The 230,686-nt window shown below is 35.0% G+C and carries 233 protein-coding genes, 6 pseudogenes and 1 riboswitch (1 of these 240 cut by a window edge); of the genes and pseudogenes, 172 read left to right on the plus strand and 67 right to left on the minus strand.

Going from position 1 to position 230,686, the window contains the following annotated elements; genetic code table 11:
• Nucleotides 1–303 (plus strand): LPXTG cell wall anchor domain-containing protein (locus tag AC1Q8M_RS00795; RefSeq protein ID WP_154695893.1); only part of this gene is annotated, 303 nt, incomplete at its 5' end.
• Between the two features lie 68 nt (nucleotides 304–371).
• On the opposite strand, the gene AC1Q8M_RS00800 is transcribed toward AC1Q8M_RS00795, so the two are convergent.
• A complete protein-coding gene (locus AC1Q8M_RS00800) occupies nucleotides 372–2,075 on the minus strand; it encodes an S-layer homology domain-containing protein (protein ID WP_000726527.1) in 1,704 nt (567 codons plus the stop codon).
• Nucleotides 2,076–2,327: 252 nt separating this feature from the next.
• On the opposite strand from AC1Q8M_RS00800, the gene AC1Q8M_RS00805 reads away from it, so the two are divergent.
• Both AC1Q8M_RS00805 and AC1Q8M_RS00810 read left to right on the plus strand, forming a co-directional pair.
• Nucleotides 2,328–3,815 (plus strand): coproporphyrinogen III oxidase, encoded by a 1,488-nt coding sequence (locus AC1Q8M_RS00805; RefSeq protein ID WP_000908776.1) that lies wholly within the window; start codon nucleotides 2,328–2,330, stop codon nucleotides 3,813–3,815.
• Between the two features lie 258 nt (nucleotides 3,816–4,073).
• Nucleotides 4,074–5,630 (plus strand): fatty acid--CoA ligase, encoded by a 1,557-nt coding sequence (locus tag AC1Q8M_RS00810; protein ID WP_098365620.1) that lies wholly within the window; start codon nucleotides 4,074–4,076, stop codon nucleotides 5,628–5,630.
• 624 nt (nucleotides 5,631–6,254) lie between these two features.
• On the opposite strand, the gene AC1Q8M_RS00815 is transcribed toward AC1Q8M_RS00810, so the two are convergent.
• Complete coding sequence (locus AC1Q8M_RS00815) at nucleotides 6,255–6,452, minus strand: hypothetical protein (protein ID WP_001098258.1); 198 nt, start codon at nucleotides 6,450–6,452, stop codon at nucleotides 6,255–6,257.
• Between the two features lie 134 nt (nucleotides 6,453–6,586).
• Complete coding sequence (locus AC1Q8M_RS00820; RefSeq protein ID WP_000954998.1) at nucleotides 6,587–7,051, minus strand: hypothetical protein; 465 nt, start codon at nucleotides 7,049–7,051, stop codon at nucleotides 6,587–6,589.
• A gap of 187 nt (nucleotides 7,052–7,238) precedes the next feature.
• Between AC1Q8M_RS00820 and AC1Q8M_RS00825 the strand changes: the two genes are divergently transcribed.
• From AC1Q8M_RS00825 to AC1Q8M_RS00840, 4 genes are all read left to right on the plus strand, one after another.
• Nucleotides 7,239–8,708, plus strand: coding sequence for a SulP family inorganic anion transporter (locus AC1Q8M_RS00825; RefSeq protein ID WP_072939875.1), 1,470 nt, complete (start codon nucleotides 7,239–7,241; stop codon nucleotides 8,706–8,708).
• Nucleotides 8,709–9,038: 330 nt separating this feature from the next.
• Nucleotides 9,039–10,559, plus strand: a complete 1,521-nt coding sequence (locus tag AC1Q8M_RS00830; protein ID WP_064532641.1) for a putative polysaccharide biosynthesis protein — start codon at nucleotides 9,039–9,041, stop codon at nucleotides 10,557–10,559.
• Nucleotides 10,560–10,702: 143 nt separating this feature from the next.
• Nucleotides 10,703–11,791, plus strand: a complete 1,089-nt coding sequence (csaB, locus tag AC1Q8M_RS00835; RefSeq protein WP_001241596.1) for a polysaccharide pyruvyl transferase CsaB — start codon at nucleotides 10,703–10,705, stop codon at nucleotides 11,789–11,791.
• Between the two features lie 146 nt (nucleotides 11,792–11,937).
• A complete protein-coding gene (locus AC1Q8M_RS00840) occupies nucleotides 11,938–13,800 on the plus strand; it encodes an S-layer homology domain-containing protein (RefSeq protein ID WP_000847496.1) in 1,863 nt (620 codons plus the stop codon).
• Nucleotides 13,801–13,847: 47 nt separating this feature from the next.
• Here the strand turns inward: AC1Q8M_RS00840 and AC1Q8M_RS00845 are convergent, their stop codons facing one another.
• Complete coding sequence (locus AC1Q8M_RS00845; protein WP_098854747.1) at nucleotides 13,848–15,242, minus strand: O-antigen ligase family protein; 1,395 nt, start codon at nucleotides 15,240–15,242, stop codon at nucleotides 13,848–13,850.
• Between the two features lie 301 nt (nucleotides 15,243–15,543).
• Here AC1Q8M_RS00845 and AC1Q8M_RS00850 point away from each other — a divergent pair, with 301 nt between their 5' ends.
• From AC1Q8M_RS00850 to AC1Q8M_RS00860, 3 genes are all read left to right on the plus strand, one after another.
• Entirely contained in the window at nucleotides 15,544–16,356 is an 813-nt protein-coding gene (locus AC1Q8M_RS00850; protein ID WP_001999174.1) for an enoyl-CoA hydratase, read from the plus strand.
• A gap of 121 nt (nucleotides 16,357–16,477) precedes the next feature.
• The gene (locus AC1Q8M_RS00855) at nucleotides 16,478–16,795 is read left to right on the plus strand and encodes a YjcN family protein (RefSeq protein WP_000738198.1); all 318 of its coding nucleotides are present in this window, start codon (nucleotides 16,478–16,480) and stop codon (nucleotides 16,793–16,795) included.
• A 17-nt stretch (nucleotides 16,796–16,812) separates the two neighbouring features.
• On the plus strand, nucleotides 16,813–17,139 hold the full coding sequence (locus AC1Q8M_RS00860; RefSeq protein ID WP_001277348.1) for a nucleoside triphosphate pyrophosphohydrolase: 327 nt from the start codon (nucleotides 16,813–16,815) through the stop codon (nucleotides 17,137–17,139).
• 21 nt (nucleotides 17,140–17,160) lie between these two features.
• Here the strand turns inward: AC1Q8M_RS00860 and AC1Q8M_RS00865 are convergent, their stop codons facing one another.
• The gene (locus AC1Q8M_RS00865) at nucleotides 17,161–17,340 is read right to left on the minus strand and encodes a hypothetical protein (protein ID WP_016513660.1); all 180 of its coding nucleotides are present in this window, start codon (nucleotides 17,338–17,340) and stop codon (nucleotides 17,161–17,163) included.
• A gap of 126 nt (nucleotides 17,341–17,466) precedes the next feature.
• Here AC1Q8M_RS00865 and AC1Q8M_RS00870 point away from each other — a divergent pair, with 126 nt between their 5' ends.
• The 3 genes from AC1Q8M_RS00870 (at nucleotide 17,467) to AC1Q8M_RS00880 (ending at nucleotide 21,521) form a co-directional block, all read left to right on the plus strand.
• On the plus strand, nucleotides 17,467–18,516 hold the full coding sequence (locus AC1Q8M_RS00870) for a M42 family metallopeptidase (RefSeq protein ID WP_098855672.1): 1,050 nt from the start codon (nucleotides 17,467–17,469) through the stop codon (nucleotides 18,514–18,516).
• 308 nt (nucleotides 18,517–18,824) lie between these two features.
• Nucleotides 18,825–20,417 (plus strand): N-acetylmuramoyl-L-alanine amidase, encoded by a 1,593-nt coding sequence (locus tag AC1Q8M_RS00875; protein WP_016513661.1) that lies wholly within the window; start codon nucleotides 18,825–18,827, stop codon nucleotides 20,415–20,417.
• Between the two features lie 150 nt (nucleotides 20,418–20,567).
• A complete protein-coding gene (locus AC1Q8M_RS00880; protein ID WP_001059320.1) occupies nucleotides 20,568–21,521 on the plus strand; it encodes a TRM11 family SAM-dependent methyltransferase in 954 nt (317 codons plus the stop codon).
• A 143-nt stretch (nucleotides 21,522–21,664) separates the two neighbouring features.
• On the opposite strand, the gene AC1Q8M_RS00885 is transcribed toward AC1Q8M_RS00880, so the two are convergent.
• The gene (locus tag AC1Q8M_RS00885; RefSeq protein ID WP_072939984.1) at nucleotides 21,665–21,895 is read right to left on the minus strand and encodes a YflJ family protein; all 231 of its coding nucleotides are present in this window, start codon (nucleotides 21,893–21,895) and stop codon (nucleotides 21,665–21,667) included.
• Between the two features lie 160 nt (nucleotides 21,896–22,055).
• Here AC1Q8M_RS00885 and AC1Q8M_RS00890 point away from each other — a divergent pair, with 160 nt between their 5' ends.
• On the plus strand, nucleotides 22,056–23,108 hold the full coding sequence (locus AC1Q8M_RS00890; protein ID WP_141533113.1) for a proline racemase family protein: 1,053 nt from the start codon (nucleotides 22,056–22,058) through the stop codon (nucleotides 23,106–23,108).
• Nucleotides 23,109–23,127: 19 nt separating this feature from the next.
• Nucleotides 23,128–24,105 (plus strand): ornithine cyclodeaminase family protein, encoded by a 978-nt coding sequence (locus tag AC1Q8M_RS00895; RefSeq protein WP_086422256.1) that lies wholly within the window; start codon nucleotides 23,128–23,130, stop codon nucleotides 24,103–24,105.
• 165 nt (nucleotides 24,106–24,270) lie between these two features.
• On the opposite strand, the gene AC1Q8M_RS00900 is transcribed toward AC1Q8M_RS00895, so the two are convergent.
• Nucleotides 24,271–24,609 (minus strand): hypothetical protein, encoded by a 339-nt coding sequence (locus AC1Q8M_RS00900; protein WP_000141782.1) that lies wholly within the window; start codon nucleotides 24,607–24,609, stop codon nucleotides 24,271–24,273.
• Nucleotides 24,610–24,927: 318 nt separating this feature from the next.
• Between AC1Q8M_RS00900 and AC1Q8M_RS00905 the strand changes: the two genes are divergently transcribed.
• The 12 genes from AC1Q8M_RS00905 (at nucleotide 24,928) to AC1Q8M_RS00960 (ending at nucleotide 35,306) form a co-directional block, all read left to right on the plus strand.
• Entirely contained in the window at nucleotides 24,928–26,514 is a 1,587-nt protein-coding gene (locus AC1Q8M_RS00905) for an ABC transporter substrate-binding protein (protein WP_098361256.1), read from the plus strand.
• Nucleotides 26,515–26,570: 56 nt separating this feature from the next.
• A complete protein-coding gene (locus AC1Q8M_RS00910) occupies nucleotides 26,571–27,521 on the plus strand; it encodes an ABC transporter permease (RefSeq protein ID WP_000278778.1) in 951 nt (316 codons plus the stop codon).
• Between the two features lie 6 nt (nucleotides 27,522–27,527).
• Nucleotides 27,528–28,379, plus strand: coding sequence for an ABC transporter permease (locus tag AC1Q8M_RS00915; protein WP_098855673.1), 852 nt, complete (start codon nucleotides 27,528–27,530; stop codon nucleotides 28,377–28,379).
• A gap of 26 nt (nucleotides 28,380–28,405) precedes the next feature.
• Nucleotides 28,406–29,398: an ABC transporter ATP-binding protein gene (locus AC1Q8M_RS00920; protein WP_492334110.1), complete on the plus strand. Its 993-nt coding sequence runs from the start codon at nucleotides 28,406–28,408 to the stop codon at nucleotides 29,396–29,398.
• Complete coding sequence (locus AC1Q8M_RS00925) at nucleotides 29,391–30,362, plus strand: ABC transporter ATP-binding protein (protein ID WP_141533072.1); 972 nt, start codon at nucleotides 29,391–29,393, stop codon at nucleotides 30,360–30,362. Before AC1Q8M_RS00920 ends, AC1Q8M_RS00925 begins: the two co-directional genes overlap by 8 nt.
• A 610-nt stretch (nucleotides 30,363–30,972) precedes the next feature.
• Nucleotides 30,973–31,593, plus strand: coding sequence for a DsbA family protein (locus AC1Q8M_RS00930; RefSeq protein ID WP_061660960.1), 621 nt, complete (start codon nucleotides 30,973–30,975; stop codon nucleotides 31,591–31,593).
• Between the two features lie 173 nt (nucleotides 31,594–31,766).
• Nucleotides 31,767–32,588 (plus strand): MBL fold metallo-hydrolase, encoded by an 822-nt coding sequence (locus AC1Q8M_RS00935; protein WP_061660959.1) that lies wholly within the window; start codon nucleotides 31,767–31,769, stop codon nucleotides 32,586–32,588.
• Between the two features lie 4 nt (nucleotides 32,589–32,592).
• Nucleotides 32,593–32,985, plus strand: a complete 393-nt coding sequence (locus AC1Q8M_RS00940) for a nuclear transport factor 2 family protein (protein ID WP_001046367.1) — start codon at nucleotides 32,593–32,595, stop codon at nucleotides 32,983–32,985.
• Between the two features lie 151 nt (nucleotides 32,986–33,136).
• On the plus strand, nucleotides 33,137–33,661 hold the full coding sequence (locus AC1Q8M_RS00945) for a nuclear transport factor 2 family protein (RefSeq protein ID WP_000764214.1): 525 nt from the start codon (nucleotides 33,137–33,139) through the stop codon (nucleotides 33,659–33,661).
• A gap of 536 nt (nucleotides 33,662–34,197) precedes the next feature.
• Nucleotides 34,198–34,593: a hypothetical protein gene (locus AC1Q8M_RS00950; RefSeq protein ID WP_000598091.1), complete on the plus strand. Its 396-nt coding sequence runs from the start codon at nucleotides 34,198–34,200 to the stop codon at nucleotides 34,591–34,593.
• Nucleotides 34,594–34,881: 288 nt separating this feature from the next.
• Nucleotides 34,882–35,043, plus strand: a complete 162-nt coding sequence (locus AC1Q8M_RS00955) for a hypothetical protein (protein WP_016513667.1) — start codon at nucleotides 34,882–34,884, stop codon at nucleotides 35,041–35,043.
• 104 nt (nucleotides 35,044–35,147) lie between these two features.
• Nucleotides 35,148–35,306 (plus strand): hypothetical protein, encoded by a 159-nt coding sequence (locus AC1Q8M_RS00960; protein ID WP_170954604.1) that lies wholly within the window; start codon nucleotides 35,148–35,150, stop codon nucleotides 35,304–35,306.
• Nucleotides 35,307–35,475: 169 nt separating this feature from the next.
• On the opposite strand, the gene blaIII is transcribed toward AC1Q8M_RS00960, so the two are convergent.
• Both blaIII and AC1Q8M_RS00970 read right to left on the minus strand, forming a co-directional pair.
• On the minus strand, nucleotides 35,476–36,423 hold the full coding sequence (gene blaIII / locus AC1Q8M_RS00965; protein WP_097846240.1) for a class A beta-lactamase BlaIII: 948 nt from the start codon (nucleotides 36,421–36,423) through the stop codon (nucleotides 35,476–35,478).
• A gap of 567 nt (nucleotides 36,424–36,990) precedes the next feature.
• Nucleotides 36,991–38,310, minus strand: a complete 1,320-nt coding sequence (locus AC1Q8M_RS00970; RefSeq protein ID WP_098511612.1) for an MFS transporter — start codon at nucleotides 38,308–38,310, stop codon at nucleotides 36,991–36,993.
• 224 nt (nucleotides 38,311–38,534) lie between these two features.
• Between AC1Q8M_RS00970 and AC1Q8M_RS00975 the strand changes: the two genes are divergently transcribed.
• The 4 genes from AC1Q8M_RS00975 (at nucleotide 38,535) to AC1Q8M_RS00990 (ending at nucleotide 42,690) form a co-directional block, all read left to right on the plus strand.
• Entirely contained in the window at nucleotides 38,535–40,124 is a 1,590-nt protein-coding gene (locus AC1Q8M_RS00975; RefSeq protein ID WP_098365627.1) for an ATP-binding protein, read from the plus strand.
• A gap of 19 nt (nucleotides 40,125–40,143) precedes the next feature.
• Nucleotides 40,144–40,821 (plus strand): response regulator, encoded by a 678-nt coding sequence (locus AC1Q8M_RS00980; protein WP_098365628.1) that lies wholly within the window; start codon nucleotides 40,144–40,146, stop codon nucleotides 40,819–40,821.
• Nucleotides 40,818–41,789, plus strand: coding sequence for a tripartite tricarboxylate transporter substrate binding protein (locus AC1Q8M_RS00985; RefSeq protein ID WP_098365629.1), 972 nt, complete (start codon nucleotides 40,818–40,820; stop codon nucleotides 41,787–41,789). Before AC1Q8M_RS00980 ends, AC1Q8M_RS00985 begins: the two co-directional genes overlap by 4 nt.
• 256 nt (nucleotides 41,790–42,045) lie before the next feature.
• A complete protein-coding gene (locus AC1Q8M_RS00990) occupies nucleotides 42,046–42,690 on the plus strand; it encodes a hypothetical protein (protein WP_098400409.1) in 645 nt (214 codons plus the stop codon).
• Between the two features lie 55 nt (nucleotides 42,691–42,745).
• On the opposite strand, the gene AC1Q8M_RS00995 is transcribed toward AC1Q8M_RS00990, so the two are convergent.
• Nucleotides 42,746–44,926, minus strand: coding sequence for a DEAD/DEAH box helicase (locus tag AC1Q8M_RS00995; RefSeq protein ID WP_087875003.1), 2,181 nt, complete (start codon nucleotides 44,924–44,926; stop codon nucleotides 42,746–42,748).
• Between the two features lie 236 nt (nucleotides 44,927–45,162).
• Here AC1Q8M_RS00995 and AC1Q8M_RS01000 point away from each other — a divergent pair, with 236 nt between their 5' ends.
• From AC1Q8M_RS01000 to AC1Q8M_RS01030, 7 genes and pseudogenes are all read left to right on the plus strand, one after another.
• Entirely contained in the window at nucleotides 45,163–47,697 is a 2,535-nt protein-coding gene (locus tag AC1Q8M_RS01000) for an MrcB family domain-containing protein (RefSeq protein ID WP_098365631.1), read from the plus strand.
• Nucleotides 47,672–50,116, plus strand: coding sequence for a restriction endonuclease-like protein (locus AC1Q8M_RS01005; protein ID WP_141533115.1), 2,445 nt, complete (start codon nucleotides 47,672–47,674; stop codon nucleotides 50,114–50,116). Before AC1Q8M_RS01000 ends, AC1Q8M_RS01005 begins: the two co-directional genes overlap by 26 nt.
• Before the next feature lie 400 nt (nucleotides 50,117–50,516).
• A complete protein-coding gene (locus AC1Q8M_RS01010; RefSeq protein WP_098365633.1) occupies nucleotides 50,517–52,238 on the plus strand; it encodes a hypothetical protein in 1,722 nt (573 codons plus the stop codon).
• 44 nt (nucleotides 52,239–52,282) lie between these two features.
• Nucleotides 52,283–52,501, plus strand: a pseudogene (locus AC1Q8M_RS01015) (IS3-like element ISBce13 family transposase); the annotation flags it as partial.
• A 381-nt stretch (nucleotides 52,502–52,882) separates the two neighbouring features.
• On the plus strand, nucleotides 52,883–53,020 hold the full coding sequence (locus AC1Q8M_RS01020) for a hypothetical protein (protein ID WP_255288275.1): 138 nt from the start codon (nucleotides 52,883–52,885) through the stop codon (nucleotides 53,018–53,020).
• A 186-nt stretch (nucleotides 53,021–53,206) separates the two neighbouring features.
• Complete coding sequence (locus AC1Q8M_RS01025) at nucleotides 53,207–54,448, plus strand: hypothetical protein (RefSeq protein ID WP_098365635.1); 1,242 nt, start codon at nucleotides 53,207–53,209, stop codon at nucleotides 54,446–54,448.
• A gap of 36 nt (nucleotides 54,449–54,484) precedes the next feature.
• Entirely contained in the window at nucleotides 54,485–56,275 is a 1,791-nt protein-coding gene (locus AC1Q8M_RS01030) for an ATP-dependent nuclease (protein WP_098365636.1), read from the plus strand.
• Nucleotides 56,276–56,634: 359 nt separating this feature from the next.
• On the opposite strand, the gene AC1Q8M_RS01035 is transcribed toward AC1Q8M_RS01030, so the two are convergent.
• On the minus strand, nucleotides 56,635–56,772 hold the full coding sequence (locus AC1Q8M_RS01035) for a hypothetical protein (RefSeq protein WP_176542719.1): 138 nt from the start codon (nucleotides 56,770–56,772) through the stop codon (nucleotides 56,635–56,637).
• 394 nt (nucleotides 56,773–57,166) lie between these two features.
• On the opposite strand from AC1Q8M_RS01035, the gene AC1Q8M_RS01040 reads away from it, so the two are divergent.
• The 3 genes from AC1Q8M_RS01040 (at nucleotide 57,167) to AC1Q8M_RS01050 (ending at nucleotide 60,281) form a co-directional block, all read left to right on the plus strand.
• Nucleotides 57,167–58,033: a DnaD domain-containing protein gene (locus AC1Q8M_RS01040; RefSeq protein ID WP_098361264.1), complete on the plus strand. Its 867-nt coding sequence runs from the start codon at nucleotides 57,167–57,169 to the stop codon at nucleotides 58,031–58,033.
• Nucleotides 58,030–59,319: a replicative DNA helicase gene (gene dnaB / locus AC1Q8M_RS01045; protein WP_141533073.1), complete on the plus strand. Its 1,290-nt coding sequence runs from the start codon at nucleotides 58,030–58,032 to the stop codon at nucleotides 59,317–59,319. The genes AC1Q8M_RS01040 and dnaB overlap by 4 nt, the downstream gene beginning before the upstream one ends.
• A 113-nt stretch (nucleotides 59,320–59,432) precedes the next feature.
• Nucleotides 59,433–60,281 (plus strand): RpnC/YadD family protein, encoded by an 849-nt coding sequence (locus tag AC1Q8M_RS01050; RefSeq protein WP_141549517.1) that lies wholly within the window; start codon nucleotides 59,433–59,435, stop codon nucleotides 60,279–60,281.
• Between the two features lie 139 nt (nucleotides 60,282–60,420).
• Here AC1Q8M_RS01050 and AC1Q8M_RS01055 read toward each other — a convergent pair whose 3' ends face one another.
• Complete coding sequence (locus AC1Q8M_RS01055; RefSeq protein WP_000384620.1) at nucleotides 60,421–61,206, minus strand: TrmB family transcriptional regulator; 786 nt, start codon at nucleotides 61,204–61,206, stop codon at nucleotides 60,421–60,423.
• Between the two features lie 248 nt (nucleotides 61,207–61,454).
• Here AC1Q8M_RS01055 and AC1Q8M_RS01060 point away from each other — a divergent pair, with 248 nt between their 5' ends.
• Complete coding sequence (locus AC1Q8M_RS01060; RefSeq protein WP_000348454.1) at nucleotides 61,455–62,222, plus strand: TSUP family transporter; 768 nt, start codon at nucleotides 61,455–61,457, stop codon at nucleotides 62,220–62,222.
• 215 nt (nucleotides 62,223–62,437) lie between these two features.
• Here the strand turns inward: AC1Q8M_RS01060 and AC1Q8M_RS01065 are convergent, their stop codons facing one another.
• Nucleotides 62,438–63,325: a DMT family transporter gene (locus AC1Q8M_RS01065; RefSeq protein ID WP_098361267.1), complete on the minus strand. Its 888-nt coding sequence runs from the start codon at nucleotides 63,323–63,325 to the stop codon at nucleotides 62,438–62,440.
• Between the two features lie 169 nt (nucleotides 63,326–63,494).
• A complete protein-coding gene (locus tag AC1Q8M_RS01070) occupies nucleotides 63,495–65,528 on the minus strand; it encodes a sigma 54-interacting transcriptional regulator (protein ID WP_098855676.1) in 2,034 nt (677 codons plus the stop codon).
• Between the two features lie 327 nt (nucleotides 65,529–65,855).
• Between AC1Q8M_RS01070 and AC1Q8M_RS01075 the strand changes: the two genes are divergently transcribed.
• From AC1Q8M_RS01075 to AC1Q8M_RS01085, 3 genes are all read left to right on the plus strand, one after another.
• The gene (locus tag AC1Q8M_RS01075) at nucleotides 65,856–66,614 is read left to right on the plus strand and encodes a gamma-glutamyl-gamma-aminobutyrate hydrolase family protein (RefSeq protein WP_000803239.1); all 759 of its coding nucleotides are present in this window, start codon (nucleotides 65,856–65,858) and stop codon (nucleotides 66,612–66,614) included.
• A 152-nt stretch (nucleotides 66,615–66,766) separates the two neighbouring features.
• Complete coding sequence (locus AC1Q8M_RS01080; protein WP_000084613.1) at nucleotides 66,767–68,197, plus strand: YfcC family protein; 1,431 nt, start codon at nucleotides 66,767–66,769, stop codon at nucleotides 68,195–68,197.
• Between the two features lie 225 nt (nucleotides 68,198–68,422).
• Nucleotides 68,423–68,575: a hypothetical protein gene (locus tag AC1Q8M_RS01085; RefSeq protein WP_098361268.1), complete on the plus strand. Its 153-nt coding sequence runs from the start codon at nucleotides 68,423–68,425 to the stop codon at nucleotides 68,573–68,575.
• 295 nt (nucleotides 68,576–68,870) lie between these two features.
• On the opposite strand, the gene AC1Q8M_RS01090 is transcribed toward AC1Q8M_RS01085, so the two are convergent.
• Entirely contained in the window at nucleotides 68,871–69,446 is a 576-nt protein-coding gene (locus AC1Q8M_RS01090) for a TetR/AcrR family transcriptional regulator (RefSeq protein WP_000999971.1), read from the minus strand.
• A gap of 142 nt (nucleotides 69,447–69,588) precedes the next feature.
• Between AC1Q8M_RS01090 and AC1Q8M_RS01095 the strand changes: the two genes are divergently transcribed.
• Both AC1Q8M_RS01095 and AC1Q8M_RS01100 read left to right on the plus strand, forming a co-directional pair.
• Nucleotides 69,589–71,064 (plus strand): MDR family MFS transporter, encoded by a 1,476-nt coding sequence (locus AC1Q8M_RS01095; RefSeq protein WP_001057523.1) that lies wholly within the window; start codon nucleotides 69,589–69,591, stop codon nucleotides 71,062–71,064.
• A 351-nt stretch (nucleotides 71,065–71,415) separates the two neighbouring features.
• The gene (locus tag AC1Q8M_RS01100; protein ID WP_065228391.1) at nucleotides 71,416–71,976 is read left to right on the plus strand and encodes a PRK06770 family protein; all 561 of its coding nucleotides are present in this window, start codon (nucleotides 71,416–71,418) and stop codon (nucleotides 71,974–71,976) included.
• Nucleotides 71,977–72,067: 91 nt separating this feature from the next.
• Here the strand turns inward: AC1Q8M_RS01100 and AC1Q8M_RS01105 are convergent, their stop codons facing one another.
• Nucleotides 72,068–72,202 (minus strand): hypothetical protein, encoded by a 135-nt coding sequence (locus AC1Q8M_RS01105; protein WP_001177693.1) that lies wholly within the window; start codon nucleotides 72,200–72,202, stop codon nucleotides 72,068–72,070.
• A gap of 214 nt (nucleotides 72,203–72,416) precedes the next feature.
• On the opposite strand from AC1Q8M_RS01105, the gene AC1Q8M_RS01110 reads away from it, so the two are divergent.
• The 5 genes and pseudogenes from AC1Q8M_RS01110 to AC1Q8M_RS01130 all read left to right on the plus strand — a co-directional run bounded on the left by AC1Q8M_RS01110 (nucleotide 72,417) and on the right by AC1Q8M_RS01130 (nucleotide 75,050).
• Nucleotides 72,417–72,524 (plus strand): YjcZ family sporulation protein, encoded by a 108-nt coding sequence (locus AC1Q8M_RS01110; RefSeq protein WP_492334111.1) that lies wholly within the window; start codon nucleotides 72,417–72,419, stop codon nucleotides 72,522–72,524.
• Between the two features lie 496 nt (nucleotides 72,525–73,020).
• Nucleotides 73,021–73,608 carry an excalibur calcium-binding domain-containing protein gene (locus tag AC1Q8M_RS01115; protein WP_000734535.1) on the plus strand — a complete coding sequence of 196 codons (588 nt, stop codon included), beginning with the start codon at nucleotides 73,021–73,023 and terminating at the stop codon, nucleotides 73,606–73,608.
• Nucleotides 73,609–73,664: 56 nt separating this feature from the next.
• Nucleotides 73,665–74,327 carry a class D sortase, LPxTATN-specific gene (gene srtD / locus AC1Q8M_RS01120; RefSeq protein ID WP_065228392.1) on the plus strand — a complete coding sequence of 221 codons (663 nt, stop codon included), beginning with the start codon at nucleotides 73,665–73,667 and terminating at the stop codon, nucleotides 74,325–74,327.
• 188 nt (nucleotides 74,328–74,515) lie between these two features.
• Nucleotides 74,516–74,635, plus strand: a pseudogene (locus AC1Q8M_RS01125) (GNAT family N-acetyltransferase); the annotation flags it as partial.
• A gap of 28 nt (nucleotides 74,636–74,663) precedes the next feature.
• Nucleotides 74,664–75,050, plus strand: coding sequence for a hypothetical protein (locus AC1Q8M_RS01130; protein ID WP_098855678.1), 387 nt, complete (start codon nucleotides 74,664–74,666; stop codon nucleotides 75,048–75,050).
• Nucleotides 75,051–75,146: 96 nt separating this feature from the next.
• On the opposite strand, the gene AC1Q8M_RS01135 is transcribed toward AC1Q8M_RS01130, so the two are convergent.
• A complete protein-coding gene (locus tag AC1Q8M_RS01135; RefSeq protein WP_098365637.1) occupies nucleotides 75,147–76,529 on the minus strand; it encodes an alpha/beta hydrolase in 1,383 nt (460 codons plus the stop codon).
• A gap of 837 nt (nucleotides 76,530–77,366) precedes the next feature.
• On the minus strand, nucleotides 77,367–77,492 hold the full coding sequence (locus tag AC1Q8M_RS01140) for a YjcZ family sporulation protein (protein WP_000540377.1): 126 nt from the start codon (nucleotides 77,490–77,492) through the stop codon (nucleotides 77,367–77,369).
• Nucleotides 77,493–77,689: 197 nt separating this feature from the next.
• Here AC1Q8M_RS01140 and AC1Q8M_RS01145 point away from each other — a divergent pair, with 197 nt between their 5' ends.
• Nucleotides 77,690–77,947, plus strand: a complete 258-nt coding sequence (locus AC1Q8M_RS01145) for a hypothetical protein (RefSeq protein WP_000013692.1) — start codon at nucleotides 77,690–77,692, stop codon at nucleotides 77,945–77,947.
• Between the two features lie 103 nt (nucleotides 77,948–78,050).
• Here the strand turns inward: AC1Q8M_RS01145 and AC1Q8M_RS01150 are convergent, their stop codons facing one another.
• Nucleotides 78,051–78,590: a DUF4352 domain-containing protein gene (locus AC1Q8M_RS01150; protein WP_001035582.1), complete on the minus strand. Its 540-nt coding sequence runs from the start codon at nucleotides 78,588–78,590 to the stop codon at nucleotides 78,051–78,053.
• 414 nt (nucleotides 78,591–79,004) lie between these two features.
• On the opposite strand from AC1Q8M_RS01150, the gene AC1Q8M_RS01155 reads away from it, so the two are divergent.
• Together AC1Q8M_RS01155 and AC1Q8M_RS01160 are read left to right on the plus strand one after the other, a co-directional pair.
• Nucleotides 79,005–79,589 carry a CGNR zinc finger domain-containing protein gene (locus AC1Q8M_RS01155; RefSeq protein ID WP_001158447.1) on the plus strand — a complete coding sequence of 195 codons (585 nt, stop codon included), beginning with the start codon at nucleotides 79,005–79,007 and terminating at the stop codon, nucleotides 79,587–79,589.
• Between the two features lie 116 nt (nucleotides 79,590–79,705).
• Nucleotides 79,706–80,260, plus strand: coding sequence for an HPP family protein (locus AC1Q8M_RS01160; protein ID WP_000368844.1), 555 nt, complete (start codon nucleotides 79,706–79,708; stop codon nucleotides 80,258–80,260).
• A 178-nt stretch (nucleotides 80,261–80,438) separates the two neighbouring features.
• Here the strand turns inward: AC1Q8M_RS01160 and AC1Q8M_RS01165 are convergent, their stop codons facing one another.
• Entirely contained in the window at nucleotides 80,439–80,705 is a 267-nt protein-coding gene (locus AC1Q8M_RS01165; RefSeq protein WP_098361271.1) for a YmzC family protein, read from the minus strand.
• Nucleotides 80,706–81,140: 435 nt separating this feature from the next.
• Between AC1Q8M_RS01165 and AC1Q8M_RS01170 the strand changes: the two genes are divergently transcribed.
• The 3 genes from AC1Q8M_RS01170 to AC1Q8M_RS01180 are packed head-to-tail and all read left to right on the plus strand — an operon-like array spanning nucleotide 81,141 to nucleotide 82,587.
• The gene (locus AC1Q8M_RS01170) at nucleotides 81,141–81,599 is read left to right on the plus strand and encodes a MarR family winged helix-turn-helix transcriptional regulator (RefSeq protein ID WP_000198941.1); all 459 of its coding nucleotides are present in this window, start codon (nucleotides 81,141–81,143) and stop codon (nucleotides 81,597–81,599) included.
• Nucleotides 81,592–82,176, plus strand: a complete 585-nt coding sequence (pssA, locus tag AC1Q8M_RS01175) for a CDP-diacylglycerol--serine O-phosphatidyltransferase (RefSeq protein WP_141532461.1) — start codon at nucleotides 81,592–81,594, stop codon at nucleotides 82,174–82,176. Before AC1Q8M_RS01170 ends, pssA begins: the two co-directional genes overlap by 8 nt.
• 39 nt (nucleotides 82,177–82,215) lie before the next feature.
• A complete protein-coding gene (locus AC1Q8M_RS01180) occupies nucleotides 82,216–82,587 on the plus strand; it encodes an ATP synthase subunit I (protein ID WP_000620577.1) in 372 nt (123 codons plus the stop codon).
• A gap of 59 nt (nucleotides 82,588–82,646) precedes the next feature.
• Here the strand turns inward: AC1Q8M_RS01180 and AC1Q8M_RS01185 are convergent, their stop codons facing one another.
• The 4 genes and pseudogenes from AC1Q8M_RS01185 to AC1Q8M_RS01200 all read right to left on the minus strand — a co-directional run.
• Entirely contained in the window at nucleotides 82,647–82,757 is a 111-nt protein-coding gene (locus AC1Q8M_RS01185; protein WP_000505669.1) for a YjcZ family sporulation protein, read from the minus strand.
• A gap of 631 nt (nucleotides 82,758–83,388) precedes the next feature.
• A complete protein-coding gene (locus AC1Q8M_RS01190) occupies nucleotides 83,389–84,564 on the minus strand; it encodes an MFS transporter (RefSeq protein WP_065228393.1) in 1,176 nt (391 codons plus the stop codon).
• Between the two features lie 280 nt (nucleotides 84,565–84,844).
• A complete protein-coding gene (locus AC1Q8M_RS01195; RefSeq protein ID WP_000433732.1) occupies nucleotides 84,845–85,156 on the minus strand; it encodes an ArsR/SmtB family transcription factor in 312 nt (103 codons plus the stop codon).
• 145 nt (nucleotides 85,157–85,301) lie between these two features.
• Nucleotides 85,302–85,452: pseudogene (locus AC1Q8M_RS01200) on the minus strand (IS3 family transposase); the annotation flags it as partial.
• Nucleotides 85,453–85,696: 244 nt separating this feature from the next.
• Here AC1Q8M_RS01200 and AC1Q8M_RS01205 point away from each other — a divergent pair.
• Nucleotides 85,697–86,332, plus strand: coding sequence for a VanZ family protein (locus AC1Q8M_RS01205; RefSeq protein WP_098361272.1), 636 nt, complete (start codon nucleotides 85,697–85,699; stop codon nucleotides 86,330–86,332).
• 99 nt (nucleotides 86,333–86,431) lie between these two features.
• Here AC1Q8M_RS01205 and dhaQ read toward each other — a convergent pair whose 3' ends face one another.
• Entirely contained in the window at nucleotides 86,432–87,430 is a 999-nt protein-coding gene (dhaQ, locus tag AC1Q8M_RS01210; RefSeq protein ID WP_098365638.1) for a DhaKLM operon coactivator DhaQ, read from the minus strand.
• Between the two features lie 19 nt (nucleotides 87,431–87,449).
• Nucleotides 87,450–88,016 carry a dihydroxyacetone kinase transcriptional activator DhaS gene (gene dhaS / locus AC1Q8M_RS01215; protein ID WP_000204220.1) on the minus strand — a complete coding sequence of 189 codons (567 nt, stop codon included), beginning with the start codon at nucleotides 88,014–88,016 and terminating at the stop codon, nucleotides 87,450–87,452.
• Between the two features lie 178 nt (nucleotides 88,017–88,194).
• On the opposite strand from dhaS, the gene dhaK reads away from it, so the two are divergent.
• On the plus strand, nucleotides 88,195–89,946 hold the full coding sequence (gene dhaK / locus AC1Q8M_RS01220) for a dihydroxyacetone kinase subunit DhaK (RefSeq protein WP_098361273.1): 1,752 nt from the start codon (nucleotides 88,195–88,197) through the stop codon (nucleotides 89,944–89,946).
• Nucleotides 89,947–90,020: 74 nt separating this feature from the next.
• On the opposite strand, the gene AC1Q8M_RS01225 is transcribed toward dhaK, so the two are convergent.
• Nucleotides 90,021–90,662 carry an FMN-dependent NADH-azoreductase gene (locus AC1Q8M_RS01225; RefSeq protein ID WP_065228397.1) on the minus strand — a complete coding sequence of 214 codons (642 nt, stop codon included), beginning with the start codon at nucleotides 90,660–90,662 and terminating at the stop codon, nucleotides 90,021–90,023.
• A 209-nt stretch (nucleotides 90,663–90,871) separates the two neighbouring features.
• On the opposite strand from AC1Q8M_RS01225, the gene AC1Q8M_RS01230 reads away from it, so the two are divergent.
• The 3 genes and pseudogenes from AC1Q8M_RS01230 (at nucleotide 90,872) to AC1Q8M_RS01240 (ending at nucleotide 92,266) form a co-directional block, all read left to right on the plus strand.
• A complete protein-coding gene (locus AC1Q8M_RS01230) occupies nucleotides 90,872–91,378 on the plus strand; it encodes an RrF2 family transcriptional regulator (protein ID WP_001200331.1) in 507 nt (168 codons plus the stop codon).
• A gap of 209 nt (nucleotides 91,379–91,587) precedes the next feature.
• Nucleotides 91,588–91,686, plus strand: a pseudogene (locus tag AC1Q8M_RS01235) (DAK2 domain-containing protein); the annotation flags it as partial.
• A 229-nt stretch (nucleotides 91,687–91,915) separates the two neighbouring features.
• On the plus strand, nucleotides 91,916–92,266 hold the full coding sequence (locus AC1Q8M_RS01240; protein WP_098361274.1) for an SH3 domain-containing protein: 351 nt from the start codon (nucleotides 91,916–91,918) through the stop codon (nucleotides 92,264–92,266).
• Nucleotides 92,267–92,458: 192 nt separating this feature from the next.
• On the opposite strand, the gene AC1Q8M_RS01245 is transcribed toward AC1Q8M_RS01240, so the two are convergent.
• Nucleotides 92,459–93,010, minus strand: a complete 552-nt coding sequence (locus tag AC1Q8M_RS01245) for a DUF4352 domain-containing protein (protein WP_001228903.1) — start codon at nucleotides 93,008–93,010, stop codon at nucleotides 92,459–92,461.
• Between the two features lie 292 nt (nucleotides 93,011–93,302).
• Here AC1Q8M_RS01245 and AC1Q8M_RS01250 point away from each other — a divergent pair, with 292 nt between their 5' ends.
• On the plus strand, nucleotides 93,303–93,692 hold the full coding sequence (locus tag AC1Q8M_RS01250) for a hypothetical protein (RefSeq protein ID WP_000940659.1): 390 nt from the start codon (nucleotides 93,303–93,305) through the stop codon (nucleotides 93,690–93,692).
• A 75-nt stretch (nucleotides 93,693–93,767) separates the two neighbouring features.
• Nucleotides 93,768–93,887: a DAK2 domain-containing protein gene (locus AC1Q8M_RS01255; protein WP_071713771.1), complete on the plus strand. Its 120-nt coding sequence runs from the start codon at nucleotides 93,768–93,770 to the stop codon at nucleotides 93,885–93,887.
• Between the two features lie 427 nt (nucleotides 93,888–94,314).
• On the opposite strand, the gene AC1Q8M_RS01260 is transcribed toward AC1Q8M_RS01255, so the two are convergent.
• A complete protein-coding gene (locus AC1Q8M_RS01260) occupies nucleotides 94,315–95,208 on the minus strand; it encodes a helix-turn-helix domain-containing protein (RefSeq protein WP_016082633.1) in 894 nt (297 codons plus the stop codon).
• A 368-nt stretch (nucleotides 95,209–95,576) separates the two neighbouring features.
• Between AC1Q8M_RS01260 and AC1Q8M_RS01265 the strand changes: the two genes are divergently transcribed.
• The 6 genes from AC1Q8M_RS01265 to AC1Q8M_RS01290 all read left to right on the plus strand — a co-directional run bounded on the left by AC1Q8M_RS01265 (nucleotide 95,577) and on the right by AC1Q8M_RS01290 (nucleotide 102,320).
• On the plus strand, nucleotides 95,577–95,858 hold the full coding sequence (locus AC1Q8M_RS01265) for an LCI fold-containing protein (RefSeq protein WP_098361172.1): 282 nt from the start codon (nucleotides 95,577–95,579) through the stop codon (nucleotides 95,856–95,858).
• 995 nt (nucleotides 95,859–96,853) lie between these two features.
• Nucleotides 96,854–97,963, plus strand: coding sequence for a response regulator aspartate phosphatase (locus tag AC1Q8M_RS01270; protein WP_000110731.1), 1,110 nt, complete (start codon nucleotides 96,854–96,856; stop codon nucleotides 97,961–97,963).
• On the plus strand, nucleotides 97,960–98,097 hold the full coding sequence (locus tag AC1Q8M_RS01275; RefSeq protein ID WP_000821342.1) for a Phr family secreted Rap phosphatase inhibitor: 138 nt from the start codon (nucleotides 97,960–97,962) through the stop codon (nucleotides 98,095–98,097). Before AC1Q8M_RS01270 ends, AC1Q8M_RS01275 begins: the two co-directional genes overlap by 4 nt.
• 303 nt (nucleotides 98,098–98,400) lie before the next feature.
• On the plus strand, nucleotides 98,401–100,134 hold the full coding sequence (locus AC1Q8M_RS01280) for an S-layer homology domain-containing protein (protein WP_016513686.1): 1,734 nt from the start codon (nucleotides 98,401–98,403) through the stop codon (nucleotides 100,132–100,134).
• Nucleotides 100,135–100,286: 152 nt separating this feature from the next.
• Nucleotides 100,287–100,904, plus strand: a complete 618-nt coding sequence (locus AC1Q8M_RS01285) for a DUF6241 domain-containing protein (protein WP_016513184.1) — start codon at nucleotides 100,287–100,289, stop codon at nucleotides 100,902–100,904.
• Nucleotides 100,905–101,411: 507 nt separating this feature from the next.
• Nucleotides 101,412–102,320, plus strand: coding sequence for an alpha/beta fold hydrolase (locus AC1Q8M_RS01290; protein WP_000817351.1), 909 nt, complete (start codon nucleotides 101,412–101,414; stop codon nucleotides 102,318–102,320).
• A 331-nt stretch (nucleotides 102,321–102,651) separates the two neighbouring features.
• Here the strand turns inward: AC1Q8M_RS01290 and AC1Q8M_RS01295 are convergent, their stop codons facing one another.
• Both AC1Q8M_RS01295 and AC1Q8M_RS01300 read right to left on the minus strand, forming a co-directional pair.
• A complete protein-coding gene (locus AC1Q8M_RS01295; protein WP_000700210.1) occupies nucleotides 102,652–102,891 on the minus strand; it encodes a DUF2798 domain-containing protein in 240 nt (79 codons plus the stop codon).
• A gap of 299 nt (nucleotides 102,892–103,190) precedes the next feature.
• Complete coding sequence (locus AC1Q8M_RS01300) at nucleotides 103,191–103,298, minus strand: YjcZ family sporulation protein (RefSeq protein ID WP_000505670.1); 108 nt, start codon at nucleotides 103,296–103,298, stop codon at nucleotides 103,191–103,193.
• 325 nt (nucleotides 103,299–103,623) lie between these two features.
• On the opposite strand from AC1Q8M_RS01300, the gene AC1Q8M_RS01305 reads away from it, so the two are divergent.
• Nucleotides 103,624–104,037, plus strand: a complete 414-nt coding sequence (locus AC1Q8M_RS01305; protein ID WP_097846455.1) for a hypothetical protein — start codon at nucleotides 103,624–103,626, stop codon at nucleotides 104,035–104,037.
• A gap of 83 nt (nucleotides 104,038–104,120) precedes the next feature.
• On the opposite strand, the gene AC1Q8M_RS01310 is transcribed toward AC1Q8M_RS01305, so the two are convergent.
• Nucleotides 104,121–104,576 (minus strand): hypothetical protein, encoded by a 456-nt coding sequence (locus AC1Q8M_RS01310; protein ID WP_053565104.1) that lies wholly within the window; start codon nucleotides 104,574–104,576, stop codon nucleotides 104,121–104,123.
• A gap of 213 nt (nucleotides 104,577–104,789) precedes the next feature.
• Here AC1Q8M_RS01310 and AC1Q8M_RS01315 point away from each other — a divergent pair, with 213 nt between their 5' ends.
• From AC1Q8M_RS01315 to AC1Q8M_RS01325, 3 genes are all read left to right on the plus strand, one after another.
• Entirely contained in the window at nucleotides 104,790–105,179 is a 390-nt protein-coding gene (locus tag AC1Q8M_RS01315) for a YflT domain-containing protein (protein WP_000448802.1), read from the plus strand.
• 42 nt (nucleotides 105,180–105,221) lie between these two features.
• Nucleotides 105,222–105,422, plus strand: a complete 201-nt coding sequence (locus AC1Q8M_RS01320; RefSeq protein WP_001293468.1) for a CsbD family protein — start codon at nucleotides 105,222–105,224, stop codon at nucleotides 105,420–105,422.
• Nucleotides 105,423–105,497: 75 nt separating this feature from the next.
• A complete protein-coding gene (locus tag AC1Q8M_RS01325; protein ID WP_000522903.1) occupies nucleotides 105,498–105,749 on the plus strand; it encodes a GlsB/YeaQ/YmgE family stress response membrane protein in 252 nt (83 codons plus the stop codon).
• Between the two features lie 181 nt (nucleotides 105,750–105,930).
• On the opposite strand, the gene AC1Q8M_RS01330 is transcribed toward AC1Q8M_RS01325, so the two are convergent.
• Complete coding sequence (locus tag AC1Q8M_RS01330; protein ID WP_000391011.1) at nucleotides 105,931–106,131, minus strand: hypothetical protein; 201 nt, start codon at nucleotides 106,129–106,131, stop codon at nucleotides 105,931–105,933.
• A gap of 196 nt (nucleotides 106,132–106,327) precedes the next feature.
• On the opposite strand from AC1Q8M_RS01330, the gene AC1Q8M_RS01335 reads away from it, so the two are divergent.
• From AC1Q8M_RS01335 to AC1Q8M_RS01355, 5 genes are all read left to right on the plus strand, one after another.
• Nucleotides 106,328–106,666, plus strand: a complete 339-nt coding sequence (locus tag AC1Q8M_RS01335; RefSeq protein WP_002060869.1) for an STAS domain-containing protein — start codon at nucleotides 106,328–106,330, stop codon at nucleotides 106,664–106,666.
• A gap of 6 nt (nucleotides 106,667–106,672) precedes the next feature.
• Nucleotides 106,673–107,155: an anti-sigma B factor RsbW gene (rsbW, locus tag AC1Q8M_RS01340; protein WP_000970580.1), complete on the plus strand. Its 483-nt coding sequence runs from the start codon at nucleotides 106,673–106,675 to the stop codon at nucleotides 107,153–107,155.
• Entirely contained in the window at nucleotides 107,118–107,894 is a 777-nt protein-coding gene (gene sigB / locus AC1Q8M_RS01345) for an RNA polymerase sigma factor SigB (protein WP_002093898.1), read from the plus strand. The genes rsbW and sigB overlap by 38 nt, the downstream gene beginning before the upstream one ends.
• A 69-nt stretch (nucleotides 107,895–107,963) precedes the next feature.
• Nucleotides 107,964–108,404 carry a ferritin-like domain-containing protein gene (locus tag AC1Q8M_RS01350; RefSeq protein WP_000017755.1) on the plus strand — a complete coding sequence of 147 codons (441 nt, stop codon included), beginning with the start codon at nucleotides 107,964–107,966 and terminating at the stop codon, nucleotides 108,402–108,404.
• Between the two features lie 175 nt (nucleotides 108,405–108,579).
• Complete coding sequence (locus tag AC1Q8M_RS01355; protein WP_098361173.1) at nucleotides 108,580–109,722, plus strand: fused response regulator/phosphatase; 1,143 nt, start codon at nucleotides 108,580–108,582, stop codon at nucleotides 109,720–109,722.
• Nucleotides 109,723–109,761: 39 nt separating this feature from the next.
• On the opposite strand, the gene AC1Q8M_RS01360 is transcribed toward AC1Q8M_RS01355, so the two are convergent.
• From AC1Q8M_RS01360 to AC1Q8M_RS01370, 3 genes are all read right to left on the minus strand, one after another.
• On the minus strand, nucleotides 109,762–110,619 hold the full coding sequence (locus AC1Q8M_RS01360) for a CheR family methyltransferase (RefSeq protein ID WP_098361174.1): 858 nt from the start codon (nucleotides 110,617–110,619) through the stop codon (nucleotides 109,762–109,764).
• Nucleotides 110,620–110,635: 16 nt separating this feature from the next.
• On the minus strand, nucleotides 110,636–113,326 hold the full coding sequence (locus AC1Q8M_RS01365; RefSeq protein ID WP_098855636.1) for an ATP-binding protein: 2,691 nt from the start codon (nucleotides 113,324–113,326) through the stop codon (nucleotides 110,636–110,638).
• A gap of 204 nt (nucleotides 113,327–113,530) precedes the next feature.
• On the minus strand, nucleotides 113,531–113,782 hold the full coding sequence (locus AC1Q8M_RS01370) for a hypothetical protein (RefSeq protein ID WP_000991350.1): 252 nt from the start codon (nucleotides 113,780–113,782) through the stop codon (nucleotides 113,531–113,533).
• 237 nt (nucleotides 113,783–114,019) lie between these two features.
• On the opposite strand from AC1Q8M_RS01370, the gene AC1Q8M_RS01375 reads away from it, so the two are divergent.
• The 5 genes from AC1Q8M_RS01375 to AC1Q8M_RS01395 all read left to right on the plus strand — a co-directional run bounded on the left by AC1Q8M_RS01375 (nucleotide 114,020) and on the right by AC1Q8M_RS01395 (nucleotide 116,016).
• Complete coding sequence (locus AC1Q8M_RS01375; protein WP_001004567.1) at nucleotides 114,020–114,160, plus strand: hypothetical protein; 141 nt, start codon at nucleotides 114,020–114,022, stop codon at nucleotides 114,158–114,160.
• Between the two features lie 36 nt (nucleotides 114,161–114,196).
• Complete coding sequence (locus AC1Q8M_RS01380) at nucleotides 114,197–114,727, plus strand: general stress protein (RefSeq protein ID WP_001100092.1); 531 nt, start codon at nucleotides 114,197–114,199, stop codon at nucleotides 114,725–114,727.
• Between the two features lie 139 nt (nucleotides 114,728–114,866).
• Complete coding sequence (locus tag AC1Q8M_RS01385) at nucleotides 114,867–115,070, plus strand: DUF4028 family protein (protein ID WP_000635853.1); 204 nt, start codon at nucleotides 114,867–114,869, stop codon at nucleotides 115,068–115,070.
• A gap of 142 nt (nucleotides 115,071–115,212) precedes the next feature.
• Complete coding sequence (locus tag AC1Q8M_RS01390) at nucleotides 115,213–115,524, plus strand: YbjQ family protein (RefSeq protein WP_000637510.1); 312 nt, start codon at nucleotides 115,213–115,215, stop codon at nucleotides 115,522–115,524.
• A 345-nt stretch (nucleotides 115,525–115,869) separates the two neighbouring features.
• Entirely contained in the window at nucleotides 115,870–116,016 is a 147-nt protein-coding gene (locus tag AC1Q8M_RS01395) for a hypothetical protein (protein ID WP_000498642.1), read from the plus strand.
• A gap of 96 nt (nucleotides 116,017–116,112) precedes the next feature.
• Here AC1Q8M_RS01395 and AC1Q8M_RS01400 read toward each other — a convergent pair whose 3' ends face one another.
• The 4 genes from AC1Q8M_RS01400 to AC1Q8M_RS01415 all read right to left on the minus strand — a co-directional run bounded on the left by AC1Q8M_RS01400 (nucleotide 116,113) and on the right by AC1Q8M_RS01415 (nucleotide 119,555).
• The gene (locus AC1Q8M_RS01400) at nucleotides 116,113–116,418 is read right to left on the minus strand and encodes a hypothetical protein (RefSeq protein ID WP_098361176.1); all 306 of its coding nucleotides are present in this window, start codon (nucleotides 116,416–116,418) and stop codon (nucleotides 116,113–116,115) included.
• Nucleotides 116,419–116,475: 57 nt separating this feature from the next.
• Nucleotides 116,476–117,666 (minus strand): MFS transporter, encoded by a 1,191-nt coding sequence (locus AC1Q8M_RS01405; RefSeq protein WP_041488111.1) that lies wholly within the window; start codon nucleotides 117,664–117,666, stop codon nucleotides 116,476–116,478.
• 70 nt (nucleotides 117,667–117,736) lie between these two features.
• Nucleotides 117,737–118,417 carry a FadR/GntR family transcriptional regulator gene (locus tag AC1Q8M_RS01410; RefSeq protein ID WP_001056900.1) on the minus strand — a complete coding sequence of 227 codons (681 nt, stop codon included), beginning with the start codon at nucleotides 118,415–118,417 and terminating at the stop codon, nucleotides 117,737–117,739.
• 145 nt (nucleotides 118,418–118,562) lie between these two features.
• Nucleotides 118,563–119,555, minus strand: coding sequence for a zinc-dependent alcohol dehydrogenase family protein (locus AC1Q8M_RS01415; protein ID WP_000901736.1), 993 nt, complete (start codon nucleotides 119,553–119,555; stop codon nucleotides 118,563–118,565).
• A 149-nt stretch (nucleotides 119,556–119,704) separates the two neighbouring features.
• On the opposite strand from AC1Q8M_RS01415, the gene bsh reads away from it, so the two are divergent.
• Nucleotides 119,705–120,691 (plus strand): choloylglycine hydrolase, encoded by a 987-nt coding sequence (gene bsh / locus AC1Q8M_RS01420; protein WP_098361177.1) that lies wholly within the window; start codon nucleotides 119,705–119,707, stop codon nucleotides 120,689–120,691.
• 59 nt (nucleotides 120,692–120,750) lie between these two features.
• Here bsh and AC1Q8M_RS01425 read toward each other — a convergent pair whose 3' ends face one another.
• Nucleotides 120,751–120,891 carry a YflJ family protein gene (locus AC1Q8M_RS01425; RefSeq protein ID WP_000273536.1) on the minus strand — a complete coding sequence of 47 codons (141 nt, stop codon included), beginning with the start codon at nucleotides 120,889–120,891 and terminating at the stop codon, nucleotides 120,751–120,753.
• Between the two features lie 154 nt (nucleotides 120,892–121,045).
• On the opposite strand from AC1Q8M_RS01425, the gene AC1Q8M_RS01430 reads away from it, so the two are divergent.
• Nucleotides 121,046–121,408, plus strand: a complete 363-nt coding sequence (locus AC1Q8M_RS01430) for a hypothetical protein (protein WP_000582776.1) — start codon at nucleotides 121,046–121,048, stop codon at nucleotides 121,406–121,408.
• 27 nt (nucleotides 121,409–121,435) lie between these two features.
• Here AC1Q8M_RS01430 and AC1Q8M_RS01435 read toward each other — a convergent pair whose 3' ends face one another.
• On the minus strand, nucleotides 121,436–121,621 hold the full coding sequence (locus tag AC1Q8M_RS01435; protein ID WP_000539552.1) for a YhzD family protein: 186 nt from the start codon (nucleotides 121,619–121,621) through the stop codon (nucleotides 121,436–121,438).
• A 208-nt stretch (nucleotides 121,622–121,829) separates the two neighbouring features.
• On the opposite strand from AC1Q8M_RS01435, the gene AC1Q8M_RS01440 reads away from it, so the two are divergent.
• From AC1Q8M_RS01440 to AC1Q8M_RS01455, 4 genes are all read left to right on the plus strand, one after another.
• Nucleotides 121,830–123,071 carry a metallophosphoesterase family protein gene (locus tag AC1Q8M_RS01440; RefSeq protein ID WP_098361178.1) on the plus strand — a complete coding sequence of 414 codons (1,242 nt, stop codon included), beginning with the start codon at nucleotides 121,830–121,832 and terminating at the stop codon, nucleotides 123,069–123,071.
• On the plus strand, nucleotides 123,068–125,992 hold the full coding sequence (locus tag AC1Q8M_RS01445) for an ATP-binding protein (protein WP_061660174.1): 2,925 nt from the start codon (nucleotides 123,068–123,070) through the stop codon (nucleotides 125,990–125,992). Before AC1Q8M_RS01440 ends, AC1Q8M_RS01445 begins: the two co-directional genes overlap by 4 nt.
• Before the next feature lie 41 nt (nucleotides 125,993–126,033).
• Complete coding sequence (gene yhaM, locus AC1Q8M_RS01450; RefSeq protein WP_000726652.1) at nucleotides 126,034–126,978, plus strand: 3'-5' exoribonuclease YhaM; 945 nt, start codon at nucleotides 126,034–126,036, stop codon at nucleotides 126,976–126,978.
• 302 nt (nucleotides 126,979–127,280) lie between these two features.
• Entirely contained in the window at nucleotides 127,281–127,613 is a 333-nt protein-coding gene (locus tag AC1Q8M_RS01455; protein WP_001120260.1) for a DUF1904 family protein, read from the plus strand.
• Nucleotides 127,614–128,073: 460 nt separating this feature from the next.
• Here AC1Q8M_RS01455 and AC1Q8M_RS01460 read toward each other — a convergent pair whose 3' ends face one another.
• The gene (locus AC1Q8M_RS01460) at nucleotides 128,074–128,700 is read right to left on the minus strand and encodes a LysE family translocator (protein ID WP_098855635.1); all 627 of its coding nucleotides are present in this window, start codon (nucleotides 128,698–128,700) and stop codon (nucleotides 128,074–128,076) included.
• A 492-nt stretch (nucleotides 128,701–129,192) separates the two neighbouring features.
• Between AC1Q8M_RS01460 and AC1Q8M_RS01465 the strand changes: the two genes are divergently transcribed.
• The 17 genes from AC1Q8M_RS01465 (at nucleotide 129,193) to AC1Q8M_RS01545 (ending at nucleotide 144,795) form a co-directional block, all read left to right on the plus strand.
• Nucleotides 129,193–130,137, plus strand: coding sequence for a ring-cleaving dioxygenase (locus tag AC1Q8M_RS01465; protein ID WP_000272974.1), 945 nt, complete (start codon nucleotides 129,193–129,195; stop codon nucleotides 130,135–130,137).
• 43 nt (nucleotides 130,138–130,180) lie between these two features.
• A complete protein-coding gene (locus AC1Q8M_RS01470) occupies nucleotides 130,181–131,158 on the plus strand; it encodes a ring-cleaving dioxygenase (RefSeq protein WP_098361180.1) in 978 nt (325 codons plus the stop codon).
• Nucleotides 131,159–131,413: 255 nt separating this feature from the next.
• Nucleotides 131,414–132,508 carry a response regulator aspartate phosphatase gene (locus AC1Q8M_RS01475; protein ID WP_000500591.1) on the plus strand — a complete coding sequence of 365 codons (1,095 nt, stop codon included), beginning with the start codon at nucleotides 131,414–131,416 and terminating at the stop codon, nucleotides 132,506–132,508.
• Nucleotides 132,508–132,753, plus strand: coding sequence for a Phr family secreted Rap phosphatase inhibitor (locus AC1Q8M_RS01480; RefSeq protein ID WP_000714518.1), 246 nt, complete (start codon nucleotides 132,508–132,510; stop codon nucleotides 132,751–132,753). Before AC1Q8M_RS01475 ends, AC1Q8M_RS01480 begins: the two co-directional genes overlap by 1 nt.
• A gap of 239 nt (nucleotides 132,754–132,992) precedes the next feature.
• The gene (locus AC1Q8M_RS01485) at nucleotides 132,993–133,865 is read left to right on the plus strand and encodes an alpha/beta fold hydrolase (RefSeq protein WP_000819465.1); all 873 of its coding nucleotides are present in this window, start codon (nucleotides 132,993–132,995) and stop codon (nucleotides 133,863–133,865) included.
• Between the two features lie 77 nt (nucleotides 133,866–133,942).
• The gene (locus AC1Q8M_RS01490; RefSeq protein ID WP_000449225.1) at nucleotides 133,943–134,143 is read left to right on the plus strand and encodes a sporulation YhaL family protein; all 201 of its coding nucleotides are present in this window, start codon (nucleotides 133,943–133,945) and stop codon (nucleotides 134,141–134,143) included.
• 214 nt (nucleotides 134,144–134,357) lie between these two features.
• Nucleotides 134,358–135,209 carry a DUF2935 domain-containing protein gene (locus tag AC1Q8M_RS01495; protein WP_000554478.1) on the plus strand — a complete coding sequence of 284 codons (852 nt, stop codon included), beginning with the start codon at nucleotides 134,358–134,360 and terminating at the stop codon, nucleotides 135,207–135,209.
• A 295-nt stretch (nucleotides 135,210–135,504) separates the two neighbouring features.
• Nucleotides 135,505–136,170, plus strand: a complete 666-nt coding sequence (locus tag AC1Q8M_RS01500; protein WP_072939785.1) for a DUF7018 domain-containing (lipo)protein — start codon at nucleotides 135,505–135,507, stop codon at nucleotides 136,168–136,170.
• Nucleotides 136,130–136,300: a hypothetical protein gene (locus tag AC1Q8M_RS01505; protein ID WP_002179382.1), complete on the plus strand. Its 171-nt coding sequence runs from the start codon at nucleotides 136,130–136,132 to the stop codon at nucleotides 136,298–136,300. The genes AC1Q8M_RS01500 and AC1Q8M_RS01505 overlap by 41 nt, the downstream gene beginning before the upstream one ends.
• 222 nt (nucleotides 136,301–136,522) lie before the next feature.
• Complete coding sequence (locus tag AC1Q8M_RS01510) at nucleotides 136,523–137,719, plus strand: oxalate decarboxylase family bicupin (protein WP_000747514.1); 1,197 nt, start codon at nucleotides 136,523–136,525, stop codon at nucleotides 137,717–137,719.
• 384 nt (nucleotides 137,720–138,103) lie between these two features.
• On the plus strand, nucleotides 138,104–138,553 hold the full coding sequence (locus tag AC1Q8M_RS01515; RefSeq protein ID WP_098219337.1) for a helix-turn-helix domain-containing protein: 450 nt from the start codon (nucleotides 138,104–138,106) through the stop codon (nucleotides 138,551–138,553).
• Nucleotides 138,554–138,650: 97 nt separating this feature from the next.
• Nucleotides 138,651–139,211: a glycerol uptake operon antiterminator GlpP gene (glpP, locus tag AC1Q8M_RS01520; RefSeq protein ID WP_000394285.1), complete on the plus strand. Its 561-nt coding sequence runs from the start codon at nucleotides 138,651–138,653 to the stop codon at nucleotides 139,209–139,211.
• Between the two features lie 226 nt (nucleotides 139,212–139,437).
• A complete protein-coding gene (gene glpF / locus AC1Q8M_RS01525; RefSeq protein WP_001272195.1) occupies nucleotides 139,438–140,259 on the plus strand; it encodes a glycerol uptake facilitator protein GlpF in 822 nt (273 codons plus the stop codon).
• 13 nt (nucleotides 140,260–140,272) lie between these two features.
• Entirely contained in the window at nucleotides 140,273–141,763 is a 1,491-nt protein-coding gene (glpK, locus tag AC1Q8M_RS01530; protein WP_098365642.1) for a glycerol kinase GlpK, read from the plus strand.
• A gap of 133 nt (nucleotides 141,764–141,896) precedes the next feature.
• On the plus strand, nucleotides 141,897–143,579 hold the full coding sequence (gene glpD / locus AC1Q8M_RS01535) for an aerobic glycerol-3-phosphate dehydrogenase (protein ID WP_000672829.1): 1,683 nt from the start codon (nucleotides 141,897–141,899) through the stop codon (nucleotides 143,577–143,579).
• Between the two features lie 114 nt (nucleotides 143,580–143,693).
• Nucleotides 143,694–144,026, plus strand: coding sequence for a PadR family transcriptional regulator (locus AC1Q8M_RS01540; protein WP_141533114.1), 333 nt, complete (start codon nucleotides 143,694–143,696; stop codon nucleotides 144,024–144,026).
• Entirely contained in the window at nucleotides 144,019–144,795 is a 777-nt protein-coding gene (locus tag AC1Q8M_RS01545) for a VanZ family protein (RefSeq protein ID WP_001288377.1), read from the plus strand. The genes AC1Q8M_RS01540 and AC1Q8M_RS01545 overlap by 8 nt, the downstream gene beginning before the upstream one ends.
• Before the next feature lie 439 nt (nucleotides 144,796–145,234).
• Here AC1Q8M_RS01545 and AC1Q8M_RS01550 read toward each other — a convergent pair whose 3' ends face one another.
• Nucleotides 145,235–145,399 carry a hypothetical protein gene (locus tag AC1Q8M_RS01550; RefSeq protein ID WP_000561154.1) on the minus strand — a complete coding sequence of 55 codons (165 nt, stop codon included), beginning with the start codon at nucleotides 145,397–145,399 and terminating at the stop codon, nucleotides 145,235–145,237.
• Nucleotides 145,400–145,679: 280 nt separating this feature from the next.
• Between AC1Q8M_RS01550 and AC1Q8M_RS01555 the strand changes: the two genes are divergently transcribed.
• Genes AC1Q8M_RS01555 through AC1Q8M_RS01565 form a run of 3 tightly spaced genes read left to right on the plus strand, consistent with a single transcriptional unit; the run spans nucleotide 145,680 to nucleotide 147,898 of the window.
• Nucleotides 145,680–146,213, plus strand: coding sequence for a sigma-70 family RNA polymerase sigma factor (locus AC1Q8M_RS01555; RefSeq protein ID WP_000344008.1), 534 nt, complete (start codon nucleotides 145,680–145,682; stop codon nucleotides 146,211–146,213).
• A 4-nt stretch (nucleotides 146,214–146,217) separates the two neighbouring features.
• Nucleotides 146,218–146,625, plus strand: coding sequence for a PadR family transcriptional regulator (locus AC1Q8M_RS01560; RefSeq protein ID WP_000390151.1), 408 nt, complete (start codon nucleotides 146,218–146,220; stop codon nucleotides 146,623–146,625).
• 7 nt (nucleotides 146,626–146,632) lie between these two features.
• Complete coding sequence (locus tag AC1Q8M_RS01565) at nucleotides 146,633–147,898, plus strand: FtsW/RodA/SpoVE family cell cycle protein (RefSeq protein ID WP_000037416.1); 1,266 nt, start codon at nucleotides 146,633–146,635, stop codon at nucleotides 147,896–147,898.
• Nucleotides 147,899–147,902: 4 nt separating this feature from the next.
• Here the strand turns inward: AC1Q8M_RS01565 and helD are convergent, their stop codons facing one another.
• Nucleotides 147,903–150,239: an RNA polymerase recycling motor HelD gene (helD, locus tag AC1Q8M_RS01570; RefSeq protein ID WP_025118253.1), complete on the minus strand. Its 2,337-nt coding sequence runs from the start codon at nucleotides 150,237–150,239 to the stop codon at nucleotides 147,903–147,905.
• Between the two features lie 277 nt (nucleotides 150,240–150,516).
• On the opposite strand from helD, the gene AC1Q8M_RS01575 reads away from it, so the two are divergent.
• Nucleotides 150,517–150,762, plus strand: coding sequence for a hypothetical protein (locus AC1Q8M_RS01575; RefSeq protein ID WP_064532783.1), 246 nt, complete (start codon nucleotides 150,517–150,519; stop codon nucleotides 150,760–150,762).
• Nucleotides 150,763–150,965: 203 nt separating this feature from the next.
• Here the strand turns inward: AC1Q8M_RS01575 and prsA are convergent, their stop codons facing one another.
• Nucleotides 150,966–151,835, minus strand: a complete 870-nt coding sequence (prsA, locus tag AC1Q8M_RS01580) for a peptidylprolyl isomerase PrsA (RefSeq protein ID WP_098365644.1) — start codon at nucleotides 151,833–151,835, stop codon at nucleotides 150,966–150,968.
• Between the two features lie 424 nt (nucleotides 151,836–152,259).
• Nucleotides 152,260–152,454, minus strand: a complete 195-nt coding sequence (locus tag AC1Q8M_RS01585; RefSeq protein WP_000172690.1) for a hypothetical protein — start codon at nucleotides 152,452–152,454, stop codon at nucleotides 152,260–152,262.
• Nucleotides 152,455–152,569: 115 nt separating this feature from the next.
• Here AC1Q8M_RS01585 and AC1Q8M_RS01590 point away from each other — a divergent pair, with 115 nt between their 5' ends.
• Entirely contained in the window at nucleotides 152,570–152,905 is a 336-nt protein-coding gene (locus tag AC1Q8M_RS01590; RefSeq protein WP_000383655.1) for a DUF1878 family protein, read from the plus strand.
• A gap of 5 nt (nucleotides 152,906–152,910) precedes the next feature.
• On the opposite strand, the gene AC1Q8M_RS01595 is transcribed toward AC1Q8M_RS01590, so the two are convergent.
• The 3 genes from AC1Q8M_RS01595 to AC1Q8M_RS01605 form a co-directional block, all read right to left on the minus strand.
• Nucleotides 152,911–153,468 (minus strand): HTH-type transcriptional regulator Hpr, encoded by a 558-nt coding sequence (locus AC1Q8M_RS01595; protein WP_000834924.1) that lies wholly within the window; start codon nucleotides 153,466–153,468, stop codon nucleotides 152,911–152,913.
• Nucleotides 153,469–153,766: 298 nt separating this feature from the next.
• On the minus strand, nucleotides 153,767–154,129 hold the full coding sequence (locus AC1Q8M_RS01600; RefSeq protein ID WP_000030302.1) for a YtxH domain-containing protein: 363 nt from the start codon (nucleotides 154,127–154,129) through the stop codon (nucleotides 153,767–153,769).
• A gap of 181 nt (nucleotides 154,130–154,310) precedes the next feature.
• Nucleotides 154,311–154,745: an HIT family protein gene (locus AC1Q8M_RS01605; protein WP_001016835.1), complete on the minus strand. Its 435-nt coding sequence runs from the start codon at nucleotides 154,743–154,745 to the stop codon at nucleotides 154,311–154,313.
• Nucleotides 154,746–155,304: 559 nt separating this feature from the next.
• On the opposite strand from AC1Q8M_RS01605, the gene ecsA reads away from it, so the two are divergent.
• The 3 genes from ecsA to ecsC are packed head-to-tail and all read left to right on the plus strand — an operon-like array spanning nucleotide 155,305 to nucleotide 157,973.
• Nucleotides 155,305–156,048 (plus strand): ABC transporter ATP-binding protein EcsA, encoded by a 744-nt coding sequence (gene ecsA / locus AC1Q8M_RS01610; RefSeq protein WP_001292597.1) that lies wholly within the window; start codon nucleotides 155,305–155,307, stop codon nucleotides 156,046–156,048.
• Nucleotides 156,041–157,252 (plus strand): ABC transporter permease EcsB, encoded by a 1,212-nt coding sequence (gene ecsB / locus AC1Q8M_RS01615; RefSeq protein ID WP_098365645.1) that lies wholly within the window; start codon nucleotides 156,041–156,043, stop codon nucleotides 157,250–157,252. Before ecsA ends, ecsB begins: the two co-directional genes overlap by 8 nt.
• Nucleotides 157,253–157,265: 13 nt before the next feature.
• Nucleotides 157,266–157,973, plus strand: coding sequence for an ecs operon protein EcsC (gene ecsC, locus AC1Q8M_RS01620; RefSeq protein ID WP_000634126.1), 708 nt, complete (start codon nucleotides 157,266–157,268; stop codon nucleotides 157,971–157,973).
• 40 nt (nucleotides 157,974–158,013) lie between these two features.
• Here the strand turns inward: ecsC and AC1Q8M_RS01625 are convergent, their stop codons facing one another.
• Nucleotides 158,014–158,139, minus strand: a complete 126-nt coding sequence (locus tag AC1Q8M_RS01625; protein WP_081252839.1) for a YjcZ family sporulation protein — start codon at nucleotides 158,137–158,139, stop codon at nucleotides 158,014–158,016.
• 155 nt (nucleotides 158,140–158,294) lie between these two features.
• Between AC1Q8M_RS01625 and AC1Q8M_RS01630 the strand changes: the two genes are divergently transcribed.
• The 7 genes from AC1Q8M_RS01630 (at nucleotide 158,295) to AC1Q8M_RS01660 (ending at nucleotide 162,786) form a co-directional block, all read left to right on the plus strand.
• A complete protein-coding gene (locus AC1Q8M_RS01630) occupies nucleotides 158,295–158,876 on the plus strand; it encodes a TetR/AcrR family transcriptional regulator (protein WP_016082590.1) in 582 nt (193 codons plus the stop codon).
• A 2-nt stretch (nucleotides 158,877–158,878) separates the two neighbouring features.
• Nucleotides 158,879–159,046 (plus strand): hypothetical protein, encoded by a 168-nt coding sequence (locus AC1Q8M_RS01635; protein ID WP_000783808.1) that lies wholly within the window; start codon nucleotides 158,879–158,881, stop codon nucleotides 159,044–159,046.
• A 79-nt stretch (nucleotides 159,047–159,125) separates the two neighbouring features.
• The gene (locus AC1Q8M_RS01640) at nucleotides 159,126–159,602 is read left to right on the plus strand and encodes a PH domain-containing protein (protein ID WP_000371358.1); all 477 of its coding nucleotides are present in this window, start codon (nucleotides 159,126–159,128) and stop codon (nucleotides 159,600–159,602) included.
• Nucleotides 159,595–161,046 (plus strand): PH domain-containing protein, encoded by a 1,452-nt coding sequence (locus tag AC1Q8M_RS01645; protein ID WP_086422223.1) that lies wholly within the window; start codon nucleotides 159,595–159,597, stop codon nucleotides 161,044–161,046. The genes AC1Q8M_RS01640 and AC1Q8M_RS01645 overlap by 8 nt, the downstream gene beginning before the upstream one ends.
• A 199-nt stretch (nucleotides 161,047–161,245) precedes the next feature.
• Nucleotides 161,246–161,899 (plus strand): DUF975 family protein, encoded by a 654-nt coding sequence (locus AC1Q8M_RS01650; RefSeq protein ID WP_000625399.1) that lies wholly within the window; start codon nucleotides 161,246–161,248, stop codon nucleotides 161,897–161,899.
• A 180-nt stretch (nucleotides 161,900–162,079) separates the two neighbouring features.
• On the plus strand, nucleotides 162,080–162,523 hold the full coding sequence (locus AC1Q8M_RS01655; protein ID WP_071713728.1) for a hypothetical protein: 444 nt from the start codon (nucleotides 162,080–162,082) through the stop codon (nucleotides 162,521–162,523).
• Nucleotides 162,520–162,786, plus strand: coding sequence for a CPCC family cysteine-rich protein (locus AC1Q8M_RS01660; protein ID WP_000877837.1), 267 nt, complete (start codon nucleotides 162,520–162,522; stop codon nucleotides 162,784–162,786). The genes AC1Q8M_RS01655 and AC1Q8M_RS01660 overlap by 4 nt, the downstream gene beginning before the upstream one ends.
• A gap of 73 nt (nucleotides 162,787–162,859) precedes the next feature.
• Here the strand turns inward: AC1Q8M_RS01660 and AC1Q8M_RS01665 are convergent, their stop codons facing one another.
• Nucleotides 162,860–163,243, minus strand: coding sequence for a hypothetical protein (locus tag AC1Q8M_RS01665; RefSeq protein ID WP_000714567.1), 384 nt, complete (start codon nucleotides 163,241–163,243; stop codon nucleotides 162,860–162,862).
• 331 nt (nucleotides 163,244–163,574) lie between these two features.
• On the opposite strand from AC1Q8M_RS01665, the gene AC1Q8M_RS01670 reads away from it, so the two are divergent.
• From AC1Q8M_RS01670 to AC1Q8M_RS01705, 8 genes are all read left to right on the plus strand, one after another.
• Nucleotides 163,575–164,111: a TetR/AcrR family transcriptional regulator gene (locus tag AC1Q8M_RS01670; protein ID WP_492334112.1), complete on the plus strand. Its 537-nt coding sequence runs from the start codon at nucleotides 163,575–163,577 to the stop codon at nucleotides 164,109–164,111.
• Nucleotides 164,112–164,283: 172 nt separating this feature from the next.
• A riboswitch (cyclic di-GMP riboswitch) is annotated at nucleotides 164,284–164,376 on the plus strand.
• Between the two features lie 59 nt (nucleotides 164,377–164,435).
• The gene (locus AC1Q8M_RS01675) at nucleotides 164,436–170,927 is read left to right on the plus strand and encodes a SpaA isopeptide-forming pilin-related protein (protein ID WP_341290863.1); all 6,492 of its coding nucleotides are present in this window, start codon (nucleotides 164,436–164,438) and stop codon (nucleotides 170,925–170,927) included.
• Nucleotides 170,928–171,712: 785 nt separating this feature from the next.
• Nucleotides 171,713–172,681, plus strand: a complete 969-nt coding sequence (locus AC1Q8M_RS01680; RefSeq protein ID WP_098365571.1) for a hypothetical protein — start codon at nucleotides 171,713–171,715, stop codon at nucleotides 172,679–172,681.
• Between the two features lie 476 nt (nucleotides 172,682–173,157).
• On the plus strand, nucleotides 173,158–173,895 hold the full coding sequence (locus AC1Q8M_RS01685; protein ID WP_000144821.1) for a 2OG-Fe dioxygenase family protein: 738 nt from the start codon (nucleotides 173,158–173,160) through the stop codon (nucleotides 173,893–173,895).
• Complete coding sequence (locus tag AC1Q8M_RS01690) at nucleotides 173,892–174,638, plus strand: SDR family NAD(P)-dependent oxidoreductase (protein WP_001208939.1); 747 nt, start codon at nucleotides 173,892–173,894, stop codon at nucleotides 174,636–174,638. The genes AC1Q8M_RS01685 and AC1Q8M_RS01690 overlap by 4 nt, the downstream gene beginning before the upstream one ends.
• 88 nt (nucleotides 174,639–174,726) lie before the next feature.
• On the plus strand, nucleotides 174,727–175,668 hold the full coding sequence (locus tag AC1Q8M_RS01695) for a DMT family transporter (RefSeq protein ID WP_000939632.1): 942 nt from the start codon (nucleotides 174,727–174,729) through the stop codon (nucleotides 175,666–175,668).
• Between the two features lie 226 nt (nucleotides 175,669–175,894).
• A complete protein-coding gene (locus tag AC1Q8M_RS01700; RefSeq protein WP_001182719.1) occupies nucleotides 175,895–176,371 on the plus strand; it encodes a PH domain-containing protein in 477 nt (158 codons plus the stop codon).
• Complete coding sequence (locus AC1Q8M_RS01705) at nucleotides 176,364–177,782, plus strand: PH domain-containing protein (protein ID WP_098365572.1); 1,419 nt, start codon at nucleotides 176,364–176,366, stop codon at nucleotides 177,780–177,782. Before AC1Q8M_RS01700 ends, AC1Q8M_RS01705 begins: the two co-directional genes overlap by 8 nt.
• Nucleotides 177,783–177,911: 129 nt before the next feature.
• On the opposite strand, the gene hmoB is transcribed toward AC1Q8M_RS01705, so the two are convergent.
• Nucleotides 177,912–178,409, minus strand: a complete 498-nt coding sequence (hmoB, locus tag AC1Q8M_RS01710; protein WP_000644097.1) for a heme-degrading monooxygenase HmoB — start codon at nucleotides 178,407–178,409, stop codon at nucleotides 177,912–177,914.
• Between the two features lie 127 nt (nucleotides 178,410–178,536).
• On the opposite strand from hmoB, the gene AC1Q8M_RS01715 reads away from it, so the two are divergent.
• From AC1Q8M_RS01715 to AC1Q8M_RS01740, 6 genes are all read left to right on the plus strand, one after another.
• Complete coding sequence (locus AC1Q8M_RS01715; RefSeq protein ID WP_053565068.1) at nucleotides 178,537–180,654, plus strand: transglycosylase domain-containing protein; 2,118 nt, start codon at nucleotides 178,537–178,539, stop codon at nucleotides 180,652–180,654.
• A 177-nt stretch (nucleotides 180,655–180,831) separates the two neighbouring features.
• A complete protein-coding gene (hemE, locus tag AC1Q8M_RS01720; protein ID WP_000252604.1) occupies nucleotides 180,832–181,878 on the plus strand; it encodes a uroporphyrinogen decarboxylase in 1,047 nt (348 codons plus the stop codon).
• A gap of 14 nt (nucleotides 181,879–181,892) precedes the next feature.
• Nucleotides 181,893–182,828: a ferrochelatase gene (gene hemH, locus AC1Q8M_RS01725; RefSeq protein WP_000726775.1), complete on the plus strand. Its 936-nt coding sequence runs from the start codon at nucleotides 181,893–181,895 to the stop codon at nucleotides 182,826–182,828.
• A 19-nt stretch (nucleotides 182,829–182,847) separates the two neighbouring features.
• A complete protein-coding gene (gene hemY, locus AC1Q8M_RS01730) occupies nucleotides 182,848–184,275 on the plus strand; it encodes a protoporphyrinogen oxidase (RefSeq protein ID WP_098329483.1) in 1,428 nt (475 codons plus the stop codon).
• A gap of 213 nt (nucleotides 184,276–184,488) precedes the next feature.
• Nucleotides 184,489–186,855, plus strand: a complete 2,367-nt coding sequence (locus tag AC1Q8M_RS01735) for a DUF6359 domain-containing protein (RefSeq protein WP_097996939.1) — start codon at nucleotides 184,489–184,491, stop codon at nucleotides 186,853–186,855.
• 131 nt (nucleotides 186,856–186,986) lie between these two features.
• Nucleotides 186,987–187,286, plus strand: coding sequence for a hypothetical protein (locus AC1Q8M_RS01740; RefSeq protein ID WP_001176841.1), 300 nt, complete (start codon nucleotides 186,987–186,989; stop codon nucleotides 187,284–187,286).
• 85 nt (nucleotides 187,287–187,371) lie between these two features.
• Here AC1Q8M_RS01740 and AC1Q8M_RS01745 read toward each other — a convergent pair whose 3' ends face one another.
• Nucleotides 187,372–188,226, minus strand: a complete 855-nt coding sequence (locus AC1Q8M_RS01745) for a hypothetical protein (protein ID WP_000984164.1) — start codon at nucleotides 188,224–188,226, stop codon at nucleotides 187,372–187,374.
• Nucleotides 188,227–188,455: 229 nt separating this feature from the next.
• Here AC1Q8M_RS01745 and AC1Q8M_RS01750 point away from each other — a divergent pair, with 229 nt between their 5' ends.
• From AC1Q8M_RS01750 to AC1Q8M_RS01775, 6 genes are all read left to right on the plus strand, one after another.
• Nucleotides 188,456–188,857, plus strand: coding sequence for a BlaI/MecI/CopY family transcriptional regulator (locus AC1Q8M_RS01750; RefSeq protein WP_000184509.1), 402 nt, complete (start codon nucleotides 188,456–188,458; stop codon nucleotides 188,855–188,857).
• A gap of 2 nt (nucleotides 188,858–188,859) precedes the next feature.
• Nucleotides 188,860–190,809, plus strand: a complete 1,950-nt coding sequence (locus AC1Q8M_RS01755; protein WP_097925331.1) for a M56 family metallopeptidase — start codon at nucleotides 188,860–188,862, stop codon at nucleotides 190,807–190,809.
• Nucleotides 190,810–191,080: 271 nt separating this feature from the next.
• Nucleotides 191,081–191,653 carry a TetR/AcrR family transcriptional regulator gene (locus AC1Q8M_RS01760; RefSeq protein ID WP_000963381.1) on the plus strand — a complete coding sequence of 191 codons (573 nt, stop codon included), beginning with the start codon at nucleotides 191,081–191,083 and terminating at the stop codon, nucleotides 191,651–191,653.
• A gap of 218 nt (nucleotides 191,654–191,871) precedes the next feature.
• Nucleotides 191,872–194,643: a YhgE/Pip domain-containing protein gene (locus AC1Q8M_RS01765; RefSeq protein WP_098365575.1), complete on the plus strand. Its 2,772-nt coding sequence runs from the start codon at nucleotides 191,872–191,874 to the stop codon at nucleotides 194,641–194,643.
• A 142-nt stretch (nucleotides 194,644–194,785) separates the two neighbouring features.
• Complete coding sequence (locus AC1Q8M_RS01770) at nucleotides 194,786–194,998, plus strand: hypothetical protein (protein WP_098365576.1); 213 nt, start codon at nucleotides 194,786–194,788, stop codon at nucleotides 194,996–194,998.
• A 3-nt stretch (nucleotides 194,999–195,001) separates the two neighbouring features.
• Entirely contained in the window at nucleotides 195,002–195,307 is a 306-nt protein-coding gene (locus tag AC1Q8M_RS01775; protein ID WP_000140289.1) for a DUF2087 domain-containing protein, read from the plus strand.
• A 26-nt stretch (nucleotides 195,308–195,333) separates the two neighbouring features.
• Here AC1Q8M_RS01775 and AC1Q8M_RS01780 read toward each other — a convergent pair whose 3' ends face one another.
• Nucleotides 195,334–195,687 (minus strand): PH domain-containing protein, encoded by a 354-nt coding sequence (locus AC1Q8M_RS01780; RefSeq protein ID WP_097925337.1) that lies wholly within the window; start codon nucleotides 195,685–195,687, stop codon nucleotides 195,334–195,336.
• A 133-nt stretch (nucleotides 195,688–195,820) separates the two neighbouring features.
• Here AC1Q8M_RS01780 and AC1Q8M_RS01785 point away from each other — a divergent pair, with 133 nt between their 5' ends.
• Nucleotides 195,821–196,330, plus strand: a complete 510-nt coding sequence (locus AC1Q8M_RS01785) for a GNAT family N-acetyltransferase (protein WP_061660105.1) — start codon at nucleotides 195,821–195,823, stop codon at nucleotides 196,328–196,330.
• A 194-nt stretch (nucleotides 196,331–196,524) separates the two neighbouring features.
• Entirely contained in the window at nucleotides 196,525–197,538 is a 1,014-nt protein-coding gene (locus AC1Q8M_RS01790; protein WP_000103711.1) for a LacI family DNA-binding transcriptional regulator, read from the plus strand.
• A gap of 39 nt (nucleotides 197,539–197,577) precedes the next feature.
• On the opposite strand, the gene yhfH is transcribed toward AC1Q8M_RS01790, so the two are convergent.
• Complete coding sequence (yhfH, locus tag AC1Q8M_RS01795; RefSeq protein WP_000567010.1) at nucleotides 197,578–197,706, minus strand: protein YhfH; 129 nt, start codon at nucleotides 197,704–197,706, stop codon at nucleotides 197,578–197,580.
• Nucleotides 197,707–197,909: 203 nt separating this feature from the next.
• On the opposite strand from yhfH, the gene AC1Q8M_RS01800 reads away from it, so the two are divergent.
• From AC1Q8M_RS01800 to AC1Q8M_RS01840, 9 genes are all read left to right on the plus strand, one after another.
• Nucleotides 197,910–198,644, plus strand: coding sequence for an MBL fold metallo-hydrolase (locus AC1Q8M_RS01800; protein ID WP_000784671.1), 735 nt, complete (start codon nucleotides 197,910–197,912; stop codon nucleotides 198,642–198,644).
• A 9-nt stretch (nucleotides 198,645–198,653) separates the two neighbouring features.
• A complete protein-coding gene (lplA, locus tag AC1Q8M_RS01805) occupies nucleotides 198,654–199,643 on the plus strand; it encodes a lipoate--protein ligase (RefSeq protein ID WP_016513154.1) in 990 nt (329 codons plus the stop codon).
• A 139-nt stretch (nucleotides 199,644–199,782) separates the two neighbouring features.
• Nucleotides 199,783–200,211, plus strand: a complete 429-nt coding sequence (locus AC1Q8M_RS01810; protein WP_000832165.1) for a hypothetical protein — start codon at nucleotides 199,783–199,785, stop codon at nucleotides 200,209–200,211.
• Nucleotides 200,212–200,372: 161 nt separating this feature from the next.
• Nucleotides 200,373–201,905 carry a fatty acid--CoA ligase family protein gene (locus AC1Q8M_RS01815; protein ID WP_001055171.1) on the plus strand — a complete coding sequence of 511 codons (1,533 nt, stop codon included), beginning with the start codon at nucleotides 200,373–200,375 and terminating at the stop codon, nucleotides 201,903–201,905.
• A 165-nt stretch (nucleotides 201,906–202,070) separates the two neighbouring features.
• Nucleotides 202,071–202,247, plus strand: a complete 177-nt coding sequence (locus AC1Q8M_RS01820) for an S-layer protein (RefSeq protein WP_098365590.1) — start codon at nucleotides 202,071–202,073, stop codon at nucleotides 202,245–202,247.
• Nucleotides 202,248–202,422: 175 nt separating this feature from the next.
• Nucleotides 202,423–203,478, plus strand: coding sequence for a sulfate ABC transporter substrate-binding protein (locus AC1Q8M_RS01825; RefSeq protein ID WP_000758702.1), 1,056 nt, complete (start codon nucleotides 202,423–202,425; stop codon nucleotides 203,476–203,478).
• 32 nt (nucleotides 203,479–203,510) lie between these two features.
• Nucleotides 203,511–204,338, plus strand: a complete 828-nt coding sequence (gene cysT / locus AC1Q8M_RS01830; protein ID WP_001227879.1) for a sulfate ABC transporter permease subunit CysT — start codon at nucleotides 203,511–203,513, stop codon at nucleotides 204,336–204,338.
• A gap of 11 nt (nucleotides 204,339–204,349) precedes the next feature.
• Nucleotides 204,350–205,207 carry a sulfate ABC transporter permease subunit CysW gene (cysW, locus tag AC1Q8M_RS01835; protein WP_061660109.1) on the plus strand — a complete coding sequence of 286 codons (858 nt, stop codon included), beginning with the start codon at nucleotides 204,350–204,352 and terminating at the stop codon, nucleotides 205,205–205,207.
• A gap of 13 nt (nucleotides 205,208–205,220) precedes the next feature.
• The gene (locus AC1Q8M_RS01840) at nucleotides 205,221–206,294 is read left to right on the plus strand and encodes a sulfate/molybdate ABC transporter ATP-binding protein (protein ID WP_098361194.1); all 1,074 of its coding nucleotides are present in this window, start codon (nucleotides 205,221–205,223) and stop codon (nucleotides 206,292–206,294) included.
• Between the two features lie 41 nt (nucleotides 206,295–206,335).
• Here AC1Q8M_RS01840 and cytK2 read toward each other — a convergent pair whose 3' ends face one another.
• Together cytK2 and AC1Q8M_RS01850 are read right to left on the minus strand one after the other, a co-directional pair.
• Entirely contained in the window at nucleotides 206,336–207,346 is a 1,011-nt protein-coding gene (gene cytK2, locus AC1Q8M_RS01845) for a beta-channel forming cytolysin CytK2 (protein ID WP_016513148.1), read from the minus strand.
• Between the two features lie 80 nt (nucleotides 207,347–207,426).
• Nucleotides 207,427–207,603, minus strand: coding sequence for a TetR family transcriptional regulator (locus AC1Q8M_RS01850; RefSeq protein WP_071714124.1), 177 nt, complete (start codon nucleotides 207,601–207,603; stop codon nucleotides 207,427–207,429).
• Between the two features lie 34 nt (nucleotides 207,604–207,637).
• On the opposite strand from AC1Q8M_RS01850, the gene AC1Q8M_RS01855 reads away from it, so the two are divergent.
• Complete coding sequence (locus AC1Q8M_RS01855) at nucleotides 207,638–208,744, plus strand: metallophosphoesterase (RefSeq protein WP_098361195.1); 1,107 nt, start codon at nucleotides 207,638–207,640, stop codon at nucleotides 208,742–208,744.
• Nucleotides 208,745–208,816: 72 nt separating this feature from the next.
• Here the strand turns inward: AC1Q8M_RS01855 and AC1Q8M_RS01860 are convergent, their stop codons facing one another.
• On the minus strand, nucleotides 208,817–209,707 hold the full coding sequence (locus tag AC1Q8M_RS01860; RefSeq protein WP_000378922.1) for a CPBP family intramembrane glutamic endopeptidase: 891 nt from the start codon (nucleotides 209,705–209,707) through the stop codon (nucleotides 208,817–208,819).
• 276 nt (nucleotides 209,708–209,983) lie between these two features.
• Here AC1Q8M_RS01860 and AC1Q8M_RS01865 point away from each other — a divergent pair, with 276 nt between their 5' ends.
• Complete coding sequence (locus AC1Q8M_RS01865) at nucleotides 209,984–210,961, plus strand: HD domain-containing protein (protein WP_098855629.1); 978 nt, start codon at nucleotides 209,984–209,986, stop codon at nucleotides 210,959–210,961.
• A 43-nt stretch (nucleotides 210,962–211,004) separates the two neighbouring features.
• Here AC1Q8M_RS01865 and AC1Q8M_RS01870 read toward each other — a convergent pair whose 3' ends face one another.
• Both AC1Q8M_RS01870 and AC1Q8M_RS01875 read right to left on the minus strand, forming a co-directional pair.
• Nucleotides 211,005–212,129 carry an anti-sigma factor gene (locus tag AC1Q8M_RS01870; RefSeq protein WP_098361197.1) on the minus strand — a complete coding sequence of 375 codons (1,125 nt, stop codon included), beginning with the start codon at nucleotides 212,127–212,129 and terminating at the stop codon, nucleotides 211,005–211,007.
• 5 nt (nucleotides 212,130–212,134) lie between these two features.
• Nucleotides 212,135–212,620 (minus strand): RNA polymerase sigma factor, encoded by a 486-nt coding sequence (locus tag AC1Q8M_RS01875; protein WP_098361198.1) that lies wholly within the window; start codon nucleotides 212,618–212,620, stop codon nucleotides 212,135–212,137.
• A 137-nt stretch (nucleotides 212,621–212,757) separates the two neighbouring features.
• Between AC1Q8M_RS01875 and AC1Q8M_RS01880 the strand changes: the two genes are divergently transcribed.
• The 3 genes from AC1Q8M_RS01880 (at nucleotide 212,758) to AC1Q8M_RS01890 (ending at nucleotide 214,508) form a co-directional block, all read left to right on the plus strand.
• Nucleotides 212,758–213,660, plus strand: coding sequence for an AraC family transcriptional regulator (locus tag AC1Q8M_RS01880; protein ID WP_000446841.1), 903 nt, complete (start codon nucleotides 212,758–212,760; stop codon nucleotides 213,658–213,660).
• 60 nt (nucleotides 213,661–213,720) lie between these two features.
• Nucleotides 213,721–214,086 carry a VOC family protein gene (locus tag AC1Q8M_RS01885; protein ID WP_000473644.1) on the plus strand — a complete coding sequence of 122 codons (366 nt, stop codon included), beginning with the start codon at nucleotides 213,721–213,723 and terminating at the stop codon, nucleotides 214,084–214,086.
• A gap of 269 nt (nucleotides 214,087–214,355) precedes the next feature.
• Complete coding sequence (locus AC1Q8M_RS01890) at nucleotides 214,356–214,508, plus strand: hypothetical protein (RefSeq protein WP_000394945.1); 153 nt, start codon at nucleotides 214,356–214,358, stop codon at nucleotides 214,506–214,508.
• Between the two features lie 242 nt (nucleotides 214,509–214,750).
• Here AC1Q8M_RS01890 and AC1Q8M_RS01895 read toward each other — a convergent pair whose 3' ends face one another.
• Entirely contained in the window at nucleotides 214,751–216,493 is a 1,743-nt protein-coding gene (locus AC1Q8M_RS01895; RefSeq protein WP_061660112.1) for a sensor histidine kinase, read from the minus strand.
• A gap of 9 nt (nucleotides 216,494–216,502) precedes the next feature.
• Nucleotides 216,503–217,207: a response regulator transcription factor gene (locus AC1Q8M_RS01900; RefSeq protein ID WP_000285439.1), complete on the minus strand. Its 705-nt coding sequence runs from the start codon at nucleotides 217,205–217,207 to the stop codon at nucleotides 216,503–216,505.
• A gap of 140 nt (nucleotides 217,208–217,347) precedes the next feature.
• Between AC1Q8M_RS01900 and AC1Q8M_RS01905 the strand changes: the two genes are divergently transcribed.
• From AC1Q8M_RS01905 to aceA, 11 genes and pseudogenes are all read left to right on the plus strand, one after another.
• On the plus strand, nucleotides 217,348–218,196 hold the full coding sequence (locus tag AC1Q8M_RS01905) for a CPBP family intramembrane glutamic endopeptidase (RefSeq protein ID WP_001067979.1): 849 nt from the start codon (nucleotides 217,348–217,350) through the stop codon (nucleotides 218,194–218,196).
• A gap of 1 nt (nucleotide 218,197) precedes the next feature.
• On the plus strand, nucleotides 218,198–218,554 hold the full coding sequence (locus tag AC1Q8M_RS01910) for a hypothetical protein (protein ID WP_000754329.1): 357 nt from the start codon (nucleotides 218,198–218,200) through the stop codon (nucleotides 218,552–218,554).
• A gap of 31 nt (nucleotides 218,555–218,585) precedes the next feature.
• A complete protein-coding gene (locus AC1Q8M_RS01915) occupies nucleotides 218,586–218,885 on the plus strand; it encodes a DUF2101 family protein (RefSeq protein WP_001006050.1) in 300 nt (99 codons plus the stop codon).
• Between the two features lie 228 nt (nucleotides 218,886–219,113).
• Nucleotides 219,114–220,382, plus strand: coding sequence for a M48 family metallopeptidase (locus tag AC1Q8M_RS01920; RefSeq protein WP_141493338.1), 1,269 nt, complete (start codon nucleotides 219,114–219,116; stop codon nucleotides 220,380–220,382).
• A gap of 134 nt (nucleotides 220,383–220,516) precedes the next feature.
• Nucleotides 220,517–221,296: pseudogene (locus AC1Q8M_RS01925) on the plus strand (MCP four helix bundle domain-containing protein); the annotation flags it as partial.
• Nucleotides 221,297–221,452: 156 nt separating this feature from the next.
• Nucleotides 221,453–222,244, plus strand: coding sequence for a methyl-accepting chemotaxis protein (locus AC1Q8M_RS01930; protein ID WP_404978265.1), 792 nt, complete (start codon nucleotides 221,453–221,455; stop codon nucleotides 222,242–222,244).
• Nucleotides 222,245–222,306: 62 nt separating this feature from the next.
• A pseudogene (locus AC1Q8M_RS01935) lies at nucleotides 222,307–222,589 on the plus strand (EamA family transporter); the annotation flags it as partial.
• Nucleotides 222,590–222,869: 280 nt separating this feature from the next.
• Nucleotides 222,870–223,526 (plus strand): S-layer homology domain-containing protein, encoded by a 657-nt coding sequence (locus AC1Q8M_RS01940; protein WP_141532463.1) that lies wholly within the window; start codon nucleotides 222,870–222,872, stop codon nucleotides 223,524–223,526.
• Nucleotides 223,527–223,728: 202 nt separating this feature from the next.
• The gene (locus tag AC1Q8M_RS01945; protein ID WP_098365580.1) at nucleotides 223,729–224,385 is read left to right on the plus strand and encodes an S-layer homology domain-containing protein; all 657 of its coding nucleotides are present in this window, start codon (nucleotides 223,729–223,731) and stop codon (nucleotides 224,383–224,385) included.
• A 220-nt stretch (nucleotides 224,386–224,605) separates the two neighbouring features.
• Nucleotides 224,606–226,195 (plus strand): malate synthase A, encoded by a 1,590-nt coding sequence (aceB, locus tag AC1Q8M_RS01950; protein WP_098365581.1) that lies wholly within the window; start codon nucleotides 224,606–224,608, stop codon nucleotides 226,193–226,195.
• Between the two features lie 23 nt (nucleotides 226,196–226,218).
• Nucleotides 226,219–227,496, plus strand: coding sequence for an isocitrate lyase (gene aceA, locus AC1Q8M_RS01955; protein ID WP_000787346.1), 1,278 nt, complete (start codon nucleotides 226,219–226,221; stop codon nucleotides 227,494–227,496).
• Nucleotides 227,497–227,605: 109 nt separating this feature from the next.
• Here the strand turns inward: aceA and AC1Q8M_RS01960 are convergent, their stop codons facing one another.
• Together AC1Q8M_RS01960 and AC1Q8M_RS01965 are read right to left on the minus strand one after the other, a co-directional pair.
• Nucleotides 227,606–228,397, minus strand: a complete 792-nt coding sequence (locus tag AC1Q8M_RS01960) for a phosphotransferase (RefSeq protein WP_098365582.1) — start codon at nucleotides 228,395–228,397, stop codon at nucleotides 227,606–227,608.
• A gap of 19 nt (nucleotides 228,398–228,416) precedes the next feature.
• A complete protein-coding gene (locus AC1Q8M_RS01965; protein ID WP_000182389.1) occupies nucleotides 228,417–228,911 on the minus strand; it encodes a DUF6584 family protein in 495 nt (164 codons plus the stop codon).
• 282 nt (nucleotides 228,912–229,193) lie between these two features.
• Between AC1Q8M_RS01965 and cspA the strand changes: the two genes are divergently transcribed.
• Nucleotides 229,194–229,397 (plus strand): RNA chaperone/antiterminator CspA, encoded by a 204-nt coding sequence (gene cspA, locus AC1Q8M_RS01970; protein WP_000301522.1) that lies wholly within the window; start codon nucleotides 229,194–229,196, stop codon nucleotides 229,395–229,397.
• A 197-nt stretch (nucleotides 229,398–229,594) separates the two neighbouring features.
• Here cspA and AC1Q8M_RS01975 read toward each other — a convergent pair whose 3' ends face one another.
• Nucleotides 229,595–229,798, minus strand: coding sequence for a hypothetical protein (locus AC1Q8M_RS01975; RefSeq protein ID WP_097996953.1), 204 nt, complete (start codon nucleotides 229,796–229,798; stop codon nucleotides 229,595–229,597).
• Between the two features lie 347 nt (nucleotides 229,799–230,145).
• Complete coding sequence (locus AC1Q8M_RS01980) at nucleotides 230,146–230,331, minus strand: hypothetical protein (RefSeq protein WP_000391373.1); 186 nt, start codon at nucleotides 230,329–230,331, stop codon at nucleotides 230,146–230,148.
• 282 nt (nucleotides 230,332–230,613) lie between these two features.
• Here AC1Q8M_RS01980 and AC1Q8M_RS01985 point away from each other — a divergent pair, with 282 nt between their 5' ends.
• A protein-coding gene (locus AC1Q8M_RS01985) for a competence protein ComK (RefSeq protein ID WP_000444448.1) crosses the window boundary here: on the plus strand, nucleotides 230,614–230,686 show its 5' portion. Its footprint extends 509 nt past the window's final position; only the first 73 of its 582 coding nucleotides appear in the window; its start codon is at nucleotides 230,614–230,616; its stop codon lies off the right edge, out of view.

A 230,686-nucleotide genomic window follows, 5' to 3' on the forward strand; every position in this document is an offset into this window, starting at 1 on the left:
GGAACAGAGAAGCCGGGTGAAGGAACAGAGAAGCCGGGTGAAGGAACAGAGAAGCCGGGTGAAGGAACAGAGAAGCCGGGTGAAGGAACAGAGAAGCCAGGTGAAGGAACAGAGAAGCCAGGTGAAGGAACAGAAAAACCAGGTGAGGGAGTAGAAAAACCTAATTTACCAGAAAAAGGACAAGGTTCTTCTAATAATCAACAACTTCCAGCTACAGGACACAATACGAATTACGTTCCATTCATCGGTTTTATGCTTCTGTTACTAGGAATACGTTTAAGATTCATGGCTAAAAATAGTTAAAAGATGTATAAAAGGCATCAGAGATTATACAATCTCTGATGCCTTTTAAATTAATACAGATAAATATTTTAAGCTTCAATTACGCTAAGCATTCTGTTTATAAATGCAGCTGCGTGTGCACGTTGTGATGGTCCTTTTGGTACGAATTGATTAAATTCATTACCTTTTACAATTCCATATCCATACACTCTTTGTACTTCTTCTTTAGCGTAAATTAAGTTTTGGTCTACGAATGGTAGTTCAACTTGTTTTGCAAAAATACCAGCGTGTTTTAGAGAACGATCAATCATAATAACAGCTTCTTCGCGTGTAATTGTAGTATTTGGATCAAATGTATTATCACCACGTCCGCGGATTATGCCTGCGCTTGCTGCACGATTAATACCGTCTCTTAAAGATGGGTGTACTTGTTCTAAGTCTGTGAACTTAGCGTTTCCACTTGGTAATTGTAAAGCACGAGTAATTAGTGTAGCAAATTCAGCACGCGTTACAAGACGTTCTGGGAAGTACTTGCCGTTCCCTTCTCCTTGCATAATGCCTCTAGCTGCTAATTGACGAATGTCTTGTTCATACCATCCACCTGTAATGTCATCAGTTACGGGATTTTTTTGGTTTTCCTTATAGTATGTTTCAGTTCCTTTTAAGAAAGCATTCCATTGTCCGCGTTGAATCATAAACGCAGGGCAGTTTTTTCCTGACCAAAATTGGTGTTTTTGGACCTTATCTAGAGAAATATTTAAGTCGTTCATTAAATAAGCTGCCAATTTACGGGCATTTTCTACCGCTTTTTCATAGTTTCCATCTTGATTAACGGCAATTTCAATTCCGATAGATTCATAGTTTCCAGTTTTATTTCCAGCATGCCATCCAACTTCATTTACTGGAAGATGTTGATAAATTTCTTTATCATCTACTGTGAAATGCCAAGATGCGGCGCGATCAGCTGTTCCGCGTGCTTGATTATCTAAGAATTTTGCATGATTTAGAGCATTGGCACCTTTCGCTGTATTAGCCGTTTCGTGAATCGTAATATATTTAGGTACCATCGGGTAGCCAGGGCGAATATCGTCATTTCCTTTTGGGACAATCATTTCTTTAAATGTAACGCCATAAATATTGTTTGTTTGTAGAGCTTCCGGAGCTCTCAATAAACTATTTTTAGCAGTACGACTGTTTTTTAATAATGAAGCTTTTGTACCTTCAAATGTAGCAGAAGGTGCATAAATCCATTTTGCTGTTTCGTTTATTTGGACTTTAAACCAATTTCCAGCTTGTTCAGTAGGAGTAATGACTTGTGGTTGTAGTTTCCCTTCTTCTTTAAACGATTGGAACGGAAGGGCATGTATGGAAGCTTCTTCTTTTACGATTAATTTTTGGTTAGATAGTTTATGAATCTCTTGAACTTCTAAGCTATTATCATTGTTATCTATCCATCCAGCGCCAGTTGGCGTCGTTATGTAGTAAGCATTTCCTTTTTTCTTTGTCGCCGTTACGACTTGTTCTGTAATCTCGATATTCGATTTGTTTTTTAAATCGTTCGCGGTATATAATGAATGTTTTTTTGAAGTGTATAGTAGGAATTGGCCAGTAACCTCGATATCTTCTTCATGAGTACTATGCTCATTAACATGCTCTTTAATACTTTTAAAAACTTGATCCTCCGTATATACTTCGGCGGATTTTTCAGCACTCTCTGCAAATGAATAAGTAGGTGCAAGAACAGTTTGTAATGCAAGAGAGAGAGTTAAAACACTATAAAATTTCTTTTTCATATTTTTTTTAACACATTAGATTATAGAATCTAGTGTTAACATTCCTCCTTTTTATATTGTATTTTCACTATGTATCGATTTTAACACTAATAAATTTTAACAAGAGAAAATCAGGATGTCTATATACATGAGCGATATTCATAAAAAGAATTATTTGAAAAAATGTAAGAGAAACAGGTAAAACCTTCTGTATTGACCTGTAAACGCCCTTCAAGTAAACTAAAGAGAGTTTGCAAATGAAAAGGTGATAATGTGTTAATTTCAATTAAAACGTTACAAGATGATCGTTTTTTACGTCCGCTACAAAATATTGGCGGCTTATTTTTTGAAGATAGTACGATTGGATTTGAACAAGAGGAAGCGAATCTGATCGTTGATATACACATTGAGGATAATGTGAAAGCATCCGCTCGATTAACGGATGTTAGCACAGGAAATGTGTATGAAGAAACATTCTCGAAAGATTTATCTGCTTTCACAGATGAAAAAGAGCGTATGAAGCAAGTGAAGCATGTTGTTTCTTATGTATATCTTTCTGTTCTTCAGCAGTTAACTGGACTTGAACAAAGCTGGGGTATTTTAACGGGAGTACGTCCGACGAAACTTCTTCATAAAATGCTTCAAAATGGTATGTCAAAAGAAGAAGCGCATCAAGAACTTCGTGAAAGTTATTTAATTCATGAAGAGAAAATTGAACTTCTTCAGCGTATTGTTGATTGCCAATTAGCAGTTGTTCCGGATTTATACCGTTTGAAAGAAGAAGTAAGTATTTATATCGGTATTCCGTTCTGCCCAACGAAATGTGCATACTGTACATTCCCGGCTTATGCGATTAATGGACGCCAAGGGTCTGTTGATTCATTCTTAGGTGGTTTACATTATGAAGTTCGTGAAATTGGTAAGTTTTTAAAAGAAAAAGGTGTGAAAGTTACGACGATTTATTATGGCGGCGGTACACCTACAAGTATTACAGCAGAAGAGATGGATATGCTGTATGAAGAAATGTACGAAGCGTTCCCAGACGTGAAAAATGTACGTGAAGTTACAGTTGAGGCAGGTCGTCCAGATACGATCACGCCAGCAAAGCTAGAAGTGTTAAATAAATGGAACATTGACCGTATTAGTATTAATCCGCAGTCATACCATCAAGAGACACTAAAAGCAATTGGACGTCATCATACTGTAGAAGAAACAATTGAGAAATACCATTTAGCTCGTGAAATGGGAATGAACAATATTAATATGGACTTAATTATTGGTCTTCCTGGTGAAGGGTTAGATATCTTCAAGCATACGTTAGATGAAACAGAAAAGTTAATGCCAGAATCATTAACAGTTCATACGTTATCATTTAAACGTGCTTCTGAAATGACGCAAAACAAACGTAAATATAAAGTAGCAGGTCGCGAAGAAATTACAGCGATGATGCACGAAGCAGAAGAATGGACGCAAAAGCATAATTACGTACCATATTACCTATATCGTCAAAAGAATATTTTAGGTAACTTAGAGAACGTTGGTTATGCAATGCCGACGCAAGAAAGTATTTACAACATTGTCATTATGGAAGAAGTACAATCAATTATCGGACTTGGTTGCGGTGCATCAAGTAAATTTGTTCATCCGAAGACGGGGGCAATTACGCACTTCGCGAATCCGAAAGATCCAAAATCATATAACGATGGCTTCGTAAAATATACAGAAGATAAATTGAAAATTTTAGAAGAGCTATTCGCATAAGAAGAAAGAGGTTGTTCCGAGTCGGAACAACCTCTTTTTATCCTGCAGTAACGGGGGGCCGATTATATCTTGTCAGTTTTTGTCGGTAAGTCGATATATTCGAAAAATCGCCGATATAATTTCATTTACCGTCTAGCGGTATCGTATGTAAAACTATGTCGATAATAATCAGAAAAATTAGTCAAAACATTGAAGGACAATGTCTACTTATAGACGAAATGATAGATTTATGAAAGAGAAAAGGGGGAAATTGTTGGCATGTACATGACGATAGGGAGAATTTTTGATTTATCTGTTGGTAAGTATACGAATAAAGAGGCGTTAGTGGAACCTGAAAAAAATATTCGCTGGACATATAAACAGTGGGATGAACAAATAAATAAAACGGCACACGCTTTATTAGAAGACGGAGTAAGAAGGGGAGATACAGTATCTGTTTACTTATATAACTGCCATGAATTTGTAAACGTTTACTTAGCTTGTGCGAAAATTGGTGCAATTTTTAATCCGATTAACTTTCGCTTAAAGGCGAAAGAAGTATCTTATATTCTTCAGGACGCATCCTCGAAAGTCGTTGTCTTTGAAAAAGCAGTTGAGTCAACTGTTGCTATCATTGAACGAGATTTTCCAAATACATCTTTTTGGTCTATAGAAAACGATAAACCTTCCTATGCAAGTTCCTACCATGAAAAAGTGAATGCAGCATCTTCTGAGAAAGTAAATATCGAAATTGATGAAATGGATTATTGTTCAATGCTTTATACGAGCGGTACGACAGGTCATCCGAAAGGCGTATTACATCGTCATCGTGAAATGGCTGAGCATAGTATGATTTGTACGTATTTCCTAAAATATAATAGAGATAGCGTTGGGCTTGTTGTTGCACCTTTATATCACTGTGGTGAATTAAATGCCGGAATCATACCACGCATTCAAGTTGGCGGAAAGAATGTCATTTTGCATCATTTTGATACAGAAACAGTATTACATACGATTCAAGAAGAAAAGATTACGACGTTCTTTGCAGCACCGACGATGTGGAATATGTTGTTGCAAAAAGATTTAACTCAGTATGATTTAACTTCAATGAAAATCGGTATATATGGCGGAGCGGCAATGGCACCGGCGTTAGTGAAGGAATGTAAAGAACGTCTTTATATTGACCTTGTTCAAATATACGGAATGACAGAAATGGGACCAGTTGTGGCGTTTCTCGTAGAGGAGGATCAAATTACGAAAGCTGGTTCAGCAGGCACGCCATGCTTTAGTCATGAAGTTCGTATTGTGAAACCGAACGAGGATGCACCGGCAGAACCAGATGATGTATTACCTCCTTATGAAGTAGGAGAAATTATTTTACGCGGCCCAACTATGATGGCTGGCTATCATAATCGCGAAGAGGCAAATAAAAAATCGATGTATAAAGGATGGTATCATTCTGGTGATTTAGGATACTTTGATAAGGATGGTTATTTATTCGTTGCAGATCGTGTTGATGATATGGTAATTAGCGGTGGCGTAAATATTTACCCTCGTGAAATTGAAGATTTCCTTCATAGTCATCCCGATATATTAGATGTGGCGGTACTTGGTGAGCCAGATGAATTATGGGGAGAGCGTGTTGTAGCAGTTATTGTGAAGAAAGATGAAACAATAACAGAAGCTGATTTAGAAACGTATTGCAAAGAAAGTGACGAATTAGCAGATTATAAGCGTCCACGTCATTATTTATTTGTAGATGAACTTCCACGTAATGCGAGCGGGAAGTTGCAGAAGTTTGTGCTGAGGGAGTCACTGAAAGGTGCGAAAAAATAGAAAATGAAGGATACCCCATATCTATGGGGTATCCTTCATTTTTCTGTATTAAACAGAAGAAACAATATCTTTGTTAATTCTTAAATGTCCTGTTCTTTTGTAGAGGTTGGGAATTAAGTGAATATCAGTCACTTTATATTTACTTAATTCTCATTTCTTCTTGGTGAAGGTTAATTAGCGCATTTGAAATAAGGTGGAAAAACAAAATGGATGTAATGTCCAAAAAGAAAAGACACCTTAAGGTGCCTCTCTCCGACTTGAACCATTTCATTTCATACGAATCGGAATCTATCCGTATTACCATTACCCCTTTGTTATGAGTGTAAACACACACTATAAAGCAGAATCGTCTATATACACTAGATTGTTAGTTCACAAAAGACAAGAGATTTGAGATCAATATCGAAGTGACGCCACATCCCCTATAATAATCGATATGTTACGCCTTTTAAAAGAATCTGCTTTATAGAACGTGCCCACAAGTTATATTTTACTACATGTAATATTCATTTAGTGTATTTTTTAATGAATATGTATAATTACATAAACTGTATGAAAAAAAGAGAGTATACTCTAACATTTTGTAATAAAGATAAAGCCCGCTTACGGAATAGGGGGCTTTTCTTACTTTTTATAGATATTTATTCCAATTATATTATCAGATGAATCTAAACGAATATACACGTCAGCTGATAAAAGGTGTGCATTATATATTCGTTGTTTATATGTTGATATCTCGAAGCGTTTTCCATTTAATTCACATTCTAGAATAATCATATCGCCATGTTCTTTCCAATTTATTAATTTAGCAGTTGTATTCATATAAACCTCCTCTGAATCATTTTATGAAAATTAATAAAGATAGTGTGAGAAAGGAGTTTATATAACAAAAAAAGACACCTTAAGTGTCTTTTTTGATTACTATAAAAGTCGTTGAATGAAATAGGTTTCTATTTTTATTTACGTGAAAACCCTTCTTCATCAAGGTATTCCGCAGCTTCTGGATAAGAGTTGAATGTACCGTCTAAGTTTACACCAGCGTACACGTTCCACATGTCATCCTCTGAAATAAGAGTAAGAATATGACCATCTTCGTTCTGCCATTCTTCTTCTTTCGCAGGTTCTACAGGTGCTACTACTTCTTCTTGTGATAGAAGGTCAATTGATTTCTCAATTACTGAACGTAACTCTTCTGCTGAAAACTCACGGATGTTAACCATACCCTTATCATCCGTTTTGTAACCTTTAATACCGCTTGCATACACAAATCCATTTCCATTTGGGTGTAAATGAAATACAACGTTCTTTTTATCTAAACGACTTTCTTCAAAGTGGAAGTTTACACGTTTTAATGATACGTTCTTTCTTTCTAGTTCTGGGAAAGATTCAATAATCGATAATTTTTCTTCAAAAGTTAGCATAGTGCCTCCAAGTATATAGTAAAAGATTTAATTTGTTCATTATAGCATAGTTGCAATTGTTTCCAAAGATAAGGGGGAAACTTTTCATTGAATACGTTTACGTCACGAGAATGTAAAAAGTGAGCTAACGAATGTATCTTTTTAGGTGTACAATGGAACATGGACTTTATACAAAGGTGGTTTTTTTATGTTTCAAAAAATAGCAAAGGAATGTTTAGCAGGATTTACTGTTGCGATTGTTGCGTTGCCACTTGCGATTGCATTTGGTATTGCTGCGACAGGAACGTCTGAGGGAGCGCTTGTTGGATTGTATGGTGCGATTTTTGCAGGTTTATTCGCAGCGTTATTTGGCGGGACACCTGGGCAAGTAACGGGGCCAACTGGACCAATTACCGTTATCGCAACAGGAGTTATTGCGACGCACGGGTTAGAGGCAAGTTTTATTGCCTTTATGATGGCAGGGTTATTTCAAATTTTATTCGGTGTATGTAAGCTCGGTTCTTACGTTCGATATATTCCGTATCCTGTCGTTTCGGGATTTATGAATGGTATTGCATTAATCATTATTTTAGGTGAAATAAAGCATGTACAAAATAGTTTTCTACTTGTTGTGTTAACGATTATTGTAATGATTGTTTCTGGTAAGTGGATTAAGGCGATTCCGTCTAGTTTAGTAGCACTAGTCGGTGTGACAGCTTTGCTACCTTTATTTTCTTCCCTACTCGAAGGACTTACAGTAAATTTACCGATTATCGGAAATCTTTCATTAAATAAAGTAATTGAAAAGATTGGAACCATTCCAGAAGCGATGCCTACGCTTCATATTCCATCTTTAAGTGGAACAGGAATAGCAGCACTTATTTTACCAGCGCTTAGTATTGCTTTATTAGGATCGATTGACTCGTTGTTAACATCGGTCGTAATGGATAATGTGACAGGTACACGTCATAAAAGTAATAAAGAGCTCGTTGGACAAGGTATCGGTAATATGATGAGCGGATTGTTTGGCGGATTAGCAGGTGCAGGTGCGACTGTAAGGTCTATCGTGAATATAAGAAGTGGCGGTAAAACGGCACTTTCGGCATGTATGCATAGTGTTATCTTATTCATTTTTATTATGGGTCTTGGTTCGGTCGTACAATATATTCCACTTGCTGTACTATCAGGTATTTTAATTTTAACTGGTATTGGAATGTTCGATTGGGAAAGCATGAAAAAGATGCATGTCACTCCTAAAGGTGATGTCGTTGTTATGCTCGTAACGATGATTGTAACGGTGAAGTTCGATTTAATGATTGCTGTTGCATTCGGTATTATTCTTTCGTTCATCATATATATGGTGAAATGTAAAGAACGTAAAACTTCTATCGTAAAAGAAAGAGAAGAAACGTATACAATTCAAGGACCGCTCTCTTTCTTATCAGTAGATCGTATTTTCTCTACTTTACAAGATGTGAAGTCACCGGTTGTTTTACGTATGAAAGATGTGCGTTATATGGATGTATCAGGAGCTATGGCATTATTAAATTTTGTTGAGCAATCAAATAAAGCAGGGGCAAGTGTAAAGCTTGAGCAAGTACATCCGAGTATTGAAAAAACAATCATAGTAATGGCAAGCGATGAACAGAAAGAACAATTGAAAATCTTAAGTGCTTAGATGGTAATTAGAATATCTCACAATCTTACATACATTATAATGTAGAGTTGTGGGATATTCTTATAATGTTTTTAGTAATATGCACTGCAGTGATAGAGAAGAGCTCTTTTTGAGTAACGAAAACAGCTATAATGTGTACATATAATGGAAGGAATTAGAAATTATAGTGTGAAGAGATAGGCGTGAATTGGTTCTCTTTTCTATTTTGTAAAAAAAACCAAGTATTCAACCTATAATAAATTTGTTATGATAACCAATGGGATAAAGTGAATCCCTATCGTTTAAAACAATATGTTTGAGAGTATATGTATAAAAGAAAAGAGAAAAAATATGAATAAAACATTTGTAAAAGGAGCAGCGATTTTAACAATTACAACCTTTTTGTCAAAATTGCTTGGTAGTTTTTTTCAAATTCCATTACAAAATATTGCAGGAGATGAAGTGCTCGGTATTTTCCGCCTTGTTTTTCCTGTATATATGATTGCTCTTACATTATCGGTAGCCGGAGTTCCACTTGCAATTTCGAAACTAATTGCAGAGTTGAACGAAAAAAATAAGCAAAAGGAAATTGCGAAATTATTTAAATCAGCGTCAATTATTGGGATAGCATTTGGCGTTTTCGGCTGTTTAGTCATTGTATTATTTTCTATTGAAATTGCAAATATGCTTGGTGGACAAGAAACTAGAATGCCGTTGCTTATTACTTCATTAGCATTACTCATTGCGCCATACATGGCAGTTTATAGAGGGTATTTTCAAGGTTTCGGTGATATGAAACCAACAGGGGTATCACAGGTCATTGAGCAATTTGTACGTGTGTTTTTTATGTTAATAATTGCTTACATACTAGTATCATGGGATAAGAGTAATACTGTTATTACTAGTGGTGCGATGGTTGGCTCTTTTCTTGGAGTCATTAGTTCGCTTATATATTTGCGTATAAAATATAATAGAAGTCCATACTACAATAAAAGCAATTCCTATTCACTCCGAGATTTAAGAGAAAACGGCAAAAAGATATTGAGGGTATCGATCCCAATCGCTATCGGAGCTTTATCAATGCCACTTTTAAATTTAGTAGACTCGCTTACAATACCGCATGTATTACAAGGATCATCAACAGAAATTCAAGAACAATTTGGAATATACAGTCGCGGTTTTGCATTCACGCAAATAATTGTTATTTTTGCAAGTGCAATTGTATTTCCGTTAATACCACTCTTAACTTCCGCATTGGCCAAAAGAGATATAAATTTGGCGAAAATAACAATTCAAAATACAAATCGACTAGCGCATGTTTTGACAGCACCGTTAACAATATGGTTGATGGCATTAACAGTACCGTTAAATGTCGGATTGTTCACAGACGTAAAAGGCAGTAGTATGTTAACAGTTATGATTGGCAGTTCGTATTTTACTGCGGTTATGGTATTATCAATAGGTGTTTTACAGGGCATTAATCGTTCTGCACAAGCTGCATGGATTGTTATTGGTGCGAGTTGTGTGAAAGTCGTGTTAAACATAATGTTCGTGCAGAAGTTTGGCATAGATGGAGCGGCGTATAGTACATTCATTACTTACGTATTGATTTGTATTGTAAATCATTTGTATATTCGAAGCTATATTGCCTATTCTATTCATTTAAAAAGCTTTTTTGGTGTGCTAGCAATAGCATCTATTTTAGGACTAGGATTGTATGAACTATTTAATGTGATAGATGTTACATCTTCAAGAATTATGACGTTATTATTCAGTGGTATAGCATTAAGTATTACAACCATTTTGTATGGTGTATGTGCTTTGAAATTAAAATGGATATCAATAAAAAAAATACCATTTTTGAAAAGATAAATATAGAAAATTAATTTTTTATTAAAATTCATATGAGCTGATAAAGAGGAAACTATGTAGGGTATTAAGTGTTTAGGTAAGGAATGGGTACCAGTTTATGTTAGATGAAATAAACGGTTACCTAGTTTTGGAGGAGATTTAGGGTGCGTTTAGTCTTATCAGGATATTATGGTTTTTATAATGTTGGAGACGAGGCGATTCTACAATCAATTATTGAATCGTTAAGTAAAGAGAACCCGGATATAGAACTAGTAGTACTATCAAATGATTCTAAATATACAAAGGAAATGTATGGTGTAGAATCGGTAGATCGCTGGGATATAAAAGCTGTTTATCATGCGATCAAAAACAGTGATGGAGTTATTAGTGGTGGCGGGAGCCTTCTTCAAGATCAGACAAGTACGAAGAGTATTCTATATTATACGGGTATTATGGGACTCGCTCGATTATTAAAAAAGCCGTATTATATTTATTCACAAGGAATAGGTCCAATTACAAAAGGATATAATCGTCTATTAGTAAAATGGAACTTGTCAAAAGCTTCCTATGTATCAGTTCGAGATGAGGATTCGTTTTTATATTTAAAAGGACTTGGCATAAAAAACGATATTGAAATTGTTCCAGACCCTGTTTTAACATGGAAACGGACAAAACAATCGGATTGGTTGCAAAAGCATTCGATACATGGAAAAGTAATCGCGGTTAGTGTGCGTTATTGGAATGCAAAAGAAGATTATATAAAAAAATTAGCTGCGGCATTAAAAAAATTAAAGCAAGAAGGATATCAAATTCTATTTGTTCCAATGCATGAGCCATTTGATCAAAAAGCTTCGCGTGAAGTAGTAGACTTAATGGGAGAAGAGACGTATATGCTTCCATATAAAATGGATATCGACGAGAAAATATTCATTTTATCACAATGTTCATTACTAATTGGTATGCGTCTTCATGCACTAGTTTTTTCTGCTGTAGCCAAAACTCCAATGGTCGGGATTTCATACGATCCGAAAATTGATTCGTTTTTAAGTCAAGTGAATCAGCCAGTTATAGGAAGTGTGGATGGCGAATGGAGTGCTGAATATTTATATGAAATTGCGAAAAAGCAATTAATGCAACAAGGAACTGTGCAGCAAGAGTTACAATTGACAATAGATGAGCTTCGGTTGCAAGGCAAACAGGCAACAAAGAAACTCATTGATCATATGGAAAAAGGCACTTTATTAAAAAAGTAAAGTGTCTTTTATTTTGTTTTGAATGTAATGAAAATTCTAATTAAAAAACGTTTTATTTTAATTCCTGTTTATTATGCTAAAATGATTGTGAGTATTATATAATCAAATTTGTGATAATAAATTCGTAGATTACGAGGAGGATAACCTTGAAGACTTTTTCAAAAGGTATAACAGCAGTGGCATTAACGGGATCATTACTTTTAACTCCTATTTCAAGTTATGCGGCAAATGATGATATTACAGGACATATGTTTGAGACGCATATGCGCTCACTTATTACTAAAGGAGTTTTAATGGGGTATGGAGACAATGTATATGCGCCTGATAAATTAGTAACAAGAGCAGAGTTTGCTACATTCATAGCAAGGGCTTTAAATTTACCGAAAGCTGATTCGAATTTCGAGGATGTGCCGAAGACTTACGGTTTATATGATGGTGTAAGTAGAGCATATGGAGCGAAAATTATTAATGGTCGTACGAACGAGACATTCTCACCAAATGATGTGATTACACGTGAAGAAATGTCGATAATGGTAAAGCGAGCGTTAGACTATAAAAATATTAAAGTAGCTGTAAGTCCGCTTACCTTTACTGATAAAGATAGTATTAACTATAAAGAGCATGTGCAAGTTATGGTGGCTACTCAAATTATTAAAGGGTATCCAGAAGATAATACATTTAGACCACATTTATCAGCTACAAGAGGGATGGCTTCAGCTATGTTGGATCGTATGCTTCAGACGATTGAAAAAAACGGAAATAGCAATCCTGTAGAAACTAAGAAATATGTTGTGACAAATGTAAGAGAAAACGGAACAGAGCAAGAAGTAGAGCGCTATAATACGTATAAAGAAGCGGTTACGGCTGCTCAAAATAAAGGTATGAATGCGGTAAAATACGAGAACGAATTTTTATGGATTAAAGATGGTTTTGCAAGTGCGAAAAGAATAACTGGGCAAAACATCATTAATATTTATGATGAGAATTTATCAACAGTATATACGTATATTCAGTATGGAACAGAATTGAAAGTGTTAGAAGTTGGCGAAGATCGTGTGAAAGTTCAACTTTCTGGTTTGACAGGTTATGTGAAGAAGAATGAAATCACTTTAATTCCTACAAATGAAATGAAACAGTCGTCTTATTATGTGAAATCAGATGGATATTTATACCATAAATATTATACATATAATACAAGTTCACCTGGATATACAGAATTTAGATATGGTGTGGCACCTTCTTTCATGAAGCAAGGACAGCAAATGTATAGTGTAGATGGAAAGACATTTGGAGACGAAACTTTCTATCAATATTTCAATTATTTATCATTACGTTCGAAAACAGATTATACAGCTGAACAACTAGATAGTTATGTGAAATCGATTAAGCCAGACTCTCCATTAATTGGTTTAGGAAAGAAATTTAAAGAAGTAGAAAGCAAGTATAATGTAAATGCATTATTCTTATATTCATTAGCAATTCATGAAAGTTATTATGGAACAAGCGCTCTTGCAAAAGACAAAAATAATTTATTTGGTTTAAAAGCAACAGACGATAGTCCATATGGTAACGGAGAAGCATTCAATTCAAAAGAAGATTGTATTGAACATGCAGCAAAATTATACATGAATGAAGGATATTTAAATCCAGGACATTGGCGTTATACAGCAACATATACAGGTGATAAAGCTGCTGGTTTAAATGCGAAATATGCATCTGATGCGAACTGGGGTAAAAAAGTAGCGGGGCATATGAACCGTTTTGATTCTTATTTAGGTAAAAAAGAATACAACAAGTACAAACTTGCACGTGTGATGAATAACGTGGAAGTGAAAAAGAATCCTAGTATATCAAATGAGCGACTGTATCGTTTAAATACAAATGTAGTTGTCACAGTTACTGGTGAAGAAATAATAAATGGAAAAGCGTGGGTTAAAGTTATTTCAGATAATCCTACTGTAACAGAAGCGTATATTGCAAAAGAAAGCTTAGAATACGTAAAACATTAATTAAATAAAAAAGAAGGTGCTACTGACATTTCGTAGCACCTTCTTTTTTATTCAATTTCAAAATCAACAATGATATAAGCGAGTATAACAACGAAGAAAATACTAACGGCTGGCGCTGTTAATACGTGGCCAGACATAAAGCCGATGCCAAGTGATAGAATGAGTGTGCTCGCTAATAGCATATACTTTACGGTCATGATTTTCTTAAAGTTTGTGATCATGCGGATGAATAATTTAATACCAAAGTATAGAAGCGGTATTAAGTAAATAAGGAAACCGACAATTCCAAAGGCGAAAAATAGGTCATGGAAGTCCATTTCAATTAATTTAATTTTATCTGTGTAGTTACCAGCGTAACCCATTCCGAATAGTTTTTGTGAAAGCGGTGCGTCTTTATAGTACTGTTTGTATGTTTTTAAGAATTTGTCGCGATCACTGTAAATCAAACTTTTCATTTCAGAATCTGTAAGTTCACCTTTTGCATGTTTTTTTGTATCTTCTGGATCTTCTTTAATTACTTTTCCTTCTTTTCGATCTTTTTCTTCTTGTACTGATTTTTTGTATTCATATATTTGCATGTGAATGCCCATATTTTTTGCGATAGGAGTATGCGGTGTAAGAACAATTAAACCTCCTAGTATAACTGCGGCAACAACGGTATTTACAATATGTGTGAATCCTTTTCTTTCTTTTTTACGATTTATCATGTACTCAATGAATGAGAAGAAAAGTGCTACGCCTAATGTAATCACAATTGCGCCATATCCGACTTTCGTTCCGACCATAATACTTGCATACATCGCAAGTATTGTTGGAATCCAGTAATATATTTTCGAGAAAGAAGTTGTTTTATGAATCGAATATAAGACAATGATTGGGAACATAATGGCGAAAAGAGAACTTAAATCATTTCCAGCGAAGAACCAACCTCTTGAACCGATTTTTGAATGAGGATAGCTTGGGAAATCCGTTCCAGTTTGCATTGCGACAATCATTGTGATGCTTAAAATTAAAGTTGCATATAAGAAATATGTAATGATTTTATGAAATACATACTCTTTATTTTTTAGCTCTTTAAAGGCGATAATATATCCAAACAGTAGCACAATTGGATATACGCTCTTTAAAATGAATTTAACTTCTTCTCCAAATGAAACTGGAGATTTAACCATCATATTATTTACAAGACCGATTGCGAGTGCGATTCCGAGTAAACATAAATAGAGGATGTACTTTTTCGCATCTTGTTGTTTGTGATGAAGAAGTAGGTATCCTAATGCAAGAAGCATAAAGGCGAAACGGACTACAACTCCAACTGTTGCGCTCATGTGTAATATATAGATTGAAAAAGATGTTAATAAATCTAAAATTGGTTGAAACACAATGAATAGCAATAGGAAATGTGGGAAGTAGTTATCCGTTTGTTTCAACTTATTAACCATATGTTCCTCCAGTTCTTCATTCCTTTATTACAACACCCAAAAGATGGGTATAAAGCCTTTTTTACATAGTAAGGCGAATGAATTTCAATATTTGTTTTTTTATCAAACTTAAGAATACACCATTTCATTGTAATGGTAAATAGATGAAAAGCATGGATAAACCGACTTTAATTTCTATATTTTTCAACGGAATTGTATGTTTTATACGGTATATGTACAAATTGCGAGATTATTAGACAGAAAATTGAGAAAAAAGAAGGATTTTTCAATGGTTCTCTATAATTATATAAGTATAATCTTTATGGAGAAAAGAGGGGTATATATAATGGAAATAACAAGTAAAACAGAATCTGTCGTTGTGAAATATGAAGGCCACGTTGCAACAGTTATGGTCAATCGCCCAGAGGTGTTAAATGCGTTAGATGAGCCGACATTAAAAGAGTTATTACAAAAGTTGAAAGAAGTAGCGGAAAGTTCTGCGCATATCGTTGTGTTATGTGGGAACGGCCGTGGTTTTTCTGCGGGTGGGGATATTAAATCGATGCTTTCAAGTAATGATGAAAGTAAGTTTGATGGCATTATGAATACTATTTCTGAAGTTGTCGTGACGTTATATACGATGCCAAAGCTTGTTATTAGTGCAATTCATGGACCAACTGCAGGTCTTGGGTTAAGTATTGCGTTAACAGCTGATTATGTAATGGCGGATATATCATCTGTTATTGCGATGAACTTTATTGGAATCGCTTTAATTCCAGATGGAGGCGGTCATTTCTTCCTTCAAAAGCGCGTCGGTGAAAATATGACGAAGCAAATTATTTGGGAAGGCAAGAAATTATCAGCGACAGAAGCGCTTGATATCGGCTTAATTGATGAAGTAATCGGCGAAGATTTCCAAACGGCTGTGAAGCAAAAAATTAATGAATGGTCACAAAAACCGATTAAAGCAATGATTCAAACGAAGCAAATTTTATGTGAAGTAAATCGCTCTAATTTAGAGCAAACATTGCAATTAGAGAAGCGTGGTCAATATGCAATGAGACAAACAGCGGATCATAAAGAAGGAATTGCTGCGTTTTTAGAGAAACGTTTACCAGCATTTAAAGGGGAATAAAGTGAAGTGAGGATTTTGTCCATTCCTCACTGATTATTAGCTCGTTAATTCGGGATAAAGGGGAGAAAGTGCTAACACATTTTAGTATAATTGTGTTAGCACTTTTTTTAAGGAGTAATACATGAAGAAAATGATCGGTGTTATTACTATTATTTTGCTTACATATTCTGCTTTGCATAGTACACCATCTTTGGCAGTTCGGACTGCGTTGTTTTTTGAGGGACATCCAAGTGTTGCATTTTCTGATGGGGTGACGAAAGAAAAAGATGTGAAAAAAGAAGCGATTCCAGATGAGTATCAAACTCTATATGGTAAGGACGAAGACTTAGAGCACTATTTCTTTCCACATGTAAGAGCACATGGATCAGGAATTGATATGTTAAGTGCGTGCGTGAAGAAAAAATGGTTTTTCTATAAAGCAGAGCTCGGATGTTATTAAATATAGGAGGATGAATGATGTCAGCATATAACAAGTTAGTAAGAGATCGTGTTCCAGAGAAGATTTTAATGTCTGGAAAAACGTATACAGCACAAAAATTAACAGGGCAAGCATACATACAGGCTTTAGCGAAAATTGGAACGGAAGAAATTCGTGAATTTGCTTCTATGAAAGAACGCGAACATGCGCTAGATTCTCTTGCGGATGCGCTAGAAGTTATCATTTCATTAGCACGTGCAGAAGGTGCATCGATTGAAGATGTAGAACGCCTTCGTAAGAAAAAAGAAGTAGAGCGCGGTGGATTTGAAAGAGGTATTTATTTATTAGACGTTTCAGAAGAATAGTTTTATAGGAAAAGCATAGCGTTAATGAGTAACGCTATGCTTTTTTGTTGCAATGAAGCTAATAATGAAGAAGCTAGCTGTTAATATCCAGCCGATTGTAATAGAAGTAGTAGTATGAATGGCATAAGAGATTTGTAAACAAAATAATGATGCTAAAAACCAAATGAGTGCAATGTGTATATATTTTTTTGATATATTCATATTTCAGGACTCCTTTTGTATACTAAAAAGAATTTTACTACAATTTAGAAAATTAAGCTATATAAGTAGAGGTTTTCTGGCGGATTTTGTATACTGAATAGTAGAGAAAATGAGGAGGAAACGACAATGGCACATCATACGAAAGAAACGATAGAACTGATTAAGGAGCTTGTCTCTATTCCGAGTCCATCTGGAAATACAGCAAAAATTATTAATTTCATTGAAAACTATGTCAGTGAGTGGAACGTAGAAACGAAGCGTAACAATAAAGGCGCTCTTATTTTAACGGTAAAAGGGAAGAATGATGCGCAGCACCGCTTATTAACGGCACACGTTGATACGTTAGGTGCGATGGTGAAAGAAATTAAGCCTGATGGTCGCCTGAGTCTTTCTATGATTGGTGGATTTCGCTGGAACTCTGTAGAAGGAGAATATTGCGAAATTGAAACATCAAGTGGCAAGACGTATACAGGAACGATTTTAATGCATCAAACATCTGTACATGTATATAAAGATGCAGGTGAAGCAAAACGCGATGAGAAAAATATTGAAGTTCGTATTGATGAGCGCGTATTTTCAGCTGATGAAGTACGCGAATTAGGAATTGAAGTAGGAGACTTCGTGTCATTTGATCCGCGCGTTCAAATTACAGAGAGTGGATACATAAAATCACGTCATTTAGATGACAAAGTAAGTGTTGCGATTTTATTAAAATTAATTAAAAGATTACAAGATGAAAACGTAACATTACCATATACGACGCATTTCTTAATTTCTAATAATGAAGAGATTGGATACGGTGGTAATTCTAATATTCCAGAAGAAACTGTTGAATACTTAGCAGTTGATATGGGAGCGTTAGGTGATGGACAAACATCTGATGAATATACAGTATCTATTTGTGCAAAAGACTCTAGCGGCCCGTATCATTACGCACTGCGTAAACATTTAGTAGAGCTTGCGAAAACGAATCATATTGAATATAAAGTAGATATCTATCCATACTACGGATCTGATGCATCAGCTGCGATTCGCGCGGGATTTGATGTGAAACATGCTTTAATTGGAGCGGGTATTGATTCTTCTCACGCATTTGAACGTACACATGAAAGTTCTATTGCGCATACAGAAGCATTAGTGTATGCATATGTAATGTCTAATTTAATTGAAGAATAATTTCATAGATAATAGAGAGCTGATTAAAAATATTATTTTTAATCAGCTGTTTATTTGGCGAAGCGATTAGGAGACATGTCCTAATCGTTTTTTTATCCCGCTATTTGTGGGTTGATTAAAATTTTATTTTATATACATTCATTATAAGTTATATATATGCGATTTTTGTTATACGGCCGGAAACGTATTTACTATAGATATATAATGTTATACACTATGAAAGGAATTAATTAATAGTTAATATTTTTTAGTTAGCTTGAATAAAAAAATTGTATGAATATGAAGTTTTGAGAGGAGATTTATTTTTCATGAAGTACAAAGCAATAGCCGCAGGTTTATTAGCAGCAAATTTACTAGCACATCCAATTAGTAGTTTAGCAGAAACAAAGAAATTTCCTGATGTTTCAGATAGTGCGTGGTCGAAAGACGCAATTTATTATTTAGTAGAGAGAAATGTAATTAACGGTATGCCAGATGGTAACTTTATGCCATACGGAAATTTAACACGTGCCCAGGCAGCAAAGATTATCGCAACAGCAATTGGTGCTAAAGTAGATCCGAATGCAAAGCCGTCTTATAATGATGCAAAAAATAATTGGGCAGCTTCATTTATTGCAGCCATGGAAAAAGAGAATATTATTAAAGGGCGAGAACCAGGAGTATTTGATCCTGAAGGAAAAGTAACTCGTGCTGAAATGGCAGCTATGCTTGTAAGAGCATATAATCTGAAAAGCAAAGTAACAGGACCAGTTCCTACAAAATTCGCTGATTTAGAGAATCATTGGGGTAAAGAAGAAGTTAATATTTTAGTAGAATTAAAACTTTCTTTAGGGACAGAGAATGGCTGGAAACCGAATGATTCTATTACGCGTGAACAAGCAGCTCAGCTTACTGCGCAAACAGATAAATTTAGCAAGAATAGTGATCGTCCAGTAGAAACAAAGAAAATGTACATAGATAGAAAATTCATTACATATCACGCACCATCATTAAGTTCTGGGATTAGTGCAAATCAGCATAATCCACAAACGGTAGAAATTAAAGAAGAACGAGATGGATGGATCAAAATTGCAACAAGTAACGGTGATAAATGGACACCTTTAGTGGAGAAAACAGAAGTTATTAATGAAGGATTCACTACTTATGCAGAAGCTTCTTCTTCGTCAAAAGTAATGGGAACACATAACGCACAGCAAGTAACTGTTATTGAAGAGAATGGCAGCTGGATTCGTATCCGCATGGGCGCTGGTTTCCAATGGGTTAATAAAAATCAATTAAATCCAGTGAAGCAAGGTAACTTCTTAGAAGGAAAAGCGATTATCATTGATCCAGGTCATGGTGGAGTTGATCCAGGGCATTCTGGTGTGAAAATGGATGAAAGTGCTATTGTATTAGATACATCTTTACGTGTACAAAAACTATTTGAACAAAAGACACCATTTACTGTTTTATTAACACGTAATGATGATACGCGTCCGGGAAATACTCCTGGTGAATCTTTGAAAAAACGTGTAGAATTTGCACAAGAAAATAAAGGTGATATTTTCGTAAGTATTCATGCAAACGGGTTTAATGAACAAGTAGAAGGAACAGAAACGTTCTACTACAGATCGGCAACAAATCCAAATTCAGAAGAAAGCCGTGTACTAGCAGAAAAAGTACAAAAACGTTTAGTACAAGCACTTCAATCAAATGATAGAGGTGTAAAGACAGAAAACTTCTATGTAGTGAAATACAATACAATGCCTGCTATTTTAGCTGAACTAGGTTTCATCGATGCTAAAGGTGAAGGTGAAAAACTAGCTACTGAAGAATGGAGACAACGTGCAGCGGAAGCTATTTATCAAGGTATTTTAGATTACTATGAAGAAATGGGTAACAACGTGTCTTCTTTCCGTTAATAAATAATAAGAGATTGCCATTGGCAGTCTCTTTTATTTATTAACGTTTCTCTTTATTTCCGGCATATGATATCATTTAATTTTATATACAAAAAAGTATTTGAGTAATTGTAATCATAACAATTTTAAACGATAGAGGATGATAATAGATTGAATAATCATAGTAAAACACCTGCCTGTATATATACGTATGCATTTCGTGAGGAGGAGCGTGCTTTATGTTACTTGGAAATGCGCTCGTTCTTTGGAATGGAGTCGCACGTTAATATTTTAAAAAGTGATGTAAAAATTGACCCAAGTAGAAGTGCGTTTATGAAAGAGCGCGTTGAGGTTATGTATGAAGGGGACGACTTAGAAAGCATTTTAAAACAAGTGGAACAAATTGATTTAGCGGGGGCGTCGTTTAAAGTTATCTTCGTTAAAATCAATGACCTCGTTGGAGAAAATAAAATTGAATATGGAGAAAGACGTCTTATTGAACGAGACCTTGGCATGCATATTGAAGGAGAAGCGGATGTTCGTAATCCAGAGCGTGTATTCGGGATTGTTCCTCTTGGAGGACGCTGGTACTTCGGGCACTATGTAGAAAGCGAACCAGTTTGGTATCATCACATAAAAAAACCGCATAGTTATTCGACATCACTTAGCACACGTGTTGCGAGATCGGTTGCAAATATCGCTGTACCAAATCCAGAGGGAGTACGAGCAATTGACCCGTGCTGCGGTATTGGAACAGTAGTAGTAGAAGCACTTTCTATGGGGATTAACATCGTTGGTAGAGATATAAATCCACTTGTAGTTCTTGGAACAAGAAAAAATATCGCACATTTCGGATTTGAAGGAACAGTAACAAAAGGACCAATCGAGGAAATTACTGAGAACTACGACGTTGCCATTATCGATATGCCGTACGATCTATTTACGCACGCCACACCAGAAGATCAACTATCAATTCTTTCAAGTGCACGCCGCATCGCGAAAAAAGTAGTCGTTGTCACGATGGAAACAATGGACGACATGATCCATGAAGCAGGATTTGAAATTACAGATCGCTGTATTACAAGAAAAGGATCATTTACTAGACAAATTCTTGTTTGTGAATAAGAAAGGAAGGTCACCCGTTTGGGTGACCTTTTTCTATTGTAGTTTGATGTGTGATTGATTGGTGGTGTAGATAGATGAATTAGCGGAATTTGTCGGTAAGTCGATATTCCATGGCGAATCGCCGATATCGTTACATTAGAATATTACTGTTCTTTTAATTTTTCTTGTTGTGCGATTAATAAATTGCGTAATACGTGTCCGCGGTAACTTTCTAGTTTTCGTCCTTCATGATAGCGTACGCCTAATTTTTTTAGTTCAGCTACGTACCAGCCCTTTGTTCCGTAATACATGGGATCACTTCCTTTTTGCTTTTGAACAGTATATGTATGGGAGCGAAGTAACTTTACATTGAAAATAATAATGATAAAGGGAATTTTGCATGTGTGTACGAGAGGAATTGCAAAGTTATCGAGGTGTTTTATAACGTAACGTCCAAGCCGTGTATAAAAAAGTAGACAGTTGTATATGAATTTGTTGAAAAAAGAATACACATTACTGAGGGGATTTGAAAAAAGTAATGCTATACGATTTGGCATGATACTTGCGTTGGAAATAGTATCAACGTATAGGGGAGAGATAGAAATGAAGGTTAGTAAAATATATACAACGATTGATGCACACGTAGCTGGGGAACCGCTTCGAATTATTACGGGCGGCGTGCCAGAAATAAAAGGGGAAACGCAGCTGGAAAGACGCGCATACTGTATGGAACATTTGGATTACCTTCGTGAAATTCTGATGTATGAACCGAGAGGGCATCACGGAATGTACGGTTGTATCATTACACCGCCAGCAAGTGCCCACGCTGATTTTGGTGTTTTATTTATGCACAATGAAGGATGGAGTACGATGTGTGGTCATGGCATTATTGCTGTCATTACAGTTGGAATTGAAACAGGCATGTTTGAAGTAAAGGGTGAAAAACAAAAGTTCATTATTGATAGCCCAGCCGGAGAAGTTATTGCGTATGCAAAATATAACGGGAGTGAAGTAGAATCTGTATCATTTGAAAATGTTCCTTCATTTGTATACAAAAAAGACGTTTCTATTAAAATAGATAACTATGAATTCCAAGTAGATATCGCGTTTGGAGGAGCATTTTACGCTGTTGTAGACTGTAAAGAATTTGGTTTGAAAGTTGATTTTAAAGACTGGCCCGCTATTCAAACGTGGGGCGGTAAAATTAAATATTATATAGAGAGCAAAATGGAAGTGAAACATCCACTTGAAGAAGGATTGAAAGGAATATACGGCGTTATCTTTTCAGATGAACCGAAAGGGGAAGACGCAACTTTACGAAATGTAACAATCTTTGCTGATGGGCAAGTAGATCGTTCTCCTTGCGGTACAGGAACTTCCGCAAGAATCGCAACTCTTTTTGAAAAAGATGCTTTACAAAAGGGAGAAATTTTCGTCCATGAATGCATTACTGACGGGAAATTCGAGGGGGAAGTATTGTCGGTAACCGCAGTAGATACATATGAAGCTGTCGTTCCAAAAGTAACCGGGCATGCCTTTATTACAGGATTTCATCAGTTCGTTGTAGACCCGAGAGATGATTTGAAACGGGGATTTTTGTTAGGATAGAAGGAGGAGGTGGAAAGATATGCTAGTTATAAGCGCGAACGAACAAAGAAACTTAGTAAATATGAATGAAGTTATTGAATACGCGGCGCTTGCTTTAAAAGAATTTTCCGCAGAAAGAACGATTACACCAATAAGAGGCTCATTACCATTTGCGAACGAGCAAAATACGGCATTAATTATGCCTTCAGTAGCGGAAGGACTTGAGGCACTTGGAGTAAAAATAGTAACGGTAGTCCCGCAAAATAAACAGATAGGAAAGAAAACGATCAATGGGATTGTGATGCTATCAGACTTTCAAACGGGAGAACCGCTCGCACTTCTAGAAGGATCGTACTTAACGATGATCCGAACAGGCGCCTTATCAGGAGTAGCGACAAAATATTTAGCTCGTCATAACGCAAAAACCTTATGCATTATCGGCACGGGTGAACAAGCGAAAGGAATTGCCGAAGCAATATTTGCGGTTAGAGATATCGAAAAAGTCATCTTATACAATCGCACAGAAGAAAAAGCGTATGCATTTGCGCAATATATACAAGAGAAATTTGGTAAACCTGCTTACGTTCACAGGGATCCAAATGAAGCAGTACGTGAAGCAGACATCATCGTCACAACTACGAACGCAACCACACCAGTCTTCTCAGAAAAACTACAAAAAGGCGTCCACGTAAACGCCGTCGGCTCATTCAGACCGAGCATGCAAGAACTACCCTCACACGCCATCACAAGCGCAAACAAAGTAGTAGTCGAATCAAAAGAAGCAGCACTAGACGAAACAGGAGACCTTCAAGTTCCGATAAAAGAGGGTCTATTCAAAGCAAACGCCATTCACGCTGAACTTGGTCAAATTATAAGCAAAGAAAAAGCTGGACGCGAAAATGATGAAGAGATTACTATTTTCAAATCAGTTGGTTTAGCGGTAGTAGATATTATCGTTGCGAAGTATTTGTATGAGAAAGCGTTGGAGCAAGGAGGAGGAAATAAGATTGAGTTTTGAGACTGCCTTTTGGTGGTCTTTTTTGTCGGGATGGGTGTGCTAGTATTTATAATTGAAGCCTTTTAATATTATGTTGAAATATATTAATTCTGCGCGGACATCAAATCATTCATTCGATTGGTATATGAAAAAAGTTGCACCTCTAATTATTAGAGGTGCAACTTTTTACCATTCACGCCATTCTTCTGTTATATCTTCCTCGGATTCTAAGCCAGCTATTCGTGCTGCTGTATCGATAAATTCATAGAGATCTTCTCTTTCCATTGTTTCGATAAAATGGTCATGTTCGATATTTAATTCATTTAATTTAATAACTACCTCTTTAACAACTTGCATTACTTCGACTTCGGTTGGATTCTCTCCTAATCGCTGTAAATTGTTAATGTAAGTGTCAAGAACTGTATTTGTTGCACTTATATTTTCTTCAGTAAAAAATTCCCCATCTTCATCATACTCAACCCATGAGGTTGTTGGTTTATTTTTTTTCAATTCATCAAATGTCATGATAACCTCCTAAATGTGTTTTTTGTCTTTAATCCCATTCTACATTTTCGATCATATAAAACAATCATTTTAGAGGGATTTTCTGTAAGTTGATAGTTTTTTAACTCATTTTATGAGGCTACTTATTCGTGGTCTTTTTATTTTCTCCTCCGCATAAATATAGTTTATCGCAAGAATGCATTAATAGATTATAAACTTTCTACCTTTGCGAAAAAGTTTGACAATACATACGGGTAGTGGTAATTTAAAACCTATAAGAAAACTCGGTATTAATTCCGAGTTTTCTTATAGGTGTAAATAGTCGAGAGGGGTCGAAATATGAAGAAGAAGTTGTTTGTATTACCATTTGTCCTACTATTATTTATTGCATTAGCTGCTTGTTCAGGGGAAAAAGATTCGAAGCAAGCGAGCACTAGTAAATCAGGGACTCCGAAAGACGGAGGGGCGTTAACGATTGGTGTTAGCGATAATCCAGATACGATGAATCCGCTTTATGCGAATGATCGTGTGTCATTAACTGTGCAGCAGGCTTTATATGCGCCGCTATATCATATGGAAGACGGTAAGAAAAAGTTTGTTCTTGCTGAGAGCTTTACGCCTTCAGAAGATCAATTAACGTGGACACTGAAGTTAAAAGATAATTTGAAATGGCATGATGGTAAGAAAATTACATCAGACGATATAGCATTTACATTCCAATCTATTTTAGATGAGAAGCAAAATAGCTCAAGTCGTGAAAACTTTATTTTTAAAGGAAAGCCGCTTGAGGTGAAAAAGGTAGATGAGTTAACAACTCAATTCGTTTTACCACAAGTAAGCGCATCTTTCGAAGGTGTGATGAATGATTTCTTCCCGATTCCGAAACATGTATTTGAAGGGGAAGCAGATTTAGCGAAGAGTAAGAAAAACTTACAACCTGTAGGGTCAGGTCCGTTTAAGTTTAAAGAATATAAATCAGATGAGTACGTTGCATTAGATCGATTCGATGATTATGTAGGTGGGAAAGCTAAATTAGACTCTATCGTATACCGAGTTGTAAAAGACCGTAATACAGCAAATGTTTCACTGCAAAATGGTCAAATCAACATGAAGATGATTGAGCCGCAAGACTTTAAGAAATTAGATAGCACTGGGAACTTCTCAATGGTGACATTCCCTGAAGGTAGACTATTCTACTTATCTTATAACATGAATACTGATCTTATGAAGAAAAAAGAAGTGCGCCAAGCAATTGCGCATGCGTTAGATAAAAAAGAAATGATTAACTCAGCATTCGTTTCAGGTGAATTTGCAGAACCTGCAAATTCAATCTTAACGCCAGACGCTATGTATTATGCGAAAGATATTAAAGACTATAAGTATGATAAAAAAGAAGCGAAAGGTTTATTAGCAAAAGCTGGCGTGAAAGATAAGGAAAAAGTACGTGTGATGTATGTAACGAATAATAAAATTATGGAAAGCTTAGCGCTTTATACACAACAAAAATTAAAAGAAGTTGGCTTAGAAGTTGAACTAAATGCATTAGATGCTAGTGCAGCAAGTGAAAAAGGCTTAGATAAAGAGAATAAAGAATATGACATTACATTTGGTGGCTACATAATGGGACCTGAGCCAGATTCATATAAGAGCTTATTCTTAAGCAATGCTGAATACAATTATGCACGATATAAAAACGCTGATTTCGATAAGTTATGGGAAGAAGCTGCAGTTGAGACAGATAAAACAAAACGCGCAGAGCTATACCATAAAATTCAAGAGACAGCTAGAGAAGACGTACCTTATCTACCAATCGCGTATCCGAAAGCAGTTATTGCAGTAGATAAAAAGTTTGATGGATTAAAAGAAGCGAAAGCAATTCCTGTCACAATGTTTGAAGATCTATCTAAGATTTATGAAGTGAAATAAGAAACAATAAAGAAGCTGGTGGAAATCAGCTTCTTTAGCTTGAGGGGGGGAAGTTTGTGTATAAAGTAATTGCGAAGAGGCTTTTAAATGCAATTCCGCTTTTATTTGTTATTTCTATTATTTCTTTTCTATTAATAAAACTAGCACCGGGGGATCCGGTTCGAAACTTTGTAACGCCAAACATGAGTCCAATTGATGTGGAGCGTATTCGCAAAAGTTTAGGACTAGATCAACCAATTTACGTGCAGTATTTTTTATGGTTAAAAAACATTTTAACAGGAAACTTTGGTTACTCACTTCAAAATCATCGTCCTGTTTTGGAACTTATCACAGAAAGATTACCTGCAACAATTGGGTTAATGGGATCATCTTTACTCGTCTCATTCGTAATCGCAATACCGCTTGGACTATTTACAGGTGTGAAAAAGAATTCATTCTTTGACCGCATTGTAAACTTTATTTCATACGTTGGTATTTCTATGCCGGTTTTCTGGTTTGCACTACTATTAGTCTACTTATTCTCTTTAAAATTGAACCTACTTCCGAGTATGGGTATGCGCACCGTAGGTAAAGATTCTGTCTGGGATATTGTGCAACACGGCATTTTACCTTGCATGGTGCTAGCGTTCCAAAACGTATCTGTTTATATGAGATATATTCGTTCAAGTACGATTCAGCAATTAGAAGAAGAATATGTACAAATTCAATATGCGTACGGTGCTTCGAAGAAAACGGTTTTATTTAATCACGTACTTCGAAATGTATTAATACCAATCATTACAATTTTCGGATTATCAATTCCAAGTTTAGTAGGCGGAGCGTTTATTACGGAAACAGTATTTTCATGGCCGGGTCTTGGTTCACTTGGGGTAAATGCTATTTTTAGATTTGATTATCCGATTATCATGGCAATTACATTACTATCATCATTCATGTTAATTCTCGGTAACTTAATTGCTGATATTTTATATGGCGTAGTAGATCCGCGCATTCGAATGAGGGGGTGATTTGGAATGAATAATAGGAGATTTCAAACGATAAAACATAGCTTTACGAAAAATAAGTTTGTTGCAATGGGAGTTATTATACTTGCGATTTTAACGGTCACATCAATTTTCGCATTCGTATCGCCGTACGATCCTAGCAAAATGTCAATTCCAGATCGCTTACAAGACCCGAGTATGAGTCATCCTTTCGGAACGGATGATTACGGAAGGGATTACTTAACGAGAGCGTTATATGGCGGACGAGTTTCACTTGCGGTCGGTTTTCTTGCGATGGTTGTTTCTATTACAATCGGTACCGCAGTTGGAACAATTAGCGGATATTTTAGCGGAAAGTTAGACAACTTTTTAATGCGAGTTGTTGAAGTGCTTATGTCAATTCCATCATTCTTTTTAATGCTACTATTAAATGCGTATTTAAAACCAGGAATTACGACGTTAGTTCTTATTATCGGATTACTAACATGGATGGACACCGCCCGTATTGTAAGGGCAGAAACGTTATCTGTAAAAGAGCGTGAGTACGTTTTATACGCAAAAGTATCAGGACAAAAATCACTTATGATTATTGTAAGACATATCATTCCTAACATTTTATCAACCATTATTATCGCTGCGACATTAACAATTGCGACATCGATTTTAATGGAATCATCACTTAGTTTTTTAGGTTTAGGTATTAGAGAACCAGATTCTTCTTGGGGCAGCATGCTAAACAATGCGCAAGGATATATTGGTGAAGCTTGGTATTTAACACTCTTCCCAGGATTCCTTATCCTTTTAACGGTACTTAGTTTTAACGTAATTGGTGAAGCATTGAAGAAAGCTTTCGCACCAAAAGGAGCCGGACATGAAAACTAAAGTGTTAAGTGAAAGGAGTTAGAAGCGTGTCTGAAAAACTACTAGAAATGAAAAATTTAAAGACTTCTTTTTTCATAGAAAGTGGCGAAGTTGAAGCGGTTCGCGGCGTTACATTTCGCTTAAATAAAGGAGAAGTAGTCGGTATCGTTGGGGAATCTGGAAGCGGAAAGAGTGTAATGGCGAAGTCTGTTATGTCTCTCGTTACGTCACCAGGAAAAGTGAAAGAAGGGGAAATCCTTTTTCATAATGAAAACATACTTTCTAAATCTGAAAAAGAATTACGTTCTATTAGAGGAAATCAAATTTCACTTATCTCTCAAGACCCAATGTCAGCGCTAAATCCAGTCGTGAAAATTGGGAAACAAATGACGGAAGTAATTATACGTCATCAAAAAGTGAAAAAGAAAGAAGCAGAGCAGATCGCGATCAACTTGTTAAAACAAGTCGGCCTTTCGTCACCAGAAGAAAGGGTAAAACAATATCCGCATGAACTAAGCGGTGGTATGAAGCAGCGGGTTATGATCGCAATGGCGATGTCTTGTAATCCGGACCTTCTTATTGCTGACGAACCGACGACTGCACTTGATGTAACGATACAGGCGCAAATACTAGATTTAATGAAAAACTTAAAGAACGAAACGAATATGGCGTTACTTCTTATTACGCATGACTTAGGAATCGTCGCGCAAAACTGTACGCGCGTTATCGTTATGTACGGCGGGCTTATTATGGAAGAAGGACCTGTACTTGATATTTTCCAATCGCCGAATCATCCATATACGAAAGGGCTATTAAACTCTTTGCCAAAAATAGCGAACGGCGTAAAAGAAAGACTCGCTCCTATTCAAGGTGTAACGCCAAACTTATTAAACCCGCCACAAGGTTGCCCATTCGCAGAGCGTTGCCCGCATGCGATGGACATTTGTGAAAAAGAACGTCCGCCATATTTTGAAATCGGAAACGAAAGACGTTCCATGTGCTGGTTAAACGATAAGACAGTAGGTGATTCACATGCATGAAGAAAACTTAATTGAAGTTCGGAACTTAAAAAAGTATTTTCCTATTAAAAAAGGACTATTTGGCAGGAAAACAGAGCAATTAAAAGCAGTCGATGACCTTAGCTTCACCATTAAAAAAGGTGAAACATTCGGATTAGTAGGAGAATCTGGCTGCGGAAAATCAACGACAGGAAGAAGCATCATTCGTTTACACGATGTCACTTCAGGTAACGTTTTATTCGACGGAAAAGATATCGCAAGTTTAAAAGAAAGTGAACTAAAAGAATATAGAAAACGAATGCAAATTATTTTCCAAGATCCATACGCATCATTAAACCCGGCAATGAATGTATTCCAAATTATTAGCGAGCCAATGAATATTCACGGATCTTATAAAAAAGAAGAACAAAAAGAAATCATTTTAGATCTTCTGAAAAAAGTAGGCCTAAAAGAAGAACACTTATATCGCTACCCGCACGAATTTAGCGGAGGCCAGCGCCAGCGCATTAGCATCGCGCGCGCACTATCTGTAAAACCAGACTTTATCTTATGTGACGAACCAATCTCAGCACTTGATGTCTCAGTCCAAGCACAAGTCGTAAACATGCTGCAAGACATCCAAGAAGAAACAGGCGTCACATACTTATTCATCGCACATGACTTATCCATGGTAAGACACATATCAGACCGAATCGGAGTCATGTACTTAGGAAACATAGTAGAAATTGCCGACAGCGAAGACCTATACACAAAACCGGCACATCCATACACACAAGCACTACTCTCATCCATGCCAGAACCAGATCCAACAAACATAGGAAAAGAACGGATCATCCTAGAGGGAGAAGTACCAAGCCCACTAAACTCACCGTCCGGCTGTAAATTCAGAACGCGCTGCAAATTCGCCACTGAAAAATGCGCACAGGAAGTACCGAAGATGGTGGAGATTGCGAAGGGGCATCAGGTGGCTTGTCATTTGTTTTAGGGGGAGAGCACTAGGGGGGACCTGGTGCTTTTTTTCTTTGTAGGTGGACGTGGTGTGGGATTGGTTGTTAGTTTAGGAGATAACGCGCTCGAAATTTGTCGGTAAATCGATATGTTGTGTCGAAACGTTGATATATTCGGAGTTACGATCGATATAATCGAATAATCGTTGATATATTTTTTTAAAGAGTGGGATTGGTTGTAGATTAATGTAGAAATTTAATGTTTTCGAAAAAAAGAATTGACTTCTATATTAGTTGTAACTAAAATAGTTACATAAAGATGTAATCAATTTAGTTACAACTAATATCTGCTAAAAATATGATTTATATATTTAATTAAGGATGGTGGTCCATACGTTGCCACCCGGTGTAGAAAGTTACTAACACATTCAAATCAATGCATATTCTAAGCTTTAGTATTTTCTGTTACGGGGCAATAAGTTGCAATGTTATCTTTTGTTAAAAACCTTGGTGGATCTTTCTTTGGAAATATTAGTTTTGGGGAAATATAGTAAGGTATCTAAAAAAGAACAAGGTATAAAAAGATGTACTTATATAAATCAAAAATTTAGTTGAGCTGGATAATAAAAAAAAAGGTAGGAGATTTAAATGGAGACGAAACAAGATAACCTTATTTACGTATGGGATGCATATTGTGGATGGTGCTATGGTTTTTCAGAAAGTATTAAAGGATTTTACAAAAACCACACTGAAGTGCCATTAACGGTTTTATGTGGAGGGTTATTTTTAGATAATTTACCAATGAAAAACTTCTCATATATAGAAGAAGGAAATAAAAGAATTAATCAACTTACAGGTGCTGAATTTGGTCCTTCATATCAAAAATTGGTGGAGGAAGGGACTTTTAAAATGAATTCGAAAGATGCTGCAATTGGTTTTTCAGCTTTACGCTCATTAGCGCCAGAACGTTTGTTAGAATTCACTTCGGCTATGCAAAAAGCGTTTTATTATGAGGGTCAAAGTCTGAGTGATCCTGAAACATATCGCAAGATTGCAATCGAGCATGGTTTGGACCCTGAACAAGTATTAGAACGTTTAAACGCTCAAGAAACAATAATAGATGTCCAAAATGATTTCAATAAAGTTCGACAGCTTGGTGTTAATAGCTATCCTTCCTTACTTTTACAAAAGGATAATCAAATTATTCCTATTGGTGGTGGCGTAATGACGCCGGATAAAATTGAAGCGCGTTTTAAAAATTTATATTAAGAAAATTTAGGATATAGTAGCAAACATGTTATCTTAGGCCACCTGACATTCATCTCCGGAATATTCGCCAGTACTATTACACTTTCAGATGAATGGGAGTGGGAGATTTTATCGGAACAAGATAAAAATATGATAATTAGTTCATAACTTTAACAAAAGGAGAATAACATACTATGTTTAAAACAATCGATACAAATCAAAAAGATGTGAAATTAACGGTGTTTAGTTCGGACGAAAAAAGCTTTATGGTCACAGCAACATTAGTTGAGAAAGCAGGACATGCATTTTTAATAAACTCAAAATTTACTCAATCTGATTCGAAAGAAATTGTTGAGTATCTGAAAAAAAATGACTTATCTTTAGATAAAATCTTTATTACTCATGGGGATCCTGATTACTACTTTGGATTAGAAAATATTAAAGCTGCTTACCCAGAAGCTATAGCGTATGCTACGGAGTCTACTGTTGAACATATCGTTCATTCTGTCTTAGGGAAATTAAAAGTTTGGAAAGACGTCCTTGGAGAAAATGCACCAAGTAACGTGGTATTACCTCAAGTGTTTAAAGAAAACACAATTGATTTTCAGGGGTTAACATTTGAACTAGTAGGCTTAGATCATTACAGAACTAGCTTATTTAATAAAGAGCTGAAAGTATTAATTGGTGGTATTGATGTATTTAACGAAATACATGTATTCTTAGCGGATACTAGCTCAAAAGCGGCGATGGAGGCGTGGATTGAGAACTTGAAAGTGTTACAAGCATTACATGCTGACATAATTGTACCAAGCCATGGATCAATCGAAAAATCTCTAAATAATCAAGCACTTACTGCGACAATGGATTATCTAAGAACTGCGGTTCAAGCTTCTGAGGAAAGTGGAACTTCAAAAGATTTTGTGGCAAAACTTGAAGCAGCATATCCAGACTATGCAAATAAAGGTGTATTAGAATTAAGTGCAAAAGTTGTAACAAAAGAAATGCCTTGGGGTTAATGATATGAATAAATATCAAAAACTATTACATGAAACGTATGTGTTAACTGGCGAAGGGAAATTGGATGCGTTCAAAACGTATTTAAGTGAAAATGTATCTTGGACAGAAGCTGCTGGGTTTCCATATGCAGGTACTTATATAGGTCCAGATGAAGTAGTGAAAAACGTACATGAACGTCTTGGCACGGAATGGGATGACTATAGCGCTAAAGATGAAATTTATACTTTTAATAACAATACTGTTATTGTGTATGGAAAATATAGTGGAACATATAAAGCTACAGGTAAGTCATTTGTAGCAGATTTTTGTCATCTTTATAAGTTTGATGAGAACGATAAGGTTAAGAAGTTTATTCAAATTGTAGACAGTGCAACTGTTAATGAGGTATTAAGTTAGAGTTAATCGTTTCTAATATGCCTTGTATAGGGGGAGGTTAGGATAAATGAAATTCCTAACATTACCCCTGACATTACATTTGGGGGAAGGTTTCTCCTTCTTCAAACTTTTTATAGAAGAAAACTTATTTAAGTAGAAGAGGTAGGTATATATGAAATTAGAGAAAAGTTTAATCATAACAATTATTTCTGTATTTATTTTAGGAGTAGTTTCGACTTTGGTATATCAAGCTTCCACCGGTAATAACAAAGGGAACTCAATAAAGAGCGAGAATGTTGCTTCTGTATCAAAAGAAGTGAAAGAAAATGAAAAGAATAAAAAGATGGTAGTTGATTTCTATAATGAAGTTTTTAACAAACATAATATCGATATTATCCCTAAATATGTTAGTGAAGATTATAAGCAACATAATCCTTTTGTTGCTGATGGACGAAAAGCCTTCATGGATTTCTTTAAGGAGGATTTTGTTAAAAATCCTAATTCCTCTGCAGAGATTAAACGTGTGGTAGCTGAAGGGGATACAGTTGCTCTTCATGTACATTCTCGTACTAATTCTCAAGATAAGGGAGTTGCTATAGTGGATATATTTCGTATCAAGGATGGAAAGATTGTCGAACACTGGGATGTAATTCAAGAGATTCCAAGTGAAGCAGCTAATGATAATACGATGTTTTAGATAGAAGATATATTTAATAATTGTCTAATTGATAGTGCGATATAGAATTTAGAAATCTAGATAAGTAAAGGAGATGTCCTAGTACCATGCCTGGGATATCTCCTTTTTGTTTTAACGAGATTTAATTTATTGTTACTTGTATTTTTTTATGTACTACTATTCGATTACACATCATTTCAGGCGGTTTTCTTTTATCTCGCATTAACGGGCAGTAAGATCCCCACCTCTTTTAATTCTTCAATTAATAAAAAGTTTGCTTTCAAATTAGAAAGGGTTAGTCCCTCAGACCCAAAAACAAAGGGGAACTCAATTATTCAAATTCATATAAAGTTTCAATCTTGTCTAAGCATCCATTAGGATATACAATGGATCATCCATTTTTCTTTACATAATCTCCAGATGCAGTCCATATCAACTATAGATTCTTGTCTTATGCTAAATGTAATCAAAAAGCAAGTAGATAAAGATAATGACTAAAACATTAACTCTAGATACTTTTTTGATGAATATTACAAATAAACAGGAGGTAATGAAAAATGATTAAAACATTATTAGCAGGAGCAATTTTAAGTACAGGATTGGTAGCGGGAGGTGCAGATGATGCGAAAATGGACAATTTAAAGTCAAATGAAGATAGTTCAAATCAAGTAATTACACAGAGTGTAGATGGAACAACGTCTTTCTCACAAAACTTTGATTTACCTAAAGATGCAGTGCCAGCAACTCCTAAAGGAAACGCAAAAACTGTTGAAAGAACAGAGGGTACAGGTTCTCAAGAAGGAAAAATGGTACCAACAAAAGAAGGTACAGATTCTCAACCAGGATTTGAAATGGGATCCCCTGAGAAACCAGAATATGCAAAAACAGTTGAAAGAACAGAAGGTACAGATTCTCAAGAAGGAAAAATGGTACCAGCAAAAGAAGGAAATTAAATAATATATAGTTATAACGAGGAGCATCCAAAAAGTGGTGCTCTTTTTATATTATAGGAATTAACTAGTTCTACTGAATATAGAACTGTAGGAAGAATTGAGACTAGAACATGGGGGCCTATCTCTTCAAATCATGGTGTTTAGGGCAATAGTTTTGGTGGTAACGTTATAATACAAACATTTTATTAGAGATTTTCTAAATTTACATACACTCTAGATAGACTACATATCAACTTCAGATACTTGTTTTATGATACAAGTAATCAAACAAAAGGAGGGCGATACAAAATGATTAAAACAGTATTAACAGGGCACTCTTTTATGTACAGGAGATTATTAGCAGGTGGAGCAAATGTTGAAGATATACAGACAGATAAGCATATTCCATATGAACAAGATGAATTGCAGCAAACTCTAGAAAAGTACGATTCGAAGAAGTTTGAGTTATAAAAAGAAAATAGATAAATGAACAAGAGAAAAGTATTTTCATTTGGATATAGGACTTGAATCAAACTTTTATACTAAAATATATACGGCAAAAAGGAGGGAGTACATTGCAGAAAATTATTTATGGAATATTAATTTTAATATATACTTTGTATTCATTTTTTGTAAGTGATGGAAGTGAAGTAAGGTTTATTATGCTGTTAACTATAGTGCTTATCTTTTCTGTGGTTTTAGAAAAAGGAAATGCAAACCAAACGAATGATTAAGGGGCGTTTGGTTTGCATTTTTTATTGGCTATTACAGTCCAGATGTTTTAGGGGGAGCACCAAATTTCATTTTTGGGGACACTATTAAATTTTTAGTTGATGAAAATACGGTGCAACTCCTACTAGAGAAAACACCGCCTAAAATAGAAAACTTTTAACCTATTATCCTCTATTCCGTAGCTTTTAAGGTATTTAACACGACTTTGGTTGCATCTGCAATAAGTTTATCGTCATATTTAGCATCTTCTTTATCGTGATTAGAAAGTATAGCAAGAACAATTGGCTTTTTATTTGGTGGCCAAATAATTGCGATATCATTTCTTGTTCCGTAAGATCCCGCGCCTGTTTTATCAGCTACTTCCCATCCTTTTGGTACGCCCGCACGAATCAATTTATCTCCAGTTGTATTTCTCTTCATCCAATCTACTAATAGTTCACGTTTTTCTGTTGGAAGTGCAGTCCCTAATGTAAATGATTGAAGTGTCTTAGCTATTGCTTCTGGTGTACTGGTATCATGTGTTTCTCCTGGATGCACTTCATTTAATTCAGGTTCAAATCGTTCTGAAGTAGTAACAGTATCTCCCATTTCTCTCAAGATTTTTTCAAATTCAGAGGGACCTCCTAACTGTTTAAGAATCAAATTATGTGCTGTGCTGTCACTATATCGAACTGAAGCATCTGCAAGTTCTTTTAACGTCATTCCTGTATCAACATGCTTTTCAGTAATTGGATTATAATTAGAAAGATCTTCATGAGTATACGTAATTCTTTGATCAAGAGCTTCTAATGAGTTCTTGCGTAAAAGAGCGCCCACAGCTAATGATTTAGATGTAGATGCAAACGCAAAACGATCATCTGAATGATAAGCAATCGTTTGATTCGTACCTGTGTCCAGTGCATAAATACCAAGCTTAGCATCATATTCTTTTTCAAGTTTAGCAAAAGATTGACTTCCTGTATTTTCTTGTTTAATTTGATTAGCTTGATTCGTTTGTTTGGGTGGTTCAGATTGAGCATTACTATTGGAACAGCCTATAAGTGATACGCATGAAAGTAATACTACAGGTACAATCTTTTTGTAATGTAAAATGTTATAGAACTTGTTTAAAACGAACATAAATTTTCAACCTCTTTCAAGAATATATGGATTTTGTCTAGGTATTCTAAATACCAATGCAATTAAAGATGGCATTGGGTAACAATACTACTGCAGCTAAAATTTCACAGGTTAAATGACATCCAAAACGTTTATCCCGCTATTTGCCGGGCAGTAAGACCCCCGCTGATTAAAGTTTCACTTTATATGATTGATAAGTCACAGTTTGCGTTATTTCTTTTTTGTTTCCACTTGTAATGGTTCACCTGTGAAAGTATTACAATACATGTTTTTTACTTTTGGGAATAATAAGTCCTTTCATTTTTTTGTAATACATAAAAATAGATGTCAAACGGGATATGTTGTATCCAATCTGGACAACTCATATTAGAAATACACTTATTAGACACTCTAAGTAATAAATTTGTTCCACTTTAAGATGAGGAAGAATTTGGGGTTTGTAAATTAACAATGGAACTACGTGTTTTTTCGTCATACAAAAACCTCTACATATAAGTAGAGGTTTTTAAATTGCATATTAACGAATTATGCTTTTTCAGATAAACGGAGATAATAGAATACATAATTTTAACTAGATTTATTGTTAACTAATTTATCCCCACCAAGCTCCGCCTCAATCTGCGAAGTTTTCGATGACTCATCCATACGCCAATACGTAATAAAGCTTATCGCGATACAGCCAGCTACGTAGAAGTAGAATAGTGATTCCATTCCGATACTCTTTAGCCATAAAGCGATGAACTCAGCTGTTCCGCCGAATATCGCGACGGTTAGTGCATATGGTAAACCTACGCCGAGTGCACGGATTTCAGTTGGGAAGAGTTCTGCTTTTACAATTGCGTTAATTGATGTGTAACCAGTAACGATAATGAGACCGACCATCATGAGTAAAAATGCTACGATTGGTTCTGTCGTTTTTTCCATGAAGAAGAAGATCGGCGCTGTTAGTAATGTTCCGAGAATACCGAATGCCATTAATAGTGGGCGGCGTCCAATTTTATCGGATAGTAGCCCTGCAATCGGTTGAAGTACGACGAAAATAAGTAGTGCGACAAAGTTAATCCAGCTTACAACTTCTTTCGGAAGACCGACTGTGTTTACCATGAACTTTTGTAAATATGTTGTGTACGTATAAAATGCAACAGTGCCTCCTAATGTTAGGCCGACTACTGTTAATACTGCTTTCGGGTGTTTCATAAGCGCGCGAACGGTTCCTGCGCTTTCGCGTTTTTGTGATTTTATGTTTGAGAATTGCTCTGATTCATCCATCGTGCGGCGAAGCCATAATACAGCTACTGCGCCCATCGCTCCAATAATGAATGGAATACGCCATCCCCAAGCTTTCATATCTGGTTCGCTTAGTAATTGCTGAAGAACAATTTGAACGCCTAACGCAACCATCTGTCCGGCAACGAGCGTTACATATTGGAAACTTGAATAAAAGCCACGGCGCCCACTACTAGCCATTTCAGATAAATACGTTGCGGAAGTTCCGTACTCTCCGCCGAGTGATAATCCTTGTAGTAAACGGGCAAGAACTAAAATAATTGGTGCCATAATACCGATACTTTCGTAACTCGGTGTACAGGCAATAATTAAAGAACCACCGGCCATAACTGTAATGGAAAGTGTTAATGCTGCCCGGCGTCCGTGCCGATCCGCATAGCGTCCCATTAATAAACTTCCGATAGGGCGCATTAAAAAACCAACTGCGAAAATAGCCGCTGTGTTCAGTAACTGACTCGTTGGATCACCTTTAGGAAAGAACTCTGCTGAAAAATAAACGGCGAAAGCAGAGTAAACGTACCAGTCGTACCATTCAATTAAATTGCCGACAGAACCTTTGAAAATATTGCCCGCGACTCGTTTTGAGTTTGCTTGAGCCATAATAATTCCTCCTCTTGCTTAGAAATAAAAGTTAAATATGAAAGCGTTTTTATTGTAGTTGAATTGTACTGTCTATAGAATAAAATCTCAATATTATGACAATTTTATTCTTTTTGTACTTTATGTACATGGAGAGTTTTAATAGTTGCTTCATTATTGGTTTTGTCATAATAATAGAAAAAGGAGATTGATAGTTTTGAATATTTTATCAAAGGATATGAAGCATGAAAAAATCACGCAAAGTGTCATTACAAACGAAAATAGTAAGCTTAATTATCGCGTTAATTTTATTTGTCGTTCTCCTATTAGCGGGAATATTTGTTTACATTCAGTCCGTTGATACGAAGCGCCAAGTAGAACAGTTAGCGCTGCAAACAGCTAAATCTCTTTCTTTTATGCCAGCTATAAAAGAGGCTTTTCAAAATAACGAGCATAAAAGTAACATTCAATCTATTGCGGAACAAGTTCGTGAGCAAGCTGGTGCAGATACTGTCATTATAGAAGATCGCTATGGGGTTATGTATTCCCATTCTCATTCGGAGTTAATTGGCACAAAGAGTAACAATCCATATAACTATGAAGCACTTACCTTTGGTGGCTATTATACGCTTGAAGGAAATGGTGTAAGTGGTCCTGCTTTAATGGCGAAGGCGCCCATTATTGTTCATAACGGAGACTACGATCAAGTTGTAGGTGTTGTGACAGTAGAGTTTTTAATAAAAGGCATTGAATCTAACATATTGAGCAGAACGAAAGAAATTATACTCTTTTCTTTAGCTGTATTATTAGCTGGAATTGTTGGAGGTATTCTTTTAGCACGTAGCATTCGTAAAGACACACTCGGTTTAGAGCCGAATGAAATTGCAGCGCTATACCGGGAACGAAGTGCAATACTACTATCTATAAAAGAAGGAATTATCGCTATTGATCAAAACGGTTTGATTACGATGATGAACACGTCTGCAGAAGAGATGCTACATGTAAATGATGATTATATGCAGCAACACATTTCAAAAGTTTTACCGGAATTTAATATGGAGAGAGCGTTAGAAAGCGATCAAGAAATCGCGTTTCAAGATAAAGTGTTTATTTTAAACAGGACACCGATACTTGAAAATAACAGTACGGTAGGAGTTGTATGTAGTTTTAGAGATAAAACAGAACTGCAAAACCTTGTGAACACAATATCTGAGGTAAGAAAGTATTCAGAGGACTTACGCGCTCAAACACATGAATTTACAAATAAACTTTTCGTTTTATCAGGATTACTTCAGTTAGGACATTACAAAGAAGCGATTGAATTTATCCAGCAAGAATCTAATATTCATCAAAGCCAAAATCATATTTTATTCCATCAAATTCATGATGCAAAAGTACAAGCTATTTTATTGGGAAAAATCGGAACAGCATCTGAGAAGAAAATTGATTTTCATATTGAAGGAGATAGTGCGCTTCATCCGTTACCAGACCATATAAAGGTGTCGCACCTCATTACGATCCTTGGAAACATAATCGATAATGCGTTTGATGTGGTGAGTGGGCAAGAGGAGAAGAGAGTTTCCTTCTTCGTTACGGATATAGGACACGATATTGTATTTGAAGTGATAGATAGTGGGATAGGAATACCGGTAGAAAAAATTACGACCATTTTTCAAAAAGGGTTTTCAACGAAAGGGAATGATCGTGGTTACGGATTAGCGAATGTGAAAGAAATGGTAGATCTACTAGAGGGAACAATTGAAATTCAAAACGAAAAAAATGGGGGAGCGATTTTTACAATTTACCTTCCGAAAACATTGAGAGAAAGTACATGACAAACAGGGGGATGGGCATATGTTGAAGGTTGCAATTGCAGAAGATGATTTCCGCGTCGCGCAAATTCAGGAAGAGTTTTTATCAAAAATAAAAGACGTAAAAGTGATTGGAAAAGCATTGAACGCGAAAGAAACGATGGAATTACTACAAAAGGAAGAAATCGATTTGCTTCTATTAGATAATTATTTACCAGACGGAATCGGCACAGACTTATTACCGAAAATCCATGCTGACTTTCCAAACGTTGACGTCATTATGGTTACAGCGGCAAATGAAAACCATATGCTAGAAAAAGCAATTCGAAACGGCGTAAGCAACTACCTTATAAAACCGGTCACGTTAGAAAAATTCGTTCGCACAATTGAAGACTATAAAAGAAAGAAGCAATTATTACATAGTAACAATGAAGTGAATCAAGCGATTATCGATAACTTCTTCGGCATTTCGCAAACACAAGACATAAAAAATTTACCGACAGGTGTGGATCCGTTAACACTGCAAAAAGTGAAAGGGATTATAAAAGGATTTGAAGAGGGAATTACAATAGAAGAAATGGGAGAGCAAATGGGTGCCTCCAGAACAACCGCAAGAAGATACTTAGAATTCTTAGTAGCGACAAACGAATGCACAGTAGAGTACACATACGGCATTATCGGACGACCAGAACGAAAGTACCGAATAGGACGAGGACTATGAAAAAGCGATTATTACTATGTATATGGATCATGACAGGAGTAATAGCTGGTTGTTCTTCGGAAAAATCCCATACGAATAAAGTAAACATAGACAAAGTAGAAATTGTTGCGCCAAACGTTCAAGGAGCAGGATGGGACTTAACAGCGCGAGCGATGCAAAAAACGCTAACAGAAGAAAAAATCTTCACAAAACCAATCACTGTCACAAACAAAGTAGGTGGCAGTGGTGACGTCGGATGGAAATATACGAAACAAAAAGGCGGTCACGTACTGGCGATTAACTCAAGCTTACTCATAACGAACAACCTACTAGGCCACAGTAAACTAACATATAAAGACTTCACGCCGCTCGCAACACTCGCATCGGACTGGGAAGTCGTCGTCGTATCAAAAGACTCAAACATAGAAAACGCAAAACAACTAATGGAACAACTAAAACAAAACAAGAAAAACTTCAAAATCGGCGTTGCCCCAGGCCTAGGAAACGACGATCACTTATCCTTCGTACAAGTAAGCAAAGCATTCGGCATAAACCCTGCCGAACTACAATTCTTCGTCTACGAAAACAAAGAAAAAATCATAAACGCCCTAACGAACAAACAAATCAGCGCCGCAACCATGACTCTATCCGAAGCCGAAAAACAATACAAAGCCGGCAAAATAAAAATACTAGCCGTATCCGCACCAAAACGTCTAGACCGCCTACCAGAAATCCCAACATGGAAAGAACAAGGAATCAACGTTACATTCCAGCACTGGAAAGGAATTATGGGCCCGAAAGATATGACGGAGGAAGAGGTTGCTTATTGGGATGATGTGATTAAGAAGATGGTGGAGAGTGATAGTTGGAAGGGGATTTTGAGGGAGCGGGTTTGGAATTCTTATTATAAGGATAGTGGGGAGAGTATGATATTTCTTGAGCAGAGTAGTCAGGAGTATGGGGAGTTAGTGGGGGATAATAGGAATTAGTAAATCATACGGTATGGCGTATGATTTTTCTTTTATACATATATATAATTTGATAAAATGGTAGTAATTGTAATTGTTTTATAGGAGTTAAGTTAGGAATATTTTTGAACCTAATATTATAAAATATGAAACTGAACAATATCAAATTATTGTTTTATAAAATTAGATATATATTCAAGAGTGAATAGAGTTTTATATTTTTATACTAGCATGAGGATATAAAACTAATTCAAATATTAATATACGGGGTGGTTAAATGAATTGGATAGAAAATGCTAAGAAAAACATTTTCCCTTTGAGTAACGAAAAGTATAATTTAAAAAAGGCTTTGGGGGAATGGGCATATGAGGGGAACATGTTTGATGTAGAAATTGCAGATGAAATATGTCATTTATGCGATCATTCTAATATCAGATATCAATTTGAAATTATGAACAAACAAAATGGAAATCTGCTATTAATTGGGTCAGAATGTATTAAAAAGTTTAACATTGTAGTTGTTAATGATGAAGGGACTAAATTATCGTCTGAAGATGCAAAGAAGAAAGTGAATAAAGATAGAAATAAATTAGTCACAGAGGCGAAAGAAAAAAGCGTCTTAAATACTTTAGTAAAATTGGCTTCAGTAGATAATGAGTTTATGATCGAAAACTTTATTGAGTATTTTAAAGAAAGAAAAGCTTTCACTCCTAAGCAATTAAGTTTATTAATATGGAGGCTTAAGAAAGCTGATATTGATTTTAATAAATCTCATTTTAAGTTAACTATTAAGAAAAAGAGGGAGAAGGAAGATTTATTACAGTTAGCGGATTGGAGGCTAAAAGATATTTGGGACTGTTTATCTAGTAGTCAGAAAAAAATCGTTATGGAAAAGAATGGATTGTCTAGAGCTCCATTTTGATTAAATAATGAGTAATAAGGAGCTGCTTATCATTTATTAGCTGCTCCTTATCTTATCAATTTGTAATATAGCTTTCTTCCTCTTCGTTTACATTATGAATGGGAGGGCGTTTGAAAGTAAATTTAAATGTGTTTCCACTTTCTATAACTCTTCTCATTTCATCGTACATTGAAGAGGTAGATTGAATTCCTGTTAAAGTAGCCCATCCACGTGTTCTTGTCAGTGCAACAAATAGTTGATTGCGAAGCTGGATATTGTCTTCTTTAGATGCAATAAGGTCAAAACCAATTACGTATATAACATGTGCTTCGTTGCCTTTAGCACGGTGGATTTGTGAAATCGTAATAGCGTCATCTTCCCAGAATTTATCACGGTTTTCTTTTGGCCATTTTGGGAAGAGATAATTTTTTTCTAAGGCACCTGGAATATAGATGTTTATACCAGCTTTCATTAAATGTTCAGAGACGACTTTTTGTAGTATTTTTCCTTCTCCTAGGGTAATAATAAGAATGTCTCTTGAAAGATTTAATTTATCTACCTCAATATTTTCTTTTATAGATTTTGTAAGTGCGTTAAGTTCTGCTTCCCTGGATTCGTAAGTTTGAAATTGTAAGACATCACCTTTCCATTGATAAGGAATAAGGTTTGGAGAGTTTTTCTCTGGACGATGTAGCACAATTTCTTCACCGGATCTAAAGCTACCTTGCTGTACTTCATAACCGATTCCTTCCCAATCTTTTCTGGTTGTTAAACCACGCAGCATTCCTTCATCTCGTAATAGTCCCATTCCAATTGCATGCGCTGCAGTAAGAATTGGGCCTGGTGTACGATAACAACGTTGCATAATTTCACTTTTTTTAATTCCTCCAGAATAAAAACCACTCACCATTTTACTAAAGTTTTGGTCATTACCAAAAAGTTCCTTAGAAGTAGGAACCTTTAGGCTATCTAGACTTTGACTTTCATCATAAGCCCATATTAAACGACGATCATAGGGGTTACTTTCGTTTATCAGATTAAGTGATTGAAAGGCGAGCCAATAAAAAGGTTGTTTTCCATTATATTTAGCATGGTCACCTACTACTAAATCTTGTGCTTCATCAATTAAAACGGCATCAAAGACAGGGTAGATATGTGCATTTTTTAATAGGTCTGTGCAAGCATAGGCAAACTTTTCACTTGGAGAGCCTGAAGGTAAATCTGATGGTTTTTTAGGTTTTATTCCATGACGTCTACATAGAAAACGATAAAAACCTTCACGATCTTTTGCTCCCCAAGCATGCAAAACTTTGATTTTTCGTTTTACTATTTCATCGTAACAAGTTTCTCCATTACTAAAATGGCGTAGCCACTTGTCTACTTGTGCAATGAATGAGTCATAAAGGCTTCTTGTAAAGAAAACGAGCGCGATATCCCAATCCGGGTGTTTTAAATGCATATGTGCTGCCTTTTGAGCAAGTAAAACAGTTTTTCCGGATCCGGCAATACCACGGATGCGCTGTGCCCCTGGTGGAATAGTTTTTCCTGCTCTTTCTTGCTTTAAATCAAATTCGTAAAGGCTTTTATTTAATGCTGCAATCACAGCAGAACGACTATGCTCATTTCCAATGATTTTTCTTTCTTGTTTCATATGTAAAGGTGTACCGCTTAATATAGATAAAAGCAGTTCCCAATGTTTATCGATTAGTTCTTGTCCCGATTGCGTAACATAAGTAGATTCGATTTTATTTAATAAACTAGCTTTTCCTAGTTGATCTTTAAAAATAATTGGAGGACAAGATGGTAAACGGTCGAATCCTTTACTTCTCCACTCGGCTTCTGTTATATAGGGTAATGCAACTAATACTCTACCTGTAATTTTATTTCTAATTTCTGGGAATGCATTGCAATTATTTAAAAGTGCGTATAATTGATCTTCTGCTTGTTCGTAGGGATTTCCGTATTTTGTGTAAAAATTTTCGAATTCCCAACGGTGTCCATTTAATTTTTTGACTTGATTAATGTGAATTGATTTTACTTCTATAACCACTAAACCGAGATTTCGATCTGCAATGAGAATATCAGGTTCTTTTCTACCATGCCCGGATTTTGAAAATATAGGGTATTTCCAGTAACCTAAGCATTCTCGGGAGCTAAAAGCCTGTCGTACTGCTTCCCAAACTTTTAGCTCCCCCGTTTCTCCACTTTTTCCAAACTGCTCGGTCACGATAAAGTTTTGTTCATCAATGATTGCCATACCTCTTCCTTCAATCCCTTCATTTATCTATACAGATATAAAATTTGTTGGAAATATTTATATTTTATATTGTATAACGAATAGAGAAATAATAAAATTTGGAAATTTGTTCTTTCTTAACAAAATTTAAATTTCTTAGAGGGTGAAACGTACCTATGTATAAAAGATTACTTTCTTTTACACATAGTTTGGTAAAATAGTAGTAATTGTAATTAATTGTAACGGTGGGGATGAAAATGTTAGAGCAACTCATAATGGAATTAGCTAAGTCAACAAAGCAGGTTGAAGATATAAATGGTGATAAAACTTATTTGGTTATAAACAAAGATGATGGAGACTTAGACATTGAAATCAAATTTTTACGTGAGCAATATGAAGAGAAAGCATCATCTTATTTTAAAGTAAGTTCTGAGCTCCTTAAGAACGCTTGGAAAAAATTTATCGATATGCGCACGTTAAAGAGTGAGGATTTCGGACAAGTGAGTGAATGTAATACTTTCTTAGTAGCATTCTTTTCACACCTTCCATTTGTGGATGTAACGGAATCAGGGGCTATTGCATTTAAAGAGTTCCAAACTGATAATTTGCCATGTGAGCAGTATCATAAAGTTGTTGGATTTTTGGAAGAGGTAATAAACAATACATACGATCCGAAAAATTTAAGTGATCAAACCAATGGTAATTTGTATAGAGTTAAATCTAAAGGAAGACAAGATTTAAGATTACTGGGATTTTTAAAGGATAATCATAATATTAATACATCTTTATTAACTGAATATATTGAGACGAAAAGTAAGAATGATGTTATTCGAAAGTTAGTTTTAAAGCAGGAATACTTTCACATTGTTATGTTTGTACTTAATCTTTTAAGAGCGTATTCGAGAAGGGAAAAGAAAGAAGCTTTAGTACATTTAGCGATGACGATTGTTCGGAACTCTAGAGGAGAAAATTTAATGCTAGAATCATTAGCAAAAGAACGTACGCATAATCTCTTAATGTGGTCTGAGAAATTGGAAATAATTAATGCTGAATGGATTCCATCCGAACAATACATAAAAAAGAGTGAAGAAAAGGGCGGTAATATGAGTAGTAGTTTACGTGAAGGCTTTTTAAAGATACTGAAAGAATATTTGGATGCAAAAACAGAAAAATTTGCAGGACATAAATTAGGATTAACAGTCCGAAATGATATAGCAACAGAGATCATTCGTTTACCATTTATAAATGAGAAGCAGTACAGTGTGATAGGGTCAGTCGGAAAAGGGAATTGGGCGACAGTTCCATGGATTGCACTAATGCATAGAAGTATTACAACATCGACACAGAGAGGGTATTATATCGTCTATTTATTTAGTGAAGATATGCAACGATTGTATTTGACCATTGGACAAGGTGTAACAGAAACGACTAAAGAAGAGATGCAAAAAATTAAAGAAGAGATTCGTGAACAAATACATATGTCCGACAAAGTGCAAAAAGATGATGAGATCTTCCTAGGGACAAGCCAAAAAGCAAAAGGGTATGCAAATTCAACAGCGGCTTATATTGCATACGATGTTAATGAAATGCCTAGCGAAACAGAATTAGTTGAAGACTTGGAAGAAATGCTTCGCTATTATGAGGGGTTCATAGCTTATAAAGAGGAAGGAACGAAATATGAAATGATTTATGAGGGGAAAGAAGTGTATTTAGATCAGCAATCAATTATCGATCACGTGTCTTCTTATATTCAAAGTAAAGGTTTCTTTTATGAGAGAAAGGATCTTATTAACTTTTTCCTTTCATTAAAGACGAAGCCATTTGTAATTTTATCGGGTATTTCAGGTACAGGGAAAACGAAAATTGTTCAGTGGTTTGCGGAGAGTTTAGGGGCTACGGAAGAGAATGGACAATTTACACTTATTCCGGTTAGACCTGATTGGAGTGATAGTTCTGATTTGCTTGGCTATGTGAACCTTCAAGGGGAGTTTCAAGAAAGGCCGTTAATTAAAGTTCTTGAAAATGCAGATGCAAATCCAAATAGGCCGTATTTTGTAGTGTTAGACGAGATGAATTTAGCTCGAGTAGAATACTACTTTAGTGACTTTTTAAGTGTAATCGAGAGTCGTAAATGGAAAGATGGAAAAATTGTTACATCACCTGTTCTTCCTGAGTCAATTGCGAATAAGCATATTACGATTCCATCAAATGTATATATTATCGGAACTGTAAATATGGACGAAACGACACATCCGTTAAGTAAGAAAGTATTAGATCGAGCGAATACAATTGAGTTTAATACTGTTAGCTTAGATTATTTTAATTTCTTAATGGATGTAGAAGAGAAGGAAGCTGAAATTGTTTCAAATCGCTCTTTAGAAACTGAGTATCTTCATCTAAAAGAATGTTTTAAAGAAAACGAAGATCTTGTGAGAAATATATCGAACCTTTTAATAAAAATAAATAAAATACTTGAATCAGTGGGGGCTCAAGTTGGATACCGTCTACGAGATGAAATTTGTTTCTATATGGCATACAACGAACAAGGAAAGTTATTGTCATTTGATGAAGCACTCGATTATCAAATATATCAAAAGATTTTACCGCGTCTTGCAGGAAGCGATGGAAGAACAGAAGAGGTATTAAAGCAGTTGTATGTATTATGTGCAAATGAAGAATATGATAGCGGCAATAATGACGCTTCCTATGCAAAATATCCTCGTTCAGCCAACAAGCTGTCTCATATGTTAAGGAGGTTCGAGTATGATGGTTTCACCTCTTTCTGGATCTAATAATGAGATAGAGCTAGTTAAGATTGAAACAGAGGAGCTATCATTGACGATTAAAGGAAATCCTTATCATGAAAAATATGAGAGTTTAAAAGAATATTATGCTATAAACGCGGATGAAATGATGTATTTTCATGTAGATGGTAAGACGGAATCCGTTTCTATATTTGATGCGAGATTGAAGAGATTGGATGAATGGAACGAACATCCACCAATCTTTTTTGAAAATAGAAGTTATCAGCTTGTTGTTGTTCCGAAAAATAACAAGCAGCTCTCTTTTTATCATGAACATCCAGGATTTCGAAAACAAGTTAGTTCTATTCAAATGGGTTCACTTCACGTGTTAATGGGAAATCTTTCTTTTCCGAATGAAGTAGGAAATACAACGTTTGAAATTAAAGATGATCAAGATACTTTATTAACCGTTACATTTGAAGTTTTCCCAGCAAAGCTTGATTATAAGGATGATTACAGAGCCTTATTAGATGAAGTAAATGATGAAATTTATAATTTAGCATTTCATTTACTAAAGAGAACTTATTTAGGAGCATCTGCAATTTACGCTACAAATCCATCGAAGAGTGAGTTCTATCGTATTTTAAATGATTCCTTTGAGCGGTTTATGAAGTCGATCTCTCATATTAAACGACAACCACATCATACGCTTATGACTAGGCATCAACTTGTACGAGGAGAAAAAATTCGTAAATTGGATTCTGTCGGAATGAATTATTTGCGAAAGAGACCGCACTTGCTGCAAGGAGAAAACAATATACCGACTAAAGGCATTACAGCTTATAAGGAAGTTTCTTATGATACGCTGGAAAATCGATTTGTTAAATGGATGATTCAAAGAGTCGTACATAAAATAGAGGATTTACTTAAGACGCTAGAGCCAAAGTCTAGATATACACGTGGTGAAACTGATGAAGATTTGCTAGAGCGTGTAAAAAATATGAAGTATCGAATGAAAAATGAATTGAACGATCCATTTTGGCGAGGGATAGGAAAATTAGATCGCTCAGTCTTTTCACTCGTAATCCAAATGGCGGCAGGCTATAGAGATGCATATCAAATCTTCTTAATGCTATCGCGAGGTTTAACATTACGAGGACAAATTTTCAAAATGTCGGTAAAAGATGTCGCAAGGTTATACGAATACTGGACGTATTTAAAACTTGGACAAATTCTATCCAAAAAGTATATACCGCTCCATCAAGATGTTATTCAAGTTAAACAAGATGGTTTATATGTAACGCTAGATGAAAGTAAAACTGCAAAAAGAACGTTCAAGCATCCAGTTACTGATGAAGTAATAGAACTTTATTTCCAGAAAAGAAATGGTAGATTGCCAACAGTTACACAAAAACCAGATACGATGCTCGCTATTGAGAAAAAGGGAAAGAACTATCGATACCAATACATTTTTGATGCGAAATATCGAATTGACTTTGCTGAAAAAGCTCATTACAAAAGGAAGTATGGCACTCCTGGTCCAATGGAAGAAGACATTAATACAATGCATCGTTACAGAGATGCATTAGTTGTGGAACAAGAGGGACCTTTTGAGCGAACAGCTTACGGAGCATACGTATTATTCCCATGGAACCAAGAGGAAGTGTATGAGAACCATCCATTTTATAAAAGTATTGAAAAAGTAAGTATCGGTGGCTTTCCATTCTTGCCAAACGCGACAAGACTAGTCGAACAATTTCTAGACCATCTCATTGAAAAAAGCCCAGAAGAAATTATAAGAGAAGGCATCCTCCCAAGAGGAACAAAAGAAGAATGGCACTCCTCGTTAGAAGAAAAAGTATTAGTGGGTAGTGTGAAAACTGAAGCCGACTATGAAACATATAGAAAAGAAGGCTTATACCAGTTACCAGTCACACAGTTAAAACCAGGATGGCAAGAAGCGAAATACATAGCATTATATGCGCCGAAAAAATGGCACGGAGAAAAAGGTGGAATTCAATACGTAGCCAAAATCAAACACATTCAAATGCAACAAAACGATGAGCATGTACATTTCGAACTAGAGCCATGGAAAAAACTAGACCACCTCATCCGCCCAGTAGGATATGGCATTCAGAACTACACAATAACAACTATATCGCTATTAAAAGAAGTACAAGAACTCCCAGAACTCTTCATGAAATCAAAAGAAGAACGAACTCTTTGGAAAACGCTACGTCGTTTCACGAAGCAGGTTAAGGTTGAGCTGGATCATAACAACTTAGATGAGGCTTCTTCTATTAAGAGTTATTATGTGCAGGATGTTCAGATTTGGGTTGATTATGAGAATCAGGTTGTTGTGGTGGGGAGAGATGGGCGAGTTAAAGAAGTTGCTTTGGAGTTGGTTGTTGGGAGAGGTTCGGTGCTGTTTAGAGAAGTTTTAGAAGTGTTAAATGTTAGGGAATAGCACTTAGATCCAAGGTTGATTAAGTCATGGATAAGGGTATATATAATAGATAAATATTAGTTGGATAAAGTGTATTGTTAGCTATGAGAAGAACATATATAAGGCATATGCTCTTCTTTTTTTGTAAATAAAGTGGGTATAAAATTCAAATAATGACCTCTCCCTGTCAAGATAAGAAACCTATATTTTACGGTTCGGGAATACCGAGTGGAAAGCTATTCGTATCAAGGACTTATAGAGTATTATACATTTTCTTGTGCAAATCCTGTAACGTAGAAAAATGAAATTTCTTGACCAGCTGTTCTAAGTATTTCTTTATGATTTTAATTCAATTATTTTTGCTAATGAAGTGACGTGATATTATAAAATTAATATATTAGAAAAAGGAGTGTAATGAATTATGTCTCTAAAAAATGAACCAGCTGTTCGTTATGCAATTTGGACAGCTTATAACCGCCGTTGTCAAATCACAAAAAACTTAATCGAAAATATTACAGATATGGAAGTTGATCATATAATTTCTGTTGATACTTTTAAAAATAAAGGGAAGATAGAAATATACGATTTGCCAAAAGATTTTGATGTGCACGGATTAGAAAATTTGAGACCGGTATTACGAGCATGGAATAGAGAAAAAAGTAATCAAGAACTTCCCTCTGAACAAGTAATTCTAAATTTAATGAAAGCAAGAAAAATTAAAAAGTTAGTTGAGAGAGAAATAGCTAAATTTCATGAAGAGAAAAAATACGCCCTAAGTATTGAGGCGATTAGGGAAGCAATTCAAAATAAAAAAATAACATTAGAAGAGTATATGGATCAAATAAAAGGTTATCAAGTAGACTTTGGGGATGAAGTGATAAAATTTGAAAGTGAATTTAATAACAGTGTTGAGGTCAATTCTCATAGTGTTAGAATATCAGGCCATTTACCTAGATTGGAAGAAAGAGAAGGAAGTTGTTTATTTACTTTTAATAGTTTTTATTTACGCCAAGTTAATATAAGTCTTTCACATCAAGAGATATTAAAGACTTTGTATAGAGGCTATAAAACTCCCTTAACCCTTTCGATGAGACCTTATGTAATGGAAACTACTTTATATCAGGAGTTAAAAACATATAGTATTATTATCGGTGGATGTGTATTTAATTTAGAATTAGGTGAGGTCAAGCATTTAATAAGGGCTATTGATATTTTTATGGGAAACTATATTGAAGCAATAAAAAAGATAGAAAATAAAATTGAGTCGAATAACTTTTATCCAATGGTACACGATCTAAATAATTATAAATTAATTTGCATTCCATCGAACCTTTTTGAGAAAATCAGGCTATTTATTCAGAAACATGATTATGCAGCAGGTAATAGTAAATGGCACATCTTTGATGCACATGGGAGCATGATAAAGGTATATGATAAAAATGCGGGAGAATATCGTTGTTTTATTTATCCAATAGCAGATAATAATGATGGTTATAGCTGGTATAATTCCAATGATAGGGTATGGTTGGTGTGGGATTATATGAGTATTTCTGGAAAGGAGCTTTGGAGTGTAAAAAAGACTTACAGATGGTTAGTAGAAGATTTAATACCGACAGTTGAAGCGTTTTTTACTACGTCTCGAGGTTCTATTTTCAAGAAAAGAAAAAATAGTATTAAAGTGAGTCAGATAATATATACGAGTAATGATAAATATTATGATATTAATAAAAAAGTTTCTGCAAGTCAGTTATTGAATATTGTTGAAAGTCTTCAAATAATGTATTCTCTGGGATCAAAGATTTATATAAAGTGGTCGGATTATTTAAATGTATATGATGCAATTTTATATCTCATAAAAATATGCCCAAAATTAGACTATTATTATATTTGTTCAAAATTAAATCTAGGACAGATACAGAATAAAGAGGAATTATGGAAAGCGATAGAACAGTTAAAACAAAATGAAGTTGAAGGGATAATAAATAGTGGAAAACTAGATATGCTTTTTAGAGCTTTCTTTGCTTTAGTGAAGGACACATTACATGTAATTACAGAAGAGGACATAGCAAAAGTTATAAGTTTAGTTAAAGAGCATGTTAATACCTATAATACTATGAAGTTAGTAGAATCACAGTGGAGTTAGTATAGTTATATGGATAAAACTTAGTTAAGTCCTTACAATGGATTTCAAAGAAGAAGTGTCCGTATGACAATGCTTGTATGGATTTATTTCGTGCTACTTTACTGAAAGAAGAAGTATGTCGTACAAAATATGTCACATTTGGACCAGAAAATTTGGCGCTATTTCAATACATTGCGAGATGGTACCACCGTAAGAGGATTCATAGTAGCATTGTTTATAAAACTCCCCAACCAATAGAAGAACGGGCTAAAGAAGTAGCATAGTTTTAACTTTTTTGTGTCCAAAATATTGACTCAAATCCAATTGTACAGAAAATAACAAGTGTAAATATATGGAGTTTTGTATGTTGAGGGTATGATTTTTGAAGTAAAATACTAAGTAACTATTTTAGTGTGATAAAATTTGAATTTGCTTTTTGAAGTGGTTTGGAGGATTAGAGGATATGGAATAAAAAGTTAGTTACAAAGTGATACGTCATTCATTTGATAAGATTATCTATGACTTAGAAAGTTCAGATTTTTCTTCGATGAAGAATGTAACTTTGAATCATTAACTTTTGGTAAATCAAAGGGGTTAAGCTTTGATAATGTTTTAATACTTCCCACTAAAGAGATGGAAAGCATATTATTAAAGGGCAATATAAAATGTCTGATACGGTAAAAGCTCAATTTTATGTAGCTATTACACGAAGTAAAAACAACGTTGGAATTTTATCAGATAAATCGTCTTATCTTGATTTTTTAACTCGATGGGAAGAAGTGAAACAGGAAGTAAGAGTTTGAAAATTAAGTTTCAACTAAATGTTTTAGAAAGTAATTGGGATAGCTGATAGCGATATAAGTCTGAAGTTGAAGGGAAGGTATAATTTCAAGAACACAATCGGATAAGCACCTACTATATCAATAGATGGAGATAAAATAAGGTGAATGATATTTATAACGAAATGCTTTTGAGGGGGATAAGTATTGGTGAACGGAAAATGGGTAAAAGAAAATCCTGATTTTTTTAAGAAAAATAAAATAGAAAGTCTAATAAATTTGAAAGGTAATAGTGATCTAAAAGAGGAATTCTCGAAATATTCCATAATGTTTAAAGAGTCAGCACACCTTATCACTGAACATATTTTTGAAAAACCCAATATCGGTAAATTAGATACATATTTTTTCTCGCTAGCATATCTTTACCGACATAGCCTTGAGCTAATTCTCAAAGCAATAGGATTTAAATATATTTTGGATATAGGTAGTAGAAGAGACTTTATAAAAGAAACGTTTCATAACTTAGCATCGCTTCTCGAAGCGGTAAACCCATACATAAAAGATAATGTGATAAGAAATTGTGAGGCTTTTCAATGGATTGAAGCATTTTTCGAAGACATAAACGATATTGACAAGGAATCGGATTCTTTTAGGTATCCTTTTGGAATAACAATGGAAAGGAATCCCTTTGATAACAAAAAAAAATTTGGTATTAAATCATTCTTCGAAGAGCAGACACATATCAACTTATTTGCCTTTGCTAATAAGATGGAGATAGCATTTGAAATTTTAGAGAGCTATTTACATGAGAAAGATATAAAAGATGAGTTGTTTAAAGGATATAAACCTGTATTTTTCGAAGAAGGTGGAGGTTATTATTACCAAAGTGTCATTGGCCATTCATATAGTAGGGATAAATTTTATCCGTATGTAAAAGCTTATACTGAATCAGCTGAGTATCTTTATGATTGCATGAGCAAGGATAGAAAACTTAATTGGTTGCTTTTTATTCCTATGTGCTACCTTTATAGAAATGCAATAGAACTTGCAATGAAGGAGATCTTATTTGAAGAATGCTCTTATAGTTTTCAAGAGTCAGTAAAATTAATGAATGATAAGAAACATAGTATTTTAGGTCTATGGAATTCAATAAAAGTGGACATAATAAAACATGCTCAAGCTCCAGAAGAAGATACGACTTTAGCCAATGTACAAAAGTATATTAATCAACTTCATAATATTGATGGACAAGCAGATAAATTTAGGTATCCTACAGATAAATTCATGAATTTACACTTTAAAACCTCAAAGAAATTGGATATAGAGAATATAGTAAACTATTTTGGTGAATTAGCTGCTTTTTTAAGCGGTGTATGCGCGATGGTGTCTGCTCAAAATGAATGGTTAGCTGAAATGGAGGCTGAATATAGAGCTGATATGGAAAGTCATTAAGTTAATTAATCTGAATATGAGGGTTCGGTGGTAAAAATGCATAAGATTAAAAATATAAATGTTAAAGGATTTAGGTCTTTTTCAAATGACGAAGCTTTCGTTATTAATGATATTAGAAATTTTAATTTATTTATAGGAAAAAATAACACCGGTAAATCGAATATTACAAGATTATTAAAGTCGATTGTACATATCATTAGAGAAGCTAGACAGATATCAAATGAAACAAATTATGTGTTGTTTCAAACAATTGAACTGAGTAGTGACGATTTTTTTTTACAGAACAAAGTAGAAATAGAATATGAAGACTGGATATCTTCTCCTTTAGGGATAATGTCTTTTAAAACCATAGTGTGGTCTGAATGGGAAAAGACAAATACTATCGACAACTGTTATTTTAAAGAAATGGAGTTAAATATAAAATTTGAAAATGAAGAAACTATTAGCATTTATTCTTGTAACATTTCAAATTTTAAGGGCCAATCGGGGCATTATGTCGTTATAACTGGTAAGAAAGAAGATTCACTAGACTTGAACTCCACTGCGCTATGTACTTATCTAAGAATCTTAAAGGATAGCTTTATTTTTATCGATGAAGCTAGAACGGTTGAAGTTTCTATTGCAAGACTTTTAGATAAAAATTCATCAAGTTTAAATTTAGCAGATGAGTTGGTGAAAGCGGCTACGGAATCGGAAAAAGAATGGAATAGTTTTATTAATTACATTAAATTTGGATTTAAAGAAATTGTTAAAGAAGAATTTGAATTATATCGTAATTTGGAGAAAGATTTTAATCCGGCAGATGATTTATTTGTTTTATATGATGAACTTCCAGTGAAACTAAGAGATTTGGGAAGTGGGATTAGCCAAATATTAATGTTTCTTACGTTCTTCTATAGATATCGTAATAAAGAGAATGTATATGTATTTATCGATGAACCTGAATCAAATATTCACCCTGAAACATTAATAAGACTGTTTCGGTTTTGTACCAGTGAATTAAGTCATCAGTATTTTCTCCTAACACACTCATCTGTATTAATAGACCAAACGGATTTTGTTGATCAAATTTATATGATTAATAGAGAAGACAAAAAGACTATGGCAACTGAAATCTATAATAATAAGCAAAGGTCTAGATATTTATTTGATTTAATAGGAGTTAAGCCTTCTCAATTATTACAGTCAAATTGTGTAATTTGGATAGAAGGTCCTAGTGATAGGATATATATAAAACACTGGTTAAACATTTATACAAAAGCATTGGGGGTTAAAGAGTATACTGAAGGTAGAGATTATAGCTTTGTCATGTACGGGGGGTCACTAATTAGTCATTATGATGTTGATCCAGTGGACTTAAACAAATATATCGACTTATTTTCAACTAGTAGCAATGTTTATTTAGTTGCGGATAGTGATTTAAGTAAAGATAGAGGGGAATATAAAGAAAATTTAAAAAGAATTCTAGCCCATGCAAGAGATAATTTTGGAGTATGGGTAACTGCTGGTAAAGAGATTGAAAACTATGTTCCACATAAAGTGTTTTTAGATATTTTCTCTAAAGAAAAAGGATTTATGAGAAGTAAAGATAAACCTAATATAAATAAGTTAAAGGGAAAAATGTTCGGTAAAAATGATATTTATAGTAACTTTTATTCAGGTTTATATGACAATCGAAAGAAGAAAAGAATTATCAAAAGCTCTTTCTTTAGAAACAAAGTGAAATTAGCTGAAAAAGTAACAGAAAAGTGGAATAGGTTAGATAGTTTGGATTTGAATTATCGAATTAAAGATTTATATGAATTTATAAAAAAAACTAATATATAAACGAAATATGCAAGAAGAACTAACTGAATACGAAGGTACAACCCTAGAAGAATTTAATACAATCCGCAAAAATAAAGCAGAAGAACGAGGTTGCTTCTAAAACAGAACGTTACTAATGGTATTAGTTATTTTTTTTGAAATGTTTTGAGAGAGTTACAGAAAATATTTCAAAGAAAATAGCTACTAATATTTCGGATAATGAATCTAGGTATTTAGTATAACTTAATTCTAATTGCATATAGAAAGTTAATTTTTGTAACCAAATTAGGGATTCCTAGGAATCCCTAGCCTGGTAAAGTGGACTAATTAATTTTTTACTGCACATATGATATAAAAAATATTTATACACTATGCTTCTATTAATCAACTAAATAATCATTCAATGTTACTAAACCATCTATTTCTAACTTCACTTTCAAATTACATATAGCTATTGCAATCCCGACAGGAGACAAAGAACTATGTGAAATATCCCAACTATGTTGTCCATATTGCAATGGAAGATTCCATTGGATGGAAAATAAATGGAAATGTTGTTTGTGAACTGTATAAATATAGTATCATAAACGAAAGACCAACGGAGGGCCTCCCATGCTTACCTCCTACAACTAATAAACTTCCTAGCCAAACACGAAGGCACAACATTAAAAGAAATCAACAGAAACTTCCTAATCAAACCAGCCCCTCCTAAGCCCCTTACAAGCCCCTACCAAGTAATAAATCACTAAGAAAAAACACAACAAAAACAAAAACAAAAACAAAAACAAAAACAACAACAAACACCGTAGTAGTAGTCAAAAAAATTTAAAATAACACGCCAAAAACCCGGCCATCCTCCCATATATATTATGAAGGGGCTTTTAATTTTGAACGGAGACGGGAGGAATTAGGATGGCGGTGTATCGTAATGTGCAGGTGAATTTTTGGCAGGATGATTTTGTTTTGGATTTGACGCCGGAGGAGCGGTATTTTTATGTTTACTTATTAACTTGTTCGAAGACGACGCAGTGTGGGATTTTTCCTTTTCCGAAGCGGTTAGCTGAGATGGAGACGGGTTATAATCGGGAGACTGTTGATAAGCTTGTGCAGCGCTTCATTGATTATGGGAAGATTCTGTATGATGCGGATACTCGGGAGTTATTCGTTTTGAATTGGCTTCGTTATAATCCTGTGACGAATACGAATGTGGAGAAGTGTGTGCTACGTGAGCTTAAGGGTGTGAAGAATAAGGAGTTTGTACATATGTTTCTTCAGAAGTGCGTAGAGGAGGAGCTGAATGTTCCGATGCTTTTAGCGCATTTCGGTATGCCGAGTGATTTAGCTGTGGATGATGTTGAGCCAGATCCAGTTTGTGAGGAGACAGAGGAAGAAGAGGTTATAGAGGAAGAAACGGGAAGTCGCGTGTTTTCTTTTTATGAGCAACATTTTGGTAGTTTGTCTCCACATACTGTGGAGGAACTGAGTGCGTGGATGGATGATTTGTCTGAGGATCTTGTGCTGAAGGCGCTTCAAATTGCGTTTGAGAATAATAAGCGGACGATTGCTTATGTGAAGGGGATTTTGAGAGGATGGCACGGGAAAGGGTTTACGAAAGTGTGTGAGGTTGAGGCGGATACGGCTAAGTTTCGGAAGAAGGAGTTGTCTGTTAGTACGGGGGAGACGGAGGAGTTTTTGGCGAGGTGTGAGGAGTGGGAGAAGAATGCGCCATCTGAGGAGGAGTTGCAGCGCTTTTTAGCGGAGCGCGGGTGGCGGCCATGAGTATTCAAAATGTGGAGGCGGAGAAGACGGTGTTAGGTTCTCTACTAATTGATGGAGAGCTTATTAAGGAGTGCCGTTTGACGGAGCAGTATTTTTCTATGCCAGTACATAAGTCTATATTTCAGTTAATGCGAAAGATGGAAGGAGAGGGGCAACCGATTGATCTTGTGACGTTCATTTCTAGGGTAGATCCGAAGTTTTTAGAGGGGATCGGGGGAATGGAGTATTTTATAGGGTTAATGGATGGTGTGCCTACTACTAGCAACTTCTCTTATTATGAGGGGCTTGTTCGAGGTGCCTGGAAAATGTATCAGGCTGGTGTTATCGGGCACAGGATGGGAGAGCGTCTTATTGCGGAGAAGAGTGAGAAAGTTATCGGTGAGACGATTACGGCACTTTGTGAGTTAGAGGAAAAAGACTCTGTATGTGAGTTTGATTTGAAGGATGCGTTAGTTGATTTGTATGAGGAGCTTCATCAAGATGTGAAAGAGATTACTGGTATTGAGACTGGTTATACATCGTTAAATAAAATGACGTGCGGACTTCAGGAAGGTGATTTTGTCGTTCTTGGTGCGCGTCCTTCTATGGGGAAGACTGCGTTTGCGCTTAATGTTGGACTGCATGCGGCAAAGTCTGGAACGGCGGTTGGATTGTTTTCGTTAGAGATGAGTAGTAAGCAATTGTTAAAAAGGATGGCTTCTTGCGTAGGCGAAGTGTCAGGAGGTAGGCTGAAAAATCCGAAGCATCGTTTTGCGATGGAAGATTGGGAGAAGGTAAGTAAGGCGTTTGCGGAGATTGGTGAGTTGCCATTTGAGATTTACGACAATGCAGGCGTTACGGTACAAGATATTTGGATGCAAACTCGTAAGTTAAAGAGGAAACACGGTGATAAAAAGCTTTTAGTCATTGTAGATTATTTGCAGCTTATTACAGGCGATTCGAAGCATAAGGGCAATCGATTTCAAGAGATTAGTGAGATTTCTCGTAAGCTTAAGTTATTAGCGCGTGAGTTAAATGTTTGTGTAGTAGCGTTATCACAGTTATCTCGTTCTGTAGAGTCGCGGCAAGATAAGCGTCCGCTTTTATCTGATTTAAGAGAGACGGGGCAAATTGAGCAAGATGCGGATGTCATTATGCTTATGTATCGCGAAGATTATTACGATAAGGAAACGAAGCAGAAAGAGATGACGGAGATTCATGTGGCAAAGCACCGGAATGGGCCTGTGGGGAGTTTTAAGCTGAGGTTTTTGAAGGAGTTTGGGCGGTTTGTGGAGAGGGAGAAGTAGTGAGAGGAAGGTGTTTTGAAAATAGCATGTGCATGTGAACCAAAGTTGTAACGCTAATTTTATAAGTTATATAATAAAGAAAATGGTAACTAATAGTTAAGGGGGATTAGCTATTGGCAGGGAATGATATTTCTTATCATAATAAAGATATTCTGATGAGGTTTTTAAGTGAATGTTATAGGGATAAAGGGCTTGAAGCATATGGGTTAAAAGGTTATCCAAGAATAAAAGAATTGTTGCTAAATGAATTTTCGAGAGTTCGTGCAGATCAAAGGCGCTCAGATACTTTATTTGAAATGGAAGATGGTTCAATTTTAATGTTAGAGTATGAAAGTAATACCCGTTTCCTCGAAAACCATTTGAAGTATATGGATTATGCGAATCAAATTATGTATCGTTACTATAATAAGAGGAAAGAGTTACCGGATATTCGAATCGTAGTTATTTATACAAGTGAGGTAATGAATCCTATAGAAGAAATAGATGTATGTAGTATACGTTTAAATTCTAAAGCGGTTTTACTAAATGAATACAATGGTGATGCCATTCTTCAAAAGATTATTAGAAAAATGGAAGAAGGAAAATCTTTGACGGATGAAGAAACCATGAAATTAATACTTGTACCACTTATGCATAGTAGAGAGAAAAGACAAATTTTAATTGAAAAAACGATAGAAGTAGCAAAGTGTATCTCCAATGAGCAAGAACAAATTCAAGTTATTGCTGGGATTCTTGTAGCTACAGATAAATTTATTGATGAAGACTACGCGAAAAAGGTAAAGGAGTGGTTACGGATGACAAAAGTAGGTCGTTTATATGAGCAAGAGAAGCAAGAAGAAATTGATAAAGCACTTTCGGCAGCTGGAATGCTCTTTAAAGGAATGAGTGTAGAAGAAATAGCTAAAAAATTAGATGTAACAATTGAAAAGGTGAAAGAGTGGGAGAAGCGTTTATCTCATTAATCGCTGGGGTAATGGCAGCGTCTGTATAAATTTATACAAAAATAGCCGAATATTTACTATATAATAGTCGGCTATTTTTGTACGGAGAAGTTGTTAGGTTTAATACGCAAATCTTTTGGTTTGCTCTTGAATATGTTCCTCATTTCCCCATAAAGAAAGATCTTCTCTCTGCAGTAATCCATTGCTGCAAGTCATCTTGGCTACGTCGGACAAGTCGATTTACTAAAACATCATGCCATACATAATCCTCTAATAAGTATATATGAACGGGGTCATCTGTATAAAAAGCAATATTACGCTCTTCAAGTGATGGTCCATAAATCATCTCTTTAGAATCTATCGATACAATAAACCAATGTTCTGTAGACAAGGTTTCTGTATAAGGTGTTATGCGATGGGCTTCTAGATTTTTAATTGGGTTTTCAACATGCAGGGTAATACCTTGTATTGTAACTTTATCAGCTACTTCAGATAGATCTTCTTTTAACGCTTCATACATCTCATCCCACATTGAAATGACAATACGTCGTTCTGCTTTTTTTATTAATGCCTGACAATAGCTAATGATTGTTTGATTGTCTTTTAAAGTAATCACTCGATTATCCGTTTTTTCCTCGGAAGTTTCTAGTTTTTTTAATGAATCACTTATTCCTTCGTAAGTAGACTGCCATTCTGTTTGCGCCTTCTGTAAAAAGATTTCAACAGGTAGAGGTGAATAGCGAGTGGTGTCATTTATTTCTTCCTTCATGACAATTCCTTTTTCTACAAGGTTACCTAAAATCTCATAAATTCGCGCTCTTGGGACACCCGAATCCTTACTCACTTGGTAGGCTGTGACAGGCCCTTGTTTAACAAGAGATACATAAGATTTAGCTTCATATTCATTGAAACCAATTTTTTTAAGCTGTTGCACTATGTAGTCCACTTTTTTCGTCCTCCGATGTTTGCTTTTATCCCGCTTTAACGGGCAGTAAGACTCCCACCTCAAAATTCAGCGGAAGCAAAGAAGTTAGGTGGGGGTCGGGCTGCCCGTAAAAGCCCGATTGGGTCAACTAATAATCAGTGGCCCCACTGATTAAAGTTTCACTTTATATTTTAACGTTACAATAACTGTTTACATTTAGCAAATTATTAGTTACTATTCGAATAGTGACTAAAGGGGAGGTTAATAGTATGGATTTTTATTTAGACCCATCTGTATTAATGATTTTGATTGTTTTTGGATTCGTAGCTGCATTTATTGATTCAGTTGTAGGTGGTGGTGGACTCATTGCTTTACCAGCTTTATTATTTACAGGACTGAATCCAGCAAGTGCAGTAGCTACGAATAAACTAGCGTCGACAATGGGAAGTGCAACTAGTAATATTGTGTTTTATCGTTCTGGTAATCTTGATTTGAAATCGGCGTTTAAATTAGTTCCGCTCACTTTCATAGGTTCCATAATAGGGGCATGGACCGTTCATTTAATGAATCCAGAAATACTGAAGCCATTGATGCTGATTATGCTTGGTGCGGTGGCTATTTATACGATATTCAAAAAGGATTGGGGTAGTATTTCCACTCATAAGAAATTGTCTGGTCGACACGTCATTATTTTTACTTTTTTTGTTTTTGCTATTGGTTTTTATGATGGATTTCTAGGGCCTGGCACAGGTTCGTTTTTAATGTTTTCTCTTTTATTTATTGGGTATGATTTTTTAAAAGCAGCAGGTAATGCGAAGCTTCTTAATTTAGGAAGTAATGTTGGTGCATTGTTGATGTTTATGTATGTAGGGCAAGTCAACTATGCATATGGTTTTATAATGGGGATTGCTCAAATTGCTGGAGGGATTGTTGGCTCCAAATTCGCTATAAAAAAAGGAAGCGGGTATGTTCGTGCTCTTTTCATTACAGTAACTTGTTTATTGTTGGCGAAAAATCTGTATGACTATATTCAGTAAGTAATTAAAGAGCGTAGAAAAGGTTAAATACGCAGATTACATAAAATATAAGAAGACACTAGGGAGAAAATTCCTTTTAACATTTTTTAGATGCTACCTTATTTGAAGATAGCATCTAAAAAAGTCTTATTAAAAAGGAAAATCTAAGTGAAGAGAATGAAAATAATATAAACTCATATTTTTCTGGGGTATGTTTATTGATCATAGTGAAATGTTTATTCTATATTCTTCTTATAATTAGGCCTCAACAAACTCTTAAAATCTAACTCAGCAATTAGCACACTCAACAATATAAGCGTAGCCCCTAAGTATCCTTTTCCTGTCAGCGTTTCACCTGTGAAAATGAAAGCAAAGCCTGCGGAAAAGACAGGTTCTAATGAGAAGATAAGTCCTGTATGTGTAGGCGTCGTGTATTGCTGGGCAATAACTTGCACGATGAATGCGACTGCGGTGCAAAATATGCTTAAGGCTAGAATGATGAGCCATGAGTTGGTTGTGCTAGGCAGTTTTGGCGTTTCGATAATGAATGAAAAAATAAGACTAAATAGGCCGACGAAGCCGAGTTGTATAACTCCAAGTGCAATGGAATTCACATGTTTCGTTACACTTCCAGTAATGATGACGTGGATCGCATAAAACAGGGCAGACAGTATGCAAAATATATCGCCGTTACCGATTTTGAATTCGCTCGTTAATGTTAATAAGCCGATTCCTATTATCGTTAAAATGATCCCTACTATCACTTTCTTTTCCGGAATGTGTTTTAAAAATATAGCTGATAATATTGGAATGAAAATGACTGTGAGACATAGTAGGAAACCAGCATTAGAAACACTTGTATACTTTGTACCGAAAGTCGCGAAAATGTAAACGATAAATAAGACAGAAGCGAGTATAAATGCATATTTTACAGTTTTAAAATCAATCTTAAATAAATGTTTGTAAAATATTAAACCTGATAAAAGAAAAGCGATAATAAATCGTAATGCGATTAAATTATATTCTTCTATGCCATCAAGTCCAAGCTTTGTAAGTAGGATGGATGCACCCCAAAAGAATGTAACTAGTAGTAGCCCTAAATCCGCTTTTAATTGTAGTTTCATTTCTATTCCCTCGTTATGTATAAATTTTATAAGCCCATACCCCTATCCCCATTTTTTATTTTAATATTAATTCTGAATATTTGTAACTTAAATTTATCGACGTTTTATTCCATAAAAAAAGAGGCTGTTTATAAAACAGCCTCTATGTATCTGAAAATCCGAACCTTGATTAAAGACTACGTAGAATCTCCAACCCTTTTCTTGTTAAATGAATCCCTGCTCTACCTTTTTTTATTTCCACATAACCTTTCATCTTCAGGAAGTTCAATCGGTGTCTAACCTGTGCCTCAGTTAATTTCATTTCGACTTCTTGGCTCTTTTCAGAAATAATTCTTCGTCCGATTGCCTTTCCTTTTTCTTCATAATTCATGATAAGGGTAAGGATGAAAAGTGATTCTTGATCAAGAGCGTTTGAACTTGAAGAAAAGGGTTTAATATTTTCTGCCTGATCGCTATTTGTTTTCTTATGTGGAGGCTTTTGAAAATAATGTTGATTAGGTAAATCATTTTTTGTTATTTGGTTTCCGGTACGGACAGCAAGCATATAATCTATCGTATTTTTAAATTCTCGTACATTTCCGTACCATGGATATCCTTGAAGTTCTTCAATTAGTTCTTGTTCAATTTTGACTTTAGGGTTCGATAGTGCGACAAAATGTTTAGCTAATAATTCAATGTCATTTCGGCGTGCCCTTAATTCGGGAAGGTGTATAAAGAGTACTTTAAGCCTATGGTATAAATCTTCTCTAAACATATTTTCTTGAATCATTTTCAGTAGATCCTTATTGGTTGCTGCAATAATCCGGACGTCTATCGGGATAATTTGGCTTCCGCCAACGCGCATAATCTCTTTTTCCTGCAATACTCGAAGTAGTCGTGCTTGAAGTTTCAGGCTAATATCTCCAATCTCATCTAAAAAAATAGTGCCACCATTTGCTTGTTCAAATAGTCCCATTTTCCCGCCCTTTTTTGCTCCGGTAAACGCTCCGTCTTCATAACCAAATAATTCACTCTCGACTAAATCATCCGATAAAGCACTGAAGTTAACGGCAAGAAAAGGGCCGCTATTTCGCTGGGAAGCATTATGAATAGCACTTGCAAACAACTCTTTTCCAGTACCACTTTCACCTTCAATTAATACAGTTAAATCAGTCTTAGCTAACCTTTTGGCAATTTGTTTCGTGTCTTGGATCGTAGAGCTAATCCCAACGATGTTATGAAAATTGTATTTTGCTACATAACCTTTTTTGACAAATTCTTTTCTCAATTTCCGTTCAAATCCGATGGTCTTAAGGGCATTTCTAAAAGTAACAATAATCGATTGATCATTTATATGTAGACGTTCCACTATTACATCCAAGCCGTTTACAACAAATATTCCGCTTTCTTGTTGCTTATTTGAAAGGATGAAGTTCACTAAATCGATATTATCAATAATGGCATCAATCGGATGACCAATAGCATTTTTACTTTTTATTTTCAGCATGCTTTCCAGAAATTCATTAAAGACAACAATTCTTCCTTCATAATCAATAGCTAGTATGCCATCACCAACACCATCAATAACTTGATGAAGTTGTCGATGAGCTTTAGCTAAATTCTTTGTTAAATCTACTATTTTTCGATAGTATCTCTCAGAAACGTGGTTACCTGATTCCTCCATTAAATGAAATCGATCTAGAATGGACATGATTGTAGTAATATCTATTAATCTATGACCAATATTAATTACTTTTTCTACAAAATCAGGGATAATTTCAAGTTCGCCAGGTGTGATTGCGAGCTTGATCATTTGTATATTCGTTTTTCCAGGATAGTATGGGACATATTCAATATGGTTCAGCCCCAATTGACGCATCGTTTCAATTGATTCGTATACTGTTTTATGATTATCATTCACATATAGGGCTTGTGTTCCTTCTGGTAAAAATAAAAGCTGGTCTACGTTTTCATAATTTAATGTTCGTTTTGCTATTATTACTTCGCAGTTTTCCCCAATAAAGTCTTTCACCGTTTCTATCGTAAATGTATTCGGTAATACAATTAATGTAGAATGAAATACTTTTGGAATACTTTCTTCTACAGAAAAACTTTCGATATCTATGAGATCACCTACCATCTCCGTTAGTTGTTGATGTAGGGCTTTTCGTGTTTCTTTTAAAACGGTGATCAATACAATGTGGTTGGTTTCAAATTTGTTCATAGAGCACCTCTTTAGTTGAATGGAATTGGTCTAAAGTTGGTTATTAATTGGTCATTATGTAACCAATTAATAACCAATTATAATACATTTCAGCATAGTAAACACCAATAAAACGACAAAATATTTAAAAATATGTAAATAATCACTTTAATTTCAATATTGGCACGATATTTGCTTATATCAATGGTGTGTAAAGAAATAATGAAATGAGTAGAGTAATAATTTACATATTTAATTCTTTACCACTTGCTAGAAAAGGGAGGTTAAGAGTATACAATTTCAGCAGAGAAAGACAACGAAACCATTTAAATTATGAGGTGAGAGAAAATGAAACCACTAATTGGTGTTACGGGGTATTATATTGATCATAGTGAAATAGGGAAGGAGGGCTTACGAGGGCTACCAGGTCAAGATATGGCTATCTTTTCTTACGACTACATCCGTTCACTTCAACGAGCAGGTGCAACGGTTGTTCTACTTCCAATTGAGGAAGTTAATCAAATTGAGTCCACACTTAATCAATTAGATGGATTGTTATTGGCTGGTGGCGCGGACATCAATCCAGTTTATTATGGTGATATTCCAAAATCATATATAGGTACTGTAGAGGAAGAACGAGATAATTTTGAATTAAATTTGGCAAAGCAGGCTTTAGAAAAAGATATTCCTATTCTAGGAATTTGCCGAGGATTACAGGTATTAAATGTTGCAGCTGGTGGATCTCTTTATCAAGACTTAGAGCACGAGATGGGGCCAGAATATTTCCATGTTCGAGAACAGTTCCGTAAATGGCAAGGCTCTCATTCCGTAGATCTTCTGGAAGAGGGGAAAATTTATGAGGCTATTGGCCAAAAATCTTTAATGGTTAATTCTTTTCACCATCAAGCAGTGAAAACATTAGGGAAAGATTTTGAGGCAAGCGCATGGTCCTTTGATGGTGTAATAGAGGCTATTGAATCCAAAGCTCATCGTTATGTAGCGGCGGTTCAATGGCATCCAGAAATGATGTCGGAAAAGGATGCTCTACAGCAACGTTTATTTAATCAATTTGTAAATGAAATTAGTAAAACGGTAGTTAAATCCTAGCGTGTTATAAATAAAAGAATTGATGGAGAGCTTGGTACGTCATGGTAGTGGGGAAACCAGACTGCCGGCTGTCCGTAAAAGTAATAATCATTGGGGGATGAACGAAACCCCCAATGATTAAAGTTTCACTTTATTGCAAAGGGGATTGGTATATGAGTCAAGTATCAGAAAAGGCAGTTTCATTCGAGCCAGAAGAAAAAAAGGAAAAAAAAGAATGGAAAATAAACGTATTTGCAATGTTACTTGTCTTGTTAGTTATTGCGGCTGTTATTACACATATATTGCCAGCAGGAAAATATGAACAGATTGAAAAAAATGGGTATACAACAGTAGATCCAAATTCATTTAAATGGATTGAATCAACGCCACTTGGATTTTTTGATACGGTAAAATCTATTCCTACAGGGATGGTAGAAGCTGCTAATATTATCTTTTTTATTCTTATTATTGGAGGTTTTTTTGGTGTATTAAAGGCATCCGGTACGGTTGAGGCTCTTGTTTCAACGATGGCAAAAAAACTTGCTAACCGTGAAAAGTTAATGATTCCTATTATTATGCTGTTCTTTGCGCTTGGCGGATCATTAATGGGAATGGCGGAGGAAGCTTTAGTGTATGTACCTCTATTTATTCCGCTAGCTCTTGCGGTTGGATTTGATACGATAACAGGAACTGCGATGGTACTAGTAGGAGCGTCTGTTGGATTTACAACGGCAATTATGAATCCGTTTACAGTTGGGCTTGCACAAGGGATAGCGGGTCTTCCTATGTATTCGGGGATGGGGTTCCGCCTCGTTTTATTCGTAGTCATATATGTAATTGCTGTTACATTCGTCTATCGTCATGCTATGAAAGTAAAGAGGGATCCTGCAAACGGAATTTACGGAAAATTCGATACAAATAAGCAAGACAGCTTACTAACAGCGAAAGTAGAGTTAACAAAAAGACATAAATGGATATTAACGGCCTTTTTAATCAATTATATTATTCTTGTATTTGGTGTTATTAAGTACGAGTGGTATATAAAAGAAATTGCAGCCTTATTTATTATTTTAACTATAATCATTGCAATTCTTGGCAAGATATCTCTTGATGATACAGTAGAATCTTTTACACAAGGATCGGCATCTTTAATCGGGGGAGCTTTAATCATTGGTGTATCACGCGCTATTTTAGTCGTATTGAATCAAGGGCATATTATAGACCCACTACTGTATCAAGTGTCGGAAGAAATGAAACATGTATCTCCTTTTTTAAGTGTTGTTGGAATGTACAACTTCCAAGTAGCGATTCATTTTATTTTAGCATCAGGTAGTGGTCATGCGATGTTGACAATGCCTATTATGGCGCCACTTGCAGATTTATTGGACATTACACGCCAAACAGCCGTATTATCCTTTTCATTCGCCGATGGTATTGGAAATATTATTTTTCCAACAGGTGGTACGCTAATGGCTGGATTAGCAATCGCAGGGATTTCATGGACAAGGTGGGCAAGGTGGATTCTTCCTTTAATTCTCATTGAATACTCAATCGGTTTAATAGCAGTTATAATTGCTCATCTTATTGGTTATGGTCCATCTTAATAAAAGGTGGACTGCTTTCAATTATAGAAAGTTCGGATTTGAAGAAGATCGCTAAATAATGGTGATAGAAAAGCCCGGTTTAGAAGGGCTTTTTTTCTATGTGAAATTTCATTTGTTTTGTTTACATAATATCTTTACAATCATTTGATAAAATAAAGTCAACTGCATATTGTGAGGGTGGATGGTTATCCCTTCTTTCTATTCGGAAGGAAAGGAGGTGATAATATGGAGTTTTTGTTTGACCTTGTAAAAGAGTTTGTCAAAGCGACTGTACGCGAAGTTTCAGCGTATTTTTTGCGGAAGCAACTTCTGGGTAAGGACAACAAAAAACCCACTCCGCGCCGTAGGAAGCAAAAGGGTGGGTTTCTTAAAAAATAATAACGTATAATAACCACCACCCTATACGGTAGCAGTTAAGGAAGAGATGTTAGCGCATCTCTTCTTTTTATTATATGCCAATTTATTCGCTGTTACACTTATATAGTATTCTACGGAAAATATATCATATTCCTATTTTGTGGTCAATTTGATCCCGCTTTAACGGGCAGTAAGACCCCCACCTCAAAATTCAGTGGAAGCAAAGAAGTTAGGTGGGGATCAACTGTCCGTAAAAGTCCGATTGGTGAGGGCTGATTAAAGTTTCACTTTATTGCATGATTGAAAAGGTGTAGTCTTATTCCTTTTCAAACTGAAAAATATCCCGATTAATAAGTTGATGGAGATACCTATCCATTTCAGCAGCAGAAACTTTTCTTTCACTTTTAAACCACCATGCGCTTAATGAGGTGATTGCCCCTGAATAAAATTCAATGATTAAATCATTGGGCATCGTATGATTTTTGTGCAGTTGATTTAACGCTTCTATTTCTTGTTTTCTCGTTTCGTGACTTAAATGCTGTGTTCGGTTAATAAATTGTTCATCAGACATTTGCGTTTCTAATATTTTACCGATTTCTTCATGGTGTAGAAATTGTTCCATTACTTGAAATGGTTTACTTAATCGATCTGAAACCGGTATTTCAGCAATCATCTTGCTGTATCGTTTAAATCCAAATGTTAATAAAGCATCTTTATCTTCGAAGTGTTTATAAAAGGTTGTTCGGTGTACCATTGCGCGGTCACATATTTGGTTAATCGTGATCGTACTATATTTCTGTTTTGATTGCGTCATTAATTCAAATAAGGAATCCCACAGTAATTTATGTGTACGTCTAATACGTAAATCAAGTTGTTTTTCACTATCGTTCATCTACAATTCTCCTTTTTTGTAGATTAAATATACAGTGGCTGAAAATTGATTCTCCCTTTTTAATCTACATATGTATATTATATTACATGTGTTCCGGTGTATTTAAAGTTTTTTAAGTAAGAAACAGGAGGAGAATCTGTAAATGAATATGACAACTAAGAGCCCAGCAAGTGGCAAAGTTGATACTTCTAATTTGAAACATACCCCCATTTTAATTGCATTACTTTTAGGTGCAATGGTTGCATTATTAAATGAAACATTACTTGGAAATGCGTTAACGGTATTAATGAAAGAATTTGACGTAACGGCTTCAACGATTCAATGGCTTTCTACAGCATACATGTTAGTAGTTGGGGTTTTAGTTCCAATTACAGCATTACTTCAGCAATGGCTCACAACGAGACAAATGTTTTTGATCGCTATGGTAACGTTTTTAGTCGGTACATTAATTGCGGGATTCGCACCGACATTTTCCGTTTTATTAATTGGCCGTATCGTCCAAGCTGTAGCGACGGGGTTAATTACACCGTTATTAATGAATACGATTTTAATCATTTGTCCACCTGAAAAACGTGGTGCGACAATGGGATTAATCGCACTCGTGATGATGGCAGCTCCGGCAATTGGCCCTACATTATCTGGAGTAATTGTGGATTCATTAAATTGGCGCTGGTTATTCTATATTGTTATTCCTATCGTGATTATTTCCATTATGATTGGGATGAAGTACATTCAAAATGTTTCAGAGTTAACAAGGCCAAAAGTAGATTACCCATCTATCCTTTTATCGACATTAGGATTTGGCGGGCTTGTGTATAGCTTTAGTGCATCGGGTGATTTAGGATGGTCCGATGCAAAAGTGTATGGCACTTTAATTGTTGGGCTTATCTCATTATGTATTTTTGCCGTTCGACAATTGAAAATTGAGAATCCAATTTTAGAATTACGAGCATTTAAAGTTCCGATGTTTACATTATCAGTTGGATTAATTGTCATTGTGATGATGTCGCTATTTTCAACGATGACTTTATTACCGATGTTCCTGCAAACCGTTTTACTCGTTACAGCTTTTAAATCAGGAATTATCATGCTTCCGGGAAGTGTTATTAGCGCCATAATGGGACCAATCGCAGGTAAACTATTTGATAAATTTAGTCCGAAAGTTATTATCGTTCCCGGCATTGTCTTAGTAGGAATTGCAATGTTCTTATTTAAAGGCATTACTCCTGATACATCAATGGTACAAATTATTGTCATGCATAGCGTATTAATGGTTGGACTCATGTTTGTCATGACAGCACAAACATACGGTTTAAATCAATTAACACCAGATTTATATCCGCACGGAACAGCACTATTTAGTACGTTGCAACAAGTAGCTGGTGCAATTGGTACAGCTATCTTTATTTCGAAAATGTCTTCAGGAACAACTAAGTATATGGAAAGCTCCGCAAATCCACTGGATCCAGTAGAGAAGTTAAACGGTTTAACGTCAGGGTTCCAAGGCGCATTTGCACTTGGGTTAATCTTTATTATTGTTGCATTTATCGTATCGTTATTCTTAAAAGAAGAGAAAGAAGGAGTAAAGGCAGCGAGGGTTTTACAGAACGAACATTAAGGTTTATATAAAAAAGACATCTTTCCCTAGAAAAGATGTCTTTTTTATATTTTTTTCGTAACACTTGTTTTGGGTGTCTTTATACATAAGAATCGGTATGTACAATAATTATCCTTTTTGAGAATAAGGATGCAAAGCCGTACTAATAACTAATAGTTCACCAGATGATTTAGTGACATCGTATATAGATCCTGTTATGAGAATAGGCATAGTCATGATTGTGAAGTTGTTATATTGGTATTAAATGATTTATACGTTTTTTATAGTAAAAATTAGAGACACTTCAATAAAAAGGAATTAAATATGGTACTCTTTAGTTAAGATATTTAAACGAAGACAGGAGAAATGAAGATGGACAAAAAGCTAACGTATTGGCTAGCATCTATTATAGGTGTAGTAGTACTTGCAACTGGTATGACTTATGGAATGTTACAGTTTGCTGAAGTCCCGCTTGAGAGTGAGGACCATGTTTTTGCAGAGGTTAATAAAGAAGACACACTATCGAATGAAGCAGAAGTGAAAGGTTCAAATGCACAACTTCACATTACAGTAACTTCTACTGAAGAAGAAGTTATTTCAGCTATGCATAGCATGACTCATCAAAAAGTAAAAGCGTGTGAAGGAAAGGGAGCAACCCCTATGTCCAAAAAGAATGCAGAGAAAGTAAGAAACATTCTAAACGGAAACAATTTCAAGAATAAAGAAGAGCTATTAGCAATTACTGAAAGATGGGCAAATAGAGATTTTAGTAAAATTTTAGAAGAACATAACTATTTTATTAAACTTCAAGGTGGCAAGATAGGTGAGGCTACAGTGATGGATACGGTAGACGAGCAAGTATTCTGTCTCAATACTTTCGGTGATGATGTAACGGCCGCATTAGTTAAATCAGGAGATCTTCAGCCACGTTAAAGTGTCTTTCTCAATTATAAGAAAAGCCTCAAGTATTCATATATTTGAGGCTTTTCCAATGAAAAGATAGGAATGATCCGAATTCTTTACATTAAGAACAAAGTGGAATTACTCCTAAACCAATTAATAAAGCTGCAGCAACTGCTGGAATTGGTACAGGAATTTGAATACCTTCTACAAACAAGAAATACTGACCACTTACTATTTTAAAACAAACTAATTGCATGGCTATTCCTCCCTTCTTTTAGAATTAATACATTATATTAATTTATCTATTTATTGTTATAGTTGAATTATTCATTTTTAAAAATATAGTTAATATGTGAATAGTTTTCGAAAGGACCTGCTCAATCAATACGAAAAAACATAAGATGAAACGAATCCATTAAAATACATGAGTGAACCTTAGTTTTCCCCTCTTATCTAAAGGAGGAACTATTATGGGTTATGGTGGTAGTTGTGGCGGTTGTGGCTTCTCGGGAGGCTTTGCTTTATTAGTTGAATTATTCATTTTATTAATCATCGTTGGAGCTTCTTGCTTCTGCTAAAAACTATTGGAAAAGACACTCATATGGAGTGTCTTTTCTTTCGTGCAAAATGATTCCTGATAATATCCAACTGTATATAGTATACGGTATATTTTTTCCTCATTAGACATGTAGAATTGTAATAATTATATTAACACCAGGAGATACAAAAACTTTCTTACTTGAGGATGTTTTCAAAGTATTACTGTCTCAAATGCTACTACAGCTAACGCTTTACTGATTCCATTATTTATCCAACAAATAACATATATTTGTTGTGATAAATCAAATTCATATTACTGTGAGAATAGTGATTATGGTTATTAGTAGTTATTAAAGAGGGCCTTGGCTCTTTTTTTATTTTCTTTCGACATAATATGACAATATACGAATTAACAGTTTGGTATTATTATCTAGAAATCTTACATTTATCTACAAATTATTATTGTATTTTTAATTTTTTAAATGTAAAATATTTCAATGTAAATACATACCATTTAGGGGGATAAAGAAATTTATGAAAAAATTATTAGCTTCAGCAACAGCGGTAACACTATTAACAGTGGGGTACAGTTCTTCTGCATTTGCAGCTAAGAGTCCTAATGATACAAAAAACTGTGGCCATTTTAAAAGTCAACAAGATGCTCAAGCATTCTGGGATCAAAATGGATATGGTGTTGGAAATGATCCGCACCGTTTAGATAATGATAAAGACGGCATTCCATGTGAGGATTATAAATATCCAAAGAGCACAAATACTACAACAGAAAATAAAGAAACTACTAAACCTCAAGAACAACCTAAACAAGAAAATACTAAACAGGAAAACACTAAACAAGAACCTGTTAAACAAGAAAATACTAAGCAAGAGAATTCAAAACAAAACAACCAAACAACAAATAATAAACAAGAACAAACTAAGCCTCAAACAACTGCAAAAGAAACAAAGAAAAATACTAATACAGTTGTGAAAAAAGAAACAAAAAAACAAGGTGAAAAATTACCTAATACAGCATCAAACGGTGTTACAATGATGCTAGCAAGCTTAGGATTAGCATTAGCTGGAGCTGTATTAATGTTCCGTCGTAAAAAGACAAACGCATAAAATAGTTCCTTAAAACGGCAGGAGAAATCCTGTCGTTTTCAAATGGAGTGATAAGAGTGAATAAAAAACAATGGATAGGCTTATGTTTAACTGTTATTGGACTTACTATCTTTTCTTATTATTTTCTAGAATGGTATAGTGCTAGACAATCAGCAGAGTCGTTGACAACTAACGAGGCTAAACAATATGAGATCTCCACACCTTCTAAAGAAAATGAAAAGCAAAACATCAATCAAATAGAGACAGAGATAAAGACTGACACTTCATTACAAGAAGAACCTGTACAAATTCCTGCTTCAAAGGTAAACCATCAGTTAGGAGATAAAGTAGCATATTTAATTATCCCTAAAATACAAAAGAAATACTCTATATATTGGGGAGCCGATGATAAAGTACTAAAAAAGGGTGTAGGTATGTTTGTTAGTGACTTAACTACTACACCATCTGGAAATGGTCATACAGTTTTAAGTGGACATAGAGATACTGTTTTTACCGAGCTTGGTCAATTAAAGGAAAATGACCAACTTATCGTGGAATATGAAAATAAAACATATACATATGAAATTAACAAGCATTGGATAACAGATTCAGAAGATCGAACAGTTATTGTAGAAAAAAGTGAGCCAACATTAACATTAACAACTTGTTATCCTTTTGACTATATAGGAGACGCTCCAGATCGGTACATAATTGAAGCATCTCTACTTTCCATTCATTGATGAGGATGGAAAGTCCAATACACATTAGTAAAATTAAAGTGGTTATCGAGTCGGAGAAAGGCACCTTAGAGTGTCTTTTTTTATGTAATTTAGTTGCCCATATGGAAAGTTTGTTATAGTTTTTTGTTTAGCGTGATTTTTTTCGAAATGCTGGCGGCACCCCATCGCTATCAACCTAACAGAACAGGTTGCTCCCAAAAGTTTTTTATACAGAATAACATCAAAAAATACGTCTTGAACAAGCGTTAAAAAAGAAAGCTGAAGGGCAAGTATACCCTTTTGGAATCTTTTTAAGAGAAAATGATAAAATGAAGATAATATTAGGGAATTGTGAGGATGATTACGTTGCTTACTTTGATAAAATTTGTAGTTAGTTATGCTGTAAGTCTATTTGCTTTTATTTTTGGATGGTTCTTAATTTCATATATTTTTAATCCTAGCTTTATTCACCCAGACGTTTTACAGGGGTTCATAAAAACTATCGTCACTTATGGTAGTATACCAGCTCTTATAGCTTGTCTAATTGGGGAAGTCTTATATAGGAAAATTAAACGATGTCGAGAGTTTCAATTTGGAATTCCTTTATTTATAGGACTAGCAGTTATCTATACACTTATACCATTTCTTTTTCTTTTTAATTTTTCTTTTTCATATTTCTTTGACTTCGTTGCACCTGTTATTATGGGTTCCTTAGCGTTTTATTTAGTACGTAGAAAAATATAATTTTCGTTTTGATCCATTATAATAGCTATCTCTGAATCACTAGTTTCAAAAAAGCCTTCACGCAATGATGATTGCATGAAGGCTTTTGATGTTTTCTTATTTTTTTGTCTCGTTAACCCATGTAATAATGTCTTGGATGACATACTCGGGAACATTAGCAGGAATTTCGTATTCACTAGGAAGACTTAATTCCCCGTCACCCTCCGTGAAGAAATGATTCAATTTCGGGTATTTTTTGAACTGAACATTCCCGCGGTTTGAAAGTCCTTTCTGCCATTTTGTATATTCATCTTTTACTGTTACTTGATAATCGCGTGCTCCTTGCAAAATGAGTAAAGGCTCTTTTCGTGATTGTGCTTCTTCAACTGGACGCCACCTAGAAACATCATACATAAAATGAGGTGACCCAAAATTGTAGCCAGCTGGAGGATGGTCAGGATTGAAAGCAGGATCCTGGATAAAAGCGACCTGTCTTTTTAATTCATCGATTACTTCCTTTGACTCCCCAAGGTATTGATACTGATCAATGGCAATGTCAGTCAAAGGGCGTGCAGGTGGTGCGAGTAAGATACTTCCTCGGACAAGTGAGGAAGGCGCTTTGCTCAGTATACGCGGCATTGTGCCAGCTCCTTGGCTATGTCCGAGAATGAAAATATTATTTGGATCAATGCCTTCCTGCTGCGCTGCTGACTTTGCTGCATATATGGCATCATCTGTAGTATCACGGTCTAATGTAACAGGTTCTGCACTCATCTTTAATGCATGTTCTAAGGTACGTTTTTCATAGCGCAACACTGCAATTCCGTTGGATGAAAGGCCTACCGCAAGATCGCGTAAGATTTTTGTTCCCAAATAGGTAGCATCGCGATCATGGATGCCAGCACCATGAACAAGAACAACTACGGGCAACTTTTCACCAGGCTTATGTTTCGGAACTGTTAATGTCGCTGGTAACGGATAGGTAGAATTTCCAATGACGATTTCACGTTCTTGATAGGAGTCAGGTTGATCATAGCTAGGATGGGGGATGGTAAAAGATTCCTCGGGTGGCCTTTCTCCAATTTCATCTACTTTCCCGCCAGGTGTGAATTTAAGGAGTAGCGGTATGGTAGTTCCTTCGGTAGCTGCTGGAATTTCCACCGTCTGATGGACCAAGTTTCGTTCTTTTATCACAGGGATTCCCATGCTTTTTATCCCGCTCCAGCCACTTTGTGTCCACCAGTTTTGTAATGTGTTTGCTGTAAATTTGGATTGAAAAGCAGCAGACGTCAACTGGAGTGCCTCTGCATACTTACCTTGCTGGAGATATTCAAAAAATAATGATGTACGCTCCGTTAAAGAGACTAGTTTCTTTTCAGCAGATTGTTCCTCGCGTGTATCTGCGTGAATAGTTGTTGTAAGCGGGAAAGATGAAACGCCTAAAGAAAAGAGTAGGGTAAAGGTAAGTGCTGATCTTTGTATTTTCTTTTTTTTATTCATGTTTTAACCTCCAATATGTGATGGTAAAAAACAGGTAGGGTAATTAGGGTTCTGGTGCGAAAACTTAAAAATATTTGCAAGCAATCTCCAAAACTTGGACATACTCATATTATTATTCTAAAAAAACGTAGATTTCTTCTCTTGTCACATGCATATTAATCCCAGAAATAATCTTTCTTCCTTCACTTTATATTTTGATTATACGAAACAAAGTTCTCGTTTTTCTTACTTGATACTTACAAATTCCTTAAGTAGGGGATATTTTAAAATCTTAGCTTGATGAATATGTAGAAGTACTCCTATGTTAAGAGATAGCTTAAGGACCAAGGATTATATTGTTTTTATGAAGAGTTGATGTTATGTTTGTTTTGTAACATATGGTGTTTTATGTATGTAGGAGGATTTATTGAAGAAATTATTAATATTGTTTTTATTAGCTACATTTTGTCTACAGATTACAGGATGTTCTAATAATATGGGTACACTAAGGGAGAAGTCTAAAACTTCAACACCTGTGAAGTCTAAACGCATCAATAAAGGGTGGTACAAACATATGTAATAGTTTGTACCACCCTTTATTGATGTTAGAAGTCATAAAGAAAAGGTTGTAGATATTTTTCATAAAGAAAAGACACCCTAAGGTGCCTTCCTTCGACTTGAACCATCTTAATTTTAATAATATATTGGACTCCCATCCAAATATTATTTTACCATGTTAAGTTGTTTTATTCATTGAGAAATATGCTTTAAAACTATATTTTTAAAAATTATATAGATTTGAACAATATGTATACGAGCCACATATCAAAAAAAAGACACTCTCAAGAGTGCCTCTCCTTAGCAGCCGAATCCGCCGCCCCAACAGCTAGCGCCAACGATGATTAATAAGATGAAGAGCACAACAAGTAAGGCAAATCCGCCGCCGAAACCACAGCCTCCACCACAACTACCTCCATAGCCCATATTAACTCCTCCTTCCATAAAGACCATTTATTAATGGATTTAATTTAATTTATGTTTTTAAGGGTGAATGGAGCAGGTCCTTAAAAAAATAAAAGGATTTTGGAAGTTAAAAAGAGTTGACGAACTTATTTTTGTCACCGGTATTTCGTCTGCTACATATTGTATTTTATTCTGTGTATTGGGGGAAGGAGGATCTTATGGCTAATTCTGAGATGATTTTACGTTTACTTACGGATTTAAAGATTGAACAACAATTGTTGAAAGAACAGTTAGAGAAAATGCAAACAGCTGTGACTATTCTTGAAGAAAAATCAGTGACGCTTAAAGAAAAACCAGCGACTCTTAAAGAAAAAACAATGACTCCTGAAGAAAAACCATCTGTTACAAAGCAAAGAGCTTTTTCTGGACGCCCAACATCTTTTCGTGATTGGAGAGCAGCTAGTCAAAAAAATTAGGGAATGTTATGTGAAATGATAAATAAAAAAGTACAGTCTGCTGTAGAAAAGACTGTACTTTTTTATGTCGGTAGAGAATGTTAAGGGAGACGCATTTATTGGCCTATTCCACTTTTAATTGGAGTTCTTTATCTAACTTATCATTATTAATTTTTAAAGTTAATCCTTGCGTGTTTTTCGGTACATCAAATACAATGTTTCCTTCCGAACTTTCATTAGGATTAACAATATTAAATTTGAATGTGGAGATATTCGCAGCTTTAAGTACTGACTGATATTCATTGGAAATGTGATATTCTCTTCCAAATCCATCAATTAATTTAAAGTTGTTAATATCTAGTGTAATGGGTTCTTCTTTACGATTATAAACGGCGATGTCTAATACTTTAAAGACACCTTGTGCTTTAACTTCTCCAGTCCCTAGAACATCTAATGACTCGGCAGATCCCATTGACATGTATACATCAGAGGAATCTACATTGGTAGGAAGTTCTTTTTGCGGATCCTTGCTGCTAAGTTTGTTATTCTCTGTTTTTTTAGAAGTAGCCTGTTCATTTTTCTCGGGCGCATCATGTGAACTGCAAGCTGATACTCCAAACAAGAATGTGCTACATAATAATGATGCTAATAACTTTTTGTTCATCGTTTGTTTCTTCCTTCCAAAATAGAAGCACTTTTAATGAGTGCTATATATATTTGTATATGTATTACATTTTATATCTTATTATATTAATTTTGGAAGGAAAAGGGAAAAATTGAGCATTTCTCTGATTCGAATTATTTATCTGTCTAAAAGTTGAAATTAAAATGAGCCCCATAAATGATAAACCATTCCACTTACAAAAAATGCTAATCCTAAAAATAAAACAATTAAAGCAAGAATTCCATTTTTATTATGTTCCATAAAAGTAGCTCCTTTTTCATTTACTTACATACAAAAAGCCTTTAGTCGTAATTATGGCTAAAGGCTTTAATCTTCATACTTTGTAGTTTATAAAAAAGTTGCACTTCTGTATTAATCTGGAATATGATTGTTTAAAGAGAAGGTGATGAGTACATGCAGGAAACAAAACAATTCCCGCTTATATCTGGAAATCCCTCATTAGATTTAGTAAATACAGAGTTAGTTAGGCGTGGACAACGTTATGATTTATTAATAACAGATGAAGATGTATTAGAATGGCTACATGTAATAAAGGTTAATCTTCCTTTTTGGAATGAAAAAACACTTATAGGAATTCAGAAGCGAATGGATCAAGTTACATCTAGCATATTAGAGGTAAGAGAAGTATTGAGAAAACAGTTTGAGGCAATTGCTGATCAGCAAGAAATTTCTAATGATTTTATTACGTATTTAGAAAAACAAATTGAGAAGGCACCATTTACATATAAAATCATTGAACAGCAGCTAGTATCTATCCCAGTTGGAGAAATCGAGGATGTACTCGCATCGTTAATTGCATTTGACGCTTTAACGTTAATAGCAGAAAATAAGCTTATTTCCCTTAAAAGGTGTTCAAATCCTGACTGTGTTTTATTATTTATAGATAAGAGTGGAAAACGAAAATGGTGTTCTATGAAAATATGTGGGAACCGGAAAAAGGTAGCAAAATTTCAGGATCGAAAATTTGAAGAAGTTTAGAGAATCAACTTATAACAGTTGATTCTTTTTTTGTACTTTATAACTAACCCCTTAAATTAATATTTACAGGTTAGTTATGTCGAGTTATAATTGTTGGTAAATAAAGGAGGAGAACGATGGATAATATAACAGCAACTAAGCAGAAAGATCCTCAACCAATAAGTGTACGATATTTTACAAAAATGAAAGGGAAAGGAAGAAGCCCATTACAAGTAAATGTAAAGGACTCTTTAACGGGACTACTAGGGGGATTTTTAACAATTCTTACCTTAACATATTTAACGAGCATAACCTCTACAGAATTATTAATGGCTCCATTTGGTGCGAGTTGTGTATTAGCGTTTGGAGTTTGGAATGCGCCATTATCTCAGCCGCGTAATATTATTGGAGGACATTTGATTTCAACTTTCATTGGTCTATCAATATATCATTTGTTTGGGAATGAATATTGGACAATTGCTTTAGCGGTGGGGATGGCAATAGCCGTTATGATGTTAACGAGAACGACGCATCCTCCGGCAGGCGCCGATCCGATTATCGTTATTTTAGGGGCAAATAGTTGGAGTTATTTAGTAACACCAGTTTTAATTGGCTCCGTTGTTATTGTAGTTATTGCTTTATTCATTAATAATATGAGTAGTAAAAGAAGCTATCCAACTTTTTGGATGTAGTTTGTAAAGTGAAAAATAATTTAAGTGAGTATTCTATTCTTACTATGTTTTATTTTTTATATAGTAAAAGCCTTAGTCGTAATTGCAGCTAATGACTTGGGTCCTCATACTTTGTAGTTCATAAAGAAAAGACACTTTAAAGTGCCTTCTACAGATTTGAATTATTTAATTCATGTAATTAATATTCGTTAGCATAAAACTCTTTTATTAATTTTATTTCATTTGTATCTGGATTAAACTTAAATATTTTAATTTGATTCGATTCATCTTTGTATGCAAATGTATTCTCACCAACTTGGGTCATATTGCTGGTGTTTAAAATAGGATCGCTACCGTGATCAGTAATTTCCACAGTTTTCTCCCGGTTCCAGAATGCAATGACAATAATCAAAATGATAAGACATACCCGTATAAAACGTAATTCTCTTGCAACAGGATATTCCATCTGTTTGTCTCCTTTACTGTTTGATAGAGTGTGTTTATAAAAGAGATAATTCCTAGGAATATAAATAAAAAAGACACCGTAAAGTGTCTTTTTTATTTTAGTTATGCGCATTACTTAATAAGACGCTAGTTCCTCAGTCTGGCTATGAGTAACTATGTAGGGTGATTCCATTATAACATTTTAACCAGTAATGGGTCTATATGGAATTTAATTGTTTTTCTTTTTGATTATTCAGAATGACTTACCGAGTATTTGGATGAGGAAAGCAGTGAGACAGAAGCGACTAAACTTGTTTTAGAAGAGTGTCTTCTTTTTTGTATCATTGTGAGTAAAGTGTAGAGCGATATTTCCCTTTACACGAACATAACGGTATACTATAGTTAAGTTAAGTGAACTTAACTATTAAGCGAAATAAAAGCATGGAGGAATAACGCTATGACTAGAACGTATAAAGAAGTAATTAATGAAATGAACCGAGCTTATAATGAATTCTACATTTTACTATTCCAGGAGTTAAAAGATGAGTTCGGTCTTACAGGACAGCAAGAGAGCATGCTATTTCATATTAATTTAAATGAAAACACGACGGCAAATCACATTGCGACTACTTTTAATGTATCAAAAAGTGCCGTTAGCCAAGTTTTATCGAAATTGGAGAAACAGAAGATGATTTCAAAACAAGTAAACCCTAATAATAAACGGGAGTATTTTCTTACACTTGGTCCAAACGGTAGTAAGTATATAGAGCGGTTGTCTGAGTTAGATGATGTATTAATTGAGAAATATTTTTCTAAAATCGATATAAACGCCCTAGAGCAAATGACAGATACGTTAACGAAAATAAATAAAGTGATATTGGAAGAAAAGCAGAAGGATCTTGATTGTAATGAGTAAGAACTTAGATGAAGCAATTAGTAGAAAGGAGGAGAAGTGCATTATGAGTTTCATACCAAATATGATTACGATAGCAAATTTTATATGTGGGCTTTTGGCTATTCATGCTGTTTTCGTTGACGAGATGTACGGTGCAGTTATGTTCATTATTACAGGTATGGTCCTTGATCTGTTTGATGGCATGGTCGCTCGGAAACTGGATTCTGTTTCAGAAATTGGTGGAGAGTTGGACTCATTTGCGGATTTAGTTACTTTTGGTGTGGCACCGTCTATTCTTGCATATAGTGTCGCTTTAAAAGATTTGCAGTCTATCGGGATGATATGTGCACTTGCTTACAGTATTTGCGGAATGCTTCGGCTTGCAAGATTTAACACACAGCAAAGCAAACTCCCGACCTTTATCGGCATGCCGATTCCATTTGCGGCAATGTGTCTCCTCATTTTATGTTTTTTAAAGAATCCAGTTTCCGTGGCGTTTGGTACATGCGTACTCGCTTATTTAATGGTGAGCAAAATCAAATTCCCTCATTTTAAAAAAGATATAGCTGAAAGCTTGAAGCCTGGAAGATTGGACTGATGATACGGAATTACAATGAGAAAGATAAAGGAGAATAACATGATTCGTATGGCACTAAAATCGTTTAACATACAAATGTATTGTTTGCTAGGCGTAATGTTATTGGGCTGGCTCGTGACACCTTTTTCAGCCCAGTTTGTAGGGATAAGCATTGGCCTTTTGGTGAGTATGTACTGCGCCTGGATTTTAGGAAGGCGTATTGAAAAGTTCGGAGATAGCATTGTAAAAAAAGAAAAAGCACCGATGCTCGGAATGATAAATCGGTTTGCAGCCGCAATACTAGGTGCGATTATTATGTATGAAATTGAACACCATGAATTCATGTGGACATTCGCTGCCGGAATTATGGGTGGGTATTTCTTGGTTATTATTAATTTGGGGTATTACAGTATGAGGGATGCGGAGGAATAAAGTTTCACTTTATTATAAAGAAAAGACACCCATATAAGAGTGTCTTTTCTGATAGTTTTTTAGCAGAAGCAAGAAGCTCCAACGATGATTAATAAAATAAACAGTACAACTAATAAAGCAAATCCTCCAGCAAAACCGCAGCCTTCGCCGCAACTACCACCAAAACCCATAATAGTTCCTCCTTTTAATAAGAGGGGAAAACAAGGGTACACTCATGTATTTTAACGGATTCAAATTACTTTATGTTTTTTACGCAATAATTGAGCAGGTCCTTTGGAAAATAAAAAAAGACATCAATTAAGATGTCTTTTTTCTTTGTAAATTGGTGTTAAGAAGGTAACTTATTGCTTTTAACCTATGAATAATATAACAATCATCGAGTAAGTTTATTATAGCAGTGATAAATAGGATTTTTATATGTAATATTACATATATATAGATTTATTTATGTTTTATTTGTATATTTTAATTGTCTGTTCCTTGTTTTAATTCGTTTAGTTATATTATTTTTTGAGTGCTCCAGCAATGGAGCCTTTTTTTAGTATTCTATTTTGATGATGTTCCATAAAATTAGCACCTTTTAAAGCTGTTTTTATATAAAAAGTCTTTAACTTGTATTTATAGCTAAAGGCTCTGAGTGTCATACTTTATAGTTTATAAAATCTTATAAGAAGAATAACCAGTATTTTATATAGAATTTATCCCACTATTTGCCGGGCTGCCCATAAACGCCCGATTGGTGAGAGCTGATTAAAGTTTCACTGTATAATGTTTTTTATCCAGTTTGGAACTGAAAATGTACTAGCTTGATAATGAAGCTAGGTTATTAGAAGTGAAAAATTTTAGTTTTATTATAATTAATAGAAATGAAAGTAGTGTAAATATAAATCCACTCCAAATAAGTTGATGAATACCTAAGTTTGAAATGAACCAGCCTCCAATAGTTGTTCCTAGAGTAATTCCAAGATTTGAGAATGAAACGAATAGGCTATTACCAAATTCGGGTGCTTCTCTTGCTTCACTTATTAACCATGTTTGACCAACAATTAATCCACCAGCATGCACGATTCCCCAAATGAATACCATAAAAATCATTGGAACAAGATAAGGACCTAAATAATAAACCAATATGTAAACAATAGAATATAAAATAGGGAACGATATTACTGTATTTACTATGCTTCTTTGCAGAAGACTACCAAATAAATGATTGCCTAAAATCATAACTATACCAAATATGAATAGCATGATACTGATGAGCGATCCATTCATGGAAGTTACTTTCGCAAGGTATTCGGCGAAGTAGCTGTATACGGAAAACATGGCTGCAAAAAGGAATGTGACAGTTAAAATATTTAACCATAATCCTGGTTTGCCGAGTATACGAATTTGTTTGCCGAAAGACATTTTTTCTTTAACGGGCATAGAAGGAAGTGAGATTAGTATTCCAATGAATGCAAGGGCGTTAATAAGCGCTCCGAATAAGAAAGCAATTTCTAATGAAAATTGATCTGCAAGGTAAGAGGTTAATGGTACACCTAGTGCAAAGCCAACCGTAATTCCCATGAAAACTTTTGTAACCGCTTGACCACTCTTTTCAGGAGGGACAAGTTTAGCAGCAGTTACAAGAGCGATTGAAAAGAAGAGTGGGTGAAGTGCTGCAGGTAAAATACGAAAAATAAGCATGATTTCAAATTGTGTTGTATAAGCGTAAATTATATTTGAAATAACAAAAACAAAGATTGCTATTAATAAAATTATTTTACGATTAATACTAGAGACGAGCAGAATTAAAAACGGACCAGAAATAGCAACGACTAGTGCGAATATACTTACTAAAAACCCTGCTTGTGCAGTTGAAATGCCAAATTTCTGAGTGATTTGTGGTAATACACCGACAATACCCATCTCGGTAGTAATAATTCCAAACACCCCTATTGCTAGTGTAAGAATAAGTAAAGGACTTACTTTTTTCATTTGTAAAACTCTCCATTCTTCTTATTATTTTGAAAGTGAAATCGATTTATTAACAAGGAAATGAGCATGATTGGATGTCAATAGTAATAGAATTATGTAATTTTAAACACAAACACAGATATCTGAATAACTAGATATGATATGTTAAAAAAGATGCTCCTTTCTATGTTTCTTTCTTTTATAGGTAGCGAAGTTTTAAAAAGAATGTATTGGGCAGCTATATAAAAGTAGAATGTGTGAAAGCAAATAATCAATGGTAGGTTGATTATTTGCTTTTACTTTATAATTCATTTTGAACGTATTCAGAAAACGCTTGTATTGTTTTTTCATTTCGACGATAATATGTCCATTTTCCAATTCGGTCAGAGTCTAGTAGTCCTGCCTTTTTCATAGTTAATAAATAACTAGAAATAACCGATTGGGCTAAGCCAGTTTTAAGCTGAATATCTCCTACACACACTCCAATCTGAAAATTAATCCCTTGTTCTAAATAAGGTTTTTCGTCGAAATGGTTTTCTGGATTTTTTAACCATGATAGAATTTGACATCTTGTTTCATTTGACAATGCTTTATAAATTAATGAAGGTTCCATAAGGATATTATATCTATTTTTATAGATTTGTAAATGGGTTTGTGTGATTTTAAGGGAAGAAGGTATAGTTGATCCCCTCGAATAGGAATAAGGTGCTCTTGATCTGTACCCTTTGTAAAGGACATTTTAAAAAAAGTTAGGCAACCTAAAAAAGATGATTTCTGTATGCAAACAGAAGTCATCTTCTTTAAATTCCATTGATAGCAAGAGTGATTATAGTACGTCATATATTTATTAATTTCATGTTTTAACTGAACAAACGAGTCACATGATTTTATATATGCTTTATCGGTTAAAGTACTACGAGGATTACGTGCAAAAATGATAGTATTGTTAGGTTTAAGCATGTTGTTGCCTAGCTATCAATGGCGGATGCCTAAGAAGAGTAATAATAAAACCCAACTGAAGATTTAAGAAAAATTTTATATTTACCCCACTCTTTATTTTAAAAGTTTTTCCTATCCTATAAATGAGTTACATCATGAAGGAGACTAAAAAAGACAAAGTCATAGATGAAAATGTAAAGTTAGGGGATTCTACATGGATACAGGAATTTTGATTAGTTATTTGTATACGTATTTTTTTACGATTATTTTTTGTATTGTGTTTCAAATTGGATTTTATTTTAAAGCGAAAAGAAATATATCTATTCGGCATTTTCTATGGGTATATGTTTTTCTATTCTACCTTTCGTTAGTGTATAAGGTGACGCAGATCGCGACTGTATGGGATATAAGTAGATATGAAACGTGGATTCGTGTGAGTCAAATCAATTTGACTCTATTTGATACGGCAGGTAGTACTACGTATCTTTTGAACATTGTACTGTTTATGCCGTTAGGTTTTTTATTACCGATGATTTGGCCGCACTTTAGAAAAATGAAAAACACCGTATGTGCAGGATTTCTTTTTTCATTGGCAATTGAGTTAAATCAATTACTTAATAATAGAATTACAGATATTGATGATTTATTTACGAACACTCTCGGGGCGATTATTGGATATTTATTATATAGAGCTTTTAAAATGATATTAAGAAGAGAGGGGAAAAAGCTTGATACCAACTCTTCTCTAGTTATAAAATACGAGGCTGTTTTTTGTTTAGTGTGTTCATTTGTAGGGGCGATGTTAATTTATCATCCAGCTTTATTTGGAAGACCTGTCATCATTCAGTGAGGTGATTACGAATTTCTTTTGAACGCTCGTGCGATATTTCAATTTGTAAAAAGCCTTTAACTTGTTATAGTTAAAGGCTTTTATCATCATGATTTTTACTTACCAATTACCCACTCTAACATCCGCTTTCAACCACTTCACCCAATCCAAATCCTCTACCTTAAGCAAACTGAGCGAAACACCCTTCATATCTAAAGAAGTTAACAGCGTACCAACCTTTACGAATGTAACTTGTAAGCCTTCCAATTCACATAAACGGCGAATGTCATTTGCAAAAATGTATTGTTCCATTAATGGAGTTGCGCCGAGTCCATTAATGAGGATAGCGAAGTTATCTCCTTTTCTCCAGCGATAAATGCTTTTTAGTTTGTTCATCAGTTCAATCGCTAATATTTCAGAAGAGGATAGTGCTTCTTTACGGTAACCTTTTTCTCCATGGATGCCGACGCCATAAAACACTTCATCATCGTTTAATGTGAATGAAGCTTTTCCTTTTACTGGATCGTTGGCAGGGGAAAGGGCAACTCCTAATGTGTGTAAGTTTTTGATGACAGCTTGCCCGATTGTTGTTAGTTCTTCTAAAGAATGTCCACTCTCAGCGGCCGCACCTAATATTTTTTGAACGAAAACAGTGCCAGCTACGCCGCGTCTTCTTTTATTAAAGGAAGCATCATCTTCAATTGAAACATCGTCATTTACGATGATGTGGTCAATTTTTCTTCCTTCTTCTTTAGCAATTTGCTTTGCCGTTAGAAAGTTCTCAACGTCATCTTTAAAGTTTTTAATGATGAATAGTATACTTTTATCTTTTGGTATGAGGCGAGTTGCCGCCGCAATTTGTTCCACTGTAGGCGGAGTGAAAATATTGCCGTTTACTGCCGCTGTAAGCATACATTTTCCTACATAACCAATATCAGCAGGTTCATGTCCGCTACCACCGCCGCTTACAATAGCGACGTCTTGCTTCATTTTTTCGATATCTTTTACATAAATGATGTTATTTGTTTCATCGTAATTTACTTTGTCGTTATGTTCAAAATAAAAGCCATGCAGCATATCTTGAACGATATTTTGTACATCATTCATAATCTTTTTCATTGCTTTTGCCACCCTTTAATTACTTTGCTGATTGCTCTAGTAATAGTAGTAATTGATTGTTTATCATATTTTTCATAAGAGAAGACATAATGGAAGGATCTACTTCGCACTTACTTTCAATCCAATCTTTTATCGTTCCAACGAAGCCGTGACTATAAAAGGAGGCAATCGTATTTTTGGTCTCATCAGAAAGGCTGAATCCACAGCTCACAGATAATTCATCAATAATCTTCATATATAAGTTTTTCGTATGCTCAAATAAATAGTGATTAAACGAGTTTTGCTCAATAACTTTAAAAGCATTTCGGTAAAATTTTTGATTTTCATAAAAGTAATCAAATAATAAATCGAAAATGTTTTCCCATGTTTCATAGTCAAGAAAATCGATAATGTTTTCCTTCGTTTCTTCTCTATAAATCCAGCTTAATAGTTCAAATTTATCTTTAAAATGATAATAAAAAGTTTGCCTACGCATTTGACAGTGTAACATAATATCGCTCACTGATATTTTATGAAACGACTCTGTTTCCATTAAATACTTCAATGAGTTCGCGATTATCTTTTTAGAAATTATAGAAGAGGTCATCTGAATCATCCCTAGAATGTTATTAATATAAAAATCCTATCTATAAATGAGAGCGGTGTCTTTAGACAGATTGTCCATTTTGTCCGTTTACTATAAAACGCTTTCATTTTAACATGAGTAGTAAGAAGAAGATTTCAAATATATCACAATATATTAAAGGAATTGAGGGAGAACTACAATGAAAAAGATTATAAACAAACCAGAAACATTAGTAATGGAAATGTGCAACGGAATGGTTATGGCTCATCCAGAGCTGGAGCTTTTGAAAAAATATAAAGTCATTAAGAAGAAAGAAATGAACGAAAATAAAGTAACGTTAATTAGCGGCGGCGGTAGTGGTCATGAGCCGGCACATGCAGGATTAGTCGGAAAAGGAATGTTAGATGCGGCAGTGTGCGGAGATGTGTTTGCGTCACCTTCACAAATTCAGGTTTATCAAGCAATTAAAGAAACAGCTAGTAAAAAAGGTACGTTATTAATTATTAAAAATTATAGCGGCGATATTATGAATTTCAAAAACGGTGCGCATTTAGCGACGGAAGATGGAATTGAAGTCGACTACGTAAAAGTGGACGATGATATTGCGGTAGAAGATAGCCTATATACAGTAGGACGCCGTGGCGTTGCGGGAGTTATTTTAGTTCATAAAATTGCCGGCGCAGCAGCGGAAGCAGGTATGGATTTAGGAGCGGTGAAAGCTGTAGCAGAAAAAGCAGCGGCTAACGTGCGCACAATCGGTTTAGCGTTAACGTCTTGCACAGTTCCAGCGAGCGGATCACCTACTTTCACACTTGCGGAAGATGAAATGGAATACGGTGTAGGTATTCACGGCGAACCAGGAATTAAGCGTGAAAAAATGCTGTCAGCAGATGAACTAGCTAACCGTATGACAAGTGATCTTATAAAAGATTTAGGAGTAAAAGATGGCGAGGAAATCGCACTTCTAGTTAACGGTTTTGGCGGAACACCACTGCAAGAACTTTACTTATTTAACAACGCAGTTACGAGAGAACTAGCAGCTAGAAACATTAAAATTAATAGAGTATTCGTTGGTAATTATATGACAAGTATTGATATGGCTGGTATGTCTTTAACGGTAATGAAGTTAGATGATGAGCTAAAAACATTACTATCTAAAGAATGTAATACACCAGCGTTTAAAGTAGATGGACCAGTTGAAAGTGTAGAGTATGTGAATGTACTTGAAGAGACAGAAGAGAAGGAAGTTTCATTTGAAATAGAAACAGCGGAAGAGCACGCTGTTATTAAAAATAATGTCATTACATTAAACAACATGATTTATCTCGTTGATAAAATGAGCGATATTATTATTAAAAATGAAGTACCGTTCTGTGAGCTAGATACGCATGCTGGTGATGGCGACTTCGGAATGAGTGTTGCAAAAGGATTTAAGCAATTAAAACGTGAGTGGCATTCTATTGTAGAACAAGAAAATGTAACGATTGGATCATTCCTTGACGGTTGTTCGATGATTATTATGGAACATTGCGGCGGCGCTTCTGGTCCAATTTGGGGCGGAGCATTCCGCTCAGCTAGTAAAGCAGCAGGCGAAAAACGTGAGCTAACAGTGAAAGAATTCGCTGAAATGTTACAAGCAGCACTGCAAGGCATACAATCTATCGGTGAAAGATCATTCGGTAGAGGAGCGGTAGTTGGTGACAAAACATTAGTCGACGCACTTGCTCCATGTGTAGATTCTTGGTTAGATAGCGCTTCAAACGAAGAAGACATGAAAACTGCCTTTGAAAAAGGAGCAGAAGCAGCGGTTAAAGGAGCAGAGTATACGAAAGAAATCGTAGCTCGCATGGGCCGCGCTGGTACAGTTGGCGAAAGAAGCTTAGGATATCCTGATGCAGGTGCGCATGCGCTTGGAGTTATCTTTACGGAGATTGCGGGTAGTTTGAAATAGGAATGAGAAGATCCCCTCTGCCTTGTGGTGGAGGGGTTCTTTATTTATAACTATCATTCTTCCAGTGAAAAAATTTATTTGTTAGCCAATCTAGAAGCAGCTTCTTCAACTTCTTTATATGCATTTTGTAATACTTCATTTGGATCTAGTACTGCTGTTCCTTGTGCACGAACAATTTGATAATCTTCAATACCAAGGAAATTAAACATTGCTTTTAAATATTTATGAGAGTATTCCACTTCTGTATACCAATCATCATTTGTATAGATTCCTCCACTTGCTTGTATAACAAGCATTCTTCTTCCATCTTTAAGTAATCCCACTGATCCAGTTTCAGTATATTTAAATGTTTCACGTGCAATCATGATATTGTCCATGTAATCTTTTAACTTTGATGGAATATTAAAGTTGTGCAAAGGTAATACGATTACATACGTATTTGCACTTTTGAATTGTTGTAAAATTTCGGACATACGCTCTGTTACTTTTTGTTCTTCATCAGTTAACTGCTGTCCATTTCCTTGCTTTTCCCATGCGCTTAAAACAGTTTTATCTATCATTGGTACTACATCATCGTATAAATTAATCTGTTCAATCGTTTCATTATTAGGAATTAATTCTTTATAAGATACTAAAAAGTGGTTAAGAACTTTAATGCTGACCGATGATGTATCATCCACTTTTGGATGTGCGTTTATGATAAGTGTTTTGTTCATTTGTATTTCCCCTTTTTAAAAGTTTTTACGTTTTAATCGTCGACAATATTAATCGACGATTAATATTGTCTTTAATATAAACTCTGAAATTATTTTTGTCAATGAAATACATACTATTCTAAAAGAGCCTTTTTTTATTTGACTAAAATTCTAAATGGTCCTAAGATACAATTTGATAACCCTTAAAATAAAAAGCAGGTGATTTGTATATGCAATATAGTGTTGGGGTTGAATATGCCTTGCATTGCCTAGTTTATTTAATCAATGCTCCTTCCAAGGAAAGTGTTGGAATAAAGGATTTGGCAGAGTTTCAAGGACTTTCTGAAACATTCCTTTCAAAAGTTTTCGGTAAATTATCTAAAGCTGACATTGTGAATTCTGTCCCAGGTGTAAAGGGAGGATATAGGTTAGCTAAGTCTCCAGAAGATATTTCTTTTTGGGATGTAATAGAAGCTGTCGAAGGCCCAAAACCTATTTTTCAATGTAAAAATATTGTACAGAATGGTGTACTATATCGAGATGAGGTTTGTAATTCTTGTGAACCTAGCAATTCTTCTTGTACAATTAACTTAGTAATGCTTGAAGCGGAAGAACACATGCGTGAGTTTCTTCGTAAAAAGACTCTTGCATGGTTAGATAAAGAACTTGATATTGTTTTACCTGAAAAGATAAGGGTAGATACTCGTGAATACTTCAAACAGAAAAACTCTAACTAAATCGCCATGACGAATTAGTTAGAGTTTTTTTGTTTTTTAACAATATCAATCAACTTTTATTTGTCTAGTCTAAAGCCTATTTCCATGGCCAATTTGATTTCTTCACATATGTACCACATATCAGTAATTTGTTCAGTATCATTAAATTTAAAAATACCAACTTCATCCCACACTAAAAAAACCTTTTCGCCAGTAGCTGCTTAAAGGATCGCGCTGGTACAGTTGGCGAAAGAAGTTTAGGATACCCTGATGCAGGTGCACATGCGCTTGGAGTTATCTTTACGGAGATTGCGGGTAGTTTGAAATAGGAATTAGCAAGTCCCTCTGCCTTAAGGTGGAGGGACTTTTATATAGTTGATATGTAGAAGGCTTCTTTCGGTGCTCTCCCTGTAAAATATGAGTTTGTTACTATTTTTGATAAAATCTTATTTCAAAAATACAACTAATATTTCTCAACATTAATATATTGAAAATAGTTAGAATATTTAAGATGATCATTTGTGAAGAAGTAAATTATAAAAAAAGGGGTAATTTATTTTGTTACGTCGTTTATCTATTTGTACAGTACTAACAGCTTTTATATTTACTTTATTTACATTTAACGGCTCTGCTTTCGTGGCTACGAATGCTACTGAAAATGAAACAGTAGTAGCAGCTTGTGCAAAGGGAGGTACGGTAGGTGTATATGGTGCAAAGATGCGCAGTGGTTATACTGTCAATTCACCTGTCTTACATACATTTAATGATGGTACGAAAATTACTGGAACATGGGTAACTGGTGAATATGTTCAAGGTCATTACAGTAATTCTAAACAGTGGTTAAAAGTTACATATAAAGGGATGACAGGTTATGTATCCCATACAACATTATATAACGTTTGCTCATAAAACTATGTACCATAATAGCTTTGGATATATTGAGCTAATCTCTTCTAGAGATTAGTTCTTTTTTATCTCTTAGTTTTTAATGGGGCATTTTTTGAAAAAGACCAACGATTCATTAAATCGATGGTCTTACGTTTATATAGTATTCATTTGTATCTATATCAAATTTTTCATTGCTTTTTGCTTATTTTAGACTTAGTTTGTTTGTGATTGTAGCTTATCAATTTTCCAGTATGTTTGTAGAGGGTCTAAAGAGCTTTCAATATAAAACATATATTCATCTACGGTATGTGGTACTTCAAAAGCTATTTTCAATTCTACCGTTTCATTTGGTTTAACTTGTATATCAGAAGGGTTTTGATCAAGCACCTTTCCTTTATAGATCTTTCCGTCTTTTTCATCTTTTAAGTTATATTTTAATTCTGATAGTCCAATCGTTTGACCTCGTACATTTTTTACAGAGACATTAACAATGACGGAATCGTTGCTAGCATTTAAATATGCACTTTGAACAGCGGCCAAGTAATAGCCTCCCTTAACACTCTCGCCAACTAATAAAATGCCTTGTTCCAAGCGGCTCATCTCTTCTTTTTCTTCAAAATTTATTAATTCTTCATTTTCATTTTTTGCGGTTGGTTCTTCTATTGGACCATTTTCAACGGCACTATCTGTTTTATCTTGTGTGCAAGCAGCCGTAACACTGACTAATACTAGAATGAAAGTAAGTAATATAGATAATTTTCTCATAAAATTTATCTGTCTCCTTAAGTTTCTCAATTTTGTGCAGCTATACATATAAGATTAACATAATGTCTCATTATTGGCTCAAAATAGGGGGTCTTTTAGACAACTTATTCTTTTTACTTTTAATATACATTCGATTGGTTCTCGCGATATTTGTTAATCTTTTAAAACATTGGCTTAGTAATACCGAGGGTTATTATAGATATATTAATCATGTAATTTGTCCATATCAAAATGAACGTTTTTTGCATCTAATATATTGTAAATATATTTTATTTTGAAAGGATGTGATTATATGGCCCATAAATCTACTGGAGTGTTCCGAGTTCCAGTCTCTGAAAATGGGATTATTCCAACTGCTCTCAACATTATGCTAAACAATGATTCGCGTTGCCATACTAGTAATGTGACGGTAACTGTTAAGAGAAGTCGAAACACTTTTTTCCCAACTCAAAATGAATTAGTTGAAATCTCTCGTACTTTTGTTTCTTTAGAACCAAACAGAACAACTAAGATTGTGTTATTTACTCCAGAATTCCAAATAGAAGATTTTCTTGATGTCATCATTAGTGGAAATAAAGAGGATGTTAAGGATGTTCTTGTATATTCTTTCTTAGCAGATTCAGTAGGTCATAATCTGCCATCTACTGTTTTCAGAAATGCAGAATACACTTTTGCTTGCTGACACCGTGATGATGTATTCTTTACTGTCGTATATCTGAATTGAATGTTGCAAGTAGCACTTCAAGGCATATAATCTATCGTTGAAAGATCATTCGGCAGAGGAGCGGTAGTTGGTGAAAGAAGTTTAGGATATCCAGATGCAGGTGCACATACGCTTGGGGTTATCTTTACGGAAATTTTAGGTAGTTTGAAATAGAAATTAAAAGATCCCTTCTACCTTAAGGTGGAGGGGGTTTCTTAATATTGTTTTTTGATATATATTGCTAAATATGTTCCAATAATTCATTCTATTGTATTGAGAATAATGTCATCTACATCAAAAAAACGGCTTATAAAAGGAACTAGTATTTGAAGGAGTTCCACCTCAAACATACTCCTATGCATATAGGTATGTTTGAGGTGGATTTATTAACGAATTTTATATATAGCATGAATGAAATTGGGATAAATAAAACAATGTTTCCTATTATGTTTTTAAGAATTAATTGAGCAGGTCCTTGTAAAAATAAAGAAAAGACACCAAAAGGTGCCTTCTGCCAACTTAAATTATTTTAATATTAGCGTTTTAAGTTTAAAAGCTATAGGGATTTTTTCTGTGGGATTTGTAAGTAGTTTTTACGAAATTATGAGTGTTTTTTATTTTGTAATTCAATAAGTTCATCTGGTAGCATTTTTGTATAATATTCTTTTTCTGTTAGTTCAAATATAAATAATGCTTTTTTCCAGTTATAAATAACATCTTCTACATTATGTTGTTTAATTTTTAATAACAACTGACCTTTTAAATAGAATAGTTCACCTAATAGGTATAACGTATTTAGATTAATTGCTAATTTGATGCCCTTATCAATGTATTTTATTGCCTCTTCATGTTGATATGTGAAGTCCAAAGATTTTGCTAAATTTAACATGATTTTCAACTTAATTTCTTTATCTCTAGGAAAATCTAACTTATTAAAATTACTTAAACATCTTTTTAATATATTAATACTTTTTTCATATTCTTTATTTTCCGCATAAAATATAGCCATTGTTTGCATAATATCTATTTCTCTTTCTGATAAAAAATCAGAATTAGTTAAAGTCAGTTTTAATGCATTATTTAAAAAATCTAAAGCAGTTTTTAATGATTTATCCACCATAAATATAGCAATTGCTTCATGCCATATTAGAAATTGTTTCTCTTCTTTTGTTTGAAAATTATTTAAGTTTTTCTCTTTTTTCACTATTTCATAAAGTTCTTTATATTGTTTTTGCTTTAAGCAATCTTTTATTACGTATTTTACATTTTCTACATATTTTAATCTTTTATTTTGAGTTAGTGCAAATATGTTATTCGGATCAATACCAAGTCTTTCTGATAATTGATATAACAATATACTAGATGGATAAATCATACCTTTTTCAATCTTGCTAATTTGACTTTGTGAACATATTCCATGACATAATTCGGATTGTGATATATTTTTTTTAATTCTAAGTTCTTTAATGGTAATACCCAAATCGTTAAATTCCATTTTTCCACCTACTATTTAGCACTTTATTAATATAAGAACATTCTCTAACCTTAATGTAATGTAAAATTAATATAGTTGCAATTATTGTTTTAAAGGGCTTATCGTTTCTATAAGATGGTGAGATTTTTTTATGTACAAAAAAGACACCAAAAGGTGCCTTTCGCCGACTTGGACCACGTTCATTTAATATAAACCTATCTGTATTTTCACATGCTTCTCTAATCCCTCTATTTTACATTTGATAAAATAAATTCCTAATATTACCAATAATTAAATAAATATTTCTACATGTTCAAGATATTTACATAAATTACAAAAATGATACATTTAAGTTGTAAGCTATAAAAACTATTAAAGGGGGATTTATTATGTTCAAGAAATTAGTAGTAGGAGCATTAGCAACAGGTATTGCATTAACAGGAGGAATTGGGGCAGCTTCAGCTGATACGCAAAAAGCTGTGAGCTCTTCGAAGCAAGCAACATGCTCAATTCCTTATGAGTATTCTAATGGTAAATTCAAAAGAACTCTTTATTACTCAAATGGAGTATATGCTAATAGTTTTAATGAAAATGTTTGTGGCGGGACGATTACGTGGTATTTAAAACATGTTCAAAATGGAGTTGCTTTTTACGAAGGTAATTTAAAATAGTAGATTTTTTGAACCTCATTTATTGAGGTTCTTTTATTTTTAGTTTTTAAACTGATTCTCTATAAAAAAGACACCCTAAGATGCCTTTTTGCGATTTGATCCATTGTAATATGGTATTGAATGCCAGTCCGATTATTATTTTACCATGTTAAGTAGTTTCGGTTATTGAGAAAAAATACAACTCATTGTTTGAATGCAAAAAAGCCCTAGGGGGACTAGGACTTTTTGCTAGAATGAATAAGATTTAAAAAAGGACTTATATAACGTAACATATGAATGTTTCGTAAATGTATCAAAAAAGAGAACAAAAGCGTTAATTTTAATAAAAAAAGCTCCGCGATAAAAGTTGCGGAGCTTCATAAGGTCGAGTTATGTCGTACTCACAAGGGATTTTAACATGGATGTTGTGGTAAAAATACTGGTAAATTTATCCCATAAAACTCCCGCTGATTAGAGTTTCACTTCATTCGAAGGAATTTATGTTTTATAAATTAGATTATAATAGTTGATATTCTCCATATTGACCAGAAAAGAACTAAAAATTCTAGTGAAATTCCAAGTGTTCGTTTCCTAGTTTTTTGAAATTCTTTTATTAAATAGCCAACAGCACTAATTGCTATAAGAATAAAAAGAATAAGTTCGAGTGTAACTGGCATTTTATCTACCCCTAATACATTAATTTGTTATATATAGATTATAAGATATTTTTACGGCTAGTGGTGAAAAATTTTATAAAACTATCTCTAATGGAGTTTTGTTTGAACTTCTAAAATTATTTGTGAAAACCATTGTACGTAAAATTTCTGCGTATGTTTTTAGGAAACAAATTTTAGAAAAAGATAACAAAAACCCCACTCCTCGTCGCCGGCGGAAGCAAAAGGGTGGGATTGTATTGAGAAATTTTTTTGAAACAACAATATTCAGAAAATTAAAAGTTTTGCTGGAAGATTTTTGTTATTATGTTAGTAATCTATAGACAAAGGAGAAGGGGCTATATGAGTGTACATGTAATAAAAAAGGAAGAAATCAATTTACTTTTACATGAGTGGTATAGAGAAATTCGTTCACAGAATTTCTCTAAGGCAAAGGAATTAAAACAAAGTATTGATACAAAAGTTAATAGTATGGAAGAAGATCGAAAGAATACAGAGTTTTATTCACTTGTAGATTTTAGATTTAAAATGTTAAGTGCAGAGTTTTATCCCCATCAATCTGACATATCTAAGAATGATCTAAGAAAAATGAAGTTAGATGAAGCTCCATCAGATGAATCTTTATTATATTATTACCATTTCTTTAAGGCTTCTCATGCTACAGTAAACGGTGATTTTAAAGTGGCTGAAAAGCATTATGGAATAGCAGAATCTTTGTTGGGAAATATTCAGGATCCAATTGAAAAAGCAGAATTTAACTTTAAGCTATCAAGCTATTATTATCACGTTTGCCAGCCTATTTTAGTAATTCAATATGCAACTAGAGCAAGGAATACATTTGAAGGGCTGTACGGGTATAGCAGGAAGGTGGCAGCATGTGACAATGTTCTGGGTTTAGCATGTGTAAAGCTAAATGAATTTGAACAAGCAGAAGTTTATTTCATGTCGTCTCTGGATATTTTGAAAAAGCAGAATGAAGAGGAGCTAATGTTACGAGTTCGACATAGTTTAGGGGTTATGTATGCAGAGCAAAACCTATCTGATTTAGCACTTCGTTACTTATCAGAAGTATCACAAAAAATTCCGAATCACTTTAGAGCGATTTTTTTGGAAGCTAGAGAGAATTTAAAGTTAGGAAAGACAAAGCTTGCAGCGTCCTTAATTGAAAAAGGATTAATAATTTGTAATGAACTGGAACAAAAAGAATATGAACATCATTTTACAATTCTAAAAGAAATGAATGAGAATGTTTCTGCTGAAGAATTAGAGTTAGCCATTTCTAAAGGAATTTATTTCTTTAATGAAGTAGGTTTATGGCAATATGTCCAGGAATATGCTGAAAAATTAGCTGTTAAATATCATGAAGAAGGAAATTCAATAAAATCTAGTGAATACTTCTATTTAGGATATAAAGAAAAAGAAAAAGGTTTTCAGAAAGGGGCTTTAAAATGAAAAGGATCATCAGCAGTTCAATTGGATTAATAATTACGGTCATACTATTAAATGGAGTAAATGTTTCAACGGACCAATCAGAGGTCAATACAACAAGTGTTATACAATATACGCATGGAGAGCCGTGGGGTTGAAGAAATATTGAAGTATAAAGAGTTGTTATATCAAAGGATTATTACCGAAGAAGAGTTCTAAGTGAAGAAAAAGTAATTATTAGGTATATAGATGAAACGCTCAAATGAGCGTTTTTTTATTTGTATATTCGCAAGTAAAATAACATAATATTACTATGAATCCTTATAACAATATGAATTTTTGCATATTTTAAAATTCAATATATCCATCAAAAACTTTTAATTGTATAATATATTTTGTCATATTTTTAGATTTTTCGACATAAACCAACAAAAATAGAGAATGTATTGGGAGAAGACATTATGTATACAAAACTATTAAAATCAATTACATCATTATCACTTATTGGTGGTGCGTTGTTATATACAAATGGTAGCGATGTAAAAGCTGCTGAAGTGGGTGTTTTTTCTGATGTGCCGACATCACATTGGTCATATCCTGCGATTAAAGATTTAGCGAGTAAAAATATTATTTCCGGTTATGGAAATGGGATATTTGGTTTTGGAGATGTTGCGACAAGGGAGCAAGTTGCGGCTTTAATTTATCGAGTGTTAGTACCGAATAAACAAGGCGGTTCGTTTAGTAATGATGGAACTCGTTACGTATTAAAGGATGGGTCTACGTTTAAAAATCCTTACGGTGATATTAATCAAAGTTCTACAATGTTTCCAGAAGAGGTATTAACTTTAACGAATTTAGGAGTTTTTAAAGGTGATGAAAATGGCCAATTTAGACCGAAAGCTTCTGTGAGTCGTGCGGAAATGGCACAAATTCTTACAAATGCTTTCCATCTTGCGGCAAAACAAAAACATACCTTTAAGGATGTTCCAAATCCATTTTGGGCAGAAAACGCAATTAGTGCAGTGCAGTCAAATGGAATCGCAGATGGCACAGGGAACGGGAATTTTGAACCGTATGGCACAGTAACACGTGAACAGTATGCGCAGTTTTTATATAAAACTTTGAAGTATAAAAATGCTGATGTGAAAGACACAGGAGATGCGGCATTATTAACAGCTTTTAAAGAGGAAGTACAAAAGCGTATTAATACATACGAGACAAATATTACACTTCCATATAAAACGAAAAACAATAATACAAACGAAGTGATGAATACACTTTTTAACGCATATAAAGAAGTTGCAAGTAAAAATGAGTATACAAATAATAATAGATCGAATGTTTCATATGGACTTTCTGGATCACCTGGAAATTATACATTTACACTTAAGATTACATATCGTGAAACGAAAGAACAGACGGAATATGTCATGAAACAAGCGAAAGCAATCGTTTCTTCTATTACTCAAGTTGGAATGGATGATCACGAAAAAGTGAAGGCGATTCATGATTACGTAGTAAAACATGTTTCTTATGATACGTCTTATAAAGCTTACACAGCATATGAAGCACTTGTAAATCGTTCTGCGGTTTGCCAAGGTTACGCACTATTAACTTATCAATTATTAAAAGAAGCAGGAATTGAAAATCATTTCGTGACAGGAACTGGGGACGGACAACCTCATGCTTGGAATTTAGTGAAAATCGAAAACAAATGGTATCACCTGGATACAACATTCGATGATCCGGTTCCAGATGAACAGGGCCGCGTAACGTATTCGTATTTCAATTTATCAGATGAACAAATCGCAAGAAATCATGAGTGGAACCGCGGAGACTATCCGCAAGCTACAACAAATTATTATAGTACACTGACAAACAAAATTGCGGCAGGTAGTACGAAAACGCCTGCATATCAGCAAATATTAAAAGATACAAAGTTAAACTATTTAGGAAATGAATATATCGTAAACAACTATACTGAATTAAAAAATAAAATGCAGCAGCGCTATAGTGCGAAACCAGAGAAAATTGAAGTGCTGTACAAGCAATCAATGAATGGTGCACTGCAAGATGTGAAAAAGGCAATTGGCGAAATCGATTATCCGCAAGGGGCAAATCGAGTTTCTTATAAAGCGGAGCCTTACAATGCGAAAGAAGGGTATTCTTTAGTGACAATTACGTTTACGTATTAAAAGCAACCTAGATCCTATGGGATCTAGGTTGTTTTTTTATTATTCTTCGACAAAACATGACAATATATAGATAAATTCTTTGCTACTATGAGATGAGAAATCTTACATTAAAAAAACTGTTTAAAATAACTAATGCAGATAGGCGGAAAAAAATGAACCGAAAGTTACTAATGGCATTAACATGCGGTACATTGCTTATGGGAATGGCTGCTTGTAGCTCAAATGAGAAGACTACAACTGAATCAAAACCTAAACAAGAAGAAAAGGTGCAGGAAAAACCGAAAGTTCAAACCATTCAAAAGCAGCAAAAAGATAGTTATGTAGTAAGTGAAGATGAACTCTCTAAAGCGGCACAGTCGATTGGTGAAATCCAAAACGAGCAAACTATAAATGATATGATGATACATATGTCTTTACAAAAACTCACATTCAATGGGAATAATCTTCATGTTTCCGGTACCCGTGATGTAGGGCGATTTCAAATGACGAAAGAAAACATTCAATACTTAAAAAACAACTTAAATGTTATTAATAATGATGAAAGACCAAAATATGAATCTATTCTGAACAAATGGTATGGTGGAGAGTTCGAATCTGTAGTTAAAGACTTTGAAGAAATTCATTATTTACGTTCAGGAAAAGAGAAAAGTATGGAGGGATCTAAACTAGCTAAAAAACCGGATAGTGATGAAAAAGAATTTATTCTCCATTTCTTTGGTCAAGAAGGATTGGATATCCATAATAAAGAGTGGAAACAGGGCGAGTTATAGAAGTAAAACTGAATTTCTCTTCACTAGGAAGTACAATGTTTTACGGAACAAAAAAATGAAGAAATTCCCTTAAATATAGTCCCATTGGGAGGTTGTCTATACTGAGATTCAATAGATACACAGTAATGCTTATCTTTCTAGCCATTGGCACAAATGCTGCATTATCTATGTGGATTAAGCAGGGAATTTTAGGTGTCATCAATGCTATTATCTTCTTGTTAACCGCTGCACGGACTACAAAATGAACTAATACAGAAGATTAGCGTAAATAAAACATTGTATTTCTTAATAAACAAAACAACTTAACGTGGTAAAATAATAGTTGGACTGGAGTCCAATACATATTATTAAAATTAAGATGGTTCAAGTCGGAGGAAGGCACCTTAGGGTGTCTATTCTTTTTTCTAAATAAGAGTCTTGCCTTAAAGAAGATGAAAAGTTAATGGATGATTACGATGAATATATAGATAAAGTTCATCCATATATTTGTAGAAAGGAGGAATTCAAATGAAGAGAGATGATAATAAGATTGGTCACTTTATATCGGAAAAAGGGAAGGAAGATTTTCAAATTGCTTACGATGAATCAATGGCACTCCTTCCAAAACCTAACGATACGAAAGATATAAAAACGAAATATGGCACAATTCGTGCTTATTATTTTACTAAAGAGGAAAACAAACATAAGGAACCAATACTCTTACTCCCTGGACGTGGTGCATCTACTCCAATGTGGGTACCTAATTTAGAAGGTCTAAGAGAAAAAAGGCCTGTTTACACGATAGATTTACTAGGTGAACCTGGAATGAGTGTGCAAACGAAGGTGATTGAAAACCAAAAACAACAAGCAGAATGGTTAAATGAAGTAATTGAAGGATTAGGTTTAGAAAGAGTGCATATCGTAGGTGTCTCCATTGGAGGTTGGACAACAATGAACTTGGCCAGATATAATCCTGAGCATATTGCTACGGCTAGTTTATTAGATCCAGTCTTTGTATTTGCGCAAATATCCATAAAAATGATTCTGGCATCTATTCCAGCTTCCGTTCCTATTGTACCTAAGTTTTTAAGAGAAAAGATGTTAAGCTATGTTTCTGGAGGAGCAGAAGCAAGTGACGATGAGCCTATCGCTAAGTTAATCGAGTCGGGTATGCGTAACTATAAACTGAAAACACCAGCGCCTGATTTATTTAGTAAAGAAGACTTAAAAAGTATTGATATTCCAGTGCTTGCACTTATGGCTGAAAAAAGTACAATGCACAATTCGGTAAAAGCAGTTGAAACTGGAAAAAAATACGTTAAAGATATTGATATAGTTAATTGGAAAAATGCATCTCACGCAATCAATGGTGAGTTCTCTAACGAGGTTAATGCTAGGATCCTTGATTTTGTAGAAAAGCATTCTAAGGATAACTAAGTTGAAGGTGGAAAATATGTTGTCATAACAACTTCATCTCTATATAGCTATTTAGGGGATTTAGCTCATTTTTTATTTTGGCATATTTTAATTCTTCTATTTTCATGAATATGTAAAATTACATAAAATTTCAGAGAAAAAGAGAGTATACTTTCATATTGTGTAATAAAGATAAAGCCCGCCTACGGAAATAGGTGGGCTTTTTTTACTTATAAAGAAAAAACAACCTGTAAGGTGTCTTCCTTCGATTTGAAACATTTTACTAGGTTAAGTTTTTGTGATAATAAACTCTTTTAATTGGAATGAACTGGAGTAGTACATCACTTTATTCTTAAGCATCATTCTCAACAAAAGTGAAGATTTTCATTATTTTTTTAACTACAAAGGGTAATAATTTAGAAGCTAAAAATGCAAGTACGAAAGCAATTCCCCATGTTTTCATCCATGATTTGAGAAATAAAGCTGTATATCCAACATTCATTGAAACCATGACGAAAGAGATAATACTAGATATACCTAAAATCATAAAGATATTAAAAATTATTGGTTCGAATTTTTTATTGATTTTCAAAATTAACACCTATTTTCTATATATGCTTTGCTGCCCTATTTCACCAACATTTAATCTTACAGTTTGAAATCTAGGTTGTCCAGTTTGTTTTACTTTTCTGCAATAGCAATGTTATATGGAATAGAGTTTCACCATATTGCTATTAAACTAAAATTTTAAGATTGCACCTAAACGAAATTTATAGTATCGAAGTTCATTTTGGAGGGGGATGTAATACTACATCTTACACTTAAACTGCACATTGCGTATTTTTTATGAAGAAAAGACACTCATATAAAAGTGTCTTTTCCGATAGTTTTTTAGCAGAAGCAAGCAGCTCCAACGATGATTAATAAAATGAACAATACAACTAATAAAGCAAATCCTCCAGCGAAGCCACAGCCACCACAACTACCACCAAAGCCCATAACAGTTCCTCCTTTTAATAGGAAGGGAAAACCAAGGGGTCACTCATGTGTTTTAACGGATTCCATTTACTTTATGCTTTTACGAATGAATGGAGCAGGTCCTTTTCAAAATAGATTTATCCCGCTATTTGTCGGGGAGTAAGACCTCTATTGGCGAGGGCTGATTTAAAGTTTCACTTTATTCTTTAAGAGCGAATAAATAAAAAACAAAATATCCAAAAATATAGATAGAAATCCGCTTTTATACCTTTCAATAAAAGAATACTAGCATTATATATTATAAGGAATACTTGTCCTTAATTGTAAATGAAAGGGGGGAATTGGTATGAGTTATGGCTATGGTCACCCTCCAAAAAAATGCTGTGAACATCATAATGAAACTTTATCAACGGGTATATTACGTAGACATTCCGCTACGTTATTTCTTACTGTGGATGCTATGAATGTTGATCCCGACGATACTCGTAGAGTAACTGTTGAAATGTTTGATTGGTCATCTGGTTCTCCGGTATTGTTACCATTAATAGACCCTTCAACGCAAACATTGCCACCTAATCGATATGTTACTTTTCGTTCAGCAGCTCTTCCTCCAACACTTTTTGCTTATGAAGTAAGAATCATTCGTCCGAAAGATAGAGATGTTGTTACGAATGTTTTTGGTCTTAGTGCAATCGTATTTAACCCACAAGAAGGAAATAATGTTTTACAACATGATTTAGCAAAATTAGACCTTAAATAGCTTTTATAAAAATCTATTTATTGAGCATGATTAAAAAAAGAGTAGGATGTAATCCTACTCTTTTTTTAACGTTAACTAGAATTTTAAAAGAAATCCTTCATCATTTTAGCATCTTTAATATTCACTATCACACCTTCTACCTTATCTTTCTTCTCATTTTTAGCGATTGTAATTTGTTCCTTATTATCAACCCATACAAGAAATTCTTCTTTTGAGTCATCTTTATATGTAACGGTAATAGTAGAATGTGCAGATTCTCTCTTTTTTTGATCTAAAGTGATTGTTTTAGGTGTTCCATTTTGAACTGCTGAAACGATAGATTTTATCATTTCTTCGTTATCTGTTTGAGATTTGGAAGTAGTATGATTTGTTGTTTTTAGTATTTCAATGTCTGAAATATTTGCGGAGTTTAATTGAAAGGTATGTTGTGTGTGTTCTTGCTTAACTTGTGAAGCTTTATCTGTAGCCGAGGTGCTTGTACAACCTATTAAAGTGAAAGATAGAGCGGTTAGAGCGCATATAGATATGATTTTTTTCATAGTATCCCTCCTCAAATTAAATTGTAACAATTTTCTGTTAATTTAGGTAGTTATTGTAAGGAGAAGATGTTTTAAAGTGGTAAATGATGTTGTTCATTTTCTATTAAAATTAAAATTCACATAACTTTTTTCATATTTTATGTTTAACATTTCGAAAATAGGTGTACTACATATAATATAACAAATAATTCATTTTAAAGGAGGAAGTTAAAGATGGAAACGAAGTATAGTAAACCTTTTGTATATGAATTTATTACGGAGAAAGAGGTCATGAATGCGGCGAATGATCTCGTGAAAAAAGGAATAGACCAAAAAGATATTTACGTATTAACGCATGAGAAAGATAGGACAGATAGAATTGCGGACAATGCAGACGTGAATACAATTGGGATAAAAGAGGAGGGACTTGGGACAAGCATTATTAACGTCTTTCAAAAAACAGGAGATCAGTTAAGAAATAAAATGCAAGAGTTAGGGCTTAATGAGGAAGAAGCGAACTTTTATGAAGAAAAACTGGATGAAGGGAAAATCTTGTTATTCGTTAAGGATTTAGAAAGAGTCGGTGAATGGTTACAAGAAAGAAGATGCATGTATTCTATTTAAATTTGTATCCTATAAATCTATTACGAAAAGGAGATTGTAAATATGAGTGAGAACGGACTAAAAGAACAAGTTAAAGGTAAAGTTGAAAAGAAAAAAGGACAAGTAAAAGAAGGAATTGGTGAAGTTACAGAAGATAGAGAGTTGAAAAATGAAGGGAAGTGGGAAAAAACGAAGGGAACGATAAAAGAAAAAGTCGGAAAAGTGAAACAAAAGATAAGTGATGAATTGGATAATAAAGAATAATATATGTTCATCAAGCTTTAGTTACATACTAAAGCTTGATGAATTCAATATAAAACGAATATAGGAGGTTTAATTGTGGGACTTATTATTACGTGTATTGTAGGTGGACTTATTGGTGCGTTAGCTGGAATGATTACAGGAAAAGACTTTCCGTTAGGTATAGTTGGTAACGTGATTGCCGGATTAATCGGATCTTGGGTAGGTAGTGCGTTATTTGGTCATTGGGGTCCTGAATGGGGAGGCATTTTTGTTCTTCCAGCGTTATTAGGTGCAATCGTCTTTATTTTAATCGTTACATTCTTCTCTAGAATGCTGCGGAAAGCGTAAGTATGATAATAAATAGTAATCTTAAGTTTATTATATATAACTATAAAGTTAATGAACTGATAAAAATACATAAAAAAGCATCCAATTAAACTAATTTGGATGCTTTTTTATGTATTTTACATAGGAATGAGTGGAGGATGAAGAACCCCCCACTCATTAACATTACACTTTCTATTATGTATTAAGCCATCGTTACCTTTTTACAATTATTTATTCTTACGACTTGCCTTGGTTCTATATGAGATAAGTCCTCGCTATTACTTATATCAACTACAATTGTATTCGTTAGTATGTTAATAATGGAACCAACTAATTTTGTAGCATGATCGTGTCGATAAGAAAATTGAACGAAATCTCCCTTTTTAAAGTTGTGCTCTTCCATAGATAGATCCCCCTAAAAATAATGTTTATACATTATACATACACAAAATTATAAGTTTTAAACATTTATTAGTACGATTTAAGTGTTAAGCCGAGAAAGGTGTAGAAAATTTATTTATAATGAAAATAAAAAAATATGTTTAAAACTAATTTTTATGGGTAATTAAATAGTAAAAGTTCGAGATAAGGGGGCGGAAATGATGAATTTGGCAATAAATATTTTGCAAAATGATGTAGGTTATACGGTACAACTTAATGGTGAGATTGATGCGTATACGGCATCAGATTTAAAAAATAAGGTAATGCCTATTACAAGCGAAAAAGAGGTTCATATTGTAGTAGATTTTCATAACGTAGATTATATGGATAGTACAGGCTTAGGAGTTTTTATAGCTTTATTAAAAGCAGTTAAGAAAAATGATGGGAAGCTAGAGTTTACTGGTGTGTCTAAAAGGCTAAAAAGATTATTTGATATTACAGGGCTAACAGAAATATTAAATTTGAATTCCGATTTTGAAAAAGTAGAAAGAAGGTGACTAGGGATGATGGAGAGATTTGAAAAGATAGAAATGAAAATTCCTGCAAAAGCAGAATATGTGGCTATTATTCGTTTAACAATGGCTGGTGTTGCGAATCGAATGGGCTTTGCTTATGACGATATAGAAGATATGAAAATTGCTATTAGTGAAGCTTGTACAAACATTGTACAACATGCATATAAAGAAGACGTTGGAGAAATTACAATTGTCTTTGGCTTATATGAAGATCGATTAGAAATTATGGCTGCGGATAATGGAGTTAGCTTTGATTTTAATAGCTTAAAAAGTAAAGTTGGTCCGTATGATATTAATAAACCAGTAGAACATTTGCCAGAAAATGGTTTAGGTTTATATTTAATCAATACGTTAATGGATGATATACAAATTATGCATGATGAGGGCATGACAGTTTTAATGACAAAATATATACAAAGAGAGCAGGTGGAGAATGATGGAAATCCAATCTCAACCTACAAATCTTACTAAAGAAGACGTTATTAAACTAATTGCAGACTTCCAACAAAACCAATGTGATGAAGCACAGGAAAGATTGGTTAATCACTATAAAAATCTTGTATACTCCATTGCATATCGCTATTCAAAAGGTGGGCCGATGCATGAAGATATTATACAAGTAGGAATGTTAGGGCTCTTAGGTGCAATAAGAAGGTATGATTATTCGATAGGGAATGCTTTTGAGCCGTTTGCAATACCTACAATAGTAGGCGAAATAAAGAAATATTTACGTGATAAAACTTGGGGTATTCACGTTCCAAGGCGAATTAAAGATTTAGGCGGGAAGATTAAACTTGCGATAGAGGAGCTAACAGATCGTTTCCAGCGTTCACCGAAGATTATAGAGATTGCAGATCATTTAGGACTATCCGAAGAGGAAGTGCTAGAAATTATGGATGCGAAAAATAATTATCGCGTATCTTCCTTAGATGATGTAGTTGAAAATTCATCTGATGGCAGTTCGGTAGCGAGGATTGAATCTGTAGGTGAAGTAGAGCAAGGATATGAAGAGACAGAAAGGCGTCTCGTTTTAAAGGATATTTTCAACGTATTAAATGACACAGAAAAGAGTGTTATTCATTATATATTTGGAGAAAATTTAAATCAAAAAGATACAGGGGAACGGTTAGGTATTTCACAAATGCACGTTTCTCGTATTAAAAGACAAGCGATAAGTAAATTGAAGCAAGCAGCATTTTTAGATACATAAAAATTTAAAATCATTATGTTTAAAACATGAGAAAAGGGGTAGTTATTAAATATAGGAGGAGATATAAAAATGTCACACGATGTGAAAGAACTAATCGAAGGATTGAATGAAGATTTAGCAGGAGAATACTCAGCAATTATTATGTATAACCATAATGCAGCTACAGTTTCTGGTATATATAGACAAGTGTTAAAACCTTTCTTTGAATCTGAAATTAGTGATGAACAAGGACATGCCCTATATTTAGCGGAGAAAATTAAGACGTTAGGTGGTACACCTACTACAATCCCTTTACCAGTGAAACAAGTAGAAGATGTTAGAGAAATGTTAGAGTCGGCTAGACAATCAGAATATGAGACAATTAAGCGTTATGAAACGAGAAAAGAACAGGCAGCGAAATTAAATATGACAGAGTTAGTTGTAAAGTTAGAAGATATGATTGCAGATGAAACAAATCATATGGAAGAATTAGATCGTCTTTTAAATGACAAAGCAATGGTATTAAATTAATAGTGGAAATTTATAGAATGAAAGAACAAACTCTCATTTCTGGGGGTTTGTTCTTTTGCTGTATAAAAATTATGTTAGAGTAGGAAATTTTCATTTTGTAACTGAGTATGCAATACTAGAAAAATAGAAAATGATAATAGATTTACATTTTAAATAAGAAAAGGGGAAATAACTTGTGTCCATTTTAATTGTCGATGATAATCCGGTTAACATCTTTGTAATTGAAAAAATTTTAAAACAAGCCGGATATCAGGATCTTGTATCGCTGAATTCTGCACAAGAGCTTTTCAAATACATTCAATTTGGAGAAGATTCTTCCAGGTATAATGAAATTGATTTAATCTTATTAGATATTATGATGCCTGAAATTGATGGACTTGAAGTTTGTAGGCGATTACAAAAAGAGGAGAAGTTTAAAGATATTCCTATTATTTTTGTTACAGCTTTAGAGGATGCCAATAAATTGGCCGAAGCTCTTGATATGGGGGCAATGGATTATATTACGAAACCTATAAATAAAGTTGAACTATTAGCACGTATGCGTGTAGCGTTACGCTTGAAATCGGAATTAAATTGGCATAAAGAACAAGAAGAAAATCTTCGGAATGAACTAGATTTAGCTACGCAAGTACAAAGAAACTTATTAAGTAGCCCATTAAGAGAAGATTATATAAAAATTGAAGCAAGTTACTTACCTTCATTTAAATTAGCTGGAGATATGTATTATTGGTATAAAATCGATGAAAACCGCTACGGTATTATATTATTAGACGTGATGGGACATGGTATATCTGCTTCATTAGTTTGTATGTTTATTTCGTCTGTATTACGTGAAACGATTAAATCTTTAATCGATCCAGAACTTGTCATTAAAGACTTAAATAAATATATGACTCTTTTACATAATGAGAATGACGATATTCCATATTATTTTACAGCGATATATTTAGTAGTAGATACAGAAAAGAGAACGATTGAATATGTAAATGCAGGGCATCCTTCTGGATACGTTTTAGTTGATGAAACAAATATGGTTGAACTAAATCGCGGGAGTTGTGCGGTAGGATTTTTTGATGAAATAAAAGTTAAAAAGACAGTTATACCTTTTGAGAAGAACGCTCAAATCGTATTGTTTACAGATGGTGTTCTTGAAGCAATTGCAAATGATGAATTTGAGGCTGAAGAGAAATTACGTACTTTTACAGAAAGAAAATGGGGAGATTTAGAAGGCGAGATAGAAGGGTTTTACAAGGAAGAACAAAAGAAAGCGCAATCAGATGATATGTGTCTAATTATGATACAAACGAATGCGAAATAAAAAGCGTATGAAATCCAAACAGAGGATTTCATACGCTTTTTATTGTATTTTTTGATAAATTTGTTCACTAGGATTAAATTGGGTATAATGCGGCATTATATTTGAAAAACGAAGAGTTTCTTTATTTCCTAAACATAGAAATCCATTGTGACTTAAGCTTTCATAAAATAGTTGCTGCACTTGATTTTGAAGTTTACTTGTAAAGTAAATTAAAACGTTACGACAAAGTATAATATGAAACTCGTTAAAAGATTGATCGGTTACTAAATTATGCTGTGCAAAAATAATGTTTTGTAACAGTGAAGGATTAAAATAAGCAAAACGATTATCTGTTGAATAATAGTTAGAAAATGCTTGTGTACCGCCAGCTTGTAAATAGTTTTTCGTATAAGTTTGCATTTTATTTAACGGGAGGATAGCTTGTTTTGCTTTTTCTAACACATTTGTATTCATATCTGTTGCGTAAATAACCGACTTTTCACTTAATCCTTCTTCGTGAAGTAAGATGGACATCGATAATACTTCTTCACCAGTTGCGCATCCAGCATGCCAAATTCTAATTTCAGGTTGCTTTTTCAATTCAGGAATAACATGCTCTCTTAGCGCTTTAAAAAAGGCAGGGTTACGAAACATCTCAGTTACATTAATCGAGAAATCATTTAATAACTGTTCTAAAATCCCTTCCTCGTGAATTACTTTTTCAATTAATTTTGAAATGGTTGGGATATTAGAGAGCTGCATTCGATTACAAATCCTTCTATAAATAGATGTGCGAGCATATTGGCGAAAATCAAATCCTGATAGTTTAAATACCGCTTCCAATAGTAATTCAATTTCTAAGTTCGTGCGCTCATCCGTATCTACTGATGGATCAAAATTATAATACTTATTTTCCACTCCAACTAAACCTCACTTATTTTATTAACCATACACTCATTACCGAATAGAGTTGATGTAGGTTTAATGGTTTACTTATATAATCTGAAGCGCCAGCAGATAAACATTTTTCCTTATCATTTGGCATTGCTTTAGCAGTTAATGCGATAATAGGTATTTCATGTAACCCTAAGTTCATTCGGATATTTTCCATCGTTTCATAACCGTCCATATTAGGCATCATAATATCCATTAAAATAAGGTCAATATTTGTATTGCTTTTTAGTATTTCTAAACACTCTATGCCGTTTTGGGCAGTAATAATGTTGGCATTTTGTTTTTTTAATGCATTTTGTAACGCAAATATATTTCGATGATCATCATCGACAATTAAAATGGTTTTCTCTTGGAAGACGTTATTTGTTTCGGTAGTAACGATAGCTTCTTCCACAACTTCAGCAGGAATAACATCTTCTATCGTTGCTGCGACTTCTAAATTGGATAACTGTATATCATGTAATCCATTTGGAAGGTTAGGAATATATACCGTGAAAGTACTACCTTCTCCTACATTACTCTCTAACGTAATCCAACCACCTAACAACCTAGCAAACTCTTTACAAATAGATAAACCTAATCCTGTACCACCATACTTTCGAATCGTTGCTCCATCTGCCTGTTGAAAGGCTTCGAAAATAAGTTGATGCTGTTCTTTAGCGATACCAATACCAGTATCTTTTACTGAAATTGTAATCCAATCTTTACTTATAGACTGCATATCATGACTTAAATTACTTGTTTCTATCGAATCGAAATGTAAAGAAACGGATCCTTTTTCGGTGAATTTAAATGCATTGGATAATAAGTTTTTAATAATTTGCTCAATCCGTTTTGCATCTGTATAAAACAGATCAGGAATCGTATCACTGTCTTCAATAGTAAATTCGACATTTTTTTGTCCAGCTATATGTAAAAAGTTTTGATGCATATTGGCTGCCATGTCACTTATGTTCGTTGCTTCAAAAATGATGTCTAGTTTGCCTGCTTCTACTTTAGATAAATCTAGTATGTCATTAATTAAAGTAAGTAAGTCTTTCCCTGATGAATGAATGACAGTTGCTAATTCAATCTCATCGTCGGATAAATTGTTATCATGATTTTCTCTTAACATTTCAGATAATAGTAAAATACTATTTAACGGTGTGCGTAATTCATGTGACATATTTGCTAGGAACTCAGATTTGTATTTTGAGCTGCGTAACAACTCGCTTGCTTTTTCTTCTAATTCTGATTTAGTAATTTGTAAGTCAGCTGTCTTCTGCTCAGCCTCTTCAGTTCTAGACTCTAATTGTTCATTCGTTGTTCGTAATTCTTCTGCTTGCATTTGTAGTTCTTCCGCTTGCGTTTGCAATTCTTCTGATTGAACTTGTAACTCTTCTGTCATTGCTTGTGATTCATGTAAAAGAGTTTGAATTCGCATACGTCCCATAATACTATGGATTGTTAAACCTAGATTATCAACGGTTTGTTGAATTAAATCTTGATGTAAATCTGAAATCTCAGTTACACTTACTAACTCCATTACTGCGATTACTTCATCCTCAAATAAGATAGGGATGATTAATAGATTTTTAGGACGTATTTCTAATACTCCGCTAGTGACATAACGAAACTCTTCGGGTATATCCCTGAGAATAAAACTTTTCTTTTCTAAGGCAGACTGTCCAATGAAACCTTCACCCATTTGAATGGATTGTTTCCCAATATCAGCACCTTGATCGGCGAAAGAAGCTTTTTTCACATAGTAGACAGTTTCTTCATATTCTTCACGTACATAAAATGCACCGCAAGAAGTTTGCGTTTTTTGTATAATTCCACTAAGAATTTTTTTACCTAACATCTCAATAGAAGATACACCTTGATACATTAAAATTAATTCTGCAAGCTCCGTTTGTAACCACTCTCTTTTCGATATTTCGTCTAGTAGGTGATTCGTTGTATGAGCAAGATCTTTTATTTCATCATGTGTATTTACATGAATTCTTTCCGTAATTTTTTCTTTAGAAGAAATTGATTTAATAGCTTGAATTACATTTTTAATCGTTTTTGTAATGGAATTCGAAATATAGAGTGAAACGATAATGGAAATAAAAGAAAGTAAGAACAATAAACTGTATAACCAAATCTCTAATTTATTATTTTCAGTATCTAATTGTGCTGCTCTTTTTTTCGTTAATTGCTCCTCAGTGCTACGGAAGTTAGTTACCTGTGACTGTAAGGACTGAATTTGAGTCGTGTCGATTGTTTGTACATTATTACTATTATTATTTGTAATAAGTGGGTGAATCTCTTTATTAATCCAACTAGTAATGTTTTCGTTAATCTGTTTTAATTTTTCTTGCTGAGAGGGGTTATCCTCTAATAAAGAAAAAAGATCTTGATAATGTTTTTCGTAATCCTTTTCCGCAGAGTTAAGGGATTGCACGTAATTAGGGTTATTAGAAATGATAAACCCTTTCGCTTTATTTTCAATTGTTAGTAACTCTTTCTCCACTTGATTCGTCAAATTGAGAACTTTAAAATCATGATCAATAATAAAATTACGAGATTTTTGTAAGTTGGAAATCTCATTGTTTAACATAATGAAAGAAACAAGTAAGAACAAAATGATAACTAAATAACCAGCCATAATTTTGTAGCGAATACTAAATTTTGCTTTCGAGTTCATTAAAAATTCCTACCTTCAAGGTTATTAAAACTTTTCTATTTTAAAGAATGAAAAACGTAATATATATTATATCAGTTTTCATAAGGCCAAACTAGAAATCCCCCTATTGTATTAGGGGGTTCTTTTTTTATAGAGGAAATCATTTTGAAATATAAAAACATATATGAAAGGTAGTAAACGAGGGAATAGAGGATAACAAACATTCTAAGAAGGGAAGAGTGTTCTTAAAGCTCTTTTTGCATCTATTCCTTCAAAAATAAATAATATAAGATCTTTCTTTTTTACAGTAAGGAAAAAGGATACTAGAGTGCTTAAATTTTTGATTGATGTCATTGTTCCATGTTTACTTATAAACAAATTAGCTTGAAATGTTGTCATTAAAGCATAAAAATGATGAATCTGAGTTATTGTAGGTGTTTCATTATAAGAAATAGTAGTAGAGTGAATGGCGTTCATCGTAATATTCCTTTCCATATAGTAAGCATAACAATATAAACATACCCGTTTTAAAAAATGTTAAACATATAAATAAGAAAAAATATAAGTATAGTTTTTTTACGTTTAGAAAAGGTTAGGAAGGGTATACATATACTACAAAGAGATTGATTGAAGATGAATTGTAAGATGTCTATGTTTAGTAGATTAGTCTATCAAAATATACTTTTACTTTAAATAAAAAGGAGCCTGGTATACATGAATGAAATGATGATTGATATTACATTTGATTTAATTTACTTGTTAAGTAGTTCACTTGTAGTGCTTTTACTATTCGCTTTCTTCGTAAATGGTTATGTTAATAAGAAGATTAGTGTATACAGAAATGAAGAAAAATAAAGATACATTATATAAAACTTTAGGAGGTTAATAGTTATGAATGTAGATAGAAAAATAGTAGGTGTTTTTAGAACAATTGATGATGCGGCACTCGTTATTAATGAATTAAATGATAAAGGATACTCAGCAGAGAATATTTCAGCTATTGCGAAAGATCAAAAGGAAATTGAACACCTTGAAGAAAAATCGGGTGAAAAAGTGAATAGCGAAACTGCACATAAAGCAGATATCTTTTCAGCGACAGGGCTTGTAGCTGGAGGGGTAGCAGGCGGGCTAGGTGGATTATTAACAGGTCTTGGTGTACTTGCCGTTTCTGGAATGGGTCCAATTGTAGCAGCAGGACCAATCGCAGCAGCTATTGGAGGAGCCGGTATTGGCGGAGGAGCTGGAAGTTTAATAGGAGCATTTATCGGCTTAGGAATCCCTGAAGACCATGCTAAAAAGTATGAAGAATATATTTACGATGGCAATATATTAATTTTAGTAGATGCAAAATTAGACGATAAGTTAGAAATCTATAAAATATTTGATAAGCATAATGCCTATAACTCTGATTTCTTTAAATAAAATATAAACAAAGTGAATATCGTTTTTTGATCTTACAACTTTGGCGCGGCCGAGGAGTCGTATGACTATAAGAGAGGAAGGGCTTATAGTAAAAGATCAAGTTCTATCATGTTATTTAAAAGGGAAGAGGTGCCTTTTCGTGATTGTAAAAATATTAAAGGATAGCAGTAATAGTTTCCTTTGTACAGTTCAAAACAAAAATGGAGACCAGTATGTGAAAAAATGGTTTAGTAAACATGAAAATAACAAAGAATTAGGGCGACCAACTTTTAAAGAAGTAGAAAAGGATTGGAAAGAAAATAGAGAATCGTTTATGTATCCCAATATTAAAGCACTTTATTAAAATTAAACATAATGCGCGCTTTATTATTACAAAACTGTCACATTCCTGTAAGGTAATTCAATGGATTAGATACTTTTTCCATGTCATAATAAAAACATAAGAAAGCTTATCAAAACTACAACTTATTAGGAGAGTGTCAGTCATGATTGTAACAACAACGTCTGGAATTCAAGGTAAAGAAATTATTGAGTATATCGATATTGTAAATGGTGAAGCTATTATGGGTGCAAATATTGTCCGCGATTTATTCGCTTCCGTTCGTGATGTTGTCGGTGGTCGTGCTGGTTCTTATGAAAGCAAGCTAAAAGAAGCTCGTGATATCGCAATGGATGAAATGAAAGAACTCGCAAAACAAAAAGGTGCGAACGCTATCGTTGGTATTGACGTAGATTACGAAGTTGTTCGTGATGGAATGTTAATGGTTGCTGTAAGTGGTACAGCTGTACGTATATAAGTAAATAAAAAACAGGCTCACCCCTTGAAGTTTATGCTTTGAGGGGTTTTTTTGTTTTTAAGTTGTAGAAGTAAACTCCAGTTGCAAGGGTAAAATGAAAAAGAGACAGTGATGCTACATATATGTAATGTGAGTGCAAACTTTATAATAAAGTTGTTATTTGAGATAATGGAAGAATTAGTGGTATAAATAATTTTATAGATAATAATCAAAATAGAGAAGACAGAATGTTCATGGATGGAATAGTTGGGGGGATTTTCCAATCTGTAATAAAAAACGGAGGTACCGAGAGCGGTTTACAGATGTCTACTACATAAAATTTATAATGGATTGGAGGCAATTTTTATGTTTTGGTTAGGAGGCTTTTTAGGATACATTGTAGGTTCTATTACTACATGTGCGCTACTTTACTTTGGTTATAGAGCCGAGAAGAACAAAAAAGCGGATATGCGAAAGAAAGAGGAGAGAAACATCAATAAAAAAGGTGTATAGGATGTGGAAGAAAAATTGATAACATTGATGCAAAAATAAAGGACAGTTACATATTTTATATGATTACTATGTACTGTCCCGCTTATTCCTTTTGGATTAACAAAAATTGTTTCCTGTCTTGCTATAAATTTCATAAGCAAAAAATCCAAATAAATAGCCTATTCCGGATCCTAAACTAATTGAAAGCAGTGAGAAATCTGGGGAAAACATGCCGAAAATCAAACCAATTATACAGCCCAAAAGCATTCCTATAGGTATTAAACTATCTAATAACAGTTGAGCTTTTTGAGGTTTTTTCTTACCTAATTTTCCTTCTTTATATTTCCGTTCCATTCTTTTTATTACAAATACTACAATTCCACCAACTATTAAAACGGGCGCGATTGCCGAAATGAACCACATATTAGAAGCTCCTTTCGTATTTTAACCAAATTATACCATGTAATAACATTTTTTAGTTTAAGCGGAGATAAGATTTTTTGCTTCTCCTTCCTTTTTGTTCATGACTAAAGTTAATAGGAGTAAAATTAAGCTTAAAAGTGCCATTATAATAAAAACTTGCGTATAACTATCAAAATAGTCACGAGCGATTCCAGCTAGGACAGGAATGAATCCGCCCATAATATATCCTCCTGATTGCATCATAGCAGTCCATGCACTTGCATCTTCTGAAGTTTTTGTTTCATATAGTGGCAGCATAAGAGCGAGTGGAAATACGCCGCCGAGCCCGATCCCTAGTAAAATAGAAGGGGTCCATGGTGTAGTTAGTGGGTAAATCATAAGCGATAAACCTACGAGTACAAAGCATATACTTCCTAATAACCAAAGTGCTCTGTTTTTATAAATATCCGCTAATGTTGGAATTAAAAAGCTACATATCATTTGAATCACTGTAAAAACAGTTATAAGAGTACCCGCTTGCTCGCTACTCACACCCATACTTTGATTTGCTGGCGCAAGCCAAGTCGTAATGGAATAAAAGATTCCTGATTGTAGTCCGAAAAAGATTGTAAATAACCATGCTTTTTTATTTCTTAAAGGCAATTTATTATTCTTTTTATTTTGTGTGCTCGTCTTCTTTTTTCGTTTCATAATGGGATACCAAAATATAATGGCGATAATAGTTAGTGCACCCCAAAAAGCGAGTGCCATATTCCAAGATCCTTTTAATACATGTTGTAAAGGAATCGTTAATCCTGAACTTAAAGAAGCACCAGTACCCATACCTACTGAATATATTCCAATCATTAAGCCGATTTTCGTAGGGAATTTTTCTTTAATAAAACCTGATAATAACGGACCTGCAAGTGCAATTCCAATACCGATAAATAAAGAGCTCGCGAATAATGTGGAAATAGAAAAGGTAAAAGCTCTCATACATGTTGCCAAGCCAATTAAAATAAGACAAGCCATAATTGATTTTTCTGCCCCGTATTTCTTAATTACCTTCCCAGTCAGTAAGGCGAATGTCCCCATACAAAAAACAGGAATAGCTGTTAAAAAACTAACGGAAAAATTGCTTATATTTAAGTCTTGTCGGATTGTTTCTAATACAGGTGAAACAGATGTAATTCCGATACGTAAATTAATAGAAACAAAAAATAGCGCTAGTATATACAAATAAGTTCGTTCTTGATGTTTCAATTTCATTTTCTCCTCTCTTAAACATCAGATGTTATTGAGTATATCATCTGATGTTTTTGTGTAATAGATAAGGAGCTTATTTCAGCTCCAAATTTTGAACAGCGTATTTTCGTGCTTCTTCAGTATTTTGTTTTAAAATCGCTTGGAATAACTTTTCATGAATGTCAGAGTTATCTTCATAGTTCGCTGTATTTAATATGAATTGGCTTAAAATGTGACGAAGGGCAGGTACGAAAGATTGATACAAATCAAGTAGAACTTCGTTTTTGCTCGCCTTTGCAATGGCTAGATGAAACTGAATGTCTGCATCTATGTATGCTACATAATTTCCTTCTTGAAGGGCATTTTTTCTTTTATTCAAATGTCCTTTTAAGTATAAAAGATCCTCGTCGCTTCGGCGCTGTGCCGCTAACATCGCTACTTCTTTATCTAACATATTTCGTGCTTCATACACATGATTTATATTAGCTGCTTGTAGTCGTTTTTCAAATGAATCTTGCGTTATATTAAGTGAGACAATACGAGTACCTTGTCCTTGTCGAACTTCTAATATGCCAGCATGTACTAATATTTTTATGCTTTCTCGTAGCGTTGAGCGTCCTACCCCTAACTCTTCCATTAATTGCGGCTCTGTAGGGAGGCGATCACCAACTTCATACTTCCCAGAAAAGATTTTCTCTTGTAGACGTTCCAATACTTCATCGACTAATTTCCGCCGAGAAACTTTTGAAAAAGATTTCTTTTCGTTCATATTCATCTGCTCATCTCCTGTTATGTTCGCTTTTATGATAACCAATATAAGTGCTGTTGACAATGTTATTTTTAGGTAGTTGAAGCCGGGATATCAAAATTAGGTTTATAAGGCATAAAAAAATCAATCAAAATAGAGTCTTCAATTGCATTCAATAACTCGTCAAAAACACTTTCCCTTTCGTTTTCTCAGCAGATTGCACAACATCAACTGCCGCTTTCACATCTGCTAAGTCATACGTAGAATGTACCGTCATAAAACACAATTGCTTATTTTCTACTAAACGAATTAAGTGACGAAACGTTTCTTGCCATTTATATGGTGACACTTCATTATTCCAATGTCGTAAATGAAATATGTTTGCGTGTACTTTTGCTCTCGTGACAATCTCGGCCCAGTTCACTTGTATTCCTGATAGAAGACCGATCGTTAAAAAATGCCCGTTTGGACGTAAGGAGAAAGCTAATTCATTTCCATCCGGTCCTCCGATGGAATCAATTGCAGCATCCGCACCGAGCCCGTTTGTTAATGACATAACTGTTTCATAAAGCGGGGTAGTGGAAGTATCAATTACATATGCAGCACCAAGGCGCAGTAATTCTTCTGTATGCTTATTATTTCTTGTAACAGCAATTAATCGGAAATTTAAAATTTGTGATAACTGCGCAAATAGATGTCCAATAGCGGATCCACAAGCATTCACTAATAAAACATCATTACGCTGTAAGTTTAGCGTTTCTGTACATGTAACCCACGCAGTAAGAGGATTAATATACATTTGTGCCGCTGTAAAATCATCAATGGAATCAGGAACAGGGACTACAAAATCAGCTAATGTCTTCACATATTCTTGCCAAGTACCTTTCCCGCGTAAAGGTAACACACGTTTACCGATAAGGTCTCGAGAAACAAAAGCGCCTACATCTTCTACAATACCAACACCTTCATAACCAGGTATGTTAGGCAAAGGGATTCTATGTGCGTATGCTCCAGTGATGGGAATTAAGTCAGATGGATTAATCGGTCTAACTAGCATACGAACGAAAACTTCATTATCTTTCAGTGGTTCTATATTTTTATATTCAACTTGTAATACGTCTTTTGGATTGCCAAACTTATGAAATTGAATGCATGTTCCAAGCAAAGTAATTTGCCCCCTTAGTTTGATTGAATTTATTATAGCATTTTTAGTTTGGGTGGTTATTTTGTTAGTGATAAAAAGGGTTTTTAATTTACGTATTTATCAGAATTTTATAAAATGTGTATATAACTATAAAATGGGGGGATTTCTTCATGTGTACTAGTTTGACGTTACAAACTAAAAATTTCCAACATCTTTTTGCGAGAACAATGGATTTCACATTAGATATGAATCAGGAAGTAATAATCATTCCTCGGCGTTATCAGTGGAACAATATAACTGGTGAAACGATCCGAGCGAAAAAGGCTGTTGTCGGAATGGGAATTAATTTTGGAGGAAGGGTCATGATGGCGGACGGAGTAAATGAAACTGGTATGACATGTGCAACTCTCTATTTCCCAGGATTTGCTACTTATAGTAATCATATAGATAGCAATAAAACGAATGTAGCACCATTTGATTTTGTGACTTGGAGCCTCACGCAGTTCAATTCTGTTGAAGAATTAAGAAAATATATTGATAACATTGCCTTTATAGATGTGCCATTACCAGTTTTAGGAATTACGCCACCGCTACATTGGATTTTAGCAGATAAATCGGGAGCGTGTATTGTACTTGAGCCGACAGCTGATGGAATAAAAGTGTATGACAATCCAATAGGAGTAATGACTAATAGTCCGGAGTTTAATTGGCATTTACAAAATTTAAGACAATATATTGGACTTAAATCGCAGCCATTTGCGCCAACTGAGTGGGGAGATGTACCATTAAGTGCTTTTGGCCAAGGTTCAGGAACAATGGGACTTCCTGGAGATTTCACCCCGCCATCAAGATTTGTACGGGCAGCATATGGCAAACAAAACATTCAAAGTATAGAGAACGAAGAAGAGGGGATATCGGCTATTTTTCATATCTTATCAAATTGTGAGGTTCCTAAGGGGGCAGTAATAACAGAAGACGGTATATTAGATAATACGATCTATACAAGTGCAATGTGTATGGAGTCTGGAACATATTATTACCATACTTACGATTGTAGACAAATTATAGCCATTCATTTATTCAATGAAGATTTAGATACAGCTGAGATTAAAACGTATCCGTTCCAGCGGAAGCAAAAAATCTTTTATGAAAACTGATAAAAACACCTCCATTGAATTTGCATACTTAGTATGCGAATTCGGGAGGTGTTTTTCTATTAAGCCGAAGCTTTCTTCATTCTCTCAAGTAAACTAGATAACACATGCGTACGATACGATTCTAGTTTTTTACCTTCATAAGTACGGATACCTAATTTTTTAAGTTCTTTTACATACCAACCTTTGCTTCCGAAATACATGTGATCGCTCCCCTTCAACTGTATTTTTATTTGTTCTGATTGCATATGGAGGTACAGGTAATATAATGAAGGAAATGAATTTCGCGCGAAAATGGTTAACTTTGTTGCAAAAGACATATATACTAAAGATAGTATACAACGAGGTGGACAAGACGTGATTATAGAGAAGCACGAAATTCAAATTGACCAAATTACTAGCGGTAAAGTGAATATCTTTACTTTCTATAGAAATAGAAAGCAAATTGATGATCATTTTTTACGATTGCAAGAACCATCGCTTACAGCAAACTACTTCTTCCATTTTCATTTTGATGCAGAGAGCTTGCATCTACTGCAGGAAGAGTTTCCAGGCGTATATCCGTACGACGGTAGTGAAACGATTCACGACTGGACGGAAAAGATGAAAGCTGAATTGCAACATCAGATCCAAACAGGTAAATGGAATAAACGCGTACGTATTGGTAATCGCATTCTAGATGTGGTGTTTACGTGGTGTGACGAAGATATAGTAGAGTGAAAAAGAAGCGGATGACGCTTCTTTTTTTTAGCGCTGGAATAAAACGAGCTTACCTGCAGTAGATGTACAGCGATGTGTTTTTTCATACAATCCTTTTTCTTGTAAAATAGATTCACCTTTTGCTTTTGCTTCTTTTTCAGTTGCCGCCTCGAATGATTCGTCTAATGCTTTTGAACCATCTTTTTCAAAGACTGTTAGAACGTATACTCCCATGAAAATTCCCTCCAATAATTAAAATCAGAATCTTATAATTATTTTGACATAAAACGCTACAATATGCAAAGAAATATATGACATTGCGTGGTAAAATAGAATGAAACTTTAATCATCGAGAATATTTTCATTCTCGATGATGATTAGTTTTCAGCGATGTTAATTTTAATAAAATGAAACTTTTGAAAGATAGAAAGGATCGTTATTTGTGAAACAAGTAAAGTTTATACATGCGGCTGATTTGCATTTGGATAGTCCGTTTAAAGGAATGGAGATGAATGTTGCGCAGTCTGTTTGGGAGAGAATGAAGCAAAGTACGTTTGAATCATTTGAGCGTATTGTTGATAAAGCGATTCAAGAGCGCGTTGATTTCGTATTACTAGCTGGGGATTTGTATGATGCGGAGACGAGAAGTTTGAGGGCGCAAGTGTTTGTGCGTGAGCAAATGAAGAGACTTTCGCAGTACGATATCCCTGTTTTTATTATTCACGGTAACCATGATCATTTAGGAGGAAGCTGGGCAGCGATTGAGTTTCCGGAAAATGTTCATGTGTTTACGGAGCCTTACGTAGAAGAGAAATCATTTTATAAAAATGGTGAGCTATTAGCTTCTATTTATGGGTTTAGTTATTTGCAGCAAGCGGTAACGGATAATATGACAGCGCAGTATACGAAAATGAGTGATGCGCCTTTTCATATTGGCATGCTTCACGGAAGTGTGGAAGGAGATGCAGAGCATAATCGCTATGCACCGTTTCAAATTCGTGAGTTGAAAGAAAAACAGTTTGATTATTGGGCTCTTGGCCATATACATAAACGTGAAATTTTATCAGAAGAGCCATACATTATTTATCCAGGGAACATACAAGGTCGTCATCGTAAGGAAACAGGTGAGAAGGGTGCGTACCTTATTGAACTTACGAAACAAGGAACGCATTGCTCATTTTTCCATACGGCAGATGTTGTATGGGATGAGATCGAAGTTTGTATTGATGGACTTGAAACTATTGATGAACTTATGACGAGCATGTCAACTGCGATGAATGAGTGCCGAAGAGAAGAGGAAGGGACGCTTTTAACTGTCGTATTCACAGGGCAGGGCCCACTTTCTTCTTATTTGCGTGACGAAAAGCGTGTGGAAGAGATTTTTCACATTTTAGCATCTGGCGAAGAGCGAAAAGATTTCGTAGATGCAATGAAGTGGAAAAATGAGACGGTTTCTTTTGCGGAAATCGAACGTTTGAAAGCGGAAAATCATTTCGTCGGTAGTGTGCTAAAGGAGCTAGAAGCTTTCACAAATATGGACGGCGTGTTGCGCACCATTTGGACATCTCCTGTAGCGCGTAATAGTATTGAATCTTTTACAGAAGACGAGAAGAAAGAGATTCAAAAGGAAGCAGAAAATATTATTTTAGAGCAATTATTCCAGCAAGAGAGGGATAAAAAATGAGAATTGAAAAACTCCATATTTATGGGTACGGAAAATTAGAAAATGTGGAAATGGATCTTTCCTTGCTGACGGTGCTATACGGTGAAAATGAAGCGGGGAAATCGACAATTCGCTCGTTTATGAAAAGTATTCTGTTCGGTTTTCCGACGAGAGGACAGCGCCGTTATGAGCCGAAAGAAGGCGGGAAGTATGGCGGTGCGATGACTGTACAAACAGAGCAGTACGGCCGTTTGAAAATTGAACGATTGCCAAAGACGGCAGCTGGCGAGGTGACCGTTTATTTTGAAGACGGGAAAACGGGCGGCGAGGAAATTTTAAACGATATATTAAGCGGGATGAATGAAAGTTTATTTGAATCGGTCTTTTCATTTGATATGCATGGTCTTCAAAATATTCATCAGCTCGGCGAAGCGGATATTGGCAATTATTTATTTTCAGCAAGTGCAGTCGGAAGCGATGCGCTATTACAGTTAGATAAAAAGCTAGAAAAAGAAATGGATCAGCGTTTTAAACCGAGTGGGCGTAAACCGGAAATTAACGTGTCACTGCAAGAGATGAAGAAGCTTGAAGAGAAGATGAAAGAGTGGCAAGGAAAAATTGGCACGTATGAAAAACAAGTGGAGCAGTTAAAAGAAAGTGAAGAGAAGCTTGCTTCTGTTCGCGGAGAGAAAGAGAGTGCAGAAAGGCGAAAGCAAGATTATGAAATATTAGCAGCGCTTGAGCCCCTCGTTATTGAAAAGCGTGCGCATGAGAAAGTGTTAGAAAATGAGAGCAGGCAGTTTCCTGTAAACGGAATGGCGCGCTATGAAGCGATTAAGGCGAAGATGGAGCCGCTTCAGTTACAAGTTGATTCGCTCCATAAGAAAATCGAGACAGTGCAATCGGAAATTGCCTCGATTCAAATAGATGAAGAGTTTTTACGAAAAGAAAGTTATGTAGAAGAACTTCGTATGCAGCATTTGTCTTATGAAAATGCGTGCCAAGAAATGCGTGATATGACAGGAAGTATTACGAATATAAAAGAAGAAATTGCAGAACTAGAACAACAAATTGGTGCTACTTTTGAAAAGGAAGCGGTTCTTGCGTTTGACATGAGTTTGGCAACGAAAGAATTAATTACGCAAACCGTGCAAAAGGCACGTGAATTAGAAACGCAAAAAGCACAGCTTGATGATCGTTTTAAAGTAGCGCAAGAGCAATTAGAAGAACAAGAAGAAAATATAAGACAGATTCAGAAACAAATGTTAGTTGATGAAGAGCGAAATACGTTAGTTGAGAAAGAGAAATCGTTCCAAGACGCGGCGTTTATCGGTATGGATGCAGAGAGAATGAAGCGCAAGTATGAGGAAAAAGCAGGAGCGGCTATGCAAAAGAAAAAGCAGTGGCAAAGAATTTGTCTTCTGTTACTTCTTATTAACACGCTTGTTTTATTCACGAGTTTATTTATTGATAACCGCCCGCTCTTATTTATTAGTGTTATTGTTTTTGTAGGGATTGTCCTTGCTCTTGTTTTATATAAAGATCCATCAAGCGGATTACAAGAAGAGCTTCTTACTCTTCAGCAAAGTGCTGGCGGGAGACAAAGTGAAGAAGCGCTGTCTGTGCGCTATCAGTTAGAAAAAGATGAAGAGATTCGGAAACTATTTGAGCGTGAGTCTTATAAATTGCAGCAAATGGAGCGAGCTTATGATAAAGTCGTTTCATCGTATGAGGAATGGGAGAGAGAAACGTTCCAGGCGGGAGAACAAGTAGATGCATATAAAACGCGCTATATGTTCCCAGAATTTTATACGTATGCACACATATTGCCAGCGTTTGAGCGTATTGAAAAAATGCAGCAATTATATCGGGAGTTAGAAAAACAAGGCACGCGAAAATCTTCATTATATGAAATGATTTCGCATTTTGAACAGAAACTAGAAGCTGTTATCGGTAGTGCGGAGTATAGTAAGCTACACGGGGCACAAAGTCGTATGCAAAATGAGAAAGAGAAGCGCCAAACTTGTAAGCAGTTAAAAGAAAAACTGGCGGAATGGCAAGAAGAATATGAGTTTATGCAAGAACAATTGAAACAACTGTTAGTAGAACGAAATGCATTATGGAATATTGCAGAGACTACAGATGAAGAGATGTTTTTAGAAGCGGGTAAACTGGCGGAAAAACGTGAAGATGCTGAGAAACAAGTAGTGCGTTTATTACCGCAAATTGATCTGTTAGAACAGCGTTTAAAGAGTTTATCATTAGCTGAACATTACGAAGCTGACGGTTATGAAGAGAAATTAAAGAGAGAAATTACAGTCGTACAAAACTGTCTGGCGCAAGAGAAAGAACTGACAGAGCGCATCGCGAAACATCGTATGGAAATTGCGAATTTAGAAGAAGGTAGTACGTACGGAGATTTAATGCATGAATGGGAAATGAAAAAAGCGCAATTGCGTGAACAAGTGAAGAAATGGGCTGCTTATGCGGCCGCAAAAACGGTGTTAACGAAAACGAAGCAATATTATCATGAAGTGCATCTGCCTCGTATTTTACAAAAATCAGAAGAGTATTTCGTCTATTTAACGGGCGGACGCTATAGTAAAATCTTTTCACCGTCAGAGGCGGAGCCGTTCATTGTTGAACGTAACGACGGTATACGTTTTTACAGTCATGAACTAAGCCAAGCGACAGCGGAGCAGTTATATTTATCACTGAGATTTGCACTTGCGAAAACATTTGAACATGATTACCCATTTATTATTGATGATAGTTTCGTGCACTTTGATGCGGTAAGGACGGATCGAACGATTGAACTAATAAAGGAAATCGCAAAAGATAGACAAGTCATCTTCTTTACATGTCATGCGCATTTACTCGCGTATTTTACAGAAAAACAGATTGTAAAATTAACACATAAGCGTAAAGAAAATGAGTTGTGATATGCTATACTAAAAGTAACTGATTTGGTGGAGGAATTCGAATGAAAAAGAAAATTGCAGAATATGAAGTTGGTGAACAAGTCGATGTTTTCTTGTTAATTAAAACAGCGACAAAAGGTCTAGCAAGTAATGGAAAGCCATTTTTAACAGTAATCTTACAAGATCCAAGTGGAGATATTGAAGCGAAGCTATGGGACGTATCACCAGAAGTTGAGAAACAATATGTAGCAGAAACAATCGTTAAAGTAGCTGGTGATATTTTAAACTACAAAGGACGTATTCAATTACGTGTGAAACAAATCCGTGTTGCGAATGAAAATGAAGTAACAGACATCTCGGATTTCGTAGAAAAAGCACCAGTGAAAAAAGAAGATATGGTTGAGAAAATTACACAATACATATTTGAAATGAGAAATCCGAACATTCAACGTCTAACAAGACATTTGTTAAATAAGCATCAAAACGAATTTTTAGAATATCCAGCAGCGACAAAGAACCATCACGAGTTCGTATCTGGACTAGCTTATCACGTCGTATCGATGCTAGATTTAGCGAAAGCTATTTCAAATCTATACCCATCATTAGATAAAGACTTACTATATGCAGGCGTTATTTTACATGACCTTGGTAAAGTAATTGAACTATCTGGCCCGATTTCTACAACGTATACGTTAGAAGGAAATTTACTAGGCCACATTTCTATCATGGTGAACGAAATCGGTAAAGCAGCAGACGAATTGCAAATCGATGCAGAAGAAGTATTAATTCTTCAACACATCGTCCTTTCTCATCACGGAAAAGCGGAATGGGGTAGCCCAAAACCACCATTAGTAAAAGAAGCAGAAATTCTGCATTACATCGATAACTTAGATGCAAAAATGAACATGATGGACCGCGCATTAGGACGCACAAAACCAGGCGAATACACAGAGCGTGTCTTCGCACTTGATAATCGTTCGTTCTATAAACCGACGTTCCATAATTAATAGTGTGAATAAAGTGGCCTTATTAAGTTTTAAAAGCTTAGTGAGGCTGTTTTCTTTATTAAAAATTAAATGAAATAGTTAAGAAGTACGCATGGGGTTAACGAAGAACGATTAAAACATATCTCACCACTAGAATGGGAGCATATCAACTTTAATATGGCAGATACTTAGAATCGCTTCAGCCTGTATAACAGGCCTAAAAATAAGAGTTGAAACTTGTTTAGCATCTATTTTTGTTAAAAGGTGGGAGAATTGTGCTATGATGTGGGCAAAATATAAAACTATCTAAAGGAGGGATTTACATGCCGCATATTGTGTTTCGTGGAATTACTACTGAACAATTAAAACACATAAGCAAGCCATTAGTAGAAGAGCTCGCAGAGATTTGTGAGTGTGGTACGGATAATTTTACGTTGGAACTACCAAGTTCTACGTATGTATTCAATGGAGAAGAAATAGAAGCGTTTCCTCTTATTGAAGTGAAATGGTTCGAGCGTGGACAGGAAATTCGTAATCGATTTGCCAAGGCCATTACTACATATGTAATGGATTTTGGACTTCCAGAAGTAGAGGTTGTATTTACGGTTTTCACAGAATCAGCGTATTATATTAACGGGAAGCATTGTGCAAGTTAGAGCTATTATAAATGTTTTTGTAACATTTATCCCGCATTAACGGGCAGTAAGACCCCCACCTCAAAATTCAGCGGAAGCAAAGAAGTTAGGTGGGGGATCAACTGTCCGTAAAAGCCCGATTGGTTCAACTAATAATCAGTGGGGGATGAACAAAACCCCCACTGATTAAAGTTTCACTTTATAAGGGATAGAACCACATCGCTATCAAGCTAACTAGACAAAATATCCTCTAAAAAGAAAAAGGCGTTATTCTTTCTGAGAAATCATAGGAAAGGATAACGCCTTTATATCAATTTTAATATAATCGATTCACTTCTTTATAAAAAGTTTGGTTATTTTATTGAAGCTTATTCCACAAACACACCCGTTTGTTCACTTTTTTACTGTTTGAAAGCCATACTTTTTATATTGATTCATTTATTGGAAAAACCGAAAGTTTTAAACTCTCTCTATTACATATTTATTTTTGGAAAAATAGCCTAATTCCAAATACTAATAATACTGTGCCAGTAATACCCTCTATTGTACGGTTCACCTTTTCTTTTCTTAAAAAAGTTCTTAATTGACGTATTAGAGAGATATAAAGTAAATACCATATTGCTGTCAAAGTCGTAAATGTGAATCCCAACAAAAGAAATTGGAAGAAATGACTTTGATTACTCACAATAAATTGGGGTAGAAAACTAAGGAAAAATACAGCCGTTTTTGGGTTTAAGATTGCCGTGGTAAATCCTTGTCTAAAACTTTTAACCGTTCCAATATCCTTAGAGTTTATTTCCACTGAACCTGACATATCTTCTTTTTTAGAAAAGGCACTTTTAATTGACTTTACAGCTAAATAAATTAAATAAAATGCCCCAGCATATTTTATTAATGTAAATAGCATAGCAAATTTCATTAAGATAGCAGAGAGTCCTAGTGTAGCCATTATTGTATGAATCATCATTCCAGATACCGTTCCTAAGACGGTCTTTATCCCACCATTTCTACCATGAGAGATAGTGTTTTTTGTAACTAAAGCAAAACCGGGACCAGGCATCATTATAATAAGGAGTGCTGTAAGGATAAATAGCATATAATTTTCCATGTTCTGGTATTTCCTTTCTGATTTTTAGTTTCGCTTATAGTATAGCTTTTTTCCTTAAAACATTAAATATAAAAAGTGTGATCAGGATAGTATCATAAACTTTCAAGGAGTTGTAATTGAATTATAGAGGGCTTCACTTGAATAATGTTCTTCTGTAAATGAGCGTTTTAATAGAATGTCAATTACGTAAATAATCAGATTTTACACCCTAAATGTTATTTAACAAAAAAAATCTCGAATTCGAGATTTTTCTCTTGCTTTTCAATCACTTGAGGTGTAAAGTGATAGTAACGAAAGCGATTGAGTCATATGAAAAACATACACTCAGTTGTTTTCGATTAAAAAACAAAGTAACTTATACAGTAAAAACTAAGATGAATTTACAAAAACATAATTAAGAATAAATTGAAAAGCTAAAAACCATATTAGTTGTGGGAAATGTTATTTTTTTAGTTATCACTTGACTAGTAAAACGAAACGGAGGAATAACCAATGTATGAAATTAAAGGGCATCATCACATTTCAATGGTTACGAAAAATGCAAATGAAAATAATCACTTTTATAAAAACGTGCTTGGCTTACGTCGTGTGAAAATGACAGTAAACCAAGATGATCCGTCAATGTACCACCTATTTTATGGGGATAAAACAGGAAGTCCAGGTACGGAATTATCATTTTTTGAAATTCCTTTAGTAGGAAGAACATATCGTGGTACAAATGCAATTACTCGAATTGGATTGCTCGTTCCTTCAGAGGATAGCTTACATTACTGGAAAGAACGATTTGAGAAATTTGATGTGAAACATAGTGAAATAACAACATATGCAAATCGTCCTGCTTTGCAATTTGAGGATGCTGAAGGTCTTCGCTTAGTATTACTCGTTTCAAACGGAGAAAAAGTAGAGCACTGGGAAACTTGGGAGAAATCAGAAGTTCCTGCAGAGCATCAAATTCAAGGAATGGGTTCTGTGGAAATGACAGTTCGTAGACTTGATAAAATGTCGAGTACACTTACAGAGATGTTTGGTTATACAGAGGTTAGCCGAAATGATCAAGAAGCAATTTTCCAGTCCATTAAAGGAGAGGCTTTTGGAGAAATCGTTGTGAAATATTTAGATGGTCCTACTGAAAAACCGGGCCGAGGGAGCATTCACCATTTAGCAATTCGCGTGAAAAACGATGCAGAGCTTGCTTATTGGGAAGAACAGGTGAAACAAAGAGGCTTCCATTCTTCAGGAATCATCGACCGTTTCTACTTTAAAAGCTTATATTTCCGTGAATCAAACGGAATCCTTTTTGAAATTGCGACAGATGGACCAGGATTTACAGTTGATGGAGATGTGGAACATTTAGGAGAAAAACTTGATTTACCACCGTTCTTAGAAGATCAGCGTGCAGAGATTGAAGCGAATTTAGCACCTATTGAAGAGAAGTAATAGGAGAGAAAATATAAATTAAAAAACATTGGAGGAATATAAAATGAACCAATTAAAAGGAATTCACCACGTTACAGCGATTACAAGTAGTGCAGAAAAGAACTATGAGTTTTTCACTCACGTTTTAGGAATGCGTTTAGTTAAGAAAACAGTAAACCAAGATGATATTCAAACGTACCATTTATTCTTTGCAGATGATAAAGGTAGTGCAGGAACAGATATGACATTCTTTGATTTCCCAGGTGTTCCGAAAGGTGTACACGGTACAAATGAAATTTCAAAAACTTCATTCCGTGTTCCGACTGATGCAGCATTAGAGTATTGGGTGAAACGCTTTGACCGTCTTGAAGTAGAACATACAGGAATTAAAGAGCGATTTGGTAAGAAAACTCTTTCTTTCGTTGACTTTGATGACCAACAATATCAATTAATCTCAGATGAACTTGATAAAGGAATCGAATCAGGTACACCGTGGCAAAACGGGCCAGTACCATTAGAATATGCAATCACTGGTTTAGGACCTGTATTTATCCGTATTGCAAACTTTAGCTTCTTCAAAGAAGTGTTAGAAAAAGTTCTATTATTTAAAGAGGTTGCGCAAGAAGGGGAATTCTATTTATTTGAAGTGAACAAAGGCGGAAACGGTGCATCTGTTATTGTAGAACATAATACAGTTCTTCCTGAAGCACAACAAGGTTTTGGTACAGTGCACCATGCGGCATTCCGCGTAGAAGATCGCGCTGTATTAGAAGAATGGATTGAGAGAATCAGTAGCGTAGGACTTCCTTCATCTGGATATGTAAACCGTCACTTCTTCGAATCATTATATGCAAGAGTTGCACCACAAATTTTATTTGAATTCGCAACAGATGGCCCAGGATTTATGGGAGATGAGCCATACGAAACACTTGGTGAAAAATTATCTTTACCTCCATTCCTAGAGCCAAAACGTGAAGAAATTGAAAAATTAGTTCGTCCAATTGATACAGTGAGAAGTACGAAGGAATTTATTAAAGAGTAAAAATAGAGATAGTAAGTAGGAGAGCAAGTAGTTTTAGCGGAGTGCTGGAACTGCTTGCTTTTTTATTTATCCTAGTAAGTTTTCTGACAATTGTTTCTCAAGTTGTTAAAAAGGAAAACTTTGGTATAATTAATCAAAATATTAAATTTTCTGATAATTATTTTTCAATGCATAGAAAAGGAGTGGTAATATACAATTTTGATAATTGTATAAAAATACTAATTTTGTAAGTTTGAGAAAAGGAGATGCGAGTGTATGGGAGCAGATGTAGTAACGCGGGAGCAAATGAAACATTCTTTAGATGATTGGTATCGTGTAATGTTACAGCAAAACATAGAGAAGGCCACGGAAATGAAAGAGGAGATTGAAAGTAAGATTAGTGGGTTGGACGTGGATCAGGATGTATTGCTTTATCATGCGTTGTTGAATTTTAGATATGATGCATTAGTTGATTGGATTTCAGTTAGAGAAGATAGTTTTGATAAAGTGGAATCTTTCGAAATTCCAACAGAAGGTGTTCTAGCTTATTACTATCACTTTTTTAAAGGGTTTCATTGCACATTAATTTCAAATTATAATGAAGCGAAAGAACAGTATGAGCAAGCTGAGAAGTTATTGAAATATATTGCCGATCCGATAGAACATGCGGAGTTTAATTATCGGATGGGGAATTTCTATTATCAAAAATATGACCAAGTTCATGCAATAGATTACTTGAATAGGGCAAAAGCAGCATTTTTACAATATCCAGGCTATGAAATAAAAGTAGGATTATGTGAAAATGCTTTTGGACTATGTTGTGTAGACATAGATCACTATGAATTAGCGGAAGAAAACTTTAATTCTGCTATGGAAGTATTGCAAAAAGCAGATCAAAAAAAATATATGCTAATGGTTCGGCATAATTTAGCTTGGCTTTATGCTAGTCAAAATCTTTCAGAATTAGCGATTCGTCATATATCTGAGGTGACCAAAAATTACCCAGAACACTTTAAAGCCTTGTTTGTAGAAGCACATGAACATTACAAATTAGGACAATATAATTTAGCGAATCCAATTGTTGAAAAAGGTTTAAATATTTGTGTTGATTTAGGAGAAAAAGAATTTCAACATCGGTTTAAAATTTTGAAAGAACTCAATGGAAAATCTTCAGTATCAATTATTGAAGATGTAATTTTAGAAGGACTTTCTTATTTTGAGAGAGAAAGATTATGGGATTGTATTCAAGAATACACTGAAATTTTAGCACTGAAATTTTATGAATTTGATGATCATGTTAAGGCAAGTAAATATTTTTATATGAATAATAAGGCTCAAAAAAATATATTGGAAAAGGGAGCGTTAAAATAATGAAGAAATTTCGTTTGGCTATTGTTGGGACTGCATTAGTAGGGGTATTATCAATTGGGTTCAATAGTTCTTTTACAAATCAAGCTGTAAATATAGGAGACACAGGAGGAGCACCAGCAAGACCAGACTACGTTAATATAGGAGACACAGGAGGGGCACCAGCAAGACCAGACTACGTTAACATTGGAGACACAGGAGGAGCACCAGCAGATAATAGAGGCGACGGCGGAGTAAGCCAACTATAATAACAAAGAAAGGGACTTCAACATGAAGTCCCTTTTTCTATTTTCAGGTCATGTAGAGAAAAGAATTGACTTACTTTAAATATGTAACTATAATGGTTACAGAATAACCATTAGTAACAGAAATGAGTTATATTTTTTAGTATAATTGTAACTGTTTTAGTTACAATTAAAAAGAGAACATAAAATAACCAAAAAATGTAAAAACTTTAAATAACAACAAGAGGAAGGAGACGGGAACTTTGAAACGGTTTAAGTTTTATTTGATTAGCGGTATTGTGCTTGTTTTGCTTATCGTATGTAACTTCGTTGATAAGCCGATTGCGAAGGTTGAAGAAGTGAAAGATACTGTTATGATGAAGCTGAATACGAAAGAGAGTATGGCGCAAATTGATGGGCAGACGATTTATTTTAAGCAAATTGGTGAGGGAAAACCGCCGTTACTCATGTTGCATGGGTTTGGTGGTTCTTCTGATGGGTTTAGTGATATTTATCCGGAACTAGCGCGAGACCATACGATTATTGCGGTTGATATTTTAGGGTTTGGGCGTTCTTCTAAGCCAGTTGATTTTCAGTATTCGTTTCCTGCGCAAGTGAATTTATATTATAAGTTAATGAAGAAGCTCGGATACGATCAGTTTGCGGTGCTTGGCCATTCGATGGGCGGAGAGATGTCCCTCAATTTAGCGTATTTATATCCGGATGCAGTAACGCATCTCATCTTGGCGGATGCTACAGGGATAGAGTCTTTCCAGCAAAAAGAAAGTTATGAAGTACCACCGCTATCGACGGACTTACAAACTGTAACCGAGATTACGAAGTATAATAAAAATGAAGTGAAAAATAGTCGTGATGATAAAGAGCATTATGATCAGCTTACGAAAATGAGAGAGCGCCGCATCGCGATGGAAGCCGATAAGATTAAGGTGCCGACTTTAATTATATGGGGACGACACGATAAGAGCGTTTCTTGGAAAAATGGTGAACTGTATCATGGGCTATTTGCAAATAGTACGTTTCATATTATTGAAAAAGGATACCACGCACCGTTTCGTCAGGAACCAATTGAGTTTATGGAATATGTACAAGCATTTTTCGCGAAGCATCCACAATAAAATTTTAGGTATAAATCCACTTCTTTCCTCATAGAGTGAAACTAATAAGGCTTGTCTAAGGAAAGGAATGAAGTGATTTGGAAACTTTACCATGGTGGGTGTATCTTGTAATTGTCGGGATTGTACTAAGTGGCTACATGGTTTTATATACTTCGAAAAAAGAGCAAGATATGGATAATGAGTTTATTGAAAAAGAAGGCGAAGTATATATGAAGCGTTTAGAAGAAGAGCGTGAGAAACGTAATCAGGAAAGTGATAAAGATTCGGTATTGCTTTAATAGAAATTTTGAAAGGTTACCACCTAGTAGGATTTTACATCTCGGTGGTAGCTTTTTTTCTTCTGCGGGAGCAGTATATGTTCATCAAGCTAAGGTTATATTAGTTTAATTTTACATGTATAAGAGAGTCATCATAAACTTTTATTGATGGTATTTATATATTTTTTTACTCATAAGAATGGAACTAGTGGGGATTTTACTGGGGGGATTAACAATGCATAGGGATGAAACTTCATTACATCCGGATACAGGTGTTACATCTGTAATGTTTGTTGAGCGTTCATTAAATGAAATTCGTTTTTGGTCTAGAATCATGAAGGAGCATTCTTTTTTTCTTCGTTTAGGATTTAGGTGCGAGGATACTCAACTAATCGAAGAGGCGAATCAATTTTATCGATTGTTTGAACATATTGAACAAATAGCGCATTCCTATACAAATGAAACAGATCCTGAGCAAATAAAAAGATTTAATGCAGAAGTACAACAAGCCGCAACTAATATTTGGGGATTTAAAAGAAAAATTTTAGGATTAATTCTCACATGTAAATTGCCAGGACAAAATAACTTTCCACTTTTAGTTGACCATACAAGTAGGGAAGCTGATTATTTTAGAAAACGTTTAATACAATTAAATGAAGGTAAATTAGATGCGCTTCCTGATGCTATTATTAAAGAAAATGTTTTCTTTTTACGGATTATGGCAGACCATGCTAAATTTATTGGCCATCTTCTTGATCCATCGGAAAGAAAGCTTGTAGATACAGCGCGGAATTTTAGCAATGATTTTGATGAATTGATGTATCAAGCAATTGACTTAGAATCTATGAAACCACAATCCCAAACAGCCCCTCTTTTAGATCAATTTTTAGATCAAAATCGTGTGTCGGTTGCATCTCTTCGGGATTTTAAGAAAACAGCACGTGATTTAATTGAGCAATGTAAAATAAAGAGTATCATTCATCCCTTATTAGCAGACCATGTTTTCCGTGAAGCTGATAGATTTCTTGAAATCATTGATATGTTTGATGTTCATCTTACAAATATTCAATCACAACCTAGATATTAGAAGATAAGGAAAGATAGTATTTTACTTTCGGTTGAGAAGTTAACAATTTATTGTTAGCTTCTTTTCATTGTTGTTAAAATTTTCTTTTCGTTTAGTAAATTTCCTTTTAAAGACTACATAAATCCCTTTGATCGAATATGTAATTCTTTGTAAAACGATATATATATGGAAAGATTATGAATATACAGGAAATCTATGGATAGTAGATTTTAATAAATTATTCGGGGGAAATTTATTAGTTAAGTATATTAACTTGTTTGCACTACATTTTACAAATAAAGGGGTATTAGTAATCATGAAAGCAAAGAAATTAGTAAGTTTAGCATTACCAGTTATGTTATTGAGTGGTTGTATTACAATTGAAACTGATGGTAAGAAAGCTGAACCAAAGAAAGAAGAAACGCAAAAGGTAGAGAAAGAGAATAAGACTTCTGAAAAAGAGAGTAAGTCAACTGATGGCAAGAAAGAGGATAGCTTGTCTGTAGCGAAAGGTGAAGGTACAAACAGTAGTTCATCAAGTAGTCAACCAAATTCTTCTTCAAATAATTCAACTTCTTCTAGTTCTTCAACTGGTAAGGTAACTGGTTCAGATGTTGAAAGGTACAAGGCAGATATCATAAATAGTGCTACTCAAATTGAAGATACAATGAAATTAATTGAAGGAATAGCAGATTCAGACGTAAAATCATACAAACAAAAGAAAAGTGAAGTACAACTGAGTTTAGGTGGAGCAAAGGCAACTGCAACGAAACTGAAGAATCTACAAGCGCCTCCTGAGTTACAGGGAGAACAGGCGAAGATAAAGCAGTCGATGGAACTATATGCGGATTGTTTTCAACTTCTATTTGATGCATTAGATCAAGAAGACGAAAGTAAAATGCATCAATCAGTAAGTAAAGCACAAGAAGGTTCAAAACTGTTTGAAGAAGCAGCGAAGAGTATTGGTAGTAAAACCAACTAAAAATAAAGTATTTAAAGGGGTATTTGTAAGTGCAGTTGGTGCAAGTGAAGAGTTAGGAATTAGTTATGGAAACACATTACAAATTTATCAAATGGACGATAATGTTCGTATTCGATATGTAAAACAATAAATAATTGGTGAAAAACTCTGTAATAAATTTTACAGGGTTTTTTATTAGTTTTAATTTAATTTCTTCATTATCTTTCCAGGCGCTGTTCATACTATTATAAGCTGAGAAATGAACAAAACGATAATGATAGGCAGATGATGTAACTGTAACCATCCAAAGCCCTATTCATACACTATGATGGAGGCTTTTTACTTCATAACCGGATGAAAAAGGAGTGTAATCATGAAGAAACGTACTGTTAATGAAGCGGGAGGGAATGTGCCACAACCAATCCGCAGCGACGGAGCAGGTGCGATTGATTCTGGACCTCGTAATGTTATGCGGGATATTCAAAATCCGAATATGCTTGTTCCGCCTATAACGGATGCAGGGTTAGTTCCTAACTTGAAGTTTTCATTCTCGGACACTTCTATGATTTTGAAACAAGGCGGGTGGTCTCGGGAGATTACTGCTCGGGAACTACCGGTTTCGACGACGATTGCGGGAGTAAATATGAGTTTAACGGCCGGTGGAGTACGAGAACTACATTGGCATAAAGAAGCGGAATGGGCGTATATGCTTTTAGGACGGGCGCGCATAACGGCTGTTGATCAAAATGGGCGTAATTTTATTGCTGATGTTGGACCAGGTGATCTTTGGTATTTTCCGCCGGGTATTCCGCATTCCATTCAAGGATTGGAACATTGTGAATTTCTACTCGTTTTTGATGATGGGCATTTTTCTGATTTATCTACTTTAGCTATTTCTGATTGGTTTGCGCATACGCCAAAAGAAGTGTTGTCGGCTAATTTCGGAGTACCTGAGAGTGCTTTTCGTTCTATCCCTTCAGATCAAGTTTATATTTATCAAGGAGAGGTGCCAGGTTCGCTTGAAAGTCAGGAAATTCAATCACCGAAAGGAGAAGTTCCTTTAACATTTAAACATGAATTGTTAAAACAAAAGCCGATTAAGACGCCTGGTGGTAGCGTTCGAATTGTAGATTCTACAAATTTCCCTATTTCCAAAACAATCGCAGCAGCGCTCGTTGAGGTTGAGCCTGGTGGAATGAGAGAACTTCATTGGCACCCGAATAATGATGAATGGCAATATTATTTGACAGGGGAAGCGAGAATGACTGTGTTTCTTGGAAATGGTACCGCTCGTACATTTGATTATAGAGCTGGCGATGTCGGATATGTACCGTTTGCGACGGGGCATTATATTCAAAATACAGGTACCGAAACATTATGGTTTTTAGAGATGTTCAGAAGTAATCGTTTTGAAGATGTATCGTTAAATCAATGGATGGCACTGACTCCTAAAGAAATAGTGGAGAGTAATATACACGTTGGCCCGCAAGTAATGGATTCCCTGCGTAAGGAGAAGAGGCCTGTTGTGAAATATCCGGGGTTTTCATATAGTCCGAAAAATGATGAGTAAAAATGAAAATTTGCGTTATTCTTTCTGGAGACTGATAAGAAGGGATGGCGTATTTTTTATGCCTAATCTAGTCTTTATCCCGCTATTTGCCGGGCAGTAAGACCCCACCTCAAAATTCAGCGGAATCAAAGAAGTTAGGTGGGGGACGGGCTGTCCGTAAAAGCCCGATTAGTGAGGGTTGATTAAAGTTTCACTTTATTAGTATCCGTCCCTTGTATTATTGTTCGGGAAATTATTATTGGAGCATAGTATAGGGAAGATACATATAAAAGAGCGCCATTATAAGCTGTAACGTATAAGTTGCGCAGGAAATGCAACGATAACTCGCTTTACTCTTCATCATCTATTTGAACATAATGGGCATAGAGAGGTGATAAACACAGTATGATTTTTAGTGAGCGTTTAAAAGAAGAAAGGGAAAAAAGAAATTGGTCGCAAAATGATTTGGCTGAAAAACTTTATGTGAGCAGGCAATCTGTTTCGAAATGGGAGACGGGAAAGAACTATCCGAGCATTGAAATTATTATTCATTTAAGTGACCTGTTCGGTATTACAATTGATGAATTGCTAAGGGGTGATGAAGAATTGACGCAGAAAGTAATTGAAGATAGTAAGCAATTGGCGTATCCAAAATGGAAGGTGTTTTTTGATAGTCTATTTATGATAGGAGTATTTTTGTTTATTGCAAAAATCGTTGTATGGATGCTAAATAAGTTTGCTGGAGCAAGTATTACAATTGTAGCAGATGCGCCATATGTAATGAATCTTTTGCCCCTTGCATTCATGATTATAGGTGGTATGGGATCGGATAAGTTGAAGAAAATATATAGATAGAGGAAAGATTTGAAAGAAATCCCCTACACTAGCTGTTCTTTTCACTTAAATTGTGTACTATAAAGGATAGGATGACATAAAGAAGGGGATATAGAGAATGGAATTTCATGAACAGAAGATTTTGCCGGCAGTGAGGCAAATTAAAGATTTGGAAAAGCTATTACATAGTTCGTATGAATATATTGTTATTTTAGATATTCATGTCGGCCAATTGAAGAGTGTTATATCGCTTGCGAAGCAATATTGTAAAAAGGTGTTTTTACATGTGGATTTAATTCATGGTTTGCAGAGTGATGGGCATGCGACGGAATATTTATGTCAGGAGTTTAGACCGTACGGGTTACTTTCAACAAAGGCGAGCGTTATTATGAAGGCGAAGCAAAAAGGTGTTGTGGCAATACAACGCATCTTTTTAATCGATTCGAGTGCGATGGAGAAGAGCTGCAATCTTTTAGATAAGACGAAACCGGATTATATTGAGGTACTTCCTGGAGCATTAACGGACGTTATCGCTGAAGTGAAAGAGCGTACTGGTGTACCAATTTTAGCAGGTGGTTTTATTCGTACTGTAGAAGATGTGGAAAGAGCTTTAAACGCTGGTGCGACAGCAATTACGACATCAAAACGCGAACTATGGAAACATTACCAAAAAAAGTGACGAAAATGTGAATTTTTTCGTTGACACCGCTTTCATTTACGGTTAACATTATAGACAAGTTAATAAACGTGACGGAGAAAAGTAGAGATCCACATTTCATTGTTTCTATATAAATTTATATAGAAGCGTGCAAGCTGTGGGTCTTTTTCTTTTGACAAAAACGAATGGCCATTCATTTTACCTCTATCACATTTGGAAGCGTTTAAATTGATTGTGGAGGGATACTATGTCAGCATTTTTAGGAGAGTTAATAGGGACTGCGTTGTTAATCGTACTTGGTGGCGGCGTTTGTGCTGGTGTAAGTTTAAAGAAGTCGTTTGCGAAAGATTCTGGTTGGATTGTAATTACAATGGGCTGGGGCTTGGCGGTAGCGGTTGCAGCATATGCGGTTGGATCAATTAGTGGGGCACATTTGAATCCAGCTTTAACAATAGGATTAGCATTTAAGGGAGCGTTCCCATGGAGTGACGTACCTGGGTATATCGCAGCACAAATGATTGGGGCAATTATCGGGGCAGTTATCGTATATTTACATTACTTACCACACTGGAAAGAAACAGAAGATCCAGGAACAAAGTTAGGTGTATTTGCAACAGGTCCAGCAATTCCGAACACATTTGCAAACCTTTTAAGTGAAATGATTGGAACATTCGTTTTAGTATTTGGTATATTAGCAATTGGTGCAAATAAATTTGCAGATGGATTAAATCCATTTATCGTAGGTTTCTTAATTGTAAGTATTGGTTTATCATTAGGTGGGACAACAGGATACGCAATTAACCCAGCGCGTGATTTGGGTCCGCGTATCGCACACTTCTTCCTTCCGATTGCAGGAAAAGGCGGTTCAAACTGGAAGTATGCATGGATTCCAGTAGTTGGTCCAATTTTAGGTGGATCACTTGCAGGTTTATTCCATCAAGTTGTATTTGAAGGAAAACAAAATTCAGCACTTATTTATGTGATTATCGCAACTGTGATTGTACTAGCAATCTCTTATATGACAAGTAAAAAAAGCGGAAGCAATACAAATAGTAGAAAAGTAGCATAAGGGGGAAACCGATATGAAAAAATATATTCTTTCATTAGACCAAGGAACAACAAGCTCACGCGCAATTCTTTTCAATAAAAAAGGTGAAATTGTTCATTCAGCTCAAAAAGAGTTTACACAACATTTTCCAAAGCCGGGCTGGGTAGAGCATAATGCACAAGAAATTTGGGGATCTATTTTAGCAGTTATCGCAACTTGCTTAAGCGAAGCAGATGTAAAACCAGAACAAATCGCTGGTATCGGTATTACGAACCAACGTGAAACAACGGTTGTCTGGGATAAAACAACTAGTAAACCAATTTACAACGCAATCGTATGGCAATCTCGCCAAACAGCTGAAATTTGTGATGAGTTAAAAGAAAAAGGTTATAGTGAAATTGTTCGCGAAAAAACAGGTCTTTTAATTGATGCATACTTCTCTGGTACGAAAGTAAAATGGATTTTAGATAATGTTGAAGGTGCAAGAGAGAAAGCAGAAAACGGGGATCTATTATTCGGAACAATTGATTCATGGCTTGTATGGAAACTATCTGGTGGTAAAGCACACGTAACAGATTACTCAAACGCATCACGTACGTTAATGTTTAACATTCACGACTTACAGTGGGATGATGAGCTTCTAGACATGTTAACAGTACCAAAGAGTATGCTTCCAGAAGTACGTCCATCATCTGAAATATATGGAGAAACAATTGATTACCACTTCTTCGGTCAAAATGTACCGATTGCAGGTGTAGCTGGTGACCAACAAGCAGCTTTATTTGGACAAGCTTGTTTCGGTGAAGGTATGGCGAAGAATACTTACGGAACTGGTTGCTTTATGTTAATGAACACAGGTGAAAAAGCAGTAGCTTCTGAGCACGGTCTATTAACAACGATTGCATGGGGAATAGATGGTAAAGTGAACTACGCATTAGAAGGAAGTATTTTCGTAGCAGGTTCTGCGATTCAGTGGTTACGTGACGGAATGCGCATGTTTAAAGATGCAAGTGAGAGTGAAGTATATGCCTCTCGCGTTGAATCAACTGACGGTGTATACGTTGTACCAGCATTCGTTGGACTAGGAACACCTTATTGGGATAGTGAAGTACGCGGCGCTATGTTTGGTGTAACACGCGGTACGACGAAAGAGCATTTCATTCGTGCAACGCTAGAATCTTTAGCTTACCAAACGAAAGATGTATTATGCGCAATGGAAGCAGATTCAGGTATTGAACTGAAAACATTACGCGTTGATGGCGGAGCGGTTAAAAATAACTTCTTAATGAAGTTCCAAAGTGATATTTTAGATGTTCCTGTAGAGCGTCCAGTGATCAACGAAACGACAGCTTTAGGTGCAGCATACTTAGCTGGTCTTGCGGTTGGATATTGGAAAAACCAAGATGAAATTAAATCACAGTGGCATATGGACAAACGCTTTGAACCAACGATGGAAGCGGAAACAAGCGAAGAGCTATATGCTGGATGGAAAAAAGCAATTGAAGCAACAAAAGCTTTCAAATAATCATAAACAGTGTTATAATGGTGACAAGTTAATAATTCGGTAGGAGATTTGGAGAGACCACAACGCGCTATAGAGGCGAAATCTATAGCGGAGTTTGTGGTCTCTTTTTTCGTTATCAAAGGGAGGAATTACCATGAAATTTTCAAGTAAACAACGTAAAGACGTATTAAACGGAGTAAATAAACAAGAGTTAGATGTGATCGTAATTGGTGGAGGTATTACTGGTTCTGGTATTGCATTAGATGGAGCAACACGCGGGTTATCAACAATTGTGTTTGAAATGCAGGACTTTGCAGCAGGTACATCAAGTCGTTCAACGAAGCTTGTACACGGTGGTCTACGTTATTTAAAACAACTTGAAGTGAAAATGGTAGCAGAGGTGGGTAAAGAGCGCGCGATCGTATATGAGAACGGTCCCCATGTAACAACACCAGAGTGGATGTTACTTCCGTTCCATACAGGCGGTACGTTCGGATCATTTAGTACATCAATTGGTCTTCGTGTATACGACTTCTTAGCAGGTGTAAAACGAAGCGAGCGCAGAAAGATGTTTAACCGTGAAGAAACGCTAAACAAAGAGCCTCTTGTAAAAAAAGAAGGATTAAAAGGCGGCGGTTACTACGTAGAATATCGTACAGACGATGCGCGTCTTACAATTGAAGTAATGAAAGAAGCAATTGAGCATGGTGCGAAAGCTGTTAACTACGCAAAAGTAGACAGTTTCTTATATAAAGATGGAAAAGTATGCGGTGTACGTGTAATCGATTTACTAGACGGTGAAGTATATGAAGTTTACGGTAAGAAAATTGTAAACGCAGCTGGTCCTTGGGTAGATACACTTCGTGAAAAAGATAACTCGAAAAAAGGAAAAGTACTTCAGTTATCAAAAGGTGTTCACTTAGTAATTGATCAAAAACGTTTCCCACTCGGGCAAGCAATTTACTTCGATACACCAGATAAACGTATGGTGTTCGCGATTCCTCGCGGAGGAAAAACATACGTAGGTACAACAGATACGTTCTATGATAAAGACGCAGCTGTACCACAAATGACAACAGAAGATCGCACATACATCATTAATGCGATTAACTACATGTTCCCAAGCGTGAAAATTACAGAGAAAGACATTGAATCAAGCTGGGCTGGTGTACGTCCGTTAATTTATGAAGAAGGTAAGAATGCATCTGAAATTTCTCGTAAAGATGAAATTTGGACTTCTGAATCTGGTTTAATTACAATCGCAGGTGGTAAATTAACAGGATACCGTAAAATGGCTGAAATGGTAGTAGATTACGTAACGAACTTACTACAAAAAGAAGGTCATAGCGCATATCCGAAGAGCGATACGAAACATATGCCAATCTCTGGTGGACATGTAGATGGTTCACACGGATTCCCAGCATTTGTTGCGAAAAAAGCAGACGAAGGTACAAAATCTGGTTTAACGAAAGTACAAGCAGAAGAGTTCGCGAAATTCTACGGCTCTAACGTTGATGTACTGTTCGACTTAGCGAAAAAACATAAAGAAGAAGCGAAAGAATACAACATGCCGCTTGAAGTTCTAATCCCACTTGTATACGCAATGGATTACGAAATGACAGCAAAACCAGTTGACTTCTTCGTACGCCGCAGAGGCGCTGTATTCTTCAACATCCACTGGGTATACGAGTGGAAAGAAGCAGTAATCAACTACATGGCTGCGAAACTAGGCTGGAGCAAAGAAGAACAAATGAAATATACAGCTGAACTAGAAAAAGCACTAACAGACGCTGTAATTCCTGTAGATCAACAAGAACAGGCGGCTGCGTTAGCATAAAATAGAGAACCACCTGAAGGGGAGCCTTTAGGTGGTTTTTTTATGGGTTATTTTTCTAACTATGTTGTATAACGACATATGTTGTTATACTATGTATATAAGGTGGTGGTATTGTTGGACAAAGAAATCTTGAAGGGAAGTATAGATATTTTATTACTTTCTATCGTTGCAAAACGTGATACATACGGCTACGAAATAGCTCAAAGTTTAAAGGATGCAAGTGAAGATTTGTATAGTATGGGACAGGGAACTTTGTATCCTGCTTTAAAGCGATTAGAGAAAAAGGAGTTTCTTGAATCTTATTGGAATGAATCTGAGAATGGGATGAAAAGGAAATTCTATACTATTACAGATAAAGGGAAAAAAGAATTGCAGAAGAAAGTGAACTCTTGGGAGAGTGTAACAGCATTAATTCAAGCTTGTCAGAAAGGAGTTATTTATGAGTGAATTTGATGAGTATATTAAGTCTATTTTAGCCTATTCAGAACTTAGTGATATTGAACAGGATGAGTTATTTCTAGAAATGTATGATCACTTGAACAGCTTGAAAGAAGAATATATGGAACAAGGTATGAATGAAAAAGAAGCGATTTATAAAGCGATTCAAAGTTTTGGAGAATCAAAAGTTATTGGCGTAGAGATTAATAAATCGGTATACGAAGTTCCTAGGCCATTAAAGGTATTATCAAAAATTTTATGTATTCCTTATATAATCATTTGTTTTATTGTCTTTTTAGGAACGTTTATTTCAACTTCTACATTTGACTCTGTTCGCAGTTTGACAGGTGGTGGGACTGTCTATCATCCCATTGAATTTTGGCAGCAATTTTTACATATATCTGATTTAGAAACGTTATTACAACTTTTTGGAATAACACTTTGGCAAGTTAAAGATTTTATTGCACATCCAGGTCCTTGGGGAAACTCAACTTATTGGTTAAGCGTTTTACAACATATAATATTAGTAGTTCCATTCGGATTTTTCGTTCCAGTGCTGATTAATAAAGTGACTAACTATAAGAAAGCTCGTAAGTGGTATGTTATGACCTTTCTTGTTTGGGAGATATTACATTTACTAACTTTGTCTGATGTTTTTGATGTGTGGCGGATTGCTATAAATATGCTCGGTGCGTCGGTAGGATATCTTTTATTTATAAGCATAATGCAACTGGATAATAAATTTAGGGTTATGCGAAAGAAGATATTTGAAAATTAGCTCGCTATTCTGTAGTTTAAATTATACAAATTTAATTTGATGGTAATAGAGTATCGCTGAAAACATAGGTACTATGTAGTGAGAGGATTTTTTATATTCGTAATAGGTGTTGTTCCTTGTTTAATCCTACTGTTATGAAGCGGGTCCATAATCCGTCTTTATTGGTGCTATAAATGATGAGAGCGGCACAGCTGAACTAGAAAAAGTCTAGATCAACAAGAGCAGGCAGCTGCGTTAGCGTAAAATAGAGAACCACCTGAAGGGGAGCCTTTTAGGTGATTTTTTCTCTTGACTAAAAATAAATAAAATGTGTTACAATGATGATAGAGTATTTAGTGTGAATTTTGCATAAAATAAAAAAGACAGAAGCCTGAGAAACTTCTGCCTTTGTAACCTAACTTGCTATTGTGGTAGTAGGTGCGGTTATAAGACAATTACATTAACGTTTTAGCCGAGAACCGCCCTTACCTTTTCCACGAAGCAGGGTGGTTCTCGCTTTTTTGTATACAGAAATTAGCCATGGACCGACGTATCTTCTACCGATGACAACGCCAGCTCCGGTTAGGATACCATACACTAATTTAATTACAAACATCGCGATCATATTATCACCTCCCCCTTTTTTCAAAATGGAAGAGATGATTACCACACCTACTAGTTATAGCTTATTAAGTTACGTATTCATTGTATTATGTTTTAAAATAGGGAACTAGATATATGGATGAAAATTCCTAGTTTTTAAGCAGAGCATTAGTGTCAGGGGACAAGAAGTAAATAAATATTCATAAAAAAACGGTATGGACATTACCATCCGTATTTTTTTATGTATTTATAAAACTTTTCCATACAGTGCGTCGTCTAATATATGGGAAGGAGGAAATGATGTGGATGAATTAACGATAGAAGCGTTTGAAATAGAAGATAAGGAGGAACTTATCGACGAAATAATGAACAAGTATGGGCAAGAAGTCCTGCAGCTTGTGTATTCATATGTGAATAATAAAGAGATTGCGGAGGATGTAACGCAAGATATATTTGTAAAATGTTATAAATCTCTTCATACATATAAAGGGAAATCGAATGTGAAAACGTGGTTATGGAGAATTGCGATTAATCAATGTAAGGACTATATAAAAAGTTGGTATAACAAAAAGGTAATCGTTACAGAGGATGAATTTGCGTATATTGGGATTCAAAATGATAGTGTCGAACAAACTGTCATTCAAAATGCGGAGGATAGTAGGTTGGCTTCTGCGGTAATGAGTTTACCGATAAAATATCGAGAAGTCATTTATCTATTTTATTATGAAGAATTATCAATTAAAGAGATTGCTACAGTAATAGAAGTAAAGGAAAACACGATAAAAACGAGACTGAAAAAAGCGAAGGAGCTTTTGAAGAAAGGATTGGAGGAATAATCAAATGGAAGATCGATTAAAAGGCTTGCGAAAATCAATGGAGAACACAACGTTTAAACATTTGAGTTTTTCTGATCAGCACCAGAAGCAGGTGCGCGAAAAAATTAAGCAATCGTCCGAAAAGGAAGAAGATATCCTTTTAGCAGTGTTACAACTTCTTATGAATGAAAAAACGGGTTATGAATTGATGCAGTTGCTAAGAGGGAGAGGGATTCAAAAATTCGAAGGTGGTGAAGGGTCTCTATACACTTTATTACATCGTCTAGAACAAAATCGCTTTATCCAATCTAGCTGGGATCACGCGGGAGCTAAATATTATCAATTAAATGATAAAGGAAATAAAATGCTGCGAAAGGCAGAGAAGAATGCTACGAAGGCACGATTTATATTAAAAGGATTAGTACAGGAGTGAGAAAAAATTGAGCAAAAAAGGGGAGCGTTTTTTAAAAGAAGTTACGAACCATATTAAATCAAAAGAAGCAAAGGACTTGGTGGCAACAGAACTAGACTTTCACTTGAAACAGACGAAGAATATGTGGATAGAGAAAGGCTTAAGTGAGGAAGTTGCTGAAGATAAGGCTGTTGAACAAATGGGAAGTCCAATTAAGCTTGGCCAGGAACTTAATAAACTACATAAGCCAAAGGTTGATTGGTTCTTAATTGGTTTATTAGTGGCTGCGATGGGGCTAGGATTTTTGCCAGTTATAGCTTTTGGATATACGAATGATGTAATAATGAATAAGGTGATATTTGTTATTCTCGGTGTTGTAACAGCTTTTGGGATGATGCTGATTGATTATCGGAAATTAGAGAGAATGGGAGGGTTGTTTTACACAATCGGGGTACTCATTCTGTTAATGCTATACTGTTTTCCGAACGCTTCGTTGACTGGAGAACCGTTAATAAAAATCGGTCCTATTGAAATTGATTGTTTAATAGCAGTACCGTTCTTTTTTCTAGCGTGGGCGTCTTTTTTCAATAATAGTAGGTTAAAGGTTATGCATCTTGTGGTTTTATATTTATTTTCTTTGTATTTATTTTTGATTGTATCAACCCTTTCGTCAATTTTTGTTTATATGACAATGGTATTCGTTATGCTTTGGTGGAGTAAGTTAGGAAAGAAAACGGCGTTGATTATTACGATTGTACCCATTTGTTTATTTATTATCAGGGCATCGGTATCCTGGTCTTCAGGATATCACTTAGATAGAATTTTAGGGTATTTAAATCCGGAGAGTGATGCAGGTGGTGCAGGATTTATGTATATACGTTTAAAAGAGGTAATGTCGTCGGCTGGTTGGTTTGGTACATCTGGAGATACAAAATTCATTCCTGCTGCGGATACTGATTTTGTATTTGCAAGTTTGACTTACTATTATGGGTATTGGCTTGCGCTAGTTCTTATCTTCGTGCTTTCTCTTTTTGTAGCAAGATTAATAGTCATATCTTATAAAATAAATGATCGGTATGGTAAATTGCTGCTCGCTGGTGGAGTGACTCTTTTTGTATTCCAATTCATTTATAATGTTGGAATGATACTAGGATTATTGCCGCATGCTGCTATATCCTTACCTTTTATTAGCTACGGATTAACGCCAACTGTATTTCATGCGCTTATAATGGGGATCGTGCTGAGTGTGTATAGGCGTAAGGATATTTCAATTAGAATGAGAAAAACACCTTGAATCATCAAGGTGTTTTCGTTATAAGCTTAAAACTCTCCGAATTAGCCCCAAGCACAAAAGGACTAACCTCGCCAACACTATAAAGTTGCAACTCATGCATCGCGCGCGTACAAGCAGTGTAGAACAATCTACGTACGCTCTCATCACTGTATACATCTTCAGAAGCATCATAAATAATAACAGCGTCAAATTCAATACCCTTCGCTAAATAAGCAGGGATCACGACAATACCTTGCTCATACTCGGCTGAGTTACTCTTCACGAGTTTAATATTCTCGATATGACGGAGTGCTTCGTATGCAGCGGCGCTTTCAGTTGCGGATTTACATATAATTGCGATTGTATTGTGATTTTGTTTTTGTAGTTCGGTAACTTTTGTAGTAATATGCTCGTGCAGTTCGCTGTAATCAGCTACTTTCGTTACTGTAGGTTTCTCGCCGTCGCGTTCAAAGGCGTGAATGTTCTTCCCTTCCGGTACGAGAGCACGTGTAAATTCAATAATCGGTTTTGTTGAGCGGTAGCTACGAGTTAAGTTAATACCGTTCGTTTCATCTGGTCCGTATAAGCTAGTAAGTGTATTGAAATTCACTGCCTCACTCGCATGGGCAAATATCGCTTGGTTAAAGTCTCCGAGTACCGTCATTCTTGCAGCAGGGAAGAGACGTTTTAAGAACTCGAACTGAAACGGAGAATAATCTTGCGCTTCATCTACGAGTACGTGTTTAATCGATCTGTTCGTTTGGAAGCCTTCAATTAATTCTTTTAAAAGTAAAAATGGAGTCGCATCCTCGTAATATAGCTTTCCTTCATCAAGCATGTTCACCGTTAGAGAGCAAATGTCATCCCATTCTTTCGGTTTTTCTCCAGTAACCCATGATGCGTCTGTGAAGAGTTGTTTATAGATTCCTGTGAAATTGATGAAGCGCAGTGTTTGAACGCCTTTACGAAGCGGCTTCAATTTTTTGCGGACAATCATACGTCCCAGGACTTTCGTTTCTTTCTCATAGTCATTAAAAGAGTTGTCGTCAAACTCGCCTTTTTTCTGCAAGTATTTATAAGCCTTTTGATATTCATCTTTACTAAGTAATTCAATTTCTTCTTCTACCCAAGGCTTTTTCAGTTCTGCTTTTTCAAGTGCATCTATTTGTTTATTTAGCCAATCCGTTAACTTCTCAATTCGACTATGGAAGCGGAGGGAGGAGTCAGTATTGTAAAATTGCTCTGTAATTTCTTTAGCTGAGGCGATCAGTTTCCCTCTAAATTTCATTCCTCTAAATAGCATGCCTGAAGTTTCAAGAGATTGTCTGTACGCTTTAATCATTTCGAAAAATTGAGTGGATGCTTTAAATCGGATGCTCGCATTTCTAATTTTGTAATTTGCGCTATTTGTTTCAGTTAGCATATATTCTAATTGTTCGTAAGGATCTTCCACATCAAATGACTTACTTAGTCTATGGTTTAAATATTCTTGGAATGTTACTTGCTGCATATTTTCTTCACCGAGTTCAGGTAGTACGTTAGAAACGTAGCTATTGAACATAGAGTTAGGGGAAAAGAGAATAATTTGATCCGCTTTTAGCCATTCGCGATATTTATATAGTAAGTAGGCGATTCGCTGCAGGGCAGCTGATGTTTTACCACTACCAGCAGCTCCTTGAACGATAAGGAGTCGGCCTTCATCGTGACGGATAATTTCATTTTGCTCACGCTGAATCGTAGCGACGATGCTCTGCATATGTTTGTTTGTACCTTTTCCGAGCGCTTGTTGCAGAATTTCATCACCGATTGTGAGGCTCGTATCGAACATGGAATCAATCTCGCCATTTTGAATAATGTATTGTAATTTTTTCTCCACATTACCGCGAATTACGCCGCCTGGTGTGTTGTATTCAGCCGGTCCTGGTGGATAGTCGTAATAAACACTTGAAATTGGGGCGCGCCAGTCATAAATAAGAAAGTTTTCTCCGCTTGCATCAGTAAGGGTAGAAACACCGATATAGATTTGTTCTGCGGCAGGTTCGCCTTCTTCAGTAAAATCGATGCGTCCGAAGTAAGGTGCTTTTTGCATGCGTCGCAGCGCGGCAAGTCGATTAAAGGTGTGTTTATGGGTGATTTGTGTAACAGCTAGTGACTGAGCTTGTTGTCTTAAGTTGATAACTGTTTCAAGGTAATCATCAAAAGTATCTGTATTCACTTTAACGTCATCCCAGAAGTGTTTACGGATGTTGATTACTTCTGCCCGGCGTCTGCCAGTTTCGTTTTCCAGCTTATCAATTTGCTGCGTAATCGTTTCGATTACGGTATCCAATCGTTTTTGCTCTAGATCAAGTTTTTTGTTCATACGTAAGCACTCCTTTAAAAGTGAAAAATAGAGGTTGACTGAAGAAAGGTTTTGTTGTACAATTAAGATACGGATAAATACGTTCTGTGTATTTTAGAAAACGTGTTTCTGTACTAATTTAACATAGTTTCTTAATTTAATCAATAATGATGAGATAAACCCTTGGTTCCACGCGTTGTGAATCAAGGGTTTTTTGTTTTTCTGTAAGAAATAATTGCAATTTTGCCGAGGATAATCTAAGTAAAGTATAGAAACAATCAGGAATAGGGGGATACTGATGGGAAAATATTTTGAGGAAGCACATCGTTTTTGTTCTCGTAATAGAAAGCACTTAGAAAAGGATGTTATATGTGGTTGTTTCTATTGTTTAGAAATTTTCCATCCAGAAAAAATTACAGAGTGGTGGGATGATGATAACACAGCAGTTTGTCCGCATTGTGGGATTGACTCTATTATAGGGGAAAGTTCAGGATTTAGAATCACAGAAATGTTTTTAAGTGAAATGCATAAAAGATGGTTTTAGTTAAACGAATGACAAAATAAACTTTCGGTAACGAAGATAGTGTAAAACTAACTAAGATTTTACACTATCCATAAAATGAAAAAGACGTTATCCTTTCTATAGAATCGAAGAGTCAATCATGTAATTTCATTTACCCAATCTGTACACAATTTCCCTCTGGAAGAGGGGACATAAAAAAGCTCGGGCTTAGCCCGAGCTTTTCATTATTTCTTTTCGTCTTTTTTCTCGTCAGCTTTTGGCTCTTTGAAAAGATCTTTTAAATCTTTATCGTCAACTTTTACGTCAGCTTTTTTGATTTCTTTCATCATAAGATCGTTCATGAATTGTGCATCTTGTACTTTTTCTTGAGCTAGTGATTTTTTAATATCAGCTTTTGCTTTATCGAAATTTGCATCTGCGTGATTATCAGTTACTTTGATGATATGGTAACCGAATTGTGTTTTTACAGGTTCGCTTACTTCACCTTTTTTCAACTTTTGAGCTGCTTCTTCAAATTCTTTTACCATTTTCCCTGGTCCGAAGAATCCTAAGTCGCCACCTTTTTCTTTTGAGCCTGTATCTTCAGAGTATTGTTTTGCTAATTCTTCGAAAGATTTACCTTGAGCAAGTTCATCTTTCACTTTTTTAGCAGTTTCTTCATCTTTTACAAGGATATGACTTGCTTTAATTTCTTTTTTATAATCCTCGAATTTTGCTTTTACATCTTTATCGGTAATTGCTTGTTCAATCGCTTTTTCTTGAGCTAATTGAGCACGTACATTATTCTTTAACGTTTTTTCTGTAACACCTGGTTGTTTCAATAGTGTATCGAATTGATCACCGAATTGTTTTTTCATTTCATCGTACTTTTTGTCTACATCTTTGTCTTCAATTTTGTAGTTGTTAATAAGTACTTTTTCCATAACCATGTTGTTTAGTACTTGTTTACCAGCTTGTGTCTTCATTTGATCGTAGAATTCTTCTTTTGTAATGTCACCAGCTTTAGATGTAACGATTTTGTCTGATGATGATGTTCCACATGCTGATAATGCGATTACACTTGTTGCGGCTAATGCAAGCATAGCTTTCTTCATTCGATAAACACTCCTACTATTATGTATTTTTAATTTATCCTACACCGATGAATTTTAAATTCATAAGAGCCCGATTAAGTCTCACTGATACTTTTGCTTTTTTGTATTGGTAAAGCGCGCTTAACAGGGCTTACCGTGGCTGAGGATAAAGTTTTGATGAATGTTTTGTTCTATAGTATAAGCAATATGTACAAAATTTAATATATCATATTTCGACGCGTTTTCATATTGATAAAGAAAAATTAACCAGTACGTGTCAGATTTTGAAAGTGTGCCATATTGGGCGTATGCCGCATATACAGAATAGAGGAGGGGATGGGGATGAATTCTCAACTTATTTTATTACTTGTACTGTTTATTTTATTGGTTATTGTAGGTATAATTTGCTTATAGAGGAAAAAAGTGAGGAAGGGGCTTTCCTTCCTCACTTTCCATGAAATATAATTTCTATATAACTAGAAATTAATAAAATTGTTATACATACATTAATAACCCGAAAGACACCGGGCTGGCGGCTCGCAGCTATTTGTTTTCGTTCACACAGTGTATGTGTCATGAAATTCGTGTAAAATATAACAAGAAGTGCGAATGCGACAAAAACAACTGTTATAAGTGTCATGAGGCGAGACCTCCTTTTGGCTAAAATACATATACATATATTGTATCACACGATATTTTGTTCGTGTTACAAAATTCAGAAATAGAAGACTTTGTGTTAGAAAGTGAGGGAGAAAATGGACGTTGTTAGAAGATTAGAACAAGCTGAATACTACGTAGACCTACTATTTAAAATGATTGATGAAGAGAAGTGTCCATTTTATTCTTTGATCATAAAGAAAAAAGCTCGTAAAAAAGATATTGAACGTATACTAAATCTTTGTGAAAAACTGAACGAGCAATATGTAGTGGAGAAAGCAGAAGGGCTTCTTTTGTTCGATGCGCTGTTAGATCAATTTGAAAAAGCGCTTCCACATCAGCTCGAAGTACACGAAACTGCGGAAGCGCTAGCAAAACAAGGTTTATTTAAGCCGCTTATGAATGAATTCTTAAGCATGATTGCGAAAAAATAAATAGATTATTTCTTAACTAACTTTTGATCGGATTCTGTAAAGTTCTCTTCAATATCTTCTAATGATTTCTCAAAAATATCGATAAAGTCTTGTCCGTAAATATTACGCAGGATTGCAATCAGTTCGATATTTTCTGGGAACTTCCCATAAAAATTACGAAGTGCAAGAGCCCCATTAAACACTGAATTATTTTCAGGATCATACTCCTCCATTAAGCGAAGTAGTAATTCTTCCCCTTTGTCTGTAATTTCAATGTACGTATTTCGTTTATCATCTTCCTTTTTTGAGAATACAAGATAGCCGCGTTCTTCCAGCTTTTTCGAGAAGTTAAACGCTGTTGATACGTGCATAACTCCAAACTTAGCAATCTCAGAAATAGAAGCCCCTTTTAAATGATAAGCGATTGTTAAAATATGATGTTCATTAATATTTAAATCGTAAGGTTTAATCCACTGCTGCCAATCTTTCTCTACACATTTCCATAACGCTTTCGATAATTGAGCAATGCGTTGGCTGAAAATCATCGCTTCTTTTACCGAGTAATCTTTTTCTCCACTTTTCATTTACTCACCCACTTTAACATTCTTTTTCATTACTATCTATTATGCCAGTAAAATAAAAATTAATAAAGTCTTTTTGTAAGAATTGTGAAAATTTTTTAACAAAATGACATTCTATACAAATCATGCATAACTATGGAAGCGTTTTATGAGTCATGAATACATGCGTTGTCCTTACATGTTAATTGATAACATATATTGTAAATGCATAAAAACACGGCATATCTATACGATATGCCGTGTCAAGGTCAATTTATATAAAAAATATTTGTTATATGCAAAAAACTAAGCAGGAATTTGTTTACGCTTTTTCTGGAACAGCTTCTTGCAGTTTCTCAATTGACTTTTGGATGTCCAAAATTTCTTTCTCAATATGGCGCTTGTTTTGAGAAATATCTTGTTTCCAGTTAGAAAGCGTGTCTTGCATGTCATCTTTTAATTCTTGGAACACTTCTTTACCTTCTGAAGCAGTTTCAACAATTTGACGCTTTAATAATTTCGTATCAGCTGTAATATCAGCTAAAGTCTTTTTAATATCATTTCCTTTTTCTTTTAACTTGCCGCGCATGTCTTTACCAGAAGAAGGAGTTGAGAAAAGAACGGCTAGTCCTGCAACTGCTCCCCCGCAAATAACACCTGTAATAAAGGATTTAGCTTTTGACATAAAAGGAGACCTCCTTATTTTTTGTTCGTATTCATGATGTAAAACAATATGCATATCTTTCTTATATGTGCTATGCACAAAAAAATCATCCCTGAGCATTTTAAGAGAAGAAACAAGCCATGCGGAATTTGATGACTTCAGGGAAGTGGCTTGTTATGTATTACGCCTTCTTATAGTGTCATTATTTCACACTATTTGCAATTGTACTTGCGATGTTTTGTAAATTTTCCATAGTGTATTCATTTTGGTGTGATTTCCAAACAGCACCGAAACCATCTTTTTCACCGTAGCGTGGAATTAAATGAAGGTGGAAGTGGAACACAGTTTGTCCAGCTTTTTCACCGTTATTGTTAAGTAGGTTAAAGCCAACTGGATTAAACTCTGCTTTAATCGCATTTGCGATTTTTGGAACGACAGAAAAAATGTGTGATGCGATTTCTGGCGTTAACGCAAAAATGTCTTGTTTGTGAACTTTCGGAATAACAAGAGTATGTCCTTTTGTTACTTGACTAATATCTAAAAATGCAAGCACATGTTCATCTTCGTATACTTTTGAGCAAGGGATTTGCCCGTCAATGATTTTACAAAAAATACAATTGTCTGCTGTATGATTCATTGATCTCATCCTTTCAAATATCCTTAGCCGTATTTTACCATAATTACATAAGAGAACAAACACGAAAAACAGGAAGCTGACTCAGCTTCCTGTTTTCTGAAGAGGGATTGAAAAAGCATTATCGTAATTTACGTTTCGCAGACACCTCATTTATTTAAGAAATGCACGGTAAATCGGCTAAAGTTTCTGCCGTAGACACCCCATTTTCAAGTGAAATGAATTGCAATCTTTCATAAAAGGAAATTGTTTATTTTTTAAAACAGTATATGCTCTTTCGGAGACACCCCGTTTCTAAAATGAAACAAATGATCTGGTTATGTGTAAATTTCTTTGTCCAACATGGACACCCCATTTCATGATGACTTAACTATGTTGTTGTACTCATCAATTGGTGGTCGCTTTTTCAATGTGTTCCTTCTTCACTAATTATGATGTCCGCTTTCGTAAAAATATATGCTAATAAATTTAATTTTTTTTTAAGACATCGATACTATGTAGTACAGCGCCATTTTTGGTAAGATGAATATAGAATGAATACTAATGAAGAAAGTGGTGTCGTATGAGCGAGTTATTGCGTGTAGAAAATGTTACAGGAGGATATACGAAACGACCTGTATTAAAAGATGTTTCGTTCTCTGTTAATAAAGGCGAACTTGTCGGCTTAATCGGTTTAAATGGAGCTGGTAAAAGTACGACGATTAAACATATTATCGGTTTAATGGAACCGAAAAAAGGAACTGTCACAATTAATGGGAAAACAATTCGTGATGATATGACAGCATACCGTTCTAGTTTTTCGTTCATCCCAGAAACACCTGTATTATATGATGAGCTAACGCTAGAAGAACATTTGAAGCTAACAGCGATGGCGTACGGTGTCGATGAAAAACAATATGAAGAACGTGTAGGACAACTATTACATGAATTTCGCATGAAAAATCGTTTAAAATGGTTTCCATCTCATTTCTCAAAAGGGATGAAACAAAAAGTAATGATTATGAGCGCGTTTTTAGTTGAGCCATCTCTTTACATAGTAGACGAACCTTTCGTTGGATTAGATCCGTTAGCAATTCAATCACTTCTTCAAATGATGGATCAAATGAAAAAGAGTGGCGCCGGCATTTTAATGAGCACACATATTTTAGCGACGGCAGAGCGTTATTGTGATTCGTTCATTATTTTGCATCAAGGTGAAGTAAGAGCGAAGGGAACATTAGCTGAACTACAATCACAGTTTAATATGCCGGGTGCAACGTTAGATGATATTTATATTGCATTAACGAAGGAAGAAGACTATGAATAGCACAGCATTATGGAAAGAACGATTTCGTCACTTTCTAAAAGAAGTTCGTACATATAGTAAATACGTATTTAATGATCATTTGAAATTTATTTTTGTATTTATCATCGGCGCAGGAGCGTATTATTACCAGCAATGGTTACAAACGTTAACACCTTCGTTTCCGACAGCGCTTGTTATGGCAGTGTTGCTTGGACTCGTGTTAACAGCTGGATCCATTCAAACGTTATTAAAAGAAGCGGATCTCGTTTACTTACTGCCAGTTGAAGAAAAGTTAAAACCTTACTTCACCAAGGCATTTCTTTTTACATTTATGATTCAGTTATACATAATTGCAATCGTAGCAGCTGCGCTTGCTCCGTTATACTTCCAACAAATGAAGCAAACAGGTGCTGGCTACATATGGATCGTACTCGCATTCGTCATTGTAAAAGCGTGGAATTTATTTGTAGCGTGGGAAAAGTCATTTTTAACAGATCAAAATATACAAAAGGCTGATTGGTTTATTCGTTTTATCTTAAACGGTTTATTTGTATATTTCCTTGTAGAACGTAATTCAGTTCTTGTTATTGGCGGAATCGTTCTGCTCATGGTGTTATATCTTGCTATCATGCATCAAATGGTAAAAGGAAAGCCGCTAAACTGGGAGTATTTAATTTCTGAAGAAGGTAAGAAAATGATGCTGCTGTACCGAATTGCGAATATGTTCGTTGATGTACCAGCATTAAAAGAGAGAGTAGCACGCAGAAAATGGCTTGATTTCATTCTGTCGATGATAGGCGAAAAGCGTACATATTTATACTTATATACGAGAACTTTCTTAAGATCTGGTAATTATTTTGGCTTATATGTGCGCCTGCTTGCTCTTGGCGGAGTTATCCTTTACTTCATTCCGTTTTTATATGGACGATTTATCGTAAGCCTTATCTTCCTATACTTAATCGGTTATCAGCTATTAACTTTATGGAAACATCACCGCATGAAAATTTGGCTTGATTTGTACCCAGTAAAGGTAGATGAAAAGAAGAAAGATTTTCTTACTTTATTAAATGCGATTCTAATCATCGGGAGCGTAATCTTTACAGTGATATTTGCACTTGCGACGAAAGATTTCATGATGACGGGAATTTTACTAGTCGTAAGCATAGTATTTAGTATCGGTTTCGTTTATCAATACGGGGCAAAACGTATTGAGCGTTTAAATTGAAGGGAATGAACCTATGATTACATATGAAGAAAAGGTTATAAAAGAACTGGAGCAGTGGAAAGCTACATTCATGAAAGATTCTTCTATGATGACACGGTTCTCAAAGAAAGTGCAGACGAAAGTACAACAGCTTATTCCGGCGAAAGTGCAAAAAGTATTAACAGAAACGATTCGGATGATGGTACAAACAATTAGCGCCGGATCAAACTTTATAAAGCCGAAATTAAAAGAGACGAACTGGTCATTGCAAAGACGAGACGATGAAGTACGTAAAAAAATGGATGAGTACAAAAAAATAGCAGCGGCAGAAGGAGCAGGGACGGGAGCAGGCGGTATTCTCCTTGGCCTTGCTGACTTTCCGCTTTTACTCGGCATTAAAATTAAATTTTTATTCGATGCAGCAACATTGTACGGATTTGATACGAGCGACAAAGAAGAGCGCCTTTTTATCCTTCACGTTTTCCAGCTTGCCTTTTCAAGTGACGACCACCGAAAAGAAATATGGAAAGCAATCGAAACATGGGATACAGAAGAAGAAAATCATATGGACTGGGAAAAGTTCCAAACAGAGTACCGAGACTATATCGATTTAGCAAAAATGCTTCAGCTCGTACCCATAATCGGTGCCCCAGTCGGCGCGTATGCGAACTATCAATTACTGCAAAGACTTGGGGAAGTAACGATGAATTGTTATCGTATGCGGTTGCTGAATAGGGATTAAAAAGAAGGCGTCCTACATGTGTAATGTAGGACGCCTTTTCTTAGAAGCTAAGTCCGATATAGCTAACTCCAACTATAATCAATACGATAAAAAGTACAATGATTAATGAAAATCCGCTCTTACCAGTTTGTCCCGCTTCACCGCCGCCATTACCACCAAGTCCCATATGATATCCTCCTTATTGTTATATATTGCTTTTACTTTATAACTTTCTGTATTTTCCAATAAATACCTTATGTAGTGCTAACTAAATTGAAAATCATTTCGTTTTGTTTTATAATCCACTTACCGACCGGTAAGTAAAAATAAGTGAGGTACAATATGACGAAGAATTTACAAACATCGCAGAACATTGTAGAGGCATCATTTAAACTTATGGCAGAACACGGCATTGAGAAGATGAGTCTTTCCATGATTGCGAAAGAGGTAGGTATTTCAAAACCGGCTATTTACTATCATTTTTCTTCTAAAGAAGCGTTAGTTGATTTTTTATTTGAAGAGATTTTTTCTGATTATCATTTTGCAAATTACTTCGATAAAGAGCAGTATACGAAAGAAAACTTTGCAGAAAAGCTAATCGCAGATGGTTTACATATGCTCTCTGAGTATGAAGGGCAAGAAGGAATACTGCGCGTTATCAATGAATTTATCGTAACTGCATCGCGAAATGAAAAGTACCAGAAACGTTTATTTGAAATACAAGAGGATTTCTTACATGGTTTCCACGATTTATTGAAGAAAGGCGCGAGACTGGGCGTTGTGTCACAACATGAAACGGAAGAAAATGCTCATACGCTAGCGCTTGTGATCGATAATATGAGCAACTATATGCTCATGGGATTCCATTTAAAGTATAAAGAAATTTGGATTCGAAATGTGAAAAACGTCATGAAGGAGGAGTAAAGATGAAAATGCAAAAAAACTGGTGGCTCGGTTTTCTTGGATTTATTGGGATTTATAAAATACCAGGTATGATTGAAGCTTTTCAAGCGGATGGAAGTTGGATGAAGTTAATCGGTTTCATTTGGTTACTTTGGTTCGGATATTTTATTCCTGAGAAGAAAGAAGATTAAATTTCAATTTTCTGTAAAGTTATGTAAAATGTAGATTAAGAGTATTCATATATTAGATTACTAGATTTGGAGTGGTTACATGGATCCATTGAAAAATGAAATTCACCCTGACATGGTCAAGGTGTGGAAAGTTCGTGCTGTAATTGAAGAAGGGATCGGTATACTCGTCATTTTAGCTTACCTTTTCCTCATGATAAAGTTTGATTGGTGGGCGTGGATTTTGTATGTAATGATTGGGCTGACAGTTGTGTTCGCACCATTTTCGTACTTCTTATTCCCGAAACTACGTCAACGTTATTACAGCTACCAACTAAATGAAGAAGAGCTTGAAATTCAGCATGGTCTTTTTGTCGTAAAGCGCGTATTAGTACCGATGATTCGTGTGCAGCACGTAACGATTGAACAAGGACCAATTATGAGAAAATATGGCTTAGCAGAATTACACATTTCAACAGCAGCAACTTCTCATAGCATCCCAGGCTTAACGATGTATGAAGCAGAAATGTTGAAAACGAAAATCGCAGAATTAGCGAAAGTGAGTGATGAGGATGTATAAGAGGCAGCATCCAATCACGATGTTATTAGAATTAAAAATAACAGATTTTATACCACTCATTATTTTCATGTTTAGCTTAAACGGAAAATTCCCGTTTTGGTATTTAATTCCCGCAGCATTTGGTTTACTCACCGTTTTTTCAGCATTTGAAAAATGGTATTACACAACATATTGGGTTGAAAATAACGTATTACATGTGAAAAAAGGTCTCTTCGTGAAAAAGGAGAGCTACTTAAATAAAGAACGTGTTCAAACGATTAATACAAGTTCTAACGTACTATATCAAATGCTCGGTTTAAAAAAAATTCAGATTGAAACAGCTGGTGGGGGCGATGAAGCAGAAGTTAGCTTAGCTGGTATTACGGCAGAAGAAGCTGCGGAGCTTATTACTTTGCTAAATGAGCCAACTCCAGAAGTGAAAGCAGAAGGAACGTTAGACGAAGCAACAGAAAATGTAGTAGAAAAAGAAATTGTTACAGAAGAAAAACAAGCGACAGAATATAAATTAACTTGGAAAGAGATTTTATTAGCATCTGTTACATCTGGTCAATTTGGACTATTATTCTCTTTAATCTTTTTCGTTTATCACCAAGTAGATGAGTACATTCCGAAATGGATAGAGAATGGCGTAAAGTCGTATGTAATGGAACATGATATATATGGCTGGATTTTCATGGTAGCCATGTTACTCGTTCTTTCTTGGATTATATCTACAATCGGTTACGCGTTAAAACATGGCGATTTCACAGTGAATCGAAGAAATGACGAAGTCCGCATTTCGCAAGGATTGCTTGAGAAAAAAGAGCTCGTACTAAAATTGCATCGTATTCAAGGTATTACGATAAAAGAAAGTATTTTACGCCAACCATTCGGTTATTGTGCTGTGCAAGTAGAAGTCATTCAAAGTAAAGGAATGAGTGACGAAAAAGAAAAGGTTACACTGCACCCAATCATTCGAAAAGATCGAGTACAACAGTTACTCGCCCATTTACAATTACCATACGAACTGAATGCAAACATTATTGCATTACCAAAAGCAGCATTACGCCGCTATCTCATTGATAGTTTCATTTTCTTCGCAATGCTAGCAATCCCGTTTATTGGAATAAGTATATACTCTGAAAAGCACTTCATCATGTGGGCATTAATTCCGCTCGCGATCCTCATCTTTACACTTGGATACGCAACATTTAAAACAAATGGTTACAGTGTTAACGGAGAACAAATTACACTTGTCTATCGTAGCGTCGGAAAATATACAGGACTTATTAGAAGAAGACATGTCCAATCAATGGAGAAGACACAATCATATTTCCAGCGCCGTGCGGATTTATGTACGTATAAGTTTTCGAGTGCATCATCTAGTTATAAAATAGAGCATACGAGAGTAGAAGATGCGGAGAGAATGCAGAATTGGTATAAGAAGAAGTTAAGTGAGAAATAACTTGAGAAAGCTTGCCTATTATGAAGGGCAAGCTTTTTTGTTATAGGGAAAAGAGTCGTTTAATCCATATATTAGTACAACTACAGCACACATGTATCAATACGTATGCAAAAAGGAGTATGCTTCTATTTCAGGGGAATCTGTGGAATTTTTGATATAAATGGTATACTAAAATATAAATAGTATTAGGAGGTTATATATGATAAGTCAGTTGAAAAGAGAAGCGCTTGATGCATTAAAAGGAAGATGGGGATTAGCGGTAGGGGCAACTTTATTAATTGGAATCCTTATTGGAGCTGTTGAAATGCTAACAACAGGTATTTTCTCGATATTTTGGGGTTGGGAAGAGGCAAGTGATTCACTTACAGTAAGTATTATAGTAATGCTTGTTATTGGTCCATTAACAATAGGTGCCTATTATCTTGTTTTAAATGCAATTCGTGGGACTGATGCTCGCATTGGTCATATATTTAGATGGTTTAGCGATGGAAGTAAGTTGATGAAGTCGTTTTTAACATATTTACTAATGTATGTATACTTGACTCTATGGACATTACTTCTTATTATTCCAGGTATTATTAAATCATTTTCTTATTCTATGACATATTTTATTTTGAATGATCATCCAGAATATACAGCGAATCAAGCGATTACTGAGAGTCGTCATATGATGAATGGACATAAAATGGATTACTTTTTACTATGCTTAAGTTTCTTAGGCTGGTTCATATTAAGTATTCTTACTATAGGAATCGGTTTCTTATGGTTAGCACCGTATTTCTACGCGACATCAGCCGCATTTTATGAAGAGATTTCAAAAGAATATTATAAAAAAGAAGGCACTACTTTCTAATAACCACCTATCCCCTAAAGAATATAGGGCACAGATAGTTTAGATGTTCTGTTTAGGGGGGATTTCAGGATAAGGTATAGGTTTTTATATAAAAATTATGCCCTCTATGTTTTAGCATAGAGGGCTATTTTTTTTGTGAAAGTAATGAATAATATATGTGAAACAAAAAAAGTGAGGTGAATGAGAGTGAGCAAATTTTTAATACCGTATTCGTTTTCTATATTAAGTTTCTTTATTTCAGTAACGGCACTTGATTTATATGATAGGATGGGAAACAATAGTGAGCTGGTTTCGCCGAACATAATCGGTAAGATAATTCAATCTACTGCGCAAATGGGAGTCCTTACATTATATTTCGGAGTACCTATCATTTTAGGTGGCTGTCTACTTGGTGAGCTATTGTTTAGAGGTATCATTTTACGATTTAAACTAAGCTATATTCTATCTTTATTATTATATTTACTTTTAGCTTTTAGTATTGTTTCTGTAACGGTTGGAATTCCAACTACATATGAGGATTCTAATACTACTTTCATGGTAATAACTATGATTTGCGCTGTTACATTCTTTATGGGCCGGAATATATGGGAGAAAAAAGAAATGAATAATGGAGTGACAGAATGAAATATACATGTCCGTGCTGCGGGTATAGAACAATAGAAGAAGAACCACCAGGTACATATGAAATTTGTAATATATGTTACTGGGAAGATGATGAGGTACAGTTTAACGATCCTGACTTTGAAGGCGGGGCAAATGAAGTCTCGTTAAGACAAGCACAGAAAAACTTCATTGCATTTGGTGCTTGCGAGGAATGTTTTGTGAAATCAGTTAGAAAGCCGACTAGCGAAGATGTGAAGGATACTAGTTGGAAGCAAATTAGTTAAATAGATTTAAATAAAAATGTTATTACTCGATGTAACAAGAGTAATAACATTTTTTTATGTAATGATGAAAGAATTAACGGCGTCTTATAAGGTAAAATAATAAAGATGATAACGTAATAGGTAGGCCTGTTTCCAAAAAGGCTTCTAAATTAAAGGATAGAAAATATCGGTCGTTAAACAACATAAAGAAGAAATGATTGTAGGAAATACCTAACACTATAAATAAAGGAATACCGATTTTTAATTCGTGACTTCCTTTTATTTTTCTATAACAAAATTCGCCTATTAAACAACCGATAAGAACAGGAATACTTCCAAGAATTGAAAGCATAATAATAGATACCCAAATCGGCCCCCATGAATCCGCATAATTAGGAACGCTTGTATACTGTAAAACATTCACAATGATAGAAAAAAACAATAAGCATATTAAATAACTAATAGAAAATTTTTTCAATGGAATCATCCTTATAAAATTTCACTTTATTTTTATGAAAATATAAACCTCTTTAAATTATAGATTAGATGTATAAGGATAATCAATTTTTATACATTTCGTGTTTATGGATATATTTTCGATGAATATAAAAGTATAGATGTATAGTCAATGTTATGTATTTGATGTTATCATATTGAATGATATGGAAATTTTTAATGGAATAAGTAACTAAAAATTCAAAGGTAATGCAGCTTTTGTTGTATAAAGAAAATACTTAGTAGTAATCAACAATATTAAAAATAAGATTCGTATTTATATAAATTTAGTAGAAATGGGGTTTTAAAAAGGAATGAGTATCAGCATAACGCGGCAAAAGATTTTGGCGGCCGCTTCTCAAATTGTGCAATGTAAAGGGGGTGCTAAATTAACCTTAGAAGCAGTGGCAAAAGAGGCGGGTGTAAGTAAAGGTGGATTATTGTATCACTTTGCAAATAAAGAAGCTTTAATAGAAGGTATGATAGTCAGAGGGATAGAGGATAATGAGGGCGCTATTTACAATAAAGTAGCGGAAGACTCAGAGAGGAAAGGGAGATGGGTTCGCTCTTTTGTAGAGGAAAGATTAAGTAATGAGAGAAGAACAGAAGAGTTGTCTAGTAGTATGATGGCAGCATTCATGTTAAAACCTGAATTACTTGAGCCATTACAACAATCATTTCAGCAACTGCAAAAGAATATAGAAAACGATGAGATAGATTCAGTTTGTGCAACAATTATTAGATTAGCAGCAGATGGATTATGGTATTCGGAATATTTAGGGGTTGGCAGACTAAGCCCCGAGTTAAGAGAAAAAGTGATTCAAGCTCTTATTAGTAATTCATATAAATAGAATATACGAACTATATAATGCGAAAACAATTCACCATTACTTATTTAATGTAGTGGTGAATTGTTTTTTTTATTAGAAAAATAGAACAATTTTATAGAGTATTGAATTATAACCGTCCAGACGGTATAGTAATATTTGGTTTAAGAGGAAAATGAAACAAAAAAAGAATAAAAGATATTTTTAGCACACTATTCGAAAGGATAGGCCGCAAAGCTTAGAGTCTACGGTAATACATATTGGTTACTAAGATCGTCTGGTTGCACATTTTTGATGCAACCGGACGGTCTTTTTTTGTTATATAAATATAAAAAATAGGAGGGAACTATGCAAATGAAAAGTACTAAAAGGCATATGTCAATGGTTTCATTAGTTTTTCTAGTATTATTTTCAGTGCTGAATGTGTGGGCTCCAGTTATTCAAGCTGCTGTGATGAAAAGTCCAGTGGACGAAATTAATATTTCCCGTACTGATGGCACGACATCTGAACCGTATCAAGCCTCAGATGGTATGAAAGTAGAAGTGAAGTGGTCAGCTAAAGAAAAAATAAAAAGTGGAGATCAATTCACAATTGATATGCCAAAAGAGTTTCGAAAAGACCTTATGAATATGAGTTTTCCTTTAAAAGATGCTGAAGGAAAAACAGTTGGTACATGTGAGATGAAAAAGGGTCTATTAACATGTACTATGGGTGATTACGTAGAAGGAAAGAATAACATTAAAGGTTCTTTATTCGTAGAATTCTACTTTGGTCTAGAAGCATATGATGGTGTTAAAGAAATTCCATTAGAATTTAACGTTGATGGTCAAATCGTCAATAAAGAAGTAAATGTAAGTAATACGACAGAGAGACCGAAGCCACAGCCCAATACAGATAATCTATTGAAATGGGGTTCTTATAATCAAGAAGATCCTTCGATTGCTGATTGGCTTGTATATGTAAATGCAACTGGGACAGAAATGCAAGATCTTAAATTAACAGATACATTAGGACCTGGGCATGAGTTAATTACAGACAGCGTAGTATTAGAAGAGGCTGTATTTGAAGATGGTTATGCACCAACAAATATTAAGCCAGCAGATTTATCTAACATTAAAATAAATGCAACGAAGACTGGATTTACAATTGAGTTTCCAGACAGTTCAAAAGGTTATATTTTAAGATATAAAACAAAGATTACTAATCCTGCTGCAAAGCCTCATAAAAATACTGTGAAATTAGAAGGTAAAAATATTAAAACTGAAGAAAAAGTAGGACAAGTATTCGTAAGTGGTGGAGGGGGAACCGGTTCAGGTGACGATAATCCACCTAGCATTGAAAAAAATATAGTTGATGAGAATGGCAAGTTTGTAGAGAATGAGCAGTTAACACAAATGGATCAAGTTATTCAATACCAAGTTGGTACACATATACCGAACGATCCTCCTAAATACACATCTATGGTAATTAGTGATGATTTAGAAGATGTTTTAGAAGTATTAGAGGCAAAGGTGTATGATCAAAATGGCCAAGATATTACTTCTAAAGGAACGTTAAATATAGATAAACAAAGAAGTGAAGTAACATTTACATTTGGTGAGAGTTTTGACTATAAGTCATATGAAGACCAGATAATTAACCTTAGTATTAAGGCGAAAATTAAAAATAATGCAGACTTATCTTCTTACGTAGATAAGAAGATTCCTAATAAAGCGGAATTACATTTTGATGATAAAACATTAACATCAAAAGAAGTAACTATTACGCCGCCTGAAGCTCCAAAAGATGGTACAGTATCGCTTCATAAAATAGATTCTGAGAATCCGAACAAAGGGTTAAAAGGTGCCGAATTTGAAGTTCGAAATAGTGCAAATGAAGTTGTTGTAAAACTGAAAACGGACGAAAAAGGTTTTTCAGTACCTCAAACTTTAGCTCCTGGGACGTATAAAGTTTATGAAACAGTAGCACCAGAAGGATATCAAAAATTAACAAGCCCAGTAGAGGTTACACTTCAAGCTGGAGAAACAAAAACAATTGAAATTAAAAATACTATGCAAAAGGGTCAAATTGAAGTAAAGAAAATTGATTCGGAAAATGGTGAAAAACCATTAGCAAATGCAGAGTTTGATATAGTAAAAGACGGTGTAGTAGTCGAACATATTGTTACAGATAAAGATGGTAAGGCAATCTCTAAACCGTTAGCACCAGGAAAATATATTTTAAAAGAAACAAAAGCACCTGAAGGCTACCAATTAAAAGAAACAGAGTTCGAAGTAAATGTAACAGGGGACGGCATATTCCCAATACAAGTGGAAAATGCAATGGTAGACAAAGGTAATATAGAAATTACAAAAGTGGACAAAGAAAACGGGGCAGTATTAGCCGGTGTCGAATTTGAAGTCCAAGATGAGAAAGATGACGTAGTAAGAAAAGTAGTAACAGATAAAGATGGAAAAGCAAACGTTTCAGATCTATCAGTAGGAAAGTACAAATTAGTAGAGACGAAAAGCTTACCAGGTTACAAAAATCTAGCAGAACCAGTACTATTTGAAATTACAAAAGGTATGACAAAAGCTTTAGTAATAAAAGTAGAAAATGAGCAGTTAGACAAAGGCTCAGTAGAAATTACAAAAATAGATAAAGATAGTCAAAAAGTATTAGAAGGCGTAGTCTTCGAAGTGCAAGATGAGCAAGGAAAAGTAGTAACAGAAGTAAAAACAGATAAAGATGGTAAAGCAAAAATCTCAGATTTATCAGTAGGAAAGTACAAATTAGTAGAGACGAAAAGTTTACCTGGCTACAAAAAGCTAACAGAACCAGTATCATTCGAAATTACAAAAGGTATGACAACAGTCCTATCATTGAAAGTAGAAAATGAACAGTTAGATAAAGGTTCAGTAGAAATTACAAAAGTAGATAAAGACAACAAAAAAGCATTAAAAGGCGTAGTCTTTGAAGTGCAAGATGAAGCTGGAACAGTAGTAAAGGAAGTAAAAACAGATAAAGATGGAAAAGCAAAAATCTCAGATCTATCAGTAGGAAAGTACAAATTAGTAGAGAAAGAAAGTTTACCAGGCTATAAGAAACTAACAGATCCAGTATTATTTGAAATTAAAAAAGGCATGACTGAAGTTCTATCATTAAAAATAGAAAATGAAATGGTAGATACGGGAAATGTAGAGATAACAAAGATAGATAAAGATAATAAAGCACCGTTAGCGGGAGTAACATTCATCGTCCAAGATGAAAAGGGGAATGAAGTTACAAAAGTAACGACAGATAAAGATGGAAAAGCAAATGTTTCAGATTTACCTGTAGGAAAGTATGAATTAGTAGAGGTAGAAAGTTTACCTGGTTATAAAAAGCTAGAAAAACCAGTATCATTTGAAATCAAAAAAGGCATGACCGAGGTTCTATCATTAAAAGTAGAAAATGAAATGGTGGATACAGGGAATGTAGAGATAACAAAAATAGATAAAGATAGTAAAGCTCCATTAGAAAATGTTGTATTTGAAGTACGTGATTCAAAAGGAAAAGTAGTTGCGAAAGTAAAGACGGATAAAGAAGGAAAAGCAAACGTTTCAGATTTACCTATTGGGAAGTATGAGTTGGTGGAAGTAGAAACATCGGCAGGATACAAACCACTAGAAAAGCCAGTTTCATTCGAAATTGAAAAGGGTAGAGTAACAGCGCTAAAGCTAACAGTAGAAAATGAATTAGTGGATACAGGAAATGTAGAAATTACAAAAGTAGATAAAGAAAATAAAGATGCTTTAGCTGATGCAGTATTTGAGATTCAAGATGCAGCAGGACAAGTAGTCGCTAAAATAACGACAGATAAAAAAGGACAAGCACAAGTTACTAATTTATCAGTCGGCACATACAAGTTAGTAGAAGTAAAGGCACCAAAAGGGTATAAACAATTGGTAGATCCGATTGCTTTCCAAATTGAAAAAGGCATGACAAAATCTCTTGCTTTAACAGTAGAAAACGAAATGTTAGACAAGGGAAATGTGGAAGTAACAAAAGTAGATAAAGATAGTCAAAAAGTATTAGAAGGCGTAGTCTTCGAAGTTCAAGACGACAAAGGAAAAGTAGTAACAGAAGTAACGACAGATAAAGATGGAAAAGCAAACGTTTCAGATCTATCAATAGGAAAATACAAATTAGTAGAGACGAAGAGCTTACCAGGTTACAAGAAGTTAACGGAACCAGTATCATTCGAAATTAAAAAAGGTATGACGAAAGTTTTATCATTGAAAGTAGAGAACGAGCTGTTAGATAAAGGTTCAGTAGCGATTACAAAAGTAGACAAAGAAAGTGGCGCAGTATTAGCGGGCGTAACATTCGAAGTGCAAGATGAAAAAGATAAAGTAGTAACAAAAGTAACGACAGATAAAGAAGGAAAAGCAAACGTTTCCGATTTATCAGTAGGGAAATATAAGCTAGTAGAGGTAGAAAGCTTACCAGGATATAAAAAACTAGCGAAGCCAGTATCATTCGAAATCAAAAAGGGTATGACAGAAGTTTTATCACTAAAAGTAGAGAACGAATTAGTAGATAAAGGCTCAGTAGAAATTACAAAAGTGGACAAAGACAGCCAGAAGGCATTAGAAGGCGTAACATTCGAAGTGCAAGATGAAAAAGGCAAAGTAGTAACGAAAGTAAAAACAGATAAAGAAGGAAAAGCGAAAATTTCAGATCTATCTGTAGGAAATTACAAACTAGTAGAAGTAGAAAGCTTACCAGGCTACAAAAAGCTAACAGAGCCAGTATCATTCGAAATTAAAAAGGGTATGACAGAAGTCTTATCATTAAAAGTAGCGAATGAACAGTTAGACAAAGGTTCAGTAGAAATCACAAAAGTAGATAAAGATAGTCAAAAAGTATTAGAAGGCGTAGTCTTCGAAGTACAAGATGAGCAAGGCAAAGTAGTAACGGAAGTAAAAACAGATAAAAATGGTAAAGCAAAAATCTCAGACTTATCTGTAGGAAAGTACAAATTAGTAGAGAAAGAAAGCTTACCAGGTTACAAACAATTAACAGAACCAGTATCGTTTGAAATCAAAAAAGGAATGACAGAAGTTCTATCATTAAAAATAGAAAATGAAATGGTAGATACGGGAAATGTAGAAATTACAAAAATAGATAAAGATAATAAGGCACCGTTAGCAGGTGTAGTCTTTGAAGTTCAAGACGACAAAGGCAAGGTGGTAACGAAAGTAACGACAGATAAAGCTGGAAAAGCAACAGTTTCAGCTTTATCTGTAGGAAAGTACAAGTTAGTAGAAGTAGAGAGTTTACCAGGCTACAAAAAATTAGAAAAGCCTGTACCATTTGAAATTAAAAAAGGTATGACAAAATCTTTAACGTTCACTGTAGAAAATGAAATGGTAGATACGGGGAATGTAGAAATCACAAAAATAGATAAAGACAGTAAAGCACCATTAGAAAATGTTGTATTTGAAGTACGTGATTCAAAAGGAAAAGTAGTTGCAAAAGTAACAACGGATAAAGAAGGAAAAGCAAACGTTTCAGATTTATCTATTGGAAAGTATGAGTTAGTAGAAGTAGAAACACCGGCAGGATACAAACCACTAGAAAAGCCAGTTTCATTTGAAATTGAAAAAGGTAGAGTTACAGCATTACAATTGACTGTAGAAAATGAATTAGTGGATGTAGGAAATGTAGAAATTACAAAAGTAGACAAAGAAACGAAAGATGCTTTAGCTGATGCTGTATTTGAGATTCAAGATGAAGCAGGACAAGTAGTTGCTAAAATAACGACAGATAAAAAAGGACAAGTACAAGTTACTAATTTATCAGTTGGAACATACAAGTTAGTAGAAGTAAAAGCACCAAAAGGATATAAGCAATTGGTAGATCCGATTACTTTCCAAATTGAAAAAGGCATGACAAAATCTCTTGCTTTAACAGTAGAAAATGAAATGTTAGACAAGGGAAATGTAGAAGTAACAAAAGTAGATAAAGATAGCCAAAAAGTATTAGAAGGCGTAGTCTTCGAAGTACAAGATGAGCAAGGCAAAGTAGTAACAGAAGTAACGACAGATAAAGAAGGAAAAGCAAAAGTTTCAGATCTATCAGTAGGAAAATACAAATTAGTAGAGACGAAGAGCTTACCAGGTTACAAGAAGTTAACGGAACCAGTATCATTCGAAATTAAAAAAGGTATGACAAAAGTCTTATCATTGAAAGTAGAGAATGAAAAGTTAGACAAAGGTTCAGTGGAGATTACAAAAATGGCCGCTGAAAGCAAGGAAGTCTTATCAGGAGCTGTGTTTGAAGTTCATGATGACAAGGGAAAAGTAGTAGTGAAAGTAACAACAGATAAAGATGGAAAGGCAAAAATCGCAGATCTATCTGTAGGTAACTACACACTAGTAGAAGTAGAAGCACCAAAAGGATATGAAAAATTAACTAATCCAATTCCATTTGAAATTACAAATGGAATGATAAATGCAGTTCAATTAGAAGTATTAAACAAATTGAATCATTTAGCACCACCAGGTCCAGAAACACCAGATCCAGAAAAACCTGGAACACCAGATCCAGAAAAGCCTGGAACACCAAATCCAGAAAAGCCTGGAACACCAAATCCAGAAAAGCCTGGAACACCAGATCCAGAAAAGCCTGGAACACCAAATCCAGAAAAACCTGGGACACCAGATCCAGAAAAACCTGGAATACCGAATCCAGAAAATCCTGAAAAAGAATTACCGAAGACAGGGCAGAAAATGCCTGTGGAACCATATATGGGAGCACTTCTTGTAATGATGAGTTTTGGGTTACTCGTATTAGGTAGAAAACAGCGGAGATAATAAAGGTGAAAAGGTATCCTCAAAGTATTTGAGGATACCTTTTTTATTTGACATAAAAAAGGCATTTAGCAAAAGAACTCGATACAAATAAAAACAAAAAGGAATACAAAGTTTGCCCTATTTTCTTAATGTGGCTATATCAAAAAAGTTAGCTATATATATTTAATGTGAAAGTAAAAGATTAAAGGCCTTCTTAATGTTTGGATGAAAAAAGAGTTATCTTTGTAATTAATTTGAGTACTTTAGGAAAGAAGTCTATTTCCTAAAGTACTCAAAGGATGATAGTCCAATAGCAGGTGGGAGATGAAAAGCGTTTTAGCACTGTAGTAGCACCTTAAAATGTAGATAGGGGAAAATAATGTAAAAAAACTATTGTATATTTAAAAACCTTATGTTACATTTATGTTACAGAAAAGTTACAAACTGTAACTTACATTACGGTTTGTTTTCTTTTGTTTTTCGGTATGTTACGAAATGAGATTCGTAGCAAAACAACCGAGAATATGTAAAGTAAAAAAAATAGCAACCTAAAAATAGTTTTTCTATGTGTATAAGAGTGTGTGTAGTAAAGGGCCTGGTGAGAGCTTTACGCACATTATTAAAATTCCTTTCTGTCTTTAAAAGAAGAAAACCAACTACCAACTATTTAGGAGTTTTAAGTAATGATAGTAAATGAAATGTACTTCCTTTCCCACACACAGTACATCTTTACTTTCAGTCTAATTACTACACAGACTTTTATACATATGCTGTTATTGTTTTAGGGATATATAGGAGGAGAAAAAATGAAAAAGTTATTAATGGTAATTGGACTTACATTTTTAATGTTAGCTGGATGTAGTAATGGGAATTTTGACAAAGCAATGGATGAAGGAAAGACCGCGTTAACGAATAAAGAATATAAAAATGCCTTATCATCATTTGAAAAAGCGTTAGATGAGAAAAAAGACGATTCAGATGCAAAAGTTCTAGTAGAACAAACGAAAGCAATGATTGAAGCTGTAAAGTTAAAAGAAGAAACAAAGATAGAAGAATCAATCAAGTCATTTGAAAAAGTAGAGAACATGAAGAATGGAAATACTACGCTTATAAAACAAGCAAAGGAAGAACGAACAGCATTACTAGCCATCTTAGAACAAAAAAAGAAGTATAGCGAGCAACTGACGAAAAGTGAAGAGTTAATAAGTAAGAAAAATTATGCAGAAGCAAAAGAGATATTAAATAAGCTAGTTGCAGAAACAAAAGATAACAAGAAACTTGAAGAATATAATAAAAAAGCGGTAGGATTAGTTACTAAAATTAATGAAGAAGAAAAAAATGCAAAAAGTGAAGCACCAGCGAAGGCACAAAAAACCACTGCAGTAACGACTCAAAAGGTAGCAACAGAAAAGAATCAAAAAGCAGAGACAGAAAAAAATCAAAAGGTAGCGACTGAAAAGAATCAAAAAGCAGAGACAGAAAAAAATCAAAAGGTAGCGACTGAAAAGAACCAAAAAACTGAGACAGAAAAGAATCAGAAGGTAGAGGCAGAAAAAAATCAAAATGCATTTACTTTTGAGAAAGCTAAAGAATATATTAAAAATGAATATAAAGAAGACTATAATTACACGCTAGAGAATACGCAAGTAGAGAATGGAAAGAAATATTATCAAATTAGAGTGCGTACGACATATAAAATAGAAGGCGCAGCTGGACCAGGATTTACTGGAGTATTCAAAGTATTCGAAGATGGTACAATTATTGAACTGCACTAAATTGATGGAAAAGGTATCCTCAAAGTATTTGAGGATACCTTTTTTAGCATAAAAAAAGCATCTAGCAAAAGTACTAGATGCAAATAAAAACACAAGGGAAGACAAAATTCTTCCCTTTTCCCGTATGTAATTATATCAAAAATTTTATAAAAAACTAGCTATATTTAAAATATAATTTTTAAAAAAGTTATATACATAAAATTGTAATACTCGCAGTTTTATCTTTCTGAAAAATCCATTTCTTTAATTTTGAATATTAAGACTAATGTTGATAAATCTTCAGATAATTAGAAAAAATATCCAAAAGGATATATAATATTGCTTAAGAGATAGTGTTAATGGATTACATATATTTCATTTGGTGTATTAATTGAATATCATAATTTTTTAATTTTATTAAGCAAGAATCTCGGTTACTTATTGCATTTCTAACATAGGGTGAGATAGAAAAATACAATAGTGTGGAGGTTTTTATAATGACGTTTGTTCTTAGTAAAATGAGTGGATTTAGCATAGAAGAAAAGGTACATGAATTTGAATCTAAAGGATTCCTTGAAATCTCAAATGAAATCTTTTTACAAGAGGAAGAGAATCATCGTTTATTAACACAAGCACAGTTAGATTATTATAATTTGGAAGATGATGCGTACGGTGAATGCCGTGCTAGATCTTATTCAAGGTATATAAAGTATGTTGATTCACCAGATTATATTTTAGATAATAGTAATGATTACTTCCAATCTAAAGAATATAACTATGATGATGGCGGGAAAGTTAGACAGTTCACTAGCATAAATGATAGCTTTTTATGTAATCCTTTAATTCAAAATATCGTGCGTTTCGATACTGAATTTGCATTTAAAACAGATATAATAGATACAAGTAAAGACTTAATTATAGGTTTACATCAAGTAAGATATAAAGCTACTAAAGAAAGACCATCTTTTAGTTCACCTATTTGGTTACATAAAGATGATGAACCAGTAGTGTTTTTACACCTTATGAATTTAAGTAATACAGCTATTGGTGGAGATAATTTAATAGCTAATTCTCCTCGGGAAATTAATCAGTTTATAAGTTTGAAGGAGCCGTTAGAAACTTTAGTATTTGGACAAAAGGTCTTCCATGCCGTAACGCCACTTGGAACAGAATGTAGTACGGAGGCTTTTCGTGATATTTTATTAGTAACATTTTCTTATAAGGAGACAAAATGAGAGAGAATAAAATAATTATGATTTCTGGAGCCAATAGTGGTATAGGTCATGCTTGTATAAAATACTTTTTAGAAAAATCATTTCATGTAATAGCTCTTGATATTAATAATAATAACTTAATAGATTATATGAAAACAGATATGCCTTTGAAAGTAGTGCAAATTGATTTAAGTAATAGCGAAGCGATTCATAATCTTTTTACTCAATTAGATTTAGAAAAGCTTTCTCCTGATATATTAATAAATGCAGCTGGTATTCGAGAGATAACACCTGTTTTACATTTATCCGATGATATGTTTAAAAAAGTAATTGATGTAAATTTAGTAGCCCCATTTATCCTTTCTAGGGAAGTAGCTAAGCGATGGTGTGAATCGAAAATAAAAGGTTGTATTGTGAATATAGCATCGGTTTCTGGATTAATGGCTGAACCAGAGCGAGCTGCTTATGTGGCATCAAAGCATGCCTTAATCGGATTGACTAAACAGATGGCTATGGAATTTGGGAAGCAAAATATAAGAGTAAATAGTATTTCTCCCGGTGTTATTAGAACTGAACTTACAGAAGAATACTTTAGTAATAAAGCCTTGATGTCTATGATAAAAAGTAATCAATCTTTAGATACTTGGGGGTTGCCGCAGGATATTGTTTCATGTATTGATTACTTGATTTCTGATCAGGCCCGCTTTATTACTGGTTCTAATTTTGTAATTGATGGTGGTTGGACTGCAGGGAAAAATTTGTAATTGAGTGTTTTTGAGGAAAAGCACCTGTCCTTTTTTAGGCTGGTGTTTTTCTCACTATAAACCGAGTTTTTATTGGAGGGGAATTAATTTGCTTCAAAAAAGTTTTAAGCAAGAGAAAACGGTACCGGCCTTAAAGATGATAGCATCAATGGTTATCTTTGGATCAGTTGGATTTTTTTCTGTTCAAACAAACTTACCTTCGTTTGAATTAGTGTTTGTAAGGTGTATTTTTGCGACAATATTTTTAAGTGTATGCTGGCTGCTTACAGGGCAATATAAACAAGATAAATGGGAACGAAAAGAAGTTATTCAAGTTTTAATATGTGGCTTTTTCTTAGTATTTAATTGGGTTTTCTTATTTAAAGCCTTTGAAAATATGTCAGTTACAATTGCTATCTCAGTTTATCATCTTGCACCAGTAATTGTACTGTTAATTGGAAGTATCGTCTTTAAAGAAAAATTAACATTAATATCTATCATTTCAATAGTTGTGTGTTTTGTGGGAGCTTTATTAATTGCTGGTATCGATGGAAGCTTCTCTTTCGGTTCATTAATGTCTTCAGGTATGATATGGGGATTTCTTGCAGCTCTCTTTTATGCATTTACAACTTTATTTGGTAAAGGGATTAACAAAATGAGTGCGTATGCAATGACATTTTTACAAACATTCTTGGGGATATTTCTTTTAATACCATTTATAGATTTAGATGCTTTTAGTGGCCTCACTCAAAGTAATTGGACATATATTATAGCTACTGGTTTTATTCACACAGGGATAGTGTATTATCTGTTTTTTGATAGTTTACGCCATTTATCTACAAAAACAATCTCAATATTAGTTTTTTTAGATCCGGCAGTGGCAATATTATTAGATACTGTACTTACTGGATTCCGTCCAACTTTAATGCAAATAACAGGAATTCTTTTTATTTTTATTGGCATGACTTTAACATTAAAAAAATCTAAAGATAAAAAACTGAGCCAAAAAGAAAAGCGAATTGAAAGCGATGCTAGTATATCTCAACAATAATGAAATATATTGTGTATAAAACGATAAACCTTGCATGAATAATGCAGGGTTTATTTGGTTCAATATAATTCATATTTATAATATGTAATTTTAAAAACTGAGGTATGTTTTTTAACATGCTTTTGATTCAACTATTTTTATTTGACTATAAATTTACAAAATTGTATATAAAACCTTATTTTTTGATAATATATAAGTAATAAATTCCTAGAATTGGAGTGATGAGATGCAGCCGTTAGAAAGGGAGATTCATTCTAATATGCTGAAAGTGTGGAGGATTCACGCTTTAATTGGGGCGGCAGTTATACTAACAGTCGTAATTGCGTATTTCTTTTTTATGATTAACTTTAACTGGTGGGGCTGGTTGTTTGGACTATTAGTAACAGGAGCTATTATATTTATTCCACTTGATTATTTTGTGTTTCCAAATTTACGTCAGCGCTATTATAGTTACAGATTAAATGAAGAAGAGATTGAGATTCAAAAGGGAATGTTCGTTGTAAAACGCGTACTTATTCCGATGATCCGTGTGCAGCACGTAACGATTGAGCAAGGGCCGATTATGAGAAAGTATAATTTAGCAGAATTACACATTTCAACAGCCGCAACTTCTCATAGTATCCCAGGTTTAACGAAAGAAGAAGCAGAACAGCTGAAAAGACAAATTGGAGAACTTGCGAAAGTGAGTGATGAGGATGTATAAGAGGCAACATCCGATCACGATATTGTTAGGTATTAGGGTTGCGAGTTTGTTGCCTTTTATTTTGCTTGTTCTATTTCGCTCAGATGGTGAAGTGGAACCTTGGTATTTATTTCATCTTGTTCTCTTGGCCTTATTATTTATTATGGCTATTTTCTCAGCTATAAAATGGTATTTCAAGGTGTATTGGGTTGAAAATAATATTTTACATATAAAGCATGGTGTGTTTGTTAAGAAAGAAAGCTACTTAAATAAAGAACGTGTGCAAAATGTTAGTACATCTTCTAACATCATTTATCAAATACTTGGACTTACAAAATTAAATATAGAAGTTGCAGGCGGCGGTAGTGAGCCAGAAGTGATGTTAGCTGGTATTAAAGAAGATGAAGCGAAGGGACTAATTGCTTTATTACATAAAGAAAGAAGCGTTGTGGCTGAAGAGGTGCCTGCGGGAGAAGGTAGTAAGACAGTTTATCAGTTAACAGCGAAAGAAATTTTATTCGCATCTATTACATCTGGTAGATTTGGATTAGTGTTTTCTATGTTAGTAATCCTTTACACAGAGTTTAATCAATTTCTACCAGAATGGCTCATCAATAAAGTGGAAGTGTATGTGATGGATAACGGTGTATATGAATTAATCGTTATGGCCGCAATTTTAATGGCAATTTCTTGGATTATTTCAACAGCGGGCTATGCGTTAAAATATGCAAACTTTAAAATTGAGCGAAACGGAAATGAAATTCGAATCGTACAAGGGTTATTTGATAAGAAAGAGTTTGTGTTAAAATTACACCGCATTCAAGCAATTACTGTGAAAGAAGGAATACTTCGCCAGCCTATCGGGTATTGTTCTGTCGAAGTAGAAGTCATTCAAAGTATAGAATCCGCTGGGAATGAAGTGATGCTACATCCTTTTATGAAGAAAAAAAATGTGCAGCAGTTACTCGCATATTTACAGTTGCCGTATGAAATGGAGGAGGAAATCGTTCATTTACCGAAAGCGGCATTGCGCCGTTACATCATCATGGGCTGGATTACAAGTACTGTGCTCGCTGTGCCAATTGCCGGTGCAAGTATATATTTTAAACAGTATATTGCATTGTTCACTCTTATCCCGCTATGTATCGCATTTACAATACTCGCATACGCTCGTTATACTAGCGGCGGTTATATGATGAAAGAAAACCAATTAACAATGGTATACAGAGGTCTTGCGAAATATACAGGAATCATGCGTAGAAGACATGTTCAAGCAGTGGGGTACAATCAATCGTATTTTCAAAAGAAAGACGAGTTATGTACAGCTGTCGTATCGGTAGCGGGGCATCGTTATAAAGTGAAGCACATGCGAAAAGAGGACACACTTCGTATATATAATTGGTACAAAGAAAAAGGAAACACCGGTGTGTAATGGTGTTTCCTTTTTGTTATTAAATGTATATCTTTAGTCGAATCGTTGATATATTTCAAGATGTGATAGATATATTCGAAAAATCGTTAATATAATTTCACGTACTGCTAGTGTTGTATTACTTTTTAATTAAACTAACACATCAAAAGTAGTCACAAAAGAAGGACGAGAGAAAATACTCTTTTGCTGTTCCGCATGTGGATGCGCTGGAGCTTGTCCTTCTGCTTGCGTGGGACGTTTTTTATGAGCATTTTCGAATGAACGTGATTCTGTCCAGTCTTTAAAGTTTTGCTCTGTTTCCCACATCGTTAAGATGACATATGTATCGTTACTTAATGGGCGTAGAACACGGATCGCTTGGAATCCTGGTTCGTTTTCAATAAGGCCTGCGCGGTTTTTAAAGCGGTTTTCAAATACTGGGCGACCTTCGTCTGTGACAGAAATGTTGTTACAAACGATATAGCCAGATTGTCCTTTAAATTCACCGACAGCATCTAGTACGTCATACTGAAGTGAGCCTTCTACAGATTCTTCTGTATTTTCTTTATAAAACATATTTTTCTCATCATTTTTTGCAGTGAAATGTGATTGTTCTAGAGGTGTTTCGTATGAAATAATAGCCTTCACTTTAATGCCCCCTTAATAGTTTGTTTCTATTATATCAACTCTCTTAAAAAACTTCGAAGATTATATACATAAAGATACTTCTTTTTCAAATAATAAATGTACCATCATTTGGAAAGAAGGACGATGTATGAAGAAAGTAAAGTGGACTTTATTAGGCGGCGTCGCAACGTTTGTAGTAGCAATTGTACTCTATAAACTTATCGTGTTAGCTGGTGGCTATATGATGGATGAAAAGCAGCTCGTTTTCCACTCTTCATCACGTATTGTTGACCAGAAAGGAAAAGAAATTACGAAATTATACGTAGAAAATAGGGAACTCGTACCAGTCGAGCAAATTCCGAAGTATGTGCAGCAAGCGTTTGTTGCGGTGGAAGATTCTCGTTTTTATGAGCATCAAGGAATTGATTATCCGTCTATATTCCGGGCTCTTTATAAAGATACGTTAGCTGGAGAAAAGGTAGAGGGCGGTAGTACCATTACGCAGCAACTCGCTAAAAATGTCTTTTTAACTCGTGAAAAAACATTTACGCGCAAATTGAAGGAAGTCGCAATCTCTCTTCAATTAGAGCAAAAATATACGAAGCAACAAATTCTTGAAATGTATATGAATCATATTTATTTTGGTCATGGGGCTTACGGTATTCAAGCGGCAGCAAAGTTGTATTTTAATAAAAATGTTGAGGATTTAACGGTAGAGGAAGGGGCAATGCTTGCAGGCCTTCCGAAGTCACCAAACGGATATTCACCGTACTACTCTGCAGAGAAGAGTAAGGAACGCCGCGATCTCGTGTTGTCACTTATGCATAAACAAGGCTATTTGACTGCCGAAGAAAGCGTTCGCTATCAAGGAAAGACAATTGCTCTTTATAAAAACTTAGATGAGAATGAACTCGCATATATGCCGTATATTGATATGGTCATAGATGAAGCCGCTCGTTTATACGGGTTGTCTCATCAAGAAGTACTTCGCGGAGGATATACGTTTGTCGTACCTATGGATGAAAAGATTCAAAAGGTAGCATATAACCAGTTTCAAGATGCAAGGAATTTTCCTGGGAAAGAAGAAGGGGCGCAAGGTGCTTTCTTATTAATGGATAATCGTACGGGAGGGATTAAAGCGGCGATTGGGGGAAGAAAGTACGTCCCGAGAGGATTTAATCGTGTTTTTGCCAAAAGGCAGCCCGGATCTGTTTTAAAACCACTTATCGTTTATGCACCAGCACTAGAAACGAAAAAGTATAATCCGTATTCTTTATTAACAAATGAAAGAAATTCTTTTGAAGGGTATGAACCTCGAAATTATAATCATGAGTATTCAAAAGAAATGACGATGTATGATGCGATTTTAGAGTCGGCAAACGTACCAGCAGTTTCTTTATTAAATGAGTTAGGGGTAGAAGAAGGAAAGCAGTATTTAGAAAAAGGAAATGTCCATATTGCAGATGCTGGTTTAAGTACAGCGCTTGGCGGATTGAAAAATGGCGTTTCAACATTTGATCTTGTAAAAATGTATCGTTCATTTTTAGCAAATGGAAATATTATCGAGCCACACGTTATTGATAAAGTATTAAATAGACACGGTGCAGTCATTGGGGAATCTCCAAAAGTAGAGACGAAAATCTTCTCGAAGCAGACAGCATGGTATATGACGAAAATGTTAGAAGGAGTTGTGAAGGAAGGAACAGCGAGAGTTGGTGTATATAACGGTGCGTTAGCTGGGAAAACAGGTACAACTTCATTGCCAAATGACGATAAGGGAGCAAGAGATATGTGGTTCGTCGGCTATACACCGAACTTAGTAGGCGCTGTTTGGATTGGTTATGACCGCACGGATAAGGAGCATCAGTTGCAAGGAGAAAGTGCATCTGCGACAAAATTATTTAAGAAAATTTTAACGAAGGCTAATGTAGAGCATAAAGAGAAGTTTATGAAGCCTGAAGGTGTGGAAACAATCGGTGCTCCGATTCGGCTGCGAAGAATTGAAGATGTAAAAATGAAACTATCATTTAGCCCTTTCGGTTTATTTAAAGCAAAATTAAGCTGGACGCCACTTCCAGATAACAGAATTATGTACCGAATCTATAGAGTGGAGAATGGAATTCATACGCATGTTAGCACTGTAAATGGTGCTGGGGAATATGAGGAAAAGTTCGTTAACATATTTTCAAAACCGAGCTTTTACGTTGTACCATATAATACACAAACGAATCGTGAAGGAGAAAAGTCGAAAGTAGCTAAACCATAGTTTTTCTCTGTGCTATAATAAGAATGTTGTGAAAATAGTAAACGTTTTTAAGAGTGTTTGTGTCAATTTAATGAACAACGTACATAATATTATGCATTTTGTTTTTACAAGCTGTATAGTAAAAAAAGATAAATATCGAACGTATTCGAAGCATTGGTAAGGAAGGGAGCAAGGGTCTTGGTAAGAACTATAAATGAGACATTTTTAAAAGCATGTAGGGGGGAACGTACCGATTATGTACCAGCATGGTATATGCGTCAAGCAGGTCGTTCACAGCCGGAATATAGAAAGATTAAAGAAAAGTATTCTTTATTTGAAATTACACACAATCCAGAGTTATGTGCTTACGTTACAAAATTGCCAGTTGATCAATATAACGTAGACGCAGCAATTCTTTATAAAGATATTATGTCACCACTACCTGCAATTGGTGTGGATGTAGAAATTAAATCAGGTATTGGCCCAGTTATTGATAATCCAATCCGTTCTTTACAAGACGTAGAAAAACTAGGGGAAATCAATCCAGAAGATGACGTACCGTACATACTAGATACAATTCGTTTATTAACGACAGAAATGTTAGACGTACCGTTAATCGGTTTTTCAGGAGCTCCATTTACATTAGCGAGCTATATGATTGAAGGCGGTCCATCTCGTAACTACCATAATACGAAAGCGTTCATGTATGCAGAGCCAAAAGCTTGGTTCGCTTTAATGGATAAACTAGCAGATATGGTTATTACATATTTAAAGGCGCAAATTAATGCAGGAGCAAAAGCAGTTCAAATTTTCGATTCTTGGGTTGGAACAGTAAATGTAGCAGATTATCGCGTATTTATTAAACCAGCAATGGAGCGTATTTTTGCAGAAGTTCGTAAGATGGGTGTACCGATGATTATGCACGGCGTAGGAGCTGCACACTTAGTGAATGAGTGGCACGACTTACCGCTTGATGTAGTCGGCTTAGACTGGCGCTTACCGATTGAAGAAGCACGTGCACGTGGCGTTCATAAGGCGGTACAAGGTAATATGGACCCTTCATTCTTACTTGCGCCATGGTCTGTTATTGAAGAACATGTAAAAGGTATTTTAGATCAAGGGATGGAACAGCCGGGTTATATCTTTAACTTAGGTCACGGTGTATTCCCAGAAGTAAATCCAGATACATTAAAACGTTTAACTACATTTATTCATGAATACTCTAAAGGGCAGTTAGCGAAGTAAAGGAGAATTGCTGTATGAAAAAGAAAATTGGTTTGCTTGTAATGGCATACGGAACGCCATATAAAGAAGAAGATATTGAACGTTACTATACACATATTCGTAGAGGAAGAAAGCCAAGTCCTGAAATGCTGGAAGATTTAACAGAGCGTTACCGTGCAATTGGTGGTATTTCTCCTTTAGCTACTATTACATTAGAGCAAGCTAAGAAGTTAGAGAAGCGTTTAAATGAAGTACAAGATGAAGTAGAGTACCATATGTATCTTGGCTTAAAACATATTGAACCGTTTATTGAAGATGCGGTGAAAGATATGCATAACGACGGAATACAAGATGCAATCGCACTTGTTCTTGCACCTCACTATTCTACTTTTAGCGTGAAATCATACGTTGGACGAGCACAAGAAGAAGCTGAGAAACTTGGAAACTTAACAATTCACGGTATTGATAGCTGGTATAAAGAGCCGAAATTCATCCAGTACTGGGTCGATGCAGTGAAAGGTATATATAACGGCATGTCAGACGCAGAGCGTGAAAAAGCAGTACTAATCGTATCTGCACACAGCCTACCAGAGAAAATTATTGCAATGGGCGATCCATATCCAGATCAATTAAATGAAACAGCTGATTACATCGCGCGTGGCGCTGAAGTAGCAAACTATGCGGTAGGCTGGCAAAGTGCAGGAAACACACCAGATCCTTGGATTGGTCCAGATGTACAAGATTTAACGAGAGAACTAAATGAAAAGCACGGTTATACTTCATTCGTATATGCACCAGTTGGATTTGTTGCGGAACATTTAGAAGTTTTATATGACAACGACTTTGAGTGTAAAGTTGTAACGGATGAAATTGGCGCGAAATATTATCGTCCAGAAATGCCAAATGCATCGGACGCATTTATTGATTGCTTAACAGATGTTGTATTAAAGAAAAAAGAATCTGTACTGTAAGAAGAAAGGGGGAGCCTGCTTGAGGAAAAAAGTTGTGATCGTCGGCGGAGGCATCACTGGATTAACAACAATGTATAATTTACAAAAAAATATTCATGAAAAAAACTTGCCGATTGATACATTACTTATAGAAGCATCGGGTAAACTTGGCGGAAAAATTCAAACCGTTCGAAAAGATGGATTTACAATTGAACGCGGACCGGATTCTTTCTTAGCACGAAAAGAAAGTGCAGCTAGATTAGTGAAAGAATTAGGTCTTGGCGATGAACTTGTAAATAATCAAGCCGGTCAATCATTTATCCTCGTAAACAATCGGTTACATAAAATGCCGAGCGGATCAATGATGGGAATTCCAACGCAAATTACGCCGTTTCTATTTTCCGGGCTGTTCTCCCCAATTGGTAAATTAAGAGCTGGTTTTGATCTATTAATGCCGAGGTCAAAGCCAGTATCTGACCAATCACTCGGACAATTTTTCAGACATCGCCTCGGAAACGAAGTGGTTGAAAACTTAATAGAACCGTTACTATCAGGTATTTATGCAGGGGATATTGATGAAATGAGCTTAATGTCAACATTCCCGCAAATGTATCAAATTGAGCAGAAACATCGCAGTATTTCACTCGGTATGCGTACGCTCGCTCCGAAAGAAGAGAAAGCTGAACCGAAAAAAGGAATCTTCCAAACAGTGAAAACAGGTTTAGAATCTATCGTAGAATCTCTCGAAGCAAAGATGCATGAAGGTACGATAATAAAGGGAACTCGCATTGAAAAAGTTGCAAAACAGGGTGATGGTTATACGATTACTCTTAGTAACGGAAAAGAAATAGAAGCGGACGCCATCGTAGTGGCAACTTCGCATAAAGTATTGCCGTCCATGTTTGCTCAGTACAAGCAGTTTCGTTTCTTCCGTAATATTCCATCCACATCCGTTGCGAATGTCGCACTTGCTTTCCAAAAGTCCGCAATCCAGCGCGATATTAATGGTACAGGATTTGTCGTATCACGAAATAGCGATTACACCATTACAGCATGTACGTGGACGCATAAAAAATGGCCACATACAACGCCAGAAGGAAAAACACTCCTTCGCTGTTACGTTGGACGTGCTGGTGATGAAGCGGTTGTAGAACAAACTGAAGAAGAACTCGTTCAGCTTGTACTAGAAGATTTAAGAAAGACAATGGATATTACAGAGGATCCAGAGTTTACAATCGTAAGTCGCTGGAAAGAAGCGATGCCCCAATATACAGTAGGTCATAACGAGCGAATGAAAAAGCTCACAACATTTATGGAGAAAGAGTTACCTGGTATATATTTGGCAGGTAGCTCCTATGCTGGTGCTGGACTTCCAGATTGTATTAATCAAGGTGAGTTGGCAGCGAAACGTGTGCTGGCACATATTGAAAAAATAGTAGAATGTGAACGAGAAGCTTTAAATGTATAAAAAACTCCTACTTCACTAATGAAGTAGGAGTTTTTTATTGGAAAATAGGTGTTTGTACTGTCCATATTCCACCTGTTTTTAACGTAAGTAATTTTTTGTTTTAAACTTATAGCTGAGATTAATTTTTTGTAAAATTTGTCGAAATATAGTTCTATATAACGAATCATTTGTTATGATAGAAATGCTGAGAAAATATGAAATAGGGAGAGGAAAATGGCTGTGAAGAAATTGTTAAGCGTCTTTTTATCATTCTTGCTATTGCTTTCATTTACTGGAACTTTAGCGCAAGCAGAAGAAACTGCTTCTATGTCAGTAGAAAAAGCAATTCAAGTATTTAAGCAGCAAGGGAAAACGAAGGGGATTGTGGAAGGATATATTGTTGGATATACGCAAAGTTCTTCTAAATATACGAAGGATCCAGCTAAGTTTGATGATACAAACGTAGCAATTGCAGATTCGCCAAACGAAACGAATCCAGACAAAATCATGCCCGTTCAGTTGCCAAAAGGTGATGTGAGAACGGCAGTGAATGTAAAAGATCACCCTGAAAATATCGGGAAAAAAGTTAGTTTGACTGGGACTCTTGAATTATATTTTAGTAACCCAGGTCTAAAATCAGTAACAGCTTATAAGTTTCAAGGTGAAGGACAAAATCGTGTTAGCGATGTAGTAGCTTCGCCGAACGGCGGAGAAGTTGCTAAAGGAACAGCGGTAACATTAACGACGAATACAGAAGGCGCAACAATCTACTATACGTTAGATGGCTCTAATCCTACTAATAAAAGCGTTCGTTATAATGGACAAATTATAGTGAATGAAAATAGTGTAGTGAAAGCAATCGCAGAAAAAGAAGGACTTACTTCTTCAGCAATTTCGACATTTTCATTTATTATCGTAAATAATGAACAGGTTCGTATTCATGACATTCAAGGAAAATCACATATGTCTCCTTACAACGGGAAGAAAGTAAACAATGTGGAAGGCGTTGTCACAGCGCTTGATAAAAACGGCTTTTATATAGAAGATAATCAGCCAGATAATGATCCAGCTACTTCAGAAGGTATGTACGTATATAAAAAAGATGCGAATGTAGCAGTAGGAGATCTTATTCAAGTTGATGGAGTAGTAGAAGAATATGTAGGAGCAGGATATGCAGAGCGATTTGAAACAGACTTAACGACGACAGAAATTAAGGCGAGTCGCGTTGCTGTAATCGCAAAAGATCAATCTTTGCCGGCACCGATTGTACTTGGAGAAAACGGTGTGAAAATCCCGGACCAGATTATTGATAATGATGCATTTGGTTTATTTGATCCAAATGAAGATGCAATCGACTTCTATGAAAGTATAGAAGGTATGCGTGTTACGATGCCAACACCAAAAATTATTACACCTCAGAAAAACGGGAATTTATATGTAACAGTAAAAAATGGTGGAGATAAAATAGTAACACAATATGGGACACCTCTATTAGATGAAAATCAATTAAACCCAGAGCGTCTTTCTGTAAAAGTACCTCGCGATTATGTAGCAAAAGTAGGAGATACTTTCACTGGAGATATAACAGGGGTAGTAGGATATGATTACGGTTCTTTCCGTATTTCGCCAATAACAGAACTGCCAGCTGTAGTGGATGGTGGATTTAAGCAAGTAGGCGCAAATATTCAGCCACGTCTTGATAAGTTAACGGTTGCTACATATAACATTGAAAACTTCTCAGCGAATAAAAAAGAAACAACAGATGAAAAGGTAAAAGCGTTAGCGTATTCTATTAAATACAACTTAAAAATGCCAGATATTATCGGTGTAGAGGAAATGCAAGATAATAACGGATCAATTAATGACGGTACAACAGATGCGTCATTAAGCGCAAAACGTATCATTGATGCAGTTCTAGAAATTCGTGGACCGAAGTATGAGTATGTAGAAATCGCTCCAAACAATAATCAAGACGGAGGAGCACCAGGAGCGAATATTCGCGTCGGCTTCTTCTATAATCCATCACGCGTGAAATTAGCGACGGTACCAAAGTTACTTGATAAAAATGTTGTTCGTATTGGAGACGAAAATCCATTATTTGAAAGTACACGTAAACCGTTAGCGGCAGAATTTACGTTCCAAGGACAAAACATTGTTGTCGTTGCAAATCACTTAAACTCAAAACTAGGAGATGCAACGCCATTTGGAAAAGTGCAGCCGCTCGTATTAAAAAGTGAAGACAAACGAATTCAGTTAGCACAAGAAGTAAATCATTTCGTGCAAGGAATTCAGAAAAAGAATACGAATGCACCAGTTGTCGTGTTAGGTGATATGAACGATTTCGAGTTCTCTAAACCACTAAAAGCACTAGAGGGAACAATCTTAAAAGATATGTTAAACACAGTGCCGAAAGAGAATCGTTACACTTACATTCACGAAGGAAATGCACAAGTGTTAGATCATATTTTAGTAACAAACAACATCGCACCGCACACAATTGTAGATCCAGTGCACTTAAACTCAAACATAATGAAAGAGCACGGACGTGTAAGCGACCATGACCCAGTACTTGCTCAAATTGATTTGAAGAAAGCTTCTTAAAGAAAGGAACGCTTAGGTGACTAAGCGTTCTTTTTTTTCATTGTTATAGAATAGTATAAAGAGATGATTCCTTTTTTTATAATCTAATGATAAAATTAATTGAATATTTAGTTTTTTTAAGGGGGACAACAATGCAGTTACAAATAAATGGAAAGTTAATGAATCAGCTTGCAATTTTTTTTAGTACGATCGTCATGCTTCAGTTTGTAGCTGATATAACAGGACTTACAAGCAATCTAGATATTACGTATAACTTAATTAATACAGCAGCTTCTTATATAACATTTAGTTTGGCGGTTATTTTCACTTTAATAGGTGCAAGAAGAGAATTAAGTAAATATGCAATTATTTTATTATGTTCAGTGGTAGGTATTAAAGCAATTTATTTTGCGGTGTTCGTTATCTTATGGGGATTGGCAGGTACACCGTAAAGGGGAGGATGATTATATGTAATGATAATAAGAGCGTAATTCTCTATGTTAACTTAGGGAATTACGCTCTTATTCGTTCAATGATTTAGTCTGAAATTACTTGAAACGCCTTTCTACACCGCTCTCTTTTTTGCAACCTTCTTCTATATTTTTTTCTATCACGTTTTACTCCTTGTATATACATGATTAAGCTAACGAGGAGGAAGAAAGTGCATTGCATCGTTAAAATATACGGAGACATGCCATGCAACGGTTGTTTTGGGTCATATAAATGAAAAGGCGCTCCGCCTATTGTAGGGAATATCGTATTTAGCAGGACGTATGGAATGGAGGCAACTGCAAATGGGAAAAGAATCGCCATATAGTCCTTTTGTGACCACGCAGATGCTGCAAGTCCTAAAAGGGCCATTAAACCTGCAAATAAAAAATTAATTCCGATATATACAGCAATGTAAGTGAGGGGAGATTCGTAATATAAGTTTGCAAACATCCCATTATCATTTATAATGCCTGAACCAGCAGTCGGTTCTCCGTCTGGAATGGTTAATTTGCAAAATAATAACGATAAGATGAATGGAAATGTATAAAGAAATCCGCCACAAAAGAATGTAACGATATATTTCGTTACTGAATAAGGGAACAAAGAAATCCCTTTACTTACAAACGGTTTAAAACCATCTGATTTATCCGAATTGTAACTTGTACTAAAGGGGAAACTAGCAATAACGGGCATTAATAATAAATAAACATCCATTTCATTGTCGCGAAATCCAATCCATTTAACAGCTGTTGTTACAAAGGCATCCGTTCCATCCCCAATGTAACGAATTACATAATAATAATGGTAAATAAAAATAAGAGCTAGTCCACTAAACATAATAATTAAAGAAACACGATTACAAAAAGCTTGCTTTATATTTAAACGAAGCGCACGCATCATGACTGAAAAAGCCTCCACTATTTTGATAAACTTGTCTATTTTCTATATTACTATTAATTGTAAAGATTTTCTTGTTTTTTTATTTGATTATTTGAAAAAGAGGAATTTTGTTGTTGTGAAGTAAGGTTTAGCTGAAAGGGATTTTTCTAAAATATGGTTGACAATTAAGTATTACATTTGTAATCTTAATTATAGATTACAAATGTAATACTTAGGAGTGAAACATACGATGACAAATCAATTACCTAAAATATCTGAAGCGGAATTAGAAATTATGAAAGTACTTTGGTCGAGTTCTCCGCAAACAGCGAATGAAATTATAGAAGAACTGGAAGATGCAATGGACTGGAAACCGAAAACAATCCGCACATTAATTAATCGATTAGTACAAAAAGAAGCCGTTTCTTATCATCAAGATAAAGGGCGAATGTATGCTTATTATCCGTTAGTATCACAAGATAATTATTTGCAAGTGGAAACGAAATCTTTACTAAAGCGTTTTTGCGGTGCAGCGTTTAAACCGTTACTTGTTAATTTTTTAAAAGAGGAAAAATTGTCTTCAGAAGATATTAATGAACTGAAACGCATTTTAGATGAGAAGACAGAGGAGAATAAGAGGAAGGATCGATAAAAATGATAAACACGCTTATAAATGTATACCTTCCTCATTTTTTTGATTGGCTTATAGAAACGTCACTTATGGCCAGCATATTAGTTGGATTTATTTTATGTATAAAAGTTCTATTTAGAAATAAATTAACACCCCGGTGGCAATATATGTTGTGGATCGTATTAATGATAAGACTCCTTTTACCATGGTCGCCAGATAGCTCTTATAGCATTTACTCATTACTTTCCTATAGTTCTAGTGTATCGGAAGTTATTCCAAAAAATATGCCGGCTACTGAGAATATAGTGAACATAGAAAGCGACCGTAAAGTGGAATTGGAATCAAATCCTAAAATGGTGACAAAAACTAGCGAACCGGAAGTAGAAGTCAGTTCGGAAAAACAGACTACATTTTCTTTATACAAACTTGCTTTGTATGTGTGGCTAGCTGGGGTAATTGTATTAGCAGCCATCACGTTTCTTACAAATAGACGGTTATATTCGTACATAAAGAAACAACCGGATATTACGGATGAACAGGTCATTACAGTGTTTGATCGCTGTAAGCAGTCTATGAAAATGAAGAAGGCAGTTTCATTACGTCTAGCAGGAAAGATTGCGAGCCCAACTGTGTTTAGTTTCTTTCGTCCGAAAGTATTACTATCAAAAAAACATATGAAAGTATTAAATGAGCAACAATTACAATATGTCTTTTACCATGAGTTAGCTCATATTAAGAGAAAAGATGTAGCTGTAAATTGGATTATGTACAGTTTAATCCTATTAAATTGGTTCAATCCGATTCTTTGGTACGCCTATTTTTGTATGCGAGAAGATCAAGAATTGGCATGTGATGCATATGCGCTTACTTTCATAGATAAAGAGGAGCAAATTGCATACGGATATACAATTATTACCCTTCTAGAACATTATTCCTATCAAGTACCAAGCCTAGCAAATTTAAGTAGAAATAAACGAACACTAAAAAGGAGAATCATTATGATTAAAAAATTCCAAAAGAAATCGTATCGTCTTTCTTTACTCGGAGTGATTGCTATAGCAGCTATAGCGGGCGGATTTTTATTAAATGCAAGGATAACTGAGGGAGATGAAAGACAGAAAGAAAAAGTTGTAGAAAAAAAGCAATCTAAAGCGGCATTTGAAAAAGCGATAGAAACAGTATTAGGTACACCGGAGAATGCAAGTAGAGAATGGGGGATGTCAATAACGTCATATAAAAAGAATACAGATTTTTTGTATTTGGCAGAAAAGAATTTTACAAAAGAAGAATTTGAGCAGTATGTTCGATTATTTAAGGAAGCGCAAGAAATTCATAAAAAAGCAATGGTTAAGAAAAATGTGCCTGAGAATTATGATGGAGATACAAAGGAATATAAACCTGAACGCTTGAAGAAAGCTGATCAAGAAAGACTAGCTACTATTGAGAAGACATTAAAACCGCTTGGAGATAAGCTGGAGAAGTCTTTAACATATACTATAGAAGAAGCGAAAGAACATGTACCGTATCAAATTAAGCAGCCGACTTATATACCTGAAGGTTATGAATTAAAGAGAGAATGGGCTGACTCATATTTTGGAAGAGATGTAGAATTAGTTATTAAATCAGAATATACAAAAGGAAAATATGGTTTTACAATTTACCAGTCAAGGATGTATATGGATGGTAATGTTAATGGTGGTAAGGATCCGCTACACTATATGATGCCTGGAGTAGAGAATCTAGAAAGTTATAGTTTAGATGGGAAAGGAATGGTATATAATAAATCTTCTCATGGAGAGGGGAAGTTAAGAGGCCTTAAAATGTTTGTACCAGCACAAGGTAAGAATAGTGAGTATCAAATTGTCATAGTGAATGATATTTTTACAAGAGATACAAAGATATACGAAGAGATAATCGATGATGAGCTAACTAAGAAAGAAATGGAGAAAATATTACTTTCTATGTCAAAATAAAAGGCAGTGTTCTTAAACTTTTAGTTTTAAGAACACTGTCTATTTTATTAAATTTCTAGTGGGATCTAGCCAGCAATTATTATGAATATATTCTAGCTTTCCATACAAGTATACTTTTTGATACACTATGGACAGTATGATATAACTTGACTGAAATCTTTTATACTGGAAATAATAAAAAGAGAACTTGTATAGAATGTAAGCGTGTGGTAATATCAAAGATGTACTGATTGACTATATTATCCAATTGGTCATTTTTGGAGGTGACAATGTGGCGATAGATCGAAAACGTTCTATTATTGAAGCTGCAACAAAGTCTTTTTCAGCGTTCGGTTATAAAGCAACAACGATGGATCAAGTAGCGAAGTTAGCGAATGTAGGAAAAGGAACGATTTATACTTTTTTCAAAAATAAAGAAGAGCTATTTGGTGAAATTATTTCTAATTTAATTACAGAAATGAAGCAAGTTGCAGAAAGTGCAATTCGTTCAGATGTTTCATTTTTTGAAAATGTACATAGAGCATTATATAGCATCTTGGAATTTAGAAAAGAACATCAGCTCATGATTAAATTAATTCAAGAAGAGCGCGATATGGGAACGAAAGAAGTACAAGAAGTTATGCAACAAGTTGATGTGGAAATCGTTTCTGTTATTCAATCGTATTTAAAGATTGCGATTGAAAAAGGTGAAATTAGCAAATGTGATCCAGAAATTACAGCATTTATTATGCTTCGTCTATATGTATCGCTTATTTTTGATTGGGAAAAAAATCATGAACCGCTAGAAAAAGAAAAAATTGCAGAGTTATTTGAACTTTATTTACTAAAAGGATTGTCAAACTAAGATAATCCTTTTAATTTTATAAAAAAATGACCGAATGAACAATGTGGTCATATATTTAAGTTGAGGGGGGGATATAGAAAAATTATAATCATAATGAGAAAAAGTTGCATAGTAATAAATTCGGGGATAAGGCATATGTATGAACAAGTATAGCCTTTTTGTTTGGGTAAAAATGACTATATGAACATTTTGGTCATTTTATAAAAGGGGGAGAAATTATGAAAGGGAATCAGTTACTTCGGAAAGAGTTCACGGAAATTATAAAAAGTAAAAAAATATTAATTCCAATTATTGCGGTCTTATTCGTACCGATTTTATATGCAGGGATGTTTTTGTGGGCCTTTTGGGATCCGTATAAACAGTTAGATGACTTACCAGTTGCAGTAGTCAATTTAGATAAAGGCGCAGTATTTGATGGGAAACCAATTGAGGTCGGAAAAGGGCTCGTTGATAATTTAAAAGATAATAAAAATTTTAAATGGGAGTTCGTAAGTGAAAAAGAAGCAAAGAAAGGAATGGAAGGTAGAAAGTATTACATGTTAGTGCGCATTCCAGATGACTTCTCAAGTAACGCTACAACGTTATTAAAAGACAATCCAAAGCGATTAAACTTAGAATACATTCCAAACGAAAGTTTAAACTTCTTATCTTCACAAATTGGAGGAACAGCCATTGAAAAGATTAAAACTGAAGTATCAAGCACGTTAACGAAAACATATGCAGAGAAAATGTTCGATTCTATTAAAGACGTCTCAAAAGGATTAGCAGATGGAGCGGAAGGGGCAAGTAAACTACACGACGGATCAAGTGAATTGCATGATGGTTCAAGTAAAGTGACGGATGGCCTTCATACACTTCAAGGGAAGTCTGGGGAGATACAGACAGGTGTAGGGAAACTATTTGATGGATCTGGGAAAGTAACAGCAGGTTTAAATACGTTAAATAGCAAAACAGGTGAAATGCAAATAGGTATTGGGAAATTAGTAGATGGGTCAGGAAAAGTAACGAACGGTTTAAATACGTTAAATAGTAAAACAAGTGAGATGCAAGCAGGTATCGGAAAATTAGTAGATGGATCAGGAAAAGTAACAGACGGTTTAAATACGTTAAATAGCAAAACGGGTGAAATGCAAAAAGGAATTGGTGAATTGCATGATGGATCTGAGAAAGTGACCGGTGGTTTGAATAAATTAGTAAGTAAATCCGGTGAATTAAAAACAGGAACAACTGATCTATCAAATGGTATGGAACAACTGGTTGGGGGACAAAACCAATTAGAGGTAGCTTCTGAAAAAATTGAAAAGGGTTTGCAAGATTTAAATAGTAAAGTGAAAAGTTCTGCTGCAGGTTTAGAGGAAATACAGTCGAAAGGCCCTTCTATATTGAATACAGTAAATGAGAAAATAGATGGAGCTGGGGCGAATGTAAATCAGTTAAATGAACTTACACAATCAACAGCAGGAGATGCCAAAAATGCAGCACAAGAGGTAGCGAATTTACAAAAGCAAATTGAAAGTTTACCGAAAGAATATCAAGAGCAGTTACAACCATTCATAACAAGTGCTGTAAAAAGTACAGCGACAGTTCAGCAAAAAGCTGCCGGAGTAGCAGGTGGAACAAATAAATTAAATGAAGAAGTAAAACAATTAAAAAGCGAAATAAATCAAAAAACAGGTGATGGACAAAGCAAACTGCCGAATGCAGCGGAATTACAATCCTTAACTGCTGGTATTGAGCAATTATCCAGTGCACAAAAAGGATTTGTTGGAAAATTTCAAGGGTTTGGTGCGAAGTTAAATACTGCTAAAGAAGGCGCAAATAAATTTAAAAACGAGTCTGGTCAATTAATAGATGCGATAAATCAATTAGCAGATGGCTCTGGTCAAGTAACAACAGGCTTAGACACATTATCTGCAGGAGCAAATCAAATGGCAGGTGGTGTAAATCAATTAGCAGATGGATCAAGCCAAGTAACAGGCGGCCTAGGTCAATTATCTGCAGGAGCAAACCAAATGGCAGGTGGAGTAAATCAATTAGCAGATGGATCAAACCAAGTAACAGGCGGTTTAGGTACATTATCTGTAGGAGCAAATCAAATGGCAGGTGGAGTAAATCAATTAGCAGATGGCTCCGGTCAAGTAACAACAGGCTTAGGTACATTATCAAATGGCTCAACCCAGCTAATTGACGGCGTAAATAAACTAGCAGACGGCTCAGGAAAAGTAACTGATGGACTAGTGAAAGTAAACGATGGTTCAGGTGAACTTGCTGAGAAACTTGGGGAAGGGGCAGAGAAAACTGGGGAAGTAAAAGGGACAGATAAAACGTATGATATGTTTGCAAGTCCTGTAAAAGTGAAGACAGAGAAAATGGCGGAAGTTCCTAACTACGGAACTGGATTTACGCCGTATTTCTTATCACTCGGTTTATTTGTTGGGGCATTATTATTATCTATCGTATACCCATTACGCGATACAGTTGGCGTTCCGAAATCAGGATTTAGTTGGTTTATTAGTAAGTTCGGCGTGTTACTATCAGTCGGTATTATTCAAGCGATAGTAGCAGATGTTATATTACTGTTCGGATTGGGTGTAGAAGTACAAAGCATTCCATACTTCATACTCTTTAGTATCATTACAAGTTTAGCGTTTATCGCATTAATTCAATGTTTAGTAACAGTTTTTGGTGATGCAGGTCGTTTTATCGCCATCATTACATTAATTATGCAGCTTACAACAAGTGCTGGAACATTCCCGTTAGAGTTGATTCCGAAGTTTTTACAACCATTCAATGCTTGGTTACCGATGACATACTCTGTATCAGGATTGAAAGCGGTCGTATCGAGTGGAGACTTTAACTTCATGTGGCAAAACATAGGAATGCTCATGATCTTTATCGTTGTATTATCACTTGGAACAATCGCCTCCTTAACTTTGATGCACAAACGACAATTTAAAAATGTTGCGGAAAATCAATCGGTTGAAGCGTAAAAAAAGCACCTTTTTGGTGCTTTTTTATTTTAATAGAGGGCATTTTTTCCTTAGTTCATCTATAAATCTTTCTAAAAGCTATAGAAACGAAAGAAAAGGAATTACAACAATTTACAGAGAAACATAGGGTAGAGGAGTTGATATGATGAGAGGCAATCTTACTTATTATTTTATCGTAAATCCGCTAATCATCTTTCTTATTTATGCCCTTTCACCTATATTGTTTGATAAAGAAGTATATACAAGTATGAAAGATGCATTTGGAATACTTACGTTCTACTATGTGTTAATGGGTGGATATTACTTTATTGATATTTTAAGTGAAAAGATAAAGAAAAAAAGTGATGGAGGATAAAAAATGACTGAAAGTGAAATGAAATTCCGCGATACGACCATTCGTAACTTTTTCGATAAAGAGGATCGTTTAAAATCGATTCCAGGTCAAAAGAAGAAAAAACTAGTATTGTTGGAGCATTTAATAAGCAAGTTAAATGCTGAAAATCAATATACAGAAAAAGAAATTAATACATTTATAAAACAATATCATGATGATTTTTGTACAATTAGACGTGAATTTATTGTACAGGGGTTTATGGATAGAGAGGATAATATGTACCGTATAAACGGGAGAGAAGTTTGGACGAAGTGGGAGGAGTTAAAATAATGAATCAGCGAGGGGATCCCCGCTGATTATAAGCCTGTGCTAGTCTTGCTGTTTCTTTGTAGTAAGTCTATGAACGCTTCAACATTCGAACTTGTAATGTATCCAAGCGTTATATATTCATCTTCATAGTAAAATATTATTTTTTTGTCAAAGATTCTTCTCTTCGTTTCTACGGATAATATTTTTTCATAATTAAATTCGGCAATGAATGTGTTTTTATATTGGCTAAAAAAGAGAAGTCTTCTATTAGTAGCAAGTAACATGCCACGATATGGGACTTTATGCGTAATCATATAGCCAGTAAGTGAACATTTTAAAGTAGATAAAATCTTTTCTTCTTTATGTAATAGTTGTTTTGCAGCTGTTAATATTGGATTCATTGCATACATTCCTTTTATTTTGATGTATGAATATTGTATCAAGAGTAAAAAGATTCTCAATATGTAATATTGCATATTGGGCGTTTTATAGTTTTAATATTATTTTTAAAAAGAAAAAGTACGAGGTGATTCAATGATACGGTTAGTAAAAGAGACTGATGCAGAAGCAATTATGAATATTAGAAAAGAAATTATATTATCGGAAACTACTACAAAATTTTTCATAGTATCCCCAAAGAAGTTACCGAATGATAGTAATGCAGAAAGAGAAAAGATACGGAAAAGTAATGAGAAAGGTAATCTTTATATCGTGTATGAAGTAGACAGGAAGGTAGTTGGATTTTTAATTTTCAACCGATATGAACTAGAACGGTTACAACACGCAGGCACAATGGGAATGGGGATTAAAGAGGCGTATTGTAATCAAGGCATCGGCACGAAATTAATTGAATTTCTTATTAGTTGGGCGAAAGGGCAGAAAGGTTTAGAGAAAATTTGCTTAGGTGTAGTTTCTGTTAATGATCGGGCAATTAAAGTGTACAAACGTATGGGTTTTGTAGAAGAAGGGAGACAACGAAAGCAAATAAAGTATGAAGATGGATCATATGGAGATGACGTATTGATGGGGTTTTATATTGAATAAAGGATATATGGTATTAAGAAAAGGAATGTACATAACGTAAATCTCTAAAAGTAGTATATTGCCCCTGCATTAACAGACTTTTTCCTATGTATAATATTAATATAGTAAAATCATAACAACCGATATTGCAGTTTCCAATAATATACTATATAATCAATTTAAGAAAACGTTTTCATGCAAAGGGGGAGAATTTCGTGTCGACTATAGAGGACGTGGCGAAATTAGCGGGGTTATCAAGGACAACGGTTTCTAGGGTGATTAATAATCATCCATATGTTTCAGATGAGAAGAAAAAAAGGGTTCAATTAGCAATGAAGCATTTAGGCTTCGTTCCTAATTCTGCGGCGAGAAGGCTTCGTAAACAAAAAACGGAAACAATTGCGGTGCTAGTTCCAAGGATTACAAATCCTTTCTTCAGTAGATTTATTGAAGCAATCGAGATTGCTGCTTCTGAACATAAATATAAACTGATTATTTGTCAAACAAGATATTTACCGGAAAAAGAGATGGAGTATTTACAATTATTATCTACGAAACAAGTAGATGGGATTATTCTATGTTCACTAGAAAATCCGTGGGAAGATGTAGAGCCATACTTACAGCACGGTCCAATCGTGTTGTGTAATGAATATATTGAGGAAGCAAATATTCCAACAGTGAAGTTTGATCATGCGCAAGGAGCATACATAGCTGCGAAGCATGTGTTAGATCAAGGATATCGTAATCTTATTTTTTGCCGTGGTAACGAAACCAAATTAGTTAGCCAGCAGCGAAAAATGGGCTTTTTACGTGCAATAACTGAGAAGAGCCGCCAAGTAGAAGCGATTGACTTTCTTGAAAACGCTTTCTCTTGGGAAGATGGAAAACGAATATTCCATGAAGTATTAAAGGACAAAAAAAATCCTACCGCGATTTTGGCAGGAGGCGATGAGGTAGCAGCTGGAATTATCTCAGAGGCGAAGCACCATAACTGGAGCATTCCAGAGGATCTCGCTGTTATCGGTTTTGATAATCAAATATTATCGCAGATTACAGAACCAGGTATTACGACAATTGAACAGCCAATTGATGAAATGGCCCGAAAAGTTGTCGATCTGATGATGGATAAAATCCATACGAAAAATTATCGAAAAAAAGAATTGTATGAGTTTGAACTGGAGCTCTTGGTGAAAGGTTCAACGATGAAGGATAAGATGTTATTAGCCTAGTAGACTATGTCTGCTAGGTTTTTTTATGTTCACAAACTACTATTCTTCGTGAACGCAATCGTCACATTTGTTATGGTATGCTTCGTGTTGCTCATCAATTTCTTTCCCACAGTGCGCACAAGTTTTCGTCGGTAAATTTCTGAAAAACTCCATTGGTTGATCGATCATGTCAATCCCTCCATTTCCATTTCTTACTATTATTGTATTAGTACAAAAAATAAAAGTCAACAACTGTTTTATAACAAAATTGAAAATTAATGAAAAAGTTTAGGAAATGGATTATAGTTAACAATGTAGGATGTAAGTAAAAAACTTTCTCAAGTACGGAGAAAAACTGCATTCCTACTCGGTTTTAGAAAGGATGGATACATATGAAAATGACTGTTGTCGGCTTTTGGGGCGGCTTTCCAGAAGCGGGAGAAGCAACGTCGGGGTATTTGTTTGAACACGATGGTTTTCGTTTACTTGTAGACTGTGGTAGTGGTGTACTAGCACAGCTTCAAAAATATATAACACCATCTGATATAGATGCAGTTGTACTGTCACACTATCATCACGATCATGTTGCGGACATTGGGGTATTGCAATATGCGAGATTAATTACGAGTGCGACAACAAGGCAACTACCGGAATTACCAATATACGGTCATACGTTTGACGAGAATGGATTCCATTCTTTAACACATGAACCACATACGAAAGGAATCGCGTACAATCCAGAAGAAACACTTCAAGTTGGACCGTTCTCGATTTCGTTCTTAAAAACTGTTCATCCTGTTACATGCTTTGCGATGCGTATTACAGCTGGAGATGATGCTGTAGTATACAGCGCTGATTCAAGTTATATTCCTGAATTCATTCCATTCACAAAAGATGCTGATCTTTTCATTTGTGAGTGTAATATGTATGCACATCAAGAGGCTGCAAAAGCAGGGCATATGAATAGTACAGAAGTAGCAAGTATTGCAAAAGATGCGAATGTAAAAGAACTTTTATTAACGCACTTACCGCATACAGGCAACCCATCTGATTTAGTAACAGAAGCAAAACAAATTTTCAGTGGCCATATTACGCTAGCGCATAGTGGCTACGTATGGAACTCATGAGGTGATACGATGTTATTTATTGATAATAAAGGAATTACAGATCCTAGAATAAACTTAGCGATCGAAGAATATTGTGTGAAGAATTTAGATATTAACGAAACATATTTACTGTTCTACATTAATGAGCCTTCGATTATCATTGGTAAAAATCAAAACACAGTAGAAGAAATTAATGCAGATTACGTAAAAGAAAAAGGTATTCATGTCGTTCGTCGTCTATCAGGCGGAGGCGCAGTATATCATGATTTAGGAAACTTAAACTTCAGTTTTATTACGAAAGATGATGGAGACAGTTTCAGCAACTTCAAAAAATTCACAGAGCCTGTAACGAAAGCGCTTAGTAAATTAGGTGTAAAGGCAGAACTAAGTGGTCGTAACGACATTTTAGCTGAAGGTAGAAAAATTTCAGGTAACGCGCAGTTCTCAACGAAAGGTCGTATGTTCAGCCACGGTACGTTACTATTTGACTCTGAAATCGATCACGTCGTATCAGCGTTAAAAGTAAAAATGGATAAGATTCAATCAAAAGGTATTAAATCAATCCGTAGCCGCGTTGCGAACATTACAGAGTTCCTAAACGAAGAAATGACGACAGAAGAGTTTAGACAACTTCTTCTAGAAACAATTTTCGAAGGAGAAACAAAAATCCCAACGTACGAATTAACAGAAAATGATTGGAAAGAGATCCATAAACTTTCTGAAGAACGTTACCAAAATTGGGATTGGAACTATGGAAAATCACCGAAGTTCAACTTACAACATTCACACCGCTTCCCAGTTGGACAAGTTGATGTTCGTCTTGAAGTGAAAAAAGGAACAGTAACAGAATGTAAAATTTACGGCGACTTCTTCGGTTCACTAGATGTTCATGATATTGAAGAGCGTCTAACAGGCGTTCAGTTCGATAAAGATGCATTCACTGCAGCTTTAGAAGGCGTAGATATCGCACGCTACTTCGGTAACATTACAACAGAAGATTTCTTACATTTATTCTTCTAAAAATGAGGGAGGCTGCCATAAAGGCAGCCTCTTTCTTTTTGTAGTTTTGTCGATATAATTCCATTTACCACAAAATGTATACTTACAGGACATCTGCCTCTTATAAAGGAATATATATATGAAAAGGAGGCGGATCGATATGAAAAGGGTCATACACATTGTAATATTGCTCGGATTCGTCATTGGGATTGCAGCGTGTAACAGTGAAACTTCCTCAAGTCGTACCCTTTTATCTATCGGAAAGCCAGCGCGGGATAATGTTATATATTTTACGCATACAGATAACAAACGAAAGATACAGGATATACAGGACAGGTTTCAAAATAAGGAATGGAAAAGAAATGAAACATTCAGCACTGTTAATAAAACGCCAGATGTCGTCTTATCAATAGATGAAAACAATAAAGGGTTACCGACGTTATATGTTACCGTGTATTTTCATGAAAATGGAGCGGACGTTTTGAATTTGTATGGAGAGTATACGAACTTAAATAAAGAGGAACTTGAAAAGCTTAAAGAAAAGATGAGTGCATATTATCCTAAAATGATTTTTGGTCTAGTGTTATAAATTACTTGTAAATAAAATCCCCTTATTTTTCCAAAGTAAACTAAGAGAAGGTGATCTGTCTATATGCAGTTAATAGAATATCACTTGCTACTTTAATTTTCTTTTAATATAATTAATTTAGAATTTTTAAATATTCTAAATTTTATAAAGGTGGGGTTTTTGTGAATCTCGTTCAATCTTTGGCTGAAACGGCAAAAAAGAAAGGGGATAAACCGGCTTATATATTTATGGATCAGTCGGTCTCATATGACCAATTAAACAAAATGGTCACAAGGTTTTCTAGCAATTTAGCAGAAATGGGCATTGGAAAAGGGGACAATGTCGCATTAGTTGTTGGGAACTCACCACATTTTTTGGTCGGTTTATACGGAACAATGAAAGCTGGAGCAACTGTTATTCCAGTTAATCCAATTTATACAGCAGACGAAATGCATTACATTTTACAAAATGGAGATGTAAAAACAATCATCGTACTCGACGTCCTTCTACCTGTTATACAATCTCTTACAACAAGACTTCCTTCATTAGAAAACATCATCATATGCGAAACCTCATCAGATTTTAACCATACAGAAACCGAAAAAATGAAAACGTTTACTAGTTTTGTGGGGGCTGGAGACTTACAATACGAAGGCCCTGAACTAGATGAAGAAGATGTAGCGGTTATCCTATACACTTCAGGTACAACTGGAAAACCAAAAGGCGCTATGTTAACACATAAAAATTTATATAGTAATGCGAATGATGTTGCGTCTTATTTACAATTTACTGCTGACGATCGCGTCGTTGCGGCACTGCCAATGTTCCATGTGTTCTGTTTAACAGTTGCGGTAAATGCACCGATTGTGAACGGGGCAACAATTTTAATGTTACCGAAATTTAGTCCGAAAGAAGTATTCCGTATTTGTCGCACGTACGAACCAACGATTTTTGCTGGCGTACCGACGATGTACAATTATTTATATTTATTTGAAGAAGCAAGCGCAGAAGATGTGAAGACGCTTCGTCTTTGTATTTCCGGTGGTGCATCGATGCCTGTTGCTCTTCTGCAAAACTTTGAAAAACGTTTTAACGTTATTGTTTCAGAAGGATACGGTTTATCAGAGGCATCACCAGTTACTTGTTTCAATCCGCTAGATCGTCCACGTAAACCAGGATCAATTGGTACAAATATTTGGCATGTAGAAAATAAAATTGTGAATGAACTAGGGGAAGAAGTACCTGTCGGCGCAGTCGGTGAATTAATTGTTCGCGGACCTAACGTTATGAAAGGGTACTATAATGCACCAGAAGATACAGCTGCGACGTTGAAAAATGGCTGGCTATATACAGGTGACTTAGCAAAAATGGATGAAGAAGGTTACTTCTATATCGTTGATCGTAAAAAAGATATCGTCTTAGTTGGCGGTTATAACGTATATCCTCGTGAAGTAGAAGAAGTATTATATACGCACGAATCTGTAGCGGAAGTTGTCGTAATCGGTGTTCCTGACGAAAACTTAGGAGAAGCCGTACGAGCTTACGTCGTTTTGAAGAAAATGAACGTAACAGAAGAAGAACTAATGCATTACTGCACGTTACATTTAGCGAAATATAAAGTGCCGAAAAGCATTGAGTTTTTAATAGAATTACCGAAGAATACGACTGGTAAGTTGTTAAGAAGAGCATTGAGAGAGAAAGCGATGCAAGTGTAAAAATGAGGCAACCATCTTTGAAGGTGGTTGCCTCATTTTTTGTGCATTGATTAAGCTGTGGTGCCATATATTTAAAGCTTCATATGACCAACAAGGAGGAGATATACATAGAACAGAAGGGATTACGCTTACGGCGAGTGCAATATCTTATTTGTGAAATTATGGATGAACTCTGAAAATGATAAGAACGGTAATTTTAATCAAAATGGAGTAATGAACCGTGAATCAATGGCTACGGTGTTAATAAATGCATATAAATTAGAATGGAATGAAAATAGTAAGTTACCAAAAGAATTTGCTGATTTGAAAAATCATTGTGCTCGAAGTATGCCAATATTTTAGTTTAGTAAGAAAATTCAAATTCCAAGTTGACACATATGAATTACAGAATTAAAATGAAAAGAAATCGAATACAAATACATTAGAAGCTAATCAGATAAACTGAAGGCGCACAATGTTCACATTTGTGAATATATTGTGTGCCTTTTTCTATTGTATAAACTAAGGGGGCTTAACGATGAAAAAGTGGGGTAAGACAGCGTTTATGAAAAGTACAGGTGTTTTATTATCAGCAGTTGTACTTTTATCAGGGTGTGGTTCGGCAACATCCACTAGTAATTCTGAAGGAAGTGGAGATAAAAAAACAGTTGAGCTTTTAAATGTTTCTTATGATCCAACGAGGGAGTTATATCAAGATTTTAATAAAGATTTTGCGAAGTATTGGAAAGAGAAGCATGGGCAAACAGTAAATGTAAAACAATCACATGGGGGATCTGGAAGTCAAGCACGCTCTGTTATTGATGGCTTAGAAGCAGACGTTGTTACACTAGCACTTGCTTATGATATTGATGCCATTAGCAAGAAAAAACAACTAGCAGAAGATTGGCAGAAGCGACTTGCGAATAATTCCACTCCATACACGTCAACAATTGTATTTCTTGTTCGAAAAGGAAACCCGAAAGGAATTAAAGACTGGGATGATTTAACGAAAAAAGGTGTGTCTGTCATTACACCAAATCCAAAAACATCAGGCGGAGCACGTTGGAACTATTTAGCGGCGTGGGGATACGCATTGAAAAAATATAATAATAGTGAAGATAAGGCGAAAGAGTTTGTTAGCCAAATTTATAAAAACGTAGAAGTATTAGATTCAGGAGCGCGCGGAGCAACGACAACATTTGTTGAAAAAGGAATTGGTGACGTATTAATCGCATGGGAAAATGAAGCGTTATTATCTCAAAAAGAGCTTGGAAAAGATAAATTTGAAATTGTAACCCCTTCTATTAGTGTACTTGCAGAACCACCAGTAGCGGTTGTAGATAAAGTCGTTGATAAAAAAGGAACGAAAAAAGTAGCAGAAGGGTATCTTGAATATTTGTACTCAGAAAAAGGACAGGAAATTGCGGCGAAAAACTTTTATCGTCCGCGCAATGAAAAAGTAGCAGAAAAATACGCATCCCAATTTCCGAAAGTTCAATTATTTACAGTAGATGAACTATTTGGTGGCTGGAAAAAAGCACAAGAAAAACACTTTAATGACGGCGGCGTATTCGATAAAATTTATCAAAAATAATGCACTGCTAAAGGGGGATGAGGTGAAAGAGGATGAGGAAGAAGCGTGTTTTACCAGGGTTTGGATTATCGCTTGGATTTACAATGTTGTACATGAGTTTATTCGTACTTATACCACTTTCTATCGTATTTATTCAAACTTCACAGTTAGGTTGGAAGAAGTTCGCTGGGGTTATAACGAACGAGCGTGTGTTGCATTCCTATCAAGTTAGTTTTACAACTTCATTTGCAGCTGCTATTGTAAATGCCATTTTCGGTTTATTAATAGCTTGGGTGCTCGTACGCTACAAATTTCCAGGGAAACGACTATTAGACGGACTCATTGATTTACCGTTTGCACTTCCGACAGCTGTAGCTGGTATTACACTTACAACGCTTTATGCGGAAAATGGATGGATTGGGAAAATATTTAGTCTGTTTCACATAAAAGTAGCTTTTACACCACTCGGAATTATCGTTGCGCTTACTTTTATCGGTTTACCATTTGTCGTTCGAATGGTGCAACCAGTGCTGCAAAATATTGATAAAGAAGTAGAAGAGGCAGCTTCGAGTTTAGGTGCATCCCGCTTGCAAATATTTGTGAAAATCATTTTACCAGAGATCTTTCCCGCTCTTCTTGCAGGTTTTTCACTCGCATTTGCAAGAGCATTAGGAGAATACGGATCTGTCGTTTTCATCGCAGGTAATATGCCGATGAAAACAGAAATTGCACCACTGATGATTATGACGAAACTAGAACAATATGATTATGCGGGGGCAACAGCTGTAGCGACCGTGATGCTTATTATTTCTCTCCTTTTCCTTCTTCTTATTAATATGATTCAAAGCTGGAGTAGAAGGCATGAACTAAAAAGTGAATAGGAGGAGAGAAAATGGAACCAACATTATTAGAAAAGAAAATAGTAAAAAGCGTATCAGCTAAAAAAGAATCTAAGCTTGTACCAGGCGTATTAATTACGATTACAGTTTTATTTTTATCTCTCTTTCTATTACTGCCACTCATAACTATTTTTCTAAAAGCCTTTGAAAGAGGGATGGATGTATACATTGCCGCTATTACAGATCAAGAAGCATTTTCAGCAATTAGATTAACGCTTCTCGTTGCGTTAATCGTTGTGCCGCTTAATACGATATTTGGGGTAGCGGCCGCATGGCTTATTACAAAGTTTCAGTTTAAAGGAAAACAAGTATTACTCTCTCTTATTGAACTGCCGTTTGCTGTGTCACCAGTTATCGCAGGATTAGTATTCGTTTTACTTTTCACACCGAGGGGTGCTCTTGGCGAATGGTTACTTGAACATGGAGTGAAACTCATTTTCTCTGTACCAGGTATTATTATCGCAACAATCTTTGTAACCTTCCCGTTCGTTGCACGTGAATTAATTCCCATTATGCAGGCGCAAGGGAAAAGTGAAGAAGAGGCAGCTTTATCACTTGGCGCAAGTGGCTGGAAAATGTTTTGGCGCGTTACGCTTCCAAATATAAAATGGGGTCTTTTATACGGCATGATTCTATGTAATGCCCGTGCTATCGGTGAGTTTGGAGCCGTTTCTGTCGTATCAGGTCACGTGCGTGGCATTACGAACACGATGCCGCTCCATATTGAAATTTTGTACAATGAATATCAATTTTCAGCAGCATTTGCAGTAGCGACGTTAATGTCATTAATTGCAGTGTTTACACTCGTTATAAAAAACTGGATTGAATGGCGAATGGAAAAACGACAATAAGAGGGGGATTACGGTGAGTATTCAAATTCAAGGTGTATCAAAGCAATATGGTACATTTCAAGCACTAACAGACATTCATTTGGATATTCCAAAAGGTGAACTTGTTGCCTTATTAGGCCCGTCAGGTTCTGGGAAAACGACGTTATTACGCATTATTGCAGGATTAGAAGAAGCGGATGGAGGCTCTATTTCATTTGATGGGGAAGATCTAACAGACATTCACGTGAAAAACAGGCAAGTCGGTTTCGTCTTCCAGCACTATGCGCTCTTTAAGCATATGAATGTATTTGAGAATGTCGCTTTCGGTTTAAAAGTAAGAAAGAAAAGCTTAAGACCGTCAGCAGAAGCAATAGAAGAAAAGGTAACAGAATTATTAAAGCTCGTAAAAATGGATGGCTTTGCTAAACGTTATCCAGCGCAATTATCTGGTGGACAACGTCAACGTATTGCACTAGCCCGGGCACTTGCAGTCGAACCGAAAATTTTATTACTCGATGAACCGTTCGGTGCACTTGATGCAAAGGTGAGAAAAGAATTACGCAGATGGCTCCGAAAATTACATGACGAATTTCAAATTACGAGCGTATTCGTGACACATGATCAAGAAGAGGCGTTAGACGTTGCAGACCGCATCGTTGTAATGAATGAAGGTTGCATTGAACAAATGGGAACACCGGAAGAAGTATATGAAAACCCAGCAAGTCCGTTTGTATATGACTTTTTAGGAAATGTAAATTTATTTCACGGCCGCGTTCATAAAGGAAAGCTAAATGTAGGATTGATCGAACTAGAAGCACCAGAGCATAAGCACGTTTCCAACGTAGACGGAATAGCCTACGTAAGGCCGCATGACTTATCAATCTCTCGTACGAAACAAAGTGTAGATGCAATCCCAGCAAAAGTATCTTATTCTCACGCAGTCGGACCTGTCGTATATGTAGAATTAAAACGAGACGAAACAGATGAATATTTAGAAGCAGAAATTACGAAAGAACAGTTCAAACAGCTGAACATTCAAGCGGGTGATTTCGTATACGTACAGCCGAAAGAAGTGAAAGTGTTTATTCCGGAGGATTTTGTAATTTAAATAAAAACCGAACCGTCATCTAAGTGGCGGTTCGGTTTTCTTTATTTTTTCTCTACCAATTTTTTATTCTTCCAATCTAGTGTAAACGATTTGTTAAATGTTTTTTGATCAACGTCTTTTACGTTGTTTCCAACCCAGTTTGCAGTTCCGAATGTGAAGCCTGGACGAAGTTGGTAGTCGTCGGTGTGTTTTGTATAAGCGACTTGTAAGTTAGATTGATCTGTATTTTTTTCAGAGATAACAACAGCAATCATACCAGGAGAGAAACCGCTATTTGTTAGTGCTGGAAGTTGATCCATCGGTATTAAATTACCTTTTGCATCAGATTCATATAAGTATGTGCGAGAGTACATGAACAGTTGGTTTCCATATAAAGAATGATAGGAGTCACGTGTGTAAATACCCCAGTTTTGATTGTTATATCCGTTAAAGAATACGTTCCACTTTACGTTTTTGTTTGTTTGGTCAATTAAATTTGTTTTATAACTAGTTTGTTTATAGCTTACAGAGTCAGACCAAGTGACTTGACCAGTTGCACCAGCTTCACCGCTAGGGCCATTAGGCGTTACAGAAGCTTTAACAGAGCCACCAAGTTGATAAGATACGCTAGATGTTACAGTCGTTTCTTCTACAGCATTTGTAGGTGCTACGTTAAAGAAACGAGCGCTGTTATCTTGAAGGTTAAATGCAACATCATATTGTGAAGGATAACGTAATGTTGCACTAGCGCCAGGGATTGGGTAGTTATCAATAGGTGCATCACTTATAGTAGGATTTGCTTTTAGAAAACTACCAGTTGTATTAATAACGGCAATCTGTTTATCAGCGCTTGGGTCATCGATAAAAGTTACCTTTAAAGACATTGTCATATTATCAGCTTGATCATTATTAAATGTATTATAGCTCGTATGTGTTTTTGCATTTTGCCCGATATCTGTTACAACTTGTGACGTCGTTTGAGCGTAAGCAGCAGGTGTTGAAAGAGTTACAGCGCTACTAGCAAAAACAGCGGATAATGCTAAACATTTTAAATATGTTTTAGAACGTTTCATACAATCACTTCCTTTTATTTTTGTCGATATATGTCGTATTACATTTATATCGTAACATGAAAATAAAACGGAATTGATGGTTATGCATAATTGCATAGATGAGTTTTGAAGGATAAAGATAATAGAATTTTATCCAACACGTAAGACTCAAAAATGTCCATTACAGCCGTTCTTAAAAATTTTAAGACAATATGTTTATCAATGTTCTTATTCTGAAGATTGAAGCGCTTAATATTTACGTTATAAGTGCATAACAAGTTATAATAGAAGAAATCAATAAGGAGGCTGGCTGTGAAGAATCTTCGTTATCTCAATATATTTACCATATTAATTATATACACACTACTTATGTTTTATATCGGCTGGAACGGATGGGTTTGGCTTCATGCGGTATTTGGCTGGGAATCTTGGGGATATTATGCTTTCATAGTCGCATTTATTTCATATGCGTACGTTCTCGTGCAAGTGTTTAAGTTTCTGCCATTTCTGCGAACGATAGGTTCGATTTGGTTTGCGGTTATACAATATGCACTTATGTTGTTGCCATTAGCTGATATTATGGTCTTTCTTTTACAGTTTTCAGTAGAGAAAGAAGCGGCAATTATTTGGATAGGGACGGCTGTGATAGCTGCATTTATCTTTATCTTTGCGTATGGAGTATTTAATGCGTATAGTCCAGTAGTAAGAAAATACGAAGTGCACATACCGAAAAAGGTAGAGGGGCGTAAAAGTTTACGTATTGCGATGGCTTCTGATATGCATTTCGGTAAACTGTCTGGCGTTTCGCATTTGAAAAGACTTGTTCGTCATGTAAATGAAATGGAACCTGATATTATTTTACTGCCAGGTGATATTATCGATGATCATCCAGGAGTATTCATTCAAAAAAACATGGGTCATATTATGAAACAAATGAAAGCTCCATTAGGCGTATATGGTGTTTTAGGAAACCATGAATACTACGGCAGAGCGGTTCCAGAGTTTTTACAAGAGATGGATAAGATTGATATTCGTATTCTTTTAGATGAAGTGCTTACAATTGAAGATGACTTTTATCTCGTTGGAAGAAGAGATAAAACAGAGCGAGATCGCCAAAGCTTTGAAAAACTTATGAGTACAGTGGATAAATCCATGCCAGTTATCGCAATGGATCATCAGCCATTTGAGTTGAAACAGGCAGCGGATGCTGGTGTAGACTTATTATTATCCGGTCATACGCACCGCGGACAAATGGCGCCCAATCATATTGTAACGAGAAGAATGTACGAGCTAGACTGGGGATACGCACAAAAAGGCGCGTTCCACGCAATTGTTTCTTCTGGATTTGGATTTTGGGGACCACCGCTTAGACTTGGTAGTAGGTCGGAGATTGTGCAGGTAGAAGTTACGTTTGAATAAGGTTAAATAAAAGGGATTATACATATTAATCATGTATAATCCCTTTTATTTTTTATTTCTCAATCGCGCTCTTTACTTAAATATAATCTCAATTAGTTGTTGTGGATGTGCATTAATTAATCCATGAACAATAATAATTACCCATACCTTACGATAACGCGCCCACAAATACCCAAGGAATAGACCTACGATACCAAGGTTCACAATGACCGTAGCTGTATCAATATCCCAATGACCAGAGCCATGTAATGCGATATGCCAGCTTGCCCATAACAATGATGTAAGAAGAATAGCCGGCCAAGTACCTAGTAATAATTCCAAACGTGTTTGCAACCAAACTCTATAAAAAATCTCTTCAAGTACACTATTTATAAGAAACCCTACAAGTAAAATGGAGATTAAAATCGTGGGTTCCATTTTCATTGAAACAAATGGTGTAGAGAATATAGAAAAGAAGTTGAAGTAACCCCAGATTATAATGACAATAAGTGGTGTAAACCGATACCATCTATTATCCCCTGTTAATTTTACTGACTTTGGTCGTTCTTTTTCGGGGTTATTTTTATAAAAAAAAAGCAGCATTAATGGAGTGAATAATAATAAAATAATTTTAAATATCATAAACCACAATTGTAATGCCATTCCTTCAAAGTTCGTGGTGAGAAGACAAATCGTGAAGAGGGAGCCACTTAAGAAGAAGATAGCAGTTTGAATTATGATGCGCCTTGGTTCAAATTGTTGAAGGGGATTATAGTTTTTATGATGAAATGGTAGGAAACGGACAAGGAGTATACCGACAATAACAGGGAGCCACTTGTACCAAAAGGGCATCGTGCCCTTATGATCTCCACTGTAACGAATGTTCGTTTCTCCAATCCATATAAGCCAAAAAGATGAAAGCAAAATAATAAGCATAATGATACCGCCAATTAACTTCCCCGCTTTTGGAAAATAACTGTCCATAGTTATCCGACCTTTCATATTATAATTGTAAGTCAGTTTCTAATTGACTTCATTCGCTGCTTTTTTCTTTAGTAAATATGTATTTATAAATCTATTAAAACAAAAAAAGAGGGGTCGTGGAAATATTTTCTTTTTTTTGATTAAATTTGATAAGAACAAGAGGACCTGTTTTTTATAAAAACAGAACGTTTATATTCAAATTACAGAATAGTATATTTACGCTTCTTCAAAAAAGAGATAATATAAAAAGACTTTGCTTGAAAAGGGGGATTGTAAGTGATCATATCAGATGTACTATACGGAGAATTTGAAGTGGATGCAGTGCTAGAAGAATTAATTTTAAGTAAGCCTATGCAAAGACTAAAGGGAATTCATCAAGCAGGCGCAAGTTACTTAATGAACGAGAAATGGAATGTAACTCGTTTTGAGCATTCAGTGGGTGTTATGTTATTGGTGAAAAAACTAGGTGGTTCAGTAGAAGAACAGATTGCTGGTTTACTACATGACGTATCACATACTGCTTTTTCCCACGTGATTGATTACGTTTTTGATAATGAAGATGAAAGTTATCATGAAGAGATATTTAGTTCTGTTGTGAAAAACTCAGAAATTCCAGCGATCCTTGTGAGGCATGGTTATAACTATGAAGATATTTTATTAGATGATTCGAAGTGGACGTTACTGGAAAGGTCAGCGCCCGAATTATGCGCAGATCGAGTGGATTATACGTTACGAGATATGTATACATATGGGTATATTTCTTTAGAAGAAATTCATAGTTTTTTAGAGGATGTCATCGAAGTAGAGGGGAAAATGGTTCTTCAAAATATTGAAATAGCGGAATGGTTTACAGAAACGTATTACAAAGAAGTAATCGATTTCTTTATGGAACCAATGAATATTTACGGAAATGATATGTTAGCGAAAACGTTAAAGGTAGCTCTTCATAAAAGAATTATTCATGCAGATGATTTTCTTCTTGAAGATGAGGAGCTTATTTCGAAATTGCAGCAATGTAATGACCCCGAAGTAGAAGCTTTATTAAGTAAAGTTCATCAAAATGTAAAAGTAAAAGAAGATAGAAATGATTATGATTTACATCAGAAAAATAAAGTGCGTCTTATTGATCCGCTGTTACTTCGTGAAGGGAAAATGGTTCAGTCGTCTGTTGTATCAGAAAAAATAAGAGAGATGAGTGATATCGCTTATGAAAAAGCGGTGAGAGGGATGTATGTGAAAGTGATTTCGAAATAAAAAAGAAGTAGCGCATCTTTTCTAGAGCGCTACTTCTTTTTTATTAATTATCAAACCAATTCCAAATCTCAATATCTCCAAGAGTCGCATAACGTACGTGCGGGGAGTTTTGTAATTTTAATAACTCTTTCGATGGGCCAGTAATAACAATTCCGTATACTTTTACACCGTTATCCTTTACATATTGATAACGTTTATCTAAATTTAGTTCTTTCTCAGAAAGCGCTGCTATTTTGCTTACCGTTTTTTTATGGATAGAAAGGACGCGCATCATTTCGGTTACTTTGTCTTCTTGCGTTTTCTGCCCGTCAGTTTCATTATCGAGGAATCTTACATGTTCTGGAAATCCTATAGCTTCTCCGCCATGTAGGATATAGTCATCTACATTTTTTCTTTCTTGTCCTGTATCTAAAGCGTACCATACAGGAGTTGGAGGGAGTTCTTGTGCTTCAAATATGCTATATAAAAGCGGTTCTAATTCTTTTAAAGTGTAAGCTTTATCAAAAGAAATTGCTACTTCTGCAACGGTTCCATCATGTACTTTTGCAAGTGTATCCCATACTTTTTTTGATGAATCCTTTAAATAATCACCCTGCTCTGTTTTTGGGTGAACAAAGAAGAGTTTTGGTTGATAGAACGGATTCATCCAAGTTCGCTTCTTAACATCTACAGATGATAAGAAGCTTTTTGTTTCTATTGTACCGAGGGGCATTTCTTTTTTACCGACGGTTCGTACTAAATCAAATTGGCTATTCGTACGGAAAAAAGCTTCTACACTTGTTCCGCCCCCCATAACACGGCTATTTGGGATCGTTGCTTCAAGTGCAAGCGAAGGAACCTCTCTAATTTCTTCTAGCCTTTTATCATTATTAGCTTGAAAATAAAAGGCTGATAATACCCCGCCGATTATATAGATAACGATGCAAATTGATAATATAAAACCAAACGTTTGTAAACGATGTTTCCACTTAATCCTCCAAAAAGGAACTTTAAGATCTTTTGGAGGTAACTTTTTCTTAATTGGTTCTGTTTTTGTTAACAGCTCATCTAAGTAAGCTTCACACTCTTCACATGACTCAATATGACTTTCTAACAGTTCTTGTTCATCATGCGTGAGCGTTCCATTTTCATACTTCTTCCATAGTTTTTTAAATTCTGTACACCCCATCCGTATCACTCCTTTATGCTTTTCATTTCTTTTCGTCCCCTGTGTAATTCAATTTTCACTTTCGCTAATGAGAGACCAGTCATTTCTGCTATTTCCTTATAGGAGAATCCATAGTAATCTCGTAGTAGCAGGGCATTTCGTCTTTCGAGCGGAAGAGAAGATAAACTGTCTAACCAACTAGCAATCTCATGTTTTACGAAATATGCATGTTCTGTACTTGGCACGTTTGGTAAATGGAATTCTGCAACTTCTGTTGTTTTATATTTCTTTTCTTTACGATACCAATCGATAAAGGCATTGTAGGCAATTGTAAATAACCACGGCCTAATTTTTTCTCCTTTATAATAGTCAATATGGACGAGCATTCGGTAAAATGTTTCTTGCATGAGATCTTCCGCATAGTGGGAATCTCCGGTTAGGGAGAGAAGATAGCGAAATAAATCTTGCATATGCTCTGAGTAAATTTCTTCTAATGATTGTTTGCGTTTCACTACATTTCCCTCCCTTCATATATAACAACGAAATACATATAAAAAAGTTACAATTTTTTATGGAATTATAGTAAAAAACGTCAAGAATTGGATTGCGTTCTCTTTTATCATAATACATATAAGGCGGGTGAACAGAGATGGAAAGCTATGAAACACAAATTCAAAGGTCAATTGATTATATTGAGGAAGATGTAATGGAAAAACAAACGCTGCGTAATTTAGCTCGCATTGCAGGTTTTTCTGAGTCGCATTTTCATCGTGTATTTCAGGCATTAGTAGGTGATACAGTAATGGAGTATGTTCGAAAGAGGAGGTTAGCCCGGGCAGCTTATCAACTTTCTCATACGGATGAAAAAGTTATTGATATCGCGTTTGAACATGGCTTTCAATCTCACGAAACGTTCACGAGAGCCTTTAAAAAATTATTTCAAATGACACCGAGTGAATATCGAAAACAAGAAATCGAAACACCGATGTATTACAGAGTGAATGTAAAGCAAAGAAAATTAAATCCGTATTTAGGGGGCATACAAATGGAATATCGTATTGTAAATAAACCAGAATTTTTAGTGGCGGGTTATGAACTGAAGACGACAAGTAAAGAAGGGAAAAACCATCAAGACATTCCAGCATTTTGGCAAGAATATTTACAAAAAGATCTTGGGACAACAATTCCGAATCGTAAAGATACGAGCCAATGGGTAGAGCTTGGATTATGTACTGATTTTAATTTAGAAACAGGGGACTTCACTTACATTATCGGAATGGAAGTTACAGACTTTGAAAATGTACCAAATGAAATTGCGAAGCGTACTTTCCCGGCAGCAACATATGCAGTATTTACAACGCCGAAAGTTCCTCATGAAGAAATGGTATCGTCTATTCACCAAACTTGGAATGCAGTATTCTCAGAATGGTTCCCGCATTCAGGATATGAACATTGCGGTGTTACGGAGTTTGAACTGTACGATGAGCGTTGCCACGAAGATAAGAGTGAGTTTGCACAAGTAGAGCTTTGGATACCGGTGAAGAAAAAATAATAGGGTAAGAGCGAATCGTTGGGAGATGGTTCGCTTTTTCATAAAGGGGGAAATGGGAAAATGTTCAAAAAACTAGAATGTGTATCTATACATACGAAAGATATAGAAAGATCAGTTTCTTTCTATAAAGAAATGGGAATGAAGCAAAACTGGATGATAGAAAGAGAACTAGAAGAAGGGGTTATTTGGACGTTAATAGGATTGAAGTTTCCAGATGAGAAAAGTTCAGAGTTAGTAATAAGCAATCATCCGGATATTAATTTTACGGAAGTCGAAGTATTAGTAGAAGATGTACAACAAACGTATGAAAGTTTAAAAGATAATAAAGATGTAAAATGGATTCGCGAACCATTTCCAACAGAATCAGGACATGTTGCAGTAATGGAAGCACCTGATGAGAATGTGTTTGTGTTAGTAGGGAAATAGCTGAAATATGGAGTGACCTTTCATAGTGAGTTATGAAGGGTTATTTTTATCCCGCTATTTGCCGGGCAGCGCGATTGGTGAGGGCTAATAATCAGTGGGGGATGAACAAAACCTCCACTGATTAAAGTTTCACTTTATAAGTGGATTGTTAAATTTGTATTGTTTTATCTGTAATACATATGAAAATGGTAAAATAAAATAGCAATTAAATATTGCGGGTGGAAGGTTATGCCCTTTCTTCATTTTGTGAAGAAAGGAGGTGTAATCGTATGGAATTTCTTTTGCAAATTTTGTTGGAAATTACAAAAACTATAGCTAGAGAAGGTATAGTTTTGGGATTTAAGAAATTAACGGCAAAAAAGCGCAAAAAGAAGACCACCCGTCTGCCTGCGAAGCGTGGGAAGTCTTCTAAGCGCAAATAAGCTTTAGTTGCAACCTTCCACCTTGCGGTAATTAGTTGCAGTGACGGGGTGTTGGAAGCACCTCGTCTACTTCATTTTATGCAAAACTTAGTTAGTTTATACTTCTATTTATAGTATAACAGTTTAGAAATGTATTTGTTAATAGTTTTATTTTTACTTTGTCTCGAAAAAACGATTTACATAATTTCAATTACCGCAAAATTCTCCCAGAAAAGAAAAAAAGACGCCACATAGCATCTTTCCTACGAACGAAACGGAAATACAAGAATAATCGTCGTTCCATTTCCGAGTGCACTATCAACGGAAATTGTCCCGTTATGAGCATGAACGAGCTGTTTTGTAATGGCTAGGCCAAGTCCAGTTCCGATGTTGCTTTCTTCTGTGTTTGTTCCGCGGTAATATCGTTCAAATAGAAGTTCTTTCGTTTTTTCATCCATTCCTTTTCCGTCATCTGAAATGGAGAGTGTAAAGGAATTAGCGTTTTGTGATAGTTTTACGATGACAGTAGTTGTTTCGTTATTATGTTTTACCGCGTTTACGAGTAAGTTTTCGATAATACGCTGAAACCATTTTTCTTCAATGAAATATTGAATTTTATTTGAGCTCGGTACGAATTCAATATTTTGATTTTGGAGTGTTGGATTGTTAATAAATTGCAATAATACTTTTTGAACGAACTGATTGATTTCAACGTTTACGTGTTGGGCAGGAAGGCTGTTATTTTTTAATTGATACGTTAAGCTTAAATCATCAATTAATGTCGTCATATATTGAGATTTCTCTTTCATAACACTACCAAATTGCTGAATATCACGATCAGTCCAGTTATATTGATTCGATTCGAGTAATAATGCGTAGCCATATATAGAGCTAAGTGGTGTTTTTAAATCATGCGTTAGACCGGTAATCCATTCTTCTCGTGTTTGCTGGAGTACTTGCCTCATCGCATCATTTTTTTTGAGTGTAATAGAAAGGTGTTCTAGTGAACTTGTTACATCTCTAAACAAACGGAATGACCATTTTTCTTTACCAGATCGCCGGAACCTGACAGGTTTTCCTTTTTTACTAATAGGTTCTTCATACTTTCCACCAGCGATATTTTTTAGCCAGCGCATCGCATGTAATAACGGTTTCCCGAATTTATTACCGTACCAAATAGAAAGAATGACTAAATAAACAAACACGATAAGAAGGATTAATCCGCATCCGATGAGAAACTTCTTAGTAAATACATCTTCAATTTCGTCATCTGGATAGTAGTGATCATTTTTCGCAGTCACAACGAGAAGGTTGCCACTATTTGCATCGTAAAAGCTAGACGTGTTTTCTTTATGATTCCACGGTTCTTTTTCATTAAGGGCGATTTGTATGGCTGAAAATGTTTTTTTCTTTCCAGCTGGATAGGCAAAAACCTCTTCGCCATTTTGATTAAATATTTGAAGTGCTGCTTTTTCTTTAGACAGTAACTGTTTTTCTTGATCTGTTAATGTGAACGAATCCATCGTTAAAGAGGAGTGATCCTTTTGAATTGCTGTCAGTAACGCATTGCTTTTTAACATACCACCATAAATAACAAGTACTTTCTTTTCTTCTAATTCAATTTCCCAATATGTAAATTTATAATTACTTTCGATATGATGTTGTATATATGCGACTAAAGATGTCTTCGTATAAGCATTCGGAACATCATTTGGTGTATTAAAGTGGTAGAGGATTTTTCCGTTTTCATCTACAACTTGGAGCCAATCATTTTTCTCCTTTATTAAATCTTGCACTTCAGATTGTAACGAAATATGCCCATCTTCTGAAGAGATGTATCTTGAAATTGTAAAACTATCAGAATCTGGAATATTAGGTTCGTATAAAGTACTAGTAAGAAGAAAAATTAAATAAGTAAAAGCAGCAACTACAGCGATAAGTAATGTAACTAAAACAAAAACGTGTTGCATGATAAATTGAATAATAAGTCGTTTATTAAAATTCATATCGTCACCCTACTTTGTAACGAACTTATAACCAAGCCCGCGAACGGTTTTTATATATTCTGGTTTACTTGGATCGTGTTCAATTTTTTCACGTAGTTTTCGAATGTGGACCATAACAGTGTTGTCATCGCCATTATAGGCAGGTGCTCCCCAAACTTTTTCGTATATTTCCTCTTTCGAAAATACGTAGTTTGGATTCTCGCAAAAGAAGAGTAGTAGTTGAAAGAGTTGAGCGGAACATTCGACAATGTGACCATCCACTGTCAGTTCTGCAGAGTGCTGATCAATTTCAAATCTGCCAAATGAAATCGAGTGTGATTTTTGTTCGTGTGGTACGGTTTGTTTCATATGTCTCCGAAGCTGTGCTTTCATACGTGCTACTACTTCTAATGGATTAAAGGGCTTCGTAATATAATCATCCGCACCGTATGAAAATCCGGATATTTTATCTAAATCAGATGCTTTTGCTGATAGGAAGAAAATTGGACAATCTGTTTGTTGGCGAATGATTGGACAAATATCAAAACCGGATTGTCCAGGAAGCATTACATCTAAAATAATTAAATCGTAATTGTTTTGCTTAGTTAGAGATAAAGCTATTTCAGCTGATGTTGCAGTTGTAATATGAGAAAAACCTTCTTTTTCAAGAATGGTAGTTAGTAATTGTAAAATTGCTGTTTCATCATCAACAAGTAAAATATTTGCTCGGTACATAAAAATCCCTCCTAATTTTCTCGAATATCATATCATCATTTTGTAACTTATGGAATTTTTAAGGAAATTTTAAGGTTTTCTTTCGCAAAAAATTAAGAATCAAATGATATGATAAAAGTAACATAGGGGAGGAGATGAGTGTGAATCCGTTTCAAGTGATGCGAGCTAGATATTTTTTAATTGTATTTGCACTATTAATTTTAATAGCGAGAAGTAGTGGCGATTTGCTAACAAGTATATTTCATATACAAAATTCTTCTTTTATAAATATCCTTATATTCTATATCCTTCCGATCATATGGATTTTTTATGAGTATAGAAAGCATCGCATTTCATTTTCATTGTTTGTTAATAAAAATGAAACATTTAACTTGGTGCAAGTTTTATACATTACGGTTATGTTGTGCATGTTTAGTTACGGGTATCTTATTTTGTATATGTATAGTTTTGCATGGATTACACCGGACTTTATTATGAATGCATTGCATGAACCGATTATAGATAGTACTGGGGGATATGTATATCAAGTCATTAGGGTCGTATTCATCGCACCAATTATCGGGGAGTTTGTTTTTCGCGGATTTTTACTTCAACGTTTTGCAACAAAATGGGGAACGAGCATAGCGACCATCGTTGTAGCAATATTGTTTGCGTTGTTACATGTTGATTTCCTCGGTGCAGCCATATTCAGCATCGTATTATCAATCGTATATATTCGTACGAAAAGTTTACTCATGCCAATTGCAATACATATGTTAAACAATGCATTTGTAATGGGTGCGTCTTTTTTAATAAGTAGAGAAAAAATTATGAGTTTTGCCGATTTCTCAAATTACACGACATTCTTTCCTGGACTTATTATTTTTATAACAGGATTAAATTTAGTACTTATCTTTTTATTTGTTAATCGTAAATATTGGAGTAAAGAAGTGCCAGTTATATATGCAGAGCAGGAAAAGAGCTTTTCAGATGTAGTGGGGAGTAAATGAGATGAAGAAGACGGTTGAAAAAATATTAAAAGATATTATAGATGCTACGTCTATTACAGATATGTGTGATAAAAGCGTTTGTCATTGGCTTCAACCTGTAGTAGATACGATTGTGTTTCCAGAGTATTACTTATTTTCTAGTACTCATTTAAAAGAAAATATTATTTCTCTTCTTATTGTGTTCGGGGTTTTACTAATATTTGGTCTAATTGTAGAAGAAATGATGAAGTGCATCTTCAGAAAGAATGAAGAGAAGTATATGTGGATTCATAAAGTATTCGAGAAAGTAATGGTGGCTTTCCTTTTGTTTTATGGTATAAAAACAATCATTTACTTTATAGCTTTGAAACATCATTAATTCGAAATTTGAAAGGGATGTATAAAATTATATGAATGAAACGATATCATCAAATAAGTTTTTTTATTTGATTTTACTTAGTCTAGTGTTAATAACGACAGTGAATGTTATTTTGCGCTGGGAGGAAGCTTATTTTTTCATGTATTTAGCGCTCCATTTGTTGGGGATTTTATGTATAAGTGGTGGAGTGGTTACTGAAAAAAAGAATGAAGAAAGCGTTAACTATATGTGTGTGATCGGTCTTGTTTTACTTTTAGCTGTACAAGGTATTATGAAATATAGTTCTTTCTCTTTACAAGATTTTAGTTTATTAATAGATGTACTTCCTTAAAGAGGCTTTTTATTTTATCTAAAAAGCAAGTAGGGTACGTGTTGGTTTGTAAGTGTACGGATTGTGAACCGAAGAAAGTGTTTAAAGATAGGTAAAACTCTTCTTATGTAGAAGAGTTTTTTTATGTAAATAAAAAGATCCAGAGCAATTCACATAATAAGCTTGTTCTAATTTAGCGTGTACGAACTTACAATAATAATAGACAGGCAGCATAGAGGAGGGAATAGCGTGAGGAAGGTTATTGGTTGGTCGCTTTTTTTGTACGTTGGATTTGCGTTACTTATATATTGGTATTTATTTGGATGGAATCATGAACTTATTCCGGACATGTATAAGGGAACGAGTGCAGATCCAGAAACGTTTATGAGTGCTAGAGAGCTTACGCTAAGCCAAGATTATTCGCGCGTGAAAAATTTACTATACTTTTTAGCGACGCCTCTTGAATGGATTATTTTATTATTTGTACTTGTGCTAGGTATTTCAAGAAAGTTTGAGAAATGGTCGAAGGAAACGACTAAAATAAGTGTCTTGCAAGTTGCGATTTATTTCTTTTATTTATCATTACTGACAACAGTGCTTGCCTTACCGATGCAATGGATTGGCCGGAAAGTGTCCGTTGATTACGGCATTTCAACGCAAAGTACACAAAGCTGGATTAAAGATCATGTTATCGGTTTTTGGGAAAGTTATGCGACTATGTTAATCGTAGTTACCGTTCTATTATGGCTTATCCGTAAATTTCCGAAGAGATGGTGGCTAGCAGGGTGGGCGCTCTCTGTTCCATTTACAATCTTTTTAACATTCATACAGCCTGTCGTTATTGATCCACTGTATAATGACTTCTCGACGCTGAAAAATAAAAATTTAGAAACGAAAATTTTAGCGATAGCAGACAAAGCGGACATTCCTGCTAAACACGTATATGAAGTAAATATGTCAGAAAAAACGAATGCATTAAATGCTTACGTAACAGGAATTGGCCCTAACGCCCGTATTGTAATGTGGGATACAACGCTTAAGCAGTTAAAAGATAAAGAGATTTTATTTATCATGGCTCATGAAATGGGACATTATGTTATGAAGCATATATATTTTGGAGTTGCAAGTTATGTATTGCTATCGTTTATAGGTATGTTTTTAATTAGTCGTATTATAAATATGTGTATTCGCAAATGGGGAGATACATTGCAAATTTCAAAAGTAGCATGTTTCTCCATTTTACCTTTATTTTTCTTAATTTCTTCTGTACTCTCTTTTGCAGCACAACCAGCAACAAACTATGTTTCACGTATAGAAGAAAGAGCGGCAGATCAATATGCTTTAAATATGACGAAAGATGGGAAATCTGGTGTGAAAACTTTTCAATATTTATCAAAAACAAGTTTAAGCCAAGTAAATCCGCCTGCGTTAGTGAAATTTTTCTTATACACGCACCCACCAATTTTTGAAAGAATTCATGCGTTTGAACAATATGAGAAACAAAGAAAAAAGGAGTAGCTATTATGCTACTTTTTTTTATAGAGATATAAGTTTCATATTGGGAATATTTATCATTGCTTTTTATTGCGATTTTGTAAATAATAAGCTATAAAATTCTAAAAATCTATATATAAAGGAATAAAGGTGAAAAAATGTATTTTTTACAAAATTTAAAAGTGAAATATAAATTATTAGCGCTTATTTCATTAGCAGTTTTAGGTATGATAATCATGAGCAGTGTGGCAATTAATTCTATTAACAAGATTAAGCACGATACAGAGGTTGTAGTAGATGATTATCAATATTCTGCAATTTTATTAGAAGGAATGCTTCGCACACAAAATTCACTAGAATATAACTTATTAGAGTTAATTACGGCATCACAAAACGAAGTGGCAAATAAAGAGGGAATAATTAATAATATTGAAAAGGATCTTAAAAAATATGATTCTTTATTAAAAGAATATGATGATGGTTTTAATTTAAGTAAGCAAGAGGATGAACTGTTTCAGAAGATGAAGAAATCTTTGCCAAGTTATAAAGATACATATAAAAAATTGTTTGAAAAGGCGAAGGCAACAAACGAGCCACAAATGGTAAATGAATTTCAGAAGGAATTAAAACCGAAGGGAATAGAGTTGGCTGGTTATGCAGTGGATCTAGAATCGTATGTTTCAAACTTAGCTGATCAAGTGTTTAAAGATTCTCAAAAAATGATTGATCGATCCGTTATTACCTTTATCATTCTTGTAGTAGTTACTACAATCGTTATATGTATAGTAAGTTATATTATTAGCAAGCTTATAGTTGCTCCTTTACAAACGGTTAGTCGTATGATGGAAAGAGCGAAAGAAGGAGATTTAACTGTACATGGTGATTATACTGCTAAGGATGAACTAGGTGTATTAGTAAGTAATTTTAACGAGATGATTGCAGGGCTAAGAACAAATATGCAAGAAGTAGAGAATAATATTCAGCTTCTATTCCAACATGCAGACGGAGTAGCATCTGCATCAGAAGTATCTAGTAGTGCAGCAAAAAAAATCACTATGGATATTGAAGAAGTCGCAAATGGTGCAGAGAGTCAAATGCAAGCAATGGAACAAACTGCGGGTGCGATGGAAGAGTTGACACAAGGAATGCAGAGTATAGTCAATACATCATCCTCTGTAAATGAATTGTCTGCTCAATCAGCATTAGATGCAGAGAGTGGTAACAAATTAATGAAACAAATGATTCAACAGATGGATACAATCCAAAATTCGGTACATAGCGGTGTGAAACAAGTAGAGACTATGAAAGAACAATCAGAAGAAATTGTTAAAATCATTGATGTAATGCAAGGTATTACCTCTCAGATTAACTTATTAGCATTAAACGCCGCAATTGAGGCTGCACGTGCTGGTGAAAGTGGTAGAGGATTTGCAATTGTGGCAGATGAAGTGCGGAAATTAGCAGAACAATCTAGTGATTCTGCAAAACAAATTGAGAATCTTATTACTCAAGTTATGGGAACAACGAACCATACGGTACATATGATGGGGAAAGTAGATAATGAGGTACAGGCAGGTACACAAGTAGTAATGCATACAGAAAAAGTATTTGGAACAATTACAGAAAAAGTACAGCAAGTATCTGAGCAAATTCAAACGGTATCTATGTCTACAGATGAAATTGCAGCGAGTAGTGAGGAAATCTCGGCTTCTGCAGAAGACATGGCTCAAATTTCCCAAAGATCATCTGACCGAACTGATAGGGTAAAAGAGTCTATTCAACAGCAAGAAAAATCTGTTCAAGAGATTTCGGTTTCAATTGAACATATGCATAACGCGGCAGGAAAATTAAAACAAATAGTTGCCCAATTTACTCTTCAAAAGTAGTAGCATATTTGAGTGTTAATAAATATAAAAAAAAGCATCCTCTTTTAATAAAAAAGGATGCTTTTTTATTATTACTATTCGTAGATTTCGGGCATTTTCAAGGCGATGATCACAGCTACAGGACTTATACATACTAGATTTATATATTACTTGTTTTTTGACAGTTTAAGAGATTTATCGACGAGAATTATTTCTGTATTAGTGTCTGCTGTTGTCAAACTATTAGACCGGATTTAGATGCAAGTAATAGGGATTGTCCTTATATTTGTAGGGATGGCACTAACTTTTCGCAAGGGAAGAGAAGGCGAGTTATCATTGAAGGGGAATGCTACCTCTGAAATATAAATCATGAATATAGTAATCGCCATTAGGTATCTCCTTTTCGCGCCAATAAAGGGAAGTTGTAAAGTGAAAAGGAGTTTATAAAGAGATTGTAGAATGTTTTAGTACATAACACCTTAGAGGTGACAACTTCCTTTTTGAAAAAGAAAGAAGGAGGCATAAAGCAGAAAGGTAGTGGAAATATTTCTTCTAGAAGATTTGCATTTTATCTTACATTCACCAAAAAGAGTACTCCTGAAACAATGAAATTCATTTTATTTGAATGAAATAGGGAGAGAGGATAATGAAGAAAAAAATATTGGGTGTAATGATGATTGCGACAATGGCAGGAGGTATATTTGCAGGGACGAATGTGACGCCTGTAAAAGCGGAAGAGTATCCACAAATGATTGTGTTTGAAGATGTTCCATACGGATTTTGGGCATATGATGCTATTATGGATTTAGCATATCATAAAATTATATTAGGGTATGGAAACGGGAAGTATGGTGTTGGTGATCTTATAACACGTGAACAAGTAGCTGGGACTATTTACAGAACACTTGAGATAAAAGAAGAAGGATTAGTAGCGAATCCATATAAAGATGTTTCTGATAGTACAACAACTTTTAAAAAGGAAATTTTGGCGTTAACAAAACGTGGTGTTTTTACAGGGGATGGGCAAGGGAGCTTTAGACCAAAAGCACCAGTATCTAGAGCGGAAATGGCTGTCATTTTAAAACGAGCATTTACTTTTGAAACGAAACAAAAACATACATTTAAAGATATTCCAAAAGGCCACTGGGCAGAAGATGCAATTAGTGCGCTACAATCTAATAATGTTGTAAGAGGAACTGGGAATGGCATGTATGAATTAAATCGCCCTGTACCTAGAGAACAATATGCTCAGTTTATTAATAATGCGATTATTAATTATCATTTGAAAGAGGATTGGAGATAGAGTGAAATATGAAAGCACAAATAGAAATATTTGTGCTTTTTTGTTTGTTTAAAAAAGAATTATTATTCGTTTTTTTGTATTTTTAATGTTATACATAAGCTTTATAATCAACCCCATAAAAAAGACATGATGTGTAATATGATTCACAAAAACGTCACGAAATGTGTCGGAAAAAATATATACATGTTGGGGAGGAAATGCAATGAGCAAAAAAATATTAAAAACAGCTACAGCATTAACAATTATGGGTGGGGTGTTATTCTCAGCAGAGAGTAACAATGTAAAAGCGGAAAGTGCACCGTTGCAAAAAACAAATACAATTGTATTTAAAGATGTACCAAAAGGACATTGGGCATATGAGGCGATTCATAATTTAGCGGAACAAGAAATTATTTTGGGATATGGCGATGGGATATTCGGTTTTGGGGATAATGTAACACGTGAGCAAGTTGCAGCTTTAGTTTACCGTGTATTTGATATGGAAGAACAATATGAAAATCCATATGGAGATATTGATGAAAATTCAACAAGCTTTATCGAGGAGATATTGGCTTTAACGGAAATCGGAATTTTCCAGGGAGACGAGAATGGAAACTTTATGCCGAAGGCGACGTTAACGCGTGCGGAAATGGCACAAGTTCTTACGAATGCTTTTGACTTACAGGCAAAGGGATCTCATAACTTTAATGATGTTTCAGCAAATTCATGGGCAACGAATGCAATTAGTGCAGTACAAACAAATGGTATTACAATGGGAATCGGAGAAGGTAAATTCGGTCCGTCTATGAAGGTAACGAGAGAACAATACGCACAGTTTTTACATAGAGCAATATTGCATGATATGGAACAAGGGCAGTAATAAAGTTTAACTAGTCAAAGTGAAATTTAAAAATAATACAAAAATGTCGTTGTTGTATAACAGCGGCCTTTTTTTGTATGAAATAAAGCGCGAAAGAATGACGTTTTGAAAAAAAATGAAGTGAATTTTCAAAAAAAACTTCCTTTTCTGAAGATTTGTTATATAATATAAAACATAAAATCAAATCTGTTATAAAACAGTTTAAGAAGGGGATGCTAATATGTCGACGCAAACTTCACGGGTTACACTCGTTGGAGAAATGTTACCAGCGTACAACGAAATATTGACACCTGAGGTGCTTAGTTTTTTGAAGGAACTACATGAGAATTTTAATGAGCGCCGAATAGAACTTTTACAAAAACGTGTAGAAAAACAAAAGAGAATTGATGCAGGGGAGTTTCCGAAGTTTCTAGAAGAAACAAAACACATACGTGAAGCAGATTGGACAATTGCCAAGCTGCCAAAAGACTTAGAGGATCGCCGCGTAGAGATTACTGGACCGGTAGATAGAAAGATGGTCATTAACGCTTTAAATTCAGGAGCGCATCTTTTTATGGCGGATTTTGAAGATTCGAATTCACCAACTTGGGAAAATGCAGTTGAAGGTCAAATCAACTTACGAGATGCAGTAAAGGGAACGATTTCACATGAAAATGATAAAGGGAAAGAATATAGATTAAATGAGAAAACAGCTGTACTGATTGTACGTCCAAGAGGATGGCATTTAGAGGAAAAGCATATGCAAGTTGATGGGAAAAATATGTCGGGTAGCTTAGTAGATTTCGGCTTGTACTTTTTCCATAATGCGAAAGATCTTTTAGCAAAAGGGAGCGGTCCATACTTTTACTTACCGAAAATGGAAAGTTATTTAGAAGCGAGATTATGGAATGATGTATTCGTATTTGCTCAAAAATATATCGGCATTCCAAATGGAACGATTAAAGCAACTGTGTTACTGGAAACGATTCACGCTTCGTTTGAAATGGATGAAATTTTGTATGAGCTAAAAGATCATTCTGCTGGCTTAAACTGCGGAAGATGGGATTATATTTTTAGCTTTTTAAAGAGTTTCCGTAATCATAATAAATTCTTACTACCAGATAGAGCACAAGTCACGATGACGGCACCATTTATGCGTTCCTATTCTTTGAAAGTAATTCAAACATGTCACCGCCGTAATGCACCAGCAATTGGAGGAATGGCGGCACAAATTCCGATTAAAAATAATCCAGAAGCAAATGAAGCAGCTTTTGAAAAAGTGCGTGCTGATAAGGAGCGCGAAGCTTTAGACGGTCATGACGGGACTTGGGTTGCCCACCCTGGACTTGTACCGGTTGCAATGGAAGTATTTAATCACATTATGAAAACACCGAATCAAATTTTTAGAAAACGTGAAGAAATATGTGTAACAGAAAACGATTTACTAGAGGTACCGGTGGGAACGATTACAGAAGAGGGCCTTCGCATGAATATTAGTGTAGGTATTCAATATATTGCTTCTTGGTTAAGCGGACGGGGAGCAGCACCCATTTATAACTTAATGGAAGATGCGGCAACTGCTGAAATTTCAAGAGCACAAGTATGGCAATGGATTCGTCATGAAGGTGGAAAACTAAATGATGGTCGTAATATTACGCTTGAATTAATGGAAGAGCTAAAAGAAGAAGAATTAGCAAAAATAGAAAGAGAGATTGGTAAGGAAGCCTTTAAGAAAGGGAGATTCCAAGAGGCGACAACTTTGTTTACAAATCTCGTTCGAAATGATGAATTCGTACCATTTTTAACATTACCGGGTTATGAAATTTTATAAAAAATGAAAAGGGGATGGAACAAATGAAAAACGAAAGAATCGAGAAGTTACAAGAAAGCTGGGAATTAGATGAGCGTTGGAAAGGGATCACACGTCCATATTCGGCAGAAGATGTAATTCGCCTGCGCGGGTCAATTGATATTGAACATACGTTAGCGCGTCGCGGTGCTGAGAAGCTTTGGACATCGCTTCATACAGAAGACTATATTAACGCACTTGGCGCATTAACAGGAAACCAAGCGATGCAACAAGTAAAAGCTGGGTTAAAAGCGATTTACTTAAGTGGTTGGCAAGTAGCAGCTGATGCAAACCTTTCTGGACATATGTATCCAGATCAAAGTTTATATCCAGCGAACAGCGTACCTGCTGTAGTGAAACGAATTAATCAAACGCTTCAACGTGCGGATCAAATTCAGCATATGGAAGGAAGCGATGATACAGACTATTTCGTACCGATTGTAGCAGATGCAGAAGCTGGATTTGGCGGACAATTAAACGTATTTGAACTGATGAAAGGTATGATTGAAGCAGGTGCATCAGGTGTGCATTTTGAAGATCAATTATCTTCAGAGAAAAAATGTGGCCATTTAGGCGGAAAAGTACTACTACCAACGCAAACAGCAGTACGCAATTTAATTTCTGCACGTCTTGCAGCAGATGTAATGGGAGTGCCGACAATTATCGTTGCAAGAACAGATGCGGATGCAGCTGATTTAATTACGAGCGATATCGATCCTGTTGATAAAGCATTTATTACAGGAGAAAGAACACCAGAAGGATTTTACCGTACAAATGCAGGTCTTGATCAAGCAATTGCGCGCGGTTTAGCGTATGCACCGTATGCAGACCTCGTTTGGTGTGAAACGTCGGAACCAAATTTAGAAGATGCAAAACGATTTGCGGACGCAATTCATAAGGAGCATCCAGGAAAGCTACTTGCATATAACTGTTCACCTTCATTCAATTGGAAACAAAAACTAGATGAAAAAACAATTGCAAGCTTCCAAAAGGAAATCGCATCTTACGGTTACAAGTTCCAATTTGTAACACTTGCTGGATTCCATTCATTAAATTACGGTATGTTTGAACTAGCACGTGGCTATAAAGAGCGCGGCATGGCAGCATACTCTGAACTACAACAAGCAGAATTCGCAGCTGAAAAACATGGCTACTCTGCAACACGTCATCAACGCGAAGTAGGAACAGGTTACTTTGATGAAGTTGCACAAGTGATTACAGGCGGAACTTCATCAACGACAGCGTTAAAAGGATCTACGGAAGAAGCACAGTTTACGAAATAAAAGGAAGGGGCACCTTTTTGAAGGGTGCCCCTTGTTATTTTCTAAACGATTCGAAAAGAGAGATTGAGTTGTCGGAAAAAAACGATACTTCCTTTTCTTTATTACTAAATCAACTCCACTCAGCCCTATGATCACGAATAAACTTCATATCTTTCTCATAATGCTCTAGATGTCCTTCATCAATCATTCTTTGGAAATTCAAGTCGCCTTCTTGCGCTTTTCGTTTCATATATGTACATAATCCTTCTAATCGAAGCAACACCATTCCTAAGTAATCTTCATCCATATTTTTATCATAGGACTGAACGAACAAATTCATTCTCTCTTTAATGCGATCTGCATGTTGCGATGAGTCATAATGAACGGCTTCACCGGATTCTGTATAATACACTCTACTTAAAGGCACACAAGTATAGAGTGTATAAGCGATATCCCATAGTCTTGGACCAGGAGCAGCAACATCGAAATCAATAATCCCTACTGGCTTCTCATTATTAAAAATAATGTTATATATGGCAAAATCATTGTGACATAAAACCTCAATGTTATTTGGAGTGTGACCCATCGGTTTCCAATCATTTAATAACGGAAAATCACTTACAGCATCATGGTAAAGGCGAAGCATCTTTGCGATTTCTTTTAATACATCATTAGATCGCATATATTCTTTTAAAGGATAATTGCCAGCTTCTCCTTCAATAAAGGATAAAATCTCTCTATCTTTTTCATCTACACCTAAAAACTTTGGAGCATAATGAAATCCTTTGTTTTCTAAATGTTGCAATAGCTTATGAATCTTTTCACTGCCCGGCTTTAACTCTCGCCGAACAGTATTTTCAGAACGATATACGTTTGAGACGTTTCCCCCTGTTAGCCTTTCTTCTTTAGCGTAGTTTGACATGTGAAAATTCCCCCTGTGATTAAAAAATCCAATTCCAAATAGTAAATAGACCAATAATGGCAGAAAAGAGAAGGCAAGCAAGGAATGCTAGACAGCCAAAAGGAACTAGCTTATCTTGCCATGTTTCTTTATACTCATAAATTAACTCCTCTGCTACTTTCTTCTGCACTGAAGATAAAGGTTGATCTTTATACAAACCTTTTATATGGTTAGAATCGCCTTTAAACTTTAAAGCACGTGCAATATGATGAGGATTATTTCCCATTGATTTTTCAAATAATAAACATGATTCATGCATAATATCTGTTTTATGCTCCTCTAGATACCAGTAACGTCCAGCCATTTCTGGATATTGTAATGTATAATAAATATCTCCGAGTTTTTTTCGAAGATGTAATTCATTTGGGTATGTAAAGATGAGGCCATGCAATCTATCTCTTGCTTTTCCAAGATTATTATTTTCAATATCCTCTTCAATTCTTTTTAATGTTTTTCTAGGAATTTTATTGGTCATAAACTCCTCCTTATTTGGAATAGAGATAATTATATTTTATAAGAAATACTAAAAATTAGAAATTCTATTTTCGAAAAAGATTGTACATTTTATTTTAATGTGCTATGATGATGTCAGTTGAATAGTTAAATTAAGCAATCCATATGTTATCAAGTGCTGAAAACGAACGAGAAAAAGTATGTGAGAACTAGTTTATGTTTCGTATTTGATAATGTGTGGATTCTTTTTTTAGACAGGAAGACTAAAAAAATTAAATTTGTATTTTCTTAGGAGGAAATAATCATGGCAGTAACAGGACAAGTAAAATGGTTTAACAACGAAAAAGGCTTCGGTTTCATCGAAGTTCCAGGCGAAAACGACGTATTCGTACATTTCTCTGCAATCGAAACTGAAGGTTTCAAATCTCTAGAAGAAGGCCAAAAAGTTAGCTTCGAAATCGAAGAAGGTAACCGTGGACCTCAAGCTAAAAACGTAATCAAACTATAATTTTATAGTTGATGATGGAAAAAAGGATGGCTAATGCCATCCTTTTTTTGTTGTGGGGAAAGTTTTTTTAGAGCCTGTTTTTATATCTAAATCTCTTTTTCTATGTTACAACTGGTAAAAAATTAACTGGAATGCGTATTAGTTTCTGTAGAAGAATTATTTCAGCAAGAGCATTTACTGCGTATGATAGTAAATAACTATAAATTTGTATTCTTCATTGAAATAGGGGAATTTTTTTCAGATAGACCTTGAGTAACATCTTTTTTGTTAGCATTGTTGTTGGAATTTTGTACGTTTTGAGATGATGTTTCTAACAGTTGTTCTTGTTCCTTACTAGGGGTATTCAGAGCATCTGAGGGGATGCTATTAACCTGCTGGCTTAATAGGTTTTCTTTATCCATAGTATACAGCTCCTTTTTGGAATTCGATAAAAAGCAATGTAATTATAAAATGACCACTTATATATATTGTGTTTTTGAATGAAATTATATACAAAACTTATATTATAAAGTTAACTAAATAACGAATTGTTAGTGATGGATAAAGATGTACAAATTTGAAGTGTTTAATAAAAATTAAAAGCGAGTAACAAGTACAAATACTTTTTCTCATGTTTTAGATAAGGATCATATTACAAATCAAAAAAGATGTAGAGAACCTTGAAAGAAAATATAGTTTTTTTAGGGTGAAGAAGAATAAATAAAATGATACTACAAATGTAAAAAGGCATTCCATAAAGGAAGGCCTTTTATTGTTCTTGCCCTGATTTTTTCTTCTCACGTTTTTTACATTCTGGACATTTTGATTTACGAAACGGTTTAGCAAAGAATAGCAGAATGAAAAATAAACCGAATATAATGCTAGCTGAGTTTTTCACGATAATGACGCTGCTATTTTTCATTTGAATCGATGGTTGGATTTCTTTTTCTTCCATAGTGGCCCTCCATATATTGGATTTATATTTTAATTATAGCAAAGTTAGTTGTTGTAATGATGTGAAATGAGGAAGTGATTTCAAATATTTATAGTAGTATAAATGTTTTTTGTGTACATTATTATCTTTTTATTATTATATAGTTAATTTTAAATTTAAAGAATGGTTGATAAATAATAAATCTATGTAAAATAGTGGAATATGCAATCCGTTTTCTTTTCATAGGTGCTAAAATTATATATGCAGCTGCTAATATAAATGGAAAAAAGGAGATAATAGAGCATGGAAAGTAAAGTGGAACGCTATGTCGAAAATTATGTTGTAACGAAAAATACGATGGCCTTACTTCCTGTTA

This window comes from Bacillus sp. GW823-FHT06A10, from assembly GCF_058795375.1.

Coding starts and splice junctions, on each gene's coding strand:
- AC1Q8M_RS01400 (WP_098361176.1), bottom strand. CDS start 116,418: ATGTGGTTCATTTCGGCAATCGCGCCCGTTTTAATAGTTGGTGGAATT.
- AC1Q8M_RS00955 (WP_016513667.1), top strand. CDS start 34,882: ATGATTAAAACAGTATTAACAGGGCACTCTTTTATGTACAGGAGATTA.
- AC1Q8M_RS01350 (WP_000017755.1), top strand. CDS start 107,964: ATGTCACACGATGTGAAAGAACTAATCGAAGGATTGAATGAAGATTTA.
- AC1Q8M_RS00995 (WP_087875003.1), bottom strand. CDS start 44,926: ATGGCAATCATTGATGAACAAAACTTTATCGTGACCGAGCAGTTTGGA.
- AC1Q8M_RS01690 (WP_001208939.1), top strand. CDS start 173,892: ATGAGAGAGAATAAAATAATTATGATTTCTGGAGCCAATAGTGGTATA.
- AC1Q8M_RS01080 (WP_000084613.1), top strand. CDS start 66,767: ATGAGTCAAGTATCAGAAAAGGCAGTTTCATTCGAGCCAGAAGAAAAA.
- AC1Q8M_RS01735 (WP_097996939.1), top strand. CDS start 184,489: ATGGCTGTGAAGAAATTGTTAAGCGTCTTTTTATCATTCTTGCTATTG.
- AC1Q8M_RS01880 (WP_000446841.1), top strand. CDS start 212,758: ATGGAAAGCTATGAAACACAAATTCAAAGGTCAATTGATTATATTGAG.
- lplA (WP_016513154.1), top strand. CDS start 198,654: ATGTTATTTATTGATAATAAAGGAATTACAGATCCTAGAATAAACTTA.
- AC1Q8M_RS01270 (WP_000110731.1), top strand. CDS start 96,854: ATGAGTGTACATGTAATAAAAAAGGAAGAAATCAATTTACTTTTACAT.
- AC1Q8M_RS00850 (WP_001999174.1), top strand. CDS start 15,544: ATGGAGAAAAGAGGGGTATATATAATGGAAATAACAAGTAAAACAGAA.
- AC1Q8M_RS01330 (WP_000391011.1), bottom strand. CDS start 106,131: ATGGAAGAGCACAACTTTAAAAAGGGAGATTTCGTTCAATTTTCTTAT.
- AC1Q8M_RS01370 (WP_000991350.1), bottom strand. CDS start 113,782: ATGAACGCCATTCACTCTACTACTATTTCTTATAATGAAACACCTACA.
- AC1Q8M_RS01280 (WP_016513686.1), top strand. CDS start 98,401: ATGTATACAAAACTATTAAAATCAATTACATCATTATCACTTATTGGT.
- dhaQ (WP_098365638.1), bottom strand. CDS start 87,430: ATGAAAAAGATTATGAATGATGTACAAAATATCGTTCAAGATATGCTG.
- AC1Q8M_RS01650 (WP_000625399.1), top strand. CDS start 161,246: ATGATAAGTCAGTTGAAAAGAGAAGCGCTTGATGCATTAAAAGGAAGA.
- AC1Q8M_RS00800 (WP_000726527.1), bottom strand. CDS start 2,075: ATGAAAAAGAAATTTTATAGTGTTTTAACTCTCTCTCTTGCATTACAA.
- AC1Q8M_RS01755 (WP_097925331.1), top strand. CDS start 188,860: ATGATAAACACGCTTATAAATGTATACCTTCCTCATTTTTTTGATTGG.
- blaIII (WP_097846240.1), bottom strand. CDS start 36,423: ATGTTCGTTTTAAACAAGTTCTATAACATTTTACATTACAAAAAGATT.
- AC1Q8M_RS01265 (WP_098361172.1), top strand. CDS start 95,577: ATGTTCAAGAAATTAGTAGTAGGAGCATTAGCAACAGGTATTGCATTA.
- AC1Q8M_RS01750 (WP_000184509.1), top strand. CDS start 188,456: ATGACAAATCAATTACCTAAAATATCTGAAGCGGAATTAGAAATTATG.
- AC1Q8M_RS01885 (WP_000473644.1), top strand. CDS start 213,721: ATGTTCAAAAAACTAGAATGTGTATCTATACATACGAAAGATATAGAA.
- AC1Q8M_RS01510 (WP_000747514.1), top strand. CDS start 136,523: ATGAAGAAACGTACTGTTAATGAAGCGGGAGGGAATGTGCCACAACCA.
- AC1Q8M_RS01890 (WP_000394945.1), top strand. CDS start 214,356: ATGGAATTTCTTTTGCAAATTTTGTTGGAAATTACAAAAACTATAGCT.
- AC1Q8M_RS01550 (WP_000561154.1), bottom strand. CDS start 145,399: ATGATCGCGATGTTTGTAATTAAATTAGTGTATGGTATCCTAACCGGA.
- sigB (WP_002093898.1), top strand. CDS start 107,118: ATGATGGAAATCCAATCTCAACCTACAAATCTTACTAAAGAAGACGTT.
- AC1Q8M_RS00825 (WP_072939875.1), top strand. CDS start 7,239: ATGTTTCAAAAAATAGCAAAGGAATGTTTAGCAGGATTTACTGTTGCG.
- AC1Q8M_RS00875 (WP_016513661.1), top strand. CDS start 18,825: ATGAAGTACAAAGCAATAGCCGCAGGTTTATTAGCAGCAAATTTACTA.
- AC1Q8M_RS00925 (WP_141533072.1), top strand. CDS start 29,391: ATGCATGAAGAAAACTTAATTGAAGTTCGGAACTTAAAAAAGTATTTT.
- dnaB (WP_141533073.1), top strand. CDS start 58,030: ATGAGTATTCAAAATGTGGAGGCGGAGAAGACGGTGTTAGGTTCTCTA.
- AC1Q8M_RS01810 (WP_000832165.1), top strand. CDS start 199,783: ATGAAAAGGGTCATACACATTGTAATATTGCTCGGATTCGTCATTGGG.
- AC1Q8M_RS01780 (WP_097925337.1), bottom strand. CDS start 195,687: ATGAATCCAATATTAACAGCTGCAAAACAACTATTACATAAAGAAGAA.
- AC1Q8M_RS00940 (WP_001046367.1), top strand. CDS start 32,593: ATGAATAAATATCAAAAACTATTACATGAAACGTATGTGTTAACTGGC.
- glpP (WP_000394285.1), top strand. CDS start 138,651: ATGGAATTTCATGAACAGAAGATTTTGCCGGCAGTGAGGCAAATTAAA.
- AC1Q8M_RS01085 (WP_098361268.1), top strand. CDS start 68,423: ATGGAGTTTTTGTTTGACCTTGTAAAAGAGTTTGTCAAAGCGACTGTA.
- AC1Q8M_RS01500 (WP_072939785.1), top strand. CDS start 135,505: ATGAAAGCAAAGAAATTAGTAAGTTTAGCATTACCAGTTATGTTATTG.
- AC1Q8M_RS01335 (WP_002060869.1), top strand. CDS start 106,328: ATGATGAATTTGGCAATAAATATTTTGCAAAATGATGTAGGTTATACG.
- AC1Q8M_RS01205 (WP_098361272.1), top strand. CDS start 85,697: ATGGATACAGGAATTTTGATTAGTTATTTGTATACGTATTTTTTTACG.
- AC1Q8M_RS01715 (WP_053565068.1), top strand. CDS start 178,537: ATGAAGAAAGTAAAGTGGACTTTATTAGGCGGCGTCGCAACGTTTGTA.
- AC1Q8M_RS01960 (WP_098365582.1), bottom strand. CDS start 228,397: ATGTCAAACTACGCTAAAGAAGAAAGGCTAACAGGGGGAAACGTCTCA.
- AC1Q8M_RS01020 (WP_255288275.1), top strand. CDS start 52,883: ATGTCTGATACGGTAAAAGCTCAATTTTATGTAGCTATTACACGAAGT.
- AC1Q8M_RS00820 (WP_000954998.1), bottom strand. CDS start 7,051: ATGCTAACTTTTGAAGAAAAATTATCGATTATTGAATCTTTCCCAGAA.
- AC1Q8M_RS00945 (WP_000764214.1), top strand. CDS start 33,137: ATGAAATTAGAGAAAAGTTTAATCATAACAATTATTTCTGTATTTATT.
- AC1Q8M_RS01595 (WP_000834924.1), bottom strand. CDS start 153,468: ATGAAAAGTGGAGAAAAAGATTACTCGGTAAAAGAAGCGATGATTTTC.
- cytK2 (WP_016513148.1), bottom strand. CDS start 207,346: ATGAAACGTTCTAAAACATATTTAAAATGTTTAGCATTATCCGCTGTT.
- AC1Q8M_RS01585 (WP_000172690.1), bottom strand. CDS start 152,454: ATGACACTTATAACAGTTGTTTTTGTCGCATTCGCACTTCTTGTTATA.
- AC1Q8M_RS01515 (WP_098219337.1), top strand. CDS start 138,104: ATGATTTTTAGTGAGCGTTTAAAAGAAGAAAGGGAAAAAAGAAATTGG.
- AC1Q8M_RS01180 (WP_000620577.1), top strand. CDS start 82,216: ATGATTCGTATGGCACTAAAATCGTTTAACATACAAATGTATTGTTTG.
- rsbW (WP_000970580.1), top strand. CDS start 106,673: ATGATGGAGAGATTTGAAAAGATAGAAATGAAAATTCCTGCAAAAGCA.
- AC1Q8M_RS01230 (WP_001200331.1), top strand. CDS start 90,872: ATGCAATATAGTGTTGGGGTTGAATATGCCTTGCATTGCCTAGTTTAT.
- ecsA (WP_001292597.1), top strand. CDS start 155,305: ATGAGCGAGTTATTGCGTGTAGAAAATGTTACAGGAGGATATACGAAA.
- AC1Q8M_RS01940 (WP_141532463.1), top strand. CDS start 222,870: ATGAAGAAAAAAATATTGGGTGTAATGATGATTGCGACAATGGCAGGA.
- AC1Q8M_RS01410 (WP_001056900.1), bottom strand. CDS start 118,417: ATGAATATGAACGAAAAGAAATCTTTTTCAAAAGTTTCTCGGCGGAAA.
- AC1Q8M_RS01305 (WP_097846455.1), top strand. CDS start 103,624: ATGAGTTATGGCTATGGTCACCCTCCAAAAAAATGCTGTGAACATCAT.
- AC1Q8M_RS01590 (WP_000383655.1), top strand. CDS start 152,570: ATGGACGTTGTTAGAAGATTAGAACAAGCTGAATACTACGTAGACCTA.
- AC1Q8M_RS01445 (WP_061660174.1), top strand. CDS start 123,068: ATGAGAATTGAAAAACTCCATATTTATGGGTACGGAAAATTAGAAAAT.
- AC1Q8M_RS01185 (WP_000505669.1), bottom strand. CDS start 82,757: ATGGGTTTTGGTGGTAGTTGCGGCGAAGGCTGCGGTTTTGCTGGAGGA.
- AC1Q8M_RS01130 (WP_098855678.1), top strand. CDS start 74,664: ATGATTACGTTGCTTACTTTGATAAAATTTGTAGTTAGTTATGCTGTA.
- AC1Q8M_RS01250 (WP_000940659.1), top strand. CDS start 93,303: ATGGCCCATAAATCTACTGGAGTGTTCCGAGTTCCAGTCTCTGAAAAT.
- prsA (WP_098365644.1), bottom strand. CDS start 151,835: ATGAAGAAAGCTATGCTTGCATTAGCCGCAACAAGTGTAATCGCATTA.
- AC1Q8M_RS01930 (WP_404978265.1), top strand. CDS start 221,453: ATGCAAGCAATGGAACAAACTGCGGGTGCGATGGAAGAGTTGACACAA.
- AC1Q8M_RS00935 (WP_061660959.1), top strand. CDS start 31,767: ATGTTTAAAACAATCGATACAAATCAAAAAGATGTGAAATTAACGGTG.
- AC1Q8M_RS01700 (WP_001182719.1), top strand. CDS start 175,895: ATGCAGCCGTTAGAAAGGGAGATTCATTCTAATATGCTGAAAGTGTGG.
- AC1Q8M_RS01655 (WP_071713728.1), top strand. CDS start 162,080: ATGAGAGTGAGCAAATTTTTAATACCGTATTCGTTTTCTATATTAAGT.
- AC1Q8M_RS01870 (WP_098361197.1), bottom strand. CDS start 212,129: ATGGGGTGTACAGAATTTAAAAAACTATGGAAGAAGTATGAAAATGGA.
- AC1Q8M_RS01095 (WP_001057523.1), top strand. CDS start 69,589: ATGAATATGACAACTAAGAGCCCAGCAAGTGGCAAAGTTGATACTTCT.
- AC1Q8M_RS01675 (WP_341290863.1), top strand. CDS start 164,436: ATGCAAATGAAAAGTACTAAAAGGCATATGTCAATGGTTTCATTAGTT.
- AC1Q8M_RS01040 (WP_098361264.1), top strand. CDS start 57,167: ATGGCGGTGTATCGTAATGTGCAGGTGAATTTTTGGCAGGATGATTTT.
- AC1Q8M_RS00830 (WP_064532641.1), top strand. CDS start 9,039: ATGAATAAAACATTTGTAAAAGGAGCAGCGATTTTAACAATTACAACC.
- AC1Q8M_RS01785 (WP_061660105.1), top strand. CDS start 195,821: ATGATACGGTTAGTAAAAGAGACTGATGCAGAAGCAATTATGAATATT.
- AC1Q8M_RS01645 (WP_086422223.1), top strand. CDS start 159,595: ATGTATAAGAGGCAGCATCCAATCACGATGTTATTAGAATTAAAAATA.
- AC1Q8M_RS01105 (WP_001177693.1), bottom strand. CDS start 72,202: ATGCAATTAGTTTGTTTTAAAATAGTAAGTGGTCAGTATTTCTTGTTT.
- AC1Q8M_RS00870 (WP_098855672.1), top strand. CDS start 17,467: ATGGCACATCATACGAAAGAAACGATAGAACTGATTAAGGAGCTTGTC.
- aceB (WP_098365581.1), top strand. CDS start 224,606: ATGTCGACGCAAACTTCACGGGTTACACTCGTTGGAGAAATGTTACCA.
- AC1Q8M_RS00890 (WP_141533113.1), top strand. CDS start 22,056: ATGATACTTGCGTTGGAAATAGTATCAACGTATAGGGGAGAGATAGAA.
- AC1Q8M_RS01545 (WP_001288377.1), top strand. CDS start 144,019: ATGAGTGAATTTGATGAGTATATTAAGTCTATTTTAGCCTATTCAGAA.
- AC1Q8M_RS01635 (WP_000783808.1), top strand. CDS start 158,879: ATGAAAATGCAAAAAAACTGGTGGCTCGGTTTTCTTGGATTTATTGGG.
- AC1Q8M_RS01685 (WP_000144821.1), top strand. CDS start 173,158: ATGACGTTTGTTCTTAGTAAAATGAGTGGATTTAGCATAGAAGAAAAG.
- AC1Q8M_RS01310 (WP_053565104.1), bottom strand. CDS start 104,576: ATGAAAAAAATCATATCTATATGCGCTCTAACCGCTCTATCTTTCACT.
- AC1Q8M_RS01605 (WP_001016835.1), bottom strand. CDS start 154,745: ATGAATCATACAGCAGACAATTGTATTTTTTGTAAAATCATTGACGGG.
- pssA (WP_141532461.1), top strand. CDS start 81,592: ATGAGTAAGAACTTAGATGAAGCAATTAGTAGAAAGGAGGAGAAGTGC.
- AC1Q8M_RS01140 (WP_000540377.1), bottom strand. CDS start 77,492: ATGGGCTATGGAGGTAGTTGTGGTGGAGGCTGTGGTTTCGGCGGCGGA.
- AC1Q8M_RS01365 (WP_098855636.1), bottom strand. CDS start 113,326: ATGAACTCGAAAGCAAAATTTAGTATTCGCTACAAAATTATGGCTGGT.
- AC1Q8M_RS01575 (WP_064532783.1), top strand. CDS start 150,517: ATGGGAAAATATTTTGAGGAAGCACATCGTTTTTGTTCTCGTAATAGA.
- AC1Q8M_RS01910 (WP_000754329.1), top strand. CDS start 218,198: ATGAAGAAGACGGTTGAAAAAATATTAAAAGATATTATAGATGCTACG.
- AC1Q8M_RS01460 (WP_098855635.1), bottom strand. CDS start 128,700: ATGGAAAATTATATGCTATTTATCCTTACAGCACTCCTTATTATAATG.
- AC1Q8M_RS01625 (WP_081252839.1), bottom strand. CDS start 158,139: ATGGGACTTGGTGGTAATGGCGGCGGTGAAGCGGGACAAACTGGTAAG.
- ecsC (WP_000634126.1), top strand. CDS start 157,266: ATGATTACATATGAAGAAAAGGTTATAAAAGAACTGGAGCAGTGGAAA.
- AC1Q8M_RS01705 (WP_098365572.1), top strand. CDS start 176,364: ATGTATAAGAGGCAACATCCGATCACGATATTGTTAGGTATTAGGGTT.
- AC1Q8M_RS01975 (WP_097996953.1), bottom strand. CDS start 229,798: ATGGATAAAGAAAACCTATTAAGCCAGCAGGTTAATAGCATCCCCTCA.
- AC1Q8M_RS01225 (WP_065228397.1), bottom strand. CDS start 90,662: ATGAACAAAACACTTATCATAAACGCACATCCAAAAGTGGATGATACA.
- AC1Q8M_RS01915 (WP_001006050.1), top strand. CDS start 218,586: ATGAATGAAACGATATCATCAAATAAGTTTTTTTATTTGATTTTACTT.
- AC1Q8M_RS01895 (WP_061660112.1), bottom strand. CDS start 216,493: ATGAATTTTAATAAACGACTTATTATTCAATTTATCATGCAACACGTT.
- AC1Q8M_RS00845 (WP_098854747.1), bottom strand. CDS start 15,242: ATGGTTAATAAGTTGAAACAAACGGATAACTACTTCCCACATTTCCTA.
- AC1Q8M_RS01435 (WP_000539552.1), bottom strand. CDS start 121,621: ATGGGAGTATACGTTCTAACAGTCTTTGAAAAAGATGGTTCAAAAGCA.
- AC1Q8M_RS01640 (WP_000371358.1), top strand. CDS start 159,126: ATGGATCCATTGAAAAATGAAATTCACCCTGACATGGTCAAGGTGTGG.
- AC1Q8M_RS01010 (WP_098365633.1), top strand. CDS start 50,517: ATGTCTCTAAAAAATGAACCAGCTGTTCGTTATGCAATTTGGACAGCT.
- AC1Q8M_RS01470 (WP_098361180.1), top strand. CDS start 130,181: ATGAACCAATTAAAAGGAATTCACCACGTTACAGCGATTACAAGTAGT.
- AC1Q8M_RS01390 (WP_000637510.1), top strand. CDS start 115,213: ATGATTGTAACAACAACGTCTGGAATTCAAGGTAAAGAAATTATTGAG.
- cspA (WP_000301522.1), top strand. CDS start 229,194: ATGGCAGTAACAGGACAAGTAAAATGGTTTAACAACGAAAAAGGCTTC.
- AC1Q8M_RS01375 (WP_001004567.1), top strand. CDS start 114,020: ATGAATGAAATGATGATTGATATTACATTTGATTTAATTTACTTGTTA.
- AC1Q8M_RS01495 (WP_000554478.1), top strand. CDS start 134,358: ATGCATAGGGATGAAACTTCATTACATCCGGATACAGGTGTTACATCT.
- AC1Q8M_RS00860 (WP_001277348.1), top strand. CDS start 16,813: ATGTCAGCATATAACAAGTTAGTAAGAGATCGTGTTCCAGAGAAGATT.
- AC1Q8M_RS00930 (WP_061660960.1), top strand. CDS start 30,973: ATGGAGACGAAACAAGATAACCTTATTTACGTATGGGATGCATATTGT.
- AC1Q8M_RS01860 (WP_000378922.1), bottom strand. CDS start 209,707: ATGGACAGTTATTTTCCAAAAGCGGGGAAGTTAATTGGCGGTATCATT.
- AC1Q8M_RS01425 (WP_000273536.1), bottom strand. CDS start 120,891: ATGTATTTCGGAAGCAAAGGTTGGTATGTAAAAGAACTTAAAAAATTA.
- AC1Q8M_RS01165 (WP_098361271.1), bottom strand. CDS start 80,705: ATGGAATATCCTGTTGCAAGAGAATTACGTTTTATACGGGTATGTCTT.
- AC1Q8M_RS01945 (WP_098365580.1), top strand. CDS start 223,729: ATGAGCAAAAAAATATTAAAAACAGCTACAGCATTAACAATTATGGGT.
- glpK (WP_098365642.1), top strand. CDS start 140,273: ATGAAAAAATATATTCTTTCATTAGACCAAGGAACAACAAGCTCACGC.
- AC1Q8M_RS00855 (WP_000738198.1), top strand. CDS start 16,478: ATGAAGAAAATGATCGGTGTTATTACTATTATTTTGCTTACATATTCT.
- AC1Q8M_RS01290 (WP_000817351.1), top strand. CDS start 101,412: ATGAAGAGAGATGATAATAAGATTGGTCACTTTATATCGGAAAAAGGG.
- AC1Q8M_RS01680 (WP_098365571.1), top strand. CDS start 171,713: ATGAAAAAGTTATTAATGGTAATTGGACTTACATTTTTAATGTTAGCT.
- aceA (WP_000787346.1), top strand. CDS start 226,219: ATGAAAAACGAAAGAATCGAGAAGTTACAAGAAAGCTGGGAATTAGAT.
- ecsB (WP_098365645.1), top strand. CDS start 156,041: ATGAATAGCACAGCATTATGGAAAGAACGATTTCGTCACTTTCTAAAA.
- AC1Q8M_RS00905 (WP_098361256.1), top strand. CDS start 24,928: ATGAAGAAGAAGTTGTTTGTATTACCATTTGTCCTACTATTATTTATT.
- cysT (WP_001227879.1), top strand. CDS start 203,511: ATGAGGAAGAAGCGTGTTTTACCAGGGTTTGGATTATCGCTTGGATTT.
- AC1Q8M_RS01980 (WP_000391373.1), bottom strand. CDS start 230,331: ATGGAAGAAAAAGAAATCCAACCATCGATTCAAATGAAAAATAGCAGC.
- AC1Q8M_RS01320 (WP_001293468.1), top strand. CDS start 105,222: ATGAGTGAGAACGGACTAAAAGAACAAGTTAAAGGTAAAGTTGAAAAG.
- AC1Q8M_RS00970 (WP_098511612.1), bottom strand. CDS start 38,310: ATGGCTCAAGCAAACTCAAAACGAGTCGCGGGCAATATTTTCAAAGGT.
- AC1Q8M_RS01775 (WP_000140289.1), top strand. CDS start 195,002: ATGACTGAAAGTGAAATGAAATTCCGCGATACGACCATTCGTAACTTT.
- AC1Q8M_RS01190 (WP_065228393.1), bottom strand. CDS start 84,564: ATGAAAAAAGTAAGTCCTTTACTTATTCTTACACTAGCAATAGGGGTG.
- AC1Q8M_RS01630 (WP_016082590.1), top strand. CDS start 158,295: ATGACGAAGAATTTACAAACATCGCAGAACATTGTAGAGGCATCATTT.
- AC1Q8M_RS01600 (WP_000030302.1), bottom strand. CDS start 154,129: ATGTCAAAAGCTAAATCCTTTATTACAGGTGTTATTTGCGGGGGAGCA.
- AC1Q8M_RS00975 (WP_098365627.1), top strand. CDS start 38,535: ATGAAAAAATCACGCAAAGTGTCATTACAAACGAAAATAGTAAGCTTA.
- AC1Q8M_RS01745 (WP_000984164.1), bottom strand. CDS start 188,226: ATGATGCGTGCGCTTCGTTTAAATATAAAGCAAGCTTTTTGTAATCGT.
- AC1Q8M_RS01380 (WP_001100092.1), top strand. CDS start 114,197: ATGAATGTAGATAGAAAAATAGTAGGTGTTTTTAGAACAATTGATGAT.
- AC1Q8M_RS01170 (WP_000198941.1), top strand. CDS start 81,141: ATGACTAGAACGTATAAAGAAGTAATTAATGAAATGAACCGAGCTTAT.
- AC1Q8M_RS01405 (WP_041488111.1), bottom strand. CDS start 117,666: ATGAAATTGAAACATCAAGAACGAACTTATTTGTATATACTAGCGCTA.
- AC1Q8M_RS01075 (WP_000803239.1), top strand. CDS start 65,856: ATGAAACCACTAATTGGTGTTACGGGGTATTATATTGATCATAGTGAA.
- AC1Q8M_RS01110 (WP_492334111.1), top strand. CDS start 72,417: ATGGGTTATGGTGGTAGTTGTGGCGGTTGTGGCTTCTCGGGAGGCTTT.
- AC1Q8M_RS01160 (WP_000368844.1), top strand. CDS start 79,706: ATGGATAATATAACAGCAACTAAGCAGAAAGATCCTCAACCAATAAGT.
- AC1Q8M_RS01070 (WP_098855676.1), bottom strand. CDS start 65,528: ATGAACAAATTTGAAACCAACCACATTGTATTGATCACCGTTTTAAAA.
- AC1Q8M_RS01465 (WP_000272974.1), top strand. CDS start 129,193: ATGTATGAAATTAAAGGGCATCATCACATTTCAATGGTTACGAAAAAT.
- AC1Q8M_RS00865 (WP_016513660.1), bottom strand. CDS start 17,340: ATGAATATATCAAAAAAATATATACACATTGCACTCATTTGGTTTTTA.
- AC1Q8M_RS00985 (WP_098365629.1), top strand. CDS start 40,818: ATGAAAAAGCGATTATTACTATGTATATGGATCATGACAGGAGTAATA.
- AC1Q8M_RS01065 (WP_098361267.1), bottom strand. CDS start 63,325: ATGAAACTACAATTAAAAGCGGATTTAGGGCTACTACTAGTTACATTC.
- AC1Q8M_RS00915 (WP_098855673.1), top strand. CDS start 27,528: ATGAATAATAGGAGATTTCAAACGATAAAACATAGCTTTACGAAAAAT.
- AC1Q8M_RS00900 (WP_000141782.1), bottom strand. CDS start 24,609: ATGACATTTGATGAATTGAAAAAAAATAAACCAACAACCTCATGGGTT.
- AC1Q8M_RS01560 (WP_000390151.1), top strand. CDS start 146,218: ATGGAAGATCGATTAAAAGGCTTGCGAAAATCAATGGAGAACACAACG.
- AC1Q8M_RS01150 (WP_001035582.1), bottom strand. CDS start 78,590: ATGAACAAAAAGTTATTAGCATCATTATTATGTAGCACATTCTTGTTT.
- hemH (WP_000726775.1), top strand. CDS start 181,893: ATGAAAAAGAAAATTGGTTTGCTTGTAATGGCATACGGAACGCCATAT.
- AC1Q8M_RS01765 (WP_098365575.1), top strand. CDS start 191,872: ATGAAAGGGAATCAGTTACTTCGGAAAGAGTTCACGGAAATTATAAAA.
- glpF (WP_001272195.1), top strand. CDS start 139,438: ATGTCAGCATTTTTAGGAGAGTTAATAGGGACTGCGTTGTTAATCGTA.
- AC1Q8M_RS00810 (WP_098365620.1), top strand. CDS start 4,074: ATGTACATGACGATAGGGAGAATTTTTGATTTATCTGTTGGTAAGTAT.
- AC1Q8M_RS01135 (WP_098365637.1), bottom strand. CDS start 76,529: ATGAATAAAAAAAAGAAAATACAAAGATCAGCACTTACCTTTACCCTA.
- AC1Q8M_RS01115 (WP_000734535.1), top strand. CDS start 73,021: ATGAAAAAATTATTAGCTTCAGCAACAGCGGTAACACTATTAACAGTG.
- AC1Q8M_RS01455 (WP_001120260.1), top strand. CDS start 127,281: ATGCCGCATATTGTGTTTCGTGGAATTACTACTGAACAATTAAAACAC.
- AC1Q8M_RS00815 (WP_001098258.1), bottom strand. CDS start 6,452: ATGAATACAACTGCTAAATTAATAAATTGGAAAGAACATGGCGATATG.
- AC1Q8M_RS01100 (WP_065228391.1), top strand. CDS start 71,416: ATGGACAAAAAGCTAACGTATTGGCTAGCATCTATTATAGGTGTAGTA.
- AC1Q8M_RS01475 (WP_000500591.1), top strand. CDS start 131,414: ATGGGAGCAGATGTAGTAACGCGGGAGCAAATGAAACATTCTTTAGAT.
- AC1Q8M_RS00950 (WP_000598091.1), top strand. CDS start 34,198: ATGATTAAAACATTATTAGCAGGAGCAATTTTAAGTACAGGATTGGTA.
- AC1Q8M_RS01060 (WP_000348454.1), top strand. CDS start 61,455: ATGGATTTTTATTTAGACCCATCTGTATTAATGATTTTGATTGTTTTT.
- AC1Q8M_RS01260 (WP_016082633.1), bottom strand. CDS start 95,208: ATGGAATTTAACGATTTGGGTATTACCATTAAAGAACTTAGAATTAAA.
- helD (WP_025118253.1), bottom strand. CDS start 150,239: ATGAACAAAAAACTTGATCTAGAGCAAAAACGATTGGATACCGTAATC.
- AC1Q8M_RS01825 (WP_000758702.1), top strand. CDS start 202,423: ATGAAAAAGTGGGGTAAGACAGCGTTTATGAAAAGTACAGGTGTTTTA.
- AC1Q8M_RS01660 (WP_000877837.1), top strand. CDS start 162,520: ATGAAATATACATGTCCGTGCTGCGGGTATAGAACAATAGAAGAAGAA.
- AC1Q8M_RS01480 (WP_000714518.1), top strand. CDS start 132,508: ATGAAGAAATTTCGTTTGGCTATTGTTGGGACTGCATTAGTAGGGGTA.
- AC1Q8M_RS01800 (WP_000784671.1), top strand. CDS start 197,910: ATGAAAATGACTGTTGTCGGCTTTTGGGGCGGCTTTCCAGAAGCGGGA.
- AC1Q8M_RS01000 (WP_098365631.1), top strand. CDS start 45,163: ATGTTAGAGCAACTCATAATGGAATTAGCTAAGTCAACAAAGCAGGTT.
- AC1Q8M_RS00990 (WP_098400409.1), top strand. CDS start 42,046: ATGAATTGGATAGAAAATGCTAAGAAAAACATTTTCCCTTTGAGTAAC.
- dhaK (WP_098361273.1), top strand. CDS start 88,195: ATGAAAAAGATTATAAACAAACCAGAAACATTAGTAATGGAAATGTGC.
- yhaM (WP_000726652.1), top strand. CDS start 126,034: ATGAAAAAGAAAATTGCAGAATATGAAGTTGGTGAACAAGTCGATGTT.
- AC1Q8M_RS01770 (WP_098365576.1), top strand. CDS start 194,786: ATGATGAGAGGCAATCTTACTTATTATTTTATCGTAAATCCGCTAATC.
- AC1Q8M_RS01315 (WP_000448802.1), top strand. CDS start 104,790: ATGGAAACGAAGTATAGTAAACCTTTTGTATATGAATTTATTACGGAG.
- AC1Q8M_RS00980 (WP_098365628.1), top strand. CDS start 40,144: ATGTTGAAGGTTGCAATTGCAGAAGATGATTTCCGCGTCGCGCAAATT.
- AC1Q8M_RS01195 (WP_000433732.1), bottom strand. CDS start 85,156: ATGGAACCTTCATTAATTTATAAAGCATTGTCAAATGAAACAAGATGT.
- AC1Q8M_RS01300 (WP_000505670.1), bottom strand. CDS start 103,298: ATGGGCTTTGGTGGTAGTTGTGGTGGCTGTGGCTTCGCTGGAGGATTT.
- AC1Q8M_RS01285 (WP_016513184.1), top strand. CDS start 100,287: ATGAACCGAAAGTTACTAATGGCATTAACATGCGGTACATTGCTTATG.
- yhfH (WP_000567010.1), bottom strand. CDS start 197,706: ATGATCGATCAACCAATGGAGTTTTTCAGAAATTTACCGACGAAAACT.
- AC1Q8M_RS01030 (WP_098365636.1), top strand. CDS start 54,485: ATGCATAAGATTAAAAATATAAATGTTAAAGGATTTAGGTCTTTTTCA.
- AC1Q8M_RS01155 (WP_001158447.1), top strand. CDS start 79,005: ATGCAGGAAACAAAACAATTCCCGCTTATATCTGGAAATCCCTCATTA.
- AC1Q8M_RS01900 (WP_000285439.1), bottom strand. CDS start 217,207: ATGTACCGAGCAAATATTTTACTTGTTGATGATGAAACAGCAATTTTA.
- dhaS (WP_000204220.1), bottom strand. CDS start 88,016: ATGACCTCTTCTATAATTTCTAAAAAGATAATCGCGAACTCATTGAAG.
- glpD (WP_000672829.1), top strand. CDS start 141,897: ATGAAATTTTCAAGTAAACAACGTAAAGACGTATTAAACGGAGTAAAT.
- AC1Q8M_RS01820 (WP_098365590.1), top strand. CDS start 202,071: ATGAACTCTGAAAATGATAAGAACGGTAATTTTAATCAAAATGGAGTA.
- bsh (WP_098361177.1), top strand. CDS start 119,705: ATGTGTACTAGTTTGACGTTACAAACTAAAAATTTCCAACATCTTTTT.
- cysW (WP_061660109.1), top strand. CDS start 204,350: ATGGAACCAACATTATTAGAAAAGAAAATAGTAAAAAGCGTATCAGCT.
- AC1Q8M_RS01965 (WP_000182389.1), bottom strand. CDS start 228,911: ATGACCAATAAAATTCCTAGAAAAACATTAAAAAGAATTGAAGAGGAT.
- AC1Q8M_RS01670 (WP_492334112.1), top strand. CDS start 163,575: ATGAGTATCAGCATAACGCGGCAAAAGATTTTGGCGGCCGCTTCTCAA.
- AC1Q8M_RS01005 (WP_141533115.1), top strand. CDS start 47,672: ATGGTTTCACCTCTTTCTGGATCTAATAATGAGATAGAGCTAGTTAAG.
- AC1Q8M_RS00895 (WP_086422256.1), top strand. CDS start 23,128: ATGCTAGTTATAAGCGCGAACGAACAAAGAAACTTAGTAAATATGAAT.
- AC1Q8M_RS01145 (WP_000013692.1), top strand. CDS start 77,690: ATGGCTAATTCTGAGATGATTTTACGTTTACTTACGGATTTAAAGATT.
- AC1Q8M_RS01395 (WP_000498642.1), top strand. CDS start 115,870: ATGTTTTGGTTAGGAGGCTTTTTAGGATACATTGTAGGTTCTATTACT.
- AC1Q8M_RS01740 (WP_001176841.1), top strand. CDS start 186,987: ATGCAGTTACAAATAAATGGAAAGTTAATGAATCAGCTTGCAATTTTT.
- AC1Q8M_RS01275 (WP_000821342.1), top strand. CDS start 97,960: ATGAAAAGGATCATCAGCAGTTCAATTGGATTAATAATTACGGTCATA.
- AC1Q8M_RS01090 (WP_000999971.1), bottom strand. CDS start 69,446: ATGAACGATAGTGAAAAACAACTTGATTTACGTATTAGACGTACACAT.
- AC1Q8M_RS01245 (WP_001228903.1), bottom strand. CDS start 93,010: ATGAGAAAATTATCTATATTACTTACTTTCATTCTAGTATTAGTCAGT.